The sequence below is a fragment of the Hydrogenophaga sp. R2 genome (genome assembly GCF_049843595.1).
Taxonomy (GTDB): Bacteria; Pseudomonadota; Gammaproteobacteria; order Burkholderiales; family Burkholderiaceae_C; genus Hydrogenophaga.
The window spans coordinates 221,795-442,922 of sequence record NZ_JBBHZN010000002.1 but is presented as its reverse complement, the minus strand read 5'-3'; the positions used below and the strand labels follow the sequence as shown (position 1 = coordinate 442,922).

The following is a 221,128-nucleotide window of genomic DNA, read 5'->3' as shown; positions in this document are numbered from 1 at the left end:
GAGCAGGCCATGGAACCGCTGCCCGTTGCGCCGCACGATGGTGAACTCGGCCGGCTCCAGCTTCTCGCCGGCAATCACCCGCGCCAGCCGCTGCCGCGCCAGCGGAATCTGTTCGGGCAGGATGATGTCGCGGAAATGCAGCCGGCCGATCACCTCGTCGCGCTCGTAGCCCAGCCACTCCAGCTCGGTGCGGTTCATGAGCACGAAGGTGCCGTCGGCGTCGACCGAGTGGTAACCGCAGGGCGCTTCGTTGTAGAGCACCTGGGCCTCGCGCAAGGCCTGCGTGATGCGGTCCTTGGCCTCGGCCAGTTCATCGGTGCGCTGCCGCACCCGGTTCTCCAGCTCGGTGTTGAACTCCACGATGGCCGCCTGCTGCCGGTGCAGGTCGGTGATGTCGCGCGAGACCACCAGCAGCATCATGGCCCGCCCCTCGGCGCTGCGGATGGGGGAGATCATGGTGTCCCACCACTTGTGGCTGCCCCGGAAGGTGGGGCATTCGGCCACGAAGCGGGCGCTGCGGCCCCCGCGCGCCTGCTGCAGCGCATCCAGTGCCAGCGGCGCACCTTCGCCGGGCCACCATTCGCACCAGGGCTGCAGGGACTGCGCATCGAAACGCTCCAGCTCCATCAGGCGGCAGCCCTGGGCCGTCATCTGGATGACGCGACCGTCCAGGTCCAGCACCATGGTGCAGTCCGGGCTGGTGGCGATGATCTGGCGGTTCAGCTCGTCCTTGATGCGGGCCTCGGCCTCGAGCGTGCGCAGGGCGGAGATGTCCTGCACGAAGCCCAGCTGCGAGGTCACCATGCCCTGGGCATCGCGCAGCGGCGCATTGCGCACCATCACATGGGTGACCTCGGCGTCGGGGCGGACGATGCGGAACTCGACGCTGAGGCCTTCGCCGCGCGAGATCGCCTGTATCCAGCTCTGCCGCACCCGCTCCAGGTCGTCCGGGTGCACCCGGTCGAGCCAGCCGAAATTGGGAAAGTCCTGCTTGGACAGCCCGAAGATGCGTTCGAGCTGCTCGTCCACATGCGTGAGCACCCCGGTGTGGTCGGTGCGGAACACCCCCATGGGGAACACGCTGGCCAGGGCGGCGAACAGTTCCCGGTATTCGAGCTGCGCGGTCGGCACCTGGCCGCTGTGCCCGGGCAGCAGGGCGGTGCTCAGCGACAGCGGCAGGTCGGGATCGAGCTGCACCCGGCCTTCGCCCTCGCGCACCGGGCCGGCGCCTGCGAGCTGGCGGGCGTACTCCTGCCGGAGGTGGGCGTTCTCGGCCTGCAGCGTCTCGATCTGGAGCAGCAGTGCCCTCTCGCGAGCCCCGGCCGCCAGATCACCCTCTGGCGACGCCGGCGAAGACCCTTGGGGAGACGAAACACGGCTCATGCCTGTCAATGTACCCCAGGGGGGTTACACCCGGCCTGTCATTCCTGTCAGAACCGAGGGAGATCGGGGTGTGCCAGTCGCCCCCCGCGCACCAGCATGCGGCCGTATTCGGCGCAGCGCTGCAGCGTGGGAATCACCTTGCCCGGGTTGAGCAGGCCATGCGCATCGAAGGCCCGCTTCACCGCGAACATCTGCTCGTTTTCCTCGGGCGAGAACTGCACGCACATGCTGTTGAGCTTCTCCACGCCCACACCATGCTCGCCAGTCACGGTGCCGCCCATGGCCACGCTGGTTTCCAGGATGTCGGCGCCGAACTGCTCGCAGCGGTGCAGCTGGTCGGCGTCGTTGGCATCGAACAGGATGAGGGGGTGCAGGTTGCCGTCGCCGGCATGGAACACGTTGAGGCAGCGCAGGCCGTACTTGACCTCCATGTCGGCGATGGCCTCCAGGATGTCGGCCAGCCGCTTGCGCGGGATGGTGGAGTCCATGCACATGTAGTCCGGGCTGATGCGGCCGGACGCCGGGAACGCGTTCTTGCGGCCGCTCCAGAAACGCAGGCGCTGGGCTTCGTCGCGGCTGACCGTGATGGCGGTGGCGCCGGCGGCGCGCAGCACGTCGCTCATGCGGCCGATTTCTTCTTCCACCTCTTCCGGCGTTCCGTCGCTCTCGCACAACAGGATGGCGGCGGCGTCCAGGTCGTAGCCCGCGTGCACGAAGTCCTCGACCGCTGCGGTCATGGGCTTGTCCATCATTTCCAGACCGGCCGGGATGATGCCGGCGGCGATCACGGCGGCGACTGCATCGCCGGCCTTTCGCACGTCGTCGAAGCTGGCCATGATGCAGCGCGCCAGCTGCGGCTTGGGCACCAGCTTGACGGTGACCTCGGTGGTCACGGCCAGCATGCCTTCGCTGCCGATGATCAGGGGCAGCAGGTCCAGGCCCGGGCTGTCCAGCGCGGTGCTGCCGAAGGTGACCGGCTCGCCTTCCACGGTGAAGCCGCGCACCTGCAGCACGTTGTGCACCGTCAGGCCGTACTTGAGGCAGTGCACGCCGCCGGAGTTTTCGGCCACGTTGCCGCCGATGGTGCAGGCGATCTGGCTGCTGGGGTCGGGGGCGTAGTACAGGCCGTGCGGGGCGGCGGCCTCGCTGATGGCCAGGTTGCGCACGCCGGCCTGCACCACGGCCGTGCGCGAGCGCGGGTCGATGCGGATGATGCGGTTGAACTTGGCCAGCGACAGCGTCACGCCCATGGCGTTGGGCATGGCGCCGCCGGACAGGCCGGTGCCGGCGCCCCGGGCCACCACCGGCACCTGCAGGGCGTGACAGGCCTTGAGCACGGCGGCCACCTGTTCCTCGGTCTCGGGCAGCACCACCACCAGGGGGCGCTCCCGGTAGGCGGTCAGGCCGTCGCATTCGTAGGGCACGGTGTCTTCGGGCTGCCACAGCAGGGCATGGCCGGGCACGACCCGGGCCAGCGCCGACACCACCTCGGCCTGGCGGGCGGCGCGCTGCATCTGGGTGATCTGGGTGGAGGTGGCGGGAGCGTTCATGGGCGGCTCGGTACGGGAAATCGGTATCGGGCCAGTTTAGGACAAGGCCTGGAGCCCGACGTGAATTTCCTTGCAAGCCCTTGTGAGCCGCGCGATCGGACGCCCGTCAGCCGCGTTCGGGTCTCAGGCCGCTGCGTTGCGCATCCATTCGGCAAACGCCGCGCATTCCCAGCGCTCCATGGTGCCGGTGCGCCAGCACAGGTAGTGGGCGTGCGGGCTGGGTACCCGCTTCTCGTACAGCGGCAGCAGCGTGCCCTGCTCCAGCCAGGGCGCTGCCAGCTTGTAGCGCAGCAGGCCCACGCCCATGCCCACGGCGGCGGCATCGCACAGCAGGCCGATGTCGTTGAACTGCGAGCCTTCCACCGGCTCCGGCCAGTCCAGGTGGTTGGCGGCGAACCAGGTGCGCCAGGGCTCCAGCGGGCTGCGCAGGAGCGGCACGCCCGACAGGTCTTCCGGTGTGTCGAACGGCCCGTACTCGCGGATGAAGGCCGCCGAGGCCATGGGCGACACCTCGTCCTTGCTCAGGCAGACATGTTCCACATCGGCGTAGCGGCCGGTGCCGAAGCGCACGGTGAGGTCGGCGTCCTCCGCCACCACGTCCAGCAGCGGAATGCTCACCTGCAGCGTGAGGTCGACCTCCGGGTAGGCCTCGCTGAATTCCTTGAGGCGCGGCAGCAGCACCGAGCGGGCAAAGGTGGGCGTGACCGCCACCCGCAGCTTGCGCCGCCCGGGCGAAGCCACCTGGCTCGGAAACTTCTGCAGCGTGGCCAGCCCGTCGCGCACGTGGGCCAGGTATTCGCTGCCCTCGGTGGTGAGGGAGAAGTCCGCCCGCCCGAACAGCTTGGTGCCCAGGATCTGCTCCAGCTGCCGGATGCGGTGGCTCACCGCACTCGGCGTCACGCACAGCTCCTCGCTGGCCTGGGTGACGCTGCGCAGGCGCGCCAGCGCCTCGAAGGTCAGCAGGCACTGGATGGGCGGGATGCGAAGGGTCATGTCATTTGAAGACCACGGTCTTGTGGCCGTTGAGCAGCACCCGGTGCTCGCTGTGCCACTTCACGGCGCGGGCCAGCACCTGGCTCTCGGTGTCGCGGCCCAGGGCCGTGAGGTCGTCCACCGTGTCGGTGTGGTCCACGCGGGCCACGTCCTGCTCGATGATCGGGCCTTCGTCCAGGTCGGCCGTCACGTAGTGGGCGGTGGCGCCGATCAGCTTCACGCCCCGGTCGTGCGCCTGGTAGTAGGGCTTGGCGCCCTTGAAGCTGGGCAGGAAGCTGTGGTGGATGTTGATCGCCTTGCCCGAGAGTTCCTGGCACAGCTGGTCCGACAGGATCTGCATGTAGCGGGCCAGCACCACCAGCTCGGCGCCTTCGCTGCGGATGATCTCCAACTGCTTCGCCTCGGCCTGGGCCTTGGTGGCGGCGGTCACCGGTATGTGGTGGAAGGGCACGTTGTAGCTGGCCGCGAGCTGGTAGAAGTCGCGGTGGTTGCTGATGATGGCACGGATGTCCAGCGGCAGCAGGCCGCTCTTCCAGCGGAACAGCAGGTCGTTCAGGCAGTGGCCTTCGCGGCTGACGAACAGCACGGTCTTCACCGGCTGGGCCAGCGGGTGCAGGCTCCAGGTCATGGACAACGGCTGTGCCAGACCGTCGACGCGTTGTCGCAGCTCGGCTTCGCTCAGGCCGGCGCAGGCGAACTGCACCCGCATGAAGAACAGGCCGGTGTCGTGGTCGTTGTACTGGGCGGCCTCTTCGATGTTGCCGCCGTTGTCGAACAGGAATCCGGAGACGGCGTGCACGATGCCCGGGCGGTCGGGGCAGGAGAGGTTGAGGACGTAGGTGTTTTCCATGGCCCGCCGATTGTCGCAGCCCGGCCGGTGGCCCGCCCGGGTGGGCCTTCGCCAAGCCGTCGCAGTGGCGCCATGACCGGCCGCACGCCAGTGCCAGAATGGCACGATTGCCGCCTTTCAGGAGACGCCCCATGGCCTACAACGATTTCCGCATGGACAACCAGTGGTTGCCCTTCACGCCCAACCGCAGCTTCCAGAAGGACCCGCGCGTGTTCGTGGCGGCTGACGGCATGCACTTCACCACGCACGACGGCCGCCAGGTCATCGACGGCATCTCCAGCCTGTGGTGCGTGGGCGCCGGCCACAACCGCAAGCCCATCAACGAGGCCATCAAGCAGCAGCTCGACACGCTGGACTACAGCACCGCCTTCAGCGTGAGCAACGACAAGGCGTTCCTGGCCGCTGAAGCCATTGCCGCCATGGCCCCCGGCGACCTCAACAAGGTGCTGTTCTGCAACTCGGGTTCCGAGGCGGCCGACACCTCGCTGAAGGTGGCGCTGGCCTACCACCGCGCCCGCGGCGAAGGCCATCGCAACATCTTCATCGGCCGCGAACGCGGCTACCACGGCGTGGGCTTTGGCGGCATGTCGGTGGGCGGCATTCCGGCCAACCGCAAGGTCTACGGCACGGCCCTGCTGCCGCGCGTGGACCACATGCGCTTCATCCACGACCCGGTCAACCACGCCTACATCCACCACCAGGAGCCGGTGTGGCAGGAAGACATCCTGCTGGAGCTGGAGAACCGCATCCTGCCGCTGCACGACCCCAGCAACGTGGCGGCCGTCATCGTGGAGCCGGTGGCCGGCAGCGCGGGCTGGTACATCCCGCCCCAGGGCTATCTGAAGCGCCTGCGCGAGATCTGCGACAAGCACGGCATCCTGCTGATCTTCGACGAGGTCATCACCGGCTTCGGCCGCCTGGGCACCGGCTTCGGCGCCGACTTCTACGGCGTGCAGCCCGACATGCTGAACTTCGCCAAATGCGTCACCAACGGCGTCATGCCCATGGGCGGCGTGATCTGCACCGACCGCATCTACAACGCCATGATGGGTGCCCACGGCAGCGCGCCCGACCACGCCATCGAGTTCTTCCACGGCTACACCTACTCGGGCCACCCGGTGGCCTGCGCCGCCGCCCTGGCCACGCTGGAGCTCTACAAGCAGGAGAACCTGTTCGAGCGCGCCGGCCAGATGGGCCAGGTGCTGGGCGATGCCATGCACTCGGCCATCAAGGGCCTGCCGCACGTCATCGGCATCCGCAGCCTGGGCCTGGCCTGCGCGGTGGAGCTGGCGCCGCAGCCCGGCATGCCGGGCAAGCGCGCCTTCGACGTCTTCATGGACTGCTTCCACAAGGGTGTGCTGGTGCGCAACGCCGGCGACAACCTGGTGTTCGCCCCGCCCTACATCGTGGAGCGCGAGCACATCGAGACCATGGTCTCGACCCTGGCCGACGCCATCCGCCGGCTGCCGGCCTGACCCTTCCGGACCCGGCCCAGCGGCCGCTTCAGCGGCCGAAACGCTGGCGCAGTTCGGCGCAGTGGTCCTGCGGCGGCAAGGCGGGTGTCGGCCACACCGCATCGGCGGGCAGCCCGGCGCCGGCCTGACCCGCCTGCGCCACCAGCACCCGGTGGTCAAACCCGGCGGGCAGGTGGCGCGGCACCCCGATGTCCTGCCGCACATGGCCGTTGCCGGCGATCAGCAGCACCGTCATGCCGGGGCGGGCGCGCTGCTGCAGCGTGGCGGCCATGGCCTTGTCGCGGGCCAGCTGGATGCGGGTCATGGGGGCGATCTGGCTCTCCGGCAACAGGCCGCAGTGGCCTTCGCGGATGCCGGTCTTCTGCTGCTCCAGTCCTGCCGTGTCCAGCACCCCGTCGAGCGAGCTGTCCTGCATGGCGGCACGCATGGAGCTGCGGGGCAGGTTGCCGCCGGCCACCGGCACGCCGGCCCGCACCGCCGCCATCACCACCGGGCCGTAGGTGGGCCAGGGCCAGCCGGTGTCGTCGGTCCAGCCCAGGGCTTCGCGCACCCGGGCTTCGGTGGCGTCGCGGGGCAGGCCATCGGTCTGGCGTCCCTGATCGGCCATCTCCATCACCACGGCCGCCAGCCGACCCTGCCGCGCCAGGTGTTCCACCGCCGCTTTTTGCAGGGCCTGGTGCTCGGGCGCGTCGTGCTGTTCGCCCAGCAGCAGGGCCTGGGCAGGCAGCAGGCGGTCCAGCATGGCTTCGGGTGCGGCGGGCGCACGCGTGGCGCACGCCGCCAGGCTGGCGATCAGGAACAGGCTGGCGATCAGGAGAGGGCTGGCCGTTCGGCCGGCAGCGACGAGAAGGGTCATGCCCACATGCTACGCAGCCGGCGGCCACGTCCCGTCCAGGCATGAAAAAGCCCGGGCAGGCCGGGCTGGTTTCGGGACGGGAGGGCGTGCCTCAGTGCATGACCACCGGCATCTGCGCCAGACCGGCGTAGCCTTCCAGCGTGGTCTCCACCTCTTCCTGCGAGGGCATGGAGCGCTGCCAGGCCGATATCTGCTGCTGGAACATTTCGGCCCACGAACCGTCGAGGTAGACCTCCTTGCCGGAGCGCTTGTCCACGATCTCGAAACCGTGGCGGGCGATCTGCGGGCCGTCGGCCACCTGCAGTTCGCCCTCGGCCGGGGCGTCGGCCAGGATGTGCACCACCGCAAAGGCTTCCGAGTCGTACAGCATGTTCATGGGATATGTCCTTGTGATCAACCAGAGGGCCTGTGGTCTTTATATCGGCAAACGCGGCCCCGACTTCAACAACGGACATTTATCTGGGTCGGGCGGTGGAATTTTTCAAGGGGAGAGGCCTTTTTTCGCACACCGTGGGCACTTTCGACCGCTCAGGGCCGCTGGCTGAGTTGCTGGTCGGCCATGTCGCCCTGGGCCTGGGTGATGCGAAGCCGCACCGGCAGATGGCCCAGTTCGGGTGCCAGCCAGACCTCGACCCGGCTGTCGTAGGTGTCGGCCGGCTCGCGCACCAGTTTGCGGGCGGTCAGGCTGCCCGCCGGCAGCGACAGGGTTTCCAGGTCGCCCACCACGAAGCGCCAGGTCTCCGATCCACCCACGCCGGCCACCGGCAGTTCCAGGGCGCTGCCCGTCTGGAATGCGCCGGCCTGCAGCCAGCCGGCGAGCTGCAGGAACACGCTCAGCCGGTCCTGTGCGTTGGGCAGCAAGGGCGCGTCGGGGGCGTTGTTGCTGAAGCGGATGGTTCCGGTGCTGCGATCGAAATGGGCGGCCCGCTCTGAACGGGAGCGGTCGCTGAAGCGCTCGGGCAGCAGGCCGGTGGCGTCGATCTGCCCGGTGCTGGACTGGCTGCGGCTGCCCACCAGAAAGGCCGAGAGCCGCATCGACAGCTCGTACCGCCCGCCGCCCTGTCGCCAGCGCAGCTCGCCGCTGGCGGTGTAGCGCAGCCCGCGTGCCTGGCCTTGCACCTGGTACTGCAGGTCGGCGTCGGGCGGCAGTGCCACCGGCAGCGGGGGGCGGTCAGCGGGTGTCGATTCGGGCGGGGGCGCCGGATCGGCCTGCAGCTGCAGGCGCGACGATGACGCCTGCGAGGGGTCGACCGGCGGGGTGGGCGCGGTGTCGGGCTCGACCGGCTCGGGGGCTGCCGCCAGCGGCGGTACGGGCTCGGGTGTGGGCTCGGGTGCGGGCGGACGGGTCGGGGCAGCGGGACGCGGCTGCGGCGGTGCGGGCGTTGCAGAACGGACCGGCGGAGCCACAGGCCGGGCCTGGGCTGCGGGGGGTGGAGGCACCAGCTGCACCAGCCTCACCTGGCTCGGGGCGGGTGGTGGCGGTACGGGTTCGTCACTGGCCGACAGGGCGCCGGCCAAACGGTCCAGCGCCAGTCCGTGGGCGAGCACGACCAGCGCCACCACGGCCAGCAGACCGGTGCGGCTGCGGCCGGTGGGCGGTGTCATGCCGGATCGCCGGCCGCGCGGTGACCCAGGTCGGCACTGAGCTGGCGGGCGGTGCGCAACACCGCCTGCGCGGCGGGGGATGACCAGTCGGTGTCCAGCGTCACCACCGATCCCAGCACCACCAGGCCCAGCACCAGCCGTCCTTGCGCATCGAACACCGGGGCGCAGAAACCGCCCACGCCGGGCAGCAGGCTGTGCACCACGCGGGCCAGCCCGCGCCGGCGGGCTTCGGCCAGCAGGGCCTGGGCGTCTGCCCAGGAGCGCGGCACGTCGGACAGCGGCAGGCCGTTGTCGGGCAGCTTTTTCAGCCGGGCCAGCTCGGCGCGCAGCATGGGCTCCACCCGGCCGGCGTCCTGGCCGGACTCTCCCATGAAGGCCGCAAAGCAGCGACCGGTGGCCGAGGTGAGCAGCGGCATGACATCGCCCAGGCGCAGCGTGACCGGCACGGTCTGTGGTGCTTCGGTCCAGTGCACCATGGTCGGGCCCTGGTTGCCCCACACCGCAATGGCCAGGGTGTGACCGGTCTCGGGCAGCAGGGCGTCGATGCGCTGGCGGGCCAGCTTCACGCCATCCAGCCGGGCCAGGCTGGCCAGACCCAGGCGCAGGGCGGCCGGGCCGAGGTCGTAGCGGGTGCTCACCGGGTCCTGCACCACCAGGCCCAGGCGTTGAAAGCTCACCAGATACCGGTGCGCCTTGGCCGCGCTCATGCCGGCCGCAGCGGCCAGGTCGCGCAGCATGAGGGCGCCGTCGGTACGGGAGAGCGCATCGAGCAGCTCGAAGCCCACCTCCACCGACTGGATGCCGGCGCGCTGGGGGCTGTCGTCCGGCCCGTCGACCGGGGTGTCTGCGGCGTCGGGGGTGTGCGGCTCGCCGCTTTGGTCTAGAATCTCGCGCTTACGCATGGGTGAATGGATTTTACTATCCGTAATCGCCTGCCCGGCACGCACGCAACTGGAGATCGGCATGAAACTCGCCACGTACAAGGACGGATCGCGCGATGGACAACTCGTGGTGGTCTCGCGCGACCTGTCGACGGCCCATTATGCGACCGGGATCGCGCACCGCCTGCAGCAGGCCCTGGACGACTGGAACTTCATCAGCCCGCAGCTGCACGACCTGTACGTGACGCTCAATCAGGGCAAGGCGCGCCATGCATTCCCGTTCGACCCGGCCATGTGCATGGCCCCGCTGCCCCGGGCCTACCAGTGGGCCGACGGTTCGGCCTACATCAACCATGTGGAGCTGGTGCGCGCGGCACGCAACAGCGAGGTGCCGGCGTCCTTCTACACCGACCCGCTGATGTACCAGGGCGGCAGCGACGACTTCATCGGCCCGACCGACGACGTGGTGGTGCCCAGCGAGGACTTCGGCATCGACTTCGAGGCCGAGATCGCCGTCATCACCGGTGATGTGCCGATGCAGGCCACGCCCGAGCAGGCCCTGGACGGCATCCGCCTGCTGATGCTGGCCAACGATGTCTCGCTGCGCAACCTGATTCCGGCCGAACTGGCCAAGGGCTTCGGCTTCTTCCAGAGCAAGCCGGCCACGGCCTTCAGCCCGGTCGCCATCACCCCGGACGAACTGGGTGACGCCTGGCAGGGCGGCCGCGTGCACCTGACGCTGCAGAGCACCTGGAATGGCCGCAAGGTCGGCATGTGCGAAGCGGGGCCGGAAATGACCTTCCACTTCGGGCAGCTCATTGCCCACATCTGCAAGACCCGCAACGTGCGGGCCGGCTCCATCGTGGGCAGCGGAACGGTCAGCAACAAGGCCATCGAGGTGGATGGCCGCAAGGAATGGCCCAAGGGCTACAGCTGCATCGCCGAGAAGCGCGCCATCGAGACCATCCTGGACGGTCAGCCTTCCACCGCCTTCATGAAGTTCGGCGACACCATCCGCATCGAGATGAAGGGCCGCGACGGCCAGAGCCTGTTCGGTGCCATCGACCAGAAGATCGCTGCGCCGCAGTAAGCCGGCTCAGACCGCGTAGACCTGATCGAGCGAGGCAAAGCCCTTGGCCTCGATCGGGTTGCCGAACGGGTCGCAGAAGAACATCGTCCATTGCTCGCCCGGCTGGCCGGCAAACCGCACCTGCGGAGGCACCACGAAATCGATGCCGGCGGCACTCAGCCGCTCGGCCAGTTCGCGCCACGGCGGCAGCAGCATCACCAGGCCGAAGTGCGGCATGGGCACCAGATGATCCCCCACCCGGCCGGTGCGGCTGGTGGCAAACGGCTGGCCCAGGTGCAGCGAGATCTGGTGGCTGAAGAAATCGAAGTCGACCCAGGTGTCGGTGCTGCGGCCTTCGCGGCAACCCAGCACACCGCCGTAGAAGCGGCGTGCTTCGTCGAGGTCGGTCACATGAAAGGCGAAGTGGAACAGGCTGCGGGTCTGCAGCGGGGCATCGGTGTGGCTCATGGCGCCAGCATAGCGGCCGGCCTTCAGCCCGGTCAGTGGCCGTGCTTTTCCTGAGTGTCCTGGCAGCCCACGCAGCGCTCGGCCGTGGGCTGGGCATGCAGCCGGGCGGCCGGGATCGACACGCCGCACTGCAGGCACAGGCCGTAGCTGCCGTCGGCGATGCGCTGCAGGGCCGCATCGATGGCCACCAGCTCGGCGGACTCGCGTTCTTCGAGTCCGATCAGCAGGTCGCGCTCCTCGTTGGCCTTGGCCCAGTCATCGCTGGCCTGTGCGCGGGCGTCCAACGCCGCTTCGGCGCGGCCGATGGCGCCGCCCCGCTGGGCGCGCACGCGGGCGAGCAGGGCGCCACGCTGGTCCTGGAGCTGGCGGGCAAAGGTGTCGGAAATCGGTGTGTTCATGGGTCCTCCTGAACCCTCATGATGTCGCGCCGGTGGCGGGCGGACCTTGATGCAGGTCAAGCACAATCGGCCGGCATTCCACGACACCCTGAACCGGAGACACGCATGCCTGACATTGATTACAGCCGCTACCAGACCCTGTCCATCACCCGCCGCGGACCCCTGGTGAACGGAGTGCCCAGCGTGCTGGACATCCGCATGCGGGCCGACGGCCCCGGTGGCAACGGCAAGCTGCCCACGGCCGGGCACGAAGGCCACTGGGAGCTCAGCGAGATCTGGCGCGATGTCGGCCGCGACGACTCGGTGCGGGCCGCCGTGCTGCGCGGTGACGGCATGGGCTTTTCCGGCGGCGGCGACCTGGCGCTGGTGCAGGACATGGCCAGCGACTTCGAGGTGCGCTCCCGCGTCTGGAAGGAGGCGCGCGATCTGGTCTACAACGTCATCAACTGCGACAAGCCCATCGTGAGCGCCATGCACGGCCCGGCCGTGGGCGCGGGGCTGGTGGCCGGCCTGCTGGCCGACATCTCGATTGCGGCCCGCAGCGCGAAGATCGTCGATGGGCACACCCGGCTGGGCGTGGCGGCCGGCGACCATGCGGCCATCGTCTGGCCGCTGCTGTGCGGCATGGCCAAGGCCAAGTACTACCTCATGCTGTGCGAGCCGGTCAGCGGCGAGGAGGCCGAGCGCATCGGCCTCGTGTCGCTGGCGGTCGACGACGAGCAGCTGCTGACCAAGGCCTACGAGGTGGCCGACCGGCTGGCCAGCGGCAGCACCAGCGCCATCCGCTGGACCAAGTACTCGCTGAACAACTGGCTGCGCCAGGCAGGGCCGAGCTTCGACACCTCGCTGGCGCTCGAATTCATGGGCTTTGCCGGTCCCGACGTGCGGGAAGGTGTGGCATCCTTGCGCGAGAAGCGGTCGCCGCGCTACGGCACCGACGACTGACCAGCGAGCAGCCCGCCAGGGCAGGAGACCGGCATGAGCGAGAACACGGGTGGATTCGGCAAATTCGTGCCGGGCTTCGACTTCCTGCAGAGCCTGGCCGGCCAGGCCGCCGGCGGGATCGCGCAGGGCATCGGCCAGAACATCCCGCAGCTGCCCAACCTGAGCCACTGGGTGGCGCCCACCTTCAATGTGGAGGAGCTGGAGAAGCGCATCGAGGAGCTCAAGGCGGTGCATTTCTGGCTCGACCAGAACGCCAAGGCCCTGGGGGCCACCATCCAGGCGCTCGAAGTCCAGAAGATGACGCTGTCCACGCTCAAGACCATGAACTTCAGCATGGGCGACGTGGCCAATGCCTTCAAGCTCAAGGCGGCCGATTCGCTGGCCTCCTTCGTTCCCCCGGCCGATGCCGATCAGCCTGCCGCGAAGAAGGTGTACGAGGGCATCCAGGCCCGTACCGCACCGCCGGCGCGCAAGGCTCCCGCCCGCAAGACGGCTGCCAGAAAGGCCGCTGCCCCCGCTGGTGGTGTGGTCGACCCCCTGCAATGGTGGGGCGCACTCAGCCAGCAGTTCCAGCAGATCGCGACCAACGCCGTGAAGGACGCGGCCCGCCAGGGCGCGCTGCAGACCACCCGCGATGTGGCCGCCGGCCTCACCGATTCGGCGGTCAAGACGGCGGTGGGCGCCGGCAAGGCAGCCGGTCGTGCGGCGCTGCGCGCGGTCACGCCCGGCACCGCCAAGGCGGCACCCAGGGCCGCCGCCCAAGCCGCCACCCCGACCACCCCGCGCAAGACGGCCGGCCGCAGTGCCGCCGCCCGGCGCCGCTGACAGACCACCTGCCACCCGCCCTGGGTGATCCCGGACCCGGATGAAACTGTTTCCCTACGCCCACGCCACCCACCCCCAGTGGCGCATGGCCGCCGCCCTGGTGCTGGCCCAGCTGCGGGCCCGCATGGCGCTGCCCGACCACGCTGCCAGCCCCTCGCTGGGCCTGCTCTACATCACCGACCGCTACGCCGACGAGGCCCAGGCCATCCTGGAGCACTTGTGTGCCGAGCTGCCCGAGGTCACCGACTGGGCGGGCACGGTGGGGGTGGGCATCGCCTCGAACAATGTGGAGTACTTCGACGAGCCGGCCATGGCCGTGATGCTGTGCGACCTCGACCCCGCCCGTTACCGGGTGTTCAGCGGCGTGGCACCGCTGGGTGCCTCCGGCCGCAGCGGCGACGGTGAGGGGTTCGTGGCCCACACCGCGCTGGTGCATGCCGATGGCCAGACGCCCGAACTGGCCGACCTGATCGCCGAGATGGCCGACCGCACCGCCAGCGGTTACCTGTTCGGCGGACTGGCCAGCAGCCGCGGCAGCACCGTGCAGTTCGCCCTCGGCAGCCATGGCAACCTGCGGGGCCAGGGCGCCAGTGCCGGCGTGTTCCACGGCGGCCTGAGTGGCGTGGCCTTTGCGGGCGATGTGGGCATCCTGTCCCGGGTGACCCAGGGCGCCCAGCCGGTCGGGGCGGAGCGCACCATCACCGCAGCCGACGGCAATCTGGTGCTGGCGCTGGATGGTCAGCCTGCGCTGGATGTGCTGCTGCAGGAGCGCGGCATCTCGCTGGATCAGCCGGCCCAGGCCATGCCGAAGCTGCGCGCCACCCTGGCGGGATTGCGCCATGCGCACCCCTCCGGTCAGGGGCCGGGGGCTGCCCTGGCGCGGCGGGGGCAGTTCGGGCCGGACGTGATGGTGCGTCACCTCATCGGTGTGGATCCGCAGCGCCGGGGCGTGGCCATCGGCGACATGGCGCCGGTCGGTTCGCGCCTGGCCTTCTGCGAACGGCACACCGAGGCGGCCCGGGCCGACCTGACCCGCATCTGTGCCGAGCTGCGCGAAGAGCTGGAGCCTGAAGCCCAGGACCATGCACTGGCCCATGCGCTGGCAGCGTCCGAGGCCGAGTCGGTGCCGCACCCGGCCCGGCGCATCGCCGGTGCGGTGTATGTGAGCTGCGCCGGTCGGGGTGGCCCCCACTTCGGCGCGCCCAGTGCCGAACTCCAGGTGGTGCGTCGGGCGCTGGGCGACGTGCCGCTGGTGGGATTTTTTGCCGGTGGCGAGATCGCGTACCACCGGCTCTACGGCTACACCGGGGTGCTCACCGTCTTCACCACCCCGGCGGGCTGACGCTCAGCGGCGTGCGCGTGCGCGGTCCAGCATGCGGCGCGCCTCCGGCACGGGCAGTCCGTAACCGGCGGCAAAGGCCTCGAGCTCCTGACCGCTCAGCTCGAAGGCCCGCAGCAGCGCCGATTCACGGGCCTGTTGCTGCACCGCCTGGGCCAGCGCGTCACGGGTGAGCTGGTTCATCGCTTCGTCGCGCCCCTGCACCAGGGTGGCGTAGGCCTCCTGCCCCAGCCCGGAGGCTTCGAACGACTGCACGATGCGCTGGCGCAGCTGCGGGCGCAGGTCCTGCGGCGAACGCGCCTGCCGGCGCTTGAACACCTCCAGGATGGCATGGTGGCGCTGCTCGGGCGCGACCGGTTCGACCACCTCACCGTTCAGGCCGTGTCGCGGCTGTCCGCCGGCCACGGCATTGAGGTAGCGGGTCGACCGGGTGTGCAGGGCCAGTGCGGCCTTGATGCCGTCGGCGGTGAGCGTCTCGCCGTGCAGCGCCAGCAGGTCTTCGTAAACGCCCCGCTTCAGTGGCTTGGGTGTCTCGCCGAACAGGGCCGGGTAGTGCTGCGCCAGTGCGTCCAGCGCGGGGTGGGTTCTGGCCGGTGCGGCAGGGCGCTGTCCGGCGGTTCGTGGGCGATTCGGGGCGGGGGAGGGCGGCATGGGGTCGGGGCGGGAGGAGGTCAACCCCGCATCATGCCAGCCCGCGTGCCACGTTCAGTGGCGCGGCAACTCGTGGGCCAGTTGCCCCGGCGAGCGGAACCACAGGCCGCCGAACTGGCTGTACTGCAGCAGGCCGGTCTGGCGCAGCCGCCGCTCGATGCGGCGCTCGACCCAGGGCATCTGGACCACCAGAGCGCGCACCGGCGGGGTCCAGCGCAGCACCTTGACGAAGCCTGCGTAGATGTCCAGCCCGCCGGGTGTGCTGCCCACCGGGCGCACGCTGACCCGCATCTGGTCGTTGTCCAGGCCGTGCTGTGACAGGCAGAAATGGATGGTCAGCGCGTACTCGTCGGCCAGCGGAAACGGGGCCAGCCCGGATTCGATGTCGTCCGGCACGGCAGGGGTGAGGGTGCTGTCGGACGGGGACTCGGTGCTGAGCGGCTGGCGCCGTGAGAGCAGTTTCATGGGGGGCTCCAGGTCGGAATGGGATGCCTCAACGGCAGTATTCCGACGCCCTGGCCATCAAAAAATACAACACAAGTACTATTTTTGTTGCAAGTCGGACCATGCCAGTGCCCCAGGCAGCAGCGGTGCGCCCGCCAGCCCGACCTGCATGGCATAGGCCGCTATTTCGGCGCCGTTGTGCAGCCCCAGCTTGAGCATGATGTTCTGCCGGTGCTTGCGCGCGGTGAGCACGCTGATGAACAGCCGGTCGGCAATGTCCTGGTTGCTGAGTCCGGCGGCAATCATCCGGACGATCTGCTGCTCCCGCTGCGTCAGGGATGGCGGGAGTCCCGTGGCGTGTGCCGGTCGGCGCTGGTCCTCGGAGGCACTGGATGTCGGCAGGTGGGGGCTCACATAACTTTTGCCCGCCATCACCGTGCGGATGGCGACCAGCAGCTCCGCTCCCTGGTCGTGCTTGAGCATGAAGCCGTCGGCCCCGGCCTGGAGCGACTGCACCACCGACCCCGGGTACACATTGCCGGTCACCACTAGGATGCGCATGGCAGGCCGCAGGCGCCTGACCTTGCGGGCGACCTCGATGCCCGAGCAGTCGCTCAGCGCCAGATCCAGCAGCAGCAGGTCCGGTCCGGTGGTCTCTACCAGCCCGGCCACCTGGAGACCGAGTGCGGTCTCGCCCACCAGTTCGAAACCCCCCGCTGCCTCCAGCAGCAGGGAGATGCCCTGGCGCACCAGGGCGTGGTCTTCAGCCACCAGGACCTTGATCGGTCTCGGGGGCGGAGCGGCGGGGTCGAACATGGGCGGTTCGTGGACGCTGGATGAAAGGTCGGACCGGGTTTGAAAATACTATAAAAGTGTCATTCAGGGCGAAAAAAAACCGCCGAATCGGCGGTTTTTAATGGGGATGGCGAACCCTTAAAAGGGGATGTCGTCGTCCATGTCGTCGAAGCCGCTGGACTGCCGGGCAGGGGCCGGAGCGGGCGCCGGCGCGGGTCGGGCCGCTGCCCTCGGGGCTGCGGCCGGCGGGCGGCTGTAGCCACCACCGCTGCCGCCGTCATCGTTGCCGCCCATGCCTTCGCGTCCGCCGAGCAGCTGCAGTTCGGTGGCGATGATGTCCACCGTGTTCTTCTCCACGCCGCTCTGGTCGGTGTACTTGCCGTACTTGAGGCGACCTTCCACATAGATCGGGCGGCCCTTCTTGACGTATTCCCCGGCGATCTCGGCCAGTCGGTCGTAGAAGGTGACGCGGTGCCACTGGGTGTCCTCGACCATTTCGCCGCTGTTGCGGTCCTTGCGGCGGCTGGAGGTGGCAATGCTCACGTTGGCCACGGCCTGACCCGAGGGCAGGTAGCGGATTTCCGGGTCGCGGCCGCAGTTGCCGACGAGGATGACTTTGTTGACGGATGCCATGGTGATGTCCTGTGGAGCGGGCCGGCGCGGCGCGCGAAAACGATCCGGCATTGTGCCGCATAAGACCCGTCGGACACAGGTCGGGCCCTACACTCGCCCCCCATGAAGGGCCAGCCCGATTTCCTGCAGAACCTGCGCCGCGAGATGGGGGCCGGCCGTCAGTGGCTGGACCGGGTGGTGGTGCTGGGCTACGCCGTGCTGGCCGGTCTGGCGGTGGTGGTGTTCACCCTGCTGGCCGACAAGGCGGTGGAACTGCACCAGCGTCTGGCGGTGGCGGTCTGGTGGTCGCCGCTGGTGTGGACGCCGACGCTCACCGCGCTGGTGGTGTGGGCGTTGCGCCGCTGGGCGCCGGGGGCGGCGGGCTCGGGTGTGCCGCAGGTGCTGACCGCACTCGACACCGGCACGCCGCTGGCCGCCCGCTCGCGCTTTGTCTCGCTGCGATTGAGCGTGGCCAAGATCCTGGGCGTGACCGGCGGCCTGCTGGCCGGCTTGTCGATCGGTCGTCAGGGGCCGTCGGTGCAGGTGGCCGCCGGCGTCATGCTGCATGCGCGGCGCTGGCTGTCGCCGGCCTCGGGCATCAGCGACCGCGAGCTGCTGGTGGCCGGGGGCGCGGCCGGCATTGCCGCGGCCTTCAACACGCCCCTGGGGGGCATCGTGTTCGCCATCGAGGAGCTCTCGCGCCGCATCACCGAGCGCAGCAGCGGCCTCATGCTGGCGGCCATCGTGATCGCCGGTCTGGTGGCGGTGTCCGCCTTCGGCAACCTGTCCTATTTCGGGCGCATCCGCGCCGACGATGTGTCCTGGTGGGCCCTGCTGCTGCCGGGCGCCCTGGTGGCCGTGGTGTGTGGTCTGCTGGGCGGGCTGATGGCGCGGCTGCTGCTGGCCTCGTTCACCGGGCTGCCGGACCGCTTCTGCGCCTACCGCCGCAAGCGTCCGGTGGTGTTTGCGGCCCTGTGCGGCTTTGCGGTGGCGGTCATCTCGCTCATCAGCGGCGGCGACACGGTGGGCGTGGGCCACGAGCACACCCGCATGCTGCTGGACGTGTCGGCCATGGACACCACCGAGCGCGAGCCGTTTCTCTTCACCGGGCTGAAGTTCGTGGCTTCGTGGCTGTCGGCCTGGTCGGGCGTGCCGGGCGGCATCTTCGGCCCGAGCCTGTCGCTGGGTGCCAGCGTGGGCGCCGACATGGCCTGGCTGCTCGATTCACCGCACGGCGCCGCCCTGATCGCCCTGGGCATGTGCGGCTTTCTGGCCGCCGTGACCCAGACCCCCATCACCGCCATGATCATCGTCATGGAGATGACCGACGGCCACAGCATGGTGCTCAGCCTGATGGCCTGCGCCCTGGTGTCCAGCCTGGTGTCGCGCATGATCAGCAAGCCGCTGTACAGCAGCATGTCGGCGCTCATGATGCGGTCCCTGCGCGACCCGGCGACGCCGGTGGCCGATGGCTCCACGGCCGGCCAGCGGCCCGGCTGAGTCGGCGGCGGGTCAGTGGCGGGTGGGGCTGCTGCGCTGCGCGTTCATGGGCCAGGCCAGCAGCAGCCACACGGCCATGAGCACGGCGCTCACGGTGAAGATGCCGCTGCCGCCCCAGTGCTGCACCACCAGACCGCCCACGCTGCCCCCGGTGAAGATGCCCAGCGACATCAGCGTGTTGTAGACACCCAGTGCGGCGCCGCGCTGGTGCGGTGCGGCCAGCCGTGACGCGAGGCTCGGCTGGCTGGCTTCCTGGGTGTTGAAGCCGACGAAATACAGCGTGAGCAGCACCGCCACCAGACCGATGGAAGGCACTGATGCCTGCAGGCTGACCAGAAAGCCCAGCTGCACCAGCACGATGAGGGCGATCGAGCCCAGGTATACGGCGCGGAAATGACCCTGGCGCTCCAGCCGGAACAGCACCCCGCCGATCACCAGCAGCGAACCCAGCACCGCCGGCAGGTACACGTACCAGTGGTGCTGCGTGTCCAGCCCGGCCTGCACCAGCAGGGCCGGCACCGCCATCCACATGGCGATCTGCACCGCGTGCAGCACGAACACGCCCAGGTCCACGCGCAGCAGTTCGGCATCCCGCAGCACCTCGCGCAGGCTGCCGCGCCCGGTCACGGTGGGCAGGGCCGGCTCGGGCGGCACCACCCAGGCCACCACCGCCATGCCGGTGAGCGCCAGGGCGGCGGTGAGCAGGAACAGGCCGCTCAGCCCGATGTGCTGCACCAGCACCGGCGCGGCCACCAGCGACAGCGCAAACATGAGGGCGATGCTGATGCCCACCAGCGCCATCGACTTGGTGCGCACGCTGTCGCGGGTGAGGTCGGCGAGCAGGGCGGTCACGGCGGCCGAGATCGCACCACCGCCTTGCAGCGCGCGCCCGATCACCAGCCAGGTCAGCGACGGCGCCCAGGCCGCCACCGCGCTGCCGATGGCGAACAGCGCCAGGCCACCGATGATCACCGGCTTGCGCCCGATGCGGTCCGACGCCATCCCCAGGGGCACCTGCAGCAGGGCCTGGGTCAGGCCGTAGATGCCCATGGCCAGACCCACCAGGGCCGCGTTGTCGCCGCCGGGGTAATGCCGGGCCTGCAGGGCGAACACCGGCAGCACCAGGAACAGGCCGAGCATGCGCAGGGCATAGATCGAGGCCAGGGCGCCGCTGGCCCGGCGCTCGGCGGGCGTCATGCGGTGCGACAGGGAATCGGGATGGGCGGACAAGGACGGGGCAGACAAAGAGCGCACGGGCTGGATCGGCGCCATCCCTGCAAAGCCGCCTATTGTCGGCCAAAGAAGGCGGTCCCATGGATGACCCGTGGGCGACACCCGGCACGGGAAGGGCCCCCGACTTATCATGGCGGGTTGCCCTGACGGGGCCGGACGCCGGCCCGCACCGCCTTGAACCAGAACCTGCCTCCCGACCTGACGCTGCCCGCCCACCCCCCCGGCCGGGGCGTGGCCGCCCGCTCGGCCGTGCCGTCGTCCGTGCTGGCGGTGCGCGGCGCCCGCACCCACAACCTCAAGAACATCGATCTCGACATCCCCAAGCACGCGCTGGTGGTCATCACCGGTCTGTCGGGATCGGGCAAGTCCAGCCTGGCCTTCGACACGCTGTACGCCGAAGGCCAGCGCCGCTATGTGGAGAGCCTCTCGGCCTACGCGCGGCAGTTCCTGCAGCTCATGGACAAGCCCGATGTCGACCTGATCGAAGGCCTGTCGCCGGCCATTGCCATCGAGCAGAAGGCCACCAGCCACAACCCGCGCTCCACCGTGGGCACGGTGACCGAGATCCACGACTACCTGCGCCTGCTCTACGCCCGTGCCGGCACGCCGCACTGCCCGGAGCACGACCTGCCGCTGGCCGCCCAGAGCGTGGCCCAGATGGTCGATGCGGTGCTGGCGCTGCCCGAGGGCACCCGCCTGATGGTGCTGGCCCCGGTGGCGCAGGAGCGCAAGGGCGAGTTCGCCGAACTGTTCGCCGACATGCAGGCGCGCGGCTATGTGCGTTTCCGCATCGACGGCCAGGTGGTGGAAGCCGACGCCCTGCCGGCGCTCAAGAAGACCGAGAAGCACAGCATCGACGTGGTGATCGACCGCATCAAGGTGCGCCAGGCCGAGGCCGACGACGGCCCCAACCCGCTGCGCCAGCGCCTGGCCGAGAGCTTCGAGGCGGCCCTGCGCCTGGCCGATGGCCGCGCCCTCACGGTGGACATGGACAGCGGCGCCGAGCAGCGCTTCTCGGCCCGGTTTTCCTGCCCGCTGTGCAGCTACACCGTGGGCGAGCTGGAGCCGCGCCTGTTCTCCTTCAATTCGCCGGTGGGTGCCTGCCCCACCTGCGACGGCCTGGGCCACACCGAGTTCTTCGATCCCGCCCGCGTGGTCGCCTTCCCCAGCCTGAGTCTGGCCAGCGGCGCCATCAAGGGCTGGGACCGCCGCAACAGCTACTACTTCGCCCTCATCGAAAGCCTGGCCGCCCACTACGGCTTCGACGCCGAGGCGCCCTGGGAGTCGTTGCCCGAGCGGGCCCGCCAGGTGATCCTGCACGGCTCGGGCGATGAGCTCATCAAGTTCAGCTATGTGCTGGAGAGCGGCGAGAAGGCCGGCAAGCGGGTGGTCAAACAGCACGCCTTCGAGGGCATCGTGCCCAACTTCGCCCGCCGCTGGCGCGAGACCGACAGCCCCGCCGTGCGCGAGGAGCTGGCCCGCTACCGCGCGGTGCAGCCCTGCCCGGACTGCGGCGGCGCCCGCCTGCGCCGCGAGGCCCGCCACGTGTTCGTGGGCGAAGGTGGCCAGCGCCGCGCCATCTTCGACATCGGCCGCATCACGCTGGGCGATGCCCTGACGTATTTCGAGCAGCTGCACCTGCCCGGCGCCAAGGGCGACATCGCCGCCCGCGTGATCAACGAGATCCGGCAGCGCCTGAGCTTCCTCAACGATGTGGGCCTGAATTACCTCAGCCTGGACCGCAGCGCCGAAACCCTGTCGGGCGGCGAGGCCCAGCGCATCCGGCTGGCCAGCCAGATCGGCTCCGGCCTGACCGGCGTGATGTACGTGCTGGACGAGCCCAGCATCGGCCTGCACCAGCGCGACAACGACCGCCTGATCGCCACCCTGCAGCACCTGCGCGACCTGGGCAACACGGTGCTGGTGGTCGAGCACGACGAGGACATGATCCGCGTGGCCGACCACGTCATCGACATGGGGCCGGGCGCCGGCGTGCACGGCGGCCGCGTGATGGCCCAGGGCAGCTGCGCCGAGGTCATGGCCCACCCCGATTCGCTCACCGGCCAGTACCTCAGCGGCACCCGGGCCATTGCGGTGCCCGAGCGCCGCACGCCCTGGCTGCCGGTGGTCAAGCCGGCGGTGGTGGCTGCGCCGGCCCCGGCCTTCAAGCCGCGTTTTCCGCCCAGCCCGGCGGCCGAACGCCGCGCTGCCCGCCAGGCTGCGCACGAGGCCACGCTGGGCGACCTGCAGGCCATCCGCGTCATCAACGCCACCGGCCACAACCTCAAGGGGGTGAGCGTGGCCTTCCCGGTGGGGCTGCTGACCTGCGTGACCGGCGTGTCCGGCTCCGGCAAGTCCACCCTGGTCAACGACACCCTGTACGCCGCCGTGGCGCGCACCCTGTACCGCTCGCACGACGAGCCGTCGCCCCACGAAGCGGTGGAGGGCATCGAGCATTTCGACAAGGTCATCAATGTCGACCAGTCGCCCATCGGCCGCACGCCGCGCAGCAACCCGGCCACCTACACCGGCCTGTTCACCGGCATCCGCGAACTGATGGCCGAGGTGCCCACCGCGCGCGAGCGCGGCTATGGCCCGGGGCGGTTCAGCTTCAACGTGGCCGGGGGGCGGTGCGAGGCCTGCCAGGGCGACGGCGTGGTCAAGGTCGAGATGCACTTCCTGCCCGACGTGTATGTGCCCTGCGAAGTGTGTGGCGGCGCGCGCTACAACCGCGAGACGCTGGAGGTGCTCTACAAGGGCCTGAACATCGCGCAGATCCTGGACCTGACGGTGGAGCAGGCGCACGACTTCTTCAGCGCCGTGCCGGTGCTGCGGCGCAAGCTGCAGACCCTGCTGGATGTGGGCCTGAGCTACATCCAGCTCGGCCAGGCCGCCACCACGCTCTCGGGCGGCGAGGCGCAGCGGGTGAAGCTGGCGCTGGAGCTGTCCAAGCGCGACACCGGCCGCACGCTCTACATCCTGGACGAACCCACCACCGGCCTGCACTTTGCCGACATCGAGCTGCTGCTCAAGGTGCTGCACCAGCTGCGCGATGCGGGCAACACCATCGTGGTGATCGAGCACAACCTCGATGTCATCAAGACCGCCGACTGGCTGATCGACATGGGGCCCGAAGGCGGCTCCGGCGGCGGCACCGTGGTGGTGGAGGGCACACCGGAGGCCGTGGCGGCCTGCGAGGCCAGCCACACCGGGCGGTACCTGGCGCGGCTGCTGCACCGCTGATGGTGGGCGCCGACGGTCACCGCAGCAGTGCCGGATGTCCTCGGTCCAGATGCGCCAGCAGCCGATCGTGGAGCCGGCGTCCCTGCTCGATGCAGGCATCGACCATGTCGCGGGTGATGGTGTCGCCGGTGTAGTCGTTGGCGTTGCGCTTGCGCCGCAGGGCGTCCAGAAGCACCCAGGTGGCGTTGTCCACACCGAGCGTGAGCGGCAGGGACTGGTCGAACCGGGTTTCGTCACTGACGCTGGTCTGTCCGGCGTCACTCAGGTTGCGGGCGATGGCCGACAGCAGGCGCTGAATCTCCACGGGCGTCGGGTTGTGCGGCTTGAGCTTGCCGATGCGCAACCAGTTGTCCAAAGTCATCTTCGCTGCCCTTGAGCCAAATCCGCGATCCTGCCGCCACGCTGTGCACAAAGCCATCGCCTGCAGACCAGCGGCGGGCGAACTCCTGGGGTGGCATGGGCGTCGGGTTCACCTCCCTTCCCAGCTGCTGCGCAACGCCCGACAAGGCCAGGGTCACGTCGGCAAATCCGGCGGAGCCCAGCACCATCACGTCCACGTCGCTGCCGGGCCGGGCTGTACCGCTGGCCATGGAGCCATAGACGAAGGCCAGCGCCACGGACTCACCCAGCGGTTCAAGCGCGCTGCGCAGGACATCGGCCAGTCCGGTGGTCTTGCGCAGCAGGCCCGCCAGCTCGTCAAACACCGGCGACTGCACGTTGGCCTGGTACATGACCTGCCGCCCCACCTCTTGCCGAACCAGCAGACCCAGGTCGGTCAATGCACGCAGTTCCCGGTGCAGCGAACCGGGGGACGCCTGCACCATGCGCCCCAAGGCCCTCACGTGCAAGGCACGCTCCGGCTGGAGCAACAAGGCCCCCAGGACCCGGGATCGGGTGGCACCCAGCAAGTACGCTGCAATCGACATCATGTTCTCTATTTTGCTTCATTTGAAGCATGAATGAGAACAATATCGCGTGTCGGTCGCCGCGTCAGAGGTTGCCGAGGTCCTCGATGGCGTCCACCACCATGGCTGTGCCGACCGCGATCAGCAGGATGTCGGCCGCCACGCGCACGTACTTGTAGCCCGCCGGCGGCGTGCCCAGGCGCACCGACACGCTGGAGGGCACCGGGTAATACACCACGTCCGGCGGCAGGGCGTAGCCCCGACGCCAGGCCTTGGCCTGGCCCGGCGGCATGCAGCCGTTGCCTTTTTTGGCCAGGCCCGGCGGGCACTTGCCGGCGCGGAACTGCGGCTGGTAGTAGTCGACGGCCACGCGGCGCTGGCTGTCGTTGAAGTAGTTGCCGATCTGGATGTTGACCGACACGCCCGAGCCCGACCGTTCGCCGGTGCGGTAACCGTCCCGGTAGCCGTCGCGGTAGACCTCGCGGCGGTCGTCACGCCGATCATCGCGGCGGTCGTCGTCACCCCGGTGCTTGTTGCCGTGGCCTTTCTCGCGTTTTTCGTGACGCTCGTCGTCACGGCCGCCACCGGCCCACTCCGGCTTGCCGGCCCAGCCGGCGGTGGAGGCCAGTGCCATGGCCAATGTCAGCGTACCGATGCGCAGGGCAGAAAATGTCATGTGCCATCCCTCGAAATGATCTGGTGAGAATTGTGGACCGATCGGCCCCCGGCCGCGTAACCGGACGTACCCTGAGCGACATGCCCACCGAGACCGAACTCAAGCTGGCCCTGCATCCCGATGACCTGCCCGCCCTGCTGGCCCACCCGCTGCTGGCGGGTGTGACCTGGGAGCGCCAGCCGATGGCGGCGGTGTACTTCGACACCCCGGCGCTGGACCTGCGCCAGGCCCGGATGGCGGTCAGGAGTCGCAGAGTGGGGCGGTCCACCTGGCTGACGGTGAAGACCGCAGGAACGTCGGTGGGCGGTCTGTCACGCCGTGGCGAGTGGGAAGCCCGTGCGCCCCGCGGCCGACCGGATTTTGCGGCCCTGGTGGACGATCCTGCCGTGGCGCAGCAGCTGCGGGCCCTGGCCCCCGATCTGCAGCCCGCCTTCCGCACCGACTTCCTGCGCCGCCGGACCGTGCTGACGCACCGGGGCGCCCGTATCGAGATCGCCCTGGACGAGGGGCAGATCAGCGCTGGCCAGCCGGCGCGCACCGAGCCCATCCTCGAACTCGAACTCGAACTGTTCGACGGCCCGGTCGATGCCCTGCTCGATCTGGCCCACACGCTGGCGCTGGGCCCCGGCGGTGGGCGCGAGACCGCCCTGCGCCTGTGGCCGGTGCAGGCCAGCAAGGCCGAGCGCGGGTACGCGCTCGAGGCCGGCGCCGCGCCCCAGCCTGCGCGTGCCGGCGTCCCCGTGCTGGAACGCCACGCCGGCCTGGTGCAGGCCTGGCGCCAGACCCTGCTGGCCACATTGACCCATCTGCAGGCCAACGAGGCGGTGATCCGCTGGGCCACCGCGCGCGGCCAGCTGCCCGACCCCGAGGCCATCCACCAGGCGCGCGTGGCGCTGCGCCGCCTGCGCAGTGCCTTGCGGCTGTTCGCACCGCTGCTGCCGCGCCGTTTTGCCCGGCACTGGCTGGCGGTCTGGGGCCGACTCGCGCGGGCGCTGGGGCCGGCCCGGGAGGCCGATGTCCGCCTCGACTGGCTGCTGCCGGCCATGGCCGGTCTGGGCCTGCCGCACGATGTCCAGACCCCGCTGCTGGCCCATGCCCGGGCCCAGCGTGCGGCGGCCCATGCGCAGGCGGCCGATGCCTTCCGCGAGGCCGCCTACGGGCTGAACCTGCTGGCTTTCCTGCGGGCTGTGCTGGCCATGCCCGACCGCGCGGGTGAAGCCCTGCCGGACTGGGCTGGCCGGCGTCTGGGGCGCCAGCACGCCCGCCTGCAGATGGCGGCCGCACAGGCCCTGCGGGAAGGGCCGGAGGGGCGGCATCGGCTGCGGCTGGCGGTCAAGCGCCAGCGCTATGCCATGGAGTTTCTGGCCGATGTGCTGCCGCCCCGGCGCGGCACACGCAGCCTGTCCGCCCTGGCCCGGGCACAGGCCCTGCTGGGCGATCTGAACGACCTCGATGGCGCGCGGCTGTGGCTGGCGGCACTGCCGGCCGGGCTGGCCCCGGATGCCGTGCCCGCGCTGAGCGCCTGGGTGGATGGCGAGCTGGCCCGTCGCCTGCAGGAGCTGCCTGACGTGGAGCAGCTGCTGCTGGTCACGCCCTGGCGTGACGACTGACGGGTCGTTGGTTCAGACCCGGGCCGACGGGCGCTCGGCCACCCGGTCGCGCCAGGCCTGCAGCGCGTGCAGGCCCTCATCGGCCGGCTTGAAGCGCGCCAGCCGCGAAAACTCCACCGTGCAGAAGGCGGTGATGTCGGCGATGGTGAAGCGCTCGCCGGCCACCCAGGGCTGGCGCTGCAGCTCGGCGTCCAGCCAGCGCGCGGTGTCGATTGCCTTGTCGCGCTGCGAGGCACCGAAGTCGGGGAACTGCGGCTGCTCCAGCGGCGCCAGGCCCGGGTGGGTGTGGCGGATGCACTGGGCCATGGGCAGCATGAAGTACCACTCCACGCGGCGGTCGGCCATTTCGATGAAGGCGCGTTCCTCGGGGGTGCGGCCCATCAGGTCGGGCTCGGGCCACTGGCCTTCGATCCAGCTGCAGATGGCGCGGGTCTCGGTCAGCACGCGGCCATCGGGCAGCTCCAGCGCCGGCACCTTGGCCAGCGGGCTGCGGGCGCGGAAGGCCTCGCTGCGGTGCTCCTGCGCGTTGAGGTCCACCGCCACTTCCGGGATGCCGACGATGCCTTTTTCGGCAATGAACATCTGCACCCGGCGCGGGTTGGGCGCGCGCGGGGCCATGAACAGGCGCAGGTCAGCGGGGTTCATGCGTTTCCCTTCGGGCGGCTGGCACCGGTCTCGACCATGCGGCGGGCTTCTTCAGCAAAGCGTTGGGCGGCTTCGTCGCCGTCGCGGGTGAGGTCCACCTTGGAGGGCGGCATCTCGATGCCGCGCTGCGCGGCCGGCCGCGCGCGGATGGCATCGCGCCAGCGCTTGAGGTGGGGCAGGTCGTCGATGTCCACGCCCGACCACCGATGGGTGCGCACCCAGGCCCAGTTGGCGATGTCGGCAATCGAGTAGTCGCCGGCCAGCCATTCGTGCTGCGCCAGGTGCCCGTCGAGCACGCCGAACAGGCGCCGCGTCTCGCCCTGGTAGCGGTCGATGGCGGCCGGGATCTTTTCGGGGAAGTAGCGGAAGAACACGTTGGCCTGGCCCATCATGGGTCCGATGCCCCCCATCTGGAACATCAGCCACTGCATCACCAACGAACGGCCACGGGCGTCGGTGGGCATGAGCCGGCCGGTCTTTTCGGCCAGGTAGACCAGGATGGCGCCGGACTCGAACACGGTGAAGTCGCCGCCGCCAGGGCCGTCGTGGTCCACGATCACCGGGATGCGGCCGTTGGGGTTGAGCGCCAGGAAGGGCGGCTGCTTCTGTTCGCCGGCCGCCAGGTCGATGACCTTGAGCGTGTAGGGCAGGCCCAGCTCTTCCAGAGCGATAGAGACCTTGTGCCCGTTGGGCGTGGCGGCGGTGTGCAGGGTGATCATGGGCAGGCGGCTTCCAGTTCGTCGCGGGTGCGTTGCGCCACGGAACGCGCGGCGGCGGCAAAGTCCTCGCCGGCCGAGGCGTACAGGATGGCGCGGGAGGAGTTGACGGCGATCAGGCCGGTGGGGGCATCGGCCGCTTCGCGCAGCCCGGCGCGCACCGTGGCGGCGGCATCGCCGCCTTGCGCACCCACGCCGGGAATGAGCAGCGGCAGCGAGGGCGCGAGTTCACGCACGCGCTGGATCTCGGCCGGGTAGGTGGCGCCCACCACCAGACCGAGCTGGCCATTGAGGTTCCAGGGGCCCTGTGCCAGCCGTGCGATGTGTTCGTACACCCGGGGCTGCCCGTCCACCGAGGCCAGGTGCTGGTTCTGCAGGTCGTCGCCACCCGGGTTGGAGGTGCGGCACAGCAGGAAGGCGCCCTTGCCGTGGCGCTTGAGGTAGGGCTCGATCGAATCGAAGCCCATGAAGGGCGAGAGCGTGACCGCATCGGCCCCGAAACGCTCGAAGGCCTCGATGGCGTACTGCTCGGCGGTGCTGCCGATGTCGCCGCGCTTGGCATCCAGGATTACCGGCACCTGCGGGGCCACCTGACGGATGTGGGCGATCAGGCGTTCGAGCTGGTCTTCGGCCCGGTGCGCCGCGAAGTAGGCGATCTGCGGCTTGAAGGCCATGGCCAGATCGGCCGTGGCGTCCACGATGGCGGCGCAGAACGCGAAGATGTCGCTCGGGCGGCCCCGGTGGGCGGCCGGAAAGCGCGAAGGTTCGGGGTCCAGGCCCACGCACAGCAGGGACCGGTTCTGGCGCCGCGCGCCGTGCAGCATGTCGAGGAAGGTCATGCGATCGATTCTAGGGGGCCACTACACTCCCGCCCCATGTCCGTGCTCAGCCGACGCCAGCTCTTCCTGCTGGTCCTCATCACCCTGGTCTGGGGCCTGAACTGGCCCATCATGAAGTTCGGCGTGACCGGCTACGCACCGCTGACCTTCCGCACGCTCTCCATGTGGCTGGGCCTGCCGGTGCTGGCCGCCTTCGTGCTGTGGCGCGGCGTGCCGCTGCGGGTGGGGCGCGAACACTGGCGCGAACTGGCCTGGCTCACGGTCTTCAACATGCTGGTGTGGCATGTGCTGGCCATCCTGGCGGTGCAGTCGCTCTCCAGCGGGCGGGCCGCCATCCTGGGCTACACCATGCCGGTGTTCTCGGCCGTGCTGGGGGCGGTATGGTTCGCCCAGCGCCTGCCGCTGCGCGCCTGGGCCGGCGTGGCCGCTGCCGCGCTGGGTGTGGTGCTGCTGCTGTGGCACGAGTTCACCACGCTCACCGGGCGCCCGCTGGGTGTGGCGCTGATGCTGGTGGCGGCGGCCACCTGGGCCGTGGGCACGCAGATGATGCGGCGCACCACCATACCGGCGCCCACGCTGGCGCTGTCGTTCTGGATGACGCTGATCACCACGCTGTGGATGACGCTGCTCTCGATCGTGTTCGAGCGCGGGCAGTGGAGCTGGCCGTCGCCGGGCGTGTGGGGTGCCGTGGTCTACAACGCCCTGGGCGTGTTCGCCTTTGCGCAGGTGGCCTGGCTGATGCTGGCGCGCGACCTGCCACCCATTGCGTCCACCCTGTCGGTCATGATGATCCCGGTGCTGGGCGTGGTGGCCGGCGCGGTGCTGCTGGGCGAGGTGCTGCACTGGCAGGACGGAGCGGCCGTGGCGCTCATCATGGTCGCCATCACGGCGGTGCTGTGGCCCGCACGGCCCACGGCTCAGTCCAGCGGCTGATCCAGCGCCAGGCAGAGGTCGGCCCAGGCCTTGGCCTTGTCGGCCGGGTTGCGCAGCAGGTAGGCGGGGTGGTAGGTCACGATCACCGGTACGCCTTCGTAGCGGTGCACACGGCCACGCAGTTTTCCGATGGGTTCGGTGGTGCGCAGGAGCGACTGCACCGCAAACCGGCCCATGGCAACGATGAGTTTCGGCTGCACCAGCGCCACCTGGCGGGCCAGGAAAGGCTCGCAGCGCAGCACCTCGTCCGGGGCCGGATTGCGGTTGGCCGGTGGCCGGCACTTCAGCACGTTGGCGATGTACACGCCACCCGATGCATCGGTGCGGCGGTCGCGGCCGGTGGCGCGCAGCATGGCGTCCAGCAGCTGGCCGGCCGGCCCCACGAAGGGTTCTCCCTGGCGGTCTTCCTGCTCGCCGGGGGCTTCGCCCACGATCATCCAGCGCGCCTGCTCCTGCCCGGCGCCGAACACGGTCTGGCGGCGGCTGGTGCACAGACCACAGGCCTGGCAGGCGGCCACGGTCTGCCGCAGATCGTCCCAGCCGAGATGGGCCAGGGCGGCGGTGTCGACCGGGCGGGCCGGTGGCGTGCTGGGAGCGGAAGCCACCGTGGGTGCCGCGGCGGGCGCCAGCGACCGGGCCGGAGCGGAGACGGGTGACGGTGATGGCGGAGCGACCGGGGCAGCCGCCATGCCCGGCACGGGGGCAGGGGTGGCCACCGGCATCGGTGCCCAGACCTTCACGCCCATCTCGTCGAGCATGGCGCGCTGGCGGGGATCGAGTTCGCGCACCCAGCTCATGCGGCCTCCGTGGCCCGGCGGGCCACCAGGTTCAGGCTCATCACCACCGCATCCTCGCGCTTCTGGTGGGCCAGCGGGTAATAACCGCGCCGCAGGCCGACCTCCGCAAAACCGTAGCGGGTGTACAGGCGCCGCGCGGGGGTGTTGCTCTGCCGCACCTCCAGCCACAGCCATTGCGCGCCTTGCCCGCGTGACCACAGCGCCAGGGCGTCCAGCATGAAGCGGGCCCAGCCTTGCCGCTGGTGGGCGGGTGCCACGGTGATGTTGAGCAGGTGCACCTCGTCCACGCCGGGCATGGCCACCAGGTAGCCCAGCAGCAGGCGACCGTCGGGGCGCAGCGGCAGGTGCCGGTCCTGCGGCAGCGGTTCGGCCAGCAGCATGACCGCCGGGTGGCCGGACTGCAGCGAGTCCAGGAAGTTGCGGCGCGACCAGGGGTGGGCATAGGCGCTGATCTCGACCGCATGCACCGCGTCCAGATCGTCGGCGGTCATGGGCACGAAGCTCAGGCGGCGCGCCGTCTGGTCGTGGCCTGGCGCTTCCAGCACCCCATCGGGTGCCGGCCACAGGCCGGTGGCCCAGGCGGGCAGGGTGTCCAGGGTGTGGCTCACGGCGTCACCCCTGGGGGCTGTTCGCGTTCGGCCGTGGTGCGGGCCACCTTGTCGCGCACATACAGCGGCATGGCCGCATGGGCCGGCAGGGCGTCGCCCCGGGTCCAGGCCGCCGGGGCCAGCCGCAGCAGGGCGGTGGCCGACGGCACGGCCACGGCGGTGGTGTGCGAGGCCTGCAGCCCGGCCAGCGCCTCGGGGTAGGCGCTGAACACATTGCCGGCCAGCAGGGGGGGCTCGCCGGGCAGGGCCTGGGTCAGCCAGTCGGCCAGCTGGTCCGGCGCGCACAGGCGAGGCGCGTGGCGTTCGGTCCAGCCCGTGCCCTGGCGCTGCCAGACCGCCAGGTACAGCTCGTCCATGCGGGCGTCCAGCAGGGCGGCCACCGGTCCGGCATGGTCGGCCGGGGTGGCGGTCTCGGCCAGCACCTGCAGGGTGTCGATGGCCAGCACCGGCAGGCCGTCGGGGTGGCGGGCGTCTCGCGTGCCATAGGCCAGGCCCTGGGCCACGGCGCAGGCGGTGCGCAGCCCGGTGAAGGAACCGGGGCCGCGTGCGAAGGCGATGGCGCTCAGGTCGTGCAGGCGCCAGCCGGCCTGATCCAGCAGCCGCTGCACCGCCGGCAGCAGCGTGGTCGACGACTGCGGGCCGCCCGGGCCGGCATGCTCGACCACCGGGTCGCCCGGCAAGCCGGTGCCCAGCGCCACCGACAGGGTGTCGGTGCTGCATTCGATGGCCAGAAAACGGGGCGGGGATGCGGCGGGCATCGGGGAATTATCGGCCACGGTCGCCGACCACCGGCCGATAATGGTGTGGTGACCCGAGACCTGCGCCTGCCTTCCTTTCTGGCCGCCGTGCCCCGCCGCGCCGTGGGGTGTCTGGCCCTGGCCATCCTCAGCCTGCCGGCCTGCGCCCAGCGCATCGGCCCGGCCGATCCGCTGCCCCCTTCGGTGAGCCGTGCCCTGCAGCGTGCCCAGGTGCCGCCGTCGGCCCTGTCGGCCTATGTGGTGGCGCTGGACGACCGGGGCGATGTGCGCCTGCGCCACCAGGCCAGCGAGCCGGTGAACCCGGCGTCGGTCATGAAGCTGGTCACCTCTTATGCCGCGCTCGACCTGCTGGGCAGCCAGTACACCTGGAGCACCCGCTTCCTCACCGACGGCGTGGTGGACAACGGCGCCCTGCGCGGCAACCTGTATGTGCGCGGTGGCGGCGACCCCAAGCTGGTGATCGAACGCCTGCAGGAGGCCTATGCCGCGCTGCAGGCCCAGGGGGTGCGGGTGATCCTGGGCGATCTGGTGCTGGACCACAGCGCCTTCGACCTGCCCGAGACCGACCCCGGTGCCTTCGACGGCGAGGCCCTGCGGCCCTACAACGCCAGCCCGGACGCGCTGCTGTTCAACTTCAAGTCGGTCATCCTGAAGTTCCAGCCCGACCCGGCCGCCGGTGTGGCCCGGGTGGTCAGCGAGCCGCCCCTGGCCCGGCTGGCCATCGACGCCACCGTGCCGCTGGCACCGGGCCGCTGCAACGACTGGCGCAGCGGTCTGGGCGCCCGCTTCGACGACCCCGACAGCATCCGTTTCACCGGCCGCTATCCGGCGGCCTGCGGCGAGCTGGTCTGGCCGGTGGCGTACCAGCAACCCGCCACCTACGCCGCCCGTGCCTTCGAGGGCACCTGGCGCTCCATGGGCGGCCTGCTCACCGGCCAGACCCGCAGCGGTCTGGTGCCGCCCCAGGCCCGGCTGCTGCACGAGGCGCGCTCGCTGCCGCTCTCGGACATCCTCATGGACGTCAACCAGTGGAGCAACAACGTGATGGCCCAGCAGGTGTTCCTGTCGCTGGGCGATGTGCCGCTGCCGCCCGAAGCCGGCGCCCCGGCCGGCCGGCGCAGCAGCTTCGAGCGGGCGCGGGCGGTGGTAGCCCAGTGGTGGCAGCGCACCTTCGGGCCGAAGGTGGCCGCGCCGGTGCTGGAGAACGGCTCCGGCCTGTCGCGGGTGGAGCGCATCACGCCGGAATCGCTGGCGGTGCTGCTGCGCCATGCCGCCCGCCATGCCCAGGCCCAGCCCTTCGTGCAGTCGCTGGCGGTGGCCGGCGTGAGCGGCACGGCGGCCCGCATCGCGCGCGATCCGCGCAGCCCGGCCTATGGCAACGCCTTCCTCAAGACCGGCACCCTGCGCGATGTGACCGGCATCGCCGGCTATGTGAACGCGGCCAACGGCGGGCGGTATGCGGTGGTCGGCTTCGTCAACCACCCCAACGCCGGCGCGGCCCGCCCGGCCCTGGAAGCCCTGGTGGAGTGGGTGGCGGCTCAGCCGGACTGACATCGCACGGTGGTGGCTGCATCACAAGCCATCACGGACGTGTGACCGGACAAACCCGGGTGACATACCCCCATCGGTGTACATAGCATGGGTTTTTCGCACGGTCGTGCGGAAATTGGTCCACATCCCTCCATCGTTCGGGAGATCCCATGTTCCAGCGTTCCGGTGTCGTCGCGGCCCTCATGGCCGCATTCGTGTTGACCGCCTGCGGCGGCGGCGCTCCTTCGGTCTCGGCGGTCAAGGTGGTGGGCGACAGCCTGGCCGACAGCGGCACCTTCGGTTTCAAGTTCACCGTGCAGGGCAATCCCATCTGGACCGATCTGGTGGCCGATGCGGTGGATGCGCCGACGCTGTGCCCCCGTTATGCGGCCACGTCGGCCACCAACGTGGTGCCCAACCCGCAGGCGGCGGGCTGCACCAGCTACGCCGTGGGCGCTGCGCGCATCAACCCGCCCGGCGGCGCAGCGGCCGACACCTCGCCCTTCTCGGTGGTGCAGCAGCTCAAGACCCTGGCGGCCGAGCAGCGCTTCAAGCCCGACGAGATCCTGCTGGTCGACGGCGGTGGCAACGATGTGGCCGATCTGGTCACGGCCTACCTCACAGCGGGTCTGCCGGCGGCTGCCGGCGGCGACGGCGGTGCGTCCTACGGTGCCTTGCTGGGCGAGTTGCTGACCCCGGCCGAACTGGGGGCCAACATCGCCAATCCGGTGGCGGTGGGCTCGCTCTACATGACCCGCCTGGCCGACCTGCTGGCCGACACGCTGGAGCAGCAGGCGCTGCGCCGTGGCGCGCTGCGCGTGGCCGTGGTCAACGTGCCGGACGTGACGCTGACGCCCCGGTTCCTGGGCACGCTGCAGTTCATCGCGTCGCAGGGGCCGACCGGCCCGGCCACGGCGGCGGCGGTGAAGGGGCTGGCGGGGGCCTGGGTCAAGGCTTTCAATGACCGCCTCAAGGTGCGTGTGGGCAAGTACCCGCAGGTGGCCATCGTCGATTTCAACCGGCTGCTCACCCAGTGGACGAGCAATCCGTCGGCCTACGGCCTGACCAACGTCACCACGCCGGCCTGCCCGGGCCCGATCCAGGCCTGCTCCACCGCCAGCCTGAACACGCTGTACGGCGGCGACAGCTGGCGCGGTTATGTGTTCTCCGACAACTTCCACGGCACGCCCAGGACCAACGAGCTGGTGGCCGATGCGGTGCTGGATGCCGTGATGGCCAAAGGCCCGCGCGGCTGGAAGTAAGGCGGTCGGGGGTCAGGCGGCGGCGCGGTCCAGGCGGTCGCGCACGCCGTCCCATTCGGCCTGGGGCGGCGGGGTTTCCACCCAGATCAGCCGCACGCCGGTGGCGTCCAGCTCGCGCAGCACGGCGAACAGCTCGTGGGCGCAGGCCGCGGCATCGGCCGGCATGGGGCGCAGCACCACGCCGGGACCGGCGCGCAGCCGGCTGCGGGCATAGACCGCGATGTGCCGGGCGTCCTTGCCGAGCACGTCCAGCGCGGTCTGCAGCATGCGGGCGTCCATCAGCCGCACCTTGGCGTTCGGCGCATAGTGCGAGGCCAGCGTGCCCGAGGCGCGCGGTGCGGCCTCGTCGCGCGGACGCACCGGCAGGCCGCAGGCGGCCTGCAGCTGTTCGGCGGTGATCATGCCGGGGCGCATCAGCACCGGGTGGCCGCGCGAGGCGTCGACGATGGTCGACTCGATGCCCACCGGGCAGGCGCCGCCGTCCAGGATAAGCAGCTCGTCGTCGCCCAGGGCGGTGAATTCCTCGGCCACATGGGCCGCCGTGGTGGGGCTGACGCGGCCGAAGCGGTTGGCGCTGGGTGCTGCCACGCCCCGCACCCCGCGTGCTGCGGACGCCCTGAGCAGCGCCTGGGCCACCGGGTGCGACGGGCAGCGCACGCCCACCGAGTCCTGGCCGCCGGCCGCCACGGCCGCCACATCGGGGCGGCGCGGCAGGATCAGCGTGAGCGGCCCGGGCCAGAAGGCCTCCATCAGCCGCAGGGCAAACGGCGGGATGTCGCGCGCGTAATGATCGACCGCACTGCGCCAGCCGCCGGGGGCATCGCCGGGGGCCAGGTGCACGATCAGCGGGTGGTCGGCCGGCCGGCCCTTGGCCGCAAAGATGGCCCGCACGGCGGTGGCGTTGTCGGCATCGGCCCCCAGGCCATAGACCGTTTCGGTGGGCAGGCCCACCAGCGAGCCGTCGGCCAGCCGCTGCGCGGCCTGGGCGATGGCCGACGGGTCGGCGGCGTCGAGCAGCAGCGGCATGGCGGACGGTGTGGCGGCGCGCTCAGGCGTCCAGCCCGGGCAGGCCCAGCAGGGCCAGCACCTTCGCGGTGGTGTCGCGCACCTCGGCCACGCTGGCGCCGGTGATGTTGAGGTGACCCATCTTGCGGCCGTGCCGCGCGCTCAGCTTGCCGTACAGGTGCAGGTGGGTGCCGGGCAGGGCCAGCACCTGGGCCCAGGGGGGCGACACCGGCTGTTCGCTGCGCTGGGCGCGCACGCCGTTGGGCTCGAACCAGAGGTCGCCCAGCAGGTTGACCATGATGGCCGGGCTGTGCTGGCGCGGGGTGGGCAGCGGCAGGCCGGCCAGGGCCCGCACCTGGGCCTCGAACTGCGACAGGTCGCAGGCGTTCTGGGTGTAGTGGCCGCTGTTGTGCGGACGCGGGGCCATCTCGTTGACCACCAGCGTGGGCGCACCGTCGGGGCCGTCGATGATGAAGAACTCCACGCACAGCACGCCCACGTAGTTCAGTTCGTGGGCAATGGCCATGGTGGCCTGCTGGGCGCGGGCGGCCAGGGCGGCGTCCAGCGCACCCTCGTGCACCTCGGTCAGGGCCAGGATGCCGTCGCGGTGGGTGTTCTTCTGCACCGGGAAGCTCACGCACTGGCCGTCGGCGCCGCGCGCCACGATGACCGAGCACTCGGCTTTCAGCGCCAGCAGCTTTTCCAGCACGCAGGGCACGCGGCCCAGCTGGTCCCAGGCGGCGGCCAGGGCGGCGCGGTCGGCCACGCGGATCTGGCCCTTGCCGTCGTAGCCCATGCGCGAGGTCTTGAGGATGCCGGGCAGCAGGTCGGCCGGGGCGGCGGCCAGCAGTTCGGGCGTGTCGATGGCCGCATAGGGCGCGGGCAGCACGCCGCTGGTGGGGGCGCTGCGCACGAAGTGGGCCTTTTCGCGCACGCGGTCCTGGGCGGTGGCCACGCACTGCGACGACGGCGCCACCGGGCGGTGCGCACCCAGGGTGAACAGCGCGCCGGCCGGCACGTTCTCGAACTCGGTGGTGATGGCCTCGCAGCGCTGCATCAGCTGGGCCAGGCCCTGCTCGTCGTCGTAGGGCGTCTGGATGTGGAAGTGGCTGATCAGCCCGGCTGGGCTGGCCGGATCGGGGTCGAGCACGGCGGTGAAATAGCCCATGGCCTGGGCCGCCTGCACGAACATGCGGCCGAGCTGGCCGCCACCCATCACACCCAGCGTCATCAGCTGGCCGGTGCCCGACATGGCGCCGGGGAGCAAGGTCTTCATCATGGCGGGCTCAGAGCGGCAGGGTCATGGCGCGGGCGTCGGCCGTCTGGCGCGCCCGGAAGGCCAGCAGCTGCTCGCGCAGCGCCGGGTCCTGGTTGGCCAGCAGGGCCACGGCGAACAGCGCCGCGTTGGCCGCACCGGCCGCACCGATGGCAAACGTGGCCACCGGCACGCCCTTGGGCATCTGCACGATGCTGTGCAGCGAGTCCACGCCCTGCAGGTGGCGGCTGGCCACCGGCACGCCCAGCACCGGCACCACCGTCTTGGCCGCGATCATGCCGGGCAGGTGGGCCGCACCGCCGGCGCCGGCGATGATGGCTTTCAGCCCCCGGGTGGCGGCCGACTCGGCGTAGGCGAACATGTCGTCGGGCATGCGGTGGGCCGACACCACGCGGGCTTCGTGGGCCACGCCGAAGTCCTTCAAGATTTGCACGGCGTGCTGCATGGTGTCCCAGTCGCTGCTGGAACCCATGACCACGCCCACCTGGATGGGGTTCATGTTGGGGCTTTCGTGAGGGGCGGCGGGCGGGTCGGCCGCTCCGGTAAAGTGGCGATTTTACGTTTCACCCCGCCTCCGGGCGGCCGTACCCATGATCGACGTCACCATCGCCAACTTTGAAGCCGAGGTCATCGAAGCCTCCATGCACACCCCGGTGCTGGTGGATTTCTGGGCCCCGTGGTGCGGCCCGTGCAAGGTGATCGGCCCGCTGCTGGAGAAGCTTGAAGCCGCCTACGCCGGCCGCTTCAAGCTGGTGAAGATCGATTCCGACCAGGAGCAGCAGCTCGCCGGCGCCTTCGGCATCCGCAGCATCCCGACCTGCGTGCTGCTCAAGAACGGTCAGCCGGTGGACGGCTTCATGGGCGCCCTGCCCGAAGGCCAGATCCGCGCCTTCCTGGACAAGCATGTGCCCTCCGAGGGCGAGATCGAGGCCGAAGCCGAGGAAGCCGACGCCCAGGACGCCCTGGCCCAGGGCGATGTGCACGGCGCCCTCGAAAAACTCCAGCAGGCCGTCACCGCCGACCCGGCCAACGACGACGCCCGCTTCGATCTGGTCAAGCTGCTGCTGGAGCTGGGTCAGGACGACGATGCCAAGGTGGCGTTTGCTCCCGTCATCGCCAAGGCTTCCGGTGTGCGACGCCTGGATGCCCTGCAGCGCTGGATGCAGGCCCGCGACGCGCAGATGGAGGTGGCCGACCCGCAGGCCCGGGTCGAGGCGCTGCAGGGCCGCATTGCCGCCAACCGGCGCGATTTCGAGGCCCGCTTTGCGCTGGCCCAGCTGCTGTGGGCCCACGGCCAGCACACCGCCGCCATGGACGAGCTGCTGGAGATCCTGATGCGCGACAAGGCCTGGAACGAGGACCTGGCCCGCAAGACCTATATCGCCATCCTGGAGATCATCGATCCGCCCAAGCCCAAGGTGGCAGAGGGCCAGGTGCCGCCGGAAGACCCGACGGTGGCGACCTATCGCCGTCGCCTGTCGTCGGTGGTGCTGAGCTGACCCGGCCGGGCCGGGCCCGCTGCCTTCAGCCCACCAGCCGCGTCAGGGCTTCCTGGTACTTGGCGGCGGTCTTCTCGATCACCTCGCGCGGCAGGCGCGGCGCGGGTGCGGTCTTGTCCCAGGGCTTGCCGTTGACCTGGGCGGTCTCCAGCCAGTCGCGCAGGAACTGCTTGTCGTAGCTCGGCGGGTTCTGGCCCACCACATAGCCTTCCACCGGCCAGTAGCGCGAGCTGTCGGGGGTGAGCACCTCGTCCATCAGCACCACGCGGCCTTGCGGATCCAGGCCGAACTCGAACTTGGTGTCGGCAATGATGATGCCCTTCTTCAGCGCGATCTCGGCCGCCGCCTTGTACAGGCGCAAAGCGATGTCGCGGATCTGCGTGGCCACGTCCAGACCGACCATGGCCACCGTCTGCTCGAAGGTGATGTTCTCGTCGTGTTCGCCCATCTCGGCCTTGGCGGCCGGGGTGTAGATGGGTTCGGGCAGGCGCGAGGCGTTCTGCAGCCCTTCGGGCAGCGGCACGCCGCAGACCGAACGGCTTTCCTGGTACTCCTTCCAGCCGCTGCCGGCCAGATAACCGCGCACCACGGCTTCCACCGGAATCGGCTTGAGCCGCTGCACCAGCATGGACCGGCCGCTGACCTGCGGCACCTCGGCTGCGCTCACCACGCTCTCGGGCGCATCGCCGGTGAGGTGGATCGGGCAGATGCCCAGGCCCTGGGGCCCGAGCTGGTCGAACCAGAACAGCGACAGCCGCGTGAGCAGCGCGCCCTTGCCCGGGATGGGCTCACCCATGATGACGTCGAAGGCGCTGATGCGGTCGGACGCCACCATCAGGATGCGGTCGTCGCCCACGGCGTAGTTGTCGCGGACCTTGCCGCGGGCCAGCAGGGGCAGGGAGGTGAGGGCGGAGGTGTGCAGGGCGGCGGTCATGTTCAGTTGACCACCTGGGCCAGTTCGCCGCGGGCGTACTTCTCGGCCATCACCGACAGGTTCATGCCCTTGATCTTGCCGGCCTGGCCTTCGCAGCCGAACTGCAGGTAGCGGGCCTTGCAGACCTGCTTGGCGGCCTCGCGCGCGGGCTTGAGCCACTCGCGGGCGTCGAACTTGTCCGGGTTTTCGGCCAGGAACTTGCGCACCGCGCCGGTCATGGCCAGGCGGATGTCGGTGTCGATGTTGATCTTGCGCACGCCGTGCTTGATGGCTTCCTGGATTTCCTCGATGGGCACACCGTAGGTCTGCTTCATCTGGCCGCCGTACTGGTTGATCACGTCCAGCAGCTCCTGCGGCACGCTGGAGGACCCGTGCATGACCAGGTGGGTGTTGGGGATGCGGGCGTGGATTTCCTTCACGCGCGAGATGGCCAGGATGTCGCCGGTGGGCTTGCGGCTGAACTTGTAGGCGCCGTGGCTGGTGCCGATGGCAATGGCCAGTGCGTCGAGCTGGGTGGCCTTGACGAAGGTGGCGGCTTCCTCGGGGTCGGTCAGCATCTGGCTGTGGTCGAGCTTGCCGACCGCGCCGATGCCGTCTTCCTCGCCGGCGTCACCGGTTTCCAGGTTGCCCAGGCAGCCCAGCTCACCTTCCACCGTCACGCCGACCTTGTGGGCCATGTCCACCACCTTGCGGGTGACGTCCACGTTGTAGTCGAAGCTGGCGGGGGTCTTGCCGTCTTCCATCAGCGAGCCGTCCATCATGACCGAGCCGAAGCCCAGGTCGATCGCGCCCTGGCACACCTTGGGGCTGGTGCCATGGTCCTGGTGCATCACCAGCGGGATGTGCGGATAGGCCTCGACGGCGGCCTGGATCAGGTGCTTGATGAAGGGCTCGCCGGCGTATTTGCGGGCACCGGCGCTGGCCTGCAGGATGACCGGAGCACCCACCTCGTCGGCCGCTGCCATGACGGCCTGCACCTGCTCGAGGTTGTTGACGTTGAAGGCCGGGATGCCGTAGCCGTTGGCCGCGGCGTGGTCGAGCAGTTCGCGCATGGAAACGAGTGCCATGGGGGTGTCCTCTGGTGCGGGTTGGTAACCGGTGTGTAACCCGCGATTTTAGCCGGCCGGGACCTGCAGAAAGCCGCTGAGCCGGTCCAGCACCGGCGCCAGGCCGCGCAGCGGCCGCGCCATGGCGCCGATCAGGGTGGTGTGGCTGACGCGGTCGAACAGCTCCACCTCCACCGGTGCGCCCCGGGCCTGCAAGGCTTCGGCCATGGCCACGGTGTTGCGCTGGGGGTTGACCAGGATGTCGCTGCGCGCGGCCAGCAGCAGCACCCGTTGCGAGGGCACCGGGGGGCCGGCCTTCACATGGAACAGGGGTTGCGAGTCGGGCGGGGTGTCGGGCCAGTTGAAGGCCTTCTTCACGTCCGACAGGCCGATGGGCAGGAAGTCGTACGGACCGGCCAGACCGGCCCAGCCGGCCAGCACCTGCGGCCGCAGGCCCACGCCACCCAGCCAGCGCGGATCGAGCGCCATCATGGCGGCGTTGTAGGCCCCCGCGCTGTGGCCCACGGTGTGGATGCGCCGGGGCGAGGCGCCGAGCCGGCGCGCGTTGTCGTGCGCCCATTTCACCGCCAGGGCGCAGTCTTCCAGAAAGGCGGGGTAGCTCACCTCCGGGCTGAGGCGGTAGTCGGCCACCACGGTGACGATGCCCCGCGAGGCCAGGGCCTCGCCCACGAAGCGGTAGTCGGCCCGGTCGCCGCTGCTCCAGCTGCCGCCGTAGAAGAACACCGCCAGCGGGGCACCGGGCGGTGCGTCGGCCGGGCGGTAGACGTCGAGCTGCTGACGCGGCAACGGCCCGTAGTCCTGGTCGGACAGCACGGTGTGCGTGTCGGTCGACACGGTGGCGTTGATCAGGCGCAGCGGCGAGCAGGCCTGCAGCAGGGGCGCCAGGCCGAGCAGGCCGCTCAGGGCCAGCCAGCGGCGGCGCGGGGTAAGGGTGGGCAGGGTGGGCATGGTGGTTCGCGGCGTTGGCGGTGTCTGCGATCCCTACGCACCGGCCCCGGTTCCGGATGCAGCCCCGGGGCCGTGCCTCAGGTGGCGCGGACGATCTTGAGCGTGTTGGTGCCCCCGGGCTGGCCCATGGGTTCGCCCACGGTGATGGCGTACACGTCGCCGGCCTGCACGATGCCACGCGCCTTCAGGTGCGATTCGGCGTCGGCCAGCGCGGTGTCGCGGTCGGCGCTGGTGTCCATGAGCAGCGGGCGCACGTTGCGGTAGAGGGTCATGCGGCGCTGGGTGGAGAGGTTGGGCGTCATGGCGTAGATGGGCATGCGCACGTTGTGCCGGCTCATCCACAGCGCGGTCGAGCCGGAGTCGGTGAGCGCCACGATGGCCTTGGCGCCCAGGTGGTGCGCGGTGAACAGCGCGCCCATGGCGATGGACTGGTCGATGCGCTTGAAGGTCTTGCCCTGGAAGTCGGCGCTGAGCTCGTGGTACTCGGCCTTCTCGGCCTCGGAGCAGATGGCCGCCATTTCCTTGACGGTCTCCAGCGGGTACCTGCCGGCGGCGGTCTCGGCGCTCAGCATGACGGCGTCGGTGCCGTCCAGCACGGCGTTGGCCACGTCGCTGACCTCGGCGCGGGTGGGCACCGGGTTCTGGATCATGCTCTCCATCATCTGGGTGGCGGTGATGACCACCTTGTCCATCTCGCGGGCCAGCTTGATCATGTGCTTCTGCAGCGCCGGCACGGCGGCGTTGCCCACCTCCACCGCCAGGTCGCCCCGCGCCACCATGATGCCGTCGGACACCTTGAGGATGGCGGCGAGTTCGGGGATGGCTTCGGCGCGTTCGATCTTGGCGATCAGACCCGGCTTGTGGCCGGTGTTGGCGCAGGCCACGTTGCACAGCTGGCGGGCCAGCTCCATGTCGGTGGCGTTCTTGGGGAAGCTCACCGCCACATAGTCGGCCCGCAGGCCCATGGCGGTCTTGATGTCGTCCATGTCCTTGGCGGTCAGGGCCGGCGCGGTCAGGCCGCCGCCCTGCTTGTTGATGCCCTTGTTGTTGGACAGCTCGCCACCCATGGTCACGGTGGTGTGCACCGCCTGGCCCGCCACCTTCTCCACCTTCATGACGATCAGGCCGTCGTTGAGCAGCAGCGTGTCGCCGGGGCGCACGTCGCGCGGCAGTTCCTTGTAGTCCAGGCCCACGCCGTGCTCGTCGCCGGGTTCGGTGCGCGAGGCGTCCAGCACGAAGGGCTGGCCGGCCTCCAGCATGACCTTGCCGTTGGCGAACTTGCCGACGCGGATCTTGGGGCCCTGCAGGTCGGCCATGATGCCGACCTCGCGCCCGGCGCGCTGGGCGGCTTCGCGCACCAGCCGGGCCCGCTCGATGTGGTCTTCGGCCTTGCCGTGCGAGAAGTTCAGCCGCACCACGTTCACGCCGGCGCGGATCATGGCTTCGAGCAGGGCGGGGTCGCTGGATGCGGGACCGAGGGTGGCAACGATCTTGGTGGCGCGCAAGGGCATCGGGCTTGTCTCCTGAGGGATGTTCATGTAACCGGGTTTCAATTATCAGGGCACAAAGGTACGGCCCGGTTACCAAGCCGGATCATCCCGATGACGCCGGCAGCACCGCCTGAACCCGCGTGCCGCGCCCCGGGCTGCTGTCGATGCGCAGTTCGCCGCCGTGCGACTCCACCCGCACCCGCATGCCCAGCAGGCCGTGGTGGCCGGGCGGCACACGGTCGGGGTCGAAGCCCTGGCCGTCGTCCTGCACCGCCACCTGCACCCGGTCGCCCTCGGGCAGCACGCTGACCCAGACCTCCCGCGCCCGGGCGTACTTGCGCACATTGGTGAGCGATTCCTGCACCAGCCGGAACACGGTGAGTTCGGCATCGGCACCCAGCGCCACCGGCTGCAGCCGGGCGCGCACCGGCACACCCAGGCCGGCCGAGGCGTCGTCGCACAGGCCTTCCAGCGCCGGCAGCAGGCCGAGCTGGTCCAGGGCGGACGGGCGCAGGTTCTCGACGATGCGCCGCTTGACCGCAATGCCTTCGTTGAGCCGGTCCTCGATGCCGTCGATGCGCTCCAGCCCGGGCTCCGGCAGTTCGGGCACCCGGCGCAGGCGGGCGATCTCCAGCTTCATGGCGGTGAGCAGGCCGCCCATCTCGTCGTGCAGTTCGCGCGCCACATGGGCGCGTTCGTCTTCGCGGGTGCGCACCACATGCCCGGCGAGCTGGCGCAGGGCGGTGGTGCGTTGTCCCACCTGGTGCTCCAGCGAATCGCGTTCGGTCTGCAGCTGCTCGGCATGCCGCACCTGGCTGCGCTGCAGGGCCGAGTTCTTGCGCAGGAAGAAGGCATAGGCCAGCAGGCTCAGCAGGGCCAGGGCGTGCACCGTCCAGCGACCGATCTCCAGCGTGCGGTACACGGCAGCGCGCTCGCCGGCGATGCGGCGCTCCTCGGTGCCGATCAGCACGTCGGTGGCGCGGCGCACCGCCTCCATCTTCTCGCGGCCGATGTCGGTCATCATGAGTCCCTGCCAGCTGCCGTGGGCGCCGGCATCGAACAGGCCCACCGTCTCGGCAATCTCCGACACCTTCTCCAGTGCGCGCTCGTTCAGGCGCTCCACCAGCGCCAGCAGCTCGGGGTCGTGGCGGTGGTGTTCGCGCAGGCGGCGCACCGCGTTGTCCAGCTCCTGGCCGGCGGCCTTGTAGGGCTCCAGGTACTGCGGGCGCCCGGTGAGCAGGTAGCCGCGCTGGGCCGATTCCATGTCCAGCAGGCTGCGCACCACGGTCTGGGCGGCGTTGCGGGCCGAGTCGCGTCCGCCCAGGCTGACGAGCGAATCGAGCGCACGCCGGTAGGTCAGCTCGGTGCCGGCCAGCATGCCCAGGCCCAGCAGCAGCGCCAGGGCGATGGCCAGCGGTGTGCGCCAGGGGCCGGCCCGGCGCAGCACGGAGCGGCGCGGGGTGGGCGGGTTTGCAGGGGTCATGGGGCGCGAGTGTGGCCCAGTTCACCGCACCATGCGATCAGCGCTTCGAGATCACAGGACTTGTCGAACACTTTCTGCGCGCCCAGGGCCAGGCAGCGCTGGCGCAAGGCGGGTGTGGCGTGGTTGGTGAGCACCACCCGGTGCATGGGGCTGTCGCAGTCGCGTGCGGCCTGGAGCACGCCCAGGCCGGAGCCGCTGGCCAGCACGATGTCGATGATCATGAGGTCGCAGGGCGGTGGCTGCATCAGCCAGGCCACCGCCTGCGATTCGCTGCGCGCCTGCCCGATGACCTGCACCGGGCTGAGCTCCTGCAGGGTGGAGATCAGGTGCCGGCTGATGACCGGGTTGTCCTCCACCAGGAAGGTGCGCAGCGGCTTCACGGGAGCGTCAGCGCACGACGATGTCGTTGCGCACCGCCAGCACGCCCGGCACGCTGGCTGCCAGCTTCTCTGCGGCGCTGCGCTCGGTGCTGTTCTTGGCAAAGCCCGAGAGCTGCACCGTGCCCTTGAGCGTTTCCACCTGGATGGACATGGCGCTGACCGCGGGGTCTTCGGCCATGCGGGCCTTGACCCGGGTGGTGATGGTGGTGTCGTCGATGTACGAGCCCACGCTCTGCTGGTCGCGCGCGACCGCGCAGCCGGCGGTCTGGATGACCATCACGGCGGCCGCAGCCGCCAGCAGGAAATGGCTGGGTTGGAAATGGCGGGATTTCATCAGGTGTTCCTTGTGGCGGTCTGCGGCGGGCTTCAGCTCTGGCTGCGGATGGTCAGGCGGTTCTCGACCTCGACCACACCTTCCACGGCCTTGGCCAGCACGGTGGCGCGTTCACGCGAGGCCTCGTCCGGTGCGGTGCCCGACAGCTCGACCCGGCCACCCGTGGTGTCCACGTCGATGCCCAGGGCGCTCAGGCGGTCGTCGGCGGCCAGGGCGGCGTTCACCTTGGCGGTGATGGCGGCATCGGTGGCGTCGCGGGCCATCACGTCGGCGGCCTTCTCGCCGGCGGCCTGCACTTCCTGGGCGGCCTGCTTGGCGTCCTGGCCCATCTGGTTGGCCGCCTGGCCGACCTGGTTGACGGTGTTGTCCACGCGCTGGCCCAGGGTGGGTTCACCGGATTCGCCACAGGCGGCGAGCACGGCGGTGGCCAGCAGGGCGGCGGTCAGGGCGGGGATGCGGAGCTTGCGTTGCATGTCGGTGTCCTTTCACAGATGACGTTGCGGTGAAGTGACTGTAGGCAGCGCGCCGCCGCAGCGATGTCGGACGGTGCCGCCTGTGCGTGTAGGACATGTCCTACAGCCGGCCACACGCACCGGGCTGCTACATTGGCCGCGCCACGCATGCCCCCAACCCCATCGAACCCCATGATCCAGATCGCCATCGTCGACGACCACGCCATCGTGCGCACCGGTCTGCGCCAGTTCCTGGGCGAACAGGTCGACCTGCGTGTGGCCGGCGAGGCCGCCAATGGCCGCGAGGCGCTGGAGCTGGTGCGGCAGACACCTGTGGACGTGCTGCTGATGGACCTGTCCATGCCCGGCCAGGGCGGGGTGGAGGCGCTGCAGGCCATCAAGGCGCGATACCCGGAGTTGCCGGTGCTCATCCTCAGCGGCTTTCCGGCCAGCCGTTATGCGCCCACCCTCATGTCCCAGGGCGCCAGCGGCTACCTGAACAAGGAGTGCGATCCGCAGGAGATCGTCGAGGCCATCCGCGTGGTGGCGCGAGGGCGCCGTTACCTGAGTGCCGAGGTGGCGCAGCTGCTGGCCGAACGCGCGCTGGGCGACGGTGGGCAGGCGCCGCACGAGGCGCTGTCGGAACGCGAGCTGCAGGTCTTCCTGCGGCTGGCCCGGGGCGAGGCGGTCGGCGGCATCGCCGAGGCCATGCACCTGAGCGTCAAGACGGTGAGCACCTACCGCACCCGGGTGCTCACCAAGCTGGGCCTGGCCAGCAACAGCGAGCTGACCCACTATGCGATCACGAACGGGCTGATGGACTAGGCCCGTCGGACGGCGGTTCATAATATGAAAAAGAAGGTTATTCCTGATTTTTCATATTGAAATGAATATGATGAGGGTCCATCCCCATCATCAACCCCGTGTGCATGCGCTGCGCCGGTGTGGGGGGAGCCCCGGCCCAGGCCGGGCGTCCACGGGCGATCTGCTTCCCGGAACCGCTGCCCTGTGCAGTCCACCTGGCGTCGGCATGTGCCGGCCGATCAACGTTTTTTCTCCGTTGCTGTTTTGAGCGGTCCGGCGCTGCCCGGTCCGCCCGCTGTTGCAGTCTCGCGTTGTCCACGCTGGTCGGCCATCCGTACAGGAGGGCAAAACGGCCATGTGTGGCATTGCAGGAGAAATCAGATTTGACGGGCAGCCCGTCGACCCCGCCGCGCTGCAGCGGATGAACCAGCGTCAGGCCGATCGCGGCCCTGACGGACAGGGCCTGATGGCCTTCGATCGCTGGGGCTTTGCCCACCGGCGCCTGAGGATCATGGACCTCAGCGACGCGGCCCAGCAGCCCATGTTCGATCCGGCCCTGGGCGTGGGCGTGGTCTTCAACGGCGCGATCTACAACCACCACGAGCTGCGCCGCGATCTGGTCGGCCGTGGTTACCGCTTCCATTCCACCGGGGACACCGAGGTGCTGCTCAAGGCGTACCACGCCTGGGGTCCTGCGTTCGTGAAGCGGCTCAACGGCATGTTCGCCTTCGCGCTCTGGGAGCGCGACAGCGGCCGGGTGGTGCTGGGCCGTGACCGGCTGGGCATCAAGCCGCTGTACCTGGCTCCCATGGCCGGCGGGTTGCGGTTCGCGTCCAGCCTGCCGGCGCTGCTGGCGGCCGGGCCGGTGGACACGGCCATCGACCGGGACGGCCTGCACCACTATCTGTCGCTGCACGCCATCGTGCCCGCACCGGCCACCCTGCTGCGTGGCGTGCGCAAGCTGGCCCCGGCCACGCTGCTCACCATCGAGGCCGATGGCGAGCAGCACGAGGAGCGCTACTGGCAGCTCAGCTACGCGCGAAGCGCCGCCGATGAGAGCCGCAGCTTCGAGGCCTGGCGTGAAATCCTGCTGGCCAGCCTGCGCGCTTCGGTGCGTCGGCAGCTGGTGTCGGACGTGCCGGTGGGTGCGTTGCTGTCGGGCGGCGTGGATTCCAGCCTCATCGTGGGCCTGATGGCCGAGCAGGGGGTGACCGACCTGCGCACCTACAACGTCGGCTTCGAGGACGTGGCGGGCGAGACCGGCAACGAATTCGAATACGCCGAGACCGTGGCGGGCCACTTCGGCACGGTGCACGAGCGCATCTTCGTGCCTGAGCGGGAGCTGATCGACCGCCTGCCCGAAGCCATTGCCGCCATGAGCGAGCCCATGGTGAGCCACGACTGCATCGGCTTCTACCTGCTGAGCGAGGCTGTCGCCCGGCACAGCAAGGTGGTGCAGAGCGGGCAGGGCGCCGACGAGGTGTTTGGTGGTTACCACTGGTACCCGCGCCTGGCCGGCAGCACACAGCCGGTGGACGACTACGCCGTGGCCTTCCTCGACCGGGACCATGCCGCCATGGCCCAGGTGCTGCAGCCCGACTGGCTGGGCTCGGATGTGACGCGCGCCTTCATCGAGCGGGCGTTGACGGCGCCGGGCGCGGTCGATCCGGTGGATCAGGCCTTGCGGCTGGACACCACGGTGATGCTGGTCGACGACCCGGTCAAGCGGGTCGACAACATGACCATGGCCTTCGGCCTGGAGGCCCGGGTGCCGTTTCTGGACCACGAGCTGGTCGAACTGGCGGCCCGCATTCCGTCGCGCCACAAGCTGGCCCAGGGGGGCAAGGGCATCCTGAAGGAGGCGGCCCGGCAGGTGATCCCTTCCTCGGTCATCGACCGACCCAAGGGTTATTTCCCGGTGCCGGCCCTCAAGCACGTGCGCGGCCGCGTGCTCGAGATGGTGCGCGATGCCCTGAGCAGCCGCGCTGCCCGAAACCGGAACCTGTTCCGCCCCGAGGTGCTGCAGCAGTGGCTGTCCGCGCCGTCCGACCATCTCACGCCGCTGCGCGGCTCCATGCTGTGGCAGGCCGGCCTGCTGGAGCTGTGGCTGCAGCAACACGTTGACTGAAGGAGTTGCCATGGAATCGAACCCCTCTGATGTCCGCCCCCCACTGGCCTCAGCCCGCAAGGCTGCTGAATCGGTTCGCGAGCACGCCCCGCGTGCCTTGCGGCTGAGCCGCTCTCCCTTGCCGCACGAACCCGGCACCCGCCGGGAGGTCGCGTTCGACTGTGGCTGGGGGCGGCTGATCGCCGGTCATACCTTCGACGATCCGGCCGCCTTGGCGCGAACGCTGCTGGCAGAGCGCGAAGGCCAGCGCGACATAGCCTTCTTCGTCGACAAGCCGCACGTGGTGGTGTCGCACGCTCCGCAGCAGCTGTTCGTCGATCCGTCCGAGGCCCTGCGCCTGCCGCTGTCCACCTATGTGCCCCGGCGCCACCGCCGCCAGGGCTTCACCGTGCGCCGACTGCGCGCACGGGCCGACATTGCCGCCATCAATGCCATCTACCGGTCCCGCCGCATGGTGCCGGTGGACCCGGCCGAGGTCTGGGCCCGTCGCGCCGATCCGTCCCTGGTCTATGTTCTGGCCGAAGACCTCCAGAGCGGCGAAGTGATCGGCGTGGCCATGGGGGTGGACCATCTCCGTGCCTTCGGAGATGCCTCACCGGGTGCCAGCATGTGGGCCCTGGCGGTGTCGCCGCAGGCCAGCCACCCGGGTGTGGGTGAGGCACTGACGAGGCATCTGGCCGAACACTTCCTGGCCCGTGGCCACGCCACCCTGGACGTGTCGGTGCTGCACGACAACACCCAGGCTCTGGCGCTGTACCGCAAGCTGGGTTTCCAGCCGCTGCCGGTGTTTGCGGTCAAGCGGCGCAACGCCATCAACCAGCCGCTGTTCAGCGGCAACGACACCGCCAGCGGGCTCAATCCTTATGCCCGCATCATCGTGGACGAGGCGCAGCGCCGGGGCATCCGCGTCGAGGTGCTGGATGCCGAGGCCGGCTATGTCCGGCTTGACCATGGCGGCCGCTCGGTGGTGTGCCGCGAGTCGCTGAGTGAGCTTACCAGCGCGGTGGCCATGAGCCGGTGCGCGGACAAGCAGGTCACCGCCCGCCTGCTGCGGCAGGCCGGGCTCCAGGTGCCGGCACAGATGGTGGCGGGCTCGACCGCCGATCACGAAGCCTTCCTGCGCGAACACGGGGCGGTGGTGGTCAAGCCGGTGGACGGCGAACAAGGACGTGGCGTGGCGGTGAACCTGCGGTCCATCGAAGCGGTCGAGACCGCCATTGAAGAAGCCAGCCGGCATGGAGGGCGCGTGCTGCTGGAGGCCTTCTGCGAGGGGCAGGACCTGCGCATCGTCGTGATCGGCCATCGGGTGGTGGCGGCTGCCGTGCGCCGACCGGCCAGCGTCGTGGGTGACGGCACCAGCACCATCGCCAGCCTGATCGACAAGCAGAGCCGCCGCCGCGCGGCGGCCACCGGCGGCGAGTCGCGCATACCGCTGGACGCCGAGACACGGCGCTGCCTGGCCGACCAGGGCTACCGTCTGGACGACGTGCTGCCGCATGGCATCACGCTGGCGGTTCGCCGCACCGCCAACCTGCACACCGGCGGCACCATCCACGACGTCACCGACCGGCTGCACCCGACCTTGCGGTCCGTGGCCGAGCACGCCAGCCGCGTGCTGGACATACCGGTCACCGGTCTGGACCTGCTGGTGCCCGATGTGGAAGGGCCTGACCATGTGTTCATCGAGGCCAACGAACGCCCGGGTCTGGCCAATCACGAACCGCAGCCCACGGCCGAACGATTCGTCGATCTGCTGTTCCCTTCGACCGCCTGCGTCGATGCCACCGACCCCCGATACCGTCAGGAGACCGCATGACCCACACACCGACACCTGCACTGCCCCCGCTGGACGAACGCTACCTGGAAGAGACCCTGCTCCAGTTGCTGGCCATCCCCAGCCCGGTCGGACTGACCGACGCCGTGGTCCGCTACACCGCCGGCCGCCTGGATGCCCTGGGCATTCCGTACGAGATCACCCGCCGGGGCGCCATCAAGGCCACCCTGAAGGGGCGCGAGCGCCGGCCCGCGCGAGCCATCGTCGCCCACCTGGACACCCTGGGTGCCATGGTCCGCGAACTCAAGCCGAATGGCCGCGTGGCGGTGGTGCCCATCGGCAGCTGGTCCTCCCGCTTTGCCGAGGGCGGCCGCCTGACCCTGTTCACCGACGCCGGGCAGATCCGGGGAACCTGTCTGCCGCTCAAGACTTCTGGCCATGCCTTCGGAGACGCCATCGACACCCAGCCCAGCACCTGGGACCATGTGGAAGTCCGGCTGGACCATCCGCTGGCCAGCGTGGCCGACCTGGAGCAGGCCGGCGTGCGGGTGGGCGACTGGATGGCTTTCGATCCCCACCCCGAGGTGCAGCCGGGCGGCTACATCAATGCCCGCTACCTGGACGACAAGGCCGCCGTGGCGGTGCTGCTGACCGCCTGCAAGGCCCTGCGCGAGAGCGGGGCGGAGCTGCCGGTGGATGCACACCCGCTGTTCACCATCACCGAGGAAGTGGGGTCGGGTTCCTCCGCTGCCCTGCACGGCGACATTGCCGAAATGGTCAGCCTGGACATCGCGATTGCGGCGCCCGGTCAGGCCACGGACGAACGCGCGGTCACCATCTGCCTGCAGGACCAGTCTGGCCCTTTCGACTACCACCTCTCGCACAAGCTGATCGGTCTGGCGCAGGCGCACGGCATCGAGCACCGGCGCGATGTGTTCCGCTTCTACCGCAGCGACTCGGCCGCGGCCGTGGAAGCCGGCAACGACATCCGTACCGCGCTGATCGGCTTCGGCGCCGATGCCTCGCACGCCCAGGAACGTACCCATATCGATGCGTTGCGAGCCCTGGGCCAGCTGTCCATGGCCTACCTTATGTCCGAGCCCGTGGCCGCCAGGGACCGCCGGTCCATGGGTTCGCTGGAAGGCTTCACCGAACAGCTCAAGCCGGTCGACATGCAGGTGGCCACCACCCCGTTACCCGATCCTCAGGACTTTCTGGAACCCGGCTGAGCGGCCGTGCGCTCGGCCTGCACCAGCGGGCGCAGGGCCCACAGCCCCAGCGCCGGGCCGATGGCCAGCCACGGCACCAGCTGTTGCAGCGGCACCGTCTCGGCCAGAAACACGAACAGCAGGATGCTGACGATGGAAATGGCAAAGCCGATGCTGTTGGTCAGCGTGAGCACGCTGCCCACGGCCTGGGGCGGCGCGTTGCGGGCGGTCAGCGTGCTGAACTGTGGCGAATCGCCGGCCACGCTGATGCCCCACAGCACCAGCCAGGCGTAGAACAGCGCATCGGGCGCGGTCATGAGCCAGGGGGCGACCAGGCAGCACAGGCCGCTGGTGCCCAGCAGGCTGCCGGCCACCCGGGCGCTGCCGAAGCGCTGCGACACCAGCCCGCCGGCCACGCAGCCCAGCGCGCCGGCCCCCAGCACGAAGAACGCGGCCCACGACAGTCCCGTGCCCTGCAGCCGGGTGGCCAGGATCAGGGGCACCAGCACCCACATGGTGTAGAGCTCCCACATGTGGCCGAAGTAGCCCAGCACCGAGCTGCGCACCTTGCGGTCGGTCCACACCGTGCCCAGGGCCCGCCACTGCAGGGTGGTCACCCGCGCCACCGCGCCCGGCGGGTCGCCGGTGCACAGGTACAGCAGCACGCCGCCGAGCGCGGCCAGGGCCGCCACACCCAGCATCAGCGTGGGCCAGGGGAGGGCATCGCCCAGGGCCCGCAGCGCGTGCGGGCTGGCCGAGCCCAGCACCAGGGCCCCGATGAGGAAACCCAGCGCACCGCCCAGGCCCTTGCTGTACCACTGGGCCGCGATCTTCATGCCCACCGGGTAGATGCCGGCCAGGAAGAAGCCGGTGGCAAAGCGCCACAGCATCAGCGCGTCCTGGTCGCGCACCATGGCCCAGGCGCCTACGGTGCAGCCGGCACCGGCCAGCGCGCATACCAGGAACACCTGGCGCGGCGCGAACCGGTCGGCCAGGGCCAGCAGCGAAAACACCAGCGTGCCCAGGATGAAGCCGAACTGCAGTGCCGAGGTCAGCGTGCCCACGGTGCTGGTGGGCCAGCCGAGTTCGCGCTGCAGGTCGGGCATGACCGCGTTGACCGCGAACCACAGCGAGGTGCCCAGCAGCTGGGCCAGCACGATGACCGGGAGGATGTGGCGGGGAACGGTGTGTTCGGTCATGCAGGTTCAGCGTCGCGCATCAGCGCCGCAGGTGGGTGAAGGCCTCGAACTCCCAGCTGCGCATGCCCAGCACCAGGGTGTAGCCCTCGCGGTCCTTCTCGGCCAGCTTCTGGTCGGTCTGGTGCTGCTGGGCGAAGTCGGTGGCCAGGCGCTGCAGCCGTTCGGCAAAGTGGGGCGCCAGCGCCTTGCTCACCGAACCGTGCACCAGCAGCAGACCTTCGCCCGGGCCGTCGAAGCCGCCGGCAAAGTAGTCCAGCAGCGCGTGTTCGCGGAAGTAGTTCATGACCGCACCGTGCGGCCGCCAGCGGAAGGTCTTGGCCAGCTTGAGGCGGTAGCGGTTGAGCGGGCGCAGCTCGATGATGCCCAGCCGGTCCAGCTGGGCCAGGTACTTCACGCCCTCGGCCGGGGTGAGGCGGTAGGCGGCGGTGATCTGCTCCAGCGTCCACTGGCTGAGCACGCAGATGGCCACCAGCAGCAGCTTCTTGTCGGCCACCACGGCGCGTTCCTGCTCGGCAGTCAGCTCGCGCAGCAGCGGCTGCGACTCGGCCACGCGCCGTGCCAGGTCGCTGAAGTCCAGCCGCAGGATGCGGCAGATCTCGTCGATGCGCGAGAGCGGCATGTCGGCCCGCGACAGCATGCGCTTGACGCTGGACTCGGCCATGTCGAGCTGTCGTGCCAGGTCGGCGTAGGTCATGCCGGCGGCCTTGAGTTCGGCCTTGACGGCGGCGACGAGGTCCAGCGTGGTGCCCATGGATCGGTGGTGGGATGAATACGGCAGTGGGTACCGTTTCACGATACCGCAAGGCCCCCGTCCGTGCACCCGGGTCATCCACCGGGGGTGTCGCGCCGGTGTCGCGGGCATGCTGCAGCCCGCGTCACCGCACCGTGTTTCAATTCGCCGCCAGCGGCCCCCGAGGAAGGAGAACCTGCATGTCGTCCCCCCACGCCCACGATGGTCAGCCCAGTGGCCAGTTCGCCCTGCTGACCCAGCGCCGTTTCGGCCCCTTCTTCGGGGTGCAGATGCTGGGCGCCGGCAATGACAACGTCTTCAAGTTCGCGCTCACCGTGCTGGTGACCTACCAGCTGCAGCTGGAGTGGCTGCCGGCCTCGCTGGCCGGGCTGGTGATCGGCGCGCTGTTCATCCTGCCCTTCCTGCTGTTCTCGGCCACCAGCGGCCAGCTGGCCGACAAGTACCCCAAGCAGGTGCTGATCCGCCGGGTGAAGGACCTGGAGATCGCCATCATGCTGCTGGCCGGCTGGGGCTTCATGGCGCAGCAGATACCGCTGCTGCTGGGCTGCGTGTTCCTGATGGGCCTGCACAGCACGCTGTTCGGCCCGGTCAAGTTCGCCTACCTGCCGCAGCACCTGAGCGAGCGCGAACTCACCGGCGGCAACGGCATGGTCGAGATGGGCACCTTCGTGGCCATCCTGCTGGGCAACGTGGCCGGCGGCCTGCTGATCGCGCTGCCCGGCACCGGACCCACCGCCGTCGCCCTGGCCTGCGTGGTGCTGGCCGTGGTGGGCCGCCTGCTGGCCCAGGCGGTGCCGGCCTCGCCGGCCACCGACCCGCAGCTGCGCATCAACTGGAACCCGTTCACCGAGACCTGGCGCAACCTGCAGCTGGCGCGCGGCAACGTGGTGGTGTTCCGCTCGCTGCTGGGCATCAGCTGGATGTGGTTCTTCGGTGCCGTGTTCCTCAGCAGCTTCCCGGCCTTTGCGCGCGACGTGCTGCACGGCAGCGAGCAGGTGGCCTCGCTGCTGCTGGTGGTGTTCTCCATCGGCATCGGCGTGGGCGCGCTGCTGTGCGAGGTGCTCAGCCGCCGCCATGTGGAGATCGGCCTGGTGCCGCTGGGCGCCATCGGCATGAGCGTGTTCTCGGTCGACCTGTACTTCGCCGCCAGCGGCCTGCCGCCGGCCCAGGCGCTGCCGCTGGGGGCCTTCCTGGCGCAGCCGGCGCACTGGCGCGTGCTGATCGACCTGCTGCTGCTCTCGCTGTTTGCCGGCATCTACAGCGTGCCCATGTACGCCCTCATCCAGATGCGCAGCCAGCCCACGCACCGGGCCCGCATCATCGCGGCCAACAACATCCTGAACGCCCTGTTCATGATCGCCAGCGCCCTCATCGCCGGCCTGCTGCTGCACCTGGGTTTTTCCATCACCGAGCTGTTCCTGTTTGTCGGTCTGGCCAATGCGGTGGTGGCCGGCTACATCTTCCTGCTGGTGCCCGAGTACCTGCTGCGCTTCGTGGCCTGGGTGGCGTCGCACCTGGTCTACCGCTTCCGCATCCAGGGCGACGAGCACATCCCCACCGAGGGCCCGGCGGTGCTGGTCTGCAACCATGTGAGCTTTGTGGACGCCGTGCTGCTGATGGGCGCCAGCCCGCGCCCGATCCGCTTCCTGATGGACCACCGCATCTTTCGCGTGCCGGTGCTGGGCTGGCTGTTCAGGCTGGCCAAGGCCATTCCGGTGGCGCCGCAGAAGGAAGATCCGCAGGCCTATGCCCAGGCTTTCGAGGCCGCAGCCGCCGTGCTGCGCGAGGGCGACCTGCTGGCCATCTTTCCGGAAGGCGCCATCACCCGCGACGGCACGCTCCAGCCCTTCAAGGGCGGCGTGCTCAAGGTGCTGGAGCAGGCCCGGGCCGACGGCCTGACCGTGCCGGTGGTGCCCATGGGCCTGAGCCACCTCTGGGGCTCGTTCTTCAGCCGCATCGAGCTGCGCGGCGGCGAACCCACCGCCATGGTGCGGCCGTTCCGCCGCGGGGTGTGGTCGCCGGTGGCGCTGCAGGTGGGGCCGGCGCTGGCGGCCGAGGGGCTGACCACCGACGCCTTGCGCGAGCAGGTCGCCATGCTGGTGGTGAGTCCTTGAAATCACATATATGTAGATTTTTCCGTGTTTCGACTAACATATATGCATGCCGAAGAACCCGGAAGCCCTGCGTTCCCTGCCGCCCGCCGTGCAGGCGCATCTGCGCGAGCTGGGCGCCAACCTGGCGATTGCCCGCAAGCGCCGGCGTGAGCCGCGCCGGGCCTGGGCGCAGCGCATCGGGGTGTCCGAGCCCACGCTGGCGCGCATGGAGCAGGGCGACCCGTCGGTCTCCATGGGGGTGTGGGCCACCGCCTTGTGGCTCATGGGGCGGGCACAGGCCCTGCCCGATCTGGCCGCGGCCGAGCACGACCGGGGCGCCCTGGAAGACGCGGTGCGGGCCGCGCGCCTGCGCGCCGTGCGGGCCCGACCGGTGAGCGGGCCGGCACATGCCGAAGATGCCGACGATGCCGCCCGCCCGGCCGCGCTGGACCGGGTGCTGCCGTGAGCACGAAGCCGGGCACCCCGCTGGGCGACACGCTCTGGCTGTGGTGGCTGGGCCAGCCGCAGCAGCCCCGCCTGGTGGGCGAGCTGGCCATGGTGCGCAGCCTGCGCGGCGTGTCGCTGCGGTATGCGCCCGAGTGGCTGCAGATCGGCTTTGCCCTGAGCGAAGACCTGCCCCTGATCGACCAGACCTTTCTGCCCCTGCTGCCCGACACCGCGGCCGGCGCGGTGGACGATGCCCGCCCCGACCGCTGGGGCGAACGCGTCATCCGCTGGCTGGACCAGCCCGCCCGGCTGGCCGTGCTGGACTACCTGTTCCACGCCGGTGACGAGCGCTTTGGTGCGCTGGGCGTGTCCCGTGCGCCCGACCGCTACCTGCCGCACGCCAGCGCCGCCCTGCCGCACCTGGGCGATCTGCAAGACCTGCACCGCCTGGTGCAGCAGGTGCTGGCCGGCGAGCCGGTGCACGACCCGGCGCGCCGTCGCCTGCTGGCACCGGGCGCCACCATGGGCGGCGCCCGGCCCAAGGGGCTCATCGACATCGACGGCCACCCCTGGGTGATCAAGTTCAACGAGCGCGGCGAAATCCTGGACTGGCCGCTGATCGAACATGCCACGCTCACCCTGGCCGCCCAGGCCGGCATCCGCGTGGCGCCGTCGCGCGCCCTGCCGCTGCACGACGGGCTGCACGCCGTGGCGGTGCGCCGCTTCGACCGCGAACCGGGTGGGCGGCGCCGCCATGCCCAGTCGGCCCAGGTGGCACTGCGCGCAGCGGGCGAGGTGTCGGGCTATCCCGAGCTGGCCCAGCTGCTGCGCCGGCGCGGCGTGGTGGCCGATGCGGTGCACCGCCAGCAGATGCGCGAGCTGTTCCGGCGCATGGTGTTCAACATCCTGATCGACAACACCGACGACCACGACCGCAACCATGTGCTGCTGACCACCCGCAGTGGCGAGCTCGAGCTCTCGCCGGCCTTCGACGTGCTGCCCTCCGGCCAGAACCTGGGCTACCAGCAGATGCGCGTGGGCCGGCAGCAGGCCGACGCCACGCTGGACAACGCCGTGAGTGAAGCCGCCCTGTTCGGCCTCGCGCCGGGCGAGGCGGGTGACGAGGTGAGCACGGTCGCCCGGGTGGTCGAGGGCTGGGCCGACCACTTCGGCCGCTGCGGGGTGACGCCCCGCGATCTGGACGTGCTGGCCGCCAGCATCGACCGGCCGTTCCTGCGCGGGCAGCGGGTGGCCTGGCGCCGCACCTGACCGGCCCCGGGCATCACACCGCCACCCGCGTCCCCAGCTCCACCACCGCATTGACCGGCAGCCGGAAATGGTCGGCCACGCTGCCGGCGTTGCGGCTCATGGCGGCAAACAGCCGCTGGCGCCAGGCACCGGCACCCCCACCGGCCCGGGGCACCACGGCTTCCCGGCTCAGGAAGTAGGTGGTCTCGAAGGCGGGAATGCGCAGGCCGTGCGATTCGGCCATCTCGAGTGCCTGCGGTACATCGGGCGTGTTCATGAAGCCGAAGCGCAAGGTCACCCGCCAGAAACCGTGGCCCAGCGGCTGCACCTCGATGCGGCGGTCCATCGGCACCCAGGGCTCTTCCTCGAACACCAGGGTGAGCACCACGTTGCGGGCGTGCAGCACCTGGTTGTGGCGCAGGTTGTGCAACAGGGCCTGCGGCACGGTGGTCGGGTCGGCCACGGCGTACACGGCGGTGCGCTCGGCGCGCGGCAGGGAGCGCGGGTCGAGCTGGTCGATGAAGGACTGCAGGTCCACCCCGTCGCGCTGGATGCTCTCGATCAGCTGCTCGCGGCCGTGGGCCCAGGTGCTCATGAGCACGAACAGCAGCAGGCCCAGCACCAACGGGAACCAGCCGCCGTCGAAGAACTTGATGGCGCAGCCGGCCACCAGCAGCGCGTCCACGGCCAGGAAGAACGCGGTGGCGCCCAGGGCCAGCGGCCTGGGCAGTTGCCAGGCGCTGCGGATCACGAACCACGTCAGCACGGTGGTGATCATCATGGTCAGCGTCACGGCGATGCCGTAGGCCCCGGCCAGGGCCGACGAGCTGCCGAAGAACAGCACGGCGGCCAGCACACCGGCCAGCAGCGCCCAGTTCACGGCCGGCATGTAGATCTGGCCGATCTCGCGCGCCGAGGTGTAGCGGATGGTCATGCGCGGCAGGAAGCCCAGCTGGATGGCCTGCTTGGTCAGCGAGTACGCACCCGAGATGACGGCCTGCGACGCGATGATGGCCGCCAGCGTGGCCAGCACCAGCGCCGGCAGCACCCAGGCGTCGGGGAACAGCCGGTAGAACGGGTTGTCGATGGCGGCCGGGTCGTCCATCAGCAGCGCCCCCTGGCCCAGGTAGTTCAGCGCCAGGCCGGGCAGCACCAGACCGGTCCAGGCCAGCTGGATCGGCCGCCGGCCGAAGTGGCCCATGTCGGCGTACAGGGCCTCGGCCCCGGTGAGCGCCAGCACGATGGCGCCCACGGCCGCGAACAGCTGCCAGCCGCGCTCGGCCATGAAGTGCCACGCGTGCAGCGGGTTCAGGGCCGCCAGGATGGCCGGCTGCTGCGCGATCTGCACCGCGCCGGCCACACCCAGCACCACGAACCACAGCACGATGATCGGCCCGAACCAGCGCCCCACCGTGGCCGTGCCGAAGCGCTGCACCATGAACAGGCCGCCCAGGATGACCAGGGTCAGCGGCACCACATAGGCCTCCAGGGTCGGGGCGATCAGCACCAGGCCTTCCATGGCGCCCAGCACCGAGATGGCCGGCGTGATCAGGCTGTCGCCATAGAACAGCGTGGCACCGAACACGCCCAGCAGCAGCAGGGCTCGGCGCAGCCGGGGCCGGTCACGCGTGGCGCGGGCGGCCAGCGCGGTGAGCGCCAGCCCGCCGCCTTCGCCATGGTTGTCGGCGCGCAGGATGAGGGTCACGTACTTGAGCGTGACCACCAGCATGAGCGCCCAGAAGATGACCGAGATGGCGCCCACCAGATGCGCCGCATCGAGCGGCACGCCGGTGTGCGGCGCAAAGACTTCCTTGACGGTGTAGAGCGGGCTGGTGCCGATGTCGCCATAGACCACGCCGATGGCGCCCAGCGTGAGGGCGCCCAGCGCCTGGCGGCGAGGGGATGAAGGAGCCGATGAAGCAGAGGGAGCGGATGTCATGCCGATGCCTGAAGTGGACAGGCCCGCAGCATCGGCGCGCCCGCATCAGGAACGCATAAGTCAGCGGTCCCGTTGCTCGCCGTCGGTCAGGCGGTAACCCACCCCGGGTTCGGTGATGAGCAGCTGCGGATCGGCCGGGTCGGCTTCCAGCTTGGCCCGCAGCTGCGCCATGTACAGCCGCAGGTAGTGCGTGTGGTGGCTGAACTCCGGCCCCCACACATCCACCAGCAGCTGCCGGTGCGTCACCACCTGACCGGCCTGGCGCACCAGCCGGGCCAGCAGCCGGTATTCGGTGGGCGTGAGGTGCACGTCCTGCCCTTCGCGCTGCACCCGCCGCGTCTCCAGGTCGATGCTCACCCCGGCCACGGTCAGCCGCCGCGTGGCCGGCCGGGCATGGCGGCCCCGGTGCCGCAAGGCCACCCGCATGCGGGCCAGCAGCTCGGCCAGGCTGAACGGCTTGATCAGGTAGTCGTCGGCGCCGGCATCGAGCAGCTGCACCTTGGGGCCTTCGTCCATGCGGGCCGAGATCACCAGCACCGGCGTGCCGGACCGCTGCCGCAGTTCGGCCAGCAGGGCGCTGCCCTCGCCATCGGGCAGGCCCAGGTCCAGCAGCACCAGGTCGAAGCCGGCATCGGTCGGTGCGTGGGCCAGCAGGGCGCGTGCGTCGGCCAGGCTGGCCGCAGCGGCCACCCGGTAGCCCTCGACCTCCAGCGCCTGCTGCAGGGTGCGCCGCAGTTCGCGGTCGTCTTCCACCAGCAGCACGCCCAGGCTCATGCCGCATCCTCCGCGTCGGCCGGCGATCCACCGGGCAGGTCGTGCAGCGGCAGGCGCACCTCGAACCGGCTGCCGCCGCCGCGGCGTGCCCGCCAGCCGATGTCGCCGCCATGCGCCCGGGCGATGGCGCGGCACAGGGCCAGGCCCAGCCCGGCACCGGAGCGCGGCGCCGCTTCGGGTGGTGCACCCGCCGTGTCGGCGCGCTGAAACCGCTCGAACAGGCGCGCCTGCAGGGCCGGCGGCACGCCCGGTCCACGGTCCTGCACCGTCAGCACCACGGCATCGCCCTGGTGCTGCGCCAGCAGTTCCACCGGCGCGCCGGCGCCGCCGTGTTTGAGCGCGTTGTCGATCAGGTTGTCCAGCAGCTGCACCAGCAGCACGGCATCCACCCGCAACAGGGGCAGGCCGGGGTCGAGCCGGGCCTGGATGCGGTGTTGCGCATCGCGCCGTCGGGCCCGGGCGAGCACCGGCCCCACCAGGTCTTCCACCGCCACCCAGTCGGTCTGCAGGGTGATGCCGGGGCTGCCCAGGCGTGCCAGCTGCAGCGTGTTGTCGGTGAGCCGGGCCAGCTGACCGGCCTCGTCGGCGATGGTGGCGGCCAACCGCTGTTGCTGCTCCGTGTCCAGCCGGCCGACCTGGTCGTGCAGGGCACTGGCCGCCCCCAGGATGGTGGCCAGCGGCGTGCGGTGGTCGTGGGCGATGGCGGTCAGCAGGGTGTTGCGCAGGGCATGGTCGGCCGCCTGTTCCCGCGCTCCAGCGGCGGCGTCGAGGGCCCGCTGGCGTTCGCGCACCCCGCCCAGCAGATCGCACAGGGCCTGCAGTTGTGCCAGCACCTCGATGGCCTCGGCCGGTGCCGGCGCCCCGGGCACCAGCGCCGCGCCGTGCGTGGCCTGGCGACCCCGCAGCGGCAGGTACCAGGCACTGCGCTCTTCGTGGCGCCCGCTCCCTGGCCCGAGGGCCCGGCCCTGTTCCCGGCACAGGCGCAGCCCGTCGGCATCGTCGGGCGTGGCGGTGCCGGTCCAGTGCTCGCTGCCCTGTTCATCGAGCCACAGCACCACTGCTTCGGCACCGGCCGGCACGGGCCACTCGGCCTGCAGGGCAGCACGCAAGGCAGCGGCCTGTTCGGCCGGGTCGTCGAGCTGCCGCAGGGTGTCGCCCAGTTGCCGCAGCCGGTCGGACCGTCGGGCGTGTTCGGTGGCCCGTGCGGCGTGCCAGCGCAAGCGGCCCATGAGCAGGGTGACGATGCCGCTCACCGCCAGCAGGGTGAGCAGCAGCACCGCATGCTGGTGCAGACCCACGGTGAGCGTGCCGCGCGGCGGCACGAAGGCGTAGTTGAAGCCCACCACCGAGGCTGCACAGGCGATCAGGGCCACTGCCCGCGACGAGCCGATGGCCGCCACGGTCGCGCCCAGCACCAGCAGCAGCGCCAGGTTGGCCAGGTCCATGCGTCCGTCCAGGGCCAGCATCAGGCCCCAGGTGATGGCCCAGGCCAGCAGGCTGAAGGCAGCGGGCCAGCGGGCCAGCAGGAGCGGTTGAGCGGAGCGGGTCGGCATGGGCGGGCAGTGGGACACCGGCACGCTACCACGCCCGGCATCAGGATTCCGTCAGGGCGCCGGCACGCCGGCACGCCGGTATCGCGCCACGCTACCGGCGGTGCCGCGCCGTCGGACAACCGCAGACAACCGGGGGTGTGACGCACACCGGCGCCCCACCATGCGCCCCGTGTTCAACCAACCCCCGAGGTGTTTCATGTTCCGTCCCGTTCTCCTGCAACGCGCCCTGGTGGCCGCCGGCCTGTCGATGGCCTTGCTGACCAGCTCTCTCTCCCATGCCCAGAGCGAGGCCTCGGTGGCCGTCTCGGCCCTGCCGGTGGCCTCCGTCGTGGCCGGCTCGGCGGTGGCGGCGTCGGGCGCTGCATCGGCCGTGACCACCGTGCCGCTGGCCCTGTCGGCGGGTGGGGCGGTGCTGGTGGTCAAGGCGGTGGAGCTGTCGGCCCAGGGCACGGTCTGGGTGCTGGAGCGCCTGTCCGACGGCGCCCGTGCCAGCGTGCGCCTGTCCACCCGGGCCGCCGGGGCGGCGTCGGTGGGCGTGGGCACCCTGGTCACGGTCAGCATGACGGGCGCCGGCGTCATGCTGTCGGCCTCCGGCCAGGTGCTGGCCTTCATTCCCACCGCCCTGGGCGAAGCCCTGCTGGCCAGCGAGCAGGTGACCCGATGAAAGCCCGCCTCACCGCCATCGCCCTGCTGGTGGCCCTGGCCGCATCGGCGGCGCACGCCGGCCAGTCGTGCGAACAGAAACCGCTGTCGCCCGCGTCGCTGCAGCGTGGCCTGGACCTGGCCCAGCGCACCCATGCCGCGCTGGACGCGGCCCATCAGCGCGACGGCACCCGCGTGGTGGTGCTGGCCCGTGCCGGCCAGGACCTGAGCGCCCATGGCCTGCGCTACTCCCACCTGGGCTGGGCATACCGCCTGCCCGACGGCACCTGGCGCGTGCTGCACAAGCTCAACGACTGCGGCACGGCCCAGGGCCAGATCCACCGCCAGGGTCTGGGCGTGTTCTTCCTGGACGACCTCTGGCGCTTCGAGGCCGCCTGGGTGGTGCCGGCCCCGGCGCTGCAGGCCCCGCTGCACGCCGCACTCACCGAGGGCGAGCGCCCGCTGCGCATCCACCAGCCGGCCTACAACATGGTCAGCTACGCCTGGGGCACGCGCTACCAGCAGTCCAACCAATGGGCCATCGAGGCCATGGCCACCATGGTGGAGCCCGGCGTGGCCGAGCGCGAGGCCGCGCAGGCCTGGCTCAGGTTCAAGGGCTACCAGCCCACCCGCCTGACCATCCGGCCGATGCAGCGCCTGGGCGCCCGCGTGGGCACGGCCCACATCGCTTTCGACGATCATCCGAACGAATTGCGGTTTGCCGACCGCATCGACACGGTGACGGTGGACTCGGTCTTTGCCTGGCTGGGCCGCAGCCAGCTGGCCGGGCCGGTGCAGACCCTGTCACTGCCGAACTGACTTCATGCCAACCCTGGGAGCCCCCATGAGCAAAGCCTTGCGCTGGTCCGAAAAATGGTTTCGCCGCGGCCTGTGGCTGCTGGCCTTCGTGTTCGCCTGGTTCCTCACCGGCCTGGGCAGCACCATCGTCGGCGATCTGCCGCAGGTGGAGCAGCAGCGCACGCTGGACGACTTTCTGGACCCGCAGCGGGCACCGGCACTCAAGGCCGCCATCCGCGAAGCCGACCGTGCCGAACGCGACCTGCAGGCCGAGCTGGAGCAGCTGCAGCTGCAGCAGCAGGCGGCCCAGGCCAACCACCGCGCGGCGCGCGACAGCTTCCAGCAGTGGCTGGCCACCCGCAGCGCCACCCAGCGGCCCGACCAGGACGACGAGCTGGTGCAGCGCACCCGCGCGCTGGATGGCCTGCGCCAGGCCGAGCGCCAGGCACTGGCGGCGGTGGAGGCGCGCCAGCAGTCGCTGCTGGATGTGCGCCAGGGCCGCGACCGGTCACAGACCGAGCTGCAGCAACTGCAGGACGGTGCGCGGCAGCAGTTCGACAGCGCCCGCCGGGCCCAGGAACTGCGGGTGTTCGCCTACCGCCTGGCGCTCACCCTGCCGCTGCTGGCCGTGGCCGGCTGGCTGTTCGTGCGCAAGCGCCACACCAGCGCCTGGCCGTTCGTGTGGGGCTTCGTCATCTTTGCCGGCGTGGCCTTCTTCGTGGAGCTGGTGCCCTACCTGCCCAGCTACGGCGGCTATGTGCACTACATCGTGGGCATCGTCATCACGGTGCTGGGCGGGCGCCATGCCATCGCCGCCCTGCAGCGCTACCAGGAGCGCCAGCGCCAGGCCGAGACCTTGCCCGACACCGAACGCCGCCAGGCGCTGGACTACGACCTGGCCCTCACCCGCCTGGCCAAGGGCGTGTGCCCCGGCTGCGAACGCACGGTGGACCTGAAGGACCCGGCCAACGATTTCTGCCCGCACTGCGGCATCTGCCTGCACAACCGATGCGGTGCCTGCCAGACGCGCAAGAACGCGTTCGCCCGCTACTGCCACGGCTGCGGCGAGCCGGCGGCGGTGCAGGGGGCCGCCAGCCCGTCGGCCGGCTAGACGCCGCGCGCCCGGTCGGCCGCGAACTGTGCCCGGAAGGCACCGAAGCGGCCGGCCTCCAGCGCCTCCCGCACCTCGCGCATGAGGTTGAGGTAGTAGTGCAGGTTGTGGATGGTGGCCAGCATGGGGCCGAGCATCTCGCCGCAGCGGTCGAGGTGGTGCAGGTAGGCGCGGCTGAAGCCCTCGCGGCCGCCATCATCCCAGCTCACGCCCGAGCGCCCGGCACAGGCGTGGCAGGTGCAGGTGGTGTCGAGCGGTCGGTGGTCGGTCTTGTGGCGGGCGTTGCGGATCTTCAGATCGCCGAAGCGGGTGAACAGCGTGCCGTTGCGCGCATTGCGGGTGGGCATGACGCAGTCGAACATGTCCACGCCGTCGGCCACGCCCTGCACCAGGTCTTCCGGCGTGCCCACGCCCATGAGGTAGCGCGGCTTGTGGGCCGGCAGGCGGTGCGGCGTGTGGGCCATGATGCGGCGCATCAGGTCCTTGGGCTCGCCCACGCTCACGCCACCCACGGCGTAGCCGGGGAAGTCCATGGCCACCAGGGCGTCCAGCGACTCTTCCCGCAGCGACTCGAACATGCCGCCCTGCACGATGCCGAACAGTGCGTTCGGGTTGCCCAGGCGGGCGAACTCGTCCTGCGAGCGCCTGGCCCAGCGCAGGCTCATCTCCATGCTGCGGCGGGCTTCGTCGATGGTGGTGATGTGGCCGTCGGTCTCGTAGGGCGTGCACTCGTCGAGCTGCATGACGATGTCGCTGTTGAGCCAGGTCTGGATCTGCATGCTGACCTCGGGCGACATGAACAGCTTGTCGCCGTTGACCGGGCTGGCGAAGTGCACGCCTTCCTCGGTGATCTTCCTCATGTTCCCCAGCGACCACACCTGGAAGCCGCCCGAGTCGGTCAGGATGGGCTTGTTCCAGCGCTCGAAGCCGTGCAGGCCGCCAAAGCTCTGCATCACTTCCTGGCCCGGGCGCATCCACAGGTGGAAGGTGTTGCCCAGGATGATCTGCGCGCCCATGTCCTCCAGGCTGGCGGGCATCACGCCCTTGACCGTGCCGTAGGTGCCCACCGGCATGAAGATGGGCGTCTGCACCACGCCGTGGTTGAGCGTGAGCCGGCCGCGCCGGGCGTGGCTGTCGGGGTCGGTGTGGAGCAGGTCGAACTGCAGCATGGGTGTGTTCCGTGAGAGGAATGAGGAGGGTCAGGGCCGGGGGGCCACGACGATGACGGTGCGGTTGCGGTCTTCCACGATCCACAGCCGGTTCAGATGGTCCAGGGTGATGCCGGCGGGTGTGCCGCGCGGGCGCACCCCGGGGGCGGCCTGCCAGCCGGCCACCAGGTCCTGGCGGGCGCCGGTGGGGCGGCCGTCCGCGCCGAGGGCCCAGCCGGTCACCCGGTGTCCGACATCGCGGTAGCCGTGCCATACCGCCAGCAACCGGCCGTGCCAGGGCGAGTCGGGGGGGGTGGCGGCGTCCGTGGCCGGCACCGCCAGCAGCTGCAGCGGCGCCGCATGCGCCGGCCATGCCGCATGGGGCGCACGGTGCTCGCTGCAGGTCGCCCGCCCTTCGTAACCACGGGTGGTCACGCTGCGGCCGCGCGCATCGCTCACGCAGTACGGCCAGCCGAACGAGGCGCCGGGCACGAGTTCGTTGAGTTCTTCGGCCGGCAGCGTGGCGTCGGTGTAGTCGACCGAGTTCTCGGCCTGCCACAGGCGCACCGTGCCGTCGGCTGCGCGCGTGCCGGCCAGCCCCAGCGAGTTGCGCAGGCCCGTGGCCAGCGGTGCCCAGCCTTCCAGGCCGGCGGCACCGACCCGGGCCTGGTAGACGGCCGCACGGGGCTGCGGCCCCTGCAGCTCCGGGCAGGGCACAGGCTGTGTCTGCACCGGGCCGTCGCTGCGGCAGGCATCGGTGGCCGATCCCAGGTTGACCAGCAGGCGGCCGTCCGGCGCAAAGGCCAGCTCCTTGAGCGGGTGGGCCCCGTCGGCGGGCAGCCCGGCCTTGAGCACCTCGCGCTGCAGCGGGCCCTGGGCCAGGTCGGCCGGGCGGGTGCGCCACAGGGTGCCGGCCTCGCCGACATACACCTGACCGTCCGGCCCCATCACCAGGCCGTGGGGCCGGTCCAGGCCGCTGGCGAGCACGGCGATGCGGCCGGGCTGTCCGGGGGCGATGTCGGTGCGCAGTTCCAGCAGGCGGCCGCGCCGCGGCTCCCAGTTGCCCATGTCGATGATCCAGAAGCGGTTCTGTGTCACCTCGATCAGCCGGCGGGGCATGCGCAGGCCGTCGCGGGCATCGGCCACCAGCCCGGCACACCAGCCCGCAGGGACCGTCAGGTCGATGGCCGGGTAGCCGGCACACAGACCCTGGCTCGCATACCCCGACGGGCCCGGATCGGCGGCCTGGGCCGGCAGGGCCAGTGCCAGGGTCAGCAGGGCGGTGGCAGACAGACGCACAGACAAGCTCCTCGATCAGGATGAGGCGCGGGCCAGCAGCATGGCGTCGCCATAGCTGAAGAAGCGGTAGCGCTGCGCAATGGCGTGCGCGTACAGGTCCATCACCTGCCGGTGCCCGGCCAGGGCACTGATGAGCATCATGAGCGTGCTCTTGGGCAGGTGGAAGTTGGTGATGAGCAGGTCCACCACCCGGAACTCGAAGCCCGGCGTGATGAAGATGCTGGTGTCGCCCTCGGTCTGGCCGCTGCGGGCCCAGCTCTCCAGCGTGCGCACGCTGGTGGTCCCCACGGCCACCACCCGGCCGCCGCGCGCACGGCAGGCCTCGATGGCTGCAATGGTGGAGGCCGGCACCCGGTACCACTCGGCGTGCATGGTGTGTTCGGCGATGTTGTCGGTCTTGACCGGCTGGAAGGTGCCGGCCCCCACGTGCAGCGTGACCTCGGCGGTGTGCACCCCGCGTTCGCGCAGGGCGGCCAGCACGCCTTCGTCGAAGTGCAGGGCGGCGGTGGGAGCGGCCACGGCACCGGGGTTTCTGGCGAACACGGTCTGGTAGCGGCGTTCGTCGTCGGCCGTGTCCTCGTGGGTGATGTAGGGCGGCAGCGGCACATGGCCGTGGGCCTGCATCACCGCGTGCGGCTCCTGGCTGAAGCGGAAGCGGAACAGCGCGCCGTTGTCGTCGGGCCAGCGTCCCACCAGGGTGGCGGTGCAGCCACCGGCCAGGTGGATGACGCCACCCACGGCCGGCTTCTTGCTGACCTTCATGTGGGCCACCACCTCGTGGTCGGTCAGCACCCGCTCGACCAGCAGCTCCACCTTGCCGCCGGTGGACTTTTCGCCGAAGAGGCGGGCCTTGATGACCTGGGTGTCGTTGAACACCAGCAGATCGCCGGGCTGCAGCAGGCCGGGCAGGTCGCGGAACACGCGGTCCACCGGGGCAGCACCGGTGCCGTCCAGCAGGCGCGAGGCGCTGCGTTCGGCGGCGGGGTGCTGGGCGATCAGTTCGGGGGGCAGGGCGAAATCGAAGTCACCCAGGGTGAAGGCGCGGGGCGCCGCAGGAGAGGAGGTCATGCTGCTTGAGGGCCGGACGGACCCGTTCCAAGTGGAGGGGAGGGGAGCGGAAGGCACAATTATCCGATGCCCGCCGCGCCCACCGCCCCGACCGAGAAAAAGCCGCTGTCCGCGCCCCAGAAGGCGTTGCAGCGCCTGGGCCTGGTGCGCGACATCGACCTGGCCCTGCACCTGCCGTTGCGTTACGAGGACGAGACCCGCATCACCCCGCTGAACGAGGCGCGTGAAGGCCTGCCGGTGCAGATCGAGGGCACGGTGACCCACAGCGAAGTGCAGTACCGGCCGCGCAAGCAGCTGGTGGTCACGCTGGACGACGGCACCGACACCTGCACCCTGCGCTTCTTCAGCTTCTACCCGGCCCACCTCAAGACGCTGGCCGTGGGCGAACGCATCCGCGCCCGGGGCGAGCTGCGCGGCGGCTTCCTGGGCTGGACGCTGCTGCACCCGGCCTTCAGGGCCGCCAGCGGCGAGCTGCCGCAGGCCCTCACGCCGGTGTATCCCACCAGCGCCCAGCTGCCCCAGGCCTACCTGCGCAAGGTGGTGGCCAGCGGACTGAAACGCGCCGACCTGAGCGAGACGCTGCCGACGGACGTGCTGCAGTCCCTGCAGGCCGTGGTGCGCGGCGCCTGGACCCTGCGCCAGGCCCTGCAGTACCTGCACCACCCGGGGCCGGATGTGGCCCTGGCCGCGCTCGAAGACCGCAGCCACCCGGCCTGGCAGCGCCTGAAGGCCGAGGAGCTGCTGGCCCAGCAGCTCTCGCAGGCCATGGCCAAGCGCGAGCGCGATGCACTCACCGCGCCGGTGCTCCCCACCCGCCGCGGCGGCCTGCAGGAGCAGTTGCTGGCGGCCCTGCCGTTTGCGCTGACGGCCGCGCAACGCCGGGTGGTGGAAGAGATCCTGCTCGACCTGGCCCGCCCGGTGCCCATGCACCGCCTGCTGCAGGGCGACGTGGGTTCGGGCAAGACGGTGGTGGCTGCGCTGGCCGCCACCGTGGCCATCGACGCCGGCCGGCAGTGCGCCCTGATGGCGCCCACCGAGATCCTGGCCGAGCAGCACTTCGGCAAGCTGGTGGGCTGGCTGGAGCCCCTGCTGGCGCCCCTGGGCAAAAGGGTGGCCTGGCTCACCGGCAGCCAGAAAAAGGCCCAGCGCCAGGCCATGCTGGCCCTGATCGCCAGCGGCGAGGCCGCGCTGGTGGTGGGCACGCACGCCGTCATCCAGGACCAGGTGCAGTTCGCCGATCTGGCGCTGGCCATCATCGACGAGCAGCACCGTTTCGGTGTGGCGCAGCGGCTGGCGCTGCGCGCCAAGACCACGGCCGAACCGCACCTGCTCATGATGAGTGCCACGCCCATCCCGCGGACGCTGGCCATGAGCTACTACGCCGATCTGGACGTCTCCACCATCGACGAGCTGCCGCCCGGGCGCACGCCCATCGTCACCAAGGTGGTGAGCGACAGCCGCCGTGCCGAGGTGGTGGAACGCATCCGCGCCCAGCTCGATCAGGGCCGGCAGGTGTACTGGGTGTGCCCCCTCATCGAAGAAAGCGAGGCACTGGACCTGTCCAATGCCACGGCCACCCATGCCGAGCTCAGCCAGGCCCTGCCCGGCGTCATGGTGGGCCTGCTGCACTCGCGCATGCCGGTGGCCGAGAAGAAGGCGGTCATGTCGTTGTTTGCCGGTGGGCAGATGGGCGTGCTGGTGTCCACCACGGTCATCGAGGTCGGGGTGGACGTGCCCAACGCCTCGCTCATGGTCATCGAGCACGCCGAGCGTTTCGGCCTGAGCCAGCTGCACCAGCTGCGCGGCCGGGTGGGGCGCGGGGCGGCCGCGTCGGCCTGCGTGCTCATGTACACCCCGCCCGAGAGCGGCCGGCTGGGCGAGACCGCCCGCGAGCGCCTGCGCGCCATGGCCGAGACCAACGACGGCTTCGAGATCGCCCGCCGCGACCTGGAGATCCGCGGCCCCGGCGAATTCCTGGGCGCGCGCCAGTCAGGTGCCCCGCTGCTGCGCTTTGCCGATCTGGCCACCGACACCCACCTGCTGGCCTGGGCCCGCGAAGCCGCCGCCCTCATGCTTGACCGCCACCCCGAAGCCGCCGACCGCCATGTGGCCCGCTGGCTGGGCAGCAAGGCGGAATACCTGAAAGCCTGATCGGGCGGCGCAGGGGGGCACAATATCCGGATGACGTTGACCGAACTCAAGTACATCGTGGCTGTGGCGCGCGAAAAGCACTTCGGCAAGGCCGCCGAGGCCTGCTTCGTGTCGCAGCCCACCTTGTCGGTGGCCATCAAGAAGCTGGAAGAAGAGCTGGAGCTCAAGATCTTCGAGCGCAACGCCACCGAGATCGCCGTCACGCCGCTGGGCGAAGAGATCGTGCGCCAGGCCCAGACGGTGCTGGAGCAGGCGGCGGCCATCAAGGAGATCGCCAAGCGCGGCAAGGACCCGCTGGCCGGCCCGCTCAAGCTGGGCGTGATCTACACCATCGGCCCCTACCTGCTGCCCGACCTGGTTCGCCACGTGATCGACCGCACCCCGCAGATGCCGCTGATGCTGCAGGAGAACTTCACCTCGCGCCTGCTGGAGCAGCTGCGCCTGGGCGAGATCGACTGCGCCATCCTGGCCGAGCCCTTCCCCGACACCAACCTGGCCCTGGCCCCGCTGTACGACGAGCCCTTCCTGGCCGCCGTGCCGCACACCCACCCGCTGGCCGCGCAGGACCACATCACCAGCGAGCAGCTCAAGCGCGAGACCATGCTGCTGCTGGGCACCGGGCACTGCTTCCGCGACCATGTGCTGGAGGTGTGCCCTGAATTCGCCCGCTTCTCCAACGACACCGAAGGCATCCGCAAGAGCTTCGAGGGTTCGTCGCTGGAGACCATCAAGCACATGGTGGCCGCCGGCATGGGCGTGACCCTGGTGCCGCGCCTGTCGGTGCCGACCTCGGCGCTGGAGGGCGCGCCCAACCCGGGGCAGGACTTCGGTGATTCCGCCTACGTGCGCTACCTGCCCTTCCAGGGCGAGGCGCCCACCCGCCGAGTGGTGCTGGCCTGGCGGCGCAGCTTCACGCGGTACGAGGCCATCGCCGAACTGCGCAACGCCATCTACGCCTGCGAGCTGCCGGGCGTCAAACGCCTGTCCTGATGACCACGCTGCCGATGGACCGGCCCTCCCGCCTGTCGCTCTACCTCGACCTGATCCGCTGGAACCGCCCGGCCGGCTGGCTGCTGCTGCTGTGGCCCACGCTGGCCGCGCTGTGGGTGGCGGCGGGCGGCTTTCCGGGCTGGCACCTGCTGGCGGTGTTCACGCTGGGCACCATCCTCATGCGCAGCGCCGGCTGCTGCATCAACGACGTGGCCGACCGCGACTTCGACCGCCACGTCAAGCGCACCGCCCAGCGCCCGGTCACCAGCGGCCGTGTGGGCGTGCGCGAGGCGCTGGCCGTGGGGGCGGTGCTGGCGCTGGCAGCCTTCGGTCTGGTGCTCACCACCAACACGGTCACCGTGTTGTGGTCGTTCGCCGCACTCGCCGTGACCTTGATCTATCCCTACGCCAAGCGCTTCGTGTCCATGCCGCAGGCGGTGCTGGGCGTGGCCTTCAGCTTCGGCATTCCCATGGCGTTTGCGGCCGTGCAGCAGCAGGTGCCGCCGCTGGCCTGGGGGCTGCTGGTGGCCAACCTGTTCTGGGTGCTGGCCTACGACACCGAGTACGCCATGGTCGATCGCGACGACGACCTGAAGATCGGCATGAAGACCTCGGCCATCACCCTGGGCCGGGCCGATGTGCCGGCCATTGCCGCCTTCTACGGCGTGTGGCTGGCGGCCTGGACGGCGCTGCTGTGGCCGCTGGTGCAGGCGCGCCCGTGGGTCTGGGGCCTGACCCTGCTGGTGGCGCTGGCCCAGGTGGGCTGGCATGTGCGGCTGATCGCCGACCGCAGCCGCGAGGGCTGCTTCCGCGCCTTCCGCACCAACCACTGGCTGGGCTTGACCGTGTTTGCCGGCACCGCGCTGGTGCTGGCCTGAGGCGCGGCGGCCTCGACAGCCAGGGCCGGTTCAGCCGCCGTATTCGCGGCCCAGTTCCTCGGCGCGCCGGCGCGCGGCCTCCAGCGCCATCTCGAACGACTCCTTCACCTGGGCCGCCTGCAGGGTGGTGATGGCGGCAAAGGTGGTGCCGCCCTTGGACGTGACCCGCTCGCGCAGGATCTGCGGCGGATCGTCCGAGCGTCGGGCCAGCGTGGCCGCACCGATGAAGGTGCCGGTGGCCAGCTGCAGGGCCAGTTCGGGCGACAGGCCCATGTTCTCGCCGGCATCCCGCATGGCTTCCAGGAAATAGAACACATAGGCCGGACCGGAGCCGGACAGGGCGGTCACGGCATCGAGGTCCTGCTCCACCGGCACCCAGGCCAGTTCGCCGGTGGTGCGCACCACCTGTTCGACCAGGGTGCGGTCGTCGTCACCGGCGTCGTCGCGGGCGAACAGACCGGTCATGCCCAGGCCGACCAGGGCCGGCGTGTTGGGCATGGCCCGCACGATGCGGCCGGTGCCCAGCCAGGCGGTCATGCTGTCGGTGGTGATGCCGGCGGCCACGCTCAGGTGCAGGGCGCCCTGCAGGTGGGCGGCGCTGGCCAGGGCGGCTTCCCGGAAGGTCTGGGGTTTGACCGCCCAGACCACCATGTCGGAGGCTTTCAGCCCGGGGCCGGCGGCCGGGTGCAGGGCCACGCCGGGAAACTGCTGTGCCAGACGGCTGCGTTGCTCGTCCCAGGGTTCGACCACCTGCAGGCGGGCGGGCGGGTGGCCCTGGCGCAGCAGGCCGCCGATGATGGCGCTGGCCATGTTGCCGCCGCCGATGAAAGTGATGAGGGGACTGTCGTTGGAAGGGGTGCGGGTGTTCATCCCTGCATTGTGGCTTGCGCGACCGGGCCGGAAGCGACGTTCAGGCGGCCACTGTCTGCCGCACGGCGTGTTCCCAGGCCGCCATGCGGGCCGAAGCCTCGGTGCGCGACAGCGTGGGGTGGAAAGTGCGCTCCGCACGCCACTGGGCGGACAGCTCCTCCAGACCGCCATACAGCCCGCAGTGCAGGCCGGCCAGGTAGGCCGCGCCCAGGGCGGTGGTCTCCACCACCTCGGGGCGCACCACCGGGATGCCCAGCAGGTCGGCCTGGATCTGCATGAGCAGGTCGTTGACGCAGGCGCCGCCGTCCACCCGCAGCTCGCTCACCGGCACGCCGCCGGCGGCCACCGCGTCGCGGCTCATGGCGTCCAGCAGGGCGGCGCTCTGGAAGGCGATGCTCTCCAGCGCCGCGCGGGCGATGTGGGCCATGGTGGTGCCCCGCGTCAGGCCGGTGATGCTGCCGCGCGCCTCGGGCTGCCAGTAGGGCGCGCCCAGCCCGGTGAAGGCCGGCACCAGCATCACGCCGCCGGCGTCCGGCACGCTCTCGGCCAGGGCCTGCACTTCGCTGCTCGACTCGATGGCGCGCAGCCCGTCGCGCAGCCACTGCACCACCGCACCGCCGATGAACACGCTGCCTTCCAGGGCGAACTGGGGGGCGCCCGGCGGCTGGGCGCAGGCGGTGGTGATGAGTCCGTTGCGGCTGGTCTGGAACTGCTGCCCGGTGTGCATGAGCATGAAGCAGCCGGTGCCGTAGGTGTTCTTGGCCATGCCGGCCTGGAAGCAGGCCTGGCCGAACAGCGCGCTCTGCTGGTCGCCGGCCACCCCGCCGATGGGCAGTTCGCTGCCCAGCCACTGCGCGTCCACCGTGCCGAAGTCCGCACTCGAAGGCAGCGACTCGGGCATGAGCAAGGCCGGAATGTTCAACAGGCCCAGCAGCTCGTCGTCCCAGCGCTGGGTGTTGATGTTGAACAGCAGCGTGCGGGCGGCGTTGCTGTGGTCGGTGACATGCCGTTTCCCGCCGGTGAGCTGCCAGATCAGCCAGCTGTCCACCGTGCCGAAGGCCAGTTCGCCGCGCTCGGCGGCGGCTCGCGCTCCCGGCACCTTGTCCAGGATCCACTGCAGCTTGGTGCCGGAGAAGTAGGCGTCGATGCGCAGGCCGGTGAGGGCCTGCACCCGGGCTTCGTGGCCGGCCTCGCGCAGGCGTGCGCAGGCGTCTTCGGCCCGGCGGTCCTGCCAGACGATGGCGTTGTAGACCGGCTCGCCGGTGCGGCGGTTCCACACCACCGTGGTCTCGCGCTGGTTGGTGATGCCCACGGCCTTCACGTCGGCGGCGCTCAGGCCGGCGTTCTTCAGGGCCTCGCGGGCGGTGGCCAGCTGGGTGGTCCAGAGGTCGCGCGGGTCGTGTTCCACCCAGCCGGGCTGGGGGTAGATCTGGCGGAACTCGCGCTGCGCCATGCTGACCACGCGGCCGGCGCGGTCGAACACGATGCTGCGCGAACTGGAGGTGCCCTGATCAAGGGCGAGCAGGTAACTCATGGATAGGTCCGGAAGTGGGGTGCGCTGCGGCCCGTCAGTGGAGGTCGCTGTCGGCCACCACGCATTCCACGTGGCTCTGGGCCAGCAGCTGGTCGAAGGGGGCCGGCGGTGCCCGGTCGGTGAACAGCAGGTCGAGTTCGTCCAGCCGGGCCAGCTCCACCATGGCCGGGCGGTTGAACTTGGTGTGGTCGGCCGCCAGCCAGACCTCGCGCGACTGGGCCACGATGGTACGGGCCACCTTGACCTCGCGGTAGTCGTAGTCGCGCAGGGTGCCGTCGGACTCGATGCCGCTGATGCCGATCAGGCCGATGTCGACCTTGAACTGGCGCATGAAATCCACCGTGGCCTCGCCCACGATGCCCTGGTCGGCGCCGCGCACCTGGCCGCCGGCCACGATGACCTCGCACTCCGGGTTGGCGCTCAGCAGCGAGGCGATGTGCAGGTTGTTGGTGATCACGCGCAGTCCCCGGTGGCGCAGCAGGCCGCGCGCCACCGCTTCGATGGTGGTGCCGATGTTGAGGATCAGCGAGCAGCCGTTGGGCACCCGCGCGGCCACGGCCCGCGCAATGGCCAGCTTGGCCTCGGCCTGCATGGCCTGGCGCTGGCGGTAGGCGATGTTTTCGGTGGTGGAGCTGGGCAGCCGCACGCCGCCATGAAAGCGCGCCAGCAGGCCGGCCTCGGCCAGCCGCTGCACGTCGCGCCGCACCGTCTGCAGGGTCACGCCGAAACGCTCGGACAGGGCTTCGATGGTCTGCGGCCCGTGGGCGCGCACCTCGTCGAGCAGGGCGGTGTGGCGGGGATTGAGGTTCATGGCGGGCGCGGCGGCAAGGTCCGGGGCACGAACATAACGGAAAAGGCAAAAGCCGCTTTCAGGGTAAATACCGAATAAAAACGAACACAAGCGAACAATAGAATCGCCAACTCGAAAGTGCTCGCCTTTCGCTTTGGGCGCTTTTTTTCGCTTCACATCCATGCAACTCAACCTGGAACACGTCGGCAAGACGGTCGGACCCGAGGTCCACCTCTATCCGCTGGACCTGTCGCTGGTGCCCGGCGCGGTCACGGTGCTGCTGGGTGCCACCCAGGCCGGCAAGACCAGTCTGATGCGCATCATGGCCGGCCTGGACACGGCCTCCAGCGGCCGCGTCACGGTGGACGGCCGCGACGTCACCCGCGCCTCGGTGCGCGAGCGCAACGTGGCCATGGTCTACCAGCAGTTCGTCAACTACCCGTCCATGACGGTGGCGCAGAACATCGCCTCGCCGCTCAAGCTGCGGGGCGAGAAGGACATCGAGCGCCGCGTGCACGAACTGGCCGAGAGGCTGCACATCGACCCCTTCCTGGAGCGCCTGCCGGCCGAGCTGTCCGGCGGCCAGCAGCAACGCGTGGCGCTGGCCCGCGCCCTGGCCAAGCGCGCCCCGCTGATGCTGCTGGACGAGCCCCTGGTCAACCTGGACTACAAGCTGCGCGAAGAGCTGCGCGACGAACTCACCGCGCTGTTCGCCAGCGGCGATTCGACCGTGGTGTACGCCACCACCGAGCCGGGCGAGGCCCTGCTGCTGGGCGGCTTCACGGCCGTCATGGACGCCGGCGAGCTGCTGCAGTACGGCCCCACCGCCGAGGTGTTCCATGCGCCGCAGAGCATCCGCGTGGCGCGGGCCTTCAGCGATCCGCCCATGAACCTGGTGCCGGCCGAGGCGGTGGAGGGTGGCGTGCGGCTGGCGGGTGGCGCGACCTGGCCGGTGGAGCTGCCGGCGGGTTCGCCCCGCCAGCTGGTGCTGGGCGTGCGCGCCGGTGCCCTGCGCCCCCGGCGGCGTGACGGCGATCTGGCCCTGGCCGGTCAGGTGGAGCTGGCGGAGATTGCCGGCTCCGACACCTTCGTGCACCTGCACAGCCCGGTGGGCGAGCTGGTGGCCCAGCTCACTGGCGTGCACAACCTGGACCTGGGCACGGCGATCACGCTGTACCTGGACCCGCGCCAGGTGTTCGTGTTCGACGCTGCCGGCCCGCTGCTGCGCGCAGCGCAGCGCAACGCAACCGGAGGGCGCGGCTGATGGCCCTGATCGAACTCGACCTGGCGCACGCCTACCGTGCCCACCCGCAGCGCGACGAGGACTACGCGCTGCTGCCGCTCAAGATGAGCTTCCGCGATGGCGGCGCCTATGCGCTGCTCGGCCCCTCGGGCTGCGGCAAGACCACCATGCTCAACATCATGTCGGGGCTGCTCACGCCCTCGCAGGGCACGGTGAAGTTCGACGGGCGTGACGTGACCCGTCAGACCCCGCAGCAGCGCAACATCGCGCAGGTGTTCCAGTTCCCGGTCATCTACGACACCATGACCGTGGCCGAGAACCTGGCATTCCCGCTGAAGAACCGCAAGGTGCCCGCCGCCGAGATCCGCGAGCGCGTGGGCCGCATTGCCGAGATGCTGGAGATGAGCCACCAGCTCGACATGCGCGCCGCCGGCCTGTCGGCCGACCAGAAGCAGAAGATCTCGCTGGGCCGCGGCCTGGTGCGGCCGGACGTGTCGGCCGTGCTGTTCGACGAGCCGCTGACCGTGATCGACCCCCACCTCAAGTGGCAGCTGCGGCGCAAGCTCAAGCAGATCCACCACGAGCTCAAGCTCACGCTGATCTACGTCACGCACGACCAGATCGAGGCCCTGACCTTTGCCGACGAGGTGGTGGTCATGTCGCGCGGGCGGGCGGTGCAGGTCGGCACGGCCGAAGCCCTGTTCGAGCGGCCGGAGCACACCTTCGTGGGCCACTTCATCGGCTCGCCGGGCATGAACTTCCTGCCGGCCAAAGGCGAAGGTGGTGCGGTGCGCGTGCTGGACCGGCTGCTGCCGGTGCCGGGCCGCCAGCTGCCCCCCGGCGAACTGCGCCTGGGCATCCGTCCCGAATACCTCGACATCGGCCTGGAAGGCGAGGCCGGCACCCTGCCGGCGCGCGTGGGCCGGGTGCAGGACATCGGCACCAGCACCATGGTGACCTGCGAGGCCGGCGGACACCTGCTCAAGGTGCGGCTGGCGGCCGAACGCCACGCGCCGGCGGTGGGCGACACGGTGCACCTGCGGCTGATCGACACCCACACCTGCTTCTACCAGGACGAGAGGCTGATCCCATGAGCCAGACCTTGAAACCCGTGAACCAGAAAGCCTGGTGGCTGGTGCTGCCGGTGGTGCTGTGCGTGGCCTTCTCGGCCGTGCTGCCGCTCATGACGGTGGTGAACTACTCGGTGCAGGACATCTTCTCGCCGGACCGCCGCGTGTTCGTCGGCACCGAATGGTTCGTGGCGGTGATGCGCGACGAGGAGCTGCACCTGGCGCTGTGGCGGCAGATCCAGTTCTCGCTGGCGGTGCTGCTGGTGGAGATTCCGCTGGGCATCGCGCTGGCGCTGTCCATGCCCTCGCGCGGCTGGCAGTCCTCGGCGGTGCTGGTGATCGTGGCGCTGTCGCTGCTGATCCCGTGGAACGTGGTGGGCACCATCTGGCAGATCTTCGGCCGCGCCGACATCGGCCTGCTGGGCTACTACCTGGAGAAGGCGGGCTTTGATTACAGCTACACCGGCAACCCGGACCACGCCTGGTGGACCGTGCTGGCCATGGACGTGTGGCACTGGACGCCGCTGGTGGCCCTGCTGGCCTATGCCGGCCTGCGCAGCATCCCCGACGCCTACTACCAGGCCGCCAGCATCGACGGCGCCAGCAAGTGGGCGGTGTTCCGCTACATCCAGCTGCCCAAGATGAGGGGCGTGCTCATGATCGCGGTGCTGCTGCGCTTCATGGACAGCTTCATGATCTACACCGAGCCCTTCGTGCTCACCGGCGGCGGCCCCGGCAACGCCACCACCTTCCTGTCCCAGTACCTCACCACCAAGGCGGTCGGCCAGTTCGACCTGGGCCCGGCCGCCGCCTTCTCGCTGATCTACTTCCTCATCATCCTGCTGTTCTGCTTCGTGCTCTACAACTGGATGCAGAGCCTGGGCCAGGCCCAGAAGGAGTCCGGCCATGAATGAACGCCGCTTCAAGAAGAGGACGCTGTTCCTCCTGGCCTATCTGGTGTTCGCGCTGCTGCCGATCTACTGGATGCTCAACATGAGCTTCAAGACGAACGAGGAAATCCTGTCCTCGTTCACCCTGTGGCCCGCGCAGTTCACCTGGGCCAACTACAAGACCATCTTCACCGACCCGTCCTGGTACTCGGGCTACATCAACAGCCTGATCTATGTGGGCATCAACACCGCCATCTCGCTGACGGTGGCGCTGCCGGCGGCCTACGCCTTCAGCCGCTACCGCTTCCTGGGCGACAAGCATGTGTTCTTCTGGCTGCTGACCAACCGCATGACGCCGCCGGCCGTGTTCCTGCTGCCCTTCTTCCAGCTCTACACCACGCTGGGCCTGATGGACACGCACATCGCGGTGGCCATGGCGCACCTGCTGTTCAACGTGCCGCTGGCGGTCTGGATCCTGGAAGGCTTCATGAGCGGCATCCCGCGCGAGATCGACGAGACCGCCTACATCGACGGCTACAGCTTCCCGCGCTTCTTCTTCACCATCTTCCTGCCCCTCATCAAGGCGGGCGTGGGCGTGGCCGCGTTCTTCTGCTTCATGTTCAGCTGGGTCGAGCTGCTGCTGGCCCGCACGCTGACCAGCGTGAACGCCAAGCCCATCGTCGCCACCATGACCCGCACCGTGAGCGCCAGCGGCATGGACTGGGCCACGCTGGCTGCCGCCGGCGTGCTGACCATCGTGCCGGGTGCCATCGTCATCTGGTTTGTCCGTCACTACATCGCGAAGGGTTTCGCGATGGGCCGCGTCTGAAGGAGCCGACATGTTTGCCTGGATGGTCTGGACCACGCCGGTGGCGGTCTTCTTCATCTGCATCGCCCTCATGCTGATCGGCATGACGTTGTGGGAGATCCGCTCCCCCACCACCGAGCGCAAGGGCTTCCTGCCCATGAAGACCACGCGCGGCGACCGCCTGTTCGTGGGCCTGCTCGGGGCGGCCTACATCAACCTGGCGTTTGTCGGCATGGCCGGCTGGATCGCCGAGCGCCTGTCGATGGCCGACGAACCCAGCGTGTGGGTGAGCTTCGGCATCTCCATCGTCTGGCTGCTGCTGGTCATGCGCAAGGGTTGACCCGACGGCACTGCCTTTCCCTTTTCCGATTCGGCCCGATCGCTGCCCCGGGGCCGAGCCTGCGTTCCCGACCGGGGCAGCCAACACAGAGGAGACATTCATGAAAGTGCGTCATACCGCCCTGGCGCTGGCATCGCTGCTGGCCCTGGGTTCTCTGCCCGCCTGGGCCGACGAAGCCGCCGCCAAGAAGTGGATCGACAGCGAGTTCCAGCCTTCCACCCTGAGCAAGGCCCAGCAGACGGCCGAACTCAAGTGGTTCATCGACGCCGCGGCCAAGCTCAAGGCCAAGGGCGTGAAGGAAATTTCGGTGGTCTCCGAGACCATCACCACCCACGAGTACGAGTCCAAGACCCTGGCCAAGGCCTTCGAGGAAATCACCGGCATCAAGGTCAAGCACGACCTGATCCAGGAAGGTGACGTGGTCGAGAAGCTGCAGACCTCCATGCAGTCGGGCAAGAGCATCTATGACGGCTGGATCTCCGATTCCGACCTGATCGGTACCCACTACCGCTACGGCAAGATCATGAACCTGACCGACTACATGGCCGGTTCGGGCAAGGAGTTCACCAACCCCGGCATCGACATCAAGGACTACATCGGCACCAAGTTCACCACCGGTCCGGACGGCAAGCTCTACCAGCTGCCCGACCAGCAGTTCGCCAACCTGTACTGGTTCCGCGCCGACCTGTTCGATCGCAAGGACCTCAAGGACAAGTTCAAGGCCAAGTACGGCTACGACCTGGGCGTGCCGCTGAACTGGAGCGCCTACGAGGACATCGCCGAGTTCTTCACCAACGACGTGAAGCAGATCGACGGCAAGCCCATCTACGGCCACATGGACTACGGCAAGAAGGACCCGTCGCTGGGCTGGCGCTTCACCGACGCCTGGCTGTCCATGGCCGGCACCGCCGACATCGGCGCGCCCAACGGCCTGCCGATCGACGAGTGGGGCATCCGCGTGGCCGCCGACAAGTGCACCCCGGTGGGCGCCAGTGTCTCGCGTGGCGGCGCCACCAACTCGCCGGCTGCCGTCTACGCCCTCACCAAGTACGTGGACTGGATGAAGAAGTACGCGCCCAAGGAAGCCACCGGCATGACCTTCGGCGAAGCCGGCCCGGTGCCGGCGCAGGGTCAGATCGCGCAGCAGATCTTCTGGTACACCGCCTTCACCGCCGACATGACCAAGCCCGGCCTGCCGGTGGTCAATGCCGACGGCACCCCGAAGTGGCGCATGGCTCCCGGCCCCAACGGCCCGTACTGGAAGCAGGGCATGCAGAACGGCTACCAGGACGTGGGCAGCTGGACCTTCTTCAAGGACCACGACGCCAACAAGACGGCCGCCGCCTGGCTCTACGCCCAGTTCGTGACCGCCAAGACGGTGTCGCTCAAGAAGACCCTGGTCGGCCTGACCCCGATCCGCGAGTCCGACATCCAGAGCAAGGCCATGACCGACATGGCGCCCAAGCTGGGTGGTCTGGTCGAGTTCTACCGTTCGCCCGCCCGCGTGGCCTGGAGCCCGACCGGCACCAACGTGCCCGACTACCCCAAGCTGGCCCAGCTCTGGTGGCAGAACGTGGCCCAGGCCGTGACCGGCGAGAAGACCCCGCAGGCCGCCATGGACAGCCTGGCCGATCAGATGGACCAGGTGATGGGCCGTCTGGAGCGTGCCGGCATGGAGCGCTGCGCGCCCAAGCTCAACAAGAAGGAGAGCCCGGACAAGTGGCTGAGCGACAAGGCCGCCCCGTGGAAGAAGCTGGCCAACGAGAAGCCCAAGGGCGAGACCATCGCCTACGAGCAGCTGCTCAACGCCTGGAAAGCCGGCAAGGCCCGTTGATCGGTACGGCATCCGCATGATCCGCGAAGAGCGCCTCGCCTCCCTGTCGCCCGACACGCCCGTCGACCTGCTGGTCGTCGGTGGCGGCGCGACCGGCCTGGGCGTGGCGCTCGACGCGGTGCTGCGGGGTTTTTCCGTCGTGCTGGCCGAGTCGCACGACTTTGCGGGAGGCACGTCCTCCCGCTCCACCAAATTGCTGCACGGCGGCGTGCGTTATCTGGCCCAGGGCAACCTCTCGCTGGTGCGGGAAGCCCTGGCCGAACGCGCCACCGTGCTCAGCGTCGCGCCCCACCTGGCGCAGCCGCTGCCCTTCGTCATGCCGTCCTACCGCTGGTGGCAGACGCCTTTTTATGGTCTGGGCCTCAAGCTCTACGACCTGCTGGCCGGCAAGGCCGGCCTGGGCCGGACCGAATTCCTCTCGCGTGCCGAGGCGCTGCAGGCCCTGCCCGGGGTGCAGGAGCGCGGCCTGCGCGGCGGCGTGCAGTACTGGGACGGCCAGTTCGACGACGCCCGGCTGGCCCTGGCCCTGGCGCGCACCGCCGAAGCAGCGGGGGGCCGCCTGTTCAACTACCTGGAGGTCACCGGCCTGCAGGCCGACGGTGAACTGACCCGGGCGGACCTGAAGGACCGCTTGACCGGAACGGGGTACGGCGTGCGCGCCCGCTGCGTGGTCAATGCCACCGGGGTGTGGGTGGACGCGCTGCGCAGCGCCGCCGGCACGCCCTCGCGCATGGTGAGCCCGAGCCAGGGCGTGCATGTGGTGGTCGACCGCGACTTCCTGCCCGGCCGCCATGCCTTGCTGGTGCCGCGCACCCGGGACGGCCGCGTGCTGTTTGCCGTGCCGTGGCTGGGCAAGCTCATCCTGGGCACCACCGACACACCCCGCACCGACCTGCCCCGCGAGCCCGATGCCTTTGCCGAAGAGCTGGAGTTCATCCTGAGCGAAGCCGGCCAGGCCTTGAGCCGACCGGTGCGCCGGCGCGACATCCGCAGCCTGTGGGTGGGCCTGCGACCGCTGGTGGCGCCGCCCACATCCGCCGACGGCGAGACCCGCACCCTCTCCCGCGAGCACACCATCGTCATCGATGGCCGCCTGGTCACCGTCACCGGCGGCAAATGGACCACCTACCGCGCCATGGCCGAAGACGTCATGACCCGGTGCTTCGAGGCCGGGCTGCTGCCGGCCCGACCCGCAGGCCAGACCCGGGCGCACCCGCTGGTGGGGGCACCTGGCGACAAGGCCTCGCCGATGCCGCTGCATGCCGCCCCTGGAATGCACCTTTTTGGTGCGGAAGCGCCGGATGTCGCCGCCTGTGGCGCTTCCACCGTCTTGGGCATGGGGCTGACCGAGGCCATGGTCCGCCATGCCTTTCGCCACGAGCACGCGCGCACCGTCGAGGATGTCCTGGCGCGCCGCTGGCGGTCGTTGTTCCTGGATGCCACCGAAGCCGCCCGCATGGCCCCCGCCGTGGCGGCCGTGCTGGCCGACGAGGCTGTGCGCGCCGGGCAAAGTGCCCGCCCGGCCGCCGATCTGGATGATTTTCTGGCGTTGTGCCGGCGCTACCTCCCCGTCGCTTGACAGCCACTGCAGGGCATGCCATACTACGCGGCTTCGCTGTAAAAAGCGGATAGCTTTCTGCCCACCGAAGGGTGGTGGCCGGCATCAAACACCGGTTGCTGCCTGTACGACGGGCCCAAGACTGATCACCTCCGACCACGGTGGCTGGAGGGATTCAAGTTGGGACTTAAATCAAATGATCCAAACGCAATCTCGACTCGATGTTGCTGACAACACGGGTGCCAAGTCCGTGATGTGCATCAAGGTGCTCGGCGGCTCCAAGCGCCGTTACGCCAGCGTGGGCGATGTCATCAAAGTCAGCATCAAGGAAGCAGCGCCCCGTGGCCGCGTCAAAAAAGGCGAGGTTTACAACGCTGTGGTGGTCCGCACCGCCAAGGGCATCCGCCGCCAGGACGGCGCGCTGATCAAATTCGATGGCAACGCCGCTGTGTTGCTCAACGCCAAGCTGGAGCCCATCGGCACCCGCATCTTCGGCCCGGTCACGCGCGAACTGCGTACCGAGAAGTTCATGAAGATCGTGTCCCTGGCGCCCGAGGTTCTCTGAGGAATCAACATGAACAAGATCCGTAGTGGCGATGAAGTCATCGTGATCGCTGGCCGCGACAAGGGCAAGCGGGGCAAGGTCCTGCAGCGCACCGACGAGGACCGCGTGGTCGTCGAGGGCGTGAACATCGTCAAGAAGCACGCCAAGCCGAACCCCATGAAGGGCGTGGCCGGCGGCATCATCGAAAAGACCATGCCGATCCACCAGTCCAACATCGCCATCTTCAATGGCGCCACGGGCAAGGCCGATCGCGTGGGTGTGAAGGTCCTGGCAGACGGCAAGAAAGTGCGCGTCTACAAGTCCAGCGGCGAAGAGATCAAGGTGGCATGACCATGGCACGCTTTCAAGACATCTACCGCGACAAGGTCGCACCCGAGCTGGTCACCAAGTTTGGCTACAAGTCGGTCATGGAGGTGCCCCGCATCACCAAGATCACGCTGAACATGGGCGTGAGCGAAGCCGTGGCCGACAAGAAGGTCATGGACAACGCCGTGGGCGACCTGACCAAGATCTCCGGCCAGAAGCCGGTGGTCACCAAGGCCAAGAAGGCCATCGCCGGTTTCAAGATCCGCGAGCAGCAGCCCATCGGCTGCATGGTCACCCTGCGTGGCGCCCGCATGTACGAATTCCTGGACCGTTTCGTCACCGTGGCCCTGCCCCGCGTGCGCGACTTCCGTGGCATCTCGGGTCGTTCGTTCGATGGCCGTGGCAACTACAACATCGGCGTCAAGGAACAGATCATCTTCCCCGAGATCGAGTACGACAAGGTCGATGCCCTGCGCGGCCTGAACATCAGCATCACGACAACCGCCAAGACCGACGAAGAGTGCAAGGCACTGCTGGCTGGTTTCCGTTTCCCGTTCAAGAACTGAGGTGGCGCGTGGCTAAACAAGCACTACTCCAACGTGAACTCAAGCGCGAGAAGCTCGCCGCCAAGTTCGCCAACAAATACAACGAGCTCAAGGCCATCGCCGGTGACGCCAAGCGTTCCGACGAGGAACGCGACGCTGCCCGCCTGGCTCTGCAGAAACTGCCCCGCAACGCCAACCCGACCCGCCAGCGCAACCGCTGCGAGATCACCGGTCGTCCGCGCGGCACCTTCAACTACTTCGGTCTGGCCCGTGCCAAGGTTCGCGAGATGGCATTTGCCGGCGAGATCCCTGGCGTGACCAAAGCCAGCTGGTAAGCCTTAGGAGAACCCCACATGAGCATGAGTGATCCTATCGCCGACATGTTGACCCGCATCCGCAACGCGCAAGCCGTCGAAAAGGCTTCCGTGTCGATGCCGTCGTCCAAAGTCAAGGCAGCGATTGCCCAGGTCCTGAAGGACGAGGGCTACATCGACGGCTTCCAGGTCAAGACCGATGGTGGCAAGAGCGAACTCGAGATTTCCCTCAAGTACTACGCCGGCCGCCCCGTCATCGAGCGCATCGAGCGCGTCAGCCGTCCTGGCCTGCGCATCTACCGCGGCCGTGACGCCATCCCCCAGGTCATGAACGGTCTGGGCGTCGCCATCGTCACCACCCCGAAGGGCGTGATGACCGATCGCAAGGCCCGCGCCTCCGGCGTGGGTGGCGAAGTCCTGTGTTACGTCGCCTGACGCGGGCATTGAGGAGAGACTGAATGTCACGTATTGGAAAACTGCCCGTCGCCGTCCCCGCCGGGGTCGATGTCGCGGTGAACGACACGCAGGTGAACGTCAAGGGTGCACTCGGTGCCCTGAGCCTGAACCTGAACCCGCTGGTCAAGATCGAGAACAAGGCCGGTTCGCTGACTTTCGTCCCGGTGGACGAGTCCCGCGAAGCCAACGCCATGTCCGGTACCCTGCGCCAGCTGGTCAACAACATGGTCAACGGTGTGAGCAAGGGCTTCGAGAAGAAGCTTAGCCTGATCGGCGTGGGCTACAAGGCCCAGGCACAAGGCGCCAAGCTCAATCTGAACGTGGGCTTCTCCCACCCGGTCGTCATCGACATGCCGGCCGGCATCAAGGTGGAAACCCCCACGCCGACCGAAATCGTCATCAAGGGTGCCGACCGCCAGACCGTGGGTCAGATCGCCGCCGAGGTTCGCGCTGTCCGTCCTCCCGAGCCCTACAAGGGCAAGGGCATCCGTTATGCGGATGAGAAGGTCGTGATCAAGGAAACCAAGAAGAAATAAGGACGCCGATCATGCTGACCAAAAAAGAGCAACGCCTGCGTCGCGCCCGTCAGACCCGCATCCGCATCGCCCAGCAGGGCGCCGTGCGTCTGACGGTGAACCGCACCAACCTGCACATCTACGCCAACGTCATCTCCGACGATGGTTCCCGTGTGCTGGCCTCGGCCTCCACCGCCGAAGCCGAAGTCCGCGCCCAGCTGGGTGCTTCCGGCAAGGGCGGCAACGCCGCTGCCGCTGCACTGATCGGCAAGCGCATCGCCGAGAAGGCCAAGGCCGCCGGCATCGAGAAGGTCGCCTTCGACCGCTCCGGTTTCGCCTACCACGGTCGCGTCAAGGCTCTGGCCGACGCAGCCCGTGAAGCCGGCCTGCAGTTCTGATCGGACGGGATACCAAAATGGCTAAATTTCAGGCAAACATCAAGAACGAAGCGAACGACGACGGTCTGCGCGAGAAGATGATCGCGATCAACCGCGTGACCAAGGTGGTCAAGGGCGGTCGCATCCTCGGTTTCGCAGCACTGACCGTGGTCGGTGACGGCGATGGCCGCGTCGGCATGGGCAAGGGCAAGGCCCGCGAAGTGCCGGTCGCCGTGCAGAAGGCCATGGAGCAGGCCCGCCGCAACATGATTAAGGTGTCCCTGCGCAACGGTTCGCTGCACCACAGCGTGACCGGCGAGCACGGTGCCGCCAACGTCATGATGCTGCCCGCCGTCAAGGGTACCGGCATCATCGCCGGTGGTCCGATGCGTGCCGTGTTCGAGGTGCTGGGTGTGACCGACGTCGTGGCCAAGAGCCATGGCTCGAGCAACCCGTACAACCTCGTGCGCGCCACCCTGGACGCCCTGAAGAACTCGACCACCCCCTCCGAAGTCGCCGCCAAGCGTGGCAAGTCGGTGGAAGACATCCTGGGTTGATAGGAACGACCATGACCACCCAAACCACTGTCAAAGTCCAGCTGGTCCGCAGCCCTATTGGCTGCAAGCAGGACCACCGCGCCACCGTGCGTGGCCTGGGCCTGCGCAAGCTCAACAGCGTGAGTGAGCTGCAGGACACCCCCGCCGTGCGCGGCATGATCAACAAGATCAGCTACCTGGTCAAAGTCCTCTGATCGGAGCCACTGACATGCAACTCAACACCATCAAGCCCGCCGACGGCGCCAAGCACGCCAAGCGTCGCGTGGGTCGCGGCATCGGCTCCGGCCTGGGCAAGACCGCCGGTCGCGGCCACAAGGGTCAGAAATCGCGTTCGGGCGGCTACCACAAGGTCGGCTTCGAAGGCGGCCAGATGCCCCTGCAGCGCCGTCTGCCCAAGCGCGGCTTCAAGTCCGCCCTGCTGCAGTTCAACGCCGAAGTCACCCTGTCCGACCTGAACGGTCTGGACGTGGCCGAGATCGATGTGCTCGTGCTCAAGCAGGCTGGCCTGGTGGCCAACCTCGCCAAGCGCGTGAAGGTCATCAAGACGGGTGAGATCACCCGCGCCGTGACCCTCAAGGACATCGCCGCCACCGCAGGTGCCAAGGCCGCCATCGAGGCAGCCGGCGGCAGCGTGGCCTGATACCGACCTGACGGAACCCATCTGTGGCTACTGGCAACCCCTCTCTCGCCAAGACCGGAAAGTTCGGTGACCTGCGTCGCCGACTCGTTTTCCTGTTGCTGGCGCTGGTGGTGTACCGCATTGGCGCCCACATCCCTGTGCCGGGCATCGACCCGGCGCAGCTGGAGCAGCTGTTCAAGGGACAGCAGGGCGGCATCCTGAGCCTGTTCAACATGTTCTCGGGCGGCGCGCTGTCCCGGTTCACGGTGTTCGCTCTCGGGATCATGCCGTACATCTCGGCCTCGATCATCATGCAGCTCATGACCTATGTGGTCCCTGCGTTCGAGCAGCTGAAGAAAGAGGGCGAGGCGGGTCGTCGCAAGATCACCCAGTACACCCGTTTCGGCACTCTGGGCTTGGCGATCTTCCAGGCCATGGGCATTGCCCTGGCCCTGGAAGGTCAGGCCGGTCTGGTGATCGATCCCGGCATGGGCTTCCGTCTGACGGCGGTGGTCAGCCTGGTCGCGGGCACCATGTTCCTGATGTGGCTGGGCGAACAGATCACCGAGCGTGGCCTGGGCAACGGCATCTCGATCCTGATCTTTGCAGGCATCGCAGCCGGTCTGCCCAACGCCATCGGCGGCCTGCTGGAGCTGGTCCGTACCGGCGCCATGAGTATCCTGGTGTCGCTGTTCATCATTGCCCTGGTCATCCTCGTCACCTATTTCGTGGTGTTCGTGGAGCGCGGCCAGCGCAAGATCCTGGTGAACTACGCACGCCGTCAGGTGGGCAACAAGGTGTATGGCGGTCAGTCGTCGCACCTGCCCCTGAAGCTCAACATGGCCGGCGTGATCCCGCCGATCTTCGCCTCGTCGATCATCCTGCTGCCGACCACCATCGTCAGCTGGGTCAGTACCGGTGAGTCCACCCGCTGGCTGCGCGACATCGCGTCGGCGCTGTCGCCGGGTCAGCCGGTCTACGTGGCGCTGTATGCGGCCGCCATCGTGTTCTTCTGCTTCTTCTACACGGCCCTGGTGTTCAACAGCCGGGAAACCGCCGACAACCTGAAGAAGAGCGGCGCCTTCATTCCGGGCATCCGCCCTGGCGACCAGACGGCCCGCTACATCGACAAGATCCTGCTGCGTCTGACGCTGGCCGGAGCGGTATACATCACGGCGGTCTGTCTGCTGCCGGAGTTCCTGATCCTTGAGTACAACGTGCCTTTCTACTTTGGCGGTACGTCCCTGCTGATCATCGTGGTGGTGACCATGGATTTCATGGCCCAGGTGCAGAACTACCTGATGTCCCAGCAATACGAATCCCTGTTGAAGAAAGCCAATTTCAAAACCTCCCTCGGCAATTGATCTGGTATGGCCAAGGATGATGTGATCGAGATGCAGGGGGAGGTGGTTGAAAACCTTCCCAACGCAACCTTTCGGGTCAAACTCGAAAACGGCCACGTGGTTCTGGGACACATATCCGGGAAGATGAGGATGCACTACATCCGCATCCTGCCGGGGGACAAGGTGAAGGTCGAGCTCACGCCGTACGACCTCACCCGGGCAAGGATCGTATTCCGCTCCAAGTGAGCGCAACTGGTCAGAATTTTTGAATTTCTAGGAGAAGACAATGAGAGTTTCGGCTTCGGTCAAGAAAATGTGCCGCAACTGTAAGATCATCAAGCGCCATGGCATCGTGCGCGTGATTTGCACCGACCCGCGTCACAAGCAGCGTCAAGGCTGACAGGTTTAGTTAGAGGACCATCATGGCTCGTATTGCAGGTATCAACATTCCGCCGCACAAGCACGCCGAGATCGGCTTGACGGCCATTTTCGGCATTGGCCGCACCCGTGCTCGCAAGATCTGCGAAGCCTGCGGCATTGCCTACGACAAGAAGATCAAGGATCTGACCGACGCCGAACTGGAGAAGGTTCGTGAGCAGGTCGGCACCTTCACCATTGAAGGTGACCTGCGTCGCGAGACCACCATGAACATCAAGCGTCTGATGGACATCGGCTGCTACCGCGGCTTCCGTCACCGCCGTGGTCTGCCGCTGCGTGGTCAGCGCACCAAGACCAATGCCCGCACGCGCAAGGGCCCGCGCAAAGCCGCCCAGTCGCTGAAGAAATAATTGGATTGAAGGATCCCCATGGCCAAGTCTCCCTCCAGCAGCGCTGCCGCTCGCGTCCGCAAGAAAGTCCGCAAGAACATTGCTGACGGCATCGCCCACGTGCACGCCTCGTTCAACAACACCATCATCACCATCACCGATCGCCAGGGCAACGCACTGTCCTGGGCTTCGTCGGGTGGTCAGGGCTTCAAGGGTTCGCGCAAGTCGACCCCGTTTGCAGCCCAGGTGGCTTCCGAAGTGGCCGGTCGTGCCGCGCAGGAACAGGGCATCAAGAACCTGGACGTCGAGATCAAGGGTCCCGGTCCTGGCCGCGAGTCGTCGGTTCGTGCACTGGGCGCCCTGGGCATCCGCATCACCTCCATTTCGGACGTGACCCCGGTGCCGCACAACGGCTGCCGTCCCCAGAAGCGCCGCCGCATCTGACCCCCTCACTGGAGTGGCGCGCCACTGGCGCGCTATACTCCGGGGTTTTCCCGATCACCACCGCAGTCCCCTGCGGTGGTGTTGTCTTTAAGCCCACCGCCTCCGCCTGCAGCGGAAGGCTCCCGCGATGACCCGGTTTCGGGCCGGTCGCGGCAGTACCAACCAAGGATATCCACGTGGCACGTTACCTCGGCCCCAAGGCCAAACTTTCCCGCCGTGAAGGCTCCGACCTGCTGCTCAAGAGCGCCCGCCGCTCGATCAGCGACAAGGCCAAGTTCGACTCCAAGCCTGGCCAGCACGGCCGCACCTCGGGTCAGCGCACTTCCGATTTCGGTCTGCAGCTGCGCGAGAAGCAGAAGGTCAAGCGCACCTACGGCGTGCTGGAGCGCCAGTTCCGCCGCTACTTCGCCGAAGCCGACCGTCGCCGTGGCAACACCGGCTCCAACCTGCTGGAGCTGCTCGAGTCCCGCCTGGACAACGTGGTGTTCCGCATGGGTTTTGCATCCACCCGTGCCGAAGCCCGCCAGATGGTGTCGCACAAGGCGATCACCGTGAACGGCAAGTCGGTGAACATCCCGTCCTACAGCGTCAAGGCTGGCGACGTGATCGCCGTGCGTGAGAAGTCCAAGAAGCAGGCCCGCGTGGTCGAGGCCCTGGAACTGGCCAAGCAGATCGGCTTCCCCGGCTGGGTGGACGTGTCGGTCGACAAGGTCGAAGGCGTCTTCAAGAAGTCGCCTGACCGCGACGAGTTCGGTTCGGACATCAACGAATCGCTGATCGTCGAACTGTATTCGCGTTAATCCCGTTCCCGGCGGTCGCCCTTGCGGCATCCGTCGGGCCATGCTCCGTCTGCCTTATCGGTGTAACGAGCCGAGGGTCCTGAAGGAAGTCTGAATGCTGAACAATCTGCTCAAGCCCAAAACCATCAATGTCGAGCAAGTCTCGGCCAACCGCGCCAAGGTGACCCTGGAGCCGTTCGAGCGCGGTTACGGCCACACGCTGGGCAACGCCCTGCGCCGTGTGCTGCTGTCGTCGATGGTGGGTCACGCGCCGACCGAGGTGACGATCGCTGGCGTGGTGCACGAGTACTCGTCCATCGACGGCGTCCAGGAGGACGTGGTCAACATGCTGCTCAACCTCAAGGGTGTGGTGTTCAAGCTCCACAACCGCGACGAGGTGACCCTGAGCCTGCGCAAGGATGGCGAAGGCGTGGTGACCGCCGCCGACATCCAGACGCCCCATGACGTCGAGATCGTCAACCCGGGTCACGTGATCGCCACCCTGTCGGCCGGCGCCAAGCTGGACATGCAGATCAAGGTGGAGAAGGGCCGTGGCTATGTGCCCGGCAGCCTGCGCCGCGGTGACGAGCAGTCCCGCTCCATCGGCCGGATCATCCTGGATGCGTCCTTCTCGCCGGTCAAGCGCGTGAGCTACACCGTGGAAAGCGCGCGTGTGGAACAGCGCACCGACCTGGACAAGCTGGTGCTGGAGATCGAGACCAACGGCTCCATCGGCCCCGAAGAGGCGGTCCGCGCCTCCGCCAAGATCCTGGTCGAGCAACTCGCGGTGTTTGCGCACCTCGAAGGCGCCGAGATCTTCCCGACCTCCGAGCCGACCCGCAATCCGCAGCAGTTCGATCCGATCCTGCTGCGTCCGGTCGACGAGCTGGAGCTCACCGTGCGTTCGGCCAACTGCCTGAAGGCCGAGAACATCTACTACATCGGTGACCTGATCCAGCGCACCGAGAACGAGCTGCTGAAGACCCCGAACCTGGGTCGCAAGTCGCTCAACGAAATCAAGGAAGTGCTCGCCTCGCGCGGCCTGACCTTGGGCATGAAGCTCGAAAACTGGCCGCCGGCCGGTCTCGACAAGCACTGAAAGACGGGGGCGCAAGCCCTCACCTGACGTCCCTCCAGTACCTGATCCGGCTGGGGGCAAAACATTGAAAGGACATCACCATGCGTCACGGACACGGACTTCGCAAACTCAACCGCACCAGCGAGCATCGCCAGGCGATGCTGCGCAACATGATGAATTCGCTGCTCACGCACGAAGCCATCAAGACCACGGTGCCCAAAGCCAAGGAACTGCGCCGCGTGGTCGAGCGCATGATCACCCTGGCCAAGGTGCCCACCGTGGCCAACCGCCGTCTGGCTTTTGACCGCCTGCGCGACCGCGATGTGGTCGTCAAGCTGTTCGACGAGCTGGGCCCGCGCTTCAAGGCGCGTCCGGGCGGTTACACCCGCATCCTGAAGATGGGTTTCCGCGTGGGCGACAACGCGCCCATGGCTTACATCGAGCTGGTGGACCGTGCCGAAGAAAAGGCCGACGCTGCTGCCGGTGACGCTGCCAAAGCGTGATATACTAGAAGGCTTGACGCGCGGTGGAGCAGCCTGGTAGCTCGTTGGGCTCATAACCCAAAGGTCGCAAGTTCAAATCTTGCCCGCGCAACCAAACCAGACGGTCACTCCAGCACGGCAGTGACCATGAAAAAGCCCTCCATCGGAGGGCTTTTTTCTTGGGGGCGGGAAACACGTTGGGGTCGATGTCGACCCCGCCATGGCATCAGATCCGCGCAGCGTGATCACGCAAGCGGAACACGGCCACGGCATCCACCATCTGCTGGGCCTGGGTGCGCAGGCTGCTGGCGGCAGCGGCCATTTCTTCCACCAGGGCCGCGTTCTGCTGGGTGGCCTGGTCCATCTGGGTGATGGCTTCTCCCACCTGGGACACGCCGGCGCTCTGCTCGGCGCTGGCCGAACTGATCTCGCCCACGATGTCGGACACGCGGCGGATGCTGGTCACGATCTCCTGCATGGTCGTGCCGGCCTTGTCGGCCAGCGCGGTGCCCTTCTCGACACGGTCCACGCTGTCCTCGATGAGGCGGCGCACTTCCTTGGCGGCCTCGGCGCTGCGTCGGGCCAGGTTGCGGACCTCGCCGGCCACCACCGCAAAGCCTCGGCCCTGCTCGCCGGCACGGGCGGCTTCGACCGCCGCGTTCAAGGCCAGGATGTTGGTCTGGAAGGCGATGCCGTCGATGACGCCGATGATCTCGCCGATGCGGCGTGCGCTCTGCTCGATGTCCCGCATGGTGCCGACCACTTCGGTCACCACCTGCCCGCCCTCGGCGGTGACGCTGGACGCACTCATGGCGAGCTGATTCGCCGTCTGTGCGTTGTCCGAGTTCTGCCGCACCGTGCTGCCCACCTGTTCCATGGAGGCCGAGGTTTCCTCCAGCGCGCTGGCCTGGCTTTCGGTGCGTTGGGACAGGTCGCTGTTGCCGCTGGCGATCTCGCTGCTGCCCAGCGACACCGCATCGGCGCACTGGCGCACGGTGCGCACCGATTGCTCCAGCTGTTCGACCATGGCCTTGAGGTTGGCCAGGGTGCTGTCGCGGTCGCCGGCACGCAGCGGGATGTGGATGGACAGGTCGCCCGCCGCCACCGACTGGGCGACCTGCTTGAGCACGGCCGGATCGGCGCCCAGGTCGCGGGTGACGCGGCGCAGGTACAGGGTCAGTCCGATCAGCACCAGCGATGCAAAGGCCACGGCACCCATGACCATATTGCGGTCCAGGCTGGCGAATTCATCGATGTCGTGGACCCGGTCAGACAGCTGCCGGCCTTGGCGCAGTTTCTCTTCGCCCAGCGGCGCCAGCAAAGCGTTGCGGGCCGGAATGGTGGTGTCCACCAGATAGGCAAATGCCTCAGCGCGTTGACCCGAGCGGATGAGCGCGATGTTGGCCTCACCCGCTTTCCAGAAGGTGTTCATGAGGCCGGGCAGCGGCGCAAAGGCCTGTCGACCAGCGTCGTCCTTCATCGACTGGCCAAACAGCTCCAGTTCCCGTTCCAGCACGGTGCGTTTGGCGGCGATGTCGGCCAGGGCGGTGTCCAGCTCGGCCGGATTGCGGGACAGGATGGCGTGGCGCAGCTGCAGCGACACGCGGGTGACGTTGAGTTCGAGGTCGGCGATGCGCTGCAGTTGAGGCACATTGACCGCATTGATCCGGTCGGCCGCCGAGCTGAGGTTGCTCATCAGCACCCAGACGGTGAGTGCGGTGGCCAGCAGCGTGAACATCAGCACGCCGTTGATGGCCAGCAGCCGCTGGGCCAGAGTCATGTTCCGAAACATAAGACACCTCTCCAGTTGGCGATGTCTGTATGTCGGACGGATGTGTCCCTACTTGAGGGGACGCGCGCCGAAATGGCGCGAGATGTGCGTTTCTTCCGATCCGTGCCGCTCAGGTGGCCTCAGGTGGCCACCAGCACGGTGCCCAGCGACGCCCCGCTTTCCACGCACCGGTGGGCATGCGCGATGTCGGTCAGGGCCCACTGCGCACCGGTGTGGATGTCCAGCTGACCAGCCTCCAGCCGTGCACGCAGCTCGGCGATGCACGCTGCCCGATCGCCAGGGGTCAGCTCGTACACCACGAAGAACTGGCAGGCGATGGACTGGAACAGCAAGGTGCGGAAATCGACCGTCACCTCGCCCGGGTTGTTGGAGCCGTAGCAGACCACCCGGCCATGCGGGCGCAGCACGCCCTGGGGCAGCCAGGCCGCCGTGCCCGAAAAATCCATGTCGATGACCAGGTCGACGCCGGCGCCGCCGGTGAGGTCGAGCACCTGGCGCACGGCCTCGGGCTGGCGGTAGTCCACCACCTCGATGGCACCGGACTGCAAGGCCAGCGCCCGCCGCGCATCCGACCCGGCGGTGCCGATGACACGGGCACCGAGCCGCCGCGCGAGCTGCACCACCAGATGACCCACCGCGTTGCCGGCGCCGGTGACCAGCACCGTCTGCCCGGGCTGTGGCGCGGCCAGGCGCACGGCCTGGACCGCGGTCAGCCCGGGGATGCCCAGACAGGCACCCGCTTCCAGCGAGACCGACGCCGGCAGGTCCACCGCCTGTTCCGAGGGCAGGGTCACGAAGCCGGCAGCCGTGCCCATGGGGCGCTTCCACTGGGCGTTCCAGGTCCACACCCGTTGCCCCAGCCGCGCGGCCGGTACCCCGGCGCCCACGGCATCGATCACGCCGCTGCCGTCGCTGTGCGGCACGATGCGGGGCGCGATCAGCGGCCGCCGCGCACGGGATTTGACGTCGGACGGATTGACGCCCGACCAGGCCAGCCGTACCCGCACCTCGCCGGGCCCCGGTTCCGGGGTCGGCATCTCGCCCACCACCAGAACTTCGTCCGCGGGGCCATTGCGCTCGTACCAGGCTGCCTGCATGTCGTGTCTCCCGAAAGCCGGTCTGCGCCAGCCCAAAACCGCAATACCATACCCCAGCCGGAACCTGTCCTGTGTCCCCCTGGAGAAGCCATGACGTGTCGAGTGATGATGGTCGACGACAACGACAACGACCTGCTGTTCACCCGGCTGATCCTGCAGCGCAGCGGTGTCGGGTACGACATCCTGGGCTTCGAGCGAGCGGCACAGGCGCTCGATCACCTGCGCAACACGCCGGACCACGGGGTCTCCATCATCCTGCTCGACATCAACATGCCGGTCATGAACGGGTTCGAGTTCCTGGAGGCTTTCGAGGCGCTCAGCCCGGCGCAACGGGGTGGGGCGGTGGTGCTCATGCTGTCCTCGTCGGCCGATCCGGCGGATCGCGAGCGCGCAGCCCGGCACGCCTCGGTCAAGGGTTACCTGACCAAGCCGCTGGAGCGCCAGGTGGCGGCCGTGCTGCCCGCGCTGGCCGGTCTGGCCCCCGACGCCCCGACCACCTGAGGGGCGCCGGCGACACCCACCGGAAATAGGCCACGATTCGGCCGTTCTTTCACGCGGGTGGCCCGTATACGGGTGCTAGCATGGGTTCAGAAGGGCGCCCATTCGGGGTGCGTCCGTGCTCGTTCGTGGGTGGAGGCCCGGAGGATGGCGAATTCGATGTGGCGACTGGCCGGTCCGCGCCGCTCAGCGACCTTGTTGTGGATCCTGGGCATGCTGGTGTCGGCCGGCCTGGCCTGGTCCACCCTGCAGGACAACCGGCGCGCGGCCGAGCGCCGGCTGGTCGAGGCCACCAGCAGCGTGGCCCAGCATGTCCAGGACCGCTTCCTGATCTACGAGTACGGCCTCAAGGGGACGCGCGGCGCCGTGATGGCGGCCGGTGGTGACGGCATCAGCCGGCAGGCCTTCGAGGCCTATGTGGCCAGTCGGGACATGCGGCGGGAGTTTCCCGGAGCCCGGGGTTTCGGCTTCATCCGCAAGGTGCCGCGCGCCGCCGAGGCCGATTTCCTCGCCCGTGCGCGCCAGGAAGGGCCTGCGGGCTTCAGCATCCGGGAGATCGGCCCCCATGATGGCGAACGCTTCGTCATCCAGTACATCTATCCGTTGGCCGACAACACCGGGGCCACCGGGCTGGACATCGCCTCCGAGGTCCACCGGCGCGAGGCGGCCATCGCTGCCATGGACAGCACCGAGGCGCGTCTGACCGCGCCGATCACGCTGGTTCAGGCCTCCGGCAAGGCCGGCAGCGGTTTCCTCATGCTGTTGCCGGTCTACCGCAGCGGATCGGTGCCGGTGGAAACCGAAGCCCGCCGACAGGCCACCTTGGGCTGGGCCTATGCACCGCTGGTGGCCGAGGAAATCCTGGCCGACCTGGGGCCCATGGCCCCCGAGGTGTCGGTCACCTTGAGCGACAAGGCCAACGGGCAGCCGTTCCTGCAGCGAACGACCGGTCTGGACGGGTCGGAGCTGGACATGGCTCCGTCGCGGCGGGACATCACGGTGGCCGGCCGCGACTGGGTGCTGGAGGTGCGCGCGCTCACGCCCTTGCTGGAGGCGGTTCAGACCTCGTCGGCAGCGGCCCGGTTCTGGCAGGGCGCCCTGGTGAGCACGGTGCTGGCCCTGCTGCTGTGGCTGTTGCTGCGCCAGCGCGAGGCCGGCGCTGCCCTGGTGCCGGTCGACTACCCGTCCATGGCGGCCGACGGGGGCCGTCTCGGGCTGTCGGCCTTTCTGCGCCAGCGCCTCACGCTCACGGTGTTCACCGCCTACGTTCTGGCGGTGGCGGCGTTGCTGTGGCTGGACCACGACAGCCGCCTGAACGCCGGACTGCGCCAGGCCAGGGCTCAGCTGGAGTCCCTGGTGTCGGCCCAGGCCGAAGCGGTCGATGCCCGGCGGGCGTTTCGCCGCAAGAGCGTGGTGTTCCTGGCGTCCACTTCGGAGGTCGAGGCCATCGCGCAGGGCCGTTCGCTCGACGGGACCAGCCTCGGCCGGGACCAGCGGGCCCTGGAGCGCCTGTTCGCGGCCTATCTCAAGGCCAACCCCGAGCTGCATTCGCTGCGGCTGACCGGGCTGCGCAACGGCGCGCGTGAGCTGTTCCGCGTGGAGCGCCGGGGCGACGCAGTGTTTGCGGTGCCGCCGCAGGAACTGCGGGCCGAGCCCGACGCCCAGGCCATCGTGCAGGCCGCGCGGCTGGGGCAGGGCGAGGTGTTCGTTTCCGATGTGGCCCTGCTGCGCGAGCACGGCGAGGTGCGCCGCCCGTTGCGCCCGCTGGTCCAGCTCTCCACCCCGGTGCTGGACGCCAGCGGCCAGCCGGTGGCCGTGCTGGTGATGTCGGTCAACAGCGTGTCGTTCCTGCCGATCTCGGTGCTGCCGGCGGGCAACCCCATCGAGGAAGAACTGGGCGGGGCCGTCACCTCCATGGTGCTCAACAGCCGGGGCGATTACCTGGAGCATCCGGACGCAGCGCGCCGGTATGCCCACGAGTTCGGTCCGGCCCGCCGCTGGACCGACGACTACCAGGTCGAGGTGCTGGACGCGCAGACCGGTCGCACCCGCTGGAACAGCCCCGAAGGGCCGGTGGTGCTGGCCATGCGGGTGCTGCAGAGCAACCCGGACTCCGATCTGGGCAGCCTGCGCTACATCGCCACCTTGCCGGTGAACCGCCTGCAGGCCCGTGCCTGGAACGAGGCCCTGTCCCGCCTGCCGATGTATGTGGCACTGGGCGGTGTGGGCGGCGTCATGCTGTACCTGTACTGGGTGGGCGTGCGCCGCCGCCTGGACGCCCGCAGCCAGCGGCTGCGGCTGGCCGATCTGGTGGAGCAGACGTCGGACGCCATCATCGGCATGGACGCCCAGGGACGGGTCACCTCGTGGAACCGGGGTGCGCGCGAGCTGTTCGGCTACAGCGCCGAGCAGGCGGTGGGCCGGCTGCTGGAGGCGCTGATCGCGCCCGACGACCGCATCGGCAGCGGCTACCTGCCACTGGACGGTCTGGCCGACCAGTCGGGCGCGCGCGTGCTGGAGCTGGCCTGCCGCACCCGCAAGGGGGATGGCCTGCAGGTGTCGATGTCGCTGTCGGTCCTGCGCGATCTGGACGGCAGCGTGGTCGGTGTGTCGGCCATGGTGCGCGACATCACCGGCGAGCGCGAGGCCCAGCGGGCCCTGGCCGAACTCAATGCCAACCTGGAGGCTACGGTGCGGGAACGCACCGCCTCGCTCATGGACGAGCGCCGCATGCTGCGCGACGTGCTGCGCGGCACCAACGCCGGCACCTGGGCCTGGAACGTGCAGACCGGCGAGACCCGTTTCAACGAGCGCTGGGCCGACATCGTGGGCTACCGGCTCGACGAGCTCGGACCGCTGAGCATCCAGACCTGGGAGCGCCTGACCCATCCGGACGACCTCAAGCTCTCGGAGGCTGCGCTGCAACGCCACTTTGCCGGCGAAGCCCCCGACTACGAGGTCGAAGCCCGCATGCGCCACAAGGACGGCCACTGGGTCTGGGTGCTCGATCGGGGCCGCGTGACCAGCTGGACCGACGACGGGCAGCCCGAATGGATGCATGGCACCCACCAGGACATCACCCGTGCGCGGGAAGCCCAGATCCGCCTGGCCGAGAGCGAGTCGCTGCTGCGCCGCACCGGCCGTGTGGCGGGCGTGGGCGGCTGGCAGTTCGACCCCGAGGACAACAGCGTGGCCTGGACCCGCCAGACCCGCGAGATCCACGAGGTGGACGACAGCTACCAGGCCGACCCCGAGCGCCTGCTGGCCTTCTACCCGGAAGGCGAGGCCCGCGACCGGCTGCGTGCGGCCATCGCCTGTGCGCTCAAGGAAGGCGAGCCCTTCGATCTGGAGCTGCCCTTCGTCACGGCGCGGGGCCGGCAGATCCGGGTGCGCGCCGTGGGCGAACCGGTGCTCGATGATCAGGGGCGTCCGCGCCGCATCGTCGGTGCGCTGCAGGACATCACGCCGCGCTACCTCATGGAGGCCGAGCTGCGGCGGGTCAACGAACTGCAGCAGAGCATCCTGGACAACCTGCCCTGCGGCCTGAGCGCGTTCGATGACCAGCTCAACCTGGTGGCCTGCAACAAGGAGTTCGTCACGCTGCTGGGCCTGGAGCCGCTGTTCGAGAACGGCGTGCCCAGCTTCGAGGACATCATCCGTTTCAATGCCGAACGCGGCGAGTACGGCAACGTGGACGTGGAGGAAGCGGTCGAACAGATCGTGGCCCGGGCCCGCACGCCGGTGCCGCACCGCTTCGAGCGACAGCGCCCCAACGGCACGCCGATCGAGGTGCGTGGCACGCCCATGCCCGGTGGCGGTTTCGTCACCACCTACACCGACCTGGCCGACCGCAAGCAGGCCGAGCGCCGCAGCGAACGCAACGAGGCCCTGCTGCGCGGTGCCATCACCGCCATCGACGAAGCCTTCGTGCTGTTCGATGCGCAGGAGCGGCTGGTCTTCTGCAACGACAAGTTCCGTGCGCTCTACGAGACGGTGGCCGACCTGATCGTGCCGGGCAGCCGCTTCGAGGACATCCTGCGGGTGGGCGTGGGCCGGGCCCAGTACCCCGAGGCGCAGGCCGATCCGGCCGGCTGGATCGCGCGCCGCATGGCCGACTTCCGGGCTGGCGAGCACACCAGCGTCCACCGTCTGGACAGCGGCAAGGTGGTGCGGGTGATCGACCGCCGCATGCCCGACGGACACACCGTGGGTTTCCGCCTGGACATCACCGACCTGGTCCGGGCCACCGAGGCGGCCCAGGAGGCCTCGCGTGCCAAGGGCGAGTTCCTGGCCAACATGAGCCACGAGATCCGCACGCCGCTGCACGCGGTGATCGGCCTGACCCACCTGCTGAGCGACACGCCGCTGAGCCTGCGGCAGCAGCAGTTGCTGGGCAAGTCGCAGATGGCCAGCCAGTCGCTGCTGGCCATCGTCAACAACGTGCTGGACCTGGCCAAGATCGAAGCCGGCGAGATGCCGCTGGAGGCCGAGCCCTTCCGCTTGCGCGAGCTCATCACCGAGATGGAAGCCGTCTTCGTGCAGCAGGCCGAAGGCAAGGGGGTGGCCCTGGCGTTCCGGCTCGATCCGACCTTGCCCGCCACCCTGCTGGGCGATGCGCTGCGGCTGCGCCAGGTGGTCACCAACCTGGTCGGCAACGCCCTGAAGTTCACCGAGCAGGGTTCGGTGACGGTGCATCTGGATCGACTGCCGCTGCCGGCGGAGGCGCCGTCCGACGAGGTCCGCCTCGGTGTGCGGGTGGTCGACACCGGCGTGGGCATTCCGGCCGATGTGCAGGAGCGTCTGTTCTCGCCGTTCTCGCAGGCCGATGCCTCCACCACCCGGCGTTTCGGCGGCACCGGCCTGGGCCTGTCGATCGTGCGCCGGCTGGTCGAGCTCATGGGCGGATCGGTGGGGCTGGACAGCACCCCGGGTCAGGGCAGCGAATTCCGGTTCGAACTGCCCTTGCGGCAGGCCAGCGACCAGGAAGCCCGGGGCACGCTGGAACTGCTGGTGGTCGACGACGTGCCGGCCGAACGCAAGGCGCTGGTCGACATGGCCCGGGCGTTTGGCTGGCGCACCGAGACCTGCGAATCGGGCGAGGCCCTGGTCGCCTGGATGGCCCGCCGCCAGGCCGAGGGGCTGCCGATGCCCGACGCCATGCTGGTGGACTGGATGCTGCCCGGCATCGACGGCCTGACCGCGCTGCAGCGCGTCACCGAGGCGATGGGGGCGGTCAACCTGCCCGCCACCCTGATGGTGTCTTCCTCCGACCGCGACCGGGTGGCCGGCCTGGATGTCGGCCGGCTGGCCGATGCCATCCTCACCAAGCCGGTCAATGCCTCGGTGCTGTTCAACGCCGTCAACCACAGCGTCGTGCGGCGCCAGGGCAGCCAGGCGCGCGTGATGCCCTCGCCGGTGCTCAGCAGCGGCGGGCAGGTGCAGTCGCTGCCGGGCGTGCGCATCCTGCTGGTCGACGACAGCGACATCAACCTGGAGATCGGCACCCACCTGCTCTCGCGCGAAGGTGCCACCGTCACCACCGCCAGCAACGGGCGCGAGGCGCTGGCCATCCTGCGCCAGGACCCGGCGGAGTTCGATGTGGTCCTCATGGATGTCCAGATGCCCGAGATGGACGGGCTGGAAGCCACCCGCGCCATGCGCCAGCAGCCCGAGCTGGCCGGACTGCCGGTGGTGGCCCTGACCGCCGGCGCGCTGGCCCAGGAACGGCGGCGCGCCATGGAGGCCGGCATGAACGAGTTCCTGACCAAGCCGCTGGAGCCCGCCACCATGGTGCGCACCGTGCGGCAGGCCATCGAACGCGCCACCGGACTGCGGGTGCCGGTGCTCAGCCTGGACGAGGAGCGACCGCCGGTGAACCCGCAGGACTGGCCCGAGATCGCCGGCATCGACGGCCCCCGGGCCGCCGCCCGCCTGGGCCACGACGTGTCCCTGCTGCGCCTGTCCCTCACCCGGCTGGCCGACGGTTTCGGCGACATGGCGACCCAGCCCTGGCCGGCGCCGTCCGGCGAGGCGGAACGGGCTGCGCTGGCGGCCCGCCTGCACAAGCTGCGCGGTGCGGCCAGCATGATCGATGCGGTGGAGGTGGCCCGCACGGCCGACCGCATCGAGTGTGGTCTGCGCGACGGCGAACCCGCCGATGCCCTGGCCGAACCCTGGCAGGCGCTGCAGCAGGCCATGGCAGGGCTGATGGCGGCATCGGCACAGTGGATCGGCCGCCAGGGCGTGCCGCGCCCGGTGCCGGTCGGCGTGCCGCCGGCCAGCGACGCCGTGGTGCAGCGCCTGATCGGTCTGCTGTCGAACAACGACATGGATGCCCTGGGTGTGTTCGAGACCGAGGCCGACGGCCTGCGCGCCCGCCTGGGCGACGCCACCATGGAGGCGGCAGGACAACTCATGGACGCCCTGGATTTCGCTGCCGCCGCCCGTCTTTTGCAGGGAGAATCGGCCTCATGAACCGAGCGGACCCGGCAGACATCGCCAGCAGGGAGAGGTCGACGGCGCCGGACATCCTGATCGTCGATGACGATCCGGGCATGATCCGCGCGCTGGGCAAGGCCCTGCGCGATCTCGGGCATCTGCGGTTCTCCACCAACGGCACCGATGCCCTGCGGCTGATCCACGACAGCCCGCCGGACCTGCTGCTGCTCGATGCCCAGATGCCGGGGCTCAACGGCTTCGAGGTGCTGGAGACCCTCAAGGCCACGCCGGCACTGGCCGACCTGCCGGTGATCATGGTCACCAGCCTGAGCGAAGAGGATTTCGAGCAGGCCGGCCTGGAAAAAGGCGCCGCCGACTTCATTGCCAAGCCGGTGCGGCCGGCCATCGTGCAGGCCCGTGTGCGCACCCAGCTGCGCCTCAAGCAGGCCAACGATGTGCTCAAGCAGTCGTCCGTCACCGACCGCCAGAACCTGGCGGTGGCCCTGCGCGACCTGCAGCAGAGCCACCACGAGCTGCTGCGCACCGCCGACGAACTGAAGGTGGCCAACGAGAGCCTGCTGCAGTTCGTCCGCATCGCCTCGCACGACCTGCGCGAGCCGCTCAACACCATCGTCCAGTTCGTCGGCCTGGTCGAGGAAGACCATGGCCCGGTGCTGCCCGAAGAGGCCCGTCATTTCCTGCGCCTGGCCACCCGGGCCGGCGCCCGCATGCGCACCCTGCTGGACGACGTGGTCCGCTACGCCCGGCTCCAGAATGCCGAGGGCGACCCGCCGCAGCCGGTGGCCCTGGACCGCACCCTGACCGAGCTGCGCGATGCACTGGCGGCCCGCCTGGCCGCCACCGGTGCCCGGCTGGAGCTCTCGCCGCTGCCGGTGGTGCAAGGGCATGCCAGCCTGCTGTCGCTGCTGTTCCAGAACCTGCTGTCCAACGCCCTGAAGTTCGTGCCCCCGGGTCGGGTGCCGCAGGTGCGGGTGGATGCCCGCATCCACCAGGGCCAGGCCCGCATCCGGGTGGTCGACAACGGCATCGGCATCGAGCCGCAACACGTGGAACAGCTGTTCCAGCCCTTCCGGCGCCTGCACCTGCGCAGCGAGTTCGAGGGGTCCGGTCTGGGCCTGACCATTTCGCAGCAGATCGCCGAGGCCCATGGCGGTCGCATCGAGGTCGAGTCGGTGCCCGGCGACGGCTCGGTGTTCACCGTGGTGCTGCCGCTCGGAGGGCAGCCGTGAGCCTTGCAGCCACCGGGGGCGGTCTGCCCCGGGTCGGGCGGCGGGGCGCACTGGTCCTGCTGGGCGGCTGTCTGACCGGCTGCATCGAGGCCCCCTTGCCACCGGCCCGGCTGGGCATCAATGCCTGGGTCGGTTACGACCCGCTGGTGCTGGCGCGCGACCGCCGCCTGTTCGATGGCGGCGTGCTCCAGGTGGTGGAGCTGGCCACCGGCGCCGAGACCCAGCGCCACCTGCGCAACAACCTGCTCGATGCCGGCGCGCTCACCTTCGACGAGGTGCTGCGCATGCGCGACAACGGGCTGGACCTGCGCATCGTGGCCCTGCTCGACACCTCGCGCGGCGGCGATGTGGTCATGGCCGCTCCCCGCATCCGCCAGCTGGGCGATCTGCTGGGGCAGGCCATCGCGGTCGAAGATTCCTCGGTGGGCACGCTCATGCTGCACCGGCTGCTCGAAGCGGCCGGTCTGGCGCCGGGTGATGTCCGGCAGGTCAACATCGAGGCCACGTTGCACCTGCAGGCCCTCAAGGCCGGTCAGGTGGCGGCCGCCGTCTCGTACCAGCCGCTGGCCGGCCCGATGGCCGCGGCCGGATTCCGGCCGGTGTTCGATTCGCGCCAGATCCCCGGTCAGGTGCTGGACGTGCTGGCGGTGCGGCACGACGTGCTGCAGTCCCGGCCGGCGGCGGTGGACGCCATGCTGCAGGCCTGGCAGCGCGGCCTGGCCCTGCTCATGCTCGATCCGGCAGGGGCGGCCGAATCCCTCAGCGTGGGCACCGATCTCAGTCTGGCCGAGTACCGCACCGTCATGAAGGGGCTGCAGTTCTTTGCCCCCGACGAATCGCTGGCGGCGCTGTCCGACCCGGCCAGCCCGGTGCTGCAGGGCGCACGCGAGGTGGGCCGGCTCATGACGCGCTTGGGCATGATCCGCAGCGAGCCCGACTGGACGCGCATGGTGGATACCGGCCCGGCCCGGCGGGTGATTGCAGCAGGTCTCCGATGAGCCGCCGCCCGTCACTGGTCAGCCTGCCCGGGCGCTGGATGGCGCCCCTGATCATGGTGCTGTTTGCGGTGCTGGCCTCGGGGGTGAACTTCCTGTCCCAGCTGCGCACCCTGCAGGCCGACGTGGTCGAGCAGGAGACCCGACGCCTGCGCGAGCGCCTGAGCGTCGAGCAGAGCCGGCTGAGCTTTCTGTCCACGCTGGAAGATGCCCAGCAGGTGCGGCGCATCATCGGCGGACTGGGCCTGTACACCGGCATGCAGTCGGCCTACCTGCTGGCGCCCGACGGCCGCATCAATGCCTCCATCATCCGCGCCGACATCGGGCGCGGCTTCGACGAAGTGATGGCGCAGATGCCCGCACCGGCCCGCCACCCCGAGCTGTTCGCAGCCGACCGCATGGGCATCCAGGTGCGCCTGCTGGAGGACCGCACCACCCTGGTGGGCGTGGCGCCTTTCGCCGGTGACCGGCGCCTGGTCACCCTGGTCGACCTCACCCTGCCCAAGGCCCGGCTGCGTTCCACCCTGGTGACCGAGGTGGTGCGCGAGAGCTTCCTGCTGATGGTGCTGGCGGCCTTGCTGGCCCTGCTGATGCACCGCCTGTGGTTCACCCGGGCCAGCCGCCTGGTGCGCACGCTGGAGCAGGTGGGCGACGGTCAGCTGCAGGCCCGTGCCGCCTTGTCCGGACGCGACGAACTCGCCAGCATCGGCAACGAGGTCGACCGCATGGCCCAGCGCCTGCAGGCCCAGCAGACCGAGCTGCGGTACCTGGGCTCGCTGGTGGCCCGCTCGCCGGTGGTCTTTGTGGAGTGGTCGCCCGAGGCCGACCGGGCGGTCCGCTTCGTCAGCGCCTCCATCGAGCAGTGGCAGCACAGCCCGAGGGATCTGGTCTCCCGCCGCCTCTCGTTCGGCGATCTGGTGCATCCCGACGACTGGCTCGCGGTCTGGTCGCAGTCGGAACACCACCGGGTCCATGGCCCGGACGAGTACCGCCAGGAATACCGCCTGCGCACCGGCGACGGGCGCTGGATCTGGGTCGAAGACCGCTCGGCCGTCGACCGCGATGCCGAAGGTCGGGTGATCGGCATCACCGGCATCCTGCTCGACATCACGGTGCAGAAGGAAGCCCAGCTGGCCCAGCGCGAACAGGCCGAGCAGCTGCGGCTGTTCTACGACCTGCCCTTCATCGGCATGGCCATTTCCTCGCCGGAGAGCAAGCGCTGGCTGCAGGTGAACGACCGGTTGTGCGACATCCTGGGTTACCCGCGCGACGAGTTGCTGCGCATGACCTGGACCGAGATGACCCCGTCCCCCGACCTGCAGAACAACCTGGCCTTGCTGCAGCAGATGAAGGACGGGCTGCGCGACAGCTACAGCATGCACAAGCGTTTCGTGCGCAAGGACGGGCAGCTGGTGGAGGCCGAGATCGAGGTGCGTGCGGTGCGCGACGCCCAGGGCCGCCTGCTGCGCCTGCTGTCCACCGTGCAGGACGTGACCGAACGCAGCCGCGCCAACGAAGCCCTGCGCCGGCAGACCCAGTTGCTGGAGCAGGCCGAAGCCATCGCCGGTCTGGGCAGCTGGTCGTTCGACCCCGGGGCGGGCGAGCCGGTCTGGTGGTCCGGACAGCTCTACCGCAACATCGGCATCGACCCGGCCCAGGGCCCGCCGCGCGACCTCAAGGCGCACCTCGCCCTGGTGCATCCGCAGGATGTGGCGGCGGTGGCCGCTTTCGTGCCGGCCCGCCGCGAGCCCGGCCAGACCGACAGCCTGGAGTTCCGGCGCCACCCCGACCTGGGGCCGGAGCGGTGGTTCCGCGTCAGCGTGCGCAAGGAGCCCAGTGCCCACGGCGGCCACCGGCTCTCGGGCACGGTGCTCGACATCACCGCGCTGCGCCTGGCCCAGGCGGCCCTGGAGCAGACCAATGCCGAGCTGGAACAGCGGGTCGAGCAGCGCACCGAGCAGCTGCTGGCCGCCAACCGCGAACTGGAGGCCTTTTCCTACACCGTCTCGCACGACCTCAAGGCGCCGCTGCGGGGCATCGACGGCTACAGCCAGCTGCTGCAGGAAGACCATGCCGAGCGGCTGGACGACACCGGGCGCGCCTATCTGGAGCGCATCCGCCGCGGCGTGGCCCAGATGGGGCTGCTCATCAGCGACCTGCTGGCCTATTCGCGCATGGAGCGCCGATCGCTGGACCAGCAGGCCGTGGAGCTGCTGCCGCTGGTGGAGCGGGTGCTGGACGAGCACAGCGCGGACATCGAACGCCTGGGCGCCCGGATCGATCTGTCGGCGCTGCAGCCCCTGATGCTGACCACCGACCGGGAGGGGCTGGCCGTCATCCTGCGCAACCTGATCGGCAACGCGCTCAAGTTCCACCGGCCGGGTGTCTACCCAGAACTGGTGATGGGCAGCCGGCTCGAAAACGGGCACCATCGCATCTGGGTGAAAGACAACGGCGTGGGTTTCGACATGAAATACAGCGACAGGATCTTCGGCATCTTCCAGCGGCTGCAGCGCTCCGACGCCTACCCCGGCACCGGGGTGGGGCTGGCGCTGGTGAGCAAGGCGGCCCAGCGCATGGGCGGTCGGGTGTGGGCCGAGAGCGCGCCCGGGCAGGGCGCCACCTTTCATGTGGAGCTGCCGGCATGAGCCCCTCGGCTACCGCCGCACCGGGTGCGCTGGCCCCCATCCTGGTGGTCGAGGACAACCCCATGGACCTCGATCTCACCCTGCGGGCCTTCAGCCGCCGGGCCTGTGCCAACCCCATCCAGGTGGCCCGTGACGGTGAGGAGGCGCTCGCTTACCTGCAGCGATGGGACGCCGGAGAGCCGCAGCCGGCGGTCATCCTGCTCGACATCAACATGCCCCGGGTCAACGGCATCGAGGTGCTGCAGCAGCTCAAGCAGCACCCCCACTACCGGCGCATTCCGGTGGTCATGCTCACGTCGTCGCGGGAATCGCGCGACCTGCAGACCACCTACGACCTGGGCGCCAACTCCTACATCGAGAAGCCGGTGAGCTTCTCCCGGTTCCTCGACATCGCCGCCCAGATCGAGTCCTACTGGTGCAGCGCCAACGAGCGCGCCTACTGAGCCGGCCGCACCGAAGCCCGAAAAAGCGCTCAAGTTCCGGCGCTTTTTGTCGAATCAAGGGTCAGACAGCCGGGAAAGCCTCCTGGCTGCGGTCGATGGGGGACCTCACCATGATCCAGATTTCAACCACCGCGCCGGCCAGCTGGCCGGGTGCGAACACGCCGCTGACCGGCCCGGCCCGGCCGGTGGCGGTGGTCACGCCCGTGGCGCCCGTGGGTCCGGTGGCGTCGGCCCGTGCCGACGAGGAAGCCCGGCGCCGCGTGCCGGGCGATGCCGGCACCGACGCGGCAGCCTCTCCACCCGATGGTAGCGTGGCCACCACCTTGGCCGACACCCAGGCCAAGGCCGAACAGCAGAAGGCGGACCAGGAAGCCCTGGAGGCGCGGGAGCAGGCCGACCGCGAGGCCATCGAACGCCTGCGGCAGGCCCTGGTGGATGCCTGGGACGCCAGCGCCGCCGTGGTGGAGCAGGCCCTGGCCGAGAAGGACCCGACGGCATCCGGTGGCGGCTCCCGTGCGGCCGCCCTGTACGACGCTGCTGCCCTCGATCCGGCGGCCGGCCAGACCGGCCAGATCATCAGCCGGCGGGTCTGACACCCGCCCGGGGCCGATCGGTCGGTCTCTTCAGTCGACCTGTTGCACCGGCTCCAGCCGGTCGATGGCCTCGCGGGTGCGACGCACATCCTCCTGCAGCTGGGGCTTGAGCGCCACCGCATCGGCCGCCAGACCGTCCTGGGCCAGGCGCTCCATCCAGGCGGCGGTGGCCACGATGGCCCGGAAACCCATGAGCATGGACGTGCCCTTGAGCTTGTGCGCCTGGTAGGCGATCTCGGCGGCTTCGCCCTGGTCGAGCGCCGCCATCAGCACCGGCACGGTGCCGACGGGGGGATCGAAGAGGGTGCCCAGCAGCTCGTCCAGCGTGTCGGCCGGCATCATGGAGCGGATCTCGGCGTAGGAATCGCGGTCGAACAGTTCTTCCGGCAGCTGGTCCATGCGCAGCAGGATGGATTCCTCTGGCGAGGGGCCGGGGGCCGGCGCCGGTTCCGCCGTCTCGCTGGCCGGGTCGATCAGGCCGCAGCGGATCAGGGCGCGGCGCAGGTCGGAGGCCTGCAGCGGTTTGGTGGTGAACTCGTTGACGCCCGCTTCCTGGGCCTTGCGCCGGGTGTCGTTGACCACGTCGGCCGTGACCAGAATGATCTTCACGTCCCGGTTGGGGCCGTCGGAGGCGCGCACCGCCTGGGTGGTGGCCAGGCCGTCGAGCACCGGCATGTGGTAGTCCAGCAGCACCACGTCAAAGGGCTCGCGCTGCAGCAGCTGCAGGGCTTCCTGGCCGTTCTCGCAGAACACGGCGTCGTGGCCCATCTGCTCCAGCAGGATGTGGATGTACTTGAGGTTGATCGGGTGGTCCTCGGCCACCAGCACCCGCAGGCGGCGCGATGTCAGCACGCTGGTGCGGCTGTCGACCGCGTCGGTGGGCGCCTGCGTGGCCGGCAGGTCCAGGGTCACGGTGAAGGTGGAGCCTTCGCCGGGCGTGCTCGTCACCTCGATGTCGCCCCCCATCAGGCGCGCCAGGTTACGCGAGATCTCCAGCCCCAGCCCGGTGCCCCCGATGCGCCGGCGCAGCGAGTTGTCAGCCTGGTAGAAGCGGGTGAACAGCTGCGCCAGGGTTTCGCTGTCCATGCCCACGCCGGTGTCGCGCACACGGATGCGCACGATGCCGGGCCGCTGGGGCAGGGCGTCGATCTGCACATCGATCACACCCTGGGGTGTGAACTTGATGGCGTTGTTGATCAGGTTGAACAGGATCTGGCGCACCCGGGTGGCGTCGGCCATGACCCAGGTCGGCACCGACGCATCGGTCTCGATGCGCAGTTCCAGGTTCTTCTCGCGCGCCGCCACCTGCATCAGGGCTTCCACGTCGTGCAGCATGGACGACACCTCGACCGGGGCCGGCGCCAGGCGCAGGGTGCCGGTCTCCATGGACGACACGTCCAGGATGTCGTTGATCACCCCCAGCAGGTGCTGGGCGGAGTCGCGCGCGGTTTCCACATAGTCGCGCTGCCGGTTGTCCAGGGCGCTTTCCTCCAGCAGGTTGAGCATGCCCAGCACGCCCTGGAAGGGGGTGCGGATCTCGTGGCTCATGTTGGCCAGGAACACGCTCTTGGCCTGGTTGGCGGCCTCGGCCTGGTCGCGCGCGACCATGAGTTCGCGGCCCAGCTGGCGCAGGTGGTTGTTCTGGGCCTGCTTGCGGCGCACCTCGCGCAGCAGCAGACCCAGGAAGATCAGCAGCAGGGCCGTCTGGGCGGCCGCCAGGCCGATCACCAGCAGGCTCTGCTGGTGCAGCAGCTGGTTGCGTTCGTCGAACAGCCGGGCGGTGGCCCGGTTGGCCTCGCGGGTGAGCTCGCCGAACCTGGGTGCAAGCTGTTCCACCTCCAGCGTCAGGGCCTGCCGGGTGGCCTTGTCGCGCATCAGGGCGTCCGGGTCGGCGAACAGCGGGTCGGCCCGCTGCACGAAGGCCTGGGCCTTGCCGATGCTCTCCTCGTAGGCGGTGGTGCCTTCCAGCAGATCGCGCCGCGGCAGATCGGTGAGCAGGCCGATGCGGCTGACGAACACCTCGTAGCGCTCCTGCAGCTCTCCAGCCACATTGGGCGGGCTGGGCTCGTCCAGGGAGGCATGGAGGGCGTAGCCCAGGCGGCCGAACTCGCGTTCGAGCTGGTACGCCTGCCACATCAGCGCATCCACCTGGTTGCGGTTGGCCGACTCCATGAGCCGGAACTGCTTCCACTGGATCCAGGTCAGCGGCGTGAGCGTGATCAGGAGAACGGCGCCGATGGCCAGCAGCCACTGGCCGGTGCGCCACTGGCCCAGCCCGGTGGGCTCGCTGTTCATTGAATCTCCATGGCCTTGAGCTGCCAGATCGAGCGTTCGTAGTAGGTGGAGGAGCGCAGCTCGGCGGCGCTGTCGAAGGGGTAGACGATGAACAGCGGGCCCTTGTCACGCACCGAGATCGGCTTGTCGTCGATCAGGCGGGCCATGACCACCTTGAACTTGCGGGTGTCATCGGCCGGGATGGTGATCTTGTAGTCGTTGATGGCCACGGCGCTGATGGTGGCGCCGCTGGCCTGCACCGCGTCCAGCACGTCCGACAGCAGCGGGCCGGTGAACTTGACCGGTCGGTCGTACCAGGGGGTGCGGGTGGTGAAGCTGTGCTGGGGCAGGGCCTCGATCATGGCCATGTCGAAGGCCGCCGTCTCGCCCCGGTTCTTCACGCCGATCTTGCCGCCGACCGTGAGGACTGCTCGCCCTTTGGGCTCCGGCAGGGCTTTGGTCTGGGCCATCACCGGCAGGACGGCAGACATCAGGCAGAGGGTGACGCAACGGCGAAGCATGTCCATGGCAAGAACCTTCGGAAAACCCGGCAATGGGGATGAACGGTGAATGTAACGCTTTGGGGCTCAGATGCGGTGGCGCACACCGGCGGGCGCGCTGGCCAGGCGGTTGAGCACCGCCGGCGCGATCTGGGTCAGGGGCAGGACCTCGTGGGCAGCGCCGTGCTGGATGGCCATGCGCGGCATGCCGAACACCACGCAGGACGCTTCGTCCTGCACATAGTTGTAGCTGCCGGCGTCCTTCATCTCGCGCATGGCCACGGCGCCGTCGCCGCCCATGCCGGTGAGCATGATGCCGATGGCGTTGGGCCCGAGCACGCGGGCGGCGGAGCGGAACAGCACCTCCACCGAGGGGCGGTGGCGGTTCACCGGTTCGGTGTCTTCCACCACGGCCACATAGTTGGAGCCGCTGCGGTCGATGCGCAGGTGCCGGCCGCCCGGGGCGATGTACGCATGCCCGGGCAGGATGCGCTGGCCGTCACGGGCTTCCTGCACCCGGATCTTGCACAGGGTGTCGAGCCGGTTGGCAAAGCTGGTGGTGAATCCGGCGGGCATGTGCTGGGTGATGACGATGGCGGGAGCGTCGGCGGGCATGGGAGTGAGCACCTCCCGGATGGCCTCGGTGCCGCCGGTGGATGCGCCGATGCAGATGATCTTCTCGGTGGACAGCCGAGGCAATGGGGCACGGGGCGGTTCGGCCGGTGCCGAGGCCGCCGGCGTGGCGTTCGGCACGCGGCTGTTGCCCGCAGGCGTCGGTGCCAGGCGGCGCACATGGGCGGCGGCAGCCACCCGGATCTTGTCGACGATGTCCCCGGCCAGTTCCTGCAGCCCGGCCGACACGCCGATGCGGGGCTTGGCCACGAAGTCCACGGCACCCATCTCGAGGGCCCGCAGCGTGATCTCGGCGCCCTGCTCGGTGAGGGTGGAGACCATCACCACCGGCATGGGCCGCAGCCGCATCAGGCGCGAGAGGAACTCCAGCCCGTCCATGCGGGGCATCTCCACGTCCAGGGTGATGACGTCGGGGTTGGTCTCGCGGATCATCTCGCGCGCCACCAGCGGGTCGGCGGCGGCGCCGACACAGGTCATGTCGGGCTGGCGGTTGATGATCTCGGTGAGCAGGCTGCGAACCAGCGCCGAATCGTCCACCACCACGACGCGGATCTTGGCCATGGGATATCTCCGTCAGAAAAGGTCGATCGAGCCGCCGGCCGTGGTCGTGGCGACCACCGCAGCGTTGCCCTTGCGTTCCTGGGTCTCCAGGGTTTCCGGGTGCGAATGGGCCAGGCGCTTGACCATGGCCTTGCCGGTGGACGGGAAGAACACCACCTTGCGCGGGTGGATGTCCAGCACGTCCTTGGACACCACGGCGATGCGCTCGGTCTGCAGGTAGTCCAGCACGAACTTGGTGTTGCGCTCGCCCACGTTCATGGTGGTGAAGGTGTGCATCACCTGACCGCCGCCGAACACCTTGGCCTGCATCGACTCGCGCCGGGCACCGAGCTTCATCATCTCGTTGATCAGCAGTTCCATCGCGTACGAGCCGTAGCGGCCGCCGGAGTCGGCGCCGCCCTCGGGCAGCATGAAGTGGTTCATGCCGCCGACCCGGGCATAGGGGTCGTAGATGCAGGCGGCGATGCACGAGCCCAGCACCGTCATGATGACGATGTCGTCGCCGGTCACGTAGTACTCGCCCGGCAGCACCTTGACCGCGTCCTGCTTGAAGTGGTGGTCGCGGTAGAAGAAGCTGGCCTCGCCCGGCTTGGGCCGACGGGCCTTCAGGGCGTCCAGCCGCGAGCGGTCGACCGCCGCGGGCCGCTTGATCAGGCCGGCATCAGATGCGCTCATAGACGGTCTTTCCGCGCAGCACGAACAGGTTGCGTGCGTCGCTGAAGTTCTCGGCATGGCCCACGAACAGCATGCCGCCGGGCTTCATCACCCGGTGGATGCGTTCCAGCACGGCGCGCTGGGTGGGCGCATCGAAATAGATCATGACGTTGCGGCAGAACACCACGTCGAAGGCATCGCGCAGCGGCAGTTCCTGGATCAGGTTGACGGTCTGGAAGCGCAGGTGCTTCTGCAGCTCGGGCTTGACCCGCATCAGGCCGGCGTTGGCGCCCTTGCCGCGCAGGAAGAAGCGCTGCAGCCGCTCGGGCGACAGGCCCTTGGCATCGGCCTTGTAGACGCCGCGCTGGGCGGTCTGCAGCACCTTGGTGTCGATGTCGCTGTTGAGGATGTCGTAGTGCCCGCTGGTGCCCAGCACCTCGGCGCAGGTCATGGCAATCGAATAGGGCTCCTCGCCGGTGGAGGCGGCCGAACACCAGATCTTCCAGTCGTGGGTGCGGCGCTCGGCCAGCAGCTTCGAGAGGATGTCGAAATGGTGCGACTCGCGGAAGAACGCGGTGAGGTTGGTGGTCAGCGCGTTCACGAACTCCTGCCACTCCGGCCCGTCGTGGTTCTCCAGCCAGTCCAGGTAGCTCTTGAAGCTGCCGTGGCCGGTCTCGCGCAGCCGGCGCGACACCCGGCTGTAGACCATGGCGTGCTTGCCGTCGTGCAGGCTGATGCCGGCGTGGCGGTAGATCAGCGCCTTGATGCGGGTGAAGTCGCTGTCCGACCAGACGAACTCGCGGCCCTCGGCCAGCGGACCGTCGGCACTGGCCGGCACGCGGGGTGCGGGCGTCGCCGCCGGGCGCCGGGGGGAAGTGGACTGCAGCAGCATCGGAGACTTTCAAAGTCCGGGGCACGGCCCCGGTGATGACGGATCGACAGGCTCAGTGGCGCGAACGGCGGACCAGTCCCGAGGTGTCCAGGATCAGGGCCACCTTGCCGTCGCCCAGGATGGTGGCGCCCGACACATTGGGCACCTTGCGGTAGTTGGATTCGAGGTTCTTGATGACCACCTGCTGCTGGCCCAGCAGCTCGTCGACCATCAGCGCCACGCGGGAGCCGTCGGCTTCCACCACCACCATGATCGGGCTGTTGCCGTTGTGCTCGAAGCGCGGCACGTGGAACACCTGCTCCAGCTCGATCACCGGCATGTATTCCTCGCGCACCTTCACCACGCGGGCGCCCTGCGCCACGGTGTTGATGTCGGCGGGCTTGATCTGGAACGACTCGATCACGCTGGCCAGCGGCAGGATGTAGACCTCCTCGCTCACCCGCACCGACATGCCGTCCATGATGGCCAGGGTCAGCGGCAGGCGCACCGAGACACGCATGCCATAGCCTTCGGCGGAGTCGATCTCCACCGTGCCGCCCAGGGCGGTGATGTTCTTCTTGACCACGTCCATGCCCACGCCACGGCCCGACACGTCGGTGACCTCGGCGGCGGTGGAGAAGCCGGGTGCAAAGATCAGGCCCCAGACCTCGGCGTCGGACATGGAGTCCGGCGCATCGATGCCCTTCTCGCGGGCCTTGGTCAGCAGCTTCTCGCGCGACAGGCCCCGGCCGTCGTCGCGCACCTCGATGAGGATGCTGCCGCCCTGGTGGGTGGCCGACAGGGTGATGGTGCCGGTCTCGTTCTTGCCCTTGGCGCGGCGGTCGGCCGGCAGTTCGATGCCGTGATCGCAGCTGTTGCGGATCAGGTGGGTCAGCGGGTCGGTGATCTTCTCGACCAGACCCTTGTCCAGCTCGGTGGCTTCACCGTGGGTGACCAGTTCCACCTTCTTGCCCAGCTTGCTGGCCAGGTCGCGCAGCATGCGCGGGAAGCGGTTGAACACGACCGACATGGGAATCATGCGGATCGACATCACCGCTTCCTGCAGGTCGCGGGTGTTGCGGTCCAGGTCGGCCAGGCCGGCCAGCAGCGCCTGGTTCACGCTGGGCTCCAGGTCGCGGCTTTTCTGGGCCAGCATGGCCTGGGTGATGACGAGTTCGCCCACCAGGTTGATGAGCTGGTCGACCTTGCTCACCGACACCCGCAGGGTGGTCGATTCCAGGCCGGCGGCGGCTCCGGCACGCTGGTCGGGTTTGACGGGGGCTGCCGCCGAACCGCCTGCTGGCGGTGCGGACTCGGCGGCCTTGGGTGCGCTCGCGGCCGCGGGTGCGGCGGCCGCCGGCGCACTGGGCACATCGGCATGGGCCGGCACGCCGGGCGCGCCCTCGAAGAAGCCGAAGTCGGCCGGTGCGGCCGCCACGGGGGCGCCACCGGCGGCCTCGATGCGGATCTGCTCCTTGCCCACATGGAAGGTGAACAGGTCCAGCAGATCGCCGTCGCTGGCGCTGGTGCGCACATGGAAGCAGCGGTGGGTGCCGCCCTGGGTGGATTCGCGTTCGATCTGGCCCAGGCCGGGAATGTCGCGGAACAGTTCGGCAATGCCGTCGGCCTGGGACAGGCTGGTCAGCGGGCCGATGTGGATGTCGAGCTGGCGCTCGCCCTGCGGGGGACGGGCGGCCGGCATGCCGGAGGGCGTGGCTGCAGCGGGAGCCACCGGCGCGGTCAGGGCCGGGTCGGTGACCAGTTCGGCCACGGCCTGCACCACCGGCGCAGCGGGCACCAGCGCGGGAGCGGCAGACACCGGCTCGGCCGCCGGGGCCTGTGCACCGCCGTTGGCCAGCGCATAGATGCGGGCCACCAGCTCGTGGTTGGACGGGCCTTCGCCGCCGCCGGTCTGGTGGCGGCCCAGCAGGCCGCGCAGCGCATCCGACGACTCCAGCAGCACGTCCACCATGGCGGCGGTGGGCTGCAGCTCGTGGCGGCGCAGCTTGTCCAGCAGCGACTCCATCTGGTGGGTGAGTTCGGCCACGTCGGCAAAGCCGAAGGTGGCCGCACCGCCCTTGATCGAGTGCGCGCAGCGGAAGATGGCGTTGAGCTCTTCGTCGTCGGCGGCGTTCACGTCCACCGCCAGCAGCATCTGCTCCATCTGGTCCAGGTTCTCGCCAGCTTCTTCAAAGAAGATGGCATAGAACTGGGTCAGGTCGAAATCGTTGCCGAGGTTCTGGCCCTCGTTCATCAGTTCACCCATGGCTTGCTCCTGGACCGCCGTTCAGCGGATGACCTTTTCGATCACTTCGATCAGCCGGGCCGGGTCGAAGGGCTTGACCAGCCAGCCCGTGGCACCGGCGTTGCGACCGGCCTGTTTCATCAGGTCGCTGGACTCGGTGGTCAGGATAAGGATGGGCGTGGTCTTGAAGCGCGGGTGTTCGCGCAGCTTGCGGGTCAGCGTCAGGCCGTCCAGCCCGGGCATGTTCTGGTCGGTCAGCACCAGATCGATGGTGTGGTTCTGCGCCTTCTCGTAGGCGTCCTGTCCGTCCACCGCTTCCACCACGTGGTAGCCCGCGCCGGTCAGGGTGAAAGACACCATTTTTCGCATGGAGGCCGAATCGTCTACGGCAAGAATGGATCGCATGAGGGGCTCCGTGTTTCGTCTGTTATCGACTGCTGGGGCGGTGGCTTGAATGGGCCGGCCTCAGAAAAGCTCGATGGATCCGGCATCCATCTCGTTCTGGGTGACCGGGCTGGGCCGGCCGGGCATGGGGTCGAGCTTGAGGGGCACTTCGTCCTCCTCGGCGTCGATCACCTCGGCGCCCAGCCGCCAGGCACAGCTCTTGAGCACCTGGCCGGTGTGCACCAGCAACTGGGTGGCCATGTCGTGGAACTGCAGCTCGGTCACGGCCTGGTTGAGGTTCTGGCGGATGCGCATGAGCTCGGCGGTCTGGGGCGCTTCCAGCGTGCCCAGGGCGGCATCGGCCCGGTTGAATCGGTCCAGCAGGTTGGCGGTGGCGTGATCGAGCAGGCCTTCCAGGCGCTGCAGGTCGGTCATCACCATCAGCAAGGCGTCCTGTACGTCGGCCACCAGAGCGACCGGCATCGATACGGACGGCGGCGGGGGCATCGTCGGTTGGGGGTCCATGGTCGTCGGGTGGTTCGAAAGGGTGGGGTATTACAATTTTCAACAGCCTCGAAACCCCTTATCGGCTGAAAACGGGCCGAATTCAGAGCCTTTTCCACCCGTGACCACCGACACCCCCCCGGTCCGCATCCTTCACCTCGAGGATTCCCGCGTCGACCACGCGCTGGTGAAGTTCGCGCTGCAGCGCAGCAAGCTGCCCACCGAACTGGTGCTGGTGGACGCCATGGACGATTTCCGGCGCGAGCTCACCCAGGGCCATTTCGACGTGGTGCTGGCCGACTACCACCTGCCCGGCTTCACCGGGCTGGACGCCTGGGAAGTGGCCCGCGAACTGCGCCCGGACCTGCCCTTCGTCATCCTCTCGGGCGCCATCGGCGAGGCCGCTGCGGTGGAGGCCATGCACAAGGGCGTGAGCGACTACCTGCTCAAGGACAGCATGCACCGGCTCTCGCACGTCATCGAGCGGGCGCTGGAGATGTCGCAGACCCGCCGTGCCAAGGCCCGGGCCGACGCCGAGCTGGCCGAGTCGCGCCGGCGCATCGCCGAGCTGGCCGAGCACCTGCAGACCAGCATCGAGCAGGAGCGCGCCGGCATCGCCCGCGAGATCCATGACGACATCGGCGGCGCGCTGGCCGCGGTCAAGCTGGACCTGGCCTGGGTCGGCCGCCGTGCCACCGACCCGGACATGCAGGCCCATGTGTCGGCCGCCCTGGAGATGCTGCAGCATGCCCTGGACGCCAGCCAGCGCATCATGCTCAACCTGCGCCCGCCCATCCTGGACCAGGGCCTGGTGGCCGCGGTGCAGTGGCTGGCCAGCGGTTTCGAGCGCCGCACCGGCATCCGGGTGGTGCTGCGCAAGTCGGCCGAGACCATCGATGTGCCGCGCCACCTGCAGCTGGTGGCCTACCGCACGGCGCAGGAAGCGCTCACCAACGTCATCAAGCATGCCCAGGCCAGCTCGGTCGACATCGACCTCAGCGACCGCGAGGGCGTGCTCACCGTGGAGGTCAGCGACAACGGATGCGGCCTGCAGGGCGATGCCCTGCGCAAGGCCAAGTCCTTCGGCCTGCTCGGTCTGCGCGAGCGCGCAGCCCAGGTGGGTGGCTGGCTCGACATCAGCTCGTCATCGGGCGGCACCTCGGTCATCCTGTCGGTGCCGCTGCCGTCGGCCACCGACATGGCCGATGCAGAACAGGGAACAGCATGATCAAGGTGATTCTGTGTGACGACCACGCCGTGGTGCGGCGGGGCATCCGCGACACCATCGCCGAGGCGGTGGACATCCAGGTGGTGGGCGAGGCCGGCAGCTACCCCGAGCTGCGTGAACTGATGCGCAAGTCGCCCTGCGATGTGCTGGTGCTCGACCTCAACATGCCCGGGCGGGGCGGGCTGGAAGTGCTGGCGGCCCTGAAGGAAGAGGGCTCGTCGGTGAAGACGCTGGTGGTCTCCATGTACCCCGAAGACCAGTACGCCATCCGCTGCCTGCGGGCCGGCGCCCGCGGTTACCTCAACAAGGCCGGCGACCCGGCCGAGCTGGTGCAGGCCATCCGGGTGGTGATGCAGGGCCGCAAGTACGTCACCCCGGCGGTGGCCGAGATGCTGGTGGACACCCTCAACGCGCCCGAGACCGAAGAGCTGCATGCCAGCCTGTCCGAGCGCGAGCTGCAGACCCTGCAGAAGATCGCCTCGGGCCGCAAGCTCTCCGACATCGCCGAAGAGCTCATGCTCAGCCCCAAGACGGTCAGCGTCTACCGGGCCCGGGTGCTGGAAAAGCTGCACCTGACCAACAACGCCGAACTCACGGTCTACGCCATCCGCAACGGACTGGTCTGATGCCCTGCCGGGCACCGTTCGTGCCCGGTCACCTTCCATCCGGCGCCCGCCCCGGTCAACGGCGGGCCGGCGGTGAACCCGCAGCAGCGCCATGCCACCCATCGGCACCCCAGGCTTCTGCTGCGTGCCATGACCACCACCCGCCATCCCCGTTCCGGATACGTCGGTACCGTGCCCACCGCAGCCCAGCGGCTGGAGATCCTGCTGGAGGCGGTGCGCAGCCATCCCTTCCGCGACCGCCAGGCGCGCCAGCTCTGGCAGCAGTGCCTGGACCGGCTGCTGCAGCCGCAGCCGGTGCTGGACCTCGCCGACCACCCGGTGGGGCTGGTCATGCTGCTGCAGCCGGCCTGGCTGCGGCTGCATGCGGCCCTGGCCACCGAGCAGGGCATGGCGGTGCACGCGGTGCGGCTGGCCCGGCTGCGCCGGCTGCCGGCCTGGCTGACCGCCCTGCCGCGCCTGCAGCGCCTGGAGCTGCCGGACTGCCAGGCCAGCGCGCTGGACCTGCGCCCGCTGCCCGCGCTGCGGCAGGTGTGCCTGCCGGGTGAACACCGGCTGCGCCGCATCGATCTGCCGGCACGCGCATCGTCCTGGATCGAGCCGGGGCCGTTCGATCTGGACATCCATGTGCACGGTCCGGCCGTCTCCACCTGCCGGCGGCTGCCCGCCCGCGCGGCCGTGCCGCAGACGGTGCGCGTGCATCCCGACCCGGGGCCCGGGGTGGACGAGCGCCTCAACCTCAACCAGCGGGTGCGCACACCGGGCGGACGGCCGCTGGCCTGCGGGGATCTGGTCTGCATCTGGCTGCGCGAGCGGATCGAACACCAGGCCCGGGTGCGCCGTGGCGAGGCATCGCCCGAGGCGTTCGATTACCGCGCCATGGCCAGCCCCGATGCGCTGCTGGAGCGGGCCGACGCCGCCCTGGCCCTCAAGGCCCTGCTGCGGCACGGGTCGCGCCCGGTGCATCTGGTGGCGGACTCGCGCAGCGGCGAATGGCTGCGGGTGCGCATGGACCGCATGGCGGCCCAGGGCCGCACCAGCAGCCACTACTGGCTGGGCTCGCTGCACCACGCCATGGCACTCGAGCTGGCCATCGAGACCGATGCCCATGCCCAGGGCGGGCCGGCCGTGCCGCGCTGGGTGGTGCGCCTGTACGACCCGGACCACACCACGGTGCACCTGGAGTGGTGGGCGCACGACCGCAACGAGCTGCGCCACCTCAGGCTGGGCGCACTGCAGCTGGGCGTGTGGCCCGGGCCGCGCGCCCATGCGCCCGGCGTGGCCGACCCGCTGTGGCGCCTGTACCCCGTGAGTCCCCGGCTGGCCTTCGGGCCCGCCGGACAGCCCTGCCTGGACCCGGCCCCTGGCACCGGTGCCGACGATGTGCCCGAGGACTGGATGCCCGGCGACAGCCTGCTCGCGCCCGCGTGCATCGGCCAGCTGTTCAAGGCCGGGCGGCACGAGCGCTGGCGCGCGGCGCTGCTGCGCCAGCATGCCCGCCGGGGCGATCTGGCCCTCACGCTGGCGTTCCTGGAGGCGCGTGACCGCCAGGGCCATTCGCTGCTCATGCGATCGCCCATGCCGGCCCCAGCCCTGAAGGCCTACCTGGGTGCCCTGCAGGACCTGGGCCTGCAGGGGCTGCCGCTGGCACTGACCCTGGCGCGGGCCTTCGGTCCCGAGGGCGACCGGCCGGAACAGGCGCTGCACCGGCTGCTGACCGGCCAGCCCGGCCGCCTGCCGCTGTTCATGCAGGCCCTGCGCCGGCTGCCGCTGAGCCCGGCCGAACTGGTGATGGTGCTGCGCCCGCCGCTGTCCACGACCCAGGGAGCCGGCATGCCCCTGCACGACGTGCTGGCCGAGGGCCGCAGCGCCGCGCTCTCGGCCTGGATGCTGGGGCTGCGGGGCCTGCTGGACGATGGCCGTCTGGGCCTGGGTGAGGTGGTCGAGGTGCTGCAGACGCACCGGCGCATCGGCAACGACGCGGTGTGTGGTCTGGACCTGGCCCGCCAGCGCGGTCACGACGACGTGCTGGCGGTGTGGGCCGCCGGCCTGCGCACCCTGGGGCTGCGCGAGCGCGACAGCACGGCCGCGTTCAGCCGCCCATGAACAGGTCGGTGGCCAGCTTGAGCAGCCCGGCCACCGGCGTGCCCAGCATGGGCAGGGTGAAGGCGATGCCCACCAGGCCGGCCGAGAGCGTGAGCGGAAAGCCGATGGCAAACGCATTCATCTGCGGCGCCACGCGCGAGATGAAGCCCAGCACCGTGTTGATGAACATCAGCATGCCGATCATGGGCAGGGCGATCCACAGCCCGTAGCGGAACACCACCGCGCCCAGCTCGTGCAGCTGCAGGCGGTTGACCGACTCGATCGCGCTGCCCCCCAGCGGGAAGGTCTCGTAGCTGGCGATCACCGCCTGCAGCAGCATCAGGTGGCCGCCCATCACCACGAACAGCAGCATGGTGATGTTGCCGAAGAAGCGGCCCACGGCGCTGGACTGCGAGCTGGTGGCGGGATCGAAGAAGCCGGCAAAGTTCAGGCCCATCTGCAGGCCGATGAGTTCGCCCGCGAGCTCGACCGAGGCGAACACGATGCGCACCGCCAGACCGATGGCCAGCCCCACCACCACCTGCTGCACCACGGCGCCGAAGGCACCCGGGTCGGTCAGGCCGATGACGGGCTGCTCGGGCAGGCCGGCCTGGGCGCACAGCGCCACCAGCATGGCCAGGGCCACCCGGGTGCGCACCGGCACCGACCGCGCCGAGAAGACAGGCGCACTGGAGAACACCGCCAGGATGCGCAGGAACGGCCAGAACACCGGGCTGACCACGGCCATGATCTGCGCTTCGGTGAACGTGGGCACGGCGTCAGATCGCGTAGTTGGGGATGGACAGGATGGTGTTGCGGATGAACTCCACCAGCGTGGTCATCATCCACGGCCCGGCAATGGCGAACACCGCAATGGCCGCGATCAGCTTGGGCACGAAGGACAGCGTGGCTTCGTGGATCTGGGTGATGGCCTGGAACAGGCTGATCACCAGACCCACCGCCAGCACCACCGCCAGCACCGGGGCGGCCACCAGGAGCAGCAGGAAGAGGGCGTTCTGGCCCAGGGTGAGTGCGGCTTGCGGATCCATGGTGTTCCGTTCGGTGGGGTCAGGTGGCGAAGGAGGCCGCCAGGGAGCCCAGCAGCAGGTTCCAGCCATCGGCCAGCACGAACAGCATGAGCTTGAAGGGCAGGGCCACCAGCACCGGCGACAGCATCATCATGCCCAGCGACATCAGCACGCTGGCCACCACCAGGTCGATGACCAGGAAGGGGATGAAGATCATGAAGCCGATCTGGAAGGCGGTCTTCAGTTCGCTGGTGACGAAGGCCGGCACCAGCACCCGGAACGGCGCGTTGGCGGCGGTCACCTCCGGCGGCAGCTTGGCCAGCCGGGCAAAGAGTTCGAAGTCGGACTGGCGGGTCTGCTTGAGCATGAACTCGCGCATGGGGGCCTGACCGCGCTCCAGAGCCACCTCGAAGCTGATCTCGTTGCGGGAATACGGGCCGTAGGCGTCGGCATACACCTTGTCCAGGGTGGGCCCCATCACGAACAGCGTGAGGAACAGCGACAGGCCCACGATCACCTGGTTGGGCGGCGAGGCCTGGGTGCCCAGGGCCTGGCGCAGCAGCGACAGCACGATGACGATGCGGGTGAAGCCGGTCATCAGCAGCAGCACCGCCGGCAGGAAGGACAGCGCGGTGAAGAACAGCAGCGTCTGGATCGGCACCGAGAAGCTGGTGCCGCCACCCTGGCCGACCATCAGCGGCAGCGAGGGGCCTTGCGGCGTGGCCACCGGGGCCTGTGCCCAGGCGCCCAGGCTCAGCAGCATGAGGGCCAGCAGCAGCGCCAGGGTGCGCACACCGGCGCGGGAGATGATGTCACTGCGGGCCATGGGCATCCTTGCGGGCCGTGAGCTGTGCCAGCCGGGCAGCGAAGCCGCCGGGTGCGGTGGCGCCGGCATCGGCCTGCGGCGCCGGTGCGGCCGGCATGGGCAGGCTGTGCAGCGGGGTGATGCTGCCGGCGGCCACGCCCAGCACCAGGCAGGTGCGGGTCTGGCCATCGTCCACCTGCACCGTGATCACACGCTGCTGCGGACCCAGCGGCAGGCTGGTCAGCAGCTGCAGCGAAGGGCCTTTGGCGGCACCGCCGGCCGGCACGCCCGGCAGACCGGGGATGCGGCCACGGGCCCACTTCAGGGCCAGTGCGATGCCGACCATCACGGCCAGCAGCAGCACGGCGGGCAGGGCGTTCTGCAGCATCGGGTTCATGTGCGGCTGACGCGGCGCATGCGCTCGGACGGGGTCACGATGTCGGTCAGGCGGATGCCGAACTTGTCGTTCACCACCACCACCTCGCCCTGGGCAATCAGGTAGCCGTTGACCAGCACGTCCATGGGTTCGCCGGCCAGGGCGTCGAGCTCGACGATGGAGCCCTGGGCCAGCTGCAGGATGTACTTGATGGGCACCCGGGTGCGGCCCAGTTCCACCGACAGCTGCACCGGGATGTCGAGCACCCGCTGGATGTCGGACATGGCGTTGCCGGCGGTGCTGGCCGCGGCGGCTTCGGCCGTGATGGCCGGGTGGCTGTCGAAAGCCGGTGCGCCGTCGGCCGACGGGGTGGCCGCCTGCTCTTCCAGGGCCTGCGCCCATTCGTCCGCAATGGCGTCTTGGTTGGTGGTGTCAGTTGACATAGGAATCTCCCAGCCAGTTCATGTCGATGCCGCGCAGGTTGCGTTCCACGCGCAGCGCATATTTGCCTTTGTGGGTGCCGTACTGGCACTCGAAGATGGGAACCCCGTCCACGTGGGCGGTGATGGAGGGGCTGCGGTCGAGCTCGATGAAGTCGCCGACCTGCATGGCCAGCAGCTGTTCCACCGTGGCCTCGGTCTGGGCCAGCTCGGCCACCATGGTCACTTCGGCAGCCTGGATCTCGTGGCTCAGCAGCTTGACCCAGCGGCGGTCCACCTCGATGGCGTCGCCCTGCACGCTGGAATACAGCACGTCGCGGATGGGTTCGAGCGTGGCGTAGGGAATGCAGATGTGCAGCGAGCCGGTGATGTCGCCGATCTCCAGCGTGAAGCTGGTGGACACCACGATCTCGCTCGGGGTGGCGATGGTGGCGAACTGGGGCTGCATCTCCGAGCGCTGGTAGGCCAGCTCGATGGGGTACACGCCGCGCCAGGCCTTCTTGTATTCCTCGCTCACCACCTCCACCAGGCGGTTGATCACGCGCTGCTCGGTGGGCGAGAAGTCGCGGCCCTCGATGCGGGTGTGGAACTTGCCGTTGCCGCCGAACAGGCTGTCGATCACGCCGAACAGCAGCGTGGGTTCGCACACCACCAGGCCGTTGCCGCGCAGCGGGCGGATGGCCATGATGTTGAAGTTGGTCGGCACCACCAGCTCGCGCAGGAAGGCGCTGTACTTCTGCACCTGCACCGCACCGACCGAGATCTCCGGGCTGCGGCGGATGAAGTTGAACAGCCCCAGGCGCAGGTTGCGCGAGAAGCGCTCGTTGACGATCTCCATCGTCGGCATGCGACCGCGGACGATGCGTTCCTGGCTGGAGAGGTTGTAGGTGCGCACGCCGTCGGTGGGCGTGTCTTCCTTCTCCAGCTTCTGGCTCTCGCCGGTCACGCCTTCGAGCAGCGCGTCGACTTCTTCCTGGGAGAGAAACGATTCGGACATGGGGGTCCCCGGTGTTTCTGGTGTGCCTTACTGGACGATGAAGCTGGAGAACAGCACGGCCTGCACCGGGCTGGGCTCGGCCTTCTTGCGCTTCTTCTTCGGCTTGGCGTCGGCGTCGGGGTCTTCGGCCTCGGGCACCGGATAGCCCATGGTCTCGCTGACGGCCGCAATGATGTCGGCCGAGAGTTTTTCCTTGCCGTGCACCTGCAGCACCTCGTCGGCGGTGCGCTGCGAGAGCAGCAGCAGGATCTGGCTGCGGATGCTGGGCATGAAGGCCTTGACGGCCTCGCCGGTGGCGGCGTCCTGCAGCTGCAGCGTCAGGCCCACCTGGATGAAGCGGTTGCCACCGGCATCCGCCAGGTTCACCACCATGTTGTCCAGCGGCAGGAAGGTGGGGGCGTGCTTGGGGTCGACCTTGTGCACCTTGGCCGGTGCGTCTTCTTCCTCGTCGGCGCCTTCGGCGGCGGCTGCGTTCTTCTTCATGATGTAGAACGCACCACCCGCACCGGCCAGGCCCAGCACGAGCACGCCGATGATGATGAACAGCAGCTTCTTGCTCTTTTTCTTGGGCGCTTCGGGGGCGTCGGAGGCGGAGGCGGCAGCGGCAGACATGGTGTTTCTCGCTCAGGTCGGTGGGGCCCGCAGGGGGTGGGGCATGAAAGGCATTGTGGGTGCCCCCCCCATCGACCGGTCGCCGGATAAACCGGGGAAAAACGCCTCAATCCGCCGCCATGCCGGTGCCCTGCCCGGGCACCGGCGGGGTGTTCAGGCGAACACGTCCAGCGGGCGGTTGCCGTCGGTTTTCGGCTGCAGCGGCTGCAGCACCGGGCCGGCAGCGGCCTCGGTGCGGCCCGATCGGCCGGCCCGTTCGATGCCGGCAGCGCGTTCGGCGAGGGTGCCCGATCCGGCGTGCTGGCCGTGCTGGCCCTGCGCTCCCACCGACACGCCACCCAGCTCCACGCCGCTGCGGCCCAGCAGCTCGCCCAGCACCTGGGGCGCCTGTTCGCGCAGCAGTTCGCGGGTCTGGGCGTCGTCGGTGGCAAAACCCACCTGCACTTCCTGGCCCTGCATCTGCAGGCGGATGTCGATGGCGTCCTCGCCTTCGCCGCCCACCCGCAGGCTGGCATGGCGCACATGGCCGGCGCCCCAGTGGGTGACTTCGGTGTCGTCGGCGGCCGCGGCCCAAGGCTGCTGGGTGCTGTCGTCGCGCGGGGTGTCGCTGCCGCTGGCGCTGCTGCCCTGGCCGGCATCACCGCCCAGGCTGCCGTCGCCGGTGGTGGCGCCGCCGGCACCGGCCGTGCCGATGCTGCCGCTGCCTTCAGCCGAAGCGTTCACCGCGCCGCTGCGCAGGCCCAGGGCCTCGCCGGGGCGAAGGTCATCGTCGGCGCCGGCTTCGCGCCGTGCCACCGCACCCCAGCTCGGGGCAGGCGTGCCGGCAAAACGCTCGTCCAGCGCCACCGTGGGGCGCGAGCTGGCCAGGGCCTGGGCGGCCGTGTCGCTGGCGCCACCGGCACGCACCCAGCTCAGGCCCGGGGCCTGCTCGGTGCCACGGCCGGGCTGGCCGGTGGCGCCGCTGGCACCCATATGGCCGGCCTGTGCGGCGAAGCTGGCGGCGCCCGGTGCAGGGCGTGCCTTGTCGTGGTTCAGGCTGCGCTCCACCCGGGCTTCCAGACCGCGCTCGCGGGCGGCGCCGGGCTCCAGCGGCTGCAGCAGTGCGCGGGCTTCGGCGGTGAGCGGGGTGGCGCCGTCGATCTTGCCGGGCGGGGTCAGGGTCGGTGCGGGGCCTGCACGGTCGGTGGCGTCGGTGCCGGCGCCACCTGCGGTGGACGTGGCGGCCTTCATGCCAGCGGGCATCCAGCCGGGCAGGGTGGCCAGCAGGCCGGCCAGCGGGTTGTCCTGGGGGGCATCGGTGCGCTCCGCATCGGCGCTGTCGGCGAGGGGCGCGGCGCTGTCGTCGGCCGGCAGGGTGGTGCTGGCCAGCAGCGAGAGCAGGCTGGAGAACAGGTCGCCCCCGGTCTCGGCGCCCTGGCGCGGTCTGGTCCCCTGGTGGCCGTTCTGCGCCTGCTGGGCCGGTGCGGTGGTGTGGCTGGCCGGGCTGCCGCCGGCGGCTGAGGTCTGGCTCATGGGCGTGCTCCTGCGGCCTGGGCCAGGGCCACCTGCTGGCGCAGGTAGACATTGAGGGCCATCTCGTCGTTGGCTTTCTGTTCCTGGCGCTGGGCCTGCTTCTGCAGCGCCTCGATCTGCTTCTCGGTGAAGCGGCGCAGGCCGGCGAGTTCGCGTTCGGCGGTCTGCAGGTCGGCCAGGGCCTGGTCGATGCGGGCCTGCTTGTCGGCCAGCACACCGGTCTGGAATTCGATGGCGTGGTGGATCTTCTGCATGAACTGGCGGTGGTGCAGCAGCAGCGTCACGTCGACACCCTGGCTGCCGCGCTGCGCCCATCGGGCCTGCGCTTCCACCACATAGCCCTGCAGCTGGTCCATCTGTTCCTGGGCCATCTGCAGGTCGCGCACCTGGCGGGCGTGTTCGGACAGCGCCTCGTCACGGCGCTGTTCGGCCAGTTCCACCACCTTGGTCAGTGTCTGTATGCGGCTCATGCGGTCCTGCCTTCAGGGTTGTTGGTGCGTGCGTTGGTTCGGGCGGGCGGCATCAGGGCCTGCTGCAGGCCCTGCAGGCTGTCGTTGAGCGTGGCGGCCTCATGCATGCCCTGCTGCAGGAAGCGCTGCAGCGCGGGGTACAGCGCGATCGCCTGGTCGGTCTCGGGGTCGGAGCCCGGCACATAGGCGCCGAGCTGGATCAGGTCGCGCGTCTTCTGGTAGCGCGAGTAGGCGCTGCGGAAGCGGCGCGCGGCCTCCAGGTGGGTGCGGCTGGCCACGTTGTGCATCACGCGCGAGGCCGATGCCTCCACGTCGATGGCCGGGTAGTGGCCCGATTCGGCCAGCGCCCGCGACAGCACGATGTGGCCGTCCAGGATGGCGCGGGCGGCATCGGCAATCGGGTCCTGTTGGTCGTCGCCTTCGGACAGCACGGTGTAGAAGGCGGTGATCGAGCCCACGCCGTTCAGGCCGTTGCCGCTGCGCTCCACCAGCTGGGGCAGGCGGGCAAAGCAGCTCGGCGGGTAACCCTTGGTGGCCGGCGGTTCGCCGATGGCCAGGGCGATCTCGCGCTGGGCCATGGCATAGCGGGTGAGCGAATCCATGAGCAGCAGCACATGCAGGCCGTCGTCGCGGAAGCGTTCGGCGATGGCGGTGGCGTAGGCCGCGCCCTGCATGCGCACCAGCGGCGGGGCGTCGGCGGGTGCGGCCACCACGACCGAGCGGGCCCGGCCGTCATCGCCCAGGATGTCCTCGATGAATTCCTTCACCTCGCGGCCACGTTCGCCGATGAGGCCCACCACGATCACGTCGGCCTTGGTGTAGCGGGCCATCATGCCCAGCAGCACCGACTTGCCCACGCCCGATCCGGCAAACAGGCCGATGCGCTGGCCCCGGCCCACGGTCAGCAGGGCGTTGATGGCGCGCACGCCGGTGTCCAGCGGTTCGCGCACCGGGTCGCGGTCCATGGCGTTCAGCGGTGCCCGGTCCATGGGCGCGATGTCCACATCGACGATGGGGCCCTGGTGGTCCAGCGGGTGGCCGTGGGCGTCCACCACACGGCCCAGCAGGCCACGGCCCATGGGCAGCTGCAGGGCGCCCCGGTCGTCGGGCGACGGCGGGCGGTTCTCCTGGCCCAGGCGCGGCACGGCGCGGTAAGGCGGCAGCGGAGTGACGGTGGCGCCGCTGGAGAGGCCGTGCACATCACCGGCCGGCATGAGGTAGGCGCGGTCGTTGGAGAAGCCCACCACCTCGGCCAGCACCGGCGTCTTCTGGCCGTTGCCGATCAGGCACTGCGAGCCCACCGGCACCTTCAGGCCCACCGCTTCGAGCACCAGACCCGCCAGGCGCGTCAGGGTGCCGCTGACCTCCAGCGAGGTCGGCACCGTGGCATGGGCCCGCAGGTCTTCCATGTAGCGGTCCCACTGGTTGGGGCCGTCCAGGTCGGGCAGGATGGAATCAGACATCGGCGTTCTCCGGGTCCCAGGGCACGTTCATGCCCAGGTTGCCCACGGCGCGGGCCCAGCGTTTCTCCACCGTGGCGTCCACCGAGGTGGCGGCGGTCTCCACCACGCAGCCACCGGGGCTGATGGTGGGGTCGGCCACCAGCTCGGGCACCGGGCTGGCCAGGGTCTCGCGCAGTGCGCCGCCCATGGCCTGCAGGTCGGCCGGGTTCAGGCGCACGGTGGCGGGCAGGCCGTCGATGACGAGTTCGCGCAGGGCTTCGTCGATCACCGGCTTGAGGGCTTCGTGGTCGGCACGCAGTTCGCGGCGCACCACCTGGCGGGCCAGGTCGCAGGCCAGCTCCAGGATGTGCTGCGAGATCTGCTGCTCGCTGCGGATCAGGCTGTTGCGGGTGCTCTGCAGCAGCTGCGCCAGGCGCACGCCGGCTTCTTCGGCCTGGTGGCGCAGCGGGGCCTCCAGGGCATCGCGCACTTCCTGGCTGCCGGCGTCATGGCCATGGGCGAAGCCCTCGGCATAGGCCTGCTGACGGATCTCGTGCAGGACCTCGTCGCTCAGGGTCGGGCCGCTGTCAGCGGCCGCAGCCGGCTGGCTGCCGTCCACCGCATCGAACTGCCAGGCGGCCACGCCGTCGATTTCCTCGCGCGGGATGAAGCGCGAGTGCACGCTGCCGGCCGGCTTGGCGGCCTGCGCCTCCATGGCGGCAATGCGTTCAGACAAAGGCTTCATCTTCGCCTCCGCCGATCATGATCTGGCCTTCGTCGGACAGGCGACGCACGACCTTGAGGATGTCCTTCTGCTGGGCTTCCACCTCCGACAGCCGCACCGGACCGCGCGACTCCAGGTCCTCGCGCAGGGCCTCGGCGGCGCGGCTGGACATGTTGCCCAGCACCAGTTCGCGCAGCTCGGTGCTGGCGCCCTTGAGGGCCACCACCAGCTGGTCGGTGGCCACTTCCTTGAGCACCAGCTGCACCGACTTGCCGTCGAGCTTGAGCAGGTCCTCGAAGGTGAACATCTTGTCCATGATCTTCTGTGCCAGGTCCGGGTCGAAGCCCCGGATCGACTCGATCACCGAGCCTTCGATCTGGGTGCCCATCATGTTGATGATCTCGGCCGCGGTCTTCACGCCGCCCATGCTGGTCTTGCGGATCTTGTCGCCGCCGGCCAGCACCTTGTAGAGCACCTCGTTGAGGTCCTTCAGCGCAGTGGGCTGGATGCCTTCGAGCGTGGCGATGCGCAGCATCACCTCGTTGCGGGTGCGTTCGGAGAAGTTCTTCAGCACGCCGGCGGTCTGGTCGGCTTCCAGGTGCACCAGGATGGCGGCCACGATCTGCGGGTGCTCGTTGCGCAGCAGTTCGGCAATGGACAGCGGGTCCATCCACTTCAGGCTCTCGATGCCCGACACGTCGCCGCCCTGCAGGATGCGGTCGATCAGCAGCGAGGCCTTGTCGTCGCCGAGTGCGCGCTTGAGCACCGAGCGCACATAGTTGTCGGTGTCGCTCACCAGCAGGCTCTGCGACGAGGCCTCGCTGGCAAAGCGCTGCATCACCTGGTCCACCCGATCGTGCGAGACGGCGCGGGTCTTGGCGATGGTCTCGCCCAGCTTCTGCACTTCCTTCGGACTGAGGTGCTTGAACACCTCGGCCGCTTCCTCTTCGCCCAGCGACATGAGGAAGATGGCTGCGTCCTGGATTCCCTGGTCTTCCATGTGTTGGTCCTCTGCGCGTCAGGCCGGCGCTTCGCCGTTGACCCAGCCCTTGACGATGTTGGCCACCGCCGCCGGGTTCTCCAGCGCCAGCCGCTTGGCATCGGCCAGGCGCTGCTGTTCGGCCGTGACTTCGGCGGCGGCCGGGCCGGGCAGGCCCGGGCGCTCCGGCGTGTCGTTGAGCACCGCATTGAGCGGCTGCGCTTCCAGCGGGGTCAGGCGCGGCGCGGGGTTCTTCATCTGCTTGAGCACCGGGCGCACCAGGCCCAGCAGCACCAGCAGGCCCACGGCCACCATGCCCACCGGCCAGGCCAGGCTGCGGGCCAGGTCGATCATCTCGGGCTGCTTCCACAGCGGCAGGTCTTCGGCTTCCGGCGTCTTGACCGCATTGAAGGCGGCATTCACCAGGTTCACCGAATCACCGCGCTCCTTGCTGAAGCCGATGGTCTCGCGCACCAGGGCGGTCATCTGCTCCAGCTGTTCGGGCGGGATGGGCTGGGTCACGGTCTTGCCCTGCGGGTTGACCGAGGTGCGGTGGTTCACCACCACGGCAGCACTCAGGCGGCGCACCGTGCCGGTGGCCTCGCGCACCACCTTCACCGTCTTGTCCACCTCGTAGTTCACGGTGGATTCGCGGCGCATGGAGCCCTTGTCGGCGCTGGCAGCGCCCTGCGGGTTCACGCCCACCGGAGCGGCCGCGCCATTGATGGGGGCCGAGCTGGGGGCCGGCGGCTGGTTGCTCACCGCACCCGGCACGCCCGAGGGCTGGGCCGAGGCGCCACTGCCGTCTTCCACCAGCTGCTGGCTGCGCACCGCGCTGGGGGCGCCGCCCTGGTTGGGGGCGTGCTGCTCGGAGGTGGATTCCACCAGCGAGAAGTCCACGTCGGCCGTCACCTGGGCCTTCACGTTGCCGGCGCCCACCAGGGGTTCGAGCATGTCCAGGATGCGGCGGGTGTGCAGCTGTTCGATCTGGGTCACGTACTGCAGCTTCTGCACGTCGGCGCCCTGGGCCTGGCCGGCGGCATCCGGCGGGGCCGACAGCAGGTTGCCGGCGTCGTCCACGATGCTCACCGCCTTGGGGTTCATCTCGGGCACGCTGCTGGCCACCAGGTGCACGATGCCGGCCACCTGGGCGCGGTCCAGCGTGCGGCCGGGGTGCAGCGTGAGCAGCACCGAGGCGCTGGCCTTCTGCTGTTCGCGGAAGAAACCGTTCTGGTTGGGCAGGGCCAGGTGCACCCGGGCGTTCTGCACCGACGAGAGCGACTGGATGGAGCGGGTGAGTTCGCCTTCCAGGCCGCGCTGGAAGGTCAGGCGCTCCTGGAACTGGGTCATGCCGAAGCGGTTGCTCTCCATCAGCTCGAAACCGGTGACCGAGCCCTTGGGCAGGCCTTGCGAGGCCAGGCGCAGGCGGGTGTCGTGCACCTTGTCGGCCGGCACCATGATGGCGCCGCCGCCCTCGGCGTGGCGGTAGGGCACGTTCATCTGCGAGAGCTGGGCGACGATGGCGCCGCCGTCCTTGTCGCCGAGGTTGCTGTAGAGGACCTTCCAGTCCGGCTGGCGGCCCATGAAGAAGGCGGCCAGGGCCAGGGCCAGCAGGGCCAGGGCGCCCAGGCCGAGCTTGATCTTCTGGCTGTTGTCCATGCGGGACAGGCCTTCCCCCAGCGGGCTGCGGCGCGCGGGCTGTATGTCCAGTTCGGCAACGGTGGTGCTCATGGCGGGGTCGGTGCTCGGTGGGTATCGGGTCGGGGAGACATTCCCCGTTGCGACCGAGTATGGAGTTCCACCCCCTGCGCCATAGCGGCGAAAAGCCCGGGCTTTGGCCCCTTATTCCGGCCACGCGCCACAGGCCGTTTCCCTAGAGTCGGGGCATTCCCCTTTGCGGAAGGAACATGCCATGGACGTCCGACTCTCGCCCCTCTCCAGCCAGACCCTGGGCGGTCTGAAATCGCTTTCTGCCGGCAAGTCAGCCGGTGCAGGTGGCCTGGGTGCCACCGGTGCCGGTGGCGGCGTGGCGGAGAGCTTCAAGAGCGCGCTGCGCGAGGTCAGCAAGGCCCAGAACGAGGCATCGAGCCTGCAGACCCGGGTTCAGATGGGCGACCCCAAGGTCAGCCTCGAAGAAACCATGCTGGCCATGCAGAAGGCCCAGATCGGTTTCCAGGCCACGCTGCATGTGCGCAACCGCATGGTGCAGGCCTACACCGACATCATGAACATGAGCGTCTGAGCCGGCCATGCGCGGGTGCCTCAGTGCATCGGCGCCGGGCTGCTCTTGTGGAAGAGCTGGGCCAGGTCCTGCAGCCAGGGCTCGGCCAGGTGCCGGATCTCGGCATCGGTGCGCAGGATGCGCTGCATGATCTGCGCCTTTTCCTTGCGCTCCTGCGGGGCCAGCTGCAGGCTGCGCGAGCGGTAGCGCAGCTGTTCGATCAGCACCGCACAGGCGCCTTCCAGGCGCACCACCTGATCCCAGTTTTCCTGTTGGGCCGCTTCCAGCATCTCGCGGCTGGTGCGTTCGATGGCCTTGTAGTAGTCCAGCAGTCCGTGTTCCATGCTCAGACTCCCTTGGCCACCTGACCGCGGATGTCCTTCCAGGACTGGGCCAGGGGTTCGATGAGGGCCACCACCTCGGCCACCGCAGCGTCGTCGTTGCGCAGGTTGGCTTCGGTCAGGCGCTTGACGCAGTAGTCGTAGAGGGCACGCAGGTTCTGCGCCAGCTCGCCGCCTTCGGCGGGGTTCAGGCCGGCCTTCAGGCCTTCTTCCAGGATGCGCACTGCCTTGATCAGGGCGCCGCCCTTGGCGGCCACGTCCTGGCGGGCCATGGCGCCACGCGCCAGGTGCAGGTTCTGCAGCAGGCCGTCGTACAGCATGCCCACCAGCTGGTGCGGGTCGGCCGACTGCACGCCGGTGTCGACGGCAACGCGCTTGTAGGCGGAGGCGGATCGGGTGCTGACTGGGGTGTACATGGCGTCGGTTCCTTGTGCTTGATGATTCATGTATCGGCCGTCTGCGGGCGGACTGTAGGGTGCTGACGCCCCGGAAACAGCCGGTTTCACACCCCTTATCGAACACTGTTCAGGCCGGCTTCAGACACAAAAAAACGGCAGTACCCGAAGGCACTGCCGTCATGGTCCGGGCGCTGTCAGCGCCCGGAGGAGCCCACGCGGAGATCAGCGCAGCAGGGACAGCACGCCCTGCGAAGCCTGGTTGGCCTGGGCCACCATGGCGGTACCGGCCTGCTGCAGGATCTGCGAGCGCGACAGGTTGGCGGTTTCCTTGGCGAAGTCCGCGTCCACGATGCGGCCACGGGCGGCCGAGATGTTCTCGCCGGCGATGTTGATGTTGGCCACGGCGTTCTCGAAGCGGCTCTGCAGGGCGCCCAGGTCGGCGCGCGAGCTGTTGATGGCGTTGATGGCGCTGTCGATCACCTTCATGGCCAGCTGGCTGTCGCCGAAGCTGTTGATGTTGATGCCGTCGGTGGTGCCGTTGTCACCCAGGGTGTACTTGCTGGCGGTGGCGGCGCCGGTCACGACGCCCAGGGCGGCCGAGGCGCCGGCCAGGCCGGCGATGTTGCCACCGGTGGCTGCGTCCAGCGCGGTGTCGGAGAACAGCTGGTAGCCGGTCACGGCGCCGGTGTTGTCCTTGACTTCACGGGCGAACACGCCGGAATCGGAGGACTTGGCGTTGATGGCGGCCACGATCTGGCTGGCGCGCTCGGCACCGGTGCTGGCCTCGGCGATGGCGCCCAGGTCCACACCGTTGACCGAGTAGGTGCCGCCGCTCACGGCAGCCAGGGTGGCGCCGGTGGCGGGGTCGGCCACCTGGATCTCGGCGGACATGTAGACGTCGGTCGAACCCAGCGAGGTGGTCTTGGCGCTGACGATGGAGTCGATGGCGATGCCTTCACCGGCGTTCGCGCCCACCTGGAAGGTGGCGTTGGCGAAGCTGCCGTCGAGCAGCTTGGTGCCGTTGAAGCTGGTGGTCTTGGCCACGCGGTCGATCTCCGAGCTCAGCTGGGTGACTTCGGCCTGCAGGGCCTTGCGGTCATCGGCGTTGTTGGAGGCGTTGGCCGACTGCACGGCGAGTTCACGCATGCGCTGCAGCATGTCGCCGACCTTGCCCAGGGCGCCTTCAGCGGTCTGGGCCAGCGAGATGCCGTCGTTGGCGTTGCGGGCAGCGACGTTGAGGCCGCGGACCTGGGCGTTCATGCGCTCGGAGATGGCCAGGCCGGCAGCGTCGTCCTTGGCGGAATTGACGCGCAGGCCGGAGGACAGGCGCTGCATGGAGGTGGCGAGGGCGCCTTGCGATGCGCTCAGGTTGCGCTGAGCGGTCATCGACATCACGTTGGTGTTGATGGTGGTCATATCTGACTCCTGGAAAGGACTGGTGAGGACAACCGGCTCTGGGTGCCGGACCACGAACCCGAAGTGGAGTCCGTTGCTTGCTTTATCGGTGCTGCGTTTCGCGATCTTTAGAAGGACTTGACAAGAAAATTTTTTCTTGTCCACCCTAAAGTTCAGCCCGAGTTCTTGTTCCAGAGCGTGATCTGCTGCGCCACGTACGCGTTGAGCGAGCTGAACTTGGCCACGGCAGCGTCCATCGCGTTGTATTGCGCCAGGTAACGGGTCTCGGCGCGCGAGGCGCGGTCGTTGACCTTGTCCATTTCCTTGGAGTTGCGCTGGATGGCGCTGCGCAGCGAGGAGGTGCGCGCCGAGAGCGAGCCGTCGGCTGCGACCAGGCCGTCGGCAAAGTTGTCGAGCTTGAAGCCGAAGCCCTTGAGCGTGGGGTTGTCGCTGTCTGCGCCGAACAGGCGGGTCATCTCGGCGGGCTGGTCCAGCGCGGCGTCGAGCTTGCTGCTGTTGATGCTCAGCTTGCCGTCGGCCTTGATCTCCAGGCCCACGTCGGACAGACGCGTGAAGGCACCGCCCGGCGTCTCGGAACGCATCATGCTGCGCAGGGCCCGCTGCAGTCCCACTGCCGTGGAGTCGCCCTGCAGCGATCCCCGGGTCTTGGTGTCGGCGTCGTATTTGGTGGAGGTGGCCAGCATGTCGGAGAGCGTGTTGTAGGCGTCCACGAAGCCCTGCACCGCCTTGCGCATGCTGTCCTTGTCGTTGCTCACCGTGATGGTGGCCGAGCTGGTGGTGGGCTTGAGCAGGTTCAGCGTGATGCCGGGCAGGGCGTCCTTGACCGTGTTGCTGGCCGATTCGATGGTCACGCCGTTGACCTTGGCCACGGCATTGAGTCCGGCCTGGGTCAGGCTCATGCCCGAGCCGGACAGGCTGGTGAAGGCGAGTCGGCCAAGGTCCTTGCCGTCGGTGGCGTCGCCGTCGGCCGCCGCCACCTGGTAGCCCAGCGCCTTGCCCGTGTCCCGGGAGCGCATCAGCAGGCGCTCGCCCGAGGCATCGCGCAGCACGGTGGCGGTCACACCGCCCTTGGCGGCATTGATCTGCGCCGCGATGTCGGTGAGCTTGTCCTTGCCTTCGACCACATTGATGGTCATCGGCGTGGCGCTGCCGGCGGCAAAGCTGCCGCTGCTCCAGTCACCCAGGGTGATGGTGAGCGTGCCCGCGCCCATGCCGCTGCCCACCGGCACCGCGGCACTGGCCGTGGACTGCGCCTGGGCCAGCGACACCACATCCAGTGCCAGCGTGGTGGGCGCCGTGCTGTCGGCCACCGACACGCTGACCGCATCGGCCTGCGACGACGTGCCCTTCACCTGCGTGAAGGTGTTGGCGGCGGCCAGCCTGGCGGCTGCGTCGCCCAGACCGCTCACCATGGAGGTGATGCTGCCGAGCACCGAGAGCTTGGCCTGGAAGCCGCTGGCCTGTGTCTGCAACTGGGCCAGCGGCGCGCGCTCCAGCGCCACCAGCTGCGAGACGATGCTCTTGACGTCGATACCGCTGGCGAGTCCAGGGGAAGAGATGGCCATGCGGTAGCTCCTTTACGGGTTCACGAACGCAGCAGCGACAGCACGCCCTGCGGTACCTGGTTGGCCTGGGCCACCATGGCGGTGCCGGCCTGCTGCAGGATCTGGGCGCGCGAGAGCGCTGCGGTTTCCTTGGCGAAGTCGGCATCGACGATGCGGCCACGGGCGGCCGAGATGTTCTCGCCGGCGATGTTGATGTTGGCCACGGCGTTCTCGAAACGGCTCTGCAGGGCGCCCAGGTCGGCGCGCGAGCTGTTGATGGCGTTGATGGCGTTGTCGATCACTTTCATGGCCAGCTGGCTGTCGCCGAAGCTGTTGATGTTCACGCCGCTGGTGGTGCCGTTGTCGCCCAGCGTGAAGACGCTGGCGGTGGCCGCACCGGTGACGACGCCCAGGGCGGCCGAGGCGCCGGCCAGGCCGGCGATGTTGCCGCCGGTGGCTGCGTCCAGCGCGGTGTCGGAGAACAGCTGGTAGCCGGTGACGGCGCCGGTGGCGTCCTTGACCTCGCGGGCGAACACGCCGGAATCCGACGACTTGGCATTGATGGCGGCCACGATCTGGCTGGCGCGCTGGGCACCGGTGCTGGCCTCGGCGATGGCGCCCAGGTCCACACCGTTGACCGAGTAGGTGCCGCCGCTCACGGCGGGCAGGGTGGCGCCGGTGGCGGGATCGGTCACCTGGATCTCGGCGGACATGAAGACATCGGTCGTGCCCAGCGAGGTGGTCTTGGCGCTGACGATCGATTCGATCGAGATGCCTTCACCGGCGTTCGCGCCCACCTGGAAGGTGGCGTTGGCAAAGCTGCCGTCGATGAGCTTGGTGCCGTTGAAGCTGGTGGTCTTGGCCACGCGGTCGATTTCCTGGCGCAGCTGGGCCACCTCGGCATTGAGGGCCTTGCGGTCATCGGCGTTGTTGGAGGCGTTGGCCGACTGCACGGCGAGTTCGCGCATGCGCTGCAGCATGTCGCCGACCTTGCCCAGGGCACCTTCGGCCACCTGCGAGAGCGAGATGCCGTCGTTGGCGTTGCGGGCGGCCACGTTGAGGCCGCGCACCTGCGTGTTCATGCGCTCGGAAATGGCCAGGCCGGCAGCGTCGTCCTTGGCGGAATTGACGCGCAGGCCGGAGGACAGGCGCTGCATGGACGTGGCCAGTGCGCCCTGCGACGAGCTCAGATTGCGCTGAGCGTTCATCGACATGATGTTGGTGTTGATCGTGGTCATGACTAACTCCTGAAAGGGTTGTGAGAAGGTGACCCGGTTCCCTGCACCTCGGGCCTCACCGCCACTGCTCGCCGCCCTGAGGGCCGGACGACGAACCCCTTTCAGCGAAGTTCGTTGAGTCAATTTCGGTGATGAGGGTGAATTCTTGAGATTTGGCGGATGGGCAGCGCGTGGATAAGCGGCTGCGCAGCCTGCCAATTCCGTGCTTTGCCGCATTCGGGCGCTGCACAGGCCACACCGGTTTGAGAACCAAAGATGTAGGCGTCTGGATGACACGCTGTGAGGGCTTTGCCGACGCGCCGAACAGCCGTTTACCGATTCAAGTTTCTTTACCGGTCGACACAATTACTCACATCGGGACAGCAGTTGTTGCAAGACACCGCCCACCCCACCACCGAGATTCAAGGAGCACGACATGGACAGCGAACAACTTCTGGCAGAGATCCGCGAAGCCAACCTCACCTACCTGATGCTGGCCCAGAACCTGATCCGCAAGGACCGTGCAGAAGCCCTTTACCGCCTGGGCCTGACCGAGGAAGCCGCCGACCTGCTGGCCATGCTGACCCCGGCCCAGCTGCTCAAGATCGCTTCCACCAACATGCTGCTGTGCCGCTTCCGGGTGGACGACGACATGGTCTGGAACCTGCTGACCAACCACAACGTGAAGAAGGTGGAGAACAGCACCACCACCCAGCTGCACGCCTCCATCCTGATGGCCGGCAAGTTCGCCGAGAGCATGTCCACCGCCACCGCTCACTGAGCCGGCCCGACACGCACAGAAGCTGAACCAGGAGAACGACATGGCCACCCAGAAAAGCATCCTCAACGAGTCGCGTGACATCGAGCGCGCCGTGGCCCTGATCCAGCTGGGCGCCCGCCTGCAGGTGCTGGAGTACGAGACCAGCCTGTCCTACGAGCGTCTGCTGCGCCTGTACAAGGAAGTGGCCGGCAAGAGCCCGTCCAAGGGCCAGCTGCCGTTCTCCACCGACTGGTTCCTGACCTGGCAGCCCAACATCCACGCCTCGCTGTTCCTCAACATCCACGAGTACCTGTCCAAGACCAGCGAACTCGAAGAGATCGACACGGTGATCAAGGCCTTCCGCCTCTACAGCGAGCAGATGACCGCCAGCGCCATCGAGCCCCTGCTGTCCATCACCCGTGCCTGGCGCCTGGTGAAGTTCGTGGACAACGGCATGCTGACGCTGACCAAGTGCTCCTGCTGCGGTGGCCACTTCGTGACCGAACCCTACGAGAACGCCCGCCAGTTCGTCTGCGGCCTGTGCCAGCCGCCGGCCCGCGCCGGCAAGGGCAGCAGCCAGGGCGGCCTGCGCCTGCACTGAAGCCGATTCCCCTTCAAAGCCCGAATAAGCCCCCCAACGGGGGCTTTTTTGCGTTCATGCCCGGGCGGGTTCTGGCCGATAGTCATTGCATCGCACCGCTTCTCTGCGCGGTCCACCCATACAACAGACAGGTTCTCCGCCATGTTCGTGATCATCGGTTTCCTGTTCTCCATGGCCTGCATCTTCGGGGTGTACATCGGCCACGGGGGCAACATCGGCGTGGTGCTCAAGGCACTGCCCTTCGAGATGACCACCATCCTGGGCGCCGCCCTGGGTGCCTTCCTGATCAACAACCAGATGAAGGTGGTCAAGGCCGCCTTCAAAGGCATGGCCGGCTGCTTCAAGGGCAGCCACTTCACCAAGGACCGCTACATGCAGCTGCTGGCCCTGCAGTACGACCTGCTGCAGAAGGCCCGCAAGGAAGGCCTGATGGCCATCGAGCAGGACGTGGAGAACCCGGACCAGTCGCCGGTGTTCAAGAAGTACCCCACCATCGCCTCCGACCACCATGTGGTCGAGTTCATCACCGATTACCTGCGCATGATGGTCTCGGGCAACCTCAATGCCCACGAGATCGAGGCGCTGATGGACGCCGAGATCGAGACCCACCACCAGGAAGCCCACGCGCCCGTGGCGGCGGTGGCCCGCCTGGCCGGCGGCCTGCCGGCCTTCGGCATCGTGGCCGCCGTGCTGGGCGTGGTCAACACCATGGGCTCGGTGGGCCAGCCCCCGGCGGTGCTGGGCGGCATGATCGCCTCGGCCCTGGTGGGCACCTTCCTGGGCATCCTGCTGGCCTACGGCGTGTTCGAGCCCATCGGCGGCCTGATGGAGCAGAAGGTCGAGGAGAGCGGCAAGGAATTCCAGTGCATCAAGACCACGCTGCTGGCCAGCATGCAGGGCTATTCGCCGGCCACGGCCATCGAGTTCGGCCGCAAGGTGCTGTTCTCCGACGTGCGTCCTAGCTTCAGCGAGCTTGAAGGCCACGTGAAGGGCAAGAAGGCATGAACGCCGTGATGCAGGCAGGAGGCTGACATGGCCAACGGCAAGCAGCTGCAGCCCATCATCATCAAGCGCGTCAAGAAGGGCGGCCATGCCGCCCACGGGGGCGCGTGGAAGATCGCCTACGCCGACTTCGTGACGGCCATGATGGCCTTCTTCCTGCTCATGTGGCTGCTCGGCTCCACCGCCAAGGGCGAGCTCGAAGGCATTGCGGAGTATTTCCAGAACCCGATCAAGGTGTCGCTCATGGGCGGCGCGGGCACCGGCAACAGCGACAGCATCCTGCCCGGTGGCGGGCGCGACCTCTCCAAGCAGGCCGGCCAGGTCGACAGCGGCGATGCCCAGCGCGCCGCCAAGATGATGGGCGCCCAGATGGCGCGGGCCGACGACATCAAGCGCGAGCAGATGCGCCAGGAACAGGTCCGGCTGGACGAGCTGGAGGCCAACATCCGCGACCTCATCGAGAGCAAGCCCGAGCTGGCGGCCTTCAAGGGCCAGATCCAGCTGCAGAAGACGCCCGACGGCCTGAGCATCCTGATCGTCGACGACCAGAACCGGCCCATGTTCGACACCGGCAGTGCCCTGGTCAAACCCCACATGCGCGAGATCCTGCAGACCATCGGCAAGGCCATGGGCAAGGTGGAGAACCGCATCACGCTCTCCGGCCATACCGATGCCAAGCCCTACGGCAACGGCGAGCGGGGCTACAGCAACTGGGAGCTCTCGGCCGACCGGGCCAATGCCACGCGCCGCGAGCTGGTGGCCGGCGGCCTGCCGGACGACAAGCTGGTGCGGGTGGAGGGCCTGGCATCGAGCCGGCTCCTGTACCCCGCCCGCCCCAACGACCCCGCCAACCGGCGCATCAGCATCGTCATCATGACCCGCGAGGCCGAGGAGCGCATGCTGCCGGCCCCGGGTGCGCCCCAGCCGGTCAAGCCCGAACCCGAGGCCGCCGCCACCCCGGCCGTGACCACCTCGCAGGCCCCGGCCACCGGTCCGGTGCTGGTGCCGCCACGGCCCGCGCTACAGATTCCCGTCGATATGACGAAAACCCAGGCAACGCCGCGGCCCTGAGCGCGGTCACAAACACCCCAGCCAGCGGAGGCTCAGCATGTCCACGCCGATGAAATTCCTGATCGTTGACGATTTCTCCACCATGCGCCGCATCGTGCGCAACCTGCTCAAGGAGATCGGCCATGCCGATGCCGACGAGGCCGAAGACGGTGCCATTGCCCTGAGCAAGCTCAAGGCCGGCAACTTCAACTTCGTGGTGACCGACATCAACATGCCCAACATGAACGGCTTCGAGCTGCTCTCGGCCATCAAGCAGGACGAGAAGCTCAAGCACCTGCCGGTGCTCATGGTCACGGCCGAAGCCCGCAAGGAAGACATCGTGATGGCTGCGCAGAACGGCGCGGCCGGCTACATCGTCAAGCCCTTCACCAAAGCCACGCTCGAAGAGAAGCTCGCCAACATCTTCAAGAAACTCGGCCTGTGAAGGAGTAGAGCCATGACGCCAACCCCTGAAACCCAGGCTGCACCGACCACCCCGACCGGCCAGGCCAGCAACCACGAGATGTTCCAGCAGCTCGGCGCCATCACGCGCCAGCTGCACGAAGCGCTCAAGGAGCTGGGCTACACCGACAAGCTCAAGGGCACGGTGGACCAGCTGCCCGACGCGCAGAGCCGCCTGTCCTACATCGCCCGCCTCACCGGCGAGGCGGCCGAGAAGGTGCTCAGCCAGGTCGAGCTGGCCAAGCAGGAGCAGGAACAGCTCATGCAGCGCGGCCGCGACCTGTCCGACACCATCCGCCGTGTGCCGGGCCTGCGCCATGCCATGCCCGAACTCATGGAATGGTCCACCGACGTGGTGGCCCTGAGCGAGAAGACCGACAGCCGCCTGACCGAAATCATGATGGCCCAGGACTTCCACGACCTCACCGGCCAGGTGATCGCGCGCGTGGTGCAGCTCGCCGGCACGATAGAAGAACAGCTGCTGGGCCTGCTGCTGCAGAGCGCCCCGTCCGGCCAGCCCGGCCAGGACGCCTCCTGCGAAGCCCTGGCCGGCCCGGTGGTCAACGCCGAAGGCCGCACCGACGTGGTGACCGACCAGCAGGGCGTGGACGACCTGCTGGCCAGCCTGGGGTTCTGATCCCTGCAAATGCGCCCGGGCCTGGCGCCTTATCGCGGCTTTGTGCGCAGGGCGGCTTCGCACAATCGACCTGACATCTTCCAGGTCGATCCATGTCCGATTCCGCCCAAGACAAAACCCTGCCAGCCACGCCGCAGCGCCTGAAGAAGGCGCGCGACGATGGCCAGGTGGCGCGTTCCAAGGACCTGCTCAATCTGGCGGTGCTCGGTGCCGGATCGGCCCTGCTCATGCTGGCCTTGCCGCTGGCCTTCGGCCTGCTGCGCGACGGCCTGCGCGGCCAGCTGCGCTTCGACCGGGCCGCCGTGGTCACGCCCGAGGTCGGCCTGCAGCGCGCCATGGACGCCTTCGGTCAGGGGCTGGTGCTGTACCTGCCGCTGGGGGTGGTGCTGCTGGTGTTCGTTCTGGCCGTGGCCTTTGCCTCGGGCAGCTGGACGCTGTCCACCAAGCCCATCACGCCCGATCTCTCGCGCATCAACCCGCTCTCCGGTTTCGGTCGGCTGTTCTCGAAGCAGCAGCTGGTGGAGACCGCCAAGCTCAGCGTCATCACCCTCATCGTGGGGGCCGTGGGCTGGCAGTTCCTGTCATCGCACCTGGGTGATTTCAGCTCGCTGGTGATGCAGCCGCTGGAGTCCGGCATCGGCCAGCTCGGCCGCTGGATGATGGCCGGCGTGGCCGGCCTCATGGTGACCGTGGCGGTGGTGGCGGCCATCGACTTCCCCGTCCAGAAGTTCCTGCACAAGCAGCAGCTGCGCATGTCGCACGACGAGGTCAAGCGCGAGCACAAGGAAAGCGAAGGCGACCCGCACCTCAAGGGCAAGCGCCGCGCCCGCGCCCGCGAGATCGCCCAGCGCATGAGCATCAAGGCCGTGCCCAAGGCCGACCTGGTGGTCATGAACCCCACCCACTACGCCGTGGCCCTGCGCTACGACGAGGCCACCATGGCCGCACCCCGCGTGGTGGCCAAGGGCTCGGACATGCTGGCCCTGAAGATCCGCGATGTGGCCAAGGATGCCAAGGTGCCGGTGCTGCAGTCGCCCATGCTGGCCCGTGCCCTGTATGCCCATGCCGAGATCGACCAGGAAATCCCCTCGGCCCTCTACACCGCCGTGGCCCAGGTGCTGGCCTATGTGTACCAGCTCAAGGCCGCCTTGCGGGGCGAGGGCGTGATGCCGGCCGAGCCGGTGCCGCAGGTGCCGCAGGAACTCGATCCGCACTACCGCAAGCCGGCGGCGGCGGGCACCTGATCAGCCCGGATCGCCCGACCCGCCCGCGGCGGTCGCGGTCAGCGGGTGCTCCGGCAACCGGGGCATGGAATCCGGGCGGCGGGCATTCTCCCTGCGGACCAGCTCGTTGTAACGGTCCACGAAGGTGGTCAGCTGCCGGCGTGTCAGTGCCGGCAGGGTGGTCATCGGATGGGGTCTGGATGCGCCGATGTCGGTGACCAGGCGCCGGCCCAGCTCGGCGGGCAGGTGCATGTGCGGGACCTGGTCGGGGTCCTGGCCCGGGTACAGGAAATCGAAGCAGACGTCGAGCGCACTCGTCTGCAGTTCGACGTGCAGCGCGCGCGCATGGACCCGCTGCAGGCAGGGGTGCAGCAGGTCCGGCACTGGTGTGAACACGGCACCGTCGAACGTGAGCGATGTCAGGTGGGTGGGCGCCAGGGCCCGGGCCAGCTCGCTCAAGCTGCCGGTCCCCGGCATCGGTGCGAAATCGATGGGTCCCCTGATCTCGTCCCTGGGGGCCAGCGCCGGGTCCAGCGTGACCGTCAGCGAGTCCAGCCGGCCCAGCCGCGTCACCCATGCCGCGATGCCCTGCAGGAAGCCATCCACCCAGGGGTGCGGGCCGGTGTCCGGCATGACCGTCACGAGATCCACGAGGTCGGGTCGCCAGACGATGCCGAGCGCGCACAGGCAATGGGCGCCGCCCGGCCCGGGACTGTCGGCCACGCCGTGTGTCGTCAGGCTGGCACCGGGTTCGGCGGGGTGCCCGGTGAACCCGCCCATCAGCAGGTTCAGCACCTCGATGTCGGGCGATTCCAGCGCGACCTGCAACGGTGCGCTCCGCCGGGACAGCGCCTCGGCCAAGGCCCGTGCCATGCCGTAGGCCGCGCCGCTGCACGGCCCCTGGGTCTCTGCCGGCGGCTCGGGGTTTTCTTCGTCGAAGAAGAAGTCATCCAGCACCAGCGTGCCGCCAGCGGGATCGTCCGCATCCTGTTCCCGGATGAAGAAGCCCTTGAGGGTGAGCGTGCGCAGATCGGGCGTGGCCACACAGTGGGCCAGCACGACGGTCAGTTCCGTGATCTCGCGGGTGTCGTTCGGGGTCAGCCCCATCTTCGATACGGTCAACTCGCCCCAGGCGGGCAGATGCCCGCCCGTGCAGCCGTGTCGCAGGGCCTCCATGAAGGGGCCGAAATCATGCAGCTCGATGGCATCCAGTGCCTTGTCCAGCAGCACCTGTCCGAGCCGGAGCGCTGCCGGGCCGTCGGCGTCCATGGGGTTGAACGCGCCGCTGGCGTTGACCAGCTTGAGCCGGCGAAGCGAGCCGAGCGCCTCGATCAGGTCCGCGAAGCCCGGGTCCAGAAGGCAGTCCATGTCGTCGCTGCAGCTCAGCGAGGTCAGTGCCGATGGCGCGGTCCGGACCGCGTTGGCCACGCCGGCCACCTCCTCGCGGGTCAGCACGATCCGGGTCAGGGACAGGGTGCTCAGCGTCGGGTGGGTGAACAGGGTGGCCAGTGCCTCGACCGGTGTCTGGTCCGGCAGCGAGCCGCTCAGCTCGATGGGGGGCGAGGGGCTGTCGTCCGGCAGTGCATGGACCAGGGTGCACACCGTCTCGGCCTGGGTCGAGCCGTCCATGTGCAGCTGCATGGGCAGTTGCGGCCTGATCGCCAGCAGGTCGCTCAGGGTCTCGTCGTCGCCGCTCTGCAGGGCTTGATGCCGCCGCGCCGTGAGGACCTCGTCGGGCGTGTCTTCCGTGATCGGTTCCGCCACGTCGACCTCGGGTGGCTGCTCTGCGGTGGACGCCGTGGACACGGCCACCGTGGCGCGGTCGGGTGACCCTTGCGGGGGCGGCGTGAGGGAGGATGACGTGCGTTTCATGCGGACCTGCCTGGGGAAGTGACGAAGCCCCTGGGTACGCATGTCGGGGCCGCCCGTTCCCGGGCCCTTGAAACCTTGACGAATCGGTCAGGGCTTAAAACCCGTCCGGTGCACCGTGCGCAGTCCGATCTGGCCGTTTTCCCCCCGCTTTTCCCGCGATCGCCAACCCTCAAGATTTTCACAATCGCTGCATGAACGCTCTCGAGCCCCTGCAGCAATGGTTCCGCCGCAACGCCGGCTGGGCCGGTGGCCTGGCCGCCCCCATGCTGGTGATCACCATCCTCTCCATGATGGTGCTGCCCCTGCCGCCCTGGCTGCTGGACACCTTCTTCACCCTCAACATCGCGCTGGCGCTGATCGTGATGATGGTGGCCGCCTACATGAAGCGGCCGCTGGACTTCTCGGTGTTCCCCACCGTGCTGCTGCTCACCACGCTGCTGCGCCTGTCGCTCAACGTGGCCTCCACCCGGGTGGTGCTGCTGGAAGGCCACACCGGCCCTGGCGCGGCCGGTGCGGTGATCGAGGCCTTCGGCCACTTCCTGATCGGCGGCAACTTCGCGGTCGGTTTCGTGGTGTTCATCATCCTGGTGGTGATCAACTTCGTGGTGATCACCAAGGGTTCCGAGCGCATCGCCGAGGTGTCGGCCCGCTTCACCCTGGACGCCATGCCCGGCAAGCAGATGGCCATCGACGCTGACCTGGGCGCCGGCCTGATCGACGAGAAGGAGGCCAAGCGCCGCCGCGCCGAGGTGGGCGAGGAAGCCGAGTTCTTCGGCTCCATGGACGGTGCCTCCAAGTTCGTGCGCGGCGACGCCATCGCCGGCATCCTGATCCTGATCATCAACATCGTCGGCGGCCTGATCATCGGCATGGTCCAGCACGGCCTGTCGGCCGGCCAGGCCGCCGACAGCTACATCCTGCTGGCCGTGGGCGACGCGCTGGTGGCGCAGATCCCCTCGCTGCTGATCTCGGTGGCCGCCGCCATGGTGGTCTCGCGGGTGGGCAAGGACGAAGACCTGGGTGCCCAGGTGGTGGAGCAGATGTTCCTGTCCACCCGGGTGCTGGGCGTGACCGCCGGCGTGCTGTTCCTGCTCGGCGTGATTCCGGGCATGCCGCATGTGTTTTTCCTGGCGTTCGCCGCCATGGCCGGCGGTCTGGCCTGGTGGCGCCACCAGCAGTCGCTCCAGCCGGTGGCCGAGGAAGCCCCGGCCGCCCCGGCCGCCGACGGCGAAGCCAGCTGGGACGACCTGCAGCCCATCGACCTGCTGGGCCTGGAGCTGGGCTACCGCCTGATCGCGCTGGTGGACAAGACCCGCCAGGGCGACCTGCTGACCCGCATCAAGGGCGTGCGCAAGAAGTTCGCCCAGGACGTGGGTTTCCTGCCGCCGCCGGTGCATGTGCGCGACAACCTGGAGCTGCACCCCAGCGCCTACCGCATCACCCTGCGTGGCGTGGTGGTGGGCCAGGGCGAGGTGTTTCCCGGCATGTTCCTGGCCATCGATCCGGGCGGCATCGGCACCCCGCTGATCGGCACCCCCACCACCGACCCCGCTTTCGGCCTGCCCGCGCACTGGATCGACGAGAAGCAGAAGGAGAGCGCGCAAATGGCCGGTTTTACGGTCGTTGATTCCGAGACCGTGCTGGCCACCCATCTCTCACACTTGATGCAAGTCCAGGCCGCGCGCTTGCTCAGCCGGACCGAGACCCAGGACCTGGTCGAACACGTGACCCGCCTGGCCCCCAAGCTGATCGAAGAAGTCGTCCCCAAAATGATTCCTGTGGCCACCTTCCAGAAAGTCCTGCAGCTGCTGCTGGAAGAAGGTGTGCACGTGCGCGACATCCGCACCATCATCGAGGCGATCGCCGAACACGCCCCCAGCGTCACCGACCCGGCCGAACTGGCCCGCCGCGTGCGCCTGGCCCTGGCCCCGGCCATCGTCCAGCAGATCTACGGCCCGGTCAAAGAGCTCGAAGTCATCGCCATCGAGCCCGGCCTGGAGCGCCTGCTGATGCAGGCCCTCACCGGCCAGGGCGGCGCTGCCCTGGACCCCGGTGTGGCCGAGATGCTGAGCAAATCCGCCACCGACATCGCCATCCGGCAGGAAGAAAAGGGCGTGCCCGCCTGCCTGCTGGTGCCCGACGCCATCCGCACCGCCATGGCCCGTCTGCTGCGCCGCGCAGCCCCGCGCCTGCAGGTGCTCGCCCACGGCGAAATTCCTGAAACCCACCTGATCCGCATCGGCCCGATTCTTGGAGAGCTTGCAGCATGAACATCCAGCGATTCCTTGCCCCCACCTCGCGTGAAGCCATGTCCAAGGCCCGCCGGGCCCTGGGCGACAGCGCGGTGATCCTGTCGTCCCGCAACACCGCCGAGGGTTTCGAGGTCATGGCCGCGGCCGAAGAAAGCCTGGCCAGCCTCACCGGTGCGGCCCGTGGCCTGCCCCAGCCGGCCGTTCAAGCGCCGGCCCAGCCGGTGGCCGAACCGGCTGCCCGCAGCGCCGCCCCGGCCAGCCAGTCGGTGGAGAGCGACACCGAGGCCCTGGCCATGAGCACCCTGTCGTTCCAGGACTATGTGCGTGAACGCATGCTGCGCAAGCGCCGCGAGGAAATGGGCGCCGCCGCTGCCCCGGTGCAGGAAGCCGCCCGCCCCGCCGAGCGTGCCGCCGCCCAGCCCGTGGCCCGCCCGGTGGCCCAGCCCGCCGCCCCGGCCATTCCGGTGCAGCGCTTCAACGCCCCGACCGGCCCCATCACCATGGCGCCCGCGCCGCAGCCCATCCGCACCCGCGAAGAGGCCGCCTGGGCCCATTCCGAGCCGGCCCGCTTCCCCAAGGACGAGAACAACCGCATGGCGGTCGAGATCTCGGCCCTGCGCGAGATGATCGAAGAGCGCTTCAACACCCTGGCCTGGATCGGCTCGTCGCGCCAGAACCCGATCCAGTCGCAGCTCATGCACAAGCTCATCCGTGCCGGCTACTCGCCCTCCATGGCCCGTGCCGTGCTGGAGCGAGTCCCCACCGAAGCCGGCCCGGCCGAAGCCGTGCGCTGGGTCATGGACGTGCTCACCCGCAACCTCAAGGTCGCCGCCCCCGGTGCCGGCCTGGTGGAAGAGGGTGGTGTGGTCGCCCTGATCGGCGCCACCGGCGTGGGCAAGACCACCACCGCCGCCAAGATGGCCGCCCAGTGCGTCAAGCAGTACGGCGCCGGCAGCGTGGGCCTGATCACCCTGGACACCTACCGCGTCTCCGGCTACGAACAGCTGCGCACCTACGGCCGCATGCTCGGCGTGGTGGCCCACCTGGCCCACGACCGTGCCGCCCTCAAGGACCTCCTCAACCTGCTCTCGGGCAAGCGCCTGGTCATCATCGACACCGCCGGCCTGGGCCAGCGCGACCAGCGCATCCAGGACATGCTGGACGTGCTCGACCAGCCCGGCATCAAGAAGGTGATGGTGCTCAACGCCGGCGCCCACGGCGACACGCTGGACGAGGTCATGGCCTCCTTCAAGGTCGGTGGCCTGCACGGTGTGGTCATGTCCAAGGTGGACGAGGCCGCCAAGCTCGGCCCGGTGCTCGACGCCCTCATCCGCCACCAGGCGGTGCTGCGCGGCGTGGCCAACGGCCAGCGCGTGCCCGAAGACTGGCAGAACCCCGACTCCGCCGCCCTGGTCCGCCTGTCCATGGGCGCCCAGACCAAGGCCGCCCACGACCCGGTGCCTGACGATCTGGGCTACTACTTTGCCCAGGCCACCGGCGCCGGCATCCAGCTCGGAGGCGCCCGTGTTTGAGCCTGGCGCCCACCAGGCCGCAGGGCTGCAAGGCGCCGCCCTGTCCGGCAGCGCCCTGCTGATGCCGCTGGCCAGCAGCGCCCGCCCGGCCCAGTCGTACGACTGGCTGTGCGAAGTGGCTGCCCGCCTGAGCGCTGCCGGCCACGCCGTGGCCGTGCTGGACGCCACCGCCACCGAACAACCCGCGCTGCACCGCACCGGCAGCAGCCGCGACCTGCCCCTGGGCCTGCTGCGCGCCCTCATCGACCCCTCGGTGGTGCAGCTGGAACGCCCGCTGGACGACGCCGACTGGCTGGTGCTGCCGGCCGCCCTGGGCCTGGAACGGCTGCTGGACACCGCCCGTGCCGGCGGCCCGCGTGCCGCGCTCTCGCGCCTGCTGGCCCCGTTTGCCGCCGACGTGGTGGTGCTGCTGTTCGCCCCTGCGGCCGCCCTGGGCGAGCTGCTGTGCGACACCGGCGCCCACACCATGGTGCCGGTGGTGGGCCCGGCCCAGGCCGGCCTGGACACCTATGCCGCCGCCAAGCTGCTGCACTTTGCCGGCCTGCAGCCGGTGCTGTGCCCGCTGCAGCAGGACGCTGCCGGCGACCGCACCGTGCGCAGCGTGAGCGACTGCGCCAGCCGCCACCTGAACGCGCAGTGGCCGGTGTGGTCCGCCGGATCCTGGGCCGCCCGCATACCGGTGGTGGCCCAGTCGGTGGCCCACCCCGCCGCCCCGCAAGCCCTTGCCGCAGAGCCCGCCGCACGCGGTCCCGGCCGTTTTCTCTGGAGCTGACGATGTACACCGCCAAAGGCACGCTCAACCGCGACGCCCAGCTGCGCCAATACGCCCCGCTGGTGCGCCGCCTGGCCCACCACATGATCGCCAAGCTGCCGCCCAGCGTGGAGCTGGATGACCTGATCCAGGTCGGCATGATCGGCCTGACCGAGGCGATTGCCCGCTTCGAGCCCTCGCAGGGCGTGCAGTTCGAGACCTTTGCCAGCCAGCGCATCCGCGGCGCCATGCTGGATGAGCTGCGCGACGGCGACTGGATGTCGCGCGGCTCGCGCAAGAGCCAGAAGGACATCGAGCAGGCCGTCAACCGGCTGCAGCAGAAGCTGCACCGCTCGCCCATGGAAAGCGAGATCGCCCAGGAAATGGGCATGAGCCTGGCCGACTACCAGAGCCTGCTGGCCAAGGTGCGCGGCACCCAGCTGGTGTACCTGGAAGACATCAGCGGCGGCTCGGACGACGACGACAGCTTCCTGGACCGCCACATGGGCGAGACCGAGGTCGACCCCTCGGCCGTGCTGCAGGACCAGCGCATGCGCATGGCCCTGGTGGCCGCCATCAAGGTGCTGCCCGAGCGCGAACAGCAGATCATGTCCATGTACTACGAGCACGACATGAACCTCAAGGAAATCGCTGCCGTGCTGGGCGTGACCGAATCGCGCATCTGCCAGCTGCACAGCCAGTCGATTGCCCGCCTGCGCGCCAAGCTGCGCGAGCACTGATGCCCGCCATGTCCACCGACCTGATCGACGCCCCGGCCGATGCCCGGGTCATCCTGCAGATGACCCGCCTGGCCACCACCGCCTCGCTGGCGGTCGAGTCCATCCAGCAGCAGCAGGTGCAGCAGGCGCGCCAGCGCATCGACAAGCTGCGCACCCAGTGGTCCACCCTGTCGCGGGGCGACGCCCGCCAGCTCGCGCCGCGCCAGACCCGGGTGCATTCCGACTCGGGCGTGGAGGCGGTCCACCACGGCGCCGAGGTGCTGGCCATCTGCAACCAGGTCATCCACGAGTGGACCCGCACCCGCTGCGAATCCGCCATGGCCCGCGCCGACGGCATGACCACCGAGGACTGGCAGTCCGTGCTCGACCACGCCCTGCCCATGAAGTGGAACTTCCAGTGCGACCTGCTGGTGGTTCACGGCCTGCTGCCCCAGCCCTTGGCCGACGCCCTGCGCGCCCGTGGTCAGCACCGCACCCTGCACCACCACCCCACAGCCCCCCGCACCGGCCTGCCCGGCGTGTTCGGCGTGACCGATGCCGATGCCGTCAACCGCCAGGTGGCCGCCATCCACCACTCCCTGCCCAAGCGCATGGCCAGCCTCGATCTGGCCGAAGGCGTGCTCACGCTGGAGCAGGTCGAGTCCACCAACCAGCAGGTGTCGCGGGCCATCCAGAACCTGCAGCTCAACCATGTGACGTGGCGCCGCCATGCCGAGCGCTGGATGAACCAGGGCCTGGGCAATCTGCGCGCCATCGCCGACGCACCCGACATCCAGCCGCTGGCCCGACGCTTCGCCGGCCTGCCGGCCATCGTGGTCTCGCCCGGCCCTTCGCTGGACAAGAACATCCAGCAGCTGCGCCGGGCCGAAGGCAAGGCGCTGCTGCTGGCGCCGCTGCAGGTGCTCAAGCGCCTGTTCCGCGAAGGCATCCGCCCCGACTTTGCCGTGGTGCTCGATGCCCAGGACCAGACCCAGGCACCCATCAATTTCCTGGAGGGCATCGACCCCGCCTGGATGCCCGACCTGCTGGCCAGCACCACCACCCACCCCAACGTGCTGGCGGCCTTCCCGCGCGTCAGCTTCTTTGCCTCCGACAGCCCGGTCGACCACCTGCTGGCCAACGCCCGCGCGCAGCGTCCGGCGTCGGTGGCGGCCGGCTCGGTGTCGATCTCGTGCCTGAAGCTGGCGCTCCATTGGGGCTGCTCGCCGGTCATGCTGGTCGGCCAGGATCTGGCATTCGCCGGCCAGCAGCGCTACGCCGCCGCCGCCGGCAGCGATGCCCACCCCATGCCCGCCTCGCCCCGTGTGCTGCCCGGCTACCACGGCGGCACCGTCCAGACCGCGCCCGACTATTTCCTGTTCCACCACCAGTTCCAGGAAATCGCCGCCGAAACCCGCCACACCCGCCCGGACGTGGTGCTGCTCAACTGCACCGAAGGCGGCGCCCGCATCGGCGGTTTCGACCAGCTCACGCTGGACGCCGCACTGTCCTGCCATGTGGACGCGCTGCCGGTGCGGGCCCATCCCGCCACGCTGCCGCCGCAGGCGCCCGAGCCGGGCCTGCACGCCGGCATGCAGCGCTGCCTGCGCCAGTACCTGCAGCGGGCCCGCGAAGGACTGCGCCTGGCCGATCAGGCCGATCGGCTGGCGTCCCGCGCCCATTCGGGCGGGCCGTCGGTGCGCCGCCAGCTCACCGAAGTGGACAAGGCCCTGCGCGAGGTGGTCCTGCAGCTCAAGCCCTGGATGCAGGACGCTGTCGAGGACATCGATGACGCCCTGACCGCCTGGGAAGCCTTCGACGACCTGGAGGACTACCTCCAGGGATCGCGCCGGTTCCGCGAAGCCTCGCGCGCCGGCCTGCGGGTGTTCGAGGCCCGGATCGACCAGGGCCTGGCCGGGCTCGACCGATCAGTCTGACGGGCTCGCCCCATCCCCCGGACCCCCATCACCACCCCGGACGACAGCGCCGCAGTGGCGCACCTGCCGGCCTCCCGCCAGGGACGCCGGCCGTGCCTGGGCATGATGAAACCTCACTGACGGGGAGGTTGCACCGCTGTTCTTCCGTGGGGTGTTTTCAAGCACCGGGCCTTGCAGCCTGGCGCGATGATCCCGGGATCGGCCCCGGGGTGTGCACGCGCCTGTCAGGCGCTGAGGTGGCCCCGGCTGGCCGGTGCGCGGCCCTGGCCCGAGCGGCCGTACACGGGGGCTGCGGCGGTTTGCGGGAGCAGGCTGGCCACGGCGCGCTGGCTCTGGGCCTGGGCGCGCAGCACGGCCTGGCGCAGCATGGCAAAGCGGCGGGCGGCGGTGGGCAGGTCCTTGGCCAGGGTGCTGCCCTCGGCCTGGAATTCGGCGGTGCGCGGGGCGTTGCCCAGAATGGCCTGCACCTGGGCGCTGGCGGCTTCCACAGCGATGGCGTCGCTGGCCAGCAGGGATTTTTCGAGTGCGTCCAGCGCGCCCTGCAGTTGCAGGATCCAGGGGTGGGAGAGGGCAACCGTGGGCATGGACATCACTCCTGTGATCAGGCGCTGCGGGCGCCGTTGAGCATTTCGGCCGCGTTGGCCAGCATCTTGTCGGCAATGGCCTCGGCGTTCACCTGGAAGGTGCCGTTGGCAATGGCCTGCTTCATGGCCTCGACCTTCTCGGCGTTGAACACATCGCTGCTGCCCGAACCGGTGGCCGACATGGACTGGGTGGCGCTGGACAGCGTCACCTGCACGCCCGCCTGCGGCCTGGCGGCCGCAGCCGACGACGCTGCACCGGCCGCAGCGGCTTCGCCGGCCGTGGTGGGGGTGGCCTTGTGCGGGCCGCCAGCCACCGAGCCAATGTAGGAATCCGGGGTTGATTCGATCTTCATGTCACGCTCCACACCCCCTGTTCGGGGGCTCTGTGCAGGAACTATCGTCTGTCCGGGCGGGAACTTGAGGCCTTTGCCGAGGTTTTTTGAGATTCGAGGCGCCGACGGGTCGCTCCGCCGGGCGGAAAGCGACCCACGGAAGGACTGTACGCACTGTGGCGCCGGTGCAAAACCGGGAACAGCGGGGAAAAAACCGGCCAGTTCGCGGATCGGGCCGGCGCCCGGACCCGCCAGGGGGGGGCTTACAGGTCGATGCTGACCGTCTGGTCCGGCCGCACGGTGCCGGTGACCACCCGGCCGTTGGGCAGGCGCACCCGGGCCGATTCGCCCACCCGGGCGGCGGCCACGGCCTGGCCGATGACGGCAATCGAGAAGCCGGCGCCGCCGCTGCTCACCTTGACCTGCGCACCGGCCTCGAAGGCCTGCGGGGCGCGCACCATGTTCTCGCGCAGCGGCTGGCCGGCCTGCAGGGGGTAGGCGGCCTGGTGGCCGATCCAGCGCTGGCTGGCGGCCAGCACCGGCGAGGGGTGGGCAGCCCAGTCCACCTCGGCCTGTTCGGCGTGGTCGGCGCTCAGGGTTTCGCCGGCCGGCACGTTGGCCTTCATCACCCAGGCCGGTCCCCAGGCTTTCACCGTGACCGGCACGAACACGTTCCAGCGGCTCACGCCGTCCACGCAGCGCAGGCCCACCTTGCTGCGGCCCCATAGCCGGGTGCCGGGGGGCAGGTAGGGTTCGATGGCGCCGCAGGGGGCCAGGCGCAGCCGGCTGTCGAGCTGGCCCATGACCACCTCGGGCCGCAGGGACACGCCGGCCTCGCCGCCCACCGACTGGCCGAGCGCGGGTTGCAGGAAGTCCTTGGCCATCTGCTCCAGGCCGCTGTGCGGGCCGGGCGCCGCCGGGGTCGACTGGGCCAGGGCCGCGGTGGCCGGAGCCAGCGCCAGGGCAAGCACCACGGCGGGTGCGTGAGGGAAGCGGATGGAGGGCAGACCGGTTTTCATGCCGCCACTGTAGGCGGGGACGCCGCCGGCCAAAGGCTGGAAAAGCGGTGGCATCACCGGCCGGTTCTCCGTGGGGTGATGGCATGCCACCTGTGTTGAATTGTTGATGGTTTGGTCTGGACTGCAGGGATCAGCCTGTCACCAAACGGAGGTGTCCGGTCCGGGCACGCCTTGTCCAACCCCTCCTCCCACTGCGCCGTGTTCCTCCATTCTTCTGCTCCGTCATCCCCCTCCGACGCCCCGGGTGCCACCGGCACGTCGTCCCCGCCGATCACCCCGCGAAGGGGTGCCAGCACCTGGCGAAAGTCCCGGTTGCTGACGCCCCCCAGCACGCGTCCGAACGACCGCCCCGGACACCAGACCCTGCCGCGGCTGGTGTTTCCGTTGCAGGAGCTGTCGCACAGTGCACCGGAACCGCCGGTCAGCCCGTCGGGCGAGCCCCCGACCCGGTCGCCCAGAAAGTCGCCCTTGTCGCCCACGTCGGCCCACTCGCCCCGCAAGCACAAGCCCAGGAACCGCAGCACCCCCGACAAGGGGCCACCCACCGCCCCGCCAGGCCCCGATCCTCACTGGGCCATTGCGGCCCGCCTGTACCTGGACGGACTGGGCGCCCTGCTGGACGACCAGGGCGACGATGTGCAGGAGCCGCTGTCGCCCGAGGTGGCCCGGGCCTGGGCCGCCCATCTGGCGGGTCGCCGACCCGTCCAGTTGTCGTTCTTCCTGGAGGAAGGCCCGGAGCGGTTGCAGGCCATGGGGCTGTCCGCAGCGCACGCACAGGTTCGGGCCACCCTGCACCGGCTGACCCACCCGGCGCGGGTGCCTTCGGCCCACGACTGGCAATCGGCGCTGGCGGTGCAGGCGGTGCTGCTGGAAGAGCGGCTGTGTGCGCTGGAGCCTGCCCCCATGGCGGCCTGGCTGCAGCAGGTGCACGAAACGCTGTTGCGCCCCACGGCCGATCCCCGCAGCGCCGACGATGTGAAGTGGCTGCTGCGGGTGCTGGCCGCCGTGGCCGCCCACGAGGTCTTCCAGTCCCAGGGCTGGCTGGGCGGCTCCGCCGAGGCCCTGGCGCTGCGCCATGCGGTGACCGATCTGCTGCGGGACCTGGATGTCATCGTCCGGCGCTGTCCCGACGCGGACGATGCAGCCCGGGTGGAGCTGGCCCACCTGGCGTCCCGGGTCCGGCTCTGAGCCGCTGAAGGGAAGAAACAGGGGGGCAAGACCCCCTTTGTTCGGGGGATTGGTCACCCTCAAGAATTCCCACAATCACCTCGAACCCCCGTCCGTGCGTGCGCCGGGCGGGCCCGATTCCCACCGTTTCGAGGTGACCATGCTTGAACAGATGACCGCCCGCCTGGACTTCCATGCGAATGCGCTGGTCCTGCGCTCGCAGCGCCAGCAGGTGCTGGCCAGCAACATCGCCAACGCCGACACCCCGGGCTACGTGGCCCGCGATTTCGACTTTGCCCAGGCGCTGCGCAACGTGTCGGGTGCGCCCGCCCGTGGCGACGTGGCCCTGACCGACGCCCGCCACATCCGCAGCGGCACCAGCGATCCGCGCGATCCCAAGCTGGGCTATTCGGTGCAGACCCAGCCCAGCCAGGACGGCAACACCGTGGACCTGGACCGCGAGCGTGCGGCGTTTGTGGACAACAGCATCCGCTACGAGTCCACCCTGCGCTTCATCAACGGGCATGTGAAGACCATGCTCAGCGCCATCACCGGCCAGTAAGGAGGGACACCATGTCCATGTTCGGCATCTTCAATGTCTCGGGCAGCGCGATCAGTTCGCAGGCCCAGCGGCTCAACGTGGTGGCCAGCAACCTGGCCAACGCCGATGCGGTGGCCGGCCCCGACGGCCAGGCCTACAAGGCGCGCCAGGTGGTGTTCCAGTCCGTCGACATGGGCGGCAAGGCGAATGCCGGCGTGAAGGTGCGCGACATCAACGAGAACCAGGCCCCGGGCCGCCGCGAACACAACCCCACCCATCCCAGCGCCGACGCCGAAGGCTATGTGACGCACTCCAACGTGAACCCGGTGGAGGAGATGGTCAACATGATTTCGGCCTCGCGTTCGTACCAGAACAACGTCGAGGTGATGAACACCGCCAAGTCCCTGCTGCTCAAGACGCTGCAGATGGGCAGTTAAGGAGCAACACCATGATGCTGGCCCAACCCCTGGACCTCACCAATCTCGGCTCTGCCGTCGGCAGTTCCACCGCCAAGGCGGCCACGGCACAGACCGATGCCACCGCCACCCAGGACCGGTTCCTCAAGCTGCTGGTCGCGCAGCTGAACAACCAGGACCCGATGAACCCGATGGACAACGCGCAGATGACCACGCAGATGACGCAGATCAACACGGTCAGCGGCATCCAGCAGCTCAACGAGACGCTCAAGGGCATGGCCAGCCAGTTCGGGCTCATGCAGTCGCTGCAGGGCACCAGCCTGATCGGCCGCGAGGCCCTGGTGGCCGGCACCCAGTTCGGTTTCGACGGCACGGTGGGCAAGGCGGCCTTCCGCATCGACGGGCCGGCGTCCTCGGTGCAGGTGGACGTGCTGGACAAGGCCGGTGGCGTGATCGACACCATGGACTTCGGCGCACTCACCGCCGGCCAGCATTCCTTCAACTGGGACGGCACCGGCATCGACCCGACCCGCGTGGCCGGCTTCAAGGTGCGTGCCGCCAACGGCGGCCAGCCGGTCAATGCCACCAGCTACAGCCGCCTGACCGTCACCTCCACCGGCCTGAACAACGGTGCCATGAGCCTGCAGCTGCAGGACGGCCGCAGCCTGGCGTACGACCAGGTCAGCAGCTTCATGTGACGCCCCATAACCCACCCATTCATCCCCGAAGGACACTCCCATGGCATTCCAGCAAGGACTCTCCGGCCTGAACAGCGCGAGCAAGAACCTCGACGTCATCGGCCACAACATCGCCAACGGCAACACGGTGGGCATGAAGGCCTCGCGCGCCGAATTCGGCGAGCTCTATGCCAGCTCCGTCAATGCGGCCGGCGGCGTGAACTCCGGCATCGGCGTGGCCATGACGGCCGTGACCCAGTCGTTCACCCAGGGCAACATCACCGTCACCGGCGGCGACCTGGACGTGGCCATCAACGGCTCCGGCTTCTTCGAGCTCACCATGCCCAACGGCGGCACCGCCTACAGCCGCGCCGGTCAGTTCAAGCTGGACCGCAACGGTGGCATCGTCACCAACATGGGCGCCCAGCTCATGGGCTATCCCACCGACGAGACCGGCAACCGCCTGAGCTTCGAGACCGGCCCGCTGACCCTGCCCACCGGCGGCCCCATCCCGGCCCGCCAGACCGCCGGCATCACGGCCGAGTTCAACCTGGATGCGCGCGCCACGGTGTACGACGCCGCCACCAACACCCCGCCCATCTCCACCTACGGCACCTCGCTCATCGGCTACGACGCGCAGGGCATCGAGGTGCCGGTCTCCATGGCCTTCACCAAGACCGGCAACAACGCCTGGCGCGTCTACACCAGCGGCGACGGCTCGGCGATCGACCCGGCGACCAGCCCGTTCATCGACGTGACATTCAACACCGACGGCACCTTCAACACCGTCACGCCCGACCCGGCCACGGTGGCCATGAGCTCGGCCAACGGTCCCTTCACCGCCACCCTGAACCTGGACGAGATCACCCAGTTCGGCACCAGCTTCGCGGTGACCAACCTCACCCAGGACGGCTACCAGCCCGGCCAGTTCATCGGCCTGAAGATCGGCGAGAACGGTGTGGTGACCGGCCAGTACTCCAACGGCCAGACCCGTGCGGCCGGCCAGGTGGCGCTGGTGAACTTCCGCAACGCGCAGGGCCTGCAGCCCACCGGCGGCGGCAACTGGCAGGCCACCTTTGCCTCCGGCGAGGCGCTGCACGGCGAGCCGGGTACCGGCAACTTCGGTGCGCTGCGTTCGGGTGCGCTGGAGGACTCCAACGTCGACATCACCGCCGAGCTGGTCAACATGATGACCGCCCAGCGCGCCTACCAGGCCAACGCCCAGACCATCAAGACGCAGGACCAGGTGCTCACCACCCTGCTCAACATGCGCTGAAACCCGGCCTGACCCTCTGATCCGCAGGAGTCCCCATGGACCGCATGATCTACACCGCCATGACCGGCGCCAGCGCGGCCCAGTACCGGCAGCAGGTGCTGGCCAACAACCTGGCCAACGTGTCCACGCCCGGTTTCCGGGCCGAGATGTCCACCTTCCGCGCCGTGCCGGTGCGGGGCGACGGCGCCAGCACCCGGGTGTTCTCGGTGGAAGCCACCGCCGGCCATTCCGACCTGCCGGGCTCCATCAGCCAGACCGGCCGCAACCTGGATGTGGCGGCCAAGGGCAACGCCTACTTTGCGGTGCAGGCCCTGGACGGCACCGAGGCCTACACCCGCGCCGGTTCGCTGGAGGTCAACCCCGACGGCACCCTGGTGGGCGCATCGGGCCTGCCCATGCTGGGCGACGGCGGCACCATCACCATCCCGGCCAATGCGCGGGTGGACATTGCCGCCGACGGCACGGTGAGCGCCCGCGTGGGCAACGAGCCGGGCCAGGTGGTGGGGCGCCTGAAGATGGTCACGCCCGATGCCGACAACCCGATCAAGCGCAGCGAGGACGGCCTGTTCCGCGCACCGGGCGGCGATCCGCTGCCGGCCAGCGATGTGGCCCTGCTGCAGGACGGCGCCCTGGAGGGCTCCAACGTGAACCCCATTGAAGCCATGGTCGGGATGATCGCCGTGGCCCGCCAGTTCGAGGTGCAGATGCGCATGCTGCAGAACGGCGAGAAGAACGACCAGACCGCCAGCCAGCTGCTGAGCCTCAACGGATAAAGGACACCGCCATGATCAATTCCCTGATGATTTCCAAGACCGGCATGACGGCGCAGCAGACCCAGCTCGACGTCATCTCGAACAACCTGGCCAACGTCTCCACCAACGGCTTCAAGCGGTCCAACGCGGTCTTCGAAGACCTCATGTACCAGAACCTGCGCCAGGTGGGCGCCAACTCGGCCCAGCAGGCCGAGCTGCCCACCGGCCTGCAGGTCGGCCTGGGTGTGCGCACCGTGGCCACCTCGCGCTCGTTCACCCAGGGCAGCCTGCAGCAGTCGGGCAATGCGCTGGACGTGGCCATCAACGGCCAGGGCTTCTTCCAGGTGCAGATGCCCGACGGCACCACCGCCTATACCCGCGACGGCTCGTTCCAGCTCAATGCCCAGGGCCAGCTGGTCACCAACAGCGGCTATCCGCTGAGCGCCGGCATCACGTTGCCGGCCGACACCACCAGCATCACCATCTCGGGCGACGGCATCGTCAGCGCCAAGCTGCCCGGCACCACCGCACCGGCCCAGGTGGGCGTGCTGGAGCTGGCCAACTTCATCAACCCGGCCGGCCTGGAGCCGCTGGGCCAGAACCTCTACCGCGAGAGCGTGGCCTCGGGCAACCCCATCAACGGCAACCCCGGCACCGCCGGCATGGGCAACCTGATGCAGGGCTTCAACGAAGCCTCCAACGTGAACGTGGTGCAGGAACTGGTCACCATGATCCAGACCCAGCGCGCCTACGAGATGAATTCCAAGGCCATCCAGACGTCCGACCAGATGCTGCAGCGTCTGAGCCAGCTCTGATCTTCCTGTCGAGGTATCCCATGCAACGCCTTGCTCTCGTGCTGTGTGCCACCGCCCTGCTGGCCGGCTGCGAATCCATGCAACCCAAGGTGGACGTCGCCGCCACCAAACCGGTGGAATACGCCCAGGCCCCGCAGGCCCAGGGTGTGCCCAGCGGCAGCCTGTTCCGCCCGGCCACCTACCGACCGGGTTTCGAGGATGCGCGGGCGCGGCTGCCGGGCGACATCGTCACCATCCAGATCACCGAGCGGGTCACCGCCAGCCAGAACTCGTCGGCCTCCATCGACCGCAGCGCGGATGTGTCGGCCGGCATCACGGCCTTCCCGTTCCTCAAGGGCGCCACGCTGGGCAAGCTCGATGTGGGTGCCCAGTCGGACAACAAGTTCTCGGGCGACGGCAAGAACCAGGCCAACAACACCTTCAACGGCTCCATCACCGCCACGGTGCAGGAAGTGCTGCCCAACGGCCACCTGCTGGTGGTGGGCGAGAAGCAGATCGGCGTGAACGCCAACGTGGATGTGATGCGCTTCTCCGGCACCATCGATCCGCGCACCATCCGCCCGGGCAACGTGGTGGCTTCCACCCAGGTGGCCAATGCCCGCATCGAGTCGCGCAACCGCGGCGCGCAGGGCGACGCGATGGTAATTGGCTGGTTGGCGCGGTTCTTTTTGAGCGTTATCCCGTTCTGATCCCTGCCCACAATGGGGCTGTCTTCCATCGGGTGTACTGAGATGAATATCGTCCCTCTGCTGCAGAACTTGAGCCGCTTCCTCACGCTGGCGGTGCTCACCGCCACCGCCGTGGCAGCCGCCCTGCCGGCAGCGGCGCAGTCCATCCGCGTCAAGGAAATCGCCGCCGTGCAGGGCGTGCGCACCAACCAGCTCACCGGCTATGGCCTGGTGGTCGGCCTGGACGGCACCGGCGACCAGACCACCCAGATGCCCTACACCAGCCAGGGCATGGCCAACTACCTGCAGCAGCTGGGCCTGACCCTGCCGCCGGGCGTGAACCCGCAGTTCAAGAACATCGCGGCGGTGCTGGTCACCGCCGAGCTGCCGGCGTTCGCGCAGCCGGGCCAGGCCATCGACGTGACCGTGTCGTCCATGGGCAATGCCAAGTCGCTGCGCGGCGGCACGCTGATCGCCACGCCCCTGAAGGGCGCCGACGGCGAGATCTATGCGCTGGCCCAGGGCAACCTGCTGGTCGGCGGCGCCGGCGCATCGGCCGGTGGCAGCAAGGTGCAGATCAACCACCTGAGCGCCGGCCGCATTCCCGGCGGCGGTCAGGTCGAGCGCGCCGTGGCCACGCCGTTCGCCCTGGGCGAGACCATCGACCTGGGTCTGCAGAGCAACGACTTCACCACCGCCAGCCGCGTGACCGATGCCATCAACAAGGCCTTCGGCGCCGGCACCGCCAGCGCGGTCGATGGCCGGGTGGTGCGCCTGCGTGCCCCGGCCGACCCCAACAGCCGCGTGGCCTTCCTGGCCCGGGTGGAAGACGTTCGGCTGGATGCCGCCATCCCCACCGCCAAGGTGGTCATCAATTCGCGCACCGGCTCCATCGCCATGAACCAGGCCGTCACCCTCGGCCCGTGTGCCGTGGCCCACGGCAACCTGTCGGTGAGCATCAGCTCCACCCCCGTGATCAGCCAGCCCAACCCGCTGTCCAACGGCCAGACCGTGGTGACCGAGCAGGCCAGCATCCAGATCAGCCAGGACAAGGGTTCGCTGATCCAGATGGGCCCGGCCGCGCAGCTGTCGGATGTGGTCAAGGCCCTCAACAGCCTGGGCGCCACGCCGCAGGACCTGCTGGCCATCCTGCAGGCCATCAAGGCCTCGGGCGCCCTCAATGCCGAGCTGGAGGTGATCTGATGAACACCAGCCCGCTCATGCCCTCCGGCCTGGCGGCCGATCCCACCTCGCTGGGTGGGCTCAAGGCGCTGGCGGGTCAGGGTCAGGACCGTGCCGCCCTCAAGGAGGCGGCCAAGCAGTTCGAATCGCTCTTCATGCGCGAGCTCATCAAGAGCATGCGCGAGGCCACGCAGAAGTCCGGCATGATGGACAGCGAAGGCGAGAACCTGGGCACCGACCTGCTGGACCAGCAGCTCTCGGTCAGCCTGGCCGGCATGCCCGGCGGCCTGTCCGAAGCCATCGAGCGCCAGCTCGGCCGGCAGATGCAGGGCGCCAGCCCCGCCGCACCGGCTGTGCCCAGCACGCTGGACAAGGCGGCCACCGGCCCGCGCCAGGCCGATTTCGTGAACCGCCACACCGCGGCGGCCGCCCAGGTGGAGCGCGAGGCCGGCATCCCGGCCAGCTTCATGATCGGCCAGGCCGGTCACGAGACCGGCTGGGGCCGCAGCGAGATCCGCCATGCCGACGGCACCCCGTCCTTCAACCTGTTCGGCATCAAGGCCGGCCCGGGCTGGAAGGGCAAGGTGGCCGAGATCACCACCACCGAATACATCAACGGCGAGCCGCGCAAGGTCAAGGCGAAGTTCCGGGCCTACGACAGCTATGCCGACTCCTTCCGCGACTACGCCCGCCTGATCGGCAACAGCCCGCGCTACGAAGAAGCCATGGCCCAGCGCCATTCGGTCAAGGGCTTTGCCACCGCCCTGCAGCGCGGCGGCTACGCCACCGACCCGGCCTACGCCGCCAAGCTCAGCCGCGCCATCAACACCACCCTGAGCCTGCAGCGCGCCCAGGCCTGAGCCCACCGGCACCCGCGAGACCGCCATGTCCTCCCTCAACATCGCCACCCGTGCGCTCAATGCCAACCTGTCTGCCCTGCAGGTGATCGGCCACAACATCGCCAACGTCAACACCGAGGGCTATTCGCGCCAGACGGTGCAGCTGCAGAGCTCGGGCTACCAGGCCATGGGCAGCGGCTACTTCGGCAAGGGCGTGGAGATCGCCACGGTGGAGCGCACCCACAGCGCCTACCTCACCGGCGAGGCCCGTGCCACCAGCTCCACCGCCGCGGCCGACAGCGTGCGCCTGGCGCGGCTGCAGCAGCTGGAGTCGGCCTTTCCCATGGGCGAGAACGGCCTGGGCACGGCGCTCAACAGCATGCTCAATGCCTGGAACGACGTGACCTCGGCCCCCAGCAACCTGACCGCCCGGGTGGTGACGATCGCCCGCGCCGACGAGTTCGCCAGCCGCCTGCGCAACACCGCCGGCCAGCTCGACCTGCTCAAGCAGGGCACCGAGCTGCAGGTGCAGACCACGGTGGACTCCATCAACCGCCTGGCCAAGGACCTGGCCTCGGTCAACCAGCGCATCATCGAGAACGCCGGTGGCGCCCACACCCCCAACGACCTGCTCGATTCGCGCGACCAGCTGCTCGCCGAGATGAGCAAGCTGGTCAAGATCGCCACCGTGCCCGGCGAGAGCGGCACCGTCAACGTCTTCGTGGGCGGCAGCCAGCCCCTGGTGCTGGGCGCACAGCCGGCCCGGCTGGCGGTCACCCGTGACCCGGTGGACACCTCCCGCATCCAGGTGTCCTTCCAGCAGGGCAACACCCAGTCGGACCTGAATCTGGCGGCCCTGGGCGGCGGCGAACTGGCCGGCATGGTGCGTTTCCTGAACGAAGACCTGGCCGCCGCACAGAACCAGATCGGCCGCATGGCCCTGGCCACCGCCACCATCGTCAACGACCAGCACGCCCTCGGCGTGGACCTGACCGGTCAGCCCGGTCAGGCCTTCTTTGCGCCCACGCCGCCCATCGCGGCCATTGCCGCGCCGGCCAACACCGGCACCGCCGCCTTCAGCGTGACGGTGACCGATGCCACCGCCCTCAAGGCGTCGGACTACGACATCCGTGCCGAGGCCGGCGGCCTGCGCATCGTGCGGCTGTCAGACAACACCATGACCCCGCCGGCCGGCAACCCGCCGCTGGCCACCGGCGCCCTGCCCATCGAGGTGGACGGCCTGACCTTCACCCTGGACAGCGGCACCGTGGGCGCCACCGACCGGTTCCGGGCCCGCCCGTTCGAGGCGGCCGCGCGCAACATCCAGGTGGCCATCGGCGCGCCCGACAAGCTGGCCGCCGCCAGCCCGGTGGCGGTGACCCCGGGCACCACCAACAGCGGCAGCCTGGCGGTGGAGAGCCTGTACGCCACCGCGCCGGACGCCAACCTGACCAGCCCGGTCAGCATCACCTTCGGTGCCAACGGCACCTACACGCTCAGCGGTGCCAGCATCGCCAACCCGGCCACGGTCTACAACTACGCGCCGGGCGAGCCCATCCAGGTCAATGGCTGGAGCCTGACCCTGCGTGGCGCGCCCACGGCGGGCGACACCTTCGCGGTGCAGGCCTCGCCGGCCAACGGCCTGGCCCAGAACGCCGGCAACGCGAGTGCCGTGCTGGGCCTGCGCGATCTGGCCACCTTCGACGGCGTGTCGCTCTCCGACGGCTATGTGAGCCTGTTCTCCGACATCGGCACCCGGGTGCAGGGCGCGCAGTTCGCGGCCGAGTTCTCCGGCAATGTGGCGGCCACCGCCGAGGCCGCCCGTGCCGGCGTGGCCGGCGTCAACCTCGACGAGGAAGCCGCCCGGCTGCTGCAGTTCCAGCAGGCCTACCAGGCGTCGGCCAAGTTCCTGCAGATCGCGCAGAGCACCTTCGACAGCCTGCTGCAGACCGTGGGCCGCTGAGCGGTCCGAGTTTCAGGGGGAGACCCAACATGCGCATCGCCACCGCCAACAACTACGACTCCACCATCAAGGTCCTGGCCGACCGCCAGGCCCAGCTGGCCCAGCAGCAGGAGCGCCTGGCCACCGGCAAGCGCGTGCTGCGCGCCAGCGACGATCCGGTGGCCGCCACCCTGTCGGAGGCCGCCCGCAACCGGCTGGCCCGCGCCGAGGCCGATCAACGTGCGCTGGAGGCTTCCCGCACCAGCCTGCAGCAGGCCGAGAGCGGCCTGGCCGAATCGGGCGAGCTGATCCAGCGGGTGCGCGACCTGCTGGTCACGGCCGGCAACGCCGGCTTCACCGACAGCGAACGCGAGGACGTGGCCCGCCAGCTCGAAGGCCTGCGCGAACAGATGATCGCCGTGGCCAACCGCACCGACAGTTCCGGGCGCACCCTGTTTGGTGGCCTGGGCGGCGCCGCCACGCCCTTCGTGGACCTCTACACCCCCAGCGGCAACGGCGTCACCTTCAATGGCCAGCGCGGCCAGGCAGCAGCGGCCAACACCGCGCTGCCGCAGGCGCTGGACGGCGAATCCATCTGGATGCAGGTGCCGCAGGGCAACGGCCGCTTCGTGGTGAGCCTGCCCAACAGCAACACCGGTGCGGCCAGCACCAGCATGGGCGAGGTGATCGACCCGGCCAGCTACACCGGCGGCGACTACCGCATCAGCTTCAATCAGGTGGCCGGCCAGATGCAGTACACCGTGATCGACGTCACCAACGGCAACACGCCGCTGGCCAGTCACACCGGCGTACCTTACGAGCCGGGCAAGGCCGTACAGTTCGGTGGCATGAGCTTCACCATCAGCGGACAGCCCGCCAGCGGCGATGCCATCGACATCGAAGGCTCGCCCCCGCGCTCCGACATCTTCTCCATCGTGCAGAACGCCGTCGATGCGCTGCGCTACAACGGCACCAACGAATCGGCCCACCGCAACCAGGAACTGGCCCGCGCCATGACCGAGGTCGACGCCAGCCATGACCGGGTGCTGCTGGCGCGCGGCCGCGTGGGCGAACTGCTCAACCGTGCCGACTCGCTGGGCAGCCTGCTCGAAGGCCGGGCCTTCGACAACAAGACCGAGGATTCCCGCCTGACCGACATCGATCTGGTCAAGGGCATCTCGGACTTCCAGACCCAGCAGCAGGGCCTGGAGGCCGCCATCAAGAGCTATGCCCAGGTGCAGAAGCTCTCGCTGTTCTCCATGATCGGCTGAGGTGTCCGTGCTCAACACGCAGTCGGTGCTCGACAGTCTGGCCCTGGCCTACGAGCCGGTGTGGGCGCCCGACCGCCATCTGGTGGCGGCCCGCCTGCACCTGCACCCGGTCACGCCCACCGGGGTGGACGCGGCCCATTTCATGGAACTGCTGGGCGAGCACTGGCCCGAAGAGGCGCCCACGCTCATCCTGTCCATCGCATCGCCGCGCCTGCTGCTGCAGACCCTGGCGGTCGATCCGGTGCACAACACCTGCATCGAGGTGCCGGCCGACCTGTTTGCCCGCGCCGACACCGCCGCGCGCCTGTCGATTGCGGTGCGCCGCGGCCACCGGCTGGTGTGCCGCACGCCCTGGTCGGATCTGCACGGCCCCGGCATGGACAGCGTCGATGCCCGGCCGCTGGTGCACCTCACGGCCGACGAGGCCCAGCGCCTGCTGGCGCCCGTGGCGCCGGGCCGCGCCGCGCCGCAGCTGCCGCCAGGCCTCATCGTCGGCGGTGCCGACACCCGCACCCTGGTGCGCCACCTGATCGAGCAGCAGTCGGTGCACGGCGTGATCGGCTGGCCCGAAGACGATGTGCTGGCCTCGCACCGCCACCACCCCATCAGCTACGACCGCGACATCCTGCATGCGGTGCTGGCCGCCATCGACGACGACGACTGCTCGGTCGAGCGCCTGGAGCGCCTGGTGCGCCAGGACGCGGTGCTGGTCTACCGGCTGCTGCTGCTGGTGAATTCGGCGGTGTACGGCAACCGGCGCGAGATCGGCTCGCTGCGCCACGCGCTGATGATGCTGGGCTTTCGCGAACTGGGTCGCTGGGTGACCGAACAGATCACCGAGGTCGAGCCCGACCCCGACCTGCACCCGGTGCGCCTGGCCATGGTCATGCGCGCCCGCCTGGCCCAGCACCTGCTCATGACCGGCTCGGACGACACCCTGCGCGCCGAGGTCTATGCCACCTCGCTCATGGGCGAGCTGGGCCGCCTGCTGCACCAGCCGCTGGCCACCCTGCTCAACAAGCTGCCGCTGCCGGGCCGCATCTTCGATGCGCTGCTGCGCCGCGACGGCCCGTACTTTCCGCTGGTGGACACCGCCCGCGCCCTGGGCCAGCCGGCCGAGATCGCCCGCATACCGCTGGTGTGCCGGGTGCACGACCTGTCGCTGGAAACCGCCAACCGCAGCCTGCTGCGCATGCTGGCCACCAGCCACAGCCATGCCGGGCGGCGCTCGGAGCGCATGACCTGAGCGTGGCTCAGTGGTCGGGCGGGCGCTGGTCGATCCGGGCCCGCCGCGCCATGTCCTGCTCCAGCCGGTCACGCAGGTCCACAAAGAAGTCGCGCAGCTCCGCCACCGGGGGCGGTTGTTCCAGCAGGCCGGCGTAGCCTTCGTCGCCCGCATCGGGGCGGCCCGAACACAGCCGCACCAGGGCCACGTCGAGCTTGCCGGGCACACCGGCCAGGTCGAAGGCGGCCTTGATGTCGATGGGCTGGAAGTGACCGTTGCGCAGCAGCACGTACAGGTCGAACCAGTCGCGCGACTTTGAGCGGTTGGCGCAGGCCAGGCACTTGAGGCGAAAGATCTCCTCCAGCGACGCCACCCGGGGGCGGTCGGGCGCTGCCGCCCGCAGCAGGTGGCGCAGTTCGTTGTCGGGGGCCAGCAGGGTGAGCTTGACGCGCTGGTCCGCCACGAAGTTCTGCTGGTAGTCCAGCAGGTCCAGGCCGCTGTCGAAGAACTCTTCCAGCGCCAGCGGGGAATCGTTCGGGCTGAGCGGCCAGCCCTGCGCTGCCAGCCGCCGCTGCAATGCCTGGATGCGGGCGCGCGGCAGGCGGGGACCGTCGAACGCAAAGTCCAGGTCTTCGCTCAGCCGGTGGTGCAGGTGCAGGCTGAGGGCGGTGCCGCCGATCAGCACGAAGCCGCCCAGCGCCGGCTCCTGCTGCAGCAGGTCCCACAGGGCCTGGGTGTCAGGACGCAGCATCGCGCCAGCCTTTCTCGATGTTGTCCAGCTTGCGCTGCACCTCCCGCCGCGCCCGCGCCGGCAGGGTGGGCGCCACCTGCTGCCATTGCGCCAGCACCTTGCCCAGTCCGTGGCCGATGACGGCCTGCAGCAGCAGGTCGAACCGGCCATGGGCCAGCGCATTGCGCACCAGCGCCTCGGCCGGCGCATCCGGGTTGGACCAGGCCAGACCCCATTGCGGTTCGGCCAGCGGCGATCGGGCCACCGGTGGCGGATTCACGGATGGGTTCGGTGGTGTGGTGTCGTACCGCTGACCCGGCCGCAGCGCCAGTTCCAGCCCTACCACCCCCGCCAGCGCCTGCAGGCTGCTCAGGTCCAGCGTGCCCCGCCGCTTGGCCCGCGACACCGTTTCCGGCCGCAGGCCGGCGCGCTCGGCCAGTTGCCGCTGGTCCAGGCCCTGGGCGCGGGCGGCCTGGAGAAGGGTGTCGACGAGGTTGACCTGTATTGACATCAAAATCAATCATTCAAAATATTGATTGAAAAGTCAATCGCCGGTGAATCACCGTGCCCCGTACCATCTCGCCCATGCCCGACATCACCCGCCACACCCGCGCCCTGGTCCTGTTCTCCGGCGGCCAGGATTCCACCACCTGCCTGGCCCATGCGCTGGAGCGCTTCGAACACGTCGAAACCCTGGGTTTCGATTACGGACAACGCCACCATGTGGAGCTGCAGGCCCGCCTGAACGTGCTGCGTGAACTGCGCGAACGTTTCCCGCACTGGGCCGCCCGCCTGGGCGAGGACCATGTGCTCGACCTCGCCGTGCTGGGCGCCGTGTCCGACACCTCGCTCACCCGCGACGTGGCCTTCCGCATGGAGGCCAGCGGCCTGCCCAACACCTTCGTGCCCGGCCGCAACCTGCTGTTCCTGACGCTGGCCGCGGCGCTGGCCTACCGGCGCGGCATGACGGTGCTGGTGACCGGCGTGTGCGAGACCGACTTCTCCGGTTACCCCGACTGCCGCGACGACACCATGAAGGCCCTGCAGGTGGCGCTGACCCTGGGCATGGACCACCGCTTCCTGATCGACACGCCGCTGATGTGGATCGACAAGGCCGACACCTGGCGCATGGCCGAGCAGCTGGGCGGGAAGGGTCTGGTGGACCTGATCGTGGAGCACAGCCACACCTGCTACCTGGGCGACCGCACCCACCGCCACGACTGGGGCTGGGGCTGCGGCAGCTGCCCGGCCTGCGAGCTGCGCGCGCGGGGCTGGGCGGCTTACGCCGAGGCCACGCGGTAACGCGGCGAATCCGGCTGCCCGTCGCCGGGCAACAGCGTCCACTGCCGGTTGTGGAAGGCAGCCACGGCCGGGCGGTGGGCAATCGATATCAGGGCACCGTTCTGGGCCTGCACCAGCGCCTGCAGGCGTTCGTACAGTGCGGCCTCGGCGGCCGGGTCGAGCGCGCTGGTGGCTTCGTCCACGAACAGCCAGCGCGGCTGCTTGAGCAGGGCCCGCGCGGCGGCCAGGCGCTGCTGTTCGCCGCCCGAGAGCTTCTGCCCCCAGCTGTCCACCTCGTCCAGCCGCGCCCCCAGGTCCGGCAGCAGGGCATCGCTGAGGGCCTGGCGCAGCTGCGCATCGCTGTAGCGCTCGGCCGGCTCGGGGTAGGCCAGGGCATCGCGCAGCGGGCCGTTGGGGAAGTAGGGCCGCTGCGGCAGGAACATGGCGCGCGCGGCAAAGTCGGCCGGCAGCCGCAGCTGCCGCTGCGCCCAGGGCCAGATGCCGGCCAGCCCCCGGAACAGGGTGGACTTGCCGCTGCCCGACGGGCCTTGCAGCAGCACCCGGTCACCGGCTGACAGGCTCAGACCGGCCACGCCCAGCAGGGCCACGCCGCCGGGCAGGGCCAGGTCCATGCGGTCCACGGCCAGGGTGTCGCCGGTCGAGCCGGTCGGGGCGGCTGCGGTGTCGGTGGTCTGCAGGGCCTGGAAGCTCTCCTCGAAGCTGGTGATGCGGTCGGTGGTGGCGCGCCAGGCGGCCAGGCTGCTGTAGTTGTCCACGAACCACGAGAGCGCGTCCTGCACCCGGCCGAAGGCCGAGGCGATCTGGATCAGCTCGCCGAGCTGGATGGCGCCGCTGAAGAAGCGGGGTGCGGCCACGATGAAGGGAAACACCACGGCCGCCTGACCGAAGCCCACGGTGAACCAGGTCAGCCGCTTCTGCGCGTTGATGAGCTGCAGGTAGTTGGAGAGCACCGCCTGGAAGCGCTGCCCCAGGTGGCGGCGCTCCACCGGTTCGCCCCGGTCCAGCGCGATGGATTCGCTGTACTCGCGCACCCGCACCAGGTGGTGGCGGAAGTCGGCTTCGAACCGCTGCTGGCGGAAGTTCAGCCCGATCTGCGGCCGCCCGATGTAGTGGGTGATGACGCTGCCGGCCACGCAATACACCACCGCCATCCAGACCATGAAGCCCGGGATGTCCCAGCTCTGGCCGTTGAAGTGGAAGGCAAAGCTGCCCGAGAGCGACCACAGGATGCCCACGAAGCTGACCAGCGTGACCACCGCATTGAGCAGGCCCATGGACAGGCTCACCGAGTAGCTGGTGAACAGGTTCATGTCTTCGGCAATGCGCTGGTCCGGGTTGTCGGGCGGGGCGTCGGTGCCGCGGGCATGGCGCTGGAGTTCGAGCTGGTAGAAGCGCTGCTGGGTGAGCCAGCGGTCCAGGTAGTGGCCGGTCATCCAGGCGCGCCAGCGCATCTCCAGCAGCTGGGTCAGGTAGAAGCGGTAGACGGCGATCAGGATGAAGCCGAAGGCCAGGTACGTGAAGCGGCCGAGCTCGCGCCAGAAGACCTCGGCGTCCTTGTTCTGCAGCGCGTCGTAGAACACCCGGTTCCACTCGTTGATCTGCACCAGCATGTAGACCGCGCCCAGGTTGAGCGCCACGATGGCCGCCAGCAGGCCCCGGGCCTTCCACTTCTCCTCGGAGCTGAAATACGGTGCGGTGAGGCGGGCGACCTTGCCGGCGAACTCGCGGAACGCGCGCCAGCGCGACATCTTCACGGACGGTGCAACGGACGGATCGGCTGTCATGGGACCTCAGGGGTTGGCGATGCCGCTGACCACATGCCCGGCGGGCACATGGCGGGCGGCCGACTCGATGTGGCGGGTCTGATCGTCGAAGAAGAAGTCGGGTTCAAAGGCGCGCAGGAATTCGCCCTTGTCCATGCCGCCCAGGAACATGGCCTCGTCCACCTCGATGTTCCAGTCCATCAGGGTGCGGATGGCGCGCTCGTGCGCCGGTGCGCTGCGGGCGGTGACCAGCGCGGTGCGGATGCGCATGTGCGGCGTGCCCTCGGCCTGCAATCTGTGCAGGGCCTGGAGCAGCGGCTTGAACGGCCCGCCCGGCAGGGGCTGAGTCGCCTTGGCCGATTCGTGCTGCTGGAAGGCCGGCAGGCCCTGGGCCTGGTAGACCTGTTCGGCTTCGTCGGAGAACAGAACCGCGTCGCCGTCGAAGGCGATGCGCACTTCGTTGGGGTAGGTGTTGAGCGCACGCGCCGCGTGGGTGGCCACGGTGGCGGCCGGGAAGCCCATGTTGAGGGCCGCGCGCACGTCGGCCGCATTGGCCGAGAGGAACAGGTTGGCCTTGAGCGGGGCCAGGTAACGCCAGGGGTCGCGGCCGCGGGTGAACACGCCGCGCTGCACCTGCAGGTCGTGGTCCTTGACCGAGCGGAACACCCGCAGGCCCGACACCGGGTCGTTGCGCGAGAGCATGACCACCTCGACCCGCTGGTTGTCGGCGTCGTTGAAGCTCAACAGCTTGCGGATGAGCGAGAAGGCCACGCCCGGGTGGGCGGGTTCGTCGAGCTTCTCCAGCTGCAGCCGCATGTAGGCGCGGTCGTCGCCCTTTTCGAACAGGTGGTTCTCGGCTTCGAAGTCGAACAGGGCGCGCGAGGAGATCGCCACCACCAGTTTGCCGTCCAGCGAAACGCCCATGGGATTCAGGTCACAAGTTGGTTGAGCTGGATGATGGGCATGAGCACCGCCAGCACGATGAGCATCACGATCAGGCCCATGCCCACGATGAGCAGGGGCTCCAGCAGGGTGGCCAGGTTGAGCGAGCGGCGCTGCACCTCGGCGCCCAGCTGGTCGGCAGCGCGCTGCAGCATGGCCGGCAGTTCGCCGGTCTGTTCGCCCAGGCGGGCAAACAGCACAAGCAGCGGCGGAAAACGCTGCTGGCTGGCCAGGGCCGAGGCCAGCGGCGCACCTTCACGCACCAGCACCAGCGCGGCCAGGGCGTCGGCCCGCAGCGCCTGGTTGTGCAGGGTCTCGGCCGCGGTCTGCAGCGCCCGCAGGATGGGCACGCCCGCGCCGGCCAGCATGGCCAGCGTGGCCGCAAAACGGGCGGCGTTGTAGCCCCGCGCAATGCGCCCGGCCAGCGGCAGGCGCAGCCAGGCCTGGTCCATGCGCAGCCGCAAGGCGCTCTGGCGGCGGGCCAGCTTGACGCCGATGCCACCGGCCACCAGCAGGCCCAGCAGCAACCAGCCCCAGCTGCGCACGAAGCCGCTGATGCCCAGCATCACCACGGTCAGCAGCGGCAGGGCGCGCTGGCTGCCCTCGAACACGCTGGCCACCTGCGGCACCACATAGGCCACCAGGAACACCACGATCACCACCGCCACCAGGGTGACGATGGCCGGGTAGAGCGATGCCGCGATCAGCTTGTTGCGCAGGGCCTCGCGGGCCTCCAGGTCGTCGGCCAGCCGGTCCAGCACGGCGGCGAGCTGGCCGCTCTGTTCACCGGCGGCAATGACCGCGCAGTACGACGCGGAGAATTCCTGCGGGTGGTCGGACAGGCTGCGGGCGAACGACGCGCCGCCGTTCACCTCGGCACGCAGCACCGCCACCAGGCGCTGCTGGCGCGGGTCTTCGGCTTCGTCGCCCAGGGCGGCCAGGGCGCGTTCCAGCGGCAGGCCGGCGCCCACCAGGCCGGCCAGCTGCCGGGTCCACACGGCCAGGCCGGTGGCGTTGAAGACCCGCCGGCCGGGCACCGTGCGGCCCGCCCCGTCGGCCTCGTTGCCGGCCTTGGCCGGCTCCACCGCCAGCGGCACCAGCGAGCGCGCGCGCAGCAGCGCACGGGCGGCGCGCGCGGTGTCGGCGTCGATCAGGCCGCTGCGGGTCTGGCCCTGCTCGTCCAGGGCTTCGAAGGAGTAGGCGGGCATCCGGGCATGTTAGCGCGGCTGCGTGACGCCACGCGCCCGCCAGGCCATCAGGTCAGTTCAAGTATGGTGCGCTTGATCTGGCGGTGCGAGCCCAGGGCCGGCGTCATGGTCCAGCGGTCCAGCCGGTCGTTGCCGATGCGCAGCATGCCGGTGTGCTGGGTGATGTCGGCGTCGGTCTTGGCGTCGTCACCCACGAAGCCCAGCGCCACGCGCACCCGCTCCACGTCCTGGCGGCGACCAGTCAGGAAGGTCCAGCCCGGCTGGATGTTGTAGTGGCGGATGTAGTCGCGCAGGGCGGCGGCGTTGTCGAACTCGGGCCGCAGCGTGATGGAGTAGAGGAAGATGTCGCGGCCCACACGCGACCCCAGTTCCTCGTGCACCTGGCGCAGGTTGGCGGTGTTCTTCGGGCAGATGCCTTCGCAGATGGAATACATCATGTTGAAGGCCACCAGCTTGTCGCGGATGAGGTCGTCGTAGAACTTCACCTTGCGCCCGTCGTGCGTCTCCAGCGTCACGTTGGGGAAGTAGCTGGCCATGCTGCTGCGCCGGCGCAGCGAGGGGGCGGCGGCCTGGGCGGCCACCGGGGCCAGCAGGGCGGTGCCGGCCAGGCGCAGGAGGTTGCGTTTGCTGTTCATGAAAGGGCTCCTGGGTCGGTGGCGGCGTCAGATCACGTCGAAACGGATCATCATGGCGTGGTCCTCGTGCGACAGGTTGTGGCAGTGCATGACGTACTTGCCGGTGAAGTCCCGGAACTTGATCAGCACCTCCACGCGCTCGTCGGGGGCCAGGGCCACCACGTCCTTGCGGCCGGCTTCGTGCGGCGGCGGCGGTTTGCCGTTGCGCGAGAGGATGCGGAACTCCTCCATGTGGATGTGGATGGGGTGGAACCAGCTGCCGTTGCCCTGCAGCGTCCAGATCTCGGTGCTGCCCTTGGGAATGCGGGCCGCCGGCTTTTCCACATCGAACAGCTCGCTGTTGACCGCCCACATGGAGTTCTTCTTGTCGAACTCCCAGTGGCGGCGGCGGGTGACCTGGCTCAGGTCGATGGGGGGCTGCTCGCGCAGGCGGGCCGGCACCTGGCTGTTGTCCGGCGTGGTCGGGTTGGCCGCCACGTCGAAGCGCAGCACCTGCGTGCCCTTGGCCACCAGGCCCTCGGGCCCGCGTCCGTCCTTCATGGCCAGGCGGTTCACCAGGAACAGCTTGGTGCCCAGCGGGTACTTGCTGAAGTCGATGACGATGTCGTTGCGCTCGCCGGGGGCCAGGCGCACGCGGTTCATGGTCAGCGGGGCTTCGAGCAGGTTGCCGTCGTTGGCGATGAACTGGAAGTCCTCCGAGCTGGTGCCGTTCATGAGATAGAACTCATAGAAGCGGGCCACGCTGGCGTCGATGATGCGGAATCGGTACTTGCGACGCTGCACCCGGAAGTAGGGCTGGATCAGGCCGTTGACCGTGATCTTGTTGCCCAGGTGGCCCTTGTTCTCCGACATCGGGTTGAACACCATGTTGCCGCTGAGGTCGAACTGCACGTCCGAGATCATCAGCACCTGGTCGTAGGTGCCCACGCCGCTGGGCAGGCGCAGGGCCTTCGGGTTGGGGTCGTTCTCGTTGCCGGAGTCGATCTCGTCGAACAGCAGGTACGAGCCGATCATGCCGCGGTACACGTTCTGCTCGGTGTAGTCCATGCGGTGGTCGTGGAACCACAGCGTGCCCAGGGCCTCGCGCGGGTCGCCCACACCGGCCGGGTCGGTCGAGAACCCGGCGTAGTAGTTCATGAACAGGTGGTCCTTGTAGTTGCCCGGGCGGGTCAGGCCGGGGCCGTTGCGCAGCGTGCCCCAGTAGTCGCCGGCAAAGCCGTCGCTCTCGGAGGCGCAGTGCAGGTTGTGCAGGTGCACCGAGATCTCGGGCGAGCCGAAACCCACCGCGTACGGGTCGATCTGGTTGACGAAGCGCACCAGGGCGGCCTCGTCGTAGCGCGAGACGATGCAGGGGCCGGGGAAGGTGCCGTCGTAGCCGCGGATGGTCTGGGTCGGCAGGTCGGGGTGGAAGGAGTGCTGGCCTTCTTTCACCACCACGCGGTAGAGCGTTTTCGGCTCGTCGTTCCAGATCTGGTGCGGTGCGCGGCCGGCTTCCTTGGGTGCGGCCTCGCGCGTGGGCGCGGGCGACAGCGAGGCGACCGGCGCCTTGGGGCGCATCACCTTCAGGGGCATGACCCAGGGGGCGGTGTACGGGCCTTCGGGCACGTCCTCGGCCTGCGCCTGGCGGTTGGGGGTCAGGCTCAGGCCGGCAGCCACCGCGCTGGCGGCGCCCAGCTTGAGCGAGTCGCGCCGGCTGATGCCGGCGGGGGTCGGTTGATCGTTGTCGTCGTGCGGTGTGGATGGGTGATGCATGCCAGGGCTCCCGTGATCGCTGTGGCCCGGTCGCGAAACATCACGTTCGTGTGAGACGTTGATGCAATTCGCGAGATTTACTTACAAATCTGGGCCAACGGCGCGATTCTTCGGGGCACCGGTCGGGGGGTCAATCCACAGTTTGTGTAGCCAGAATGGGCGTATTCACGGTATTTCTGTCGGGATAAGGCCTGAATAATGAATACCCAAGTACTCACAAAACGAGGCATTCAGGGCTAAAACCTCCGACTGACATCGGTTTGTGACGAAATGCCCTTGGATGTGAACAAACGTAACTAATGAAACATAAAGATACAGATGCAGGGCAAGAAAAAACCCGGACGCCGCCAGGCCGTCCGGGTTCCGGCGGCGTCAGTTGTCGCGGGTGACCCGCAGCAGTTCTTCGGTGGTGGTGATGCCGGCCTGCACCAGGCGCTGGCCGTCGTCGCGCATGAGCACCATGCCCCCGGCCAGGGCGCATTCGCGCAGCTCGGCCTCGCTGGCCTGCCGGTGGATGAGGCTGCGCAGGGCCTCGTCGGCCACCAGCAGTTCGAACACCCCGGTGCGTCCGGCATAGCCGGTGTGGCCGCAGGCCTCGCAGCCGGCCCCTGCGCAGGCGGTGCAGGTCTTGCGCACCAGGCGCTGGGCCAGCACGCCCAGCAAGGAGGAGCTCAGCAGGAACGGCTCCACGCCCATGTCGGCCAGCCGGGTGATGGCACTGGCCGCATCGTTGGTGTGCAGGGTGGCCAGCACCAGGTGGCCGGTGAGGGAGGCCTGGATGGCGATCTGCGCGGTCTCGAAATCGCGGATCTCGCCGATCATGATCACGTCCGGGTCCTGCCGCAGGATGGCCCGCAGCGCCTTGGCAAACGTGAGGTCGATCCTGGCGTTCACCTGCGTCTGGCCGATGCCGGGCAGCTCGTACTCGATGGGGTCTTCCACCGTCATGATGTTGCTGCTGCTGGCGTCCAGCCGCTGCAGGGCGGCGTACAGCGTGGTGGTCTTGCCCGAGCCGGTGGGGCCGGTCACCAGGATGATGCCGTGGGGCTGGCGCACCAGCTGGTCGAAGCGGCGCAGCACCTCGCCCTGCATGCCCACCGATTCGAGCTCCAGCTGGCCCTCGCTCTTGTCCAGCAGGCGCAGCACGGCGCGTTCGCCATGGGCGCCGGGCAGGGTGGAGACACGGACGTCCACCGCCCGGGTGCCGATGCGCAGACTGATGCGCCCGTCCTGCGGCAGGCGTTTTTCCGAGATGTCCAGCTCGGCCATGATCTTCAGCCGCGAGATCAGCGCCGCGTGCAGCGCGCGGTTGGGCTGCACCACCTCGCGCAGCGTGCCGTCCACCCGGAAGCGCACGCTGGAATGCCGCTCGTAGGGTTCGATGTGGATGTCGCTGGCCCCGTCGCGCACCGCCTGGGTCAGCAGCGCATTGAGCATGCGGATGATGGGCGCGTCGTCGGCGGCCTCCAGCAGGTCTTCGATGGCGGGCAGCTCCTGCATCATGCGGCTGAGGTCGGCCACGCCCTGCACCTCGCTCACCACGGCGGCCGCGCTCGACTCGTTGCCCGCATAGGCGGCGCTGATGCGCTGGGCCAGTTCGTCCGCCGGCAGCCAGCGCACCTCCCGCGGGGCCTGCGGCGCCTGCCAGCGCAGCAGTTCCGACAGGGCCGAGAGCCGCAGCCGATGGCGCGGTTCATCGCCGGGATCGGGCAGGGCACCCAGCAGCACGGTCGGCGCACCGTCGTGCTCCTGCTCCAGCAGCCACAGGTGCTCGCGCGCAAACGCGTAGGGCAGCGGGTACTTCACGGCCGGACCTTCGGTGCATCGGTGGGTGCCGGCAGCACCGGCGACTCGTTGATCGGCAGCACGCTGCTGTTGGCCGGCTGCACCTCGCGCTGGGCGGCGCGCATCAGGTCGTAGCGGTCCAGCGCCAGGGTGGAGGTCTCGCGGCCATCGCGCATGACCACCGGGCGCAGGAACACCATCAGGTTGGTCTTGCGGCGGCTGCGGCTCTCGCTGCGGAACAGGTTGCCCAGCACCGGCACGTCGCCCAGGCCGGGCACCTTGTCCTGGTTGCCGGCGTATTCGTCCTGCAGCAGGCCGCCCAGCACCACGATGGCGCCGTCGTCCACCAGCACGGTGGACTCGATGCTGCGCACGTTGGTGATGAGGCCGGTCGGCGAGTTCACCGACTGCGGCTGCACATTGCTGACCTCCTGGTAGATGGTCATCTTGATGGTGCCGTTCTCGCTGATCTGCGGCCGCACCCGCAAGGTGAGGCCCACGTCCTTGCGCTCGATGGTCTGGAACGGGTTGACCGCGCCGTTGGCCGCGCCGGTGTTGGTGAACTGCCCGGTCACGAAGGGCACGTTCTGGCCGATCACGATGCGCGCCTCCTCGTTGTCCAGCGTGAGCAGGTTGGGCGTGGACAGGATGTTGCCGTCGCCGTTCTGCTGCAGGAAGCGGGCCAGGAAGCCCAGCACGTACACGCCGTTGTTGCGCCGCGCGATGCCCAGGTTGAGGCCGGGCGCGGGCGACGGATCGTCCTGCTTGGACAGGTCGACGATGCTGCGCCCGCCGCTGCCGAAGTTGGTGCCCAGCAGGCCGATGGTGCGGTCGCCGTCGCGGCCCGACGCACCCTGCCACTGGATGCCGAACTCGGCCGCCTTGTCGGCGTTCACCTCGGCGATCAGGCTCTCCACGTACACCTGCGCCCGGCGCGAATCGAGCTGGTCGATCACGGCCCGCAGCTGCCGGTACTGCGGCTCCGGCGCGGTGATGATGAGCGAGTTGGTGGCCGGATCGGCCTGGATCTGGCCACCGGTGCTGGGGCCTTCGGTGGGCGTGAGCGGTGCGCTGGCGGCCATGTTGCCGCCGCTGCCATTGCCGCCCAGGTTGCCCCCGGTGCGCACGCCGGTGTTCAGGCCGGTGGCCAGTCCGCCGGACGGGGCAGCTGCGGTGCGCAGCACGCTGCCCGAGGCACTGCCGGCCTCGCCCGAAATGGCCGCCCGCAGCGTGGCCGCCAGCGCCACGGCGTTGGCGTTCTTCAGGTACACCACATGAATGTTGCCGGCCGCCTTGCCGCCGGCCGAAGGCTGGTCGAGCCGGGTCACCAGCGAACGCACCAGCGCCAGCCGCGCCGGGTTGGCCGCGCGCAGCACCAGGGCATTGCTGCGCGGCTCGGCCACGATGGTGGTGCGGTAGCTGGCGTCGCCCGCAGCCGCCGCGCCGTTGCCGCCGGCGGTGCCGGTGCTGCCGCCAGGCTCGATCAGGCGCTGCACCAGCGGCACCAGATCGGCCGCCACCGCGTGCTGCAGCGGAATGATCTCGATGTCGGTGGCGCCGGCCACATCCAGCGAGGCAATGATGCGGCCGATGCGCTGCAGGTTGTCGGCGTAGTCGGTGATGACCAGCGAGTTGTTGCCCGGGTTGACGTTGATGGTGTTGTTGGGGCCGATCAGGGGCCGCAGCACCGGCACCAGGTTGTTGGCCGACTCGTGGTTGAGCCGGAAGATCTGGGTGACCACCGTGTTCGGCGCGGCACCCGGCCCGCCTGAGCCCACCACCACGCTGCCCATGAGCTTGGCATCGGCCTCCGGCACCACCTTGTACAGGCCGCCGGTGTCCACCAGCGAGAAGCCTTGCAGCCGCAGTGCCGCCGCGAACTGGTTGACCGCTGCGGCCGGCGTGACCGGGCGGTCGGTGGCCAGGGTGATCTGCCCCTGCACGCGCGGGTCCACCACCACGTTGCGCCCGGTGATGGTGGCCATGGTGCGGGCCACCGCCTCGATCTCGGCGCCCACGAAGTTGAGCGTCACCGGTTCGCTGCTGCGCACCGGCTGGGCCATCAGCGGCAGGCTGGTCAGACCCAGGACCAGCAGCGAGCCGGCCAGGGTGGTGCGGAAGCAGCGGTGTGAGGCGTTCATGTGGGGCGTCCTGAAAGGGGTGTCCGTCGTGTGGGGCGGTGCGCGGTGGGCATCAGCCCATCTGGAGCAGGGAGCGGTCGCCACGGCGCCGTCCCATGAGGTTGAGCAGGTTGGCCAGTTCGGCCTGGTGCGGCGGTTCGGCCCGGGCTTCGCCGGCAAAGCGCAGCCGGCCGCCGCGCCACTGGCCGGTGCCTTCGATGCGCAGGGCGCCAGCGTCGGTGCGCACGGCCACCGTGGGGGCTGCGCCGTCGGCCGCCTGCAGCGTGGCGCTGTAGCTGCCCAGCGGCCGCACCGGGGCCAGGCGCGAGGCCAGGTCGCTGGCCTGCAGCGCGGCGCTGCCGTCCAGCAGCCAGCCACCGTCCTGCCAGCGGGCCTGCAGTCCCGGGGTCTGCAGCCGCAGGCGACCCTGCAGCTGCAACGTGTTCCAGGGCGTGCCCAGGCCGCTCAGCAGCTCGGCCGGCCAGGCCACGTCCCAGGCCTCGGCGGCCAGCTGCCAGCCGCCGGCCACCGGGTGGGTGGCCAGCCGCAGCGGCTGCGTGGCGCAGCACGGCAGGCTCAGGGCCAGGCGCAGGGCGGGCCAGGGGCCGTTCAGGCCGGGCTGCAGCCGCCATTGCAGGCCGCCATCCAGCCCGGCGCGGTCGTGGCTGTCGGCCCCGGCGCTGAGCACCAGATCGGCCGAGCCGGTCCACAGGGTGCCGCGCGCGTTCACCAGCTGCACCTGGCCGCCGCTGGCCCGGGTCAGGTGGTCGGTCAGCCAGCGGGCGGGCGCAAACCCGGCCAGGGCCAGCAGCAGGCCCAGCAGGCCCGCCGACCAGAACCAGGCCGGGCGAAGGAGGGCAGGGGCTTGGCGCACGGCAGCCGTGGTTCAGTTGCCGCCGGCGGCCGATCCGCCCAGCACCAGGGTGCCGCTCCAGCGGCCGTCGTCGCCCCGGCGCAGGTCGGCGCTGCGGGGCGTGAGCCGGGCATTCACCCGTGCCTGTTCGATCCAGGCAGCCAGCGCCGCCGGCTCGGCGTCGCGCACCGTCAGCGTGGCCTGGCCAGCGCTGAGGTTGACCCGGGCGGTGCCGGACAGGCGTTCGGTGGCGGCTTGCAGGGCGCGTTGCACCTCGGCGGGTGCCGGTGTGCGGGCCGCGCCGCCTTCCTTGAGCTGGCTGGCGGTGGCGGCGAGCTGCTGCATGCGGGCCATGCGGGCATCCAGCGTCTGCTGCTGCGCCGGGGCCGCTGCCAGGGTGCGCCAGGCCGGCAGCACGGCCACGGCCAGCAGCAGGCCGACCAGCACCACGGCCACCATGGCCGACAGCAGCCGGCGCTCGCGTGCGCTCAGGCCGGCCAGCCGCGCGGCCAGCACCGCCCGGGCTTCGGCGTGCAGACGGGTCCAGGCGTTCATGGCCGCCCCCCGGTGGCGGGCGATGCGGTCAGCACCAGGCCTTCGCTGTCGGTGCGCAACTGCCAGCCGGCCTGCGACAGGCCGTCCTGCAGCGCCTGCAGCCGGGCGGCTTCCACCCGCCAGCCCTCCAGCCGCAGCTGCCCGTCGGCAAACCGGACGCGGTCGGGTGTGGGCAGGCTGCCGTCGCCGGCCAGCTGCCCGCCCAGGGCCGCCAGCAGGGATTCGAGGTCGTTGCGGTCCAGCAGGCCGGCGCTGCGCTGCAGGCGCTCCACCTCGCGCTGCATCTGCACCGGCGCATCCAGCACCAGCGTGACCGACGGAAACTGCTCCTGCAGCACCCGGTCGATGGCCGCGCGCTGCGCCGCCTGCGAATGCCGCTCGGCCTGGGCCATCAGGTTCAGGCCCAGCAGCTGCACCACCAGCAGCGCGCCCAGCCCCCAGCGGGCGGGCCGCCAGGCCGGTGCGCTGCGGAACTGCTGCCACCACTGGCCCAGCTTCTGGCCCTGGCGTGCGCCCTGGCTCAGGCTGAGGCCGAACTGGGCCAGGTTCCAGGGGCCGTCGGCACAGGACTGCAGCCACTGCGCGCCGGTCAGCACCGACACCGGGCGCTGCAGCTGGGCCTCGGCCACGCTGGCCACCGAAGGATCGGCGGTCCAGCGGGCGGCGGTGCCCGCCGGGGCAGGGGCAACGCCCGCCATGGCGGCCAGCGGCAGGCAGGTCACGCCTTGATCGTCCTGCCGGGCCAGCCAGGGCTCGCCCTGCCAGTCGAAGGCGTGGTGCAGCGCAGCACCCCCATCGACCTGGGGCCACAAGGCAGGCGCGATGCGCACCACCCGGTGGCCGGCGTCCTGCAGCAGCGCCAGCCAGGCTTTCAGGGGTTCACGCCGGCAGGCGGCCACCCACAGGCTCTGGCCCGGCTTGCCGCCGGGCTCCAGGGCCAGGTGCAGGTGTTCCACCTCGTCGAGCAGCCGGTCCTCCAGCAGGCCGTCCAGGGCGGCACGCACCCGGTTGGCCGGCATGCGCGGCAGGGCCACCGCATGCCACGACACCGCCATGGGCGGCAGCACCAGCACCACGTCGTCGCCCCGTGGCAGCAATGCCACCGGGCCACGGCCATGGCGCGGGGGGGCGGCCGGCGGACCGGGCTGCACCCATTCCAGCTCGCTGGTGGGCCGCACGGGCGAGCCGGCGTCGAATTCGACAGGACAGACGATGAGCACGTAAGGGGGGCCGTCGGGCCGCTGGAATGGCCGGAAAGTCGCCACGGAGTACGCATTGAGCATTACTCCCTGGGGTTTGTGACCATTCTAGGGAGGACGTGTGACAAATGGCCTCAGGCCTTGTCCCGATACCGCGGGACCGTTGTCAACGGCGCGAAAACCGCTCCCGCCACAGCACCCGCACCCCCTGGTTGCTGCGCTGCACCACCGACCGCTCCTCGATGGTGATGTCGTCCAGCCGCAGCCGGCCCCGGATCTCGAAGTGGCGGGTGCGCACGTCGTGGTAGATCTCCGACAGCGGGTTGCCGTCCACCACCCGGTCGCCGAAGAGCGCGCGGCGGGCGTCGGCCAGGGTGAGCAGGGGCTGGCGGTTGCGGGCCTGCACCAGGGTGCGGGCCTGGGTGGCGTCGATGCCGGCTATGGCCGCTTCCAGCGCCTCGGCCGAGGCGGTGTTGAGGTTCAGCGGCGTGCGCCCGGGCAGCAGGGTGGCGTGGGGCTCCAGCACCGCCAGGCTGGCGCTGGAGATGCCCAGCCAGCGCAGTTGCGAGAAGCGCTGCGGGATGAGCGCCGTGGCCGAGGGGCGCGGATCGGTGAGCGCCTGCTGCAGGGTCTGGCGCCAGGCCTGGGCGGCGGCTTCGAGCTCGCCCACCGGCAGGCCCAGGCGGGCATAGAGCCGGCGGAAGGCCTCCAGATCGACCGGCGAGATCTCGGCCTTCAGGCTGTTGCCGCTGCCGCTCTGGCGCACGAGGTTGCCGAAGTTCAGGCGCGACTGCAGGTCGATGACCTCGCCCGAGAAGAAGGCTTCGAGCAGTTCGTCGCCGCGTTCGTTGGCGTCCAGCGCCAGAAAGCGCGAGAGGCGGGCCTCCTGCAGCGGCAGCGCCCATGGCTCGCCCAGGTGGTCGGGCTGGCCGGCGAGCTGGTTGGCCCGGCCGTCCTCGCGCAGGATCAGGCGGGTCCAGTCCAGCGCGCCGGTGAGCAGCCAGCCGGCCTGCAGCCTCACCCGCTGGGCGCGCTCGATCTCGATGGCGCGCCACTGCTGCCACAGGGATGCGCTGGCCAGCACCGCCACCAGCGTGACCATGAGCATGGCCAGCAGCAGCGCCGCGCCGGTCTGGCGGCGCTTCATCGCCCGGCCTCCAGCGTGGGCCGCACCCAGTCGATGCGCAGCCGCCCGCCCTGCGGCAGGCCGGGGCCGAGATCGAGCACCAGCCGCACGCCGTCGGGCACCGGGCTGGCGCTGCCGCGGGCGGCCGGCGGTGCTTCGTCCGACACCATCGGGGCAGCGTCGTTGACCACCTGCTCTGCGGCGGCCCGGGCGGCCTTGACCTGATCGGCCGACAGGCCGGCCGGCAGTTCGGCGTCGATGGATCGGGCCGAAGTGGCTGGTTCGCTGGCCGCCGGTTCGTTGCCGATGGACGACTGCGGGTTGGTCCAGCTGCCGCCCCGGTGGAAGTAGATCTGCCAGTCGGTCAGCGGCAGCAGATCGACCACGCCCTCGCTAACTTGGCCGCCGCGCCCCCAGTCGCCGCCGGCCTGCCAGGCGCGGGCCAGGGCCTCGCGGCTGCGCAGCGGCCCGGATTGCCAGCGCATCCAGCGCGACCCGTTGGCGCCGTCGCGCCGCGCCCAGGCCACCACCCGCAGGCCTTCGCTGTCCAGCCGGCTCTGCAGCGGGTCGTTACGGGTCAGACGCAGCACCTGGCCGTCGAACTCGATGGGGCGGATCTCGCCGGTGTCGATCAGGGCGTCCAGGTCGGCGGTCCACTGGCCGGTGGCGGCCTGCAGCCGCTGCAGGCCGGCGGCATGGTCGCGGTTGATGTCGCGCCCGCGCTGCATGCCGTCGATGGCCCGCCAGCCCAGCAGGGCCACCACCGCCATCACGGCGATGGCCACCAGCATTTCCACCAGGGTGAAGCCGCGTGCGCGCATCAGAAGCGCCCCATGACGGTGGAGACCTGCAGCAGCACGCCGGCCTCTGTCTCGCCGTCGGCGGCCGGGCGCAGCACGGCGGCATCGATGCGGCGGAAGTTGGGGTTGGGCGTGGTCTGCACCGTCAGCCGCACCTGCAGCTGGCGCCGGCCCTGTTCGCAGCCCACGGTGGTGGTGCCGGTGCCGGGCAGCTGGCGCACCAGGCGCAGCCGGGCCAGTTCGTTGGCGGCGCACAGCTCGGCCAGCCACTGTTCTTCCTGCCGCTCGCTGGCCCGGGTGAGGGCCGCGCTGGCCTGCAGGCCGGCCAGCAGGGTCACGGCCACCACGGCCAGGGCGACCAGCACCTCGATCAGGGTGAAGCCGCGCGGGCGCCGGTTTGCGGCGGTCATGGCGATCCCCGCTGCACGCTGAATGGCCCCAGGCCGTCGGTGACCAGGCTCAGCCGGGCCTCGCCCAGGCTGAGCTCGATGCGCTGCGGCGGGGTCAGCGGTTCCGGACCCAGCACCAGCACCGGCGCGCCCGCCGGCTGCACGATCTGCGCGGTGGTGCCGGCGTGCAGCCAGCCCTTGCGGGTGCCGGTGGTGGATGCCGTCGTGGCGGCGGTGGCGTCGGCCGGGCGCAGTCTGAAGCCCTCGGCATCCGGCTGCCACAGCAGCGGCACGCCGCTGGTGCGCGACTGGGCGCGGGCGGCATCGAGCATGGCACCCAGGCGCAGGGCCTCGGTTTCCAGCCGGTCCTGGTGGCTGTCGCGCAGGCCCACCACCACGGTGGCAGTGGCCAGGGCAATCAGCGCCACCACCACCATCAGCTCCAGCAGGGTGAAACCGCGGTGGGCGCGCATGGGTTCAGCAGCAGGGGCTGCCGGTCCTCATTGCCAGCTGCCGATGTCGGCGTTCAGGCCTTCGCCGCCAGGGGCGCCGTCGGCACCCAGGGACAGCACGTCCACATCGCCGTGCACGCCGGGGTTGATGTACTGGTAGGGCCGGCCCCAGGGGTCGGCCGGCAGTTTGTCGAGGTAACGGCGCCAGTTGGCCGGCGCGGGTGCGGCGGCGGGCCGGTTCACCAGTGCGGCCAGGCCCTGCTCGCTGGTGGGGTAACGCTGGTTGTCCAGCCGGTACAGCTTGAGCGCCTGCACCAGGTTGTTGACATCGGTGCGGGCGGCGGTCACGCGGGCATCGTCGGCCCGGTCCAGCACATTGGGCACGATGAGCGCGGCCAGCACGCCGATGATGACCAGCACCACCATCAGCTCGATCAGGGTGAAGCCCCGCGCCAGGGCGTGGGGCAGGCGGGTCCGCAGGGGCATCGGACGGGGAGGGACAGGCACGGGGGTCTCCGTTCTGAGGGGCCATGCCGTGATCGTTCTGTCACGGCTCGGTGATCATAATGTCGCATGTTCATGACAAGCCGACTGCAACGCTGGGCTCCGGCCGCCACCGGGGTCGTCCTCTGGCTGGCCGCCGGGCTGAGCGCCGGCTACTGGGGGCTGCAGCTGCTGGGCCGCTCCCCGGCGGTGCCGGTGCCGCCCCCCGCCAGCCAGCCAGTGGCGCCCGACACGGGCCTGGTGGCGCGGGCCCTGGGTGCGTTGGGCGCTGGTGCGGCCGGCGTGCCGGACGACGCCGCCCCCGCTGCCGGTGACGCCCGCTATGTGCTGCAAGGCGTGGTGGGCGACCGGGGCGACGGCGTGGCCGCGCTGATTGCCGTGGCGGGACGCCCGGCGCGGCCGTTCCGGGTCGGCATGGCGGTGGACGAAGGGCTGGTGCTGCATTCGGTGCAGGGCCGCATTGCGCGGCTGGCACCGTCGACCCGCGCCGCGCCCACGGTCGAGCTGCGGCTGCCCGATCCGGCGTCCTGATCCCGCGCCCCGCATGACCAGCCGGCCCGACCCCATCGATCCTGCTGCCGAACACCTGCGGCCCTCGGGCAGCCTGCTGGTCAACCTGGGCGACGAGCTCCAGCGCCACGCGCCGTTCAACGAGATGGACTTGGCCCATGTGCGCGACTTCGTGGCCGCCTCACGCCAGGCTTATTTCGCGCCGGGGGAGACGGTGGTCTCGCCCGAGGGCGGGCCGGTGCGCGAACTGTTCTTCATCCGCCGGGGTGCGGTCACCGGCAAGCGTGGCCTGTCCGATGTGTCCGGCGGCGCCTTCCAGTACGAGGCCGGCGACCTGTTCCCCATCAGCGCCGTGCTGGCCCAGCGCGCACCCACCACCCGCTACAGCGCCACCGAGGACACCTTCGTGCTCGCGGTGCCGGTGGAGGCCATGCAGTCGCTGGCCGAGCGCAGCGCGGTGTTCGGGGATTTCCTCAACCGTCGCATCCTGAAGTTCCTGGAGCTCTCGCGGGCGGCGCTGCAGGTGGCGTATTCGTCGCAGGCGCTGGCCGAACAGTCGCTGGAAACGCCCCTGGGCCAGCTCGGCCAGGCCGGGCAGAGGGCGCCGGTGACCTGCCGGCCCGAGGCGCCGCTGCGCGAGGCGCTGGCCACCATGCAGCGCATGCGCATCGGCTCCATGCTGGTGGTGGATGCGCAGGACCGTCCGCTGGGCATCCTCACCCGCTCCGACGTGCTGGCGCGGGTGACCCTGGCCGAGGTGCCGCTGGACACGCCGATTTCGCAGGTCATGGTCAGTCCGGTGCACAGCCTGCGCCACGACCAGACGGCGCAGGACGCTGCCCTGCTCATGTCGTCCCAGGGCATCCGCCATGTGCCGGTCACGCGCGATGGTCGGGTGACGGGCATGGTGTCCGAGCGCGACCTGTTTGCGCTGCAGCGCCTGAGCCTCAAGCAGGTGAGCAGCAGCATCCGCAACGCACGCGATGTCGACACCCTCAAGGTGGTGGCGCACGACATCCGCCGCTTCGCCCGCACCCTGCTGGGCCAGGGCGTGCAGGCCCAGCAGCTCACGGCGCTGATCAGCCACCTCAACGATGTGCTGACCGGCCGCCTGGTGGACCTCATGGCGGCGCGGCACGGCATCGACCCGCAGGACTTCTGCTGGATCGCGCTCGGCTCCGAAGGCCGCCACGAACAGACCATTGCCACCGACCAGGACAACGCCCTGATCCTGGCGCCGCACCTGCCGGCGTCGGCGGCGCTCGCGATGGCCCGCGACATCAACGACGCGCTGGACGACTGCGGCTACCCGCTGTGCAAGGGCCAGATCATGGCCAGCAACCCGGCCTGCTGCCTCACGCTGGCGCAGTGGCAGGAGCGGTTTGCCGGCTGGATCGAGCAGGGCGCGCCGCAGGACCTGCTGAACGCCAGCATCCATTTCGACTTCCGGCCCCTGGTCGGCAACGACGCGCTGGCCCGCAGCCTGCGCGACGGCGTGCAGCGGCTGGCCCGGATCAACCCGCGCTTCCTGCGCCAGATGGCGGCCAACGCCCTGCAGCGGGCCGCGCCCCTGAACTGGCTGGGCAGCATCGACACCACCGAAGTGGACGGGGTGGAGACGCTGGACCTCAAGCTGCAGGGCACGGCGCTGTTCGTGGACGTGGCCCGGCTGTACGCCCTGGCCCACGGCGTGCCGGCCACCGGCACCCGCGAACGCCTGCAGGCGGTGGCGCCCATGCTGGGCGTGCCCGAGGCCGAGTCGGAAGCCTGGATCGGCGGTTTCGAATTCCTGCAGCTGCTGCGGCTGCATGCGCAGCTCGACGGCACCACCGTGGGCGACAACCCCAACCGCATCGACGTGGGCCGCCTCAACGACATCGATCGCCGCATCCTCAAGGAAACCCTGCGCGTGCTGCGCACCCTGCAGCAGCGCGTCAAGCTGGACTACGAGCGATGAGCTGGCTGCAGCGCCTGCGCACCGCCCTCGGCCCGGCCCGGCCGGCACCGCAGGCCCGCCTGGCGCGCTGGGTGGTGGTGGATGTGGAGACCAGTGGCCTGGACATGCACCGCGACCGCCTGCTGGCCATGGCTGCCATCGGCTTGCGGGTGGACTGGACCACCCGGCGCATCGATGTGCAGCTGGCCGACAGCTTCGAGGTGGTGCTGCGCCAGGACCAGGCGTCCAGCCGCGACAACATCCTGCTGCACGGCATCGGCGTGCAGTCGCAGCTGGCGGGCATCGAGCCGGCGGCCGCATTGCAGGCCTTTGCCGATTTCGTGGGGGGCGATCCGCTGCTGGCCTTTCACAGCGCCTTCGACGAGACCCTGATCGGCCGCCACTGCCGCCAGCACCTCGGCCGGGCACTGTCCAACCCGTGGGTGGACATCGAGCACCTGTGTGCGGTCACGCACGAGCAGGTGCAGGCGCGTTCGCTGGACGAGTGGATGGCGCACTTCGGCATCCAGTGCCCGCGCCGCCACCAGGCGGCGGCCGACACGCTGGCCGAATGCGAACTGCTTTTGCGCATCTGGCCGGTGCTCGCGCGCCAGTGCGGCAGCTGGCGCGATGTGCAGCGCCTGGCTGCCCAGCGCCGCTGGCTGATGTCACGGCTTCACTGATACGGGCGGCTTGAGCCGTCGCAGGTCAGATCGCGGGCGGCCTTCACCAGCGGCCAGGCCAGCAGGCAGGCCAGGCCCTGCTGCAGGCGCATGTCCAGATCCAGCAGGGGCTGGGCCTGCAGGTGGATCAGCATGAGCCGGTGGCCGGTCTCGGTGGTGCGTTGGGCAAACACCAGGTAGTCGCCCACCGCCGGCACCAGCCCGCGCGCCACCAGCGCGGCCGCGCCGCCGGCCAGGCTGTCCACCATCACCAGGCGGCGTTCGCTGGCGGCCTGCAGCATGGCGCCGGCCATCATGGCGATCTCGTAGCCGCCCAGGGCGGCCAGGGCGGCCATCGGGCCCACCGCATGCCGGTGCCGCGTGCCCACGGCCAGCAGCACGTCCAGCCGCTTCTGCCACAGCGCGGGGTCGGTCTCCATCATCTGCTGCAGGCCCGGCGCGTAGGCGTCGGCCAGCGGCACGCCGCACAGGCGGGAGAGCAGCAGCGCCGCGCTGGCCTCGTTGGCCACGGCGGTGTCGCCCAGCAGCAGCACGTCGCCCTCCAGATGGCGCACCACGTCCATGCCGGCGTGCAGGGCGGCCACGGCCTGGGGCACCGACATGGCCGGACCCAAGCGCGGGTTGCGGCTGCCATAGGCGATCTTGCGCAGCTGCAGCGCGGCGTGTGCCGAATCGGGCGGCGGCAACGGCGGCAGGGCATGGCCCAGACCGGCGTCCACCACCGTCACCGCCATGCCGTGCTGGCGGGCCAGCTGGTTGACCGGTGTGCGGCCTTCCAGCAGGCCCACCACGCGCTCCACCGTGGTGGTCTGGGGTTCGTCCGACAGGCCTTCGTCGGCCAGTCCGTGGTCGGCCGCAAAGACCAGCAGCTGCGCCGGCGCACGGGACCAGTCACCGTCCGGCCGGATGCGGGCCAGCTGCCGTGCGAGATCGCCCACGCGGCCGAACGCATGGGCCGGCTGGCCGGTCTCCAGCAGGCGCTGCACCACGGCGGCATCGCGTCCGCTGTCGGTGGCGTGAGCCACCGGGGGCAGCACCAGGTCCGGTGGCAGGGCGGCCATGCGGCTGCGCAGCGGAGGAAGGGCGCCGGTGGCCATGGCTGCGCAGGTGGTGTTCGGGCTGGAGGGGTTCAGGTCTGCAGGAACAGCCGGTAGACCGGGTTCTGCGTCTCTTCCACGTAGGGGTAGCCCAGCGTGTCCAGGAAACGGTCGAAGGCCTTGTGGTCCTTGGCCGGCACCTGCATGCCCACCAGGATGCGGCCGTAGTCGGCGCCCTGGTTGCGGTAATGGAACAGGCTGATGTTCCAGGTCGGCCGCATCAGGCTCAGGAACTTCAGCAGCGCGCCCGGGCGCTCCGGGAACACGAAGCGCAGCAGCCGCTCGTCATGGGCCAGCGGGGAATGGCCCCCCACCATGTGGCGGATGTGTTCCTTGGCCAGGTCGTCGTGGGTCAGGTCCAGCGTCTCGAAGCCCTGGCGGCGCAGGTTGCTGGCAATCCGGGTGGATTCACCCTTGCCGTGCGTGGTCAGGCCCACGAACACATGGGCCTTGCTGCCGTCGTGGATGCGGTAGTTGAACTCGGTGACGTTGCGCGGTCCGCCCGGCAGGCCGCCGATGGTCTCGCAGAAACGCCGGAAGCTGCCGCGTTCCTCGGGAATGGTCACCGCGAACAGCGCCTCGCGCTCCTCGCCCACCTCGGCCCGCTCGGCCACGAAACGCAGCCGGTCGAAGTTCATGTTGGCGCCACACAGGATGGCGGCGTAGGTCTGGCCCTTGGTCTTGTGGCGGGCCACATAGTCCTTGATGGCCGCCACCGCCATGGCGCCGGCCGGCTCCACGATGCTGCGGGTGTCGATGAACACGTCCTTGATGGCGGCACACACCGCGTCGGTGTCCACCGCCATGAACTCGTCCACCAGCTCGCGTGAGATGCGGAAGGTTTCCTCGCCCACCAGCTTGACCGCCGTGCCGTCGGAGAACAGGCCGACGTCGGGGAGGTTCACCCGCTCGCCTTCGTCCACCGACCGCATCATGGCGTCGGAGTCGGTCATCTGCACCCCGATCACCCGGATGTCCGGACGTACCGCCTTGATGTAGTTGGCCACGCCCGAGATCAGTCCGCCGCCGCCGATGGCCACGAACACCGCGTCCAGCCGGTCGGTGCCCAGGCTCTGCAGCTGGCGCAGCATCTCCATGGCGATCGTGCCCTGGCCGGCGATCACGTCCGGATCGTCGAACGGGTGCACGAAGGTCAGGCCCTGCTTCTTCTGCAGCGTCAGGGCATGGGTGTAAGCGTCGGAGTAGCTGTCGCCGTGCAGCACCACCTCGCCACCGAAGCCCTTGACCGCATCGATCTTGACCTGCGGCGTGGTGGTGGGCATGACGATCACCGCGCGGATGCCCAGCTTGCGGGCACTCAGCGCCACGCCCTGGGCATGGTTGCCGGCCGAGGCGCAGATGACGCCCTTGGACAGCTGCTCTTTCGACAGGTGGGCGATCTTGTTGTACGCCCCGCGCAGCTTGAAGCTGAACACGGGTTGCTGGTCTTCGCGCTTGAGCAGCACCGTGTTGTGCAGGCGCCGGCCCAGGGCATGGGCCGGCTGCAGGTCGGATTCCACTGCCACGTCGTACACGCGGGCGGTCAGGATCTTCTTGAGGTAATCGGCCGGCGTGAGGTCGGCTGCCGCTGCAGCAGCGCCATGGGGTACGGACTTGGGCATGCCGGGATCATATCGACCGGCGAAAAAAAACCCGGACCAGCGAACCGGACCGGGTTTGAATCCACCCGTGGAGGGTAGAGGAGACAACCTTCAATACAATGCCGCGAGTATACCGACGCCATGCTGCGATGCAACATCCAGCCCTGGAATCGGCCCTCTTTTTTTAGAGTGCGGTCTCCAACGGAGCCGTACAACAGACGAACGGACAGACATGGAATGCACCGTCAGCTGGACCGGCGCCACCGGCACCCGCTCCGCCATGGGTTTTGTGGCCGAAACCGGCAGCGGCCATGTGATCACCATGGACGGCGCCCCTGACGCCGCCAAACCCGAGAACGGGGGCGCCAACATGGCCCCGCGCCCCATGGAAACCGTGCTGGCCGGCACCGGCGGCTGCACCGCCTACGACGTGGTGCTCATCCTCAAGCGCGGCCGGCACGATGTGCGGGGCTGCAGCGTCAAGCTCACCAGCGAGCGGGCCGAGACCGACCCCAAGGTGTTCACCCGCATCCACATGCACTTCACCGTCACCGGCAAGGGCATCCCGGCCACGGCGGTGGAGCGGGCGATTGCCATGAGCCACGACAAGTACTGTTCCGCCAGCATCATGCTGGCCAAGACTGCCGAGATCACCACCAGCTTCGACCTGATCGAAGCCTGATCCTGCCCTGATCGGAGCGTCCGGTCAGATTCGGTGCGCCACGGTGGTCATCACCTTGGCCGCCGCCCGCATCAGGCCCTTCACCGGGGCCGGCAATTCAGCGGCACCTGCGTGCTGAGCCTCACGCGCATGGCGGGCTTCGTCGTCCTTCATCTGCGCCACGATGGCGCGGGACGCGTGGTCGTTCAAGGGCAGGCGGTCCAGGTGGCTGGCCAGGTGGGCCTCCACCTGACGCTCGGTTTCCACCACGAAGCCCAGGCTCACCGGCGTGCCCATGCGCCCGGCCAGCAGGCCCAGGCCAAAGGCGCCGGCGTACCACACCGGGTTCAGCAACGAAGGCCGGGCGCCGAGCTCGTCCAGCCGGGTGCGTGTCCAGGCCAGGTGATCGGTCTCTTCCTTGCCGGCGGCTTCCAGCTGCCGGGCCACCGCCTCGTTGCCTCGCCCCGACGTGGCCGACGGCCATCGCGCCGCCACCGCCTGCGCGGTGTACAGCGCCTGGGCACAGACCTCACCCACATGATTGACCCGCATCAGCGCGCCGGAAAGCGCCTTGTCGTCTTCCGACATCGGGCCGTCGTTTTGTGACGGTAATGTGGGGCAGGGCCGGGACGCGGCCGGACGCACGAACAAGGTGCGCAGGGCGGCGTCGGCGGCAGTGAGCAAGGTGTCCACAGGCGTCAGGTTCGGCATGGCGGCTCCGGGCTTGAATGAGGGAATGGACGGCAACAGCAGCCATTGTCCCGTCAACTGCGGCACTGCAGCAAAAATCCCCCGACGATTCCCCGCCGGTACCACCGGTATGGGATGAATACGAATGCACCAAGGGTTAACACCAAGGTTGTCGTAATGGTGCAACGCCAGCACCACCGCAGGGCACGAAAGGGGAAACCCCCCGTGGCGGCGGTGAGGTGTTTCTGCTGGAATCCCTAACAGCTTCCTGTTACGGAGGTTGGCCCGGCGGCACCAGACCGACGGCCTTTCATCAAACCCTTGGAGAACCTTTCCATGAAAAAGACCCTCATCGCCCTGGCCGCCGTTGCAGCCACCGGCGCTGCCATGGCCCAGTCCAGCGTCACCGTCTACGGCGTGGTCGACGTCGGCTACACCAGCGTGAACAACAGCGGCGTGGGCAGCACCGACAACACCGGTCTGACCAGCAGCAACATGACCACCAACCGTCTGGGCTTCCGTGGCACGGAAGATCTGGGTGGCGGTCTGAAGGCCAACTTCCAGGTCGAAACCAGCCTGGCCGCTGATGCGCCTGCTGCTTCCTCCATCGGCGATCGTGGTGCCTGGGTCGGCCTGTCCGGCGGCTTCGGCGAAATCCGCCTGGGTCGCGAGTACTCGACCACCTTCTGGTCCGGTTTCCTGTTTTCGCCCTTCGGCACCGGCGGTGTCGGTAACGGCTTCGGCTTCGCCAACCGCGTTGTGGCACACGCCGTGACCGGTCAGACCAACCCGATCTGGAACAACAACTCCATCACCTACAGCTCGCCCCGCATGGCCGGCTTCATGGTGCAGGGTCAATACGTCTTCGACGAAGTGGCCGGTGCCAACAATGCCGGTCGCAGCGCCGGTGTGCGTGTCAACTACTCCGGCGGCCCCCTGTCTGCCGAACTGGCTTACAGCGACACCGACGGCGGCGCCACCGTGGCGGCCACCACCCTGCTCGGCCTGACCACCTCTGCCGCCCACAAGTCGGTGGTCGGTGGCGTTTCCTACGACTTCGGCGTTGCCCGTGTGATGGCCAACTTCGGTCAGGAAAAAGCCAGCGTCCAGGCTACTGGCGCTTCCCTGGCCAAGGTCACCAACTACGAAATCGGCGTGGTTGCTCCGGTGGGCCCCGGCCGCCTGCGCGCCTCGTACAACAACTCCAAGGTTGACGTGACCGGTCAGGCTGTCGATCCCAAGGTGTCGAAGTTCGCCCTGGGTTACATCTATGACCTGTCCAAGCGCACCGCCGTGTACGCCACCGTGGCATCGCTCAAGAACAAGAACGGCCTCAACCTGACCCTGGGTGGCCCCGCCACCACCGGCGCAGCCAACGGCCGCTCCACCGGTTACAACATCGGTATCAGCCACACCTTCTGATCGGTGTCCCCGTCTTCTCAGGAAGACGGATCACTCGTCTGAGGCAAAGCCCGTCGCGGAAGCGGCGGGCTTTTTTGTTGCTGCATCGCAACGAATTGCGGCGATTTCGAGGGCATACCCGTAGTGGTTGCCGTCCACGGCTCTAAGATTCGCCGTCAGTTTCATCAACCTGCAACGCCTGTGTTGCAGAACTCCAAAAGGAAGTTATCCATGAAAAAGTCCCTGATCGCTCTGGCCGTTCTGGCCGCCTCCGGCGCCGCCATGGCCCAGTCCAGCGTGACCATCTATGGTCTGGCCGACGTGTGGGTTGGTTCGCAGAAAGACACCACCAACGGCGTGTCCGACGGCAGCTTCGGCAAGATGGCCAGCAACGAAGGTTTCGCCACCAGCCGTCTGGGCTTCAAGGGCTCGGAAGACCTGGGCGGTGGCCTGAAGGCCAACTTCCAGATCGAGACCAGCGTCGGTTTCGACCGCCCGGCTGCATCCAGCCTGGGTGACCGTCAAGCCTGGGTGGGCCTGTCGGGTGGTTTCGGTGAAGTGCAACTGGGCCGCGTCTGGACCCCGTACGACGACACCCGCGCTCTGATCAACGACACCTTCAACGCGAACTTCGCTTCGTCGTTCAACGTGTGGGAAGGCTACTTCGACCGCACCAGCAACGGCATCCGTTACAACACCCCCAGCTTCAGCGGCTTCTCGGCAGCCGGTGCCTACGCCTTCGGCGAGGACAAGACCGCCACCGCCAAGGCTTCCAGCCTGACCTCCGTCAGCCTGAACTACGCCAACGGCCCGATCGCTGCTGGCCTGGCTCACCAGATCGAGAAAGACGGCGCTGGCGCCGGCACGATCTACGCCGACCAGACCAGCCTGACCGCTCTGCTGGGCGCCGTGACCGACACCAAGCGCACCTACACCCTGGTGAACGCTTCCTACGACTTCGGCGTGGCCAAGGTCCTGGCTGGCTACAACACCGTCAAGGCGACCTCCAGCGCCACGACCGGTAACGCCAAGGCCAACGAGTGGAACGTCGGCGCAGAAGTGCCGTTCAGCTCCGCTCTGGCTCTGGGTGTTGGCTATGCCAAGTCCCAGGTCAAGCTGAACGGTGTCGACCAGAACGACACCACCGGCTACTCGGCTGCCCTGAAGTACACCCTGTCCAAGCGCACCTTCGTGTACGGTGGCCTGACCAAGGCTGAGGAAGAGACCGCTGCTGGCGTGTCCGTGTCCAAGACCACCCGCGTCTTCGCCGGTATCAGCCACGCTTTCTGATCGACGCACTGACGACACCCGTCAGTTCTTCATCCGAAGCAAAAAACCCACCGCGCAAGCGGTGGGTTTTTTTATGCCTGAAGCGGAACCGCCATCAACGCGACCCGCTCGCTGCCGGTGGCGGCGCAGACTTGGTGTCGCTGACCTTGCGATCCGCCGGCTTGACCACCACCTGGGTGGTGCCGGGTTTGTAGGCCTCGCCGTTGACGGTCAGGCCTTGGGCCGAGAGTTGTGCTGCGCGTTTTTCCGCGATGCCGGGCACCCGTTTGACCAGGTCGTTCCAGTCCTTGAAGGGTGCCGTCTTGCGGGCTTCGATGATCCTGGTGGAGGTGCTGGGGCCCACGCCCTTGATGCTGTCGAGATCGGCCGCGCTGGCCTTGTTCACGTCCACGCCAGCAAAACTGGCCAGGCTGGCGACCGACAGCAGGGTGGCGATGAGGAACTTGCGCATGAAAACTCCTTGAAAGTGAGGACGGGGACGGAGAATGTAGGACTGGCGTTGCACGAAGTCCTGACCTTTCCCCGTCGAATGAATCTCCGAACCCTGTTGTCTGTTCATGCCCTGGGCCGATGGATGCTGGGGGCGGGTGTGTTGTTGCTGGGGGCCTGCGGCACCACGCCCGAGGCCGACCCGCAGGCGCAGGCAGAGCCTGCCCGACTGCTGTCCACGCCGTGGCCGGAACTGCCGTGGCAGCCCTTCCCCTTACCTGGCAAGCGCTATGTGCCGTTCGAGGCTTCGCAGGTGGATGGCCGTGCGGCCTTGCGGGTGCAGGCCGATTCGTCGGTGAGCATCCTCCGACAGCGCTTGCCGGAACCCGTGGGCGGTTTGCGGCAGCCGATGCAGCTGCGCCTGACCTGGCGTGTGGATGCGCTGCCCAGCGATGGGGATCTGGCCCACATCGACCGATCCGACTCACCTGTCGGGGTGGTGCTGGCTTTCGGGGGCGATCGTTCCCGGTGGACCGGTCGGCAGCAGCGCCTTTCCGACCTGACGCAGCTGCTCACGGGCGAGCCATTGCCCTATGCCACGCTGGCCTATGTGTGGAGTGCGCAGCATCCGGTGGAGTCGGTGGTGTTCAACCCGCGCACCGACCGCATCCGCAAGCTGGTGCTCGACAGCGGTACCGACCACCTGCAGCAGTGGCGCGAGCATGTGCGGGACGTTCAGGCCGATTACCGATCGGCCTTCGGTGAGGAACCTGGGCCGCTGGTGGGTATCGCACTGATGACGGACACCGACAACACCCGCAGTCGTCTGACCGCGTGGTACGGTGCGCTGAGCCTCAAGCCCTTGTCACCCTGAACCTCGAGCGCCATGGCACTGAACCGCATCAAGGCCCACAGCCGCGCGTTTGCCCACATCGCGGCATTCCACCCCGAACTCACCGCGCTGCGGCGCGAGCTGCATGCCCACCCCGAACTCGGTTTCGAGGAGCACTACACCGCGCGCCGTGTGGTCGAGACGCTCAAGGTCTGCGGGGTCGACGAGATCCACACCGGCATCGGCCGCACCGGCGTGGTGGCCACCATCAAAGGGCGTGGACAGGGCAACCGCATGATCGGTCTGCGGGCCGACATGGACGCCCTGCCCATGCAGGAGGCCAACGAGTTCGCCTGGAAGTCCGCCAGGCCCGGCCTGATGCACGGCTGCGGCCACGATGGTCACACCGCCATGCTGATCGGTGCGGCCCGCTACCTGGCCGAAACCCGCAACTTCGACGGCACGGCGGTGCTGATCTTCCAGCCTGGCGAGGAAGGCTTTGCCGGCGCCAAGGCCATGATCGAGGACGGCCTGTTCGAGCGTTTTCCGGTGCAGTCGGTGTTTGCCATGCACAACTGGCCGCAGATGCGACCCGGCACCATCGGCATCAATCCGGGGCCGATGATGGCCTCGGCCGACCGCATCACCATCGAGATCAGCGGCAAGGGCGGGCACGGCGCGCACCCGTACCAGACGGTGGACCCGGTGCTGGTGGCGGCCCACATCATCACCGCGGTGCAGAGCATCGTCTCGCGCAACATCCGGCCCATCGACAGCGCCGTGATCAGCCTGTGTGCCATGCAGGCCGGCGACCTGGGCGCGTTCAGCGTGATCCCCGGCAAGGCGACGCTGGTGGGCACGGTGCGCACCTTCAACCCGGAGGTGCAGGCCATGGTGGAGCGGCGCCTGAACGAGGTGTGTTCCGGCGTGGCGCTGGGGCTGGGCGCCTCGGCCCATGTGAAGTACGAGCGCATCTACCCGGCCACCATCAACACCCGCGACGAAGCCCGCTTTGCGGCCGACGTGGCCCAGAAGCTGGTCGGTCACGAGCATGTGGACCGGGCCATGGACCCGAGCATGGGTGCCGAAGATTTCTCGTTCATGCTGCAGGTCAAGCCGGGCGCTTACCTGCGCCTGGGGCAGGGCGCCGAGAACGGCATCGGCAGCTGTTTCCTGGACAACAGCCGCTACGACTTCAATGACGAGGTGCTGCCGCTGGGGGCTGCCCTGCACGCCAGCCTGATCGAGCACGGCTTGCCGCTGCAGACCGCTTGAGGCCCGCGGCGGCGGGCCTCAGGTGTAGCGCTTGCTGCGCAGGTTGTTCTTCATTTCCTTGAGCAGCGGCTGCAGCTGCTGACCACCGATGCGCAGGGCCACGCAGGTGGCCAGCACGTCGATGATCATGAGGTGCAGCAGGCGCGAGGTCATGGGGCTGTAGCGGTCGTAACCCTCGGGATGATCGGCCGCCAGGTGGATGTGCCCGGCGTTCGCCAGCGGCGAGCCGCTGGCGGTGATGGTGATGACGGTCGCGCCGTGCTGCCGTGCGATGTCGGTGGCGTCCATCAGGTCGCGGGTGCGGCCCGAGTTGGACACGATGACCACGCAGTCCCCGTCGCGCAGCAGCGAGGCGCTCATCACCTGCATGTGGCCGTCGCTGTAGGCAATGGCGTTGATGCCCAGGCGGAAGAACTTGTGCTGCGCGTCCTGCGCCACGATGCCGGAATTGCCGGCACCGAAGAACTCGATGCGCCCCCGGCTGCGGTAGGTGGCCATCAGCGCGTCCACGGCGCGTTCGATGGCATGGGTGGAGGCGTCGTTGCGGTACTTGAGGAAAGCGGCCACCGTGTTGTCGATGACCTTGACCAGGACGTCGCTGGTCTTGTCGTCCACGTCCACGCTGCGGTGGATGAAGGGCACGCCCTCGCTCACCGTGCCGGCCAGCTTGAGCTTGAAGTCGGACAGGCCGTCGTAACCCATGCTGCGGCAGAAGCGCACCACGGTGGGCTTGCTCACATGGGCGCGCTCGGCCAGTTCGGAGACCGGCAGGCTGGCAAAGCTGCGCGGATCGGACAGCACCAGCTTGCCCACACGTTGTTCGGCGGGGGCCAGCGAGGGCAGCGAGGCCTTGATGCGGTCGAGCATGGCGGGGTGTATCGGGTTACGCGGAGATGTGTAATTTTATTACCTACGCCCCGCATAATCGCGGCATGAACCAGCTCGAAGCCCTCAAACAGTTCACCACCGTCGTGGCCGACACCGGCGACTTCCACCAGATCGCCGCCTACGCGCCACAGGACGCCACCACCAACCCGTCGCTCATCCTCAAGGCGGTGCAGAAGCCCGAGTACGCGCCCCTGCTGACCGAAGCGCTGCAGCGCTACGGCCACCTGGGCAAGGAGGAGGTGATGAACCACCTGCTGGTGCGCTTCGGCTGCGAGATCCTCCAGCACATCCCCGGCCGCGTCTCGACCGAGGTGGATGCGCGCCTGAGCTTCGACACCGAGGCCACCGTGGTCCGGGCCCGGCGCCTGATCGACCTGTACCAGGGCCAGGGCGTGCACATCGACCGGGTGCTCATCAAGATCGCCGCCACCTGGGAAGGCATTCAGGCGGCCGAACGCCTGGAGCGCGACGGCATCCACACCAACCTCACGCTGCTGTTCTCGTTCTGCCAGGCCGTGGCCTGCGGCCAGGCCAAGGTGCAGCTGATATCGCCCTTCGTGGGCCGCATCTACGACTGGTACAAGAAGCAGGCCGGTTCGTCCTGGGACGAGGCCGCCATGGCCGGTGCCAACGACCCCGGCGTGCAGTCGGTGCGGCGCATCCACGCCTTCTACAAGAAGTTCGGCGTGGCCACCGAGGTCATGGGCGCGAGCTTCCGCAACGTGGGCCAGATCACGGCGCTGGCCGGTTGCGACCTGCTCACCATCAGCCCCGAGCTGCTGGCCCAGCTGCAGGCCAGCGAGGCACCCCTGACCCGTGCGCTGGACCCTCAGGCCGCCCGCACCCTGGACATCGACTTCGTGCAATACGACGAGGCGGCCTTCCGGTTCGCGCTGAACCAGGACGCCATGGCCACCGAGAAGCTGGCCGAAGGCATCCGCGCCTTCGTGGCAGACACCCTCAAGCTCGAAGCCATGATGGGCTGACCCCATTCGGAGGCCGGACGAAAAAAAGCCCCGCGATCGCTCGCGGGGCTTTTTGCCTTGTGCGGGCTGGCCCGAAGGCCAGAGGCTATTACATGCCCATGCCGCCCATGTCGCCCATGCCACCCATGCCGCCACCCGGCATGGCCGGAGCGTCGTCCTTGGGGGCCTCGGCCACCATGCACTCGGTGGTCAGCATCAGGCTGGCCACGGAGGCGGCGTTCTGCAGAGCGGTGCGGGTCACCTTGGTCGGGTCCAGGATGCCCATCTCGATCATGTCGCCGTAGGTGTCGTTGGCGGCGTTGAAGCCGTAGTTGCCCTTGCCGGCCAGGATGGCGTTGACCACCACGCTCGGCTCGCCACCGGCGTTGGCCACGATCTCGCGCAGGGGGGCTTCGATGGCCTTGAGCACCAGCTTGATGCCGGCGTCCTGGTCAGCGTTGGAACCCTTGATCTCGCCAGCGGCCTGACGGGCGCGCAGCAGGGCCACGCCACCGCCGGCCACGATGCCTTCTTCCACGGCAGCGCGGGTGGCGTGCAGGGCGTCTTCCACGCGGGCCTTCTTCTCCTTCATCTCGACTTCGGTGGCAGCACCGACCTTGATGACGGCCACGCCGCCGGCCAGCTTGGCCACACGCTCCTGCAGCTTCTCGCGGTCGTAGTCGGAGGTGGCTTCCTCGATCTGCACGCGGATCTGCTTGACGCGGGCTTCGATGTCAGCGGCAGCGCCGGCGCCGTCGATGATGGTGGTGTTTTCCTTGCCCACTTCGATGCGCTTGGCCTGGCCCAGGTCGGCCAGGGTCACCTTGTCGAGGGTCAGGCCCACTTCTTCGGCGATGACCTTGCCACCGGTCAGGATGGCGATGTCTTCCAGCATGGCCTTGCGACGGTCGCCGAAGCCGGGGGCCTTGACGGCCACGACCTTCAGGATGCCGCGGATGGTGTTGACCACCAGGGTGGCCAGGGCTTCGCCTTCGACGTCTTCGGCAATGATCAGCAGCGGACGGCCGGCCTTGGCCACCTGCTCCAGGGTGGGCAGCAGGTCGCGGATGTTGCTGATCTTCTTGTCGAACAGCAGCACGAAGGGGTTGTCCAGCAGGGCAGCCTGCTTTTCGGGGTTGTTGATGAAGTAGGGCGACAGGTAGCCGCGGTCGAACTGCATGCCTTCGACGACATCCAGCTCGTTCTGCAGCGATTTGCCGTCTTCCACGGTGATCACGCCTTCCTTGCCGACCTTGTCCATGGCGTTGGCGATGATCTCGCCGATGCTGGAGTCGCTGTTGGCGGAGATGGAGCCGACCTGGGCGATTTCCTTGCTGGTGGTGGTGGGCTTGGAGGCCTTCTTCAGCTCGGCGATCAGGGCTTCCACGGCCTTGTCGATGCCGCGCTTCAGATCCATCGGGTTCATGCCGGCGGCCACGTACTTCATGCCCTCGCGCACGATGGCCTGGGCCAGCACGGTGGCGGTGGTGGTGCCGTCACCGGCGTTGTCCGAGGTCTTGGAAGCGACTTCCTTGACCATCTGGGCGCCCATGTTCTGGAGCTTGTCCTTGAGCTCGATCTCCTTGGCCACGGACACGCCGTCCTTGGTCACGGTGGGGGCGCCGAAGGAGCGCTCGAGCACCACGTTGCGGCCTTTCGGGCCCAGGGTGACCTTGACCGCGTTGGCCAGGATGTTCACGCCTTCAACCATGCGGGCGCGGGCTTCGCCGCCGAAAATGACGTCTTTTGCTGCCATGTTGATTTCTCCGATTCAGTAAATGGGGTGGGTGACGGGGAGAAGGATCACTTCTCGACGACCGCGAACAGGTCGTCTTCCTTCATGACCAGCAGCTCGTCGCCGTCGACCTTGACGGTCTGGCCGCTGTACTTGCCGAACAGGACGCGGTCGCCGACCTTGACGGTCAGGGCCTTGGTCTCGCCTTTGTCGTTCGTCTTGCCCGGGCCGACGGCCAGCACCTCGCCCTGGTCGGGCTTCTCGGCGGCGGCGTCGGGGATGACGATGCCGGAGGCGGTCTTGGTTTCGCTGTCAATGCGCTTGACGATCACTCGATCGGCGAGAGGACGAAGTTTCATTGCATCTCCTGAAAAGGAACGGGTTGGAATGGAGGCTGGAGCCGACCGGGAGGCCGGATCGAGGGAGCTGTGTGCGTGTTAGCACTCATCTCCAGCGAGTGCTAATCATAAGGGTGGGGATGGGCGTTTTCAAGGCCGGGCGGCGAAAAACCGGGCGCTGGTGCGGAACGTCACTCATGTTTCCACCATGCGCCACTTAACATTGAATCGCGTCTGGTGCTAGTAGGCCTGGTCGCGCGCTTGCGCTTCTGGATTCTGCTGACCGACCAGCAGTACCCAACCGCGGCCGCCAGGCCTGCCCTGATCTCTTCCTCCTGCAGCTCCCTGGAGCAGGGCGAGTCTTGTAGTCATGGGTACGGATGAGCTTAAGCTCGGGTGTGTGTAGGGGCAAAGCTCTCCAGCAGGAAGCGTTCTTCCATCGCTAGGACCTGAGCCTTAAGGTCCTTTATGCGTGACTGAAGCTCAACCCCTTAGAAGTCTGCTCACTTTGGATTTGTTCTAGCAAAGCATCTGGGGCCTTAGGCTACTGCTGAACCTGGCGAGGCGCCACTTGCATGCCAAGGGCGTAGAGCCTCTTGGTCATGAACTTCAGATGATCGTGCTGCTCCTGCAGTTTGGCAAGGCGGTCGGCGAGGTCTTGCGCGTGGTGCACATGATAAGAGCCATCAAGATAGTCACTCAGCGCCATTCGCTGTCTTCAGAGTGAGCACGCGTGGATCCTGGTCCGCCCCCTCAATCAGGACGGCCTACTCAGGGCAGCAGGTCGCCCTGACCTCAGTTACTTCAATCGCTTGCCGTCCTCGGCTATAGCGGCTGTTACGCCGATCAATTTCGCCGAACCGTTGTTCCTGGCATACCGGAAACCCCAGGCAGTTTACCTCGGAGCCCAGACTAGATCGTCTTCCGCAAGGAGTACAAATGGATTTGCGATCTTAGGGCATGCGAAGTCCAACCCGATCCCGATACCATCTGGCGCCGGCGTTCCGACTGCAATCGTCTCCTGTTCTGCCCCATTCAACTGAAGACTTTGAATTCGCCCCCACCTAGCAGCACCTGAGGGCTTGGCCACGAAGATGGGCTGGCCAACAGCGAGGTCAAACTCGGGCGGCAACACCACAATAATCGTTCCGTTCTTGAAAGGTCCGTCGCCCTCTACCTGCTCAAGCTTGGTCGCCGCACTAGTAACCATGTGACGCGAATCTAGGTAGCGCCCCACGACCATAGCGAAAAGATCTGTCGAGAGTGCCTCGATGAAATTGATGGTTTCATTCATGCCGTCAACACCCAACAGGTTCGCAGGCTTGCCACCTCGGTGAGCGACCTGATTGCGTCGCTCCACTAAGTCGTTCAATCGTTCCTCGATGACCGTGTGTGGGAGACCATCCGGTGGGGTCACCTCTAGCCCCTGCACTGTCATGTGCCATCGAATCAAGGCGTCTCCACGACGCACCTGCGAGCACATGCCTTCGAGGCCGAGGGGAACGAAGATGTCGTCGATATCGCGGGCGCGAAGGTTGGAATCATGCCAAACCACGGCAGCTTCGTTCAACGCATATGGTGTAACTCCGCTAAGGCAGTTGTACAGGTTTTCCACGACGCTCCCGACAGTAAGTCCCGCGTGCCGCCCTTCACCCAAGCGACCTCGGGCCAACAAGTCCGCACTGTGCTTCAGGTGCTTTGCAGCGAGCTTCTCTGGTAGTTCGGTATACGGTAACCTCCTCGCTTCAAGGCTTGCAAAGGCCGCTGCCAGTGCTTCTACGTATGATTCGAAGATCGCATATAGCGCCACGAAGAAAGCAGCATTGTCAAAGCGACGTCGCAGAGATGTAAATTGACGAGCCTTGGGATCTGTGTTGTTGGCAAGGGCATCACTGATTTGCGTGATTGACGCAACGAAACTCCTCAGTTCGCTCAGCTCTCTCTTGAGTTCATCTAGGGTAGCGCGCACGTGTCGCCTCGAAATCAGTTCCTCGGAAGCCGGGCAATCGCAGCGGCGAAAGCCGCGCCTATCTGTGCATTTCGCTGTTGTGTGTCGGCAAAGTTGGTGCGCCGGCCAGAGAACAAGTCATCGCTCGATTCGTACATGTTCTTCAACTCCTCGCGCAAAAGCTCCTTGCTCTCGATAAGGGCCGCGCGGTGAGATACAACCGCCGGACTGTTGGCTATGTACATCAACGGGTCGTAGACAATCTTCGTTGCACGTCGCGCGGAGGTATTGAGAAGAGTAAAGGCATCGGGGCCCATTACCTGCCAGAGAAATTCTATGGTCGATTCAAACATGAGGCGGTACTGGCCAAGCACCTTATCTGTGAAGCGATTGCCACGCACTAGAAAGAGGTCCAAAAAAGCCGAAATCTTGTTCAGGCCCGCTTTGAATTCGCCAATCTGACGGTAAGCAAAAAACCTGAGTACAAGTTCGACATCTTCCATCTTCTGAAACATGCGGATGCCTGCAAGGGTCGCTTCATCTGTCGCGTCGTCGTGCTCCTGCACTCCATTACCACTTTCAGAATCTGGATCAAGTGGAAGGCCCCACAACCGGCGAAATGTAACATTCTCAGAGAGTTGCAAACACAAGGTGTTTAGAGGGCCACTGTAGATGGCATTGCGCGTCTCCTGGCTGCTGAGCTTTACGCCACCTGAGTTAAGCCGCTCAAACACCAGCTTCTTCAACGTCGCAGCTTGCTCCTCGCTGTCGGCGGTTTCCTGCAGAAGAATAATCGAAGAGATGTAGCGCCGGTCGATGCCGTCGCGCACTTTGGACGGGAGCGTTGAGTATCGGCGCCCTTCCAAATCTGGCCAGTATTCCAAGCCGGTTAGGGCAAACTTGTCGTCGTAAAAATCGCCGAGTGCTGTTAGACGCTGACGACCATCCATGACTTCAAAACGTGCCAGATCCCGCTCGTAGAGAAACACGGGCGGGACCGGCACATTCAGCAAAAACGACTCGATGAGGCGCGACTTACGTGTGTCGTCCCAACGGTGGCGGCGCTGGTAATCGGGATCCAGCATATAGCGCGCTGTGACCTTACCGGACTCGTCCTGCTTGGTCTCTCGCAGCATCTGAAGAATGCCAGCGAGGGGATAGCGGGCCTGTTCAGTGACGATACGAATGTCGCCTTTCGCGTAACGGCTGTTCAGCTCTTCATCCGTAGCCTTGGGCGGAACGGCTTCAGGTTCGAATGAGACACGCTCGCCCTCAAGCAGGAAATCTGTAGCGGGAATGGCCGCCTGGCTACCTCCCCCTTTAGTCTGTTTATTCGTCACGCTAGATCTCTCATTTGGCGCGGCGAGACCTGACGCCGCATATGGTTTGACTAAATGAACCCCCACGGTGAATGTGGAGTGTGGCTTCGCATAAAAAAGGAAATCGCCCACACTGTTGGCTGGATACTCCAAAGCCTGCCACGAGGGCAAAGGTCTTTTCATCAACAACCATTACGACCGGGACGCCAAAATTAATGGGAGCGACGACGTAATGGACATGCGAACCTCAGTTCGGCGTTACTCAATGCCTGACAACGTGGAAATCGTACTCGTCACAGGCACTCGATCCCGCGCGCATCTGCTGAGCTTGGCGCTTACCGGAATGCGCCGAAGAGGCGTTGCGAGCTGACTTGACGTCGAATTCCACGCCCGATAACTCGAACGATTTGTACATCAGCGATTTGGCATCGACGTTTGCCGAGGGGATAACACCGAAGCGGATGTACATATGAAGGTCGTCTGCTTGTGTGTTCGCCATGTTGGCCCAAACCTTGCCTAACGAACTGGCGAAGCTGTCCTGCCCCGTGTGCTCCAACTGCATACCAGCGCTGTAGTCCACAGTCGCCGGCCCTCCTAAGAACCAATTGCGCAACCACTGATCCTGTACGTAGGTCTTCATCCCGTAGTATGGAGGCGACGTTACCACCACCGAGTGCTTTCGGCCTGACGGAAGGCTTGTAGGTACCGTCGAGTCGCCTCGAACGACGTTGGTGTAATCGGCCTTCGGCAGCGCTTTTGATGCGGCGATTAGCTTAAGCTTGCGCTCGAGTGCCTGTAGTACGTCTACCTCTGGCGGTACTAAGTTCCGCTTGGTCCAGAATCTAATTGCGTAATCAGGCTTGGGCGCGAAGGTGCGCGGCATCTGGTTTGAGAAGTAGGAAGCTGCGCCGCTAACCAACAAAGGGCCATGCAAGCAGCCCAACACGGCAGCCCTGAGCATCACGGCTTCATCGGAGTCCTCGAGACCGAGAAGTCCCTCCCGCAGTGCGCAGATATCCCGTAGTGTCTTGCTGTGATACGCAGCCTTGAAGAACTCACTTTGCGGCACGTGCAGAGGCTCGATGGCAAGAATCAGCAACTGCGCTAGGCACAGCGCATCTTCGGCCGAAGAGTTGGAGAGCTTCGCTTTGGCGATTGCCACTGCTACCGGCGACGTGTCGATTCCCCAGCTTTCAAGCCCGAGCATGCGAGCAGCGAACAATGTCGTGCCCCGACCGCAGAATGGATCTACAACTACGGGTTTCGCTGCACTGTGCTTCCGAAGGACCTTCAACGGGTATTCCAAGGGGAACATCGTGAAATACGGACAGATGGCGTTTAGCGCGAAAGAAGGGTTATAGGCAAGAGGGCGCATTTGGGGTATGTGGGGACCACAGAGTGTAGCCCCCATTGTTAACCTACGATAGGGACCCCTTGTTGCTGATTAAGCGTTCTCAGGCCGTTGGATTCGCTAGCCAGTACCGCGCCGCCACAAATCGGAAGCTAGTGGGTTTCCGCTCGCCGTCTGAAGCGGCCGATACGTAAGGACTACTTAAGGCGAGGAGCGGAGGGTGGCGTCGCTCGAGTCAATCCCTGGTGAACTATGTCATCCTTATATGACACTGGCAGATAGTCCAGAAGCCACTGACGTGGCTTGCACCTGACCGGTTGGCGCCGGCGATGACCGTCGAGGTGGGCTGCTCTGGGCCGGCCTCGTGACGGGTACTCACGCTGCGCGGTCGGTCTCTCCTTCTGGTTACATTGTGCCCGTCCATTCCGCGCAGCGCTGGCAGCTCAACCAAACGCCGGTCCAGCCCTTTCTACTTCAACAGCACCCTACAGCTTTCTTCCAGCCGGTATTGCTACTAGTGTTCGAGGCAGTGGTGGGGCCGATCTGGTTCATGGCCTGCACCACCTGCGCCCAGTCCACGCCGATCACCAGCGCCAAGGGCTGGTTATTGCTCGGGTTACCGGAATCTCAGACGGCATCCGCTCTACGCGGACGATGTCGCCCGAGAAGACTATTCGCGTATCGGACAGTAGACCAGGGTGTCCCCGGGCGTATGAACACTCCCTCGATGCACCAGATTATCCGTAACACCGAGGCGACAAGGCGAAGTCTGGACCTTCGACCGCCCGCTGAGGAAGTGCCGGCTCAGTTCCTTCGGAGGATGATCTCAACAGGTTTCGCAAGGCGCTGAGCTTATCGCCACCCGTGCACGCATATCCGACTGTGCGTCAGCATGCGCAACCACCTGCGCCCCTTTCAATGTGAGCACTCCGTTACCCAGCCTGCGGTGCTCTTGTGTGCCGGTGTTGATCATCCATCGGACCGGCTAGGCCGTAACACGCCGAACCGCGTCCTCGATCTGACGGGCAATTTGAGCGGTGCTGCCGCTGTCAATTGGCACGGCCCCACGAAGCCCAAGCGGCATTCAAACCCTGGTTCGGGACAGTCCGGCCGGCGGTGTCTCCGATGTGAGCATAAACGCGGAGAGCCGCTTGCTGAAACCTGATCTCCAGCACATGGGCAGCGGCGAGGTTTTTGAGCGCGCAAAAAGCCAGGTCCGCAAGTTTTTCATTGGTTGAACGCTCCGATGTGCGGCTGGGCTTGTTGACAAGCTTCAGTGCACATGGCGGTGATGCACGTCAGGGAAGTGAGGATGCCGGTGCATAATCTGCTGGTGATTGTGCACATGCACATGGGGCTCATTGCCATCCCATCCAGCGTCGTGCTCGTGCTGATGGTGTTCGTCGTGCACATGGGCGTGGCTGTGCTCCATCGGTTCATGGGTGTGTTCGTGCTCGTGCCTCTCGGTCAGGTGCAACCACACGCCCAGAGCCATCAGGGCGCACGCCAGCCAGAACCCGGGCCCGACCGGATCCCCCAGCCACACTATCGAGACAAACGCTCCCACAAACGGGGCGACCGAGAAGTACGCGCCGGTCCTTGCGGTACCCAGTCCTCGGAGTGCCAGGACAAAAAGCACCAGGCTGATGCCGTAGCCCAGCAGACCCACGGTCATGGCAGACGCCATGACGGACAGTGGCAGGTGGTGAGCGCCGGTGGCCAGACCGAGCGCCACGTTGACATATCCGGCCACCAGACCTTTGGTGCCTGCGATGAACAAGGCGTCGGACGCGGAAACCTTGCGCGTCAGGTTGTTGTCCAGCGCCCAGCACAGGCAGGCCAGCACGATGAGTAGTGAGCCCCAGTTCAGGCCACCTTGGGCGGGTCCTCCACTCTGCCAGGACAGGATGACGCCGCCCGCCACGATCGCCAGCATGCCGAGCACGATGCGGCGGTCAGCGTTTTCCTTGAAAGCCACCCAGGCCAGCACCGCCGTCAGCACCCCCTCCAGATTGAGCAGCAAAGATGCGGTCGATGCGGTCGTCTGTTGCAGTCCCAGCAGCAGGGCGACCGGACCCAGGATGCCCCCGAAGCCGATGGCGCCGGCCAGCCAAGGCCATTCGCTGCGGGTCAAGCCCGAGGGCTCCCACCCTCGATCCCGCACCATCCTGAAGGTCAACAGACCGATGCCGCTGCCCAGGTAGAGCAGCCCTCCCAGCATGACTGGTGACACCGATCCCAGCAGCATCTTGGCCAGGGGTGTGCTCAGCCCGAAGAGCGCCGCAGCACCGAGAGCGAATCCGACACTTGCGTTCATAGGTATTTGGTGATCTCGCGGAACTCGTCCAGCGACCCCGGCTGCGGCTGGCCCGCGTTGGTCACCATGTGGCTCAGGCAATGGTCGAGATGGTCCTGGATCAGCGTTCGTTTGGCCTGGGTAATCGCTTTCTCCACCGCTTGCAGCTGCTGGACCACGTCCATGCAGGGCTTACCTTGTTCGAGCATCGCCACCACGCTGCCAAGGTGACCGCCGGCCCGACGAAGCCGTTTGATCACGGCGGGATGTGTTTCGTGAACGTGCATGTTGATCTATCTGGTTACCGGAACGGATCCTCCCCCGGAGGTTACAATGAAAGCGTCCTTGCTACCCGACGCAGATGACAGTCGTCCATCGCCAGCACCCGTTTCGTCCTCCTGCTGCTACAGCAGGTGGGTGGGTGGCCATCGTGGTCGCACTGATCCTGCTGGCCGGGGCCATGATCACTCCATGGGGGTTGGCCAAGTCGCACGGATCGGCTGCACTGACGGCCTTGCACCACGGTGAGTCCTGGGACTCCCTGGACGGGCACGGGCACAGCCACGAGGATGAGCTGCCCGCATCGGTCGGCATCCATGTCCATCACGCGGGCGATCACTCGCATGACCATGCCCACGCGCTGCCCCTGGGCTTGCCACGGGTGACGCAGGCCACGGCCGAGTGGCCCTCGGGCCCCAATCACGCCGGCCCCTTGCCGGCGTTGGCGCGCCTGGAACGTCCCCCGCAGTCCTGACCGCTGGTCATTACCACCGGTTCGGGCTGCTGTCGCGGCCCTGAACGTTCATTTTCCTCAACGGAGTTTTCATGCTCAGCTTTTCTCACGAGCGGCTTCAGGCTGCGCCCCGGGCGCGACCGGGCCCCGCCGCGACCACCTTGCTGGTCCTGGCGTTCCTTCTGTTCTTTTCCGCCGAGGCCTTTGCACACGCCGTCACCCAGGGTGACAAGGGGTACATCCAGGAGATATCCGGGGTGCATTTGCTGCCGTTCACCTACCTGGGTGCCAAGCACATGGCCACGGGCTACGACCACATCCTGTTCCTGTTCGGGGTGATCTTCTTCCTCTACAAGCTCAAGGACATTGCGGTCTACGTCAGCCTGTTTGCGATCGGCCACTCCACCACCATGGTGCTGGGGGTCTTCTACAACATCGGGATCAACAGCTACCTGATTGATGCCGTCATCGGCTTCTCGGTGGTCTACAAGGCGCTGGACAACATCGGGGCCTTCCAGCGCTGGTTCGGCGTGCAGCCGAACACCAAGGTCGCGACCCTGGTCTTCGGTCTAATCCACGGCTTCGGTCTGGCCACCAAGATCCAGGAGTACGAGATCTCACGCGATGGCCTGGTGGCCAACCTGCTGGCGTTCAACGTCGGCGTGGAAATCGGGCAGCTGCTGGCCTTGTCCGTGATCCTCATCGGCGTCAGCTTCTGGCGCCGCACCGCAGGCTTTGCGCGTTACGCCTACAGCGCCAACGTGGTCATGATGTCCGCCGGCTTCATCCTGGTGGGCATGCAACTGACCGGCTACATCGTCTCCCAATGAATTCGAGAGTGAACAACATGTACAACAGCGACATTCCCTCCCGCGCCGAACTGCCCTCCACCCGGCAGCTCATTCGCTCGACCATCATCGCGGCCGTTTCTGCCGTGGTCCTCCTCTACACCGTGGTCCTCCCTTCCGAGTACGGAGTGGACCCCACCGGCATCGGCCGCGCGCTCGGGCTGACAGAGATGGGCGAGATCAAGACCCGCCTCGCCCAGGAGGCGGCCGAAGACGAAGCCGCCACCAAGGCTGCCAACGCAGCGCCTGCTGCAGGGGGAGCGCCAAGCCCGGCAGCGGTAACGCCTCCCGCAGCGGCGGTTGCGGCTTCGGCGATCCCGGCCGCCGCGTCCACCGCCTCGGCACCTGCCGCCGCCTCCCCGTGGCGCGATGAAATGACCTTCACCCTCACCCCGGGTCAGGGCACCGAGATAAAGATGAAGATGAAGGAAGGCGAGAAGGCCCTGTTCGCGTGGACCGTCCAGGGCGGCGTGGTGAACTTCGACACCCACGGCGACGCTCTCGGAAAGTCCATCAGCTACGAGAAGGGTCGAGCCGTGGCCTCGGACGACGGTGAGCTGGTCGCTGCCTTCACGGGCAACCATGGCTGGTTCTGGCGCAACCGGGGCCAGGCCGATGTGACCGTGGTGCTAAAGACCGGCGGCGAGTACGGCGGGATACAAAAGATGAAGTGAGTCTGTCTAGGCGTGGGACCGGTACTGTCCGAGAACCACGCCCTCGACCTGCCAATCGATCCTCGGCGTGGTGGCGAGCATCCTGCGCCCGTCTTTTTCGAGTACCAGCAGATTGGACCCACTCGCGACTGTCGCGGATGGGGAGACAACCAGAAGATCTCCCTCCCAGATGGAGCTCTCGATTTCCCATGACTCGTCCACCACCATGACGAGCAGGTCAGTGCCTCGCGGAAGCTGTACGAGCAATTGTGGAGGTATGTCGGAATGCGATGACTGTTCTGGCACAAGCGACGACCGCAAAAGAAGACTTACGTAGCAAGCGAAATCCAGCGCCGATGTTCAGAGACTCAACAAGTTTCTCTCTCATGGGAGCTTGTTGAACTGGGTTTCGGTTTGCTGCTGATGTTTCAACAGATTGAATCACAGGTCAGCAGCCTGGCTGGTAAGCAAGATGCGGATTCGTGACAAATCTAGACTGGTCTTCTCGGCCCCATCAGAACCAACTGACGAAGGCAGCCACCGTCCTACCTTCCGCTAGTTGAAGGTGGCAGTAGGCAGTAATCGCCCCCACATGAATGTCCGCAGAAATGTGTTGACTCTGTAGTTGCTCCAGGGTTTTCAATGGAGGCATCGAAAGGAAAGACCATGTCAGCCCATTGCTGCGAACACGACACACCGAAGGCCGAGACCATCGTCAACCTCGTCCGCTACCGGCGCATCCTGTGGATCGCGCTGGTCATCAACGCGGCCATGTTCTTGGTGGAGATCGGCGCAGGCGTGCGGGCCGGCTCGCTGTCGCTGCTGGCCGACGCGATCGACTTCGCGGGCGACGCACTGAACTATGGCGTATCGCTGGCGGTGCTGGCCTCGGCGCTGGCGTGGCGTGCCCGCGCGGCCATACTCAAAGCAGTGAGCATGATGGGCTTTGGCCTGTATGTGCTGGGGGCGGCGGTGTGGTCGGTTTGGCACGACGGGGTGCCGCAGGCCATGACCATGGGCGCGGTGGCGCTGCTGGCGTTGGTGGCCAACGTGGCCGTGGCCTGGATGCTCTACGCGTTTCGAGAAGGAGATGCGAACATGCGCAGCGTGTGGCTGTGCTCGCGCAACGACGCCATTGGCAACGTTGCCGTATTCATGGCTGCGCTGGGTGTATTCGGTACCGGCTCTGCTTGGCCCGACCTTTTGGTGGCGAGCCTAATGGCGGCACTGGCCTTGCACGGCGGTTGGACGGTGCTGCGGCAGGCGCGCGGTGAGCTGGGCGAAGACGGTGCAAAAGAGGAGCTTCATGGACACGTCCACTGAGCCACAGGGTGCCCCCCGACCTGACGGCGCCGCTCACGCCCAATTGATCCGGAGCGCAGCAGCTGCAGCCTCCGTAGAGCAGGCTTGGCTGTACCTGGAGGCGGCCCATGTCGTGGGACAGCTGCACTTCAAGCTGCACCTTCAAACCCACGCTCAGATGTTGAGGTTGTCCTTGCATACCCGCGACTGGTCCGAGGCGGTGGGACAGGTGATGCGGTTGGTGTTGGTTCCGCTGGGCCACTTCAGCGGGCGCCTGCCGCTGGGCAATCCGGGCCGGTCCACAGTGAGCGCTTTTGTGCCCTTGCCTGTGCGTCCCGAGCTGGCTGAGCTGATAGCCCGTGCACGCAGCCATTGAAATGGCTGCCGATTAGAATTCACCTATGCGCGTTTTTCTGGTCTTGCTGCTGCTCACTCTGATGCCGCTGCAGTTCTCTGCTGCTTCGGCTGAGACGTGCTGTGGCCACGTTCCGGGCACGCAGAGACAGCAAGCCATGCACCATCAGGCAGGCCATGGACAGGCTGAGAAGGGCGATGAAGTCTGGGTCGCTGGAGACAGCGGCTTTGATCTCGATTGCGGAACCTGCCACGCGAATTGCGCCGCCGCTGTCAGAGCGACGATCGCGTCTATCGCTATCTCCGCAGGTATTGAACGAGCGGAACACCTCGCCGAACGCCGCTCGCGACTATGGCATGAGCAACCGTACCGACCTCAGTGGTCCGCCCCGCTAGGTTCGGGGTGGAAAACTGTTGCCTGATGGGCTGACAGACACAACTTCCCCGATCCCCTGGCTTCAAGTGGCCGCCGTTTCACACGGAGGCTGACCTCGGGTCGTATTGGAAGGGTTCTCTCATGACTGCTGGCTGGACTCAGCGAAACCCAAGGTGGGCATGGCTCGCGATCGTAGCCACCCTCCTCTTGCTAGATCAATTCACCAAGTCGTATTTCTCAAGCACCCTCGAGTTGGGTGAAGCGGTTCGGGTGACCGATTGGCTCAACTTCGTGCATGTGCTCAACGAGGGGGCAGCATTCTCTTTTTTGGCCGATGCCGGTGGCTGGCAACGCTGGTTTTTCATAGGCGTATCGGTGTTAGTGGTAGGTGTTGTCTCGATGGTGTGCCTCTCACGGCAAGCCGAGCCGCTAGACCGCTGGCTGGGCGCCTTTGTGGCGGGCGGCGGTGGAGGCAATCTCGTGGACCGCGTTCAGATCGGCGCTGTGGTCGACTTCCTAGACTTCCACTGGCGCAGCATTCATTGGCCAGCCTTCAACCTAGCCGATGTTTTCATCGTCTGCTCCGCGCTGACCTGGTGCCTGGTTTCGTTGAAAGCGCCGCCGCGCCAACCGACCCGGAAAACTGCTGAGGAGCTTCCTCCATGAAGCGTGAATGGTTCTTGATCATGGTCGCTTGGGCCTTCGCTCTGGTGTCCACGCTCGGTGCGCTTTTCCTAGGTGAGGTCATGGGTATGACGCCCTGCTTGCTCTGCTGGTATCAGCGCATCTTCATGTTCCCTCTGGCGATCATCCTGGGCATGGCGGCCTTTGCCGAGGACCGACGCGGTGCGGTGTATGCACTGCCGCTGGCCCTTGGAGGCACAGCGGTGGCCGGTTACCACACCGCACTCATCGCAGGGTGGGTGCCGAAGTGGTGGGTTCCTTGCGGCACCGGGCCTTCGTGCAGCGAACAGAGCCTCGAAATCCTGGGTGGCATCCAGATTCCCTGGTTGTCTCTCCTGGCCTTCATCGCCATCGCCTTCCTGCTGTTTTCTTATTTGAAAAAGACCCGTTCATGAACGCTAAAAAATTCACCGTCATCGGTCTCGTGGTCATCGTTGCCTTGTTCTTCTACCTGGGAATGAATGCCTACCAATCGCGCGTGCAGGCCGCGCAGGACGTACAGGTAAAAGCCGAGCAGACCCGCCTGGTGCGCATGCACTCGCCGGTCTTCGGTCCGCAGAGCGCGCCAGTCACCATCGTCGAGTTTTTTGATCCCGCCTGCGAGACCTGCCGCGCTTTCTATCCCATCGTCAAGAACCTGATGGCCCAGTACCCCAATGACGTGCGACTTGTGATCCGGTACGCGCCGTTTCACCAGGGCTCAGACGTTGTGGTCAAGTTGCTGGAGTCGGCCAAGGGCCAGGGCAAGTACCAGCCGGTGCTGGAATCTTTGTTGGCCGCGCAGCCTGCTTGGGCCGATCACGGTCAGCCCAGCATCGAGACCGCATTCAAAGTGGCCGAGCAGGCCGGGCTGGACCTGGTCAAGGCGCGGCAGGACATGGAGAAACCCGGTATGCAGGCGATCCTGCACCAGGACATAGAAGACCTCACCGCGCTGCAAGTCACCAAGACGCCGACCTTTTTCGTCAACGGCCGCAGCCTGCCCAGTTTCGGTCCCGATCAGCTGGCTTCGCTCGTGGCCGAAGAAGTGGCCAAAGCGAAGAAATGAGAAACATGGCTCCCGCACCACGTCCTTTTAATCGACGCAAGGTCTTGGTCTTGAGTGCTTCGTGGCTCGCCGCAGGTGGTCTTCTGGCGGGCTGTTCGCCCCAGGCACCCACCTTCAAGAGCACCGACATTACAGGGGCTGCTTTTGCACAGGACCTCAAGCTCACCGACCACACCGGGCAGGTCCGCACCATGGCCGATTTCCGCGGTAAGGCTGTGGTGGTGTTTTTCGGCTTTACGCAGTGCCCCGATGTGTGCCCCACCTCCATGACCACCCTGGCCGAGGTCAAGCACCTCATGGGTGATCGAGGCGCGCAGCTTCAGGTGCTCTTCATCACCGTGGATCCGGAGCGCGACACACTACCGCTGCTCAAGGAATACATGACCAACTTCGATCCGAGCTTTCTGGCGCTGCGCCCCGAGCCGGCCGAGCTCAGGGCAGTGGCTGACAGCTTCAAGATTCACTACCGCAAAGCCGAAGGCCCAACGCCCACCTCGTACACGATGGACCATTCGGCGGGCAAGTACGTGTTCGACACCAACGGCGCCGTGCGCCTGTTCTCGAGATACGGAACCGAACCCGCCGTGATCGCCGAAGACATCCTTGCCCTGCTGACATCCATGGACGCCTGACCACCGTTGCGGGCATGAACACACTGTTGATCTATCTGGCCACCGCCATCGCCGAGATCGTGGGCTGCTACCTGCCGCTGCTGTTGCCACGAGGTCAGGGATCGGTTGGTTATCGTTGTCCACAGCGGTTGTGAGTCTTGCCACCTTTGCATTGTTGTTGACCCTCCACGCTGCACCATCGTGGCGGGTACACGCGGGCTACGGAGGGGTATACGCGGGGGCAGTACTTGGCTGGTTGTGGTTAGTTGATGGAGCCCGACCGTCTACCGCGGACTTGGCGGGCTTTGGCCTCACTCTCGTGGGTATGACGGTTACTGCTTACAAACCTCGCGCTCGAAACCAGAGACCCTGCAGACCGAGCGCTCTATCAAACTGTCCTACTCCTTACTGGCGCAGGAAATCAAATGCTTGTGAGCACTATCAAATCACGCCGCTTCGTAGTTCTTATTTCAGGTCTCGCGGTCATTGCGATATTTTTCGCCGCTGTTTTCCTCTACCAGCGTTACGTTTTACGTGTTGTAGCACTGCAGGCCAATGTGCAGGCCGACGCAATGGTTCGTCCGCACTCGCCCGTAATCGGTCCAGATAATGCTCGGGTCACAATCGTGGAGTTCTTTGATCCCGCATGTGAAGCTTGCAAGTCCTTTCATCCTTACCTTAAGCAGACTCTATCGGAATTTCCGCAAGAGGTGCGACTGGTGATTCGCTATGCGCCACTCCACAAAGAATTATCTGTTCAGGCGATTAATGTTCTTGAGGCAGCGCGTGCTCAAGGTCGGTTTGAAGTAACGCTGGATGCGTTGCTGGAGGGACAGCGAGCATGGGCAAGACAAGGTGCAAACCCTGTAGCCCGAGTATGGGCTATTGCACAAGCTGCGGGATTGAACATCGAGCAAGCGAGCATATATGTGGCTTCTGGTGCTGTGAATGTGGTTTTGGTCCAAGATGTTGCAGATATGAAAGCAATCGGTGTTCGGGTCACTCCAACTTTCTTTGTCAACGGAATTCCGTTGCAATCAGCCGATCCGAATCAGCTCCACGATCTGGTCAAGCAGGAAGTGGAACGATCGGGACGCATCCAGTGAAGTTAGGCTGCATCCCGATGCAGCAGCATTAAGCATGCCCCATTGCAATGCTACTGTGAATCAAGCGCGGTTTCGTTAAGCGCTCAGTTTCCATGGCCCTTAAGTAGCAGCAAGTGCAGGCGAGCAACTTCGTTGCCAACTGTCGTGATGCTCCTGCCATCAACCGTTTGTACGATTTCACCTTCTTTAAGGTGAAGCACGCTTCCGAACTTACTTTCTTTGGCCATCCGGCCATCTTTGAAAACGTACAGCGTCTCGCCTTTCTGCAGTGCTACGACTTCCCTTGCTTCAGATCGGGCGGCGTCCATGGCGAAGACCGGCACGACAGCTACCAGCGACAAGACTAGGATGGATAGTTTGCGAATCATCAAGTGCTCCTTGGATAACGATCACACTGCTCGAATGAGGCAATGTGGTACAGCGTACAGGTTTAATGTAGCGAAACACCCCTGTCTGACAGCTTGCGAGTGCGTGACATTCTGGTCATCACAATGTCAGACAGGCTTGCAGTAACCGTAAGCGCCCTGCTCTCCAGCCTGTCCCATCAGGTGTGCTTGCAATACCCGGCAAGGCTATTCAGCTGGGTTGGTGGGCATAGGACCCAGAGGAATCTATCTTTCGTATGGTGGTTGCTTTCGTCGCCGCAACGCTGCTGATTTCAAGCGTGGGACGGGCGAACTTTTACGGAAGATTCACGCAAGTGTGCACAGCTTGCTGCCAGTCTCGCCTCAGATGGAGACCGAGCGCGCAAGACTCGTTTGTCTCCCTAGTTAGGCAAAGAGCCGCGTGCAGTGCTTATTTGAACGCGACCGTGAATGGCTGCACGGTTCGGCAAGATTCGAAAGCTGGGGTGGTTCGGGAACTGCAGTTTTCGGCAAATTGATCCCGGCAGCTTCGAGGAAAAGCCGGTACCGCTTTTAATTAGCGGTCCCGGCAAACGATTTGCGCAGTGGAGAGTCTACAAACCAATACTACTTGGCTGGCTGGATGTCGGTAACCACCATCTTGCCGGCATCCATGATTACTACAAACTGGATCTTATCCCCTACTTGGACCTTATCCAGTAAGGCTTTATCCTTGACGTTGAACACCATGGACATGGGGGGCATGTCCAGATTCTTGATCTCAGAGTGTTTGATCGTGACCTTGCCATTTTCTTTGTCGACCTTGCGGATCTCTCCGTCGGTCATGCCGGGTGCCGCGACCATGGGCATCTTGTCCTTGCCTACGCCCATCTTGCCGTGGTCCATGTTCATTTGAGCCAGCGCGGGGCCGGCAAAAGCAAACGAAAGCGATGCGGCTAGAGCGACCATCAATGCATTGAAGTTTCTCATATGGTGTTCTCCTAAAGAGTGTCCGTCGGTAAGCGCTTAAAAATGCGATGACAGTTTATTGATTGGCCACCTTGACCTGACCCTTCATACCTGCGTCGTAGTGACCGGGGTGAAGGCATGCGAAGTCAACTACGCCCCCCTTGGTGAACCGCCAGATGACCTCGCCCTTTTGGCCAGGCTTCAACGAAATCTTGTTGGGCTCGTCATGTTCCATGCCTGGAAACTTCTTCATGACTTCGTAGTGCTCTTTCAGTTCCTTTTCAGTTCCCAAGCTGAATTCGTGCGGAACTTTCCCTGAATTAGAGACGACAAAGCGAATCGTCTCGCCTTTTTTGACAGTCACCAGCGCAGGAGTAAAGCGCATGCTGTCAGCAGCGTCCACCTGAATAGTGCGAGAGACTTTTGCAGCGACACCCGGCTCACCAATTGGTGATTCATCGTGACCACCACTGTGCTTGCCCGCTGCTGTGGCAGCAGATGCTGCCAGTGATGCCGCCGCGACGAAGAAGCTTGCGCGTTTGGAAATGTGTAGGCTCGAGAACTTCATGTGATTCCTTTATGGTGGTGTGGAGAGAGGTGGCGGATACGGATAGGTTGCATAACGGGGCCAATAGCAATCAGTGCGCCATTCCCTTGCTGCTCGGCTTTACCGCTTTGGCGTTTGCCGGGCCAGTATCGGCAGCGGCTTTGGGTCTGACTGCCGGGAGTGGAGCACCGGTCCACTCACGCGCCACCGTGCCTTCAGGAAACTTGTAGGGACCCGGGTCCTTGTAGTCGCCCGGTTTCTGGTCCTTGCGCACCTTGAACACGGTGAACATGCCACCCATCTCAAGCGGGCCAAACTGGCCTGTCCCGGTCATCATCGGCGCGGTGTTGTCGGGGATAGGCATCTGCATCTCACCCATGTCGGCCATACCACGTTCGCCCATCATCATGTAGTCGGGCACCACTTTCTGAATCTTGTTGACCAGGCCGCGGTGATCCACACCGATCATGGTGGGCACGTCATGACCCATGGCGTTCATGGTGTGGTGGCTCTTGTGGCAGTGCATGGCCCAGTCGCCTTCCTCGTCGGCGATCAGCTCGATCTGCCTCATCTGTCCAACGGCTACGTCGGTCGTCACCTCGTACCAGCGGGTGCTCGGTGGCGTCGGGCCGCCGTCGGTACCAGTCACCAGGAATTCGTGGCCGTGCAGGTGGATCGGGTGGTTGGTCATGGTGAGGTTGCCCACACGGATCCGGACGCGGTCATTGAGCCGAACATTGAGTGTGTCGATCGCCGGAAAGACACGACTGTTCCAGCACCAAATGTTGAAGTCGGTCATGGTGGCAACCTTTGGTGTTTTGCTTCCTGGCTCTACGTCAAAGGCGTTGAGCAAGAAGCAGAAATCCCGATCCACCTCGCTGATGTGCGGGTGCTTGCCCTTGGGATGCGTGACCCACATTCCCATCATGCCCATGGCCATCTGGACCATTTCGTCCGCGTGGGGGTGGTACATGAAGGTTCCAGGGCGGCGCGCCTCGAACTCATACACGAACGTTTTGCCCACTGGGATGGCGGGTTGGTTGAGTCCACCCACACCGTCCATGCCGCTGGGCAGGCGCTGGCCGTGCCAGTGGATGGTGGTGTGCTCCGGCAGTTTGTTGGTGACGAAGATGCGCACGCGGTCGCCCTCGACGACCTCGATGGTCGGGCCCGGGCTCTGGCCGTTGTAGCCCCACATGTTGACCTTGAAGCCGGGCGAGACTTCGCGCACCACCGGTTCAGCCACCAGGTGGAATTCTTTGACACCGTTGTTCATCTTCCACGGCAGGGTCCAACCGTTGAGGGTTACGACCGGGTTGTATGGTCTGCCAGTGGTGGGCATCAGGGGAGGAGCGGTTTCTACAGAAGTCTGATACACCGGCTCGGGTAGTGCTGCCATAGCAGAGCGTGCAACCGCCAAGCCAGCCACAGAGGCGGCAGCACCTGCAAAAAACTGTCGTCGTGAATTGATGAGGCTCATGCTCTTGTTCCTATTCCTGTGCGATCAATGACCAGCGGCTGCAGCGGGCTCAGCGCCGCCACCACCGAGCGATACAAAGTTGTCGGGCGCTCCACCTTGCAGAACCCACTGCAGATCGGTCTCTGCTATCCAGAAGTCACGCTGCGCTTCGATGGCACTAGCCACGGCCTGCGACTGGCTGGAAACTTCACTAAGCAAGTCCCACACGCTTTTGAGCATGCCGTTGTAGTGAAGCACCGTCTCTTCGGTGATGAACTCGCGCACCTTCAGTACCTCATCACGTGAGCCGAGGGCCACAGCGTGGCTGGCCAGATAGGCTTGGCGAGCCAGACGGGCGTTGGCGCTGTTGCGCATACCCTCGGAGCGGGGAAGTGCTGCGGCGATGGCTGCGGTCCGTTCTTCGAGCACCTGTGCAGGCAGCGCCTGGGCGGGTATGTCCGGCAAACGATCGGGCAGCGTGACTGTGGTGTGCACCCCCGTGAGGCCCAGGGTCTTGATCAATGAGGCCTCCGCCTGCGTCGCAGCATGCTGCGCTTTGCGAACGTTCATCTTTGCTGAAGACTGTGCCAACTGAACCTGTGCTTGCTGCAGCTTGCTCCAGTTACCCACGCTCACCATGCGTCGACCCAGTTCATTACCAGCTTCGGTCGCGTCCAAAACATCGCGGTGCTGCTTGAGAACTTGGCGGGCTGCTACAGCTTGAATCCACGCTTTGCGCGCTTGAGCAGCTACCTCGAACAACTCATCCAGATCATCTACCCTGCGTTGCCAGATCGGATCGATCTCTGTCCATCGGCCTTGGGCGATCAAATCGACATTGGCTGTGCCGATCCTGTTCATCGGCTTGATCAAGGCAAGATGAAACTTCCACGCTTGGCGCACAGCCGCCTCGGGGGTCAGCAGCGTCAGACCGTGCACGGCTTGGTCCTGGGGCTGGGCGGCGGGAGCGTTTTCTTTTTCCCACTTCAGAATATCCGCGTGACCCCGCTTGAATTGGCCCACTGCGTCGTTGGCTTCACGCCAGTTTTGCTCGGCCGGTGCGGGTGGAAGCTGGGCGGACGCCAGCAGTGGAATGGTCAGCGCACCAAGCGCGGTGGCGCGGAGGGCGACTAATGGGATGGATCGAAGAATCACTGATCAGCTCCTGTTCAATGGGTTTCAGACTGACTGCAGTCTGCAAAACCCTACCCGTCACCAACCTGTCGGCTTCATTACAAAGTTGTCAGGTTCAGTCGCGGGGAGTCGCTGGCAGCGAAAATTCGCCCATAGGAGTGTTCGTGAAGATTCTGATTGTTGAAGACGAGCGTAAGACAGGCGAGTACCTGAGCATGGGACTGCGCGAAGCCGGGTACGCTGTCGAGTTACTGACCAATGGGGTGGATGGTTTGCACCACGCCATGGAGGGTGACCACGATCTGATCATCCTGGACGTCATGATGCCGGGGCTGGATGGGTGGCAGGTGCTCAAAGGCCTGCGCGAACATGGCCGACAAATGCCGGTGTTGTTTCTGACTGCCAAAGACCATGTGGAAGATCGGGTGAAGGGTCTAGAGCTCGGTGCCGATGACTATCTGGTCAAGCCGTTTTCCTTCTCAGAACTATTGGCCAGGGTTCGCACGATCCTGCGTCGTGGCCGCTCGGGGATGGAGCCCACCACGCTGCGTGTAGCCGATCTCGAGCTGGATCTACTGCGCCGTCGTGTCACCCGAGCGGGCAAACGGATCGACCTCACCGCGAAGGAGTTTGGTTTGTTGGAACTCCTGATGCGCCGCCAAGGCGAGGTGTTACCTCGGACGCTGATTGCCTCGCAGGTTTGGGACGTCAACTTCGACAGCGACACCAACGTGATCGAAGTGGCTATGCGTCGCCTGCGCGCCAAGGTGGATGACGGGTTCGAATGCCGCCTACTGCAAACCGTACGCGGCATGGGCTATGTGCTCGAAGTGCCGGAGTAAACCGGATGATCCAGCGTCTGACATTGACCGCTCGCCTGACTCTGCTCTACACCTTGGTATCGGCTACGGTTCTCCTGGGGCTAGGGATATTGGTGGCGTGGTCTGCGCATCAGCACTTCATTGAGCTTGATCAGGACTACCTCCAAGACAAGGTGCAGTTGGTCCAGAAGATCATGAACGAGACACCAGGAGGAGTTGCTCTCGCAGCAAAGCTTGACGACCTGCTCGACAGCCACCATGGCCTGTTCGTGGCGATCCACCAAAACGAAGCACTGGTGTACGAACCAAGAGGCATCACCTTTCCAGTAGTGCTGTCTCTGCCGGGGAACGCCATGAAGCCTCTGGAATGGACCGACGGCGATCGTCATTTGCGCGGTATGAGCGTAGAGATGGTGGTGCCAAGTCGCTCCGGCGAGGGAGTCGCTGAGACAAATCGAGTTCGCGTGATGCTCGCCTTGGACACACTGCATCACACACATTTCATGCAAGTCCTTCGCCAGCAGTTGGCCATCTATGTGCTGGTGGCCACATTTGTAAGCGGCTTGCTCGGTTGGTGGGCTGCGCGAAGTGGTCTGGCGCCGCTGCGGGTGATGAAGGAGCGGGCGCTCAAGGTAACTGCACAGAAGCTTGACCAGCGCATGCCTGTCGAGGCGGTACCCGTGGAATTGGCTGACCTGGCCAACAGTCTCAACGCGATGCTGGAGAGGCTGCAAGCGGATTTCATCAAGCTTACGGACTTCTCAAGCGATCTTGCTCATGAATTGCGCACACCTATCAGCAACATGCTTACCCAGACACAGGTGTCGCTTTCCCAGCACCGTGATGCCGCTACCTACCGCGACATCCTAGCCTCCAATGCTGAGGAGTTTCAGCGTCTGGGGCGCATGGTGTCTGACATGTTGTTCCTCGCGAAGACTGACCATGGTATCGAACTTCCGCACCGGGAGAACGTCGCGCTTGAAGTTGAGGTTGCGAGCTTGCTTGATTACTACGACGCGGTAGCTGAAGAGAAAAATGTTCGCCTCCGTCTAGAGGGCGCTGGCAAGGTGATGGGTGACCGGTTGATG

222 protein-coding genes and 1 tRNA gene (2 of these 223 cut by a window edge) are annotated in these 221,128 nt (G+C 68.3%); 110 read left to right on the top strand and 113 right to left on the bottom strand.

Going from position 1 to position 221,128, the window contains the following annotated elements:
• From WD026_RS10645 to purU, 4 genes are all read right to left on the bottom strand, one after another.
• On the bottom strand, positions 1 to 1,383 hold the start of the coding sequence (locus WD026_RS10645; RefSeq protein ID WP_425723627.1) for a PAS domain-containing sensor histidine kinase. Its footprint begins 1,707 nt before the window's first position; the window shows 1,383 of its 3,090 coding nt (coding positions 1–1,383); it begins with the start codon at positions 1,381 to 1,383; the stop codon falls past the left edge of the window.
• Positions 1,384 to 1,430: 47 nt separating this feature from the next.
• Positions 1,431 to 2,933, bottom strand: coding sequence for an FAD-linked oxidase C-terminal domain-containing protein (locus WD026_RS10640; RefSeq protein WP_425723626.1), 1,503 nt, complete (start codon positions 2,931 to 2,933; stop codon positions 1,431 to 1,433).
• Between the two features lie 123 nt (positions 2,934 to 3,056).
• Entirely contained in the window at positions 3,057 to 3,926 is an 870-nt protein-coding gene (locus WD026_RS10635) for a LysR substrate-binding domain-containing protein (RefSeq protein ID WP_425723625.1), read from the bottom strand.
• A gap of 1 nt (position 3,927) precedes the next feature.
• Complete coding sequence (purU, locus tag WD026_RS10630; protein WP_425723624.1) at positions 3,928 to 4,776, bottom strand: formyltetrahydrofolate deformylase; 849 nt, start codon at positions 4,774 to 4,776, stop codon at positions 3,928 to 3,930.
• Between the two features lie 131 nt (positions 4,777 to 4,907).
• Here purU and WD026_RS10625 point away from each other — a divergent pair, with 131 nt between their 5' ends.
• Positions 4,908 to 6,251: an aminotransferase class III-fold pyridoxal phosphate-dependent enzyme gene (locus tag WD026_RS10625; protein ID WP_425723623.1), complete on the top strand. Its 1,344-nt coding sequence runs from the start codon at positions 4,908 to 4,910 to the stop codon at positions 6,249 to 6,251.
• A 28-nt stretch (positions 6,252 to 6,279) separates the two neighbouring features.
• On the opposite strand, the gene WD026_RS10620 is transcribed toward WD026_RS10625, so the two are convergent.
• The 4 genes from WD026_RS10620 to WD026_RS10605 all read right to left on the bottom strand — a co-directional run bounded on the left by WD026_RS10620 (position 6,280) and on the right by WD026_RS10605 (position 9,614).
• The gene (locus tag WD026_RS10620) at positions 6,280 to 7,107 is read right to left on the bottom strand and encodes a ChaN family lipoprotein (RefSeq protein WP_425723622.1); all 828 of its coding nucleotides are present in this window, start codon (positions 7,105 to 7,107) and stop codon (positions 6,280 to 6,282) included.
• A 91-nt stretch (positions 7,108 to 7,198) separates the two neighbouring features.
• A complete protein-coding gene (locus WD026_RS10615; protein WP_425723621.1) occupies positions 7,199 to 7,483 on the bottom strand; it encodes a BTH_I0359 family protein in 285 nt (94 codons plus the stop codon).
• Between the two features lie 152 nt (positions 7,484 to 7,635).
• Entirely contained in the window at positions 7,636 to 8,712 is a 1,077-nt protein-coding gene (locus WD026_RS10610; protein ID WP_425723620.1) for a DUF3108 domain-containing protein, read from the bottom strand.
• Positions 8,709 to 9,614 (bottom strand): IclR family transcriptional regulator, encoded by a 906-nt coding sequence (locus WD026_RS10605; RefSeq protein ID WP_425723619.1) that lies wholly within the window; start codon positions 9,612 to 9,614, stop codon positions 8,709 to 8,711. The genes WD026_RS10610 and WD026_RS10605 overlap by 4 nt, the downstream gene beginning before the upstream one ends.
• A gap of 61 nt (positions 9,615 to 9,675) precedes the next feature.
• Here WD026_RS10605 and WD026_RS10600 point away from each other — a divergent pair, with 61 nt between their 5' ends.
• Positions 9,676 to 10,683, top strand: a complete 1,008-nt coding sequence (locus WD026_RS10600) for a fumarylacetoacetate hydrolase family protein (protein WP_425723618.1) — start codon at positions 9,676 to 9,678, stop codon at positions 10,681 to 10,683.
• A gap of 6 nt (positions 10,684 to 10,689) precedes the next feature.
• Here WD026_RS10600 and WD026_RS10595 read toward each other — a convergent pair whose 3' ends face one another.
• Together WD026_RS10595 and WD026_RS10590 are read right to left on the bottom strand one after the other, a co-directional pair.
• The gene (locus WD026_RS10595) at positions 10,690 to 11,130 is read right to left on the bottom strand and encodes a VOC family protein (RefSeq protein ID WP_425723617.1); all 441 of its coding nucleotides are present in this window, start codon (positions 11,128 to 11,130) and stop codon (positions 10,690 to 10,692) included.
• 32 nt (positions 11,131 to 11,162) lie between these two features.
• On the bottom strand, positions 11,163 to 11,528 hold the full coding sequence (locus tag WD026_RS10590; RefSeq protein ID WP_425723616.1) for a TraR/DksA family transcriptional regulator: 366 nt from the start codon (positions 11,526 to 11,528) through the stop codon (positions 11,163 to 11,165).
• 105 nt (positions 11,529 to 11,633) lie between these two features.
• On the opposite strand from WD026_RS10590, the gene WD026_RS10585 reads away from it, so the two are divergent.
• The 3 genes from WD026_RS10585 to WD026_RS10575 are packed head-to-tail and all read left to right on the top strand — an operon-like array spanning position 11,634 to position 14,640.
• The gene (locus WD026_RS10585; protein WP_425723615.1) at positions 11,634 to 12,473 is read left to right on the top strand and encodes an enoyl-CoA hydratase/isomerase family protein; all 840 of its coding nucleotides are present in this window, start codon (positions 11,634 to 11,636) and stop codon (positions 12,471 to 12,473) included.
• 33 nt (positions 12,474 to 12,506) lie between these two features.
• Positions 12,507 to 13,298: a PhaM family polyhydroxyalkanoate granule multifunctional regulatory protein gene (locus WD026_RS10580; protein ID WP_425723614.1), complete on the top strand. Its 792-nt coding sequence runs from the start codon at positions 12,507 to 12,509 to the stop codon at positions 13,296 to 13,298.
• Positions 13,299 to 13,338: 40 nt separating this feature from the next.
• Positions 13,339 to 14,640, top strand: a complete 1,302-nt coding sequence (locus WD026_RS10575; protein WP_425723613.1) for an FIST signal transduction protein — start codon at positions 13,339 to 13,341, stop codon at positions 14,638 to 14,640.
• Between the two features lie 3 nt (positions 14,641 to 14,643).
• Here the strand turns inward: WD026_RS10575 and WD026_RS10570 are convergent, their stop codons facing one another.
• The 4 genes from WD026_RS10570 to ssb all read right to left on the bottom strand — a co-directional run bounded on the left by WD026_RS10570 (position 14,644) and on the right by ssb (position 17,160).
• The gene (locus WD026_RS10570) at positions 14,644 to 15,312 is read right to left on the bottom strand and encodes a ProQ/FinO family protein (RefSeq protein WP_425723612.1); all 669 of its coding nucleotides are present in this window, start codon (positions 15,310 to 15,312) and stop codon (positions 14,644 to 14,646) included.
• 30 nt (positions 15,313 to 15,342) lie between these two features.
• Positions 15,343 to 15,753: a hypothetical protein gene (locus WD026_RS10565; RefSeq protein ID WP_425723611.1), complete on the bottom strand. Its 411-nt coding sequence runs from the start codon at positions 15,751 to 15,753 to the stop codon at positions 15,343 to 15,345.
• 78 nt (positions 15,754 to 15,831) lie between these two features.
• The gene (locus WD026_RS10560; protein ID WP_425723610.1) at positions 15,832 to 16,548 is read right to left on the bottom strand and encodes a response regulator; all 717 of its coding nucleotides are present in this window, start codon (positions 16,546 to 16,548) and stop codon (positions 15,832 to 15,834) included.
• Between the two features lie 117 nt (positions 16,549 to 16,665).
• Positions 16,666 to 17,160 carry a single-stranded DNA-binding protein gene (ssb, locus tag WD026_RS10555; protein ID WP_425723609.1) on the bottom strand — a complete coding sequence of 165 codons (495 nt, stop codon included), beginning with the start codon at positions 17,158 to 17,160 and terminating at the stop codon, positions 16,666 to 16,668.
• Positions 17,161 to 17,262: 102 nt separating this feature from the next.
• Between ssb and WD026_RS10550 the strand changes: the two genes are divergently transcribed.
• Entirely contained in the window at positions 17,263 to 18,639 is a 1,377-nt protein-coding gene (locus WD026_RS10550) for a chloride channel protein (protein ID WP_425723608.1), read from the top strand.
• 12 nt (positions 18,640 to 18,651) lie between these two features.
• On the opposite strand, the gene WD026_RS10545 is transcribed toward WD026_RS10550, so the two are convergent.
• Positions 18,652 to 19,836, bottom strand: coding sequence for an MFS transporter (locus WD026_RS10545; RefSeq protein ID WP_425723754.1), 1,185 nt, complete (start codon positions 19,834 to 19,836; stop codon positions 18,652 to 18,654).
• Positions 19,837 to 20,103: 267 nt separating this feature from the next.
• Between WD026_RS10545 and uvrA the strand changes: the two genes are divergently transcribed.
• Entirely contained in the window at positions 20,104 to 23,115 is a 3,012-nt protein-coding gene (gene uvrA / locus WD026_RS10540; RefSeq protein WP_425723753.1) for an excinuclease ABC subunit UvrA, read from the top strand.
• Between the two features lie 16 nt (positions 23,116 to 23,131).
• On the opposite strand, the gene WD026_RS10535 is transcribed toward uvrA, so the two are convergent.
• The 3 genes from WD026_RS10535 to WD026_RS10525 form a co-directional block, all read right to left on the bottom strand.
• Positions 23,132 to 23,419, bottom strand: coding sequence for a hypothetical protein (locus WD026_RS10535; protein ID WP_425723607.1), 288 nt, complete (start codon positions 23,417 to 23,419; stop codon positions 23,132 to 23,134).
• Positions 23,373 to 24,044 carry a nucleotidyltransferase domain-containing protein gene (locus WD026_RS10530; protein ID WP_425723606.1) on the bottom strand — a complete coding sequence of 224 codons (672 nt, stop codon included), beginning with the start codon at positions 24,042 to 24,044 and terminating at the stop codon, positions 23,373 to 23,375. Before WD026_RS10530 ends, WD026_RS10535 begins: the two co-directional genes overlap by 47 nt.
• 61 nt (positions 24,045 to 24,105) lie before the next feature.
• Positions 24,106 to 24,696 carry a hypothetical protein gene (locus tag WD026_RS10525; RefSeq protein ID WP_425723605.1) on the bottom strand — a complete coding sequence of 197 codons (591 nt, stop codon included), beginning with the start codon at positions 24,694 to 24,696 and terminating at the stop codon, positions 24,106 to 24,108.
• A gap of 80 nt (positions 24,697 to 24,776) precedes the next feature.
• On the opposite strand from WD026_RS10525, the gene WD026_RS10520 reads away from it, so the two are divergent.
• Positions 24,777 to 26,306 (top strand): CHAD domain-containing protein, encoded by a 1,530-nt coding sequence (locus WD026_RS10520; protein WP_425723604.1) that lies wholly within the window; start codon positions 24,777 to 24,779, stop codon positions 26,304 to 26,306.
• A gap of 12 nt (positions 26,307 to 26,318) precedes the next feature.
• Here WD026_RS10520 and WD026_RS10515 read toward each other — a convergent pair whose 3' ends face one another.
• Genes WD026_RS10515 through pyrF form a run of 3 tightly spaced genes read right to left on the bottom strand, consistent with a single transcriptional unit; the run spans position 26,319 to position 28,506 of the window.
• A complete protein-coding gene (locus tag WD026_RS10515) occupies positions 26,319 to 26,951 on the bottom strand; it encodes a glutathione S-transferase family protein (protein WP_425723603.1) in 633 nt (210 codons plus the stop codon).
• Positions 26,948 to 27,670: a glutathione S-transferase family protein gene (locus tag WD026_RS10510; RefSeq protein WP_425723602.1), complete on the bottom strand. Its 723-nt coding sequence runs from the start codon at positions 27,668 to 27,670 to the stop codon at positions 26,948 to 26,950. Before WD026_RS10510 ends, WD026_RS10515 begins: the two co-directional genes overlap by 4 nt.
• On the bottom strand, positions 27,667 to 28,506 hold the full coding sequence (pyrF, locus tag WD026_RS10505; RefSeq protein WP_425723601.1) for an orotidine-5'-phosphate decarboxylase: 840 nt from the start codon (positions 28,504 to 28,506) through the stop codon (positions 27,667 to 27,669). Before pyrF ends, WD026_RS10510 begins: the two co-directional genes overlap by 4 nt.
• Before the next feature lie 36 nt (positions 28,507 to 28,542).
• On the opposite strand from pyrF, the gene WD026_RS10500 reads away from it, so the two are divergent.
• On the top strand, positions 28,543 to 29,439 hold the full coding sequence (locus WD026_RS10500) for a DMT family transporter (RefSeq protein WP_425723600.1): 897 nt from the start codon (positions 28,543 to 28,545) through the stop codon (positions 29,437 to 29,439).
• Here the strand turns inward: WD026_RS10500 and WD026_RS10495 are convergent.
• The 3 genes from WD026_RS10495 to tsaB all read right to left on the bottom strand — a co-directional run bounded on the left by WD026_RS10495 (position 29,424) and on the right by tsaB (position 31,602).
• The gene (locus WD026_RS10495) at positions 29,424 to 30,236 is read right to left on the bottom strand and encodes a uracil-DNA glycosylase (protein WP_425723599.1); all 813 of its coding nucleotides are present in this window, start codon (positions 30,234 to 30,236) and stop codon (positions 29,424 to 29,426) included. The two genes, WD026_RS10500 and WD026_RS10495, sit on opposite strands and share 16 nt — an antisense overlap.
• Positions 30,233 to 30,727, bottom strand: coding sequence for a ribosomal protein S18-alanine N-acetyltransferase (rimI, locus tag WD026_RS10490; RefSeq protein ID WP_425723752.1), 495 nt, complete (start codon positions 30,725 to 30,727; stop codon positions 30,233 to 30,235). Before rimI ends, WD026_RS10495 begins: the two co-directional genes overlap by 4 nt.
• Before the next feature lie 113 nt (positions 30,728 to 30,840).
• A complete protein-coding gene (tsaB, locus tag WD026_RS10485; protein ID WP_425723598.1) occupies positions 30,841 to 31,602 on the bottom strand; it encodes a tRNA (adenosine(37)-N6)-threonylcarbamoyltransferase complex dimerization subunit type 1 TsaB in 762 nt (253 codons plus the stop codon).
• Positions 31,603 to 31,650: 48 nt separating this feature from the next.
• Between tsaB and dacB the strand changes: the two genes are divergently transcribed.
• Positions 31,651 to 33,153, top strand: a complete 1,503-nt coding sequence (dacB, locus tag WD026_RS10480) for a D-alanyl-D-alanine carboxypeptidase/D-alanyl-D-alanine endopeptidase (RefSeq protein ID WP_425723597.1) — start codon at positions 31,651 to 31,653, stop codon at positions 33,151 to 33,153.
• 149 nt (positions 33,154 to 33,302) lie between these two features.
• Entirely contained in the window at positions 33,303 to 34,394 is a 1,092-nt protein-coding gene (locus tag WD026_RS10475) for an SGNH/GDSL hydrolase family protein (protein ID WP_425723596.1), read from the top strand.
• A gap of 12 nt (positions 34,395 to 34,406) precedes the next feature.
• On the opposite strand, the gene WD026_RS10470 is transcribed toward WD026_RS10475, so the two are convergent.
• Genes WD026_RS10470 through purE form a run of 3 tightly spaced genes read right to left on the bottom strand, consistent with a single transcriptional unit; the run spans position 34,407 to position 37,174 of the window.
• Positions 34,407 to 35,414, bottom strand: coding sequence for an L-threonylcarbamoyladenylate synthase (locus WD026_RS10470; RefSeq protein WP_425723751.1), 1,008 nt, complete (start codon positions 35,412 to 35,414; stop codon positions 34,407 to 34,409).
• A 28-nt stretch (positions 35,415 to 35,442) separates the two neighbouring features.
• Positions 35,443 to 36,678, bottom strand: a complete 1,236-nt coding sequence (locus WD026_RS10465) for a 5-(carboxyamino)imidazole ribonucleotide synthase (RefSeq protein WP_425723595.1) — start codon at positions 36,676 to 36,678, stop codon at positions 35,443 to 35,445.
• A gap of 7 nt (positions 36,679 to 36,685) precedes the next feature.
• Positions 36,686 to 37,174 carry a 5-(carboxyamino)imidazole ribonucleotide mutase gene (gene purE / locus WD026_RS10460; RefSeq protein ID WP_425723594.1) on the bottom strand — a complete coding sequence of 163 codons (489 nt, stop codon included), beginning with the start codon at positions 37,172 to 37,174 and terminating at the stop codon, positions 36,686 to 36,688.
• 91 nt (positions 37,175 to 37,265) lie between these two features.
• Here purE and trxA point away from each other — a divergent pair, with 91 nt between their 5' ends.
• Entirely contained in the window at positions 37,266 to 38,174 is a 909-nt protein-coding gene (trxA, locus tag WD026_RS10455; RefSeq protein ID WP_425723593.1) for a thioredoxin, read from the top strand.
• Between the two features lie 25 nt (positions 38,175 to 38,199).
• Here trxA and WD026_RS10450 read toward each other — a convergent pair whose 3' ends face one another.
• The 8 genes from WD026_RS10450 to WD026_RS10415 all read right to left on the bottom strand — a co-directional run bounded on the left by WD026_RS10450 (position 38,200) and on the right by WD026_RS10415 (position 45,283).
• Positions 38,200 to 39,108 carry a phosphoribosylaminoimidazolesuccinocarboxamide synthase gene (locus WD026_RS10450; RefSeq protein WP_425723592.1) on the bottom strand — a complete coding sequence of 303 codons (909 nt, stop codon included), beginning with the start codon at positions 39,106 to 39,108 and terminating at the stop codon, positions 38,200 to 38,202.
• Positions 39,109 to 39,110: 2 nt separating this feature from the next.
• On the bottom strand, positions 39,111 to 40,175 hold the full coding sequence (gene fba, locus WD026_RS10445; protein ID WP_425723591.1) for a class II fructose-bisphosphate aldolase: 1,065 nt from the start codon (positions 40,173 to 40,175) through the stop codon (positions 39,111 to 39,113).
• A 48-nt stretch (positions 40,176 to 40,223) separates the two neighbouring features.
• The gene (locus WD026_RS10440) at positions 40,224 to 41,123 is read right to left on the bottom strand and encodes an alpha/beta hydrolase (RefSeq protein WP_425723590.1); all 900 of its coding nucleotides are present in this window, start codon (positions 41,121 to 41,123) and stop codon (positions 40,224 to 40,226) included.
• 77 nt (positions 41,124 to 41,200) lie between these two features.
• Complete coding sequence (gene pyk / locus WD026_RS10435) at positions 41,201 to 42,634, bottom strand: pyruvate kinase (RefSeq protein ID WP_425723750.1); 1,434 nt, start codon at positions 42,632 to 42,634, stop codon at positions 41,201 to 41,203.
• Between the two features lie 82 nt (positions 42,635 to 42,716).
• Positions 42,717 to 44,096, bottom strand: coding sequence for a CHASE3 domain-containing protein (locus WD026_RS10430; RefSeq protein ID WP_425723589.1), 1,380 nt, complete (start codon positions 44,094 to 44,096; stop codon positions 42,717 to 42,719).
• Positions 44,093 to 44,476 (bottom strand): response regulator, encoded by a 384-nt coding sequence (locus tag WD026_RS10425; RefSeq protein ID WP_425723588.1) that lies wholly within the window; start codon positions 44,474 to 44,476, stop codon positions 44,093 to 44,095. The genes WD026_RS10430 and WD026_RS10425 overlap by 4 nt, the downstream gene beginning before the upstream one ends.
• 7 nt (positions 44,477 to 44,483) lie before the next feature.
• A complete protein-coding gene (locus tag WD026_RS10420) occupies positions 44,484 to 44,810 on the bottom strand; it encodes a BON domain-containing protein (RefSeq protein WP_425723587.1) in 327 nt (108 codons plus the stop codon).
• Positions 44,811 to 44,842: 32 nt separating this feature from the next.
• Positions 44,843 to 45,283: a BON domain-containing protein gene (locus tag WD026_RS10415; protein WP_425723586.1), complete on the bottom strand. Its 441-nt coding sequence runs from the start codon at positions 45,281 to 45,283 to the stop codon at positions 44,843 to 44,845.
• Between the two features lie 171 nt (positions 45,284 to 45,454).
• Between WD026_RS10415 and WD026_RS10410 the strand changes: the two genes are divergently transcribed.
• Entirely contained in the window at positions 45,455 to 46,087 is a 633-nt protein-coding gene (locus WD026_RS10410) for a response regulator (RefSeq protein ID WP_425723585.1), read from the top strand.
• A gap of 37 nt (positions 46,088 to 46,124) precedes the next feature.
• Here WD026_RS10410 and WD026_RS10405 read toward each other — a convergent pair whose 3' ends face one another.
• Entirely contained in the window at positions 46,125 to 46,562 is a 438-nt protein-coding gene (locus WD026_RS10405) for a hypothetical protein (protein ID WP_425723758.1), read from the bottom strand.
• Between WD026_RS10405 and WD026_RS10400 the strand changes: the two genes are divergently transcribed.
• The 3 genes from WD026_RS10400 (at position 46,443) to WD026_RS10390 (ending at position 51,197) form a co-directional block, all read left to right on the top strand.
• A complete protein-coding gene (locus tag WD026_RS10400) occupies positions 46,443 to 48,194 on the top strand; it encodes an N-acetylglutaminylglutamine amidotransferase (protein WP_425723749.1) in 1,752 nt (583 codons plus the stop codon). The genes WD026_RS10405 and WD026_RS10400 overlap by 120 nt on opposite strands.
• A 118-nt stretch (positions 48,195 to 48,312) precedes the next feature.
• Entirely contained in the window at positions 48,313 to 50,010 is a 1,698-nt protein-coding gene (gene ngg / locus WD026_RS10395; RefSeq protein WP_425723584.1) for an N-acetylglutaminylglutamine synthetase, read from the top strand.
• Entirely contained in the window at positions 50,007 to 51,197 is a 1,191-nt protein-coding gene (locus tag WD026_RS10390) for an osmoprotectant NAGGN system M42 family peptidase (RefSeq protein ID WP_425723583.1), read from the top strand. The genes ngg and WD026_RS10390 overlap by 4 nt, the downstream gene beginning before the upstream one ends.
• Here the strand turns inward: WD026_RS10390 and WD026_RS10385 are convergent.
• Both WD026_RS10385 and WD026_RS10380 read right to left on the bottom strand, forming a co-directional pair.
• Positions 51,173 to 52,375, bottom strand: coding sequence for an MFS transporter (locus tag WD026_RS10385; RefSeq protein ID WP_425723582.1), 1,203 nt, complete (start codon positions 52,373 to 52,375; stop codon positions 51,173 to 51,175). The two genes, WD026_RS10390 and WD026_RS10385, sit on opposite strands and share 25 nt — an antisense overlap.
• Before the next feature lie 19 nt (positions 52,376 to 52,394).
• The gene (locus WD026_RS10380) at positions 52,395 to 53,126 is read right to left on the bottom strand and encodes a helix-turn-helix domain-containing protein (protein WP_425723581.1); all 732 of its coding nucleotides are present in this window, start codon (positions 53,124 to 53,126) and stop codon (positions 52,395 to 52,397) included.
• A 179-nt stretch (positions 53,127 to 53,305) separates the two neighbouring features.
• On the opposite strand from WD026_RS10380, the gene WD026_RS10375 reads away from it, so the two are divergent.
• The 3 genes from WD026_RS10375 to WD026_RS10365 are packed head-to-tail and all read left to right on the top strand — an operon-like array spanning position 53,306 to position 56,935.
• Positions 53,306 to 55,240, top strand: a complete 1,935-nt coding sequence (locus WD026_RS10375; RefSeq protein ID WP_425723580.1) for an MFS transporter — start codon at positions 53,306 to 53,308, stop codon at positions 55,238 to 55,240.
• A gap of 46 nt (positions 55,241 to 55,286) precedes the next feature.
• Positions 55,287 to 55,685 (top strand): helix-turn-helix domain-containing protein, encoded by a 399-nt coding sequence (locus WD026_RS10370; RefSeq protein WP_425723579.1) that lies wholly within the window; start codon positions 55,287 to 55,289, stop codon positions 55,683 to 55,685.
• Positions 55,682 to 56,935 carry a type II toxin-antitoxin system HipA family toxin gene (locus WD026_RS10365; RefSeq protein ID WP_425723578.1) on the top strand — a complete coding sequence of 418 codons (1,254 nt, stop codon included), beginning with the start codon at positions 55,682 to 55,684 and terminating at the stop codon, positions 56,933 to 56,935. Before WD026_RS10370 ends, WD026_RS10365 begins: the two co-directional genes overlap by 4 nt.
• A gap of 13 nt (positions 56,936 to 56,948) precedes the next feature.
• Here WD026_RS10365 and WD026_RS10360 read toward each other — a convergent pair whose 3' ends face one another.
• The 3 genes from WD026_RS10360 to WD026_RS10350 are packed head-to-tail and all read right to left on the bottom strand — an operon-like array spanning position 56,949 to position 61,180.
• Positions 56,949 to 58,853: a potassium transporter Kup gene (locus tag WD026_RS10360; protein ID WP_425723577.1), complete on the bottom strand. Its 1,905-nt coding sequence runs from the start codon at positions 58,851 to 58,853 to the stop codon at positions 56,949 to 56,951.
• Positions 58,854 to 58,913: 60 nt separating this feature from the next.
• The gene (locus WD026_RS10355) at positions 58,914 to 59,627 is read right to left on the bottom strand and encodes a response regulator (RefSeq protein ID WP_425723576.1); all 714 of its coding nucleotides are present in this window, start codon (positions 59,625 to 59,627) and stop codon (positions 58,914 to 58,916) included.
• Positions 59,624 to 61,180, bottom strand: a complete 1,557-nt coding sequence (locus WD026_RS10350; RefSeq protein ID WP_425723575.1) for a sensor histidine kinase — start codon at positions 61,178 to 61,180, stop codon at positions 59,624 to 59,626. The genes WD026_RS10355 and WD026_RS10350 overlap by 4 nt, the downstream gene beginning before the upstream one ends.
• A 196-nt stretch (positions 61,181 to 61,376) precedes the next feature.
• Between WD026_RS10350 and WD026_RS10345 the strand changes: the two genes are divergently transcribed.
• From WD026_RS10345 to WD026_RS10335, 3 genes are read left to right on the top strand one after another with little or no spacing between them, the layout of a single operon-like run.
• Positions 61,377 to 61,844 (top strand): hypothetical protein, encoded by a 468-nt coding sequence (locus tag WD026_RS10345; protein ID WP_425723574.1) that lies wholly within the window; start codon positions 61,377 to 61,379, stop codon positions 61,842 to 61,844.
• The gene (locus WD026_RS10340) at positions 61,841 to 62,641 is read left to right on the top strand and encodes a DUF2145 domain-containing protein (RefSeq protein WP_425723573.1); all 801 of its coding nucleotides are present in this window, start codon (positions 61,841 to 61,843) and stop codon (positions 62,639 to 62,641) included. The genes WD026_RS10345 and WD026_RS10340 overlap by 4 nt, the downstream gene beginning before the upstream one ends.
• Before the next feature lie 25 nt (positions 62,642 to 62,666).
• On the top strand, positions 62,667 to 63,731 hold the full coding sequence (locus tag WD026_RS10335; RefSeq protein WP_425723572.1) for a serine endopeptidase: 1,065 nt from the start codon (positions 62,667 to 62,669) through the stop codon (positions 63,729 to 63,731).
• Here WD026_RS10335 and tgt read toward each other — a convergent pair.
• Genes tgt through queA form a run of 3 tightly spaced genes read right to left on the bottom strand, consistent with a single transcriptional unit; the run spans position 63,728 to position 67,246 of the window.
• Positions 63,728 to 64,900 (bottom strand): tRNA guanosine(34) transglycosylase Tgt, encoded by a 1,173-nt coding sequence (gene tgt, locus WD026_RS10330; RefSeq protein ID WP_425723571.1) that lies wholly within the window; start codon positions 64,898 to 64,900, stop codon positions 63,728 to 63,730. The two genes, WD026_RS10335 and tgt, sit on opposite strands and share 4 nt — an antisense overlap.
• Positions 64,901 to 64,930: 30 nt before the next feature.
• Positions 64,931 to 66,178, bottom strand: coding sequence for a PQQ-dependent sugar dehydrogenase (locus WD026_RS10325; RefSeq protein WP_425723570.1), 1,248 nt, complete (start codon positions 66,176 to 66,178; stop codon positions 64,931 to 64,933).
• A 15-nt stretch (positions 66,179 to 66,193) separates the two neighbouring features.
• Positions 66,194 to 67,246 (bottom strand): tRNA preQ1(34) S-adenosylmethionine ribosyltransferase-isomerase QueA, encoded by a 1,053-nt coding sequence (gene queA, locus WD026_RS10320; protein WP_425723569.1) that lies wholly within the window; start codon positions 67,244 to 67,246, stop codon positions 66,194 to 66,196.
• A gap of 66 nt (positions 67,247 to 67,312) precedes the next feature.
• Here queA and recG point away from each other — a divergent pair, with 66 nt between their 5' ends.
• From recG to ubiA, 3 genes are read left to right on the top strand one after another with little or no spacing between them, the layout of a single operon-like run.
• Entirely contained in the window at positions 67,313 to 69,397 is a 2,085-nt protein-coding gene (gene recG, locus WD026_RS10315) for an ATP-dependent DNA helicase RecG (protein WP_425723568.1), read from the top strand.
• A 30-nt stretch (positions 69,398 to 69,427) separates the two neighbouring features.
• A complete protein-coding gene (locus tag WD026_RS10310; RefSeq protein WP_425723567.1) occupies positions 69,428 to 70,387 on the top strand; it encodes a LysR substrate-binding domain-containing protein in 960 nt (319 codons plus the stop codon).
• Entirely contained in the window at positions 70,387 to 71,265 is an 879-nt protein-coding gene (gene ubiA, locus WD026_RS10305) for a 4-hydroxybenzoate octaprenyltransferase (RefSeq protein WP_425723566.1), read from the top strand. Before WD026_RS10310 ends, ubiA begins: the two co-directional genes overlap by 1 nt.
• A gap of 30 nt (positions 71,266 to 71,295) precedes the next feature.
• Here ubiA and proC read toward each other — a convergent pair whose 3' ends face one another.
• Genes proC through WD026_RS10290 form a run of 3 tightly spaced genes read right to left on the bottom strand, consistent with a single transcriptional unit; the run spans position 71,296 to position 74,480 of the window.
• The gene (proC, locus tag WD026_RS10300; protein ID WP_425723565.1) at positions 71,296 to 72,135 is read right to left on the bottom strand and encodes a pyrroline-5-carboxylate reductase; all 840 of its coding nucleotides are present in this window, start codon (positions 72,133 to 72,135) and stop codon (positions 71,296 to 71,298) included.
• A gap of 40 nt (positions 72,136 to 72,175) precedes the next feature.
• The gene (gene glpK / locus WD026_RS10295) at positions 72,176 to 73,669 is read right to left on the bottom strand and encodes a glycerol kinase GlpK (RefSeq protein ID WP_425723564.1); all 1,494 of its coding nucleotides are present in this window, start codon (positions 73,667 to 73,669) and stop codon (positions 72,176 to 72,178) included.
• 34 nt (positions 73,670 to 73,703) lie between these two features.
• The gene (locus WD026_RS10290; protein WP_425723563.1) at positions 73,704 to 74,480 is read right to left on the bottom strand and encodes a DeoR/GlpR family DNA-binding transcription regulator; all 777 of its coding nucleotides are present in this window, start codon (positions 74,478 to 74,480) and stop codon (positions 73,704 to 73,706) included.
• Between the two features lie 160 nt (positions 74,481 to 74,640).
• Between WD026_RS10290 and WD026_RS10285 the strand changes: the two genes are divergently transcribed.
• The 26 genes from WD026_RS10285 (at position 74,641) to WD026_RS10160 (ending at position 91,464) form a co-directional block, all read left to right on the top strand.
• On the top strand, positions 74,641 to 75,723 hold the full coding sequence (locus WD026_RS10285) for an ABC transporter ATP-binding protein (RefSeq protein ID WP_425723562.1): 1,083 nt from the start codon (positions 74,641 to 74,643) through the stop codon (positions 75,721 to 75,723).
• On the top strand, positions 75,723 to 76,796 hold the full coding sequence (locus WD026_RS10280; protein WP_425723561.1) for an ABC transporter ATP-binding protein: 1,074 nt from the start codon (positions 75,723 to 75,725) through the stop codon (positions 76,794 to 76,796). The genes WD026_RS10285 and WD026_RS10280 overlap by 1 nt, the downstream gene beginning before the upstream one ends.
• Complete coding sequence (locus WD026_RS10275; RefSeq protein WP_425723560.1) at positions 76,793 to 77,686, top strand: carbohydrate ABC transporter permease; 894 nt, start codon at positions 76,793 to 76,795, stop codon at positions 77,684 to 77,686. Before WD026_RS10280 ends, WD026_RS10275 begins: the two co-directional genes overlap by 4 nt.
• Positions 77,679 to 78,491, top strand: a complete 813-nt coding sequence (locus tag WD026_RS10270; RefSeq protein ID WP_086118909.1) for a carbohydrate ABC transporter permease — start codon at positions 77,679 to 77,681, stop codon at positions 78,489 to 78,491. Before WD026_RS10275 ends, WD026_RS10270 begins: the two co-directional genes overlap by 8 nt.
• Before the next feature lie 10 nt (positions 78,492 to 78,501).
• Complete coding sequence (locus tag WD026_RS10265; RefSeq protein WP_425723559.1) at positions 78,502 to 78,810, top strand: DUF2160 domain-containing protein; 309 nt, start codon at positions 78,502 to 78,504, stop codon at positions 78,808 to 78,810.
• A gap of 100 nt (positions 78,811 to 78,910) precedes the next feature.
• Entirely contained in the window at positions 78,911 to 80,644 is a 1,734-nt protein-coding gene (locus WD026_RS10260) for an ABC transporter substrate-binding protein (RefSeq protein WP_425723558.1), read from the top strand.
• Positions 80,645 to 80,660: 16 nt separating this feature from the next.
• Entirely contained in the window at positions 80,661 to 82,223 is a 1,563-nt protein-coding gene (locus WD026_RS10255) for an FAD-dependent oxidoreductase (RefSeq protein ID WP_425723557.1), read from the top strand.
• Positions 82,224 to 82,398: 175 nt separating this feature from the next.
• Positions 82,399 to 82,767 carry a 50S ribosomal protein L14 gene (gene rplN, locus WD026_RS10250; protein WP_009514936.1) on the top strand — a complete coding sequence of 123 codons (369 nt, stop codon included), beginning with the start codon at positions 82,399 to 82,401 and terminating at the stop codon, positions 82,765 to 82,767.
• A gap of 9 nt (positions 82,768 to 82,776) precedes the next feature.
• Positions 82,777 to 83,097, top strand: a complete 321-nt coding sequence (gene rplX / locus WD026_RS10245; protein ID WP_425723556.1) for a 50S ribosomal protein L24 — start codon at positions 82,777 to 82,779, stop codon at positions 83,095 to 83,097.
• Between the two features lie 2 nt (positions 83,098 to 83,099).
• Positions 83,100 to 83,639, top strand: coding sequence for a 50S ribosomal protein L5 (gene rplE, locus WD026_RS10240; RefSeq protein ID WP_086119684.1), 540 nt, complete (start codon positions 83,100 to 83,102; stop codon positions 83,637 to 83,639).
• A gap of 8 nt (positions 83,640 to 83,647) precedes the next feature.
• Positions 83,648 to 83,953 carry a 30S ribosomal protein S14 gene (gene rpsN, locus WD026_RS10235; RefSeq protein ID WP_086118904.1) on the top strand — a complete coding sequence of 102 codons (306 nt, stop codon included), beginning with the start codon at positions 83,648 to 83,650 and terminating at the stop codon, positions 83,951 to 83,953.
• 18 nt (positions 83,954 to 83,971) lie between these two features.
• Positions 83,972 to 84,367: a 30S ribosomal protein S8 gene (gene rpsH, locus WD026_RS10230; RefSeq protein WP_086118903.1), complete on the top strand. Its 396-nt coding sequence runs from the start codon at positions 83,972 to 83,974 to the stop codon at positions 84,365 to 84,367.
• Between the two features lie 23 nt (positions 84,368 to 84,390).
• Positions 84,391 to 84,924 carry a 50S ribosomal protein L6 gene (rplF, locus tag WD026_RS10225; protein ID WP_425723555.1) on the top strand — a complete coding sequence of 178 codons (534 nt, stop codon included), beginning with the start codon at positions 84,391 to 84,393 and terminating at the stop codon, positions 84,922 to 84,924.
• A gap of 11 nt (positions 84,925 to 84,935) precedes the next feature.
• Positions 84,936 to 85,301, top strand: a complete 366-nt coding sequence (gene rplR, locus WD026_RS10220) for a 50S ribosomal protein L18 (RefSeq protein ID WP_086118901.1) — start codon at positions 84,936 to 84,938, stop codon at positions 85,299 to 85,301.
• Between the two features lie 17 nt (positions 85,302 to 85,318).
• Positions 85,319 to 85,837 (top strand): 30S ribosomal protein S5, encoded by a 519-nt coding sequence (gene rpsE, locus WD026_RS10215; protein ID WP_425723554.1) that lies wholly within the window; start codon positions 85,319 to 85,321, stop codon positions 85,835 to 85,837.
• An 11-nt stretch (positions 85,838 to 85,848) separates the two neighbouring features.
• Entirely contained in the window at positions 85,849 to 86,031 is a 183-nt protein-coding gene (gene rpmD / locus WD026_RS10210; protein WP_086118899.1) for a 50S ribosomal protein L30, read from the top strand.
• A gap of 14 nt (positions 86,032 to 86,045) precedes the next feature.
• On the top strand, positions 86,046 to 86,477 hold the full coding sequence (rplO, locus tag WD026_RS10205) for a 50S ribosomal protein L15 (protein WP_425723553.1): 432 nt from the start codon (positions 86,046 to 86,048) through the stop codon (positions 86,475 to 86,477).
• 23 nt (positions 86,478 to 86,500) lie between these two features.
• On the top strand, positions 86,501 to 87,820 hold the full coding sequence (secY, locus tag WD026_RS10200; protein ID WP_425723552.1) for a preprotein translocase subunit SecY: 1,320 nt from the start codon (positions 86,501 to 86,503) through the stop codon (positions 87,818 to 87,820).
• 6 nt (positions 87,821 to 87,826) lie between these two features.
• The gene (infA, locus tag WD026_RS10195) at positions 87,827 to 88,045 is read left to right on the top strand and encodes a translation initiation factor IF-1 (RefSeq protein ID WP_066267877.1); all 219 of its coding nucleotides are present in this window, start codon (positions 87,827 to 87,829) and stop codon (positions 88,043 to 88,045) included.
• A 40-nt stretch (positions 88,046 to 88,085) separates the two neighbouring features.
• Positions 88,086 to 88,199: a 50S ribosomal protein L36 gene (rpmJ, locus tag WD026_RS10190; RefSeq protein ID WP_084236402.1), complete on the top strand. Its 114-nt coding sequence runs from the start codon at positions 88,086 to 88,088 to the stop codon at positions 88,197 to 88,199.
• A gap of 22 nt (positions 88,200 to 88,221) precedes the next feature.
• Positions 88,222 to 88,587 carry a 30S ribosomal protein S13 gene (gene rpsM, locus WD026_RS10185; RefSeq protein ID WP_086118895.1) on the top strand — a complete coding sequence of 122 codons (366 nt, stop codon included), beginning with the start codon at positions 88,222 to 88,224 and terminating at the stop codon, positions 88,585 to 88,587.
• Positions 88,588 to 88,605: 18 nt separating this feature from the next.
• The gene (gene rpsK, locus WD026_RS10180; RefSeq protein ID WP_086118894.1) at positions 88,606 to 89,010 is read left to right on the top strand and encodes a 30S ribosomal protein S11; all 405 of its coding nucleotides are present in this window, start codon (positions 88,606 to 88,608) and stop codon (positions 89,008 to 89,010) included.
• Between the two features lie 176 nt (positions 89,011 to 89,186).
• Positions 89,187 to 89,810: a 30S ribosomal protein S4 gene (rpsD, locus tag WD026_RS10175; RefSeq protein ID WP_425723551.1), complete on the top strand. Its 624-nt coding sequence runs from the start codon at positions 89,187 to 89,189 to the stop codon at positions 89,808 to 89,810.
• A gap of 94 nt (positions 89,811 to 89,904) precedes the next feature.
• Positions 89,905 to 90,888, top strand: a complete 984-nt coding sequence (locus WD026_RS10170; protein WP_425723550.1) for a DNA-directed RNA polymerase subunit alpha — start codon at positions 89,905 to 89,907, stop codon at positions 90,886 to 90,888.
• An 80-nt stretch (positions 90,889 to 90,968) separates the two neighbouring features.
• A complete protein-coding gene (gene rplQ, locus WD026_RS10165) occupies positions 90,969 to 91,370 on the top strand; it encodes a 50S ribosomal protein L17 (RefSeq protein ID WP_425723549.1) in 402 nt (133 codons plus the stop codon).
• 17 nt (positions 91,371 to 91,387) lie between these two features.
• Positions 91,388 to 91,464, top strand: a tRNA-Met gene (locus WD026_RS10160).
• Positions 91,465 to 91,575: 111 nt separating this feature from the next.
• Here the strand turns inward: WD026_RS10160 and WD026_RS10155 are convergent.
• Together WD026_RS10155 and WD026_RS10150 are read right to left on the bottom strand one after the other, a co-directional pair.
• Complete coding sequence (locus tag WD026_RS10155) at positions 91,576 to 93,129, bottom strand: methyl-accepting chemotaxis protein (protein ID WP_425723548.1); 1,554 nt, start codon at positions 93,127 to 93,129, stop codon at positions 91,576 to 91,578.
• A gap of 131 nt (positions 93,130 to 93,260) precedes the next feature.
• Positions 93,261 to 94,238, bottom strand: a complete 978-nt coding sequence (locus tag WD026_RS10150; protein WP_425723547.1) for an NADPH:quinone reductase — start codon at positions 94,236 to 94,238, stop codon at positions 93,261 to 93,263.
• Positions 94,239 to 94,328: 90 nt separating this feature from the next.
• Between WD026_RS10150 and WD026_RS10145 the strand changes: the two genes are divergently transcribed.
• The 7 genes from WD026_RS10145 (at position 94,329) to WD026_RS10115 (ending at position 107,103) form a co-directional block, all read left to right on the top strand.
• On the top strand, positions 94,329 to 94,739 hold the full coding sequence (locus WD026_RS10145) for a response regulator (protein WP_425723546.1): 411 nt from the start codon (positions 94,329 to 94,331) through the stop codon (positions 94,737 to 94,739).
• Positions 94,740 to 94,883: 144 nt separating this feature from the next.
• Positions 94,884 to 101,210: a PAS-domain containing protein gene (locus WD026_RS10140; protein WP_425723545.1), complete on the top strand. Its 6,327-nt coding sequence runs from the start codon at positions 94,884 to 94,886 to the stop codon at positions 101,208 to 101,210.
• Positions 101,207 to 102,424: a sensor histidine kinase gene (locus tag WD026_RS10135; RefSeq protein WP_425723544.1), complete on the top strand. Its 1,218-nt coding sequence runs from the start codon at positions 101,207 to 101,209 to the stop codon at positions 102,422 to 102,424. Before WD026_RS10140 ends, WD026_RS10135 begins: the two co-directional genes overlap by 4 nt.
• Positions 102,421 to 103,422, top strand: coding sequence for an ABC transporter substrate-binding protein (locus WD026_RS10130; protein WP_425723543.1), 1,002 nt, complete (start codon positions 102,421 to 102,423; stop codon positions 103,420 to 103,422). The genes WD026_RS10135 and WD026_RS10130 overlap by 4 nt, the downstream gene beginning before the upstream one ends.
• Positions 103,419 to 106,067, top strand: a complete 2,649-nt coding sequence (locus WD026_RS10125) for a PAS domain S-box protein (protein ID WP_425723542.1) — start codon at positions 103,419 to 103,421, stop codon at positions 106,065 to 106,067. The genes WD026_RS10130 and WD026_RS10125 overlap by 4 nt, the downstream gene beginning before the upstream one ends.
• Entirely contained in the window at positions 106,064 to 106,510 is a 447-nt protein-coding gene (locus WD026_RS10120) for a response regulator (RefSeq protein ID WP_425723541.1), read from the top strand. Before WD026_RS10125 ends, WD026_RS10120 begins: the two co-directional genes overlap by 4 nt.
• A gap of 110 nt (positions 106,511 to 106,620) precedes the next feature.
• Positions 106,621 to 107,103, top strand: a complete 483-nt coding sequence (locus tag WD026_RS10115) for a hypothetical protein (protein ID WP_425723540.1) — start codon at positions 106,621 to 106,623, stop codon at positions 107,101 to 107,103.
• A 30-nt stretch (positions 107,104 to 107,133) separates the two neighbouring features.
• Here WD026_RS10115 and WD026_RS10110 read toward each other — a convergent pair whose 3' ends face one another.
• The 8 genes from WD026_RS10110 to WD026_RS10075 all read right to left on the bottom strand — a co-directional run bounded on the left by WD026_RS10110 (position 107,134) and on the right by WD026_RS10075 (position 115,708).
• Positions 107,134 to 109,398: an ATP-binding protein gene (locus WD026_RS10110; protein WP_425723539.1), complete on the bottom strand. Its 2,265-nt coding sequence runs from the start codon at positions 109,396 to 109,398 to the stop codon at positions 107,134 to 107,136.
• Positions 109,395 to 109,868, bottom strand: a complete 474-nt coding sequence (locus tag WD026_RS10105; protein WP_425723538.1) for a hypothetical protein — start codon at positions 109,866 to 109,868, stop codon at positions 109,395 to 109,397. Before WD026_RS10105 ends, WD026_RS10110 begins: the two co-directional genes overlap by 4 nt.
• Positions 109,869 to 109,964: 96 nt before the next feature.
• Positions 109,965 to 111,071, bottom strand: a complete 1,107-nt coding sequence (locus WD026_RS10100) for a protein-glutamate methylesterase/protein-glutamine glutaminase (RefSeq protein WP_425723537.1) — start codon at positions 111,069 to 111,071, stop codon at positions 109,965 to 109,967.
• A 12-nt stretch (positions 111,072 to 111,083) separates the two neighbouring features.
• Positions 111,084 to 111,746, bottom strand: coding sequence for a chemoreceptor glutamine deamidase CheD (gene cheD, locus WD026_RS10095; RefSeq protein ID WP_425723536.1), 663 nt, complete (start codon positions 111,744 to 111,746; stop codon positions 111,084 to 111,086).
• Entirely contained in the window at positions 111,733 to 112,617 is an 885-nt protein-coding gene (locus WD026_RS10090) for a CheR family methyltransferase (RefSeq protein ID WP_425723535.1), read from the bottom strand. Before WD026_RS10090 ends, cheD begins: the two co-directional genes overlap by 14 nt.
• Positions 112,618 to 112,669: 52 nt before the next feature.
• Positions 112,670 to 114,862, bottom strand: a complete 2,193-nt coding sequence (locus WD026_RS10085; protein WP_425723534.1) for a chemotaxis protein CheW — start codon at positions 114,860 to 114,862, stop codon at positions 112,670 to 112,672.
• A gap of 21 nt (positions 114,863 to 114,883) precedes the next feature.
• A complete protein-coding gene (locus tag WD026_RS10080; protein WP_425723533.1) occupies positions 114,884 to 115,246 on the bottom strand; it encodes a response regulator in 363 nt (120 codons plus the stop codon).
• Positions 115,247 to 115,306: 60 nt separating this feature from the next.
• Entirely contained in the window at positions 115,307 to 115,708 is a 402-nt protein-coding gene (locus WD026_RS10075) for a hypothetical protein (protein WP_425723532.1), read from the bottom strand.
• A 142-nt stretch (positions 115,709 to 115,850) separates the two neighbouring features.
• Between WD026_RS10075 and WD026_RS10070 the strand changes: the two genes are divergently transcribed.
• The 3 genes from WD026_RS10070 to WD026_RS10060 all read left to right on the top strand — a co-directional run bounded on the left by WD026_RS10070 (position 115,851) and on the right by WD026_RS10060 (position 119,686).
• Positions 115,851 to 116,957: an ATP-binding protein gene (locus WD026_RS10070; protein WP_425723531.1), complete on the top strand. Its 1,107-nt coding sequence runs from the start codon at positions 115,851 to 115,853 to the stop codon at positions 116,955 to 116,957.
• On the top strand, positions 116,954 to 117,583 hold the full coding sequence (locus tag WD026_RS10065; RefSeq protein WP_425723530.1) for a response regulator: 630 nt from the start codon (positions 116,954 to 116,956) through the stop codon (positions 117,581 to 117,583). Before WD026_RS10070 ends, WD026_RS10065 begins: the two co-directional genes overlap by 4 nt.
• A gap of 129 nt (positions 117,584 to 117,712) precedes the next feature.
• A complete protein-coding gene (locus WD026_RS10060; RefSeq protein WP_425723529.1) occupies positions 117,713 to 119,686 on the top strand; it encodes a ShET2/EspL2 family type III secretion system effector toxin in 1,974 nt (657 codons plus the stop codon).
• Here WD026_RS10060 and fliR read toward each other — a convergent pair.
• The 13 genes from fliR to fliF all read right to left on the bottom strand — a co-directional run bounded on the left by fliR (position 119,673) and on the right by fliF (position 130,781).
• Entirely contained in the window at positions 119,673 to 120,440 is a 768-nt protein-coding gene (gene fliR / locus WD026_RS10055; protein WP_425723528.1) for a flagellar biosynthetic protein FliR, read from the bottom strand. The two genes, WD026_RS10060 and fliR, sit on opposite strands and share 14 nt — an antisense overlap.
• Positions 120,441 to 120,444: 4 nt before the next feature.
• The gene (gene fliQ, locus WD026_RS10050) at positions 120,445 to 120,714 is read right to left on the bottom strand and encodes a flagellar biosynthesis protein FliQ (RefSeq protein WP_425723527.1); all 270 of its coding nucleotides are present in this window, start codon (positions 120,712 to 120,714) and stop codon (positions 120,445 to 120,447) included.
• Positions 120,715 to 120,733: 19 nt separating this feature from the next.
• The gene (gene fliP, locus WD026_RS10045) at positions 120,734 to 121,519 is read right to left on the bottom strand and encodes a flagellar type III secretion system pore protein FliP (RefSeq protein ID WP_425723526.1); all 786 of its coding nucleotides are present in this window, start codon (positions 121,517 to 121,519) and stop codon (positions 120,734 to 120,736) included.
• Positions 121,506 to 121,895 (bottom strand): FliO/MopB family protein, encoded by a 390-nt coding sequence (locus tag WD026_RS10040; protein ID WP_425723525.1) that lies wholly within the window; start codon positions 121,893 to 121,895, stop codon positions 121,506 to 121,508. The genes fliP and WD026_RS10040 overlap by 14 nt, the downstream gene beginning before the upstream one ends.
• A complete protein-coding gene (gene fliN / locus WD026_RS10035; RefSeq protein WP_086118867.1) occupies positions 121,892 to 122,317 on the bottom strand; it encodes a flagellar motor switch protein FliN in 426 nt (141 codons plus the stop codon). The genes WD026_RS10040 and fliN overlap by 4 nt, the downstream gene beginning before the upstream one ends.
• A complete protein-coding gene (fliM, locus tag WD026_RS10030) occupies positions 122,307 to 123,311 on the bottom strand; it encodes a flagellar motor switch protein FliM (RefSeq protein WP_425723524.1) in 1,005 nt (334 codons plus the stop codon). The genes fliN and fliM overlap by 11 nt, the downstream gene beginning before the upstream one ends.
• A gap of 27 nt (positions 123,312 to 123,338) precedes the next feature.
• Positions 123,339 to 123,923 (bottom strand): flagellar basal body-associated FliL family protein, encoded by a 585-nt coding sequence (locus tag WD026_RS10025; protein ID WP_425723523.1) that lies wholly within the window; start codon positions 123,921 to 123,923, stop codon positions 123,339 to 123,341.
• 153 nt (positions 123,924 to 124,076) lie between these two features.
• Positions 124,077 to 125,435 carry a flagellar hook-length control protein FliK gene (locus tag WD026_RS10020; RefSeq protein WP_425723522.1) on the bottom strand — a complete coding sequence of 453 codons (1,359 nt, stop codon included), beginning with the start codon at positions 125,433 to 125,435 and terminating at the stop codon, positions 124,077 to 124,079.
• A complete protein-coding gene (fliJ, locus tag WD026_RS10015; RefSeq protein ID WP_425723521.1) occupies positions 125,432 to 125,905 on the bottom strand; it encodes a flagellar export protein FliJ in 474 nt (157 codons plus the stop codon). Before fliJ ends, WD026_RS10020 begins: the two co-directional genes overlap by 4 nt.
• Positions 125,902 to 127,314: a flagellar protein export ATPase FliI gene (gene fliI / locus WD026_RS10010; protein WP_425723748.1), complete on the bottom strand. Its 1,413-nt coding sequence runs from the start codon at positions 127,312 to 127,314 to the stop codon at positions 125,902 to 125,904. Before fliI ends, fliJ begins: the two co-directional genes overlap by 4 nt.
• Positions 127,315 to 127,360: 46 nt before the next feature.
• A complete protein-coding gene (locus WD026_RS10005; protein WP_425723520.1) occupies positions 127,361 to 128,092 on the bottom strand; it encodes a FliH/SctL family protein in 732 nt (243 codons plus the stop codon).
• Positions 128,076 to 129,071 (bottom strand): flagellar motor switch protein FliG, encoded by a 996-nt coding sequence (gene fliG, locus WD026_RS10000; protein WP_425723519.1) that lies wholly within the window; start codon positions 129,069 to 129,071, stop codon positions 128,076 to 128,078. The genes WD026_RS10005 and fliG overlap by 17 nt, the downstream gene beginning before the upstream one ends.
• An 18-nt stretch (positions 129,072 to 129,089) precedes the next feature.
• Positions 129,090 to 130,781 (bottom strand): flagellar basal-body MS-ring/collar protein FliF, encoded by a 1,692-nt coding sequence (gene fliF, locus WD026_RS09995; protein ID WP_425723518.1) that lies wholly within the window; start codon positions 130,779 to 130,781, stop codon positions 129,090 to 129,092.
• Positions 130,782 to 130,962: 181 nt separating this feature from the next.
• Between fliF and fliE the strand changes: the two genes are divergently transcribed.
• Positions 130,963 to 131,292, top strand: coding sequence for a flagellar hook-basal body complex protein FliE (gene fliE, locus WD026_RS09990; RefSeq protein WP_425723517.1), 330 nt, complete (start codon positions 130,963 to 130,965; stop codon positions 131,290 to 131,292).
• Between the two features lie 20 nt (positions 131,293 to 131,312).
• On the opposite strand, the gene WD026_RS09985 is transcribed toward fliE, so the two are convergent.
• From WD026_RS09985 to WD026_RS09965, 5 genes are all read right to left on the bottom strand, one after another.
• On the bottom strand, positions 131,313 to 131,615 hold the full coding sequence (locus WD026_RS09985) for a flagellar protein FliT (RefSeq protein ID WP_425723516.1): 303 nt from the start codon (positions 131,613 to 131,615) through the stop codon (positions 131,313 to 131,315).
• A 2-nt stretch (positions 131,616 to 131,617) separates the two neighbouring features.
• On the bottom strand, positions 131,618 to 132,028 hold the full coding sequence (gene fliS / locus WD026_RS09980; protein ID WP_425723515.1) for a flagellar export chaperone FliS: 411 nt from the start codon (positions 132,026 to 132,028) through the stop codon (positions 131,618 to 131,620).
• Between the two features lie 204 nt (positions 132,029 to 132,232).
• Positions 132,233 to 133,426: a flagellin gene (locus tag WD026_RS09975; RefSeq protein ID WP_425723514.1), complete on the bottom strand. Its 1,194-nt coding sequence runs from the start codon at positions 133,424 to 133,426 to the stop codon at positions 132,233 to 132,235.
• Between the two features lie 152 nt (positions 133,427 to 133,578).
• Positions 133,579 to 134,991: a flagellar filament capping protein FliD gene (fliD, locus tag WD026_RS09970; protein WP_425723513.1), complete on the bottom strand. Its 1,413-nt coding sequence runs from the start codon at positions 134,989 to 134,991 to the stop codon at positions 133,579 to 133,581.
• A 20-nt stretch (positions 134,992 to 135,011) separates the two neighbouring features.
• Complete coding sequence (locus tag WD026_RS09965) at positions 135,012 to 136,208, bottom strand: flagellin (protein WP_425723512.1); 1,197 nt, start codon at positions 136,206 to 136,208, stop codon at positions 135,012 to 135,014.
• A 415-nt stretch (positions 136,209 to 136,623) separates the two neighbouring features.
• On the opposite strand from WD026_RS09965, the gene flhD reads away from it, so the two are divergent.
• From flhD to flhB, 7 genes are all read left to right on the top strand, one after another.
• Positions 136,624 to 136,968, top strand: coding sequence for a flagellar transcriptional regulator FlhD (flhD, locus tag WD026_RS09960; protein ID WP_425723511.1), 345 nt, complete (start codon positions 136,624 to 136,626; stop codon positions 136,966 to 136,968).
• Between the two features lie 40 nt (positions 136,969 to 137,008).
• Positions 137,009 to 137,548 (top strand): flagellar transcriptional regulator FlhC, encoded by a 540-nt coding sequence (flhC, locus tag WD026_RS09955; protein WP_425723510.1) that lies wholly within the window; start codon positions 137,009 to 137,011, stop codon positions 137,546 to 137,548.
• 141 nt (positions 137,549 to 137,689) lie between these two features.
• A complete protein-coding gene (gene motA / locus WD026_RS09950) occupies positions 137,690 to 138,553 on the top strand; it encodes a flagellar motor stator protein MotA (protein WP_425723509.1) in 864 nt (287 codons plus the stop codon).
• Positions 138,554 to 138,580: 27 nt separating this feature from the next.
• A complete protein-coding gene (gene motB / locus WD026_RS09945; protein ID WP_425723508.1) occupies positions 138,581 to 139,621 on the top strand; it encodes a flagellar motor protein MotB in 1,041 nt (346 codons plus the stop codon).
• Positions 139,622 to 139,658: 37 nt separating this feature from the next.
• The gene (gene cheY / locus WD026_RS09940) at positions 139,659 to 140,045 is read left to right on the top strand and encodes a chemotaxis response regulator CheY (protein ID WP_086121957.1); all 387 of its coding nucleotides are present in this window, start codon (positions 139,659 to 139,661) and stop codon (positions 140,043 to 140,045) included.
• Positions 140,046 to 140,057: 12 nt separating this feature from the next.
• Positions 140,058 to 140,699: a protein phosphatase CheZ gene (locus WD026_RS09935; RefSeq protein ID WP_425723507.1), complete on the top strand. Its 642-nt coding sequence runs from the start codon at positions 140,058 to 140,060 to the stop codon at positions 140,697 to 140,699.
• 92 nt (positions 140,700 to 140,791) lie between these two features.
• A complete protein-coding gene (gene flhB / locus WD026_RS09930) occupies positions 140,792 to 141,943 on the top strand; it encodes a flagellar biosynthesis protein FlhB (RefSeq protein ID WP_425723506.1) in 1,152 nt (383 codons plus the stop codon).
• Here the strand turns inward: flhB and WD026_RS09925 are convergent, their stop codons facing one another.
• On the bottom strand, positions 141,944 to 143,794 hold the full coding sequence (locus tag WD026_RS09925) for a hypothetical protein (protein ID WP_425723505.1): 1,851 nt from the start codon (positions 143,792 to 143,794) through the stop codon (positions 141,944 to 141,946). It lies immediately after the preceding gene.
• A 191-nt stretch (positions 143,795 to 143,985) separates the two neighbouring features.
• On the opposite strand from WD026_RS09925, the gene flhA reads away from it, so the two are divergent.
• From flhA to WD026_RS09900, 5 genes are read left to right on the top strand one after another with little or no spacing between them, the layout of a single operon-like run.
• Complete coding sequence (gene flhA / locus WD026_RS09920; protein ID WP_425723504.1) at positions 143,986 to 146,064, top strand: flagellar biosynthesis protein FlhA; 2,079 nt, start codon at positions 143,986 to 143,988, stop codon at positions 146,062 to 146,064.
• Positions 146,061 to 147,578, top strand: coding sequence for a flagellar biosynthesis protein FlhF (gene flhF, locus WD026_RS09915; protein WP_425723503.1), 1,518 nt, complete (start codon positions 146,061 to 146,063; stop codon positions 147,576 to 147,578). The genes flhA and flhF overlap by 4 nt, the downstream gene beginning before the upstream one ends.
• Positions 147,571 to 148,350: a hypothetical protein gene (locus WD026_RS09910; protein WP_425723502.1), complete on the top strand. Its 780-nt coding sequence runs from the start codon at positions 147,571 to 147,573 to the stop codon at positions 148,348 to 148,350. Before flhF ends, WD026_RS09910 begins: the two co-directional genes overlap by 8 nt.
• Before the next feature lie 2 nt (positions 148,351 to 148,352).
• Positions 148,353 to 149,069 (top strand): RNA polymerase sigma factor FliA, encoded by a 717-nt coding sequence (locus WD026_RS09905; protein ID WP_425723501.1) that lies wholly within the window; start codon positions 148,353 to 148,355, stop codon positions 149,067 to 149,069.
• A gap of 8 nt (positions 149,070 to 149,077) precedes the next feature.
• Positions 149,078 to 150,985: a motility associated factor glycosyltransferase family protein gene (locus WD026_RS09900; protein ID WP_425723500.1), complete on the top strand. Its 1,908-nt coding sequence runs from the start codon at positions 149,078 to 149,080 to the stop codon at positions 150,983 to 150,985.
• A gap of 224 nt (positions 150,986 to 151,209) precedes the next feature.
• On the opposite strand, the gene WD026_RS09895 is transcribed toward WD026_RS09900, so the two are convergent.
• The 3 genes from WD026_RS09895 to flgA form a co-directional block, all read right to left on the bottom strand.
• Positions 151,210 to 151,569 (bottom strand): hypothetical protein, encoded by a 360-nt coding sequence (locus tag WD026_RS09895; protein WP_425723499.1) that lies wholly within the window; start codon positions 151,567 to 151,569, stop codon positions 151,210 to 151,212.
• 17 nt (positions 151,570 to 151,586) lie between these two features.
• Entirely contained in the window at positions 151,587 to 151,922 is a 336-nt protein-coding gene (gene flgM / locus WD026_RS09890; protein WP_425723498.1) for a flagellar biosynthesis anti-sigma factor FlgM, read from the bottom strand.
• A 242-nt stretch (positions 151,923 to 152,164) separates the two neighbouring features.
• The gene (flgA, locus tag WD026_RS09885) at positions 152,165 to 152,920 is read right to left on the bottom strand and encodes a flagellar basal body P-ring formation chaperone FlgA (RefSeq protein WP_425723497.1); all 756 of its coding nucleotides are present in this window, start codon (positions 152,918 to 152,920) and stop codon (positions 152,165 to 152,167) included.
• A gap of 468 nt (positions 152,921 to 153,388) precedes the next feature.
• On the opposite strand from flgA, the gene WD026_RS09880 reads away from it, so the two are divergent.
• The 13 genes from WD026_RS09880 (at position 153,389) to WD026_RS09820 (ending at position 165,712) form a co-directional block, all read left to right on the top strand.
• Complete coding sequence (locus tag WD026_RS09880; protein ID WP_425723496.1) at positions 153,389 to 154,108, top strand: hypothetical protein; 720 nt, start codon at positions 153,389 to 153,391, stop codon at positions 154,106 to 154,108.
• A gap of 139 nt (positions 154,109 to 154,247) precedes the next feature.
• Positions 154,248 to 154,649: a flagellar basal body rod protein FlgB gene (gene flgB / locus WD026_RS09875; protein WP_425723495.1), complete on the top strand. Its 402-nt coding sequence runs from the start codon at positions 154,248 to 154,250 to the stop codon at positions 154,647 to 154,649.
• Positions 154,650 to 154,660: 11 nt separating this feature from the next.
• Positions 154,661 to 155,065, top strand: a complete 405-nt coding sequence (gene flgC, locus WD026_RS09870) for a flagellar basal body rod protein FlgC (protein WP_425723494.1) — start codon at positions 154,661 to 154,663, stop codon at positions 155,063 to 155,065.
• An 11-nt stretch (positions 155,066 to 155,076) separates the two neighbouring features.
• Positions 155,077 to 155,742 carry a flagellar hook assembly protein FlgD gene (locus WD026_RS09865; protein ID WP_425723493.1) on the top strand — a complete coding sequence of 222 codons (666 nt, stop codon included), beginning with the start codon at positions 155,077 to 155,079 and terminating at the stop codon, positions 155,740 to 155,742.
• 40 nt (positions 155,743 to 155,782) lie between these two features.
• The gene (flgE, locus tag WD026_RS09860) at positions 155,783 to 156,997 is read left to right on the top strand and encodes a flagellar hook protein FlgE (RefSeq protein WP_425723492.1); all 1,215 of its coding nucleotides are present in this window, start codon (positions 155,783 to 155,785) and stop codon (positions 156,995 to 156,997) included.
• A 35-nt stretch (positions 156,998 to 157,032) separates the two neighbouring features.
• Positions 157,033 to 157,770, top strand: coding sequence for a flagellar basal-body rod protein FlgF (gene flgF, locus WD026_RS09855; protein WP_425723491.1), 738 nt, complete (start codon positions 157,033 to 157,035; stop codon positions 157,768 to 157,770).
• An 11-nt stretch (positions 157,771 to 157,781) separates the two neighbouring features.
• Positions 157,782 to 158,564, top strand: a complete 783-nt coding sequence (gene flgG, locus WD026_RS09850; RefSeq protein ID WP_425723490.1) for a flagellar basal-body rod protein FlgG — start codon at positions 157,782 to 157,784, stop codon at positions 158,562 to 158,564.
• Between the two features lie 20 nt (positions 158,565 to 158,584).
• The gene (locus tag WD026_RS09845) at positions 158,585 to 159,253 is read left to right on the top strand and encodes a flagellar basal body L-ring protein FlgH (protein WP_425723489.1); all 669 of its coding nucleotides are present in this window, start codon (positions 158,585 to 158,587) and stop codon (positions 159,251 to 159,253) included.
• 42 nt (positions 159,254 to 159,295) lie between these two features.
• Positions 159,296 to 160,435 carry a flagellar basal body P-ring protein FlgI gene (locus tag WD026_RS09840; RefSeq protein ID WP_425723488.1) on the top strand — a complete coding sequence of 380 codons (1,140 nt, stop codon included), beginning with the start codon at positions 159,296 to 159,298 and terminating at the stop codon, positions 160,433 to 160,435.
• Positions 160,435 to 161,274 (top strand): flagellar assembly peptidoglycan hydrolase FlgJ, encoded by an 840-nt coding sequence (gene flgJ, locus WD026_RS09835; protein ID WP_425723487.1) that lies wholly within the window; start codon positions 160,435 to 160,437, stop codon positions 161,272 to 161,274. Before WD026_RS09840 ends, flgJ begins: the two co-directional genes overlap by 1 nt.
• A 25-nt stretch (positions 161,275 to 161,299) precedes the next feature.
• Entirely contained in the window at positions 161,300 to 163,216 is a 1,917-nt protein-coding gene (gene flgK, locus WD026_RS09830; RefSeq protein WP_425723486.1) for a flagellar hook-associated protein FlgK, read from the top strand.
• A 29-nt stretch (positions 163,217 to 163,245) separates the two neighbouring features.
• Complete coding sequence (gene flgL / locus WD026_RS09825; protein WP_425723485.1) at positions 163,246 to 164,466, top strand: flagellar hook-associated protein FlgL; 1,221 nt, start codon at positions 163,246 to 163,248, stop codon at positions 164,464 to 164,466.
• 7 nt (positions 164,467 to 164,473) lie between these two features.
• Complete coding sequence (locus WD026_RS09820) at positions 164,474 to 165,712, top strand: HDOD domain-containing protein (protein ID WP_425723484.1); 1,239 nt, start codon at positions 164,474 to 164,476, stop codon at positions 165,710 to 165,712.
• Positions 165,713 to 165,719: 7 nt separating this feature from the next.
• On the opposite strand, the gene WD026_RS09815 is transcribed toward WD026_RS09820, so the two are convergent.
• A complete protein-coding gene (locus tag WD026_RS09815) occupies positions 165,720 to 166,442 on the bottom strand; it encodes a nucleotidyl transferase AbiEii/AbiGii toxin family protein (protein WP_425723483.1) in 723 nt (240 codons plus the stop codon).
• On the bottom strand, positions 166,429 to 166,932 hold the full coding sequence (locus tag WD026_RS09810) for a helix-turn-helix domain-containing protein (protein ID WP_425723482.1): 504 nt from the start codon (positions 166,930 to 166,932) through the stop codon (positions 166,429 to 166,431). The genes WD026_RS09815 and WD026_RS09810 overlap by 14 nt, the downstream gene beginning before the upstream one ends.
• 74 nt (positions 166,933 to 167,006) lie before the next feature.
• Between WD026_RS09810 and queC the strand changes: the two genes are divergently transcribed.
• On the top strand, positions 167,007 to 167,723 hold the full coding sequence (gene queC / locus WD026_RS09805; protein WP_425723481.1) for a 7-cyano-7-deazaguanine synthase QueC: 717 nt from the start codon (positions 167,007 to 167,009) through the stop codon (positions 167,721 to 167,723).
• Here the strand turns inward: queC and WD026_RS09800 are convergent.
• The 15 genes from WD026_RS09800 to gspG all read right to left on the bottom strand — a co-directional run bounded on the left by WD026_RS09800 (position 167,702) and on the right by gspG (position 183,788).
• The gene (locus WD026_RS09800) at positions 167,702 to 169,507 is read right to left on the bottom strand and encodes an ABC transporter ATP-binding protein/permease (RefSeq protein WP_425723480.1); all 1,806 of its coding nucleotides are present in this window, start codon (positions 169,505 to 169,507) and stop codon (positions 167,702 to 167,704) included. The genes queC and WD026_RS09800 overlap by 22 nt on opposite strands.
• A 6-nt stretch (positions 169,508 to 169,513) precedes the next feature.
• Complete coding sequence (locus WD026_RS09795) at positions 169,514 to 170,410, bottom strand: 5'-nucleotidase (protein ID WP_425723479.1); 897 nt, start codon at positions 170,408 to 170,410, stop codon at positions 169,514 to 169,516.
• A 5-nt stretch (positions 170,411 to 170,415) separates the two neighbouring features.
• Complete coding sequence (gene gspF / locus WD026_RS09790) at positions 170,416 to 171,636, bottom strand: type II secretion system inner membrane protein GspF (RefSeq protein ID WP_425723478.1); 1,221 nt, start codon at positions 171,634 to 171,636, stop codon at positions 170,416 to 170,418.
• Positions 171,637 to 171,683: 47 nt separating this feature from the next.
• Entirely contained in the window at positions 171,684 to 172,271 is a 588-nt protein-coding gene (locus WD026_RS09785) for an SCO family protein (RefSeq protein WP_425723477.1), read from the bottom strand.
• A 27-nt stretch (positions 172,272 to 172,298) separates the two neighbouring features.
• Positions 172,299 to 174,023 carry a multicopper oxidase family protein gene (locus tag WD026_RS09780; RefSeq protein ID WP_425723476.1) on the bottom strand — a complete coding sequence of 575 codons (1,725 nt, stop codon included), beginning with the start codon at positions 174,021 to 174,023 and terminating at the stop codon, positions 172,299 to 172,301.
• A gap of 372 nt (positions 174,024 to 174,395) precedes the next feature.
• On the bottom strand, positions 174,396 to 175,829 hold the full coding sequence (locus tag WD026_RS09775) for a GspE/PulE family protein (RefSeq protein WP_425723475.1): 1,434 nt from the start codon (positions 175,827 to 175,829) through the stop codon (positions 174,396 to 174,398).
• On the bottom strand, positions 175,826 to 177,949 hold the full coding sequence (gene gspD / locus WD026_RS09770; protein WP_425723474.1) for a type II secretion system secretin GspD: 2,124 nt from the start codon (positions 177,947 to 177,949) through the stop codon (positions 175,826 to 175,828). The genes WD026_RS09775 and gspD overlap by 4 nt, the downstream gene beginning before the upstream one ends.
• Before the next feature lie 52 nt (positions 177,950 to 178,001).
• Positions 178,002 to 178,802 (bottom strand): type II secretion system protein N, encoded by an 801-nt coding sequence (gene gspN / locus WD026_RS09765; RefSeq protein ID WP_425723473.1) that lies wholly within the window; start codon positions 178,800 to 178,802, stop codon positions 178,002 to 178,004.
• 12 nt (positions 178,803 to 178,814) lie between these two features.
• Positions 178,815 to 179,336 carry a type II secretion system protein GspM gene (gspM, locus tag WD026_RS09760; protein WP_425723472.1) on the bottom strand — a complete coding sequence of 174 codons (522 nt, stop codon included), beginning with the start codon at positions 179,334 to 179,336 and terminating at the stop codon, positions 178,815 to 178,817.
• The gene (gspL, locus tag WD026_RS09755; RefSeq protein WP_425723471.1) at positions 179,333 to 180,619 is read right to left on the bottom strand and encodes a type II secretion system protein GspL; all 1,287 of its coding nucleotides are present in this window, start codon (positions 180,617 to 180,619) and stop codon (positions 179,333 to 179,335) included. Before gspL ends, gspM begins: the two co-directional genes overlap by 4 nt.
• A gap of 82 nt (positions 180,620 to 180,701) precedes the next feature.
• A complete protein-coding gene (gspK, locus tag WD026_RS09750; protein WP_425723470.1) occupies positions 180,702 to 181,682 on the bottom strand; it encodes a type II secretion system minor pseudopilin GspK in 981 nt (326 codons plus the stop codon).
• Entirely contained in the window at positions 181,679 to 182,482 is an 804-nt protein-coding gene (locus WD026_RS09745; protein ID WP_425723469.1) for a PulJ/GspJ family protein, read from the bottom strand. The genes gspK and WD026_RS09745 overlap by 4 nt, the downstream gene beginning before the upstream one ends.
• Positions 182,482 to 182,871 carry a type II secretion system minor pseudopilin GspI gene (gene gspI, locus WD026_RS09740; protein WP_425723468.1) on the bottom strand — a complete coding sequence of 130 codons (390 nt, stop codon included), beginning with the start codon at positions 182,869 to 182,871 and terminating at the stop codon, positions 182,482 to 182,484. The genes WD026_RS09745 and gspI overlap by 1 nt, the downstream gene beginning before the upstream one ends.
• Positions 182,868 to 183,323, bottom strand: a complete 456-nt coding sequence (locus tag WD026_RS09735) for a pilus assembly FimT family protein (protein WP_425723467.1) — start codon at positions 183,321 to 183,323, stop codon at positions 182,868 to 182,870. Before WD026_RS09735 ends, gspI begins: the two co-directional genes overlap by 4 nt.
• A gap of 27 nt (positions 183,324 to 183,350) precedes the next feature.
• Entirely contained in the window at positions 183,351 to 183,788 is a 438-nt protein-coding gene (gene gspG, locus WD026_RS09730; RefSeq protein ID WP_425723747.1) for a type II secretion system major pseudopilin GspG, read from the bottom strand.
• Between the two features lie 93 nt (positions 183,789 to 183,881).
• On the opposite strand from gspG, the gene WD026_RS09725 reads away from it, so the two are divergent.
• The 3 genes from WD026_RS09725 to WD026_RS09715 are packed head-to-tail and all read left to right on the top strand — an operon-like array spanning position 183,882 to position 186,935.
• On the top strand, positions 183,882 to 184,337 hold the full coding sequence (locus WD026_RS09725) for a type II secretion system protein N (RefSeq protein ID WP_425723466.1): 456 nt from the start codon (positions 183,882 to 183,884) through the stop codon (positions 184,335 to 184,337).
• 13 nt (positions 184,338 to 184,350) lie between these two features.
• Positions 184,351 to 186,273, top strand: a complete 1,923-nt coding sequence (locus tag WD026_RS09720) for a DUF294 nucleotidyltransferase-like domain-containing protein (RefSeq protein WP_425723465.1) — start codon at positions 184,351 to 184,353, stop codon at positions 186,271 to 186,273.
• The gene (locus WD026_RS09715) at positions 186,270 to 186,935 is read left to right on the top strand and encodes a 3'-5' exonuclease (protein WP_425723464.1); all 666 of its coding nucleotides are present in this window, start codon (positions 186,270 to 186,272) and stop codon (positions 186,933 to 186,935) included. Before WD026_RS09720 ends, WD026_RS09715 begins: the two co-directional genes overlap by 4 nt.
• On the opposite strand, the gene WD026_RS09710 is transcribed toward WD026_RS09715, so the two are convergent.
• A complete protein-coding gene (locus WD026_RS09710) occupies positions 186,929 to 188,032 on the bottom strand; it encodes a nicotinate-nucleotide--dimethylbenzimidazole phosphoribosyltransferase (RefSeq protein ID WP_425723463.1) in 1,104 nt (367 codons plus the stop codon). The genes WD026_RS09715 and WD026_RS09710 overlap by 7 nt on opposite strands.
• 32 nt (positions 188,033 to 188,064) lie before the next feature.
• Positions 188,065 to 189,654 carry a threonine ammonia-lyase, biosynthetic gene (gene ilvA / locus WD026_RS09705; RefSeq protein WP_425723462.1) on the bottom strand — a complete coding sequence of 530 codons (1,590 nt, stop codon included), beginning with the start codon at positions 189,652 to 189,654 and terminating at the stop codon, positions 188,065 to 188,067.
• 211 nt (positions 189,655 to 189,865) lie between these two features.
• Between ilvA and WD026_RS09700 the strand changes: the two genes are divergently transcribed.
• Positions 189,866 to 190,315, top strand: coding sequence for an OsmC family protein (locus WD026_RS09700; protein ID WP_425723461.1), 450 nt, complete (start codon positions 189,866 to 189,868; stop codon positions 190,313 to 190,315).
• Positions 190,316 to 190,339: 24 nt separating this feature from the next.
• Here the strand turns inward: WD026_RS09700 and coq7 are convergent, their stop codons facing one another.
• The gene (gene coq7, locus WD026_RS09695) at positions 190,340 to 191,005 is read right to left on the bottom strand and encodes a 2-polyprenyl-3-methyl-6-methoxy-1,4-benzoquinone monooxygenase (protein ID WP_425723460.1); all 666 of its coding nucleotides are present in this window, start codon (positions 191,003 to 191,005) and stop codon (positions 190,340 to 190,342) included.
• Between the two features lie 315 nt (positions 191,006 to 191,320).
• Here coq7 and WD026_RS09690 point away from each other — a divergent pair, with 315 nt between their 5' ends.
• Positions 191,321 to 192,406, top strand: coding sequence for a porin (locus WD026_RS09690; RefSeq protein WP_425723459.1), 1,086 nt, complete (start codon positions 191,321 to 191,323; stop codon positions 192,404 to 192,406).
• Positions 192,407 to 192,616: 210 nt separating this feature from the next.
• Entirely contained in the window at positions 192,617 to 193,675 is a 1,059-nt protein-coding gene (locus WD026_RS09685; RefSeq protein WP_425723458.1) for a porin, read from the top strand.
• A gap of 94 nt (positions 193,676 to 193,769) precedes the next feature.
• Here the strand turns inward: WD026_RS09685 and WD026_RS09680 are convergent, their stop codons facing one another.
• Positions 193,770 to 194,126: a ComEA family DNA-binding protein gene (locus tag WD026_RS09680; RefSeq protein WP_425723457.1), complete on the bottom strand. Its 357-nt coding sequence runs from the start codon at positions 194,124 to 194,126 to the stop codon at positions 193,770 to 193,772.
• A 78-nt stretch (positions 194,127 to 194,204) separates the two neighbouring features.
• Between WD026_RS09680 and WD026_RS09675 the strand changes: the two genes are divergently transcribed.
• The gene (locus WD026_RS09675) at positions 194,205 to 194,978 is read left to right on the top strand and encodes a DUF3047 domain-containing protein (protein ID WP_425723456.1); all 774 of its coding nucleotides are present in this window, start codon (positions 194,205 to 194,207) and stop codon (positions 194,976 to 194,978) included.
• Between the two features lie 12 nt (positions 194,979 to 194,990).
• Positions 194,991 to 196,211: a M20 aminoacylase family protein gene (locus tag WD026_RS09670; RefSeq protein WP_425723455.1), complete on the top strand. Its 1,221-nt coding sequence runs from the start codon at positions 194,991 to 194,993 to the stop codon at positions 196,209 to 196,211.
• An 18-nt stretch (positions 196,212 to 196,229) separates the two neighbouring features.
• On the opposite strand, the gene WD026_RS09665 is transcribed toward WD026_RS09670, so the two are convergent.
• Entirely contained in the window at positions 196,230 to 197,078 is an 849-nt protein-coding gene (locus WD026_RS09665; RefSeq protein ID WP_425723454.1) for a MurR/RpiR family transcriptional regulator, read from the bottom strand.
• A gap of 65 nt (positions 197,079 to 197,143) precedes the next feature.
• On the opposite strand from WD026_RS09665, the gene tal reads away from it, so the two are divergent.
• Positions 197,144 to 198,085: a transaldolase gene (tal, locus tag WD026_RS09660; protein WP_425723453.1), complete on the top strand. Its 942-nt coding sequence runs from the start codon at positions 197,144 to 197,146 to the stop codon at positions 198,083 to 198,085.
• An 88-nt stretch (positions 198,086 to 198,173) separates the two neighbouring features.
• Here tal and groL read toward each other — a convergent pair whose 3' ends face one another.
• The 7 genes from groL to WD026_RS09625 all read right to left on the bottom strand — a co-directional run bounded on the left by groL (position 198,174) and on the right by WD026_RS09625 (position 207,338).
• The gene (groL, locus tag WD026_RS09655) at positions 198,174 to 199,820 is read right to left on the bottom strand and encodes a chaperonin GroEL (RefSeq protein ID WP_425723452.1); all 1,647 of its coding nucleotides are present in this window, start codon (positions 199,818 to 199,820) and stop codon (positions 198,174 to 198,176) included.
• A 47-nt stretch (positions 199,821 to 199,867) separates the two neighbouring features.
• The gene (gene groES / locus WD026_RS09650) at positions 199,868 to 200,158 is read right to left on the bottom strand and encodes a co-chaperone GroES (protein WP_086122008.1); all 291 of its coding nucleotides are present in this window, start codon (positions 200,156 to 200,158) and stop codon (positions 199,868 to 199,870) included.
• Positions 200,159 to 201,032: 874 nt separating this feature from the next.
• Complete coding sequence (locus WD026_RS09645) at positions 201,033 to 202,106, bottom strand: MAE_28990/MAE_18760 family HEPN-like nuclease (protein WP_425723451.1); 1,074 nt, start codon at positions 202,104 to 202,106, stop codon at positions 201,033 to 201,035.
• A 14-nt stretch (positions 202,107 to 202,120) separates the two neighbouring features.
• Positions 202,121 to 203,425: a DUF262 domain-containing protein gene (locus WD026_RS09640; protein WP_425723450.1), complete on the bottom strand. Its 1,305-nt coding sequence runs from the start codon at positions 203,423 to 203,425 to the stop codon at positions 202,121 to 202,123.
• Positions 203,426 to 203,666: 241 nt separating this feature from the next.
• Complete coding sequence (locus tag WD026_RS09635; RefSeq protein ID WP_425723449.1) at positions 203,667 to 204,779, bottom strand: DNA methyltransferase; 1,113 nt, start codon at positions 204,777 to 204,779, stop codon at positions 203,667 to 203,669.
• A gap of 1,249 nt (positions 204,780 to 206,028) precedes the next feature.
• Positions 206,029 to 207,072: a DMT family transporter gene (locus WD026_RS09630; RefSeq protein WP_425723448.1), complete on the bottom strand. Its 1,044-nt coding sequence runs from the start codon at positions 207,070 to 207,072 to the stop codon at positions 206,029 to 206,031.
• On the bottom strand, positions 207,069 to 207,338 hold the full coding sequence (locus tag WD026_RS09625; protein WP_425723447.1) for a metal-sensing transcriptional repressor: 270 nt from the start codon (positions 207,336 to 207,338) through the stop codon (positions 207,069 to 207,071). Before WD026_RS09625 ends, WD026_RS09630 begins: the two co-directional genes overlap by 4 nt.
• Positions 207,339 to 207,472: 134 nt before the next feature.
• Here WD026_RS09625 and WD026_RS09620 point away from each other — a divergent pair, with 134 nt between their 5' ends.
• From WD026_RS09620 to WD026_RS09570, 11 genes are all read left to right on the top strand, one after another.
• Positions 207,473 to 207,805 carry a hypothetical protein gene (locus tag WD026_RS09620; RefSeq protein ID WP_425723446.1) on the top strand — a complete coding sequence of 111 codons (333 nt, stop codon included), beginning with the start codon at positions 207,473 to 207,475 and terminating at the stop codon, positions 207,803 to 207,805.
• Between the two features lie 236 nt (positions 207,806 to 208,041).
• On the top strand, positions 208,042 to 208,614 hold the full coding sequence (locus tag WD026_RS09615) for a HupE/UreJ family protein (protein WP_425723445.1): 573 nt from the start codon (positions 208,042 to 208,044) through the stop codon (positions 208,612 to 208,614).
• Positions 208,615 to 208,631: 17 nt separating this feature from the next.
• On the top strand, positions 208,632 to 209,306 hold the full coding sequence (locus tag WD026_RS09610) for a transmembrane anchor protein (RefSeq protein ID WP_425723444.1): 675 nt from the start codon (positions 208,632 to 208,634) through the stop codon (positions 209,304 to 209,306).
• A 645-nt stretch (positions 209,307 to 209,951) separates the two neighbouring features.
• Complete coding sequence (locus tag WD026_RS09605; RefSeq protein WP_425723443.1) at positions 209,952 to 210,608, top strand: cation transporter; 657 nt, start codon at positions 209,952 to 209,954, stop codon at positions 210,606 to 210,608.
• Positions 210,592 to 210,963, top strand: coding sequence for a DUF3703 domain-containing protein (locus WD026_RS09600; protein WP_425723442.1), 372 nt, complete (start codon positions 210,592 to 210,594; stop codon positions 210,961 to 210,963). The genes WD026_RS09605 and WD026_RS09600 overlap by 17 nt, the downstream gene beginning before the upstream one ends.
• A 495-nt stretch (positions 210,964 to 211,458) precedes the next feature.
• A complete protein-coding gene (gene lspA / locus WD026_RS09595; RefSeq protein ID WP_425723441.1) occupies positions 211,459 to 211,983 on the top strand; it encodes a signal peptidase II in 525 nt (174 codons plus the stop codon).
• Positions 211,980 to 212,396 (top strand): disulfide bond formation protein B, encoded by a 417-nt coding sequence (locus tag WD026_RS09590; RefSeq protein WP_425723440.1) that lies wholly within the window; start codon positions 211,980 to 211,982, stop codon positions 212,394 to 212,396. The genes lspA and WD026_RS09590 overlap by 4 nt, the downstream gene beginning before the upstream one ends.
• Positions 212,393 to 213,049, top strand: a complete 657-nt coding sequence (locus WD026_RS09585) for a DsbA family protein (protein WP_425723439.1) — start codon at positions 212,393 to 212,395, stop codon at positions 213,047 to 213,049. Before WD026_RS09590 ends, WD026_RS09585 begins: the two co-directional genes overlap by 4 nt.
• 5 nt (positions 213,050 to 213,054) lie before the next feature.
• Complete coding sequence (locus WD026_RS09580; protein ID WP_425723438.1) at positions 213,055 to 213,681, top strand: SCO family protein; 627 nt, start codon at positions 213,055 to 213,057, stop codon at positions 213,679 to 213,681.
• Positions 213,682 to 213,811: 130 nt separating this feature from the next.
• Positions 213,812 to 214,270, top strand: a complete 459-nt coding sequence (locus WD026_RS09575) for a hypothetical protein (RefSeq protein WP_425723437.1) — start codon at positions 213,812 to 213,814, stop codon at positions 214,268 to 214,270.
• Positions 214,152 to 214,766: a DsbA family protein gene (locus tag WD026_RS09570; protein WP_425723746.1), complete on the top strand. Its 615-nt coding sequence runs from the start codon at positions 214,152 to 214,154 to the stop codon at positions 214,764 to 214,766. Before WD026_RS09575 ends, WD026_RS09570 begins: the two co-directional genes overlap by 119 nt.
• A gap of 83 nt (positions 214,767 to 214,849) precedes the next feature.
• On the opposite strand, the gene WD026_RS09565 is transcribed toward WD026_RS09570, so the two are convergent.
• The 5 genes from WD026_RS09565 to WD026_RS09545 form a co-directional block, all read right to left on the bottom strand.
• The gene (locus tag WD026_RS09565) at positions 214,850 to 215,134 is read right to left on the bottom strand and encodes a CopK family periplasmic copper-binding protein (protein ID WP_425723436.1); all 285 of its coding nucleotides are present in this window, start codon (positions 215,132 to 215,134) and stop codon (positions 214,850 to 214,852) included.
• Positions 215,135 to 215,737: 603 nt separating this feature from the next.
• Positions 215,738 to 216,100: a copper-binding protein gene (locus tag WD026_RS09560; protein WP_425723435.1), complete on the bottom strand. Its 363-nt coding sequence runs from the start codon at positions 216,098 to 216,100 to the stop codon at positions 215,738 to 215,740.
• Between the two features lie 55 nt (positions 216,101 to 216,155).
• The gene (locus tag WD026_RS09555) at positions 216,156 to 216,647 is read right to left on the bottom strand and encodes a cupredoxin domain-containing protein (RefSeq protein ID WP_425723434.1); all 492 of its coding nucleotides are present in this window, start codon (positions 216,645 to 216,647) and stop codon (positions 216,156 to 216,158) included.
• A 70-nt stretch (positions 216,648 to 216,717) separates the two neighbouring features.
• A complete protein-coding gene (locus WD026_RS09550) occupies positions 216,718 to 218,106 on the bottom strand; it encodes a multicopper oxidase family protein (protein WP_425723433.1) in 1,389 nt (462 codons plus the stop codon).
• 24 nt (positions 218,107 to 218,130) lie between these two features.
• Positions 218,131 to 219,240, bottom strand: a complete 1,110-nt coding sequence (locus WD026_RS09545) for a hypothetical protein (protein WP_425723432.1) — start codon at positions 219,238 to 219,240, stop codon at positions 218,131 to 218,133.
• A gap of 143 nt (positions 219,241 to 219,383) precedes the next feature.
• On the opposite strand from WD026_RS09545, the gene WD026_RS09540 reads away from it, so the two are divergent.
• Both WD026_RS09540 and WD026_RS09535 read left to right on the top strand, forming a co-directional pair.
• Positions 219,384 to 220,061 (top strand): heavy metal response regulator transcription factor, encoded by a 678-nt coding sequence (locus WD026_RS09540; RefSeq protein WP_425723431.1) that lies wholly within the window; start codon positions 219,384 to 219,386, stop codon positions 220,059 to 220,061.
• Positions 220,062 to 220,066: 5 nt separating this feature from the next.
• On the top strand, positions 220,067 to 221,128 hold the 5' portion of the coding sequence (locus WD026_RS09535) for a heavy metal sensor histidine kinase (RefSeq protein ID WP_425723430.1). Its footprint extends 366 nt past the window's final position; the window shows 1,062 of its 1,428 coding nt (coding positions 1–1,062); the start codon lies at positions 220,067 to 220,069; the stop codon falls past the right edge of the window.

Excerpts from the sequence above, each read along its gene's own strand:
- WD026_RS10260 (WP_425723558.1), top strand. The coding sequence starts at position 78,911 with ATGAAAGTGCGTCATACCGCCCTGGCGCTGGCATCGCTGCTGGCCCTG.
- fliF (WP_425723518.1), bottom strand. The coding sequence starts at position 130,781 with ATGAGCACCACCGTTGCCGAACTGGACATACAGCCCGCGCGCCGCAGC.
- WD026_RS09925 (WP_425723505.1), bottom strand. The coding sequence starts at position 143,794 with ATGAAACGCACGTCATCCTCCCTCACGCCGCCCCCGCAAGGGTCACCC.
- flhF (WP_425723503.1), top strand. The coding sequence starts at position 146,061 with ATGAACATCCAGCGATTCCTTGCCCCCACCTCGCGTGAAGCCATGTCC.
- WD026_RS10410 (WP_425723585.1), top strand. The coding sequence starts at position 45,455 with ATGATCCAGATCGCCATCGTCGACGACCACGCCATCGTGCGCACCGGT.
- WD026_RS09550 (WP_425723433.1), bottom strand. The coding sequence starts at position 218,106 with ATGAGCCTCATCAATTCACGACGACAGTTTTTTGCAGGTGCTGCCGCC.
- rplN (WP_009514936.1), top strand. The coding sequence starts at position 82,399 with ATGATCCAAACGCAATCTCGACTCGATGTTGCTGACAACACGGGTGCC.
- WD026_RS10350 (WP_425723575.1), bottom strand. The coding sequence starts at position 61,180 with ATGCCGACCCGCTCCGCTCAACCGCTCCTGCTGGCCCGCTGGCCCGCT.
- WD026_RS09800 (WP_425723480.1), bottom strand. The coding sequence starts at position 169,507 with ATGACAGCCGATCCGTCCGTTGCACCGTCCGTGAAGATGTCGCGCTGG.
- WD026_RS09560 (WP_425723435.1), bottom strand. The coding sequence starts at position 216,100 with ATGAGAAACTTCAATGCATTGATGGTCGCTCTAGCCGCATCGCTTTCG.
- WD026_RS09605 (WP_425723443.1), top strand. The coding sequence starts at position 209,952 with ATGTCAGCCCATTGCTGCGAACACGACACACCGAAGGCCGAGACCATC.
- flhB (WP_425723506.1), top strand. The coding sequence starts at position 140,792 with ATGTCCGATTCCGCCCAAGACAAAACCCTGCCAGCCACGCCGCAGCGC.
- WD026_RS10590 (WP_425723616.1), bottom strand. The coding sequence starts at position 11,528 with ATGAACACACCGATTTCCGACACCTTTGCCCGCCAGCTCCAGGACCAG.
- WD026_RS10390 (WP_425723583.1), top strand. The coding sequence starts at position 50,007 with ATGACCCACACACCGACACCTGCACTGCCCCCGCTGGACGAACGCTAC.
- WD026_RS09815 (WP_425723483.1), bottom strand. The coding sequence starts at position 166,442 with ATGCTGCGTCCTGACACCCAGGCCCTGTGGGACCTGCTGCAGCAGGAG.
- tgt (WP_425723571.1), bottom strand. The coding sequence starts at position 64,900 with ATGCTGCAGTTCGACCTGCTCCACACCGACCCCGACAGCCACGCCCGG.
- WD026_RS10265 (WP_425723559.1), top strand. The coding sequence starts at position 78,502 with ATGTTTGCCTGGATGGTCTGGACCACGCCGGTGGCGGTCTTCTTCATC.
- motA (WP_425723509.1), top strand. The coding sequence starts at position 137,690 with ATGTTCGTGATCATCGGTTTCCTGTTCTCCATGGCCTGCATCTTCGGG.
- WD026_RS10065 (WP_425723530.1), top strand. The coding sequence starts at position 116,954 with ATGATCAAGGTGATTCTGTGTGACGACCACGCCGTGGTGCGGCGGGGC.
- rimI (WP_425723752.1), bottom strand. The coding sequence starts at position 30,727 with ATGACCGCCGACGATCTGGACGCGGTGCATGCGGTCGAGATCAGCGCC.
- rpsM (WP_086118895.1), top strand. The coding sequence starts at position 88,222 with ATGGCTCGTATTGCAGGTATCAACATTCCGCCGCACAAGCACGCCGAG.
- WD026_RS10150 (WP_425723547.1), bottom strand. The coding sequence starts at position 94,238 with ATGCAGGCAGCCTGGTACGAGCGCAATGGCCCCGCGGACGAAGTTCTG.
- WD026_RS10595 (WP_425723617.1), bottom strand. The coding sequence starts at position 11,130 with ATGAGCCACACCGATGCCCCGCTGCAGACCCGCAGCCTGTTCCACTTC.
- WD026_RS10060 (WP_425723529.1), top strand. The coding sequence starts at position 117,713 with ATGACCACCACCCGCCATCCCCGTTCCGGATACGTCGGTACCGTGCCC.
- fliN (WP_086118867.1), bottom strand. The coding sequence starts at position 122,317 with ATGTCAACTGACACCACCAACCAAGACGCCATTGCGGACGAATGGGCG.
- WD026_RS10385 (WP_425723582.1), bottom strand. The coding sequence starts at position 52,375 with ATGACCGAACACACCGTTCCCCGCCACATCCTCCCGGTCATCGTGCTG.
- flhA (WP_425723504.1), top strand. The coding sequence starts at position 143,986 with ATGAACGCTCTCGAGCCCCTGCAGCAATGGTTCCGCCGCAACGCCGGC.
- fliM (WP_425723524.1), bottom strand. The coding sequence starts at position 123,311 with ATGTCCGAATCGTTTCTCTCCCAGGAAGAAGTCGACGCGCTGCTCGAA.
- WD026_RS10375 (WP_425723580.1), top strand. The coding sequence starts at position 53,306 with ATGTCGTCCCCCCACGCCCACGATGGTCAGCCCAGTGGCCAGTTCGCC.
- rplF (WP_425723555.1), top strand. The coding sequence starts at position 84,391 with ATGTCACGTATTGGAAAACTGCCCGTCGCCGTCCCCGCCGGGGTCGAT.
- fliP (WP_425723526.1), bottom strand. The coding sequence starts at position 121,519 with ATGGCCCGCAGTGACATCATCTCCCGCGCCGGTGTGCGCACCCTGGCG.
- flgK (WP_425723486.1), top strand. The coding sequence starts at position 161,300 with ATGTCCTCCCTCAACATCGCCACCCGTGCGCTCAATGCCAACCTGTCT.
- WD026_RS09735 (WP_425723467.1), bottom strand. The coding sequence starts at position 183,323 with ATGCGCGCCCACCGCGGTTTCACCCTGCTGGAGCTGATGGTGGTGGTG.
- WD026_RS10145 (WP_425723546.1), top strand. The coding sequence starts at position 94,329 with ATGACGTGTCGAGTGATGATGGTCGACGACAACGACAACGACCTGCTG.
- WD026_RS10080 (WP_425723533.1), bottom strand. The coding sequence starts at position 115,246 with ATGCGATCCATTCTTGCCGTAGACGATTCGGCCTCCATGCGAAAAATG.
- WD026_RS10415 (WP_425723586.1), bottom strand. The coding sequence starts at position 45,283 with ATGCAACGCAAGCTCCGCATCCCCGCCCTGACCGCCGCCCTGCTGGCC.
- rpsE (WP_425723554.1), top strand. The coding sequence starts at position 85,319 with ATGGCTAAATTTCAGGCAAACATCAAGAACGAAGCGAACGACGACGGT.
- pyk (WP_425723750.1), bottom strand. The coding sequence starts at position 42,634 with ATGCCCTTGCGCGCCACCAAGATCGTTGCCACCCTCGGTCCCGCATCC.
- flhD (WP_425723511.1), top strand. The coding sequence starts at position 136,624 with ATGGACAGCGAACAACTTCTGGCAGAGATCCGCGAAGCCAACCTCACC.
- flgF (WP_425723491.1), top strand. The coding sequence starts at position 157,033 with ATGGACCGCATGATCTACACCGCCATGACCGGCGCCAGCGCGGCCCAG.
- WD026_RS10440 (WP_425723590.1), bottom strand. The coding sequence starts at position 41,123 with ATGCCCACCCTGCCCACCCTTACCCCGCGCCGCCGCTGGCTGGCCCTG.
- WD026_RS10285 (WP_425723562.1), top strand. The coding sequence starts at position 74,641 with ATGCAACTCAACCTGGAACACGTCGGCAAGACGGTCGGACCCGAGGTC.
- pyrF (WP_425723601.1), bottom strand. The coding sequence starts at position 28,506 with ATGACCTTCCTCGACATGCTGCACGGCGCGCGGCGCCAGAACCGGTCC.
- rplX (WP_425723556.1), top strand. The coding sequence starts at position 82,777 with ATGAACAAGATCCGTAGTGGCGATGAAGTCATCGTGATCGCTGGCCGC.
- gspK (WP_425723470.1), bottom strand. The coding sequence starts at position 181,682 with ATGAAGCGCCGCCAGACCGGCGCGGCGCTGCTGCTGGCCATGCTCATG.
- WD026_RS10040 (WP_425723525.1), bottom strand. The coding sequence starts at position 121,895 with ATGAACCCGATGCTGCAGAACGCCCTGCCCGCCGTGCTGCTGCTGGCC.
- WD026_RS10115 (WP_425723540.1), top strand. The coding sequence starts at position 106,621 with ATGATCCAGATTTCAACCACCGCGCCGGCCAGCTGGCCGGGTGCGAAC.
- WD026_RS10530 (WP_425723606.1), bottom strand. The coding sequence starts at position 24,044 with ATGATGTCGATTGCAGCGTACTTGCTGGGTGCCACCCGATCCCGGGTC.
- ilvA (WP_425723462.1), bottom strand. The coding sequence starts at position 189,654 with ATGCCCAAGTCCGTACCCCATGGCGCTGCTGCAGCGGCAGCCGACCTC.
- fba (WP_425723591.1), bottom strand. The coding sequence starts at position 40,175 with ATGGCACTCGTTTCCATGCGCGAACTGCTCGACCACGCCGCGGCCAAC.
- WD026_RS10560 (WP_425723610.1), bottom strand. The coding sequence starts at position 16,548 with ATGTTCGACCCCGCCGCTCCGCCCCCGAGACCGATCAAGGTCCTGGTG.
- coq7 (WP_425723460.1), bottom strand. The coding sequence starts at position 191,005 with ATGCCGAACCTGACGCCTGTGGACACCTTGCTCACTGCCGCCGACGCC.
- WD026_RS10420 (WP_425723587.1), bottom strand. The coding sequence starts at position 44,810 with ATGAAATCCCGCCATTTCCAACCCAGCCATTTCCTGCTGGCGGCTGCG.
- WD026_RS10430 (WP_425723589.1), bottom strand. The coding sequence starts at position 44,096 with ATGACCCCTGCAAACCCGCCCACCCCGCGCCGCTCCGTGCTGCGCCGG.
- WD026_RS10340 (WP_425723573.1), top strand. The coding sequence starts at position 61,841 with ATGAAAGCCCGCCTCACCGCCATCGCCCTGCTGGTGGCCCTGGCCGCA.
- WD026_RS09985 (WP_425723516.1), bottom strand. The coding sequence starts at position 131,615 with ATGGAACACGGACTGCTGGACTACTACAAGGCCATCGAACGCACCAGC.
- WD026_RS10345 (WP_425723574.1), top strand. The coding sequence starts at position 61,377 with ATGTTCCGTCCCGTTCTCCTGCAACGCGCCCTGGTGGCCGCCGGCCTG.
- WD026_RS10510 (WP_425723602.1), bottom strand. The coding sequence starts at position 27,670 with ATGATCACCCTGCACACCGCCGCCACGCCCAACGGGCACAAGGTCTCT.
- fliE (WP_425723517.1), top strand. The coding sequence starts at position 130,963 with ATGGACGTCCGACTCTCGCCCCTCTCCAGCCAGACCCTGGGCGGTCTG.
- gspG (WP_425723747.1), bottom strand. The coding sequence starts at position 183,788 with ATGCCCCTGCGGACCCGCCTGCCCCACGCCCTGGCGCGGGGCTTCACC.
- WD026_RS09745 (WP_425723469.1), bottom strand. The coding sequence starts at position 182,482 with ATGCGCGCACGCGGCTTCACCCTGGTGGAAATGCTGGTGGCCATCGCC.
- WD026_RS09840 (WP_425723488.1), top strand. The coding sequence starts at position 159,296 with ATGAATATCGTCCCTCTGCTGCAGAACTTGAGCCGCTTCCTCACGCTG.
- WD026_RS10545 (WP_425723754.1), bottom strand. The coding sequence starts at position 19,836 with ATGACGCCCGCCGAGCGCCGGGCCAGCGGCGCCCTGGCCTCGATCTAT.
- WD026_RS10025 (WP_425723523.1), bottom strand. The coding sequence starts at position 123,923 with ATGTCTGCCGCTGCCGCCTCCGCCTCCGACGCCCCCGAAGCGCCCAAG.
- groES (WP_086122008.1), bottom strand. The coding sequence starts at position 200,158 with ATGAAACTTCGTCCTCTCGCCGATCGAGTGATCGTCAAGCGCATTGAC.
- WD026_RS10500 (WP_425723600.1), top strand. The coding sequence starts at position 28,543 with ATGTCCGTGCTCAGCCGACGCCAGCTCTTCCTGCTGGTCCTCATCACC.
- fliI (WP_425723748.1), bottom strand. The coding sequence starts at position 127,314 with ATGGAAGACCTGCGGGCCCATGCCACGGTGCCGACCTCGCTGGAGGTC.
- WD026_RS10155 (WP_425723548.1), bottom strand. The coding sequence starts at position 93,129 with ATGACTCTGGCCCAGCGGCTGCTGGCCATCAACGGCGTGCTGATGTTC.
- purU (WP_425723624.1), bottom strand. The coding sequence starts at position 4,776 with ATGGAAAACACCTACGTCCTCAACCTCTCCTGCCCCGACCGCCCGGGC.
- gspD (WP_425723474.1), bottom strand. The coding sequence starts at position 177,949 with ATGAACGCCTCACACCGCTGCTTCCGCACCACCCTGGCCGGCTCGCTG.
- WD026_RS10600 (WP_425723618.1), top strand. The coding sequence starts at position 9,676 with ATGAAACTCGCCACGTACAAGGACGGATCGCGCGATGGACAACTCGTG.
- groL (WP_425723452.1), bottom strand. The coding sequence starts at position 199,820 with ATGGCAGCAAAAGACGTCATTTTCGGCGGCGAAGCCCGCGCCCGCATG.
- flgB (WP_425723495.1), top strand. The coding sequence starts at position 154,248 with ATGCTTGAACAGATGACCGCCCGCCTGGACTTCCATGCGAATGCGCTG.
- recG (WP_425723568.1), top strand. The coding sequence starts at position 67,313 with ATGCCCGCCGCGCCCACCGCCCCGACCGAGAAAAAGCCGCTGTCCGCG.
- rpsK (WP_086118894.1), top strand. The coding sequence starts at position 88,606 with ATGGCCAAGTCTCCCTCCAGCAGCGCTGCCGCTCGCGTCCGCAAGAAA.
- WD026_RS09665 (WP_425723454.1), bottom strand. The coding sequence starts at position 197,078 with ATGCTCGACCGCATCAAGGCCTCGCTGCCCTCGCTGGCCCCCGCCGAA.
- WD026_RS10495 (WP_425723599.1), bottom strand. The coding sequence starts at position 30,236 with ATGAGCTGGGTGCGCGAACTCGATCCCCGCCAGCGCGCCATGCTCGAC.
- WD026_RS09700 (WP_425723461.1), top strand. The coding sequence starts at position 189,866 with ATGGAATGCACCGTCAGCTGGACCGGCGCCACCGGCACCCGCTCCGCC.
- WD026_RS09565 (WP_425723436.1), bottom strand. The coding sequence starts at position 215,134 with ATGATTCGCAAACTATCCATCCTAGTCTTGTCGCTGGTAGCTGTCGTG.
- WD026_RS09795 (WP_425723479.1), bottom strand. The coding sequence starts at position 170,410 with ATGGGCGTTTCGCTGGACGGCAAACTGGTGGTGGCGATCTCCTCGCGC.
- WD026_RS09965 (WP_425723512.1), bottom strand. The coding sequence starts at position 136,208 with ATGACCACGATCAACACCAACATCATGTCGATGAACGCTCAGCGCAAT.
- WD026_RS10475 (WP_425723596.1), top strand. The coding sequence starts at position 33,303 with ATGTTCCAGCGTTCCGGTGTCGTCGCGGCCCTCATGGCCGCATTCGTG.
- WD026_RS10075 (WP_425723532.1), bottom strand. The coding sequence starts at position 115,708 with ATGCCGGTCGCTCTGGTGGCCGACGTACAGGACGCCTTGCTGATGGTG.
- WD026_RS10255 (WP_425723557.1), top strand. The coding sequence starts at position 80,661 with ATGATCCGCGAAGAGCGCCTCGCCTCCCTGTCGCCCGACACGCCCGTC.
- WD026_RS10020 (WP_425723522.1), bottom strand. The coding sequence starts at position 125,435 with ATGAGCCAGACCTCAGCCGCCGGCGGCAGCCCGGCCAGCCACACCACC.
- cheY (WP_086121957.1), top strand. The coding sequence starts at position 139,659 with ATGTCCACGCCGATGAAATTCCTGATCGTTGACGATTTCTCCACCATG.
- flgE (WP_425723492.1), top strand. The coding sequence starts at position 155,783 with ATGGCATTCCAGCAAGGACTCTCCGGCCTGAACAGCGCGAGCAAGAAC.
- WD026_RS09685 (WP_425723458.1), top strand. The coding sequence starts at position 192,617 with ATGAAAAAGTCCCTGATCGCTCTGGCCGTTCTGGCCGCCTCCGGCGCC.
- WD026_RS09555 (WP_425723434.1), bottom strand. The coding sequence starts at position 216,647 with ATGAAGTTCTCGAGCCTACACATTTCCAAACGCGCAAGCTTCTTCGTC.
- WD026_RS09810 (WP_425723482.1), bottom strand. The coding sequence starts at position 166,932 with ATGTCAATACAGGTCAACCTCGTCGACACCCTTCTCCAGGCCGCCCGC.
- WD026_RS10270 (WP_086118909.1), top strand. The coding sequence starts at position 77,679 with ATGAATGAACGCCGCTTCAAGAAGAGGACGCTGTTCCTCCTGGCCTAT.
- infA (WP_066267877.1), top strand. The coding sequence starts at position 87,827 with ATGGCCAAGGATGATGTGATCGAGATGCAGGGGGAGGTGGTTGAAAAC.
- WD026_RS10380 (WP_425723581.1), bottom strand. The coding sequence starts at position 53,126 with ATGGGCACCACGCTGGACCTCGTCGCCGCCGTCAAGGCCGAACTCAAG.
- ssb (WP_425723609.1), bottom strand. The coding sequence starts at position 17,160 with ATGGCATCCGTCAACAAAGTCATCCTCGTCGGCAACTGCGGCCGCGAC.
- rpsH (WP_086118903.1), top strand. The coding sequence starts at position 83,972 with ATGAGCATGAGTGATCCTATCGCCGACATGTTGACCCGCATCCGCAAC.
- WD026_RS10105 (WP_425723538.1), bottom strand. The coding sequence starts at position 109,868 with ATGTCTGCCGTCCTGCCGGTGATGGCCCAGACCAAAGCCCTGCCGGAG.
- WD026_RS10520 (WP_425723604.1), top strand. The coding sequence starts at position 24,777 with ATGCCCACCGAGACCGAACTCAAGCTGGCCCTGCATCCCGATGACCTG.
- WD026_RS10310 (WP_425723567.1), top strand. The coding sequence starts at position 69,428 with ATGACGTTGACCGAACTCAAGTACATCGTGGCTGTGGCGCGCGAAAAG.
- WD026_RS09900 (WP_425723500.1), top strand. The coding sequence starts at position 149,078 with ATGTCCACCGACCTGATCGACGCCCCGGCCGATGCCCGGGTCATCCTG.
- WD026_RS10465 (WP_425723595.1), bottom strand. The coding sequence starts at position 36,678 with ATGATGAAGACCTTGCTCCCCGGCGCCATGTCGGGCACCGGCCAGCTG.
- fliG (WP_425723519.1), bottom strand. The coding sequence starts at position 129,071 with ATGGAAGACCAGGGAATCCAGGACGCAGCCATCTTCCTCATGTCGCTG.
- WD026_RS10355 (WP_425723576.1), bottom strand. The coding sequence starts at position 59,627 with ATGAGCCTGGGCGTGCTGCTGGTGGAAGACGACCGCGAACTGCGGCGC.
- WD026_RS10575 (WP_425723613.1), top strand. The coding sequence starts at position 13,339 with ATGAAACTGTTTCCCTACGCCCACGCCACCCACCCCCAGTGGCGCATG.
- glpK (WP_425723564.1), bottom strand. The coding sequence starts at position 73,669 with ATGAGTTACCTGCTCGCCCTTGATCAGGGCACCTCCAGTTCGCGCAGC.
- proC (WP_425723565.1), bottom strand. The coding sequence starts at position 72,135 with ATGAACACCCGCACCCCTTCCAACGACAGTCCCCTCATCACTTTCATC.
- WD026_RS10620 (WP_425723622.1), bottom strand. The coding sequence starts at position 7,107 with ATGACCCTTCTCGTCGCTGCCGGCCGAACGGCCAGCCCTCTCCTGATC.
- WD026_RS09610 (WP_425723444.1), top strand. The coding sequence starts at position 208,632 with ATGTACAACAGCGACATTCCCTCCCGCGCCGAACTGCCCTCCACCCGG.
- WD026_RS09845 (WP_425723489.1), top strand. The coding sequence starts at position 158,585 with ATGCAACGCCTTGCTCTCGTGCTGTGTGCCACCGCCCTGCTGGCCGGC.
- WD026_RS09625 (WP_425723447.1), bottom strand. The coding sequence starts at position 207,338 with ATGCACGTTCACGAAACACATCCCGCCGTGATCAAACGGCTTCGTCGG.
- fliQ (WP_425723527.1), bottom strand. The coding sequence starts at position 120,714 with ATGGATCCGCAAGCCGCACTCACCCTGGGCCAGAACGCCCTCTTCCTG.
- queA (WP_425723569.1), bottom strand. The coding sequence starts at position 67,246 with ATGACCTCCTCTCCTGCGGCGCCCCGCGCCTTCACCCTGGGTGACTTC.
- WD026_RS10625 (WP_425723623.1), top strand. The coding sequence starts at position 4,908 with ATGGCCTACAACGATTTCCGCATGGACAACCAGTGGTTGCCCTTCACG.
- WD026_RS09670 (WP_425723455.1), top strand. The coding sequence starts at position 194,991 with ATGGCACTGAACCGCATCAAGGCCCACAGCCGCGCGTTTGCCCACATC.
- WD026_RS09680 (WP_425723457.1), bottom strand. The coding sequence starts at position 194,126 with ATGCGCAAGTTCCTCATCGCCACCCTGCTGTCGGTCGCCAGCCTGGCC.
- WD026_RS10605 (WP_425723619.1), bottom strand. The coding sequence starts at position 9,614 with ATGCGTAAGCGCGAGATTCTAGACCAAAGCGGCGAGCCGCACACCCCC.
- WD026_RS10100 (WP_425723537.1), bottom strand. The coding sequence starts at position 111,071 with ATGGCCAAGATCCGCGTCGTGGTGGTGGACGATTCGGCGCTGGTTCGC.
- WD026_RS09690 (WP_425723459.1), top strand. The coding sequence starts at position 191,321 with ATGAAAAAGACCCTCATCGCCCTGGCCGCCGTTGCAGCCACCGGCGCT.
- WD026_RS10085 (WP_425723534.1), bottom strand. The coding sequence starts at position 114,862 with ATGGGTGAACTGATGAACGAGGGCCAGAACCTCGGCAACGATTTCGAC.
- WD026_RS10635 (WP_425723625.1), bottom strand. The coding sequence starts at position 3,926 with ATGACCCTTCGCATCCCGCCCATCCAGTGCCTGCTGACCTTCGAGGCG.
- fliD (WP_425723513.1), bottom strand. The coding sequence starts at position 134,991 with ATGGCCATCTCTTCCCCTGGACTCGCCAGCGGTATCGACGTCAAGAGC.
- WD026_RS10335 (WP_425723572.1), top strand. The coding sequence starts at position 62,667 with ATGAGCAAAGCCTTGCGCTGGTCCGAAAAATGGTTTCGCCGCGGCCTG.
- WD026_RS10450 (WP_425723592.1), bottom strand. The coding sequence starts at position 39,108 with ATGACCGCCGCCCTGCACACCTCCGCCCTCACCTCCCTGCCCCTGCTG.
- WD026_RS09630 (WP_425723448.1), bottom strand. The coding sequence starts at position 207,072 with ATGAACGCAAGTGTCGGATTCGCTCTCGGTGCTGCGGCGCTCTTCGGG.
- tsaB (WP_425723598.1), bottom strand. The coding sequence starts at position 31,602 with ATGCCCGCCGCATCCCCGCCCCGTTTTCTGGCCATCGAATGCAGCACC.
- rplQ (WP_425723549.1), top strand. The coding sequence starts at position 90,969 with ATGCGTCACGGACACGGACTTCGCAAACTCAACCGCACCAGCGAGCAT.
- flgC (WP_425723494.1), top strand. The coding sequence starts at position 154,661 with ATGTCCATGTTCGGCATCTTCAATGTCTCGGGCAGCGCGATCAGTTCG.
- purE (WP_425723594.1), bottom strand. The coding sequence starts at position 37,174 with ATGAACCCCATCCAGGTGGGCGTGGTCATGGGTTCCAGCAGCGACTGG.
- WD026_RS09720 (WP_425723465.1), top strand. The coding sequence starts at position 184,351 with ATGACCAGCCGGCCCGACCCCATCGATCCTGCTGCCGAACACCTGCGG.
- WD026_RS09725 (WP_425723466.1), top strand. The coding sequence starts at position 183,882 with ATGACAAGCCGACTGCAACGCTGGGCTCCGGCCGCCACCGGGGTCGTC.
- WD026_RS09675 (WP_425723456.1), top strand. The coding sequence starts at position 194,205 with ATGAATCTCCGAACCCTGTTGTCTGTTCATGCCCTGGGCCGATGGATG.
- WD026_RS10515 (WP_425723603.1), bottom strand. The coding sequence starts at position 26,951 with ATGAACCCCGCTGACCTGCGCCTGTTCATGGCCCCGCGCGCGCCCAAC.
- WD026_RS10290 (WP_425723563.1), bottom strand. The coding sequence starts at position 74,480 with ATGAACCTCAATCCCCGCCACACCGCCCTGCTCGACGAGGTGCGCGCC.
- flgG (WP_425723490.1), top strand. The coding sequence starts at position 157,782 with ATGATCAATTCCCTGATGATTTCCAAGACCGGCATGACGGCGCAGCAG.
- WD026_RS09865 (WP_425723493.1), top strand. The coding sequence starts at position 155,077 with ATGATGCTGGCCCAACCCCTGGACCTCACCAATCTCGGCTCTGCCGTC.
- WD026_RS09590 (WP_425723440.1), top strand. The coding sequence starts at position 211,980 with ATGAAGCGTGAATGGTTCTTGATCATGGTCGCTTGGGCCTTCGCTCTG.
- queC (WP_425723481.1), top strand. The coding sequence starts at position 167,007 with ATGCCCGACATCACCCGCCACACCCGCGCCCTGGTCCTGTTCTCCGGC.
- WD026_RS09895 (WP_425723499.1), bottom strand. The coding sequence starts at position 151,569 with ATGCCCACGGTTGCCCTCTCCCACCCCTGGATCCTGCAACTGCAGGGC.
- WD026_RS09715 (WP_425723464.1), top strand. The coding sequence starts at position 186,270 with ATGAGCTGGCTGCAGCGCCTGCGCACCGCCCTCGGCCCGGCCCGGCCG.
- trxA (WP_425723593.1), top strand. The coding sequence starts at position 37,266 with ATGATCGACGTCACCATCGCCAACTTTGAAGCCGAGGTCATCGAAGCC.
- WD026_RS09580 (WP_425723438.1), top strand. The coding sequence starts at position 213,055 with ATGGCTCCCGCACCACGTCCTTTTAATCGACGCAAGGTCTTGGTCTTG.
- WD026_RS10370 (WP_425723579.1), top strand. The coding sequence starts at position 55,287 with ATGCCGAAGAACCCGGAAGCCCTGCGTTCCCTGCCGCCCGCCGTGCAG.
- WD026_RS09905 (WP_425723501.1), top strand. The coding sequence starts at position 148,353 with ATGTACACCGCCAAAGGCACGCTCAACCGCGACGCCCAGCTGCGCCAA.
- WD026_RS10110 (WP_425723539.1), bottom strand. The coding sequence starts at position 109,398 with ATGAACAGCGAGCCCACCGGGCTGGGCCAGTGGCGCACCGGCCAGTGG.
- tal (WP_425723453.1), top strand. The coding sequence starts at position 197,144 with ATGAACCAGCTCGAAGCCCTCAAACAGTTCACCACCGTCGTGGCCGAC.
- gspI (WP_425723468.1), bottom strand. The coding sequence starts at position 182,871 with ATGACCGCCGCAAACCGGCGCCCGCGCGGCTTCACCCTGATCGAGGTG.
- rpmJ (WP_084236402.1), top strand. The coding sequence starts at position 88,086 with ATGAGAGTTTCGGCTTCGGTCAAGAAAATGTGCCGCAACTGTAAGATC.
- WD026_RS10585 (WP_425723615.1), top strand. The coding sequence starts at position 11,634 with ATGCCTGACATTGATTACAGCCGCTACCAGACCCTGTCCATCACCCGC.
- rpmD (WP_086118899.1), top strand. The coding sequence starts at position 85,849 with ATGACCACCCAAACCACTGTCAAAGTCCAGCTGGTCCGCAGCCCTATT.
- fliJ (WP_425723521.1), bottom strand. The coding sequence starts at position 125,905 with ATGAGCCGCATACAGACACTGACCAAGGTGGTGGAACTGGCCGAACAG.
- gspM (WP_425723472.1), bottom strand. The coding sequence starts at position 179,336 with ATGAACGCCTGGACCCGTCTGCACGCCGAAGCCCGGGCGGTGCTGGCC.
- lspA (WP_425723441.1), top strand. The coding sequence starts at position 211,459 with ATGACTGCTGGCTGGACTCAGCGAAACCCAAGGTGGGCATGGCTCGCG.
- WD026_RS10125 (WP_425723542.1), top strand. The coding sequence starts at position 103,419 with ATGAGCCGCCGCCCGTCACTGGTCAGCCTGCCCGGGCGCTGGATGGCG.
- WD026_RS09635 (WP_425723449.1), bottom strand. The coding sequence starts at position 204,779 with ATGCGCCCTCTTGCCTATAACCCTTCTTTCGCGCTAAACGCCATCTGT.
- rplE (WP_086119684.1), top strand. The coding sequence starts at position 83,100 with ATGGCACGCTTTCAAGACATCTACCGCGACAAGGTCGCACCCGAGCTG.
- WD026_RS10120 (WP_425723541.1), top strand. The coding sequence starts at position 106,064 with ATGAGCCCCTCGGCTACCGCCGCACCGGGTGCGCTGGCCCCCATCCTG.
- WD026_RS10135 (WP_425723544.1), top strand. The coding sequence starts at position 101,207 with ATGAACCGAGCGGACCCGGCAGACATCGCCAGCAGGGAGAGGTCGACG.
- WD026_RS10360 (WP_425723577.1), bottom strand. The coding sequence starts at position 58,853 with ATGACATCCGCTCCCTCTGCTTCATCGGCTCCTTCATCCCCTCGCCGC.
- WD026_RS10170 (WP_425723550.1), top strand. The coding sequence starts at position 89,905 with ATGCTGAACAATCTGCTCAAGCCCAAAACCATCAATGTCGAGCAAGTC.
- WD026_RS09710 (WP_425723463.1), bottom strand. The coding sequence starts at position 188,032 with ATGGCCACCGGCGCCCTTCCTCCGCTGCGCAGCCGCATGGCCGCCCTG.
- cheD (WP_425723536.1), bottom strand. The coding sequence starts at position 111,746 with ATGAGCGCATCTGATGCCGGCCTGATCAAGCGGCCCGCGGCGGTCGAC.
- WD026_RS10565 (WP_425723611.1), bottom strand. The coding sequence starts at position 15,753 with ATGAAACTGCTCTCACGGCGCCAGCCGCTCAGCACCGAGTCCCCGTCC.
- WD026_RS10580 (WP_425723614.1), top strand. The coding sequence starts at position 12,507 with ATGAGCGAGAACACGGGTGGATTCGGCAAATTCGTGCCGGGCTTCGAC.
- WD026_RS10610 (WP_425723620.1), bottom strand. The coding sequence starts at position 8,712 with ATGACACCGCCCACCGGCCGCAGCCGCACCGGTCTGCTGGCCGTGGTG.
- rplR (WP_086118901.1), top strand. The coding sequence starts at position 84,936 with ATGCTGACCAAAAAAGAGCAACGCCTGCGTCGCGCCCGTCAGACCCGC.
- gspF (WP_425723478.1), bottom strand. The coding sequence starts at position 171,636 with ATGCCCGCCTACTCCTTCGAAGCCCTGGACGAGCAGGGCCAGACCCGC.
- rplO (WP_425723553.1), top strand. The coding sequence starts at position 86,046 with ATGCAACTCAACACCATCAAGCCCGCCGACGGCGCCAAGCACGCCAAG.
- flgA (WP_425723497.1), bottom strand. The coding sequence starts at position 152,920 with ATGAAAACCGGTCTGCCCTCCATCCGCTTCCCTCACGCACCCGCCGTG.
- WD026_RS09785 (WP_425723477.1), bottom strand. The coding sequence starts at position 172,271 with ATGAACAGCAAACGCAACCTCCTGCGCCTGGCCGGCACCGCCCTGCTG.
- gspL (WP_425723471.1), bottom strand. The coding sequence starts at position 180,619 with ATGCTCAATGCGTACTCCGTGGCGACTTTCCGGCCATTCCAGCGGCCC.
- WD026_RS10525 (WP_425723605.1), bottom strand. The coding sequence starts at position 24,696 with ATGACATTTTCTGCCCTGCGCATCGGTACGCTGACATTGGCCATGGCA.
- WD026_RS09935 (WP_425723507.1), top strand. The coding sequence starts at position 140,058 with ATGACGCCAACCCCTGAAACCCAGGCTGCACCGACCACCCCGACCGGC.
- WD026_RS10005 (WP_425723520.1), bottom strand. The coding sequence starts at position 128,092 with ATGAAGCCTTTGTCTGAACGCATTGCCGCCATGGAGGCGCAGGCCGCC.
- ubiA (WP_425723566.1), top strand. The coding sequence starts at position 70,387 with ATGACCACGCTGCCGATGGACCGGCCCTCCCGCCTGTCGCTCTACCTC.
- flgM (WP_425723498.1), bottom strand. The coding sequence starts at position 151,922 with ATGAAGATCGAATCAACCCCGGATTCCTACATTGGCTCGGTGGCTGGC.
- WD026_RS10615 (WP_425723621.1), bottom strand. The coding sequence starts at position 7,483 with ATGAACATGCTGTACGACTCGGAAGCCTTTGCGGTGGTGCACATCCTG.
- WD026_RS09975 (WP_425723514.1), bottom strand. The coding sequence starts at position 133,426 with ATGACCACCATCAACACCAACGTGATGTCGATGACCGCTCAGCGCAAC.
- motB (WP_425723508.1), top strand. The coding sequence starts at position 138,581 with ATGGCCAACGGCAAGCAGCTGCAGCCCATCATCATCAAGCGCGTCAAG.
- flgJ (WP_425723487.1), top strand. The coding sequence starts at position 160,435 with ATGAACACCAGCCCGCTCATGCCCTCCGGCCTGGCGGCCGATCCCACC.
- WD026_RS10275 (WP_425723560.1), top strand. The coding sequence starts at position 76,793 with ATGAGCCAGACCTTGAAACCCGTGAACCAGAAAGCCTGGTGGCTGGTG.
- flhC (WP_425723510.1), top strand. The coding sequence starts at position 137,009 with ATGGCCACCCAGAAAAGCATCCTCAACGAGTCGCGTGACATCGAGCGC.
- flgL (WP_425723485.1), top strand. The coding sequence starts at position 163,246 with ATGCGCATCGCCACCGCCAACAACTACGACTCCACCATCAAGGTCCTG.
- WD026_RS10090 (WP_425723535.1), bottom strand. The coding sequence starts at position 112,617 with ATGCTGCTGCAGTCCACTTCCCCCCGGCGCCCGGCGGCGACGCCCGCA.
- WD026_RS10640 (WP_425723626.1), bottom strand. The coding sequence starts at position 2,933 with ATGAACGCTCCCGCCACCTCCACCCAGATCACCCAGATGCAGCGCGCC.
- fliS (WP_425723515.1), bottom strand. The coding sequence starts at position 132,028 with ATGTACACCCCAGTCAGCACCCGATCCGCCTCCGCCTACAAGCGCGTT.
- WD026_RS10550 (WP_425723608.1), top strand. The coding sequence starts at position 17,263 with ATGAAGGGCCAGCCCGATTTCCTGCAGAACCTGCGCCGCGAGATGGGG.
- WD026_RS09780 (WP_425723476.1), bottom strand. The coding sequence starts at position 174,023 with ATGCATCACCCATCCACACCGCACGACGACAACGATCAACCGACCCCC.
- WD026_RS09600 (WP_425723442.1), top strand. The coding sequence starts at position 210,592 with ATGGACACGTCCACTGAGCCACAGGGTGCCCCCCGACCTGACGGCGCC.
- WD026_RS09585 (WP_425723439.1), top strand. The coding sequence starts at position 212,393 with ATGAACGCTAAAAAATTCACCGTCATCGGTCTCGTGGTCATCGTTGCC.
- WD026_RS10140 (WP_425723545.1), top strand. The coding sequence starts at position 94,884 with ATGGCGAATTCGATGTGGCGACTGGCCGGTCCGCGCCGCTCAGCGACC.
- WD026_RS10280 (WP_425723561.1), top strand. The coding sequence starts at position 75,723 with ATGGCCCTGATCGAACTCGACCTGGCGCACGCCTACCGTGCCCACCCG.